This window comes from Streptomyces prunicolor (assembly GCF_045162825.1).
Lineage (GTDB): Bacteria > Actinomycetota > Actinomycetes > Streptomycetales > Streptomycetaceae > Streptomyces > Streptomyces prunicolor.
Genome location: NZ_CP108676.1, coordinates 9764818 through 9995503 on the forward strand (window position 1 = coordinate 9764818; position 230686 = coordinate 9995503).

Annotated in this window: 198 protein-coding genes (2 of these 198 running past the window's edge); 108 read left to right on the forward strand and 90 right to left on the reverse strand. The window is 70.5% G+C overall.

Annotated elements, in window-relative coordinates; translation table 11 throughout:
* On the reverse strand, positions 1-600 hold the beginning of the coding sequence (locus OG588_RS44190; protein WP_405952183.1) for a GMC family oxidoreductase. It extends 1050 nt beyond the left edge of the window; the window shows 600 of its 1650 coding nt (coding positions 1-600); it begins with the start codon at positions 598-600; the stop codon falls past the left edge of the window.
* 25 nt (positions 601-625) lie between these two features.
* Positions 626-1039: a nuclear transport factor 2 family protein gene (locus OG588_RS44195; RefSeq protein WP_405952184.1), complete on the reverse strand. Its 414-nt coding sequence runs from the start codon at positions 1037-1039 to the stop codon at positions 626-628.
* Between the two features lie 318 nt (positions 1040-1357).
* Here OG588_RS44195 and OG588_RS44200 point away from each other — a divergent pair, with 318 nt between their 5' ends.
* From OG588_RS44200 to OG588_RS44220, 5 genes are read left to right on the forward strand one after another with little or no spacing between them, the layout of a single operon-like run.
* The gene (locus OG588_RS44200; protein WP_405952185.1) at positions 1358-2197 is read left to right on the forward strand and encodes a type 1 glutamine amidotransferase domain-containing protein; all 840 of its coding nucleotides are present in this window, start codon (positions 1358-1360) and stop codon (positions 2195-2197) included.
* A gap of 40 nt (positions 2198-2237) precedes the next feature.
* Positions 2238-3914, forward strand: coding sequence for a thiamine pyrophosphate-binding protein (locus tag OG588_RS44205; RefSeq protein WP_405952186.1), 1677 nt, complete (start codon positions 2238-2240; stop codon positions 3912-3914).
* Positions 3915-3919: 5 nt separating this feature from the next.
* Entirely contained in the window at positions 3920-4513 is a 594-nt protein-coding gene (locus OG588_RS44210; protein WP_266865035.1) for a DJ-1/PfpI family protein, read from the forward strand.
* Between the two features lie 27 nt (positions 4514-4540).
* On the forward strand, positions 4541-6529 hold the full coding sequence (locus OG588_RS44215; RefSeq protein ID WP_405952187.1) for an alpha-1,4-glucan--maltose-1-phosphate maltosyltransferase: 1989 nt from the start codon (positions 4541-4543) through the stop codon (positions 6527-6529).
* Complete coding sequence (locus OG588_RS44220) at positions 6526-7947, forward strand: maltokinase N-terminal cap-like domain-containing protein (protein ID WP_405952188.1); 1422 nt, start codon at positions 6526-6528, stop codon at positions 7945-7947. Before OG588_RS44215 ends, OG588_RS44220 begins: the two co-directional genes overlap by 4 nt.
* Positions 7948-8344: 397 nt before the next feature.
* On the opposite strand, the gene OG588_RS44225 is transcribed toward OG588_RS44220, so the two are convergent.
* Complete coding sequence (locus OG588_RS44225; protein WP_405952189.1) at positions 8345-9700, reverse strand: helix-turn-helix domain-containing protein; 1356 nt, start codon at positions 9698-9700, stop codon at positions 8345-8347.
* Positions 9701-9977: 277 nt separating this feature from the next.
* Here OG588_RS44225 and OG588_RS44230 point away from each other — a divergent pair, with 277 nt between their 5' ends.
* Positions 9978-10130, forward strand: coding sequence for a hypothetical protein (locus OG588_RS44230; protein WP_158697264.1), 153 nt, complete (start codon positions 9978-9980; stop codon positions 10128-10130).
* A gap of 34 nt (positions 10131-10164) precedes the next feature.
* Here the strand turns inward: OG588_RS44230 and OG588_RS44235 are convergent, their stop codons facing one another.
* From OG588_RS44235 to OG588_RS44245, 3 genes are read right to left on the reverse strand one after another with little or no spacing between them, the layout of a single operon-like run.
* Positions 10165-12462: a dipeptide ABC transporter ATP-binding protein gene (locus OG588_RS44235; protein ID WP_405952190.1), complete on the reverse strand. Its 2298-nt coding sequence runs from the start codon at positions 12460-12462 to the stop codon at positions 10165-10167.
* Positions 12459-13325: an ABC transporter permease gene (locus OG588_RS44240; protein ID WP_405952191.1), complete on the reverse strand. Its 867-nt coding sequence runs from the start codon at positions 13323-13325 to the stop codon at positions 12459-12461. Before OG588_RS44240 ends, OG588_RS44235 begins: the two co-directional genes overlap by 4 nt.
* Positions 13326-13360: 35 nt before the next feature.
* Complete coding sequence (locus OG588_RS44245) at positions 13361-14344, reverse strand: ABC transporter permease (protein WP_405952192.1); 984 nt, start codon at positions 14342-14344, stop codon at positions 13361-13363.
* Positions 14345-14456: 112 nt separating this feature from the next.
* On the opposite strand from OG588_RS44245, the gene OG588_RS44250 reads away from it, so the two are divergent.
* Positions 14457-16139: an ABC transporter family substrate-binding protein gene (locus OG588_RS44250; RefSeq protein WP_405952193.1), complete on the forward strand. Its 1683-nt coding sequence runs from the start codon at positions 14457-14459 to the stop codon at positions 16137-16139.
* A 55-nt stretch (positions 16140-16194) separates the two neighbouring features.
* On the opposite strand, the gene OG588_RS44255 is transcribed toward OG588_RS44250, so the two are convergent.
* The 6 genes from OG588_RS44255 to OG588_RS44280 all read right to left on the reverse strand — a co-directional run bounded on the left by OG588_RS44255 (position 16195) and on the right by OG588_RS44280 (position 24977).
* The gene (locus OG588_RS44255; RefSeq protein WP_405952194.1) at positions 16195-17412 is read right to left on the reverse strand and encodes an IS701 family transposase; all 1218 of its coding nucleotides are present in this window, start codon (positions 17410-17412) and stop codon (positions 16195-16197) included.
* Positions 17405-19564: an AGE family epimerase/isomerase gene (locus OG588_RS44260; RefSeq protein ID WP_405952195.1), complete on the reverse strand. Its 2160-nt coding sequence runs from the start codon at positions 19562-19564 to the stop codon at positions 17405-17407. Before OG588_RS44260 ends, OG588_RS44255 begins: the two co-directional genes overlap by 8 nt.
* A gap of 1 nt (position 19565) precedes the next feature.
* Entirely contained in the window at positions 19566-21704 is a 2139-nt protein-coding gene (gene glgX / locus OG588_RS44265; RefSeq protein WP_405952196.1) for a glycogen debranching protein GlgX, read from the reverse strand.
* Between the two features lie 61 nt (positions 21705-21765).
* Entirely contained in the window at positions 21766-22476 is a 711-nt protein-coding gene (locus OG588_RS44270) for an NAD(P)H-binding protein (protein ID WP_405952197.1), read from the reverse strand.
* 60 nt (positions 22477-22536) lie between these two features.
* Entirely contained in the window at positions 22537-23871 is a 1335-nt protein-coding gene (locus tag OG588_RS44275; RefSeq protein ID WP_405952198.1) for a sugar phosphate nucleotidyltransferase, read from the reverse strand.
* A 173-nt stretch (positions 23872-24044) separates the two neighbouring features.
* A complete protein-coding gene (locus OG588_RS44280; RefSeq protein WP_398847884.1) occupies positions 24045-24977 on the reverse strand; it encodes a YbhN family protein in 933 nt (310 codons plus the stop codon).
* Between the two features lie 138 nt (positions 24978-25115).
* Here OG588_RS44280 and OG588_RS44285 point away from each other — a divergent pair, with 138 nt between their 5' ends.
* Positions 25116-27005, forward strand: coding sequence for an ABC transporter ATP-binding protein (locus OG588_RS44285; RefSeq protein WP_405953367.1), 1890 nt, complete (start codon positions 25116-25118; stop codon positions 27003-27005).
* Positions 27006-27027: 22 nt separating this feature from the next.
* Here OG588_RS44285 and OG588_RS44290 read toward each other — a convergent pair whose 3' ends face one another.
* The gene (locus tag OG588_RS44290) at positions 27028-28479 is read right to left on the reverse strand and encodes a purine-cytosine permease family protein (protein WP_405952199.1); all 1452 of its coding nucleotides are present in this window, start codon (positions 28477-28479) and stop codon (positions 27028-27030) included.
* Between the two features lie 175 nt (positions 28480-28654).
* Between OG588_RS44290 and OG588_RS44295 the strand changes: the two genes are divergently transcribed.
* The 3 genes from OG588_RS44295 (at position 28655) to OG588_RS44305 (ending at position 30765) form a co-directional block, all read left to right on the forward strand.
* Positions 28655-29050, forward strand: a complete 396-nt coding sequence (locus OG588_RS44295) for a GNAT family N-acetyltransferase (RefSeq protein WP_405953368.1) — start codon at positions 28655-28657, stop codon at positions 29048-29050.
* Between the two features lie 62 nt (positions 29051-29112).
* Positions 29113-29760, forward strand: coding sequence for an aspartate/glutamate racemase family protein (locus OG588_RS44300; protein ID WP_405952200.1), 648 nt, complete (start codon positions 29113-29115; stop codon positions 29758-29760).
* 651 nt (positions 29761-30411) lie between these two features.
* Positions 30412-30765: a VOC family protein gene (locus OG588_RS44305; RefSeq protein ID WP_405952201.1), complete on the forward strand. Its 354-nt coding sequence runs from the start codon at positions 30412-30414 to the stop codon at positions 30763-30765.
* A 50-nt stretch (positions 30766-30815) separates the two neighbouring features.
* Here OG588_RS44305 and gndA read toward each other — a convergent pair whose 3' ends face one another.
* Positions 30816-32255, reverse strand: coding sequence for an NADP-dependent phosphogluconate dehydrogenase (gene gndA / locus OG588_RS44310; protein WP_266865063.1), 1440 nt, complete (start codon positions 32253-32255; stop codon positions 30816-30818).
* Positions 32256-32574: 319 nt separating this feature from the next.
* On the opposite strand from gndA, the gene OG588_RS44315 reads away from it, so the two are divergent.
* Positions 32575-33807 carry a transglycosylase family protein gene (locus tag OG588_RS44315; protein WP_405952202.1) on the forward strand — a complete coding sequence of 411 codons (1233 nt, stop codon included), beginning with the start codon at positions 32575-32577 and terminating at the stop codon, positions 33805-33807.
* On the opposite strand, the gene OG588_RS44320 is transcribed toward OG588_RS44315, so the two are convergent.
* Complete coding sequence (locus OG588_RS44320) at positions 33797-34924, reverse strand: DMT family transporter (RefSeq protein ID WP_366096857.1); 1128 nt, start codon at positions 34922-34924, stop codon at positions 33797-33799. The genes OG588_RS44315 and OG588_RS44320 overlap by 11 nt on opposite strands.
* A gap of 209 nt (positions 34925-35133) precedes the next feature.
* Here OG588_RS44320 and OG588_RS44325 point away from each other — a divergent pair, with 209 nt between their 5' ends.
* The 7 genes from OG588_RS44325 (at position 35134) to OG588_RS44355 (ending at position 46590) form a co-directional block, all read left to right on the forward strand.
* On the forward strand, positions 35134-35889 hold the full coding sequence (locus OG588_RS44325) for a (2Fe-2S)-binding protein (protein WP_405952203.1): 756 nt from the start codon (positions 35134-35136) through the stop codon (positions 35887-35889).
* 39 nt (positions 35890-35928) lie between these two features.
* Positions 35929-37080 (forward strand): glycogen synthase, encoded by a 1152-nt coding sequence (glgA, locus tag OG588_RS44330; protein WP_405952204.1) that lies wholly within the window; start codon positions 35929-35931, stop codon positions 37078-37080.
* A gap of 51 nt (positions 37081-37131) precedes the next feature.
* Positions 37132-38352: a glucose-1-phosphate adenylyltransferase gene (glgC, locus tag OG588_RS44335; protein ID WP_405952205.1), complete on the forward strand. Its 1221-nt coding sequence runs from the start codon at positions 37132-37134 to the stop codon at positions 38350-38352.
* 197 nt (positions 38353-38549) lie between these two features.
* Complete coding sequence (locus OG588_RS44340; protein WP_405952206.1) at positions 38550-41165, forward strand: PA14 domain-containing protein; 2616 nt, start codon at positions 38550-38552, stop codon at positions 41163-41165.
* Between the two features lie 29 nt (positions 41166-41194).
* Entirely contained in the window at positions 41195-43510 is a 2316-nt protein-coding gene (locus OG588_RS44345; protein ID WP_405952207.1) for a GH92 family glycosyl hydrolase, read from the forward strand.
* A 155-nt stretch (positions 43511-43665) separates the two neighbouring features.
* Positions 43666-44991 (forward strand): wax ester/triacylglycerol synthase family O-acyltransferase, encoded by a 1326-nt coding sequence (locus tag OG588_RS44350; protein WP_405952208.1) that lies wholly within the window; start codon positions 43666-43668, stop codon positions 44989-44991.
* Between the two features lie 105 nt (positions 44992-45096).
* A complete protein-coding gene (locus OG588_RS44355; protein ID WP_405866085.1) occupies positions 45097-46590 on the forward strand; it encodes an SDR family NAD(P)-dependent oxidoreductase in 1494 nt (497 codons plus the stop codon).
* 27 nt (positions 46591-46617) lie between these two features.
* Here OG588_RS44355 and OG588_RS44360 read toward each other — a convergent pair whose 3' ends face one another.
* The 5 genes from OG588_RS44360 to OG588_RS44380 form a co-directional block, all read right to left on the reverse strand.
* On the reverse strand, positions 46618-47751 hold the full coding sequence (locus OG588_RS44360) for a methyltransferase (protein WP_405952209.1): 1134 nt from the start codon (positions 47749-47751) through the stop codon (positions 46618-46620).
* Between the two features lie 244 nt (positions 47752-47995).
* Entirely contained in the window at positions 47996-48817 is an 822-nt protein-coding gene (locus OG588_RS44365; RefSeq protein WP_405952210.1) for an SDR family oxidoreductase, read from the reverse strand.
* A gap of 25 nt (positions 48818-48842) precedes the next feature.
* Entirely contained in the window at positions 48843-49418 is a 576-nt protein-coding gene (locus tag OG588_RS44370) for an HD domain-containing protein (protein WP_405952211.1), read from the reverse strand.
* A 107-nt stretch (positions 49419-49525) separates the two neighbouring features.
* Entirely contained in the window at positions 49526-49984 is a 459-nt protein-coding gene (locus tag OG588_RS44375; RefSeq protein ID WP_405952212.1) for a hypothetical protein, read from the reverse strand.
* 146 nt (positions 49985-50130) lie between these two features.
* Positions 50131-51036, reverse strand: coding sequence for a M28 family peptidase (locus OG588_RS44380; RefSeq protein WP_405952213.1), 906 nt, complete (start codon positions 51034-51036; stop codon positions 50131-50133).
* 189 nt (positions 51037-51225) lie between these two features.
* Between OG588_RS44380 and OG588_RS44385 the strand changes: the two genes are divergently transcribed.
* The 5 genes from OG588_RS44385 to OG588_RS44405 all read left to right on the forward strand — a co-directional run bounded on the left by OG588_RS44385 (position 51226) and on the right by OG588_RS44405 (position 56858).
* Positions 51226-51804: a zinc-binding dehydrogenase gene (locus tag OG588_RS44385; protein WP_405953369.1), complete on the forward strand. Its 579-nt coding sequence runs from the start codon at positions 51226-51228 to the stop codon at positions 51802-51804.
* Between the two features lie 67 nt (positions 51805-51871).
* Complete coding sequence (locus OG588_RS44390) at positions 51872-52255, forward strand: hypothetical protein (RefSeq protein ID WP_405952214.1); 384 nt, start codon at positions 51872-51874, stop codon at positions 52253-52255.
* A gap of 349 nt (positions 52256-52604) precedes the next feature.
* A complete protein-coding gene (locus OG588_RS44395) occupies positions 52605-52748 on the forward strand; it encodes a hypothetical protein (protein WP_405952215.1) in 144 nt (47 codons plus the stop codon).
* A gap of 190 nt (positions 52749-52938) precedes the next feature.
* A complete protein-coding gene (locus tag OG588_RS44400) occupies positions 52939-55299 on the forward strand; it encodes an FdhF/YdeP family oxidoreductase (RefSeq protein ID WP_405953370.1) in 2361 nt (786 codons plus the stop codon).
* 95 nt (positions 55300-55394) lie between these two features.
* Positions 55395-56858: an alpha/beta hydrolase family protein gene (locus OG588_RS44405; RefSeq protein ID WP_405952216.1), complete on the forward strand. Its 1464-nt coding sequence runs from the start codon at positions 55395-55397 to the stop codon at positions 56856-56858.
* Positions 56859-56912: 54 nt separating this feature from the next.
* Here the strand turns inward: OG588_RS44405 and OG588_RS44410 are convergent, their stop codons facing one another.
* Positions 56913-58229, reverse strand: a complete 1317-nt coding sequence (locus tag OG588_RS44410) for a glycoside hydrolase family 16 protein (RefSeq protein WP_405952217.1) — start codon at positions 58227-58229, stop codon at positions 56913-56915.
* Positions 58230-59205: 976 nt separating this feature from the next.
* On the opposite strand from OG588_RS44410, the gene OG588_RS44415 reads away from it, so the two are divergent.
* Both OG588_RS44415 and OG588_RS44420 read left to right on the forward strand, forming a co-directional pair.
* Complete coding sequence (locus OG588_RS44415; RefSeq protein ID WP_405952218.1) at positions 59206-59379, forward strand: hypothetical protein; 174 nt, start codon at positions 59206-59208, stop codon at positions 59377-59379.
* Between the two features lie 55 nt (positions 59380-59434).
* Positions 59435-59917, forward strand: coding sequence for an N-acetyltransferase (locus OG588_RS44420; protein WP_360072857.1), 483 nt, complete (start codon positions 59435-59437; stop codon positions 59915-59917).
* On the opposite strand, the gene OG588_RS44425 is transcribed toward OG588_RS44420, so the two are convergent.
* Positions 59914-61257 carry an amidase gene (locus OG588_RS44425; protein ID WP_405952219.1) on the reverse strand — a complete coding sequence of 448 codons (1344 nt, stop codon included), beginning with the start codon at positions 61255-61257 and terminating at the stop codon, positions 59914-59916. The genes OG588_RS44420 and OG588_RS44425 overlap by 4 nt on opposite strands.
* Positions 61258-61539: 282 nt before the next feature.
* On the opposite strand from OG588_RS44425, the gene OG588_RS44430 reads away from it, so the two are divergent.
* On the forward strand, positions 61540-63423 hold the full coding sequence (locus tag OG588_RS44430) for a family 20 glycosylhydrolase (RefSeq protein ID WP_405952220.1): 1884 nt from the start codon (positions 61540-61542) through the stop codon (positions 63421-63423).
* A 22-nt stretch (positions 63424-63445) separates the two neighbouring features.
* Positions 63446-64996, forward strand: coding sequence for an alpha-L-fucosidase (locus tag OG588_RS44435; protein ID WP_405952221.1), 1551 nt, complete (start codon positions 63446-63448; stop codon positions 64994-64996).
* Positions 64997-65016: 20 nt separating this feature from the next.
* Here OG588_RS44435 and OG588_RS44440 read toward each other — a convergent pair whose 3' ends face one another.
* Together OG588_RS44440 and OG588_RS44445 are read right to left on the reverse strand one after the other, a co-directional pair.
* Positions 65017-65922 carry a helix-turn-helix domain-containing protein gene (locus OG588_RS44440; RefSeq protein ID WP_405952222.1) on the reverse strand — a complete coding sequence of 302 codons (906 nt, stop codon included), beginning with the start codon at positions 65920-65922 and terminating at the stop codon, positions 65017-65019.
* Positions 65923-66083: 161 nt separating this feature from the next.
* Positions 66084-66335: a DUF397 domain-containing protein gene (locus tag OG588_RS44445; RefSeq protein ID WP_043258266.1), complete on the reverse strand. Its 252-nt coding sequence runs from the start codon at positions 66333-66335 to the stop codon at positions 66084-66086.
* Between the two features lie 216 nt (positions 66336-66551).
* On the opposite strand from OG588_RS44445, the gene OG588_RS44450 reads away from it, so the two are divergent.
* A complete protein-coding gene (locus tag OG588_RS44450; protein ID WP_405952223.1) occupies positions 66552-67100 on the forward strand; it encodes an ATP-binding protein in 549 nt (182 codons plus the stop codon).
* A gap of 108 nt (positions 67101-67208) precedes the next feature.
* On the opposite strand, the gene OG588_RS44455 is transcribed toward OG588_RS44450, so the two are convergent.
* Positions 67209-68012: an SAM-dependent methyltransferase gene (locus OG588_RS44455; protein ID WP_405952224.1), complete on the reverse strand. Its 804-nt coding sequence runs from the start codon at positions 68010-68012 to the stop codon at positions 67209-67211.
* 71 nt (positions 68013-68083) lie between these two features.
* A complete protein-coding gene (locus tag OG588_RS44460; protein ID WP_405953371.1) occupies positions 68084-69091 on the reverse strand; it encodes a LacI family DNA-binding transcriptional regulator in 1008 nt (335 codons plus the stop codon).
* 271 nt (positions 69092-69362) lie between these two features.
* Here OG588_RS44460 and OG588_RS44465 point away from each other — a divergent pair, with 271 nt between their 5' ends.
* The 7 genes from OG588_RS44465 (at position 69363) to OG588_RS44495 (ending at position 79445) form a co-directional block, all read left to right on the forward strand.
* Positions 69363-70655, forward strand: coding sequence for an ABC transporter substrate-binding protein (locus OG588_RS44465; RefSeq protein ID WP_405952225.1), 1293 nt, complete (start codon positions 69363-69365; stop codon positions 70653-70655).
* A gap of 6 nt (positions 70656-70661) precedes the next feature.
* The gene (locus OG588_RS44470) at positions 70662-71555 is read left to right on the forward strand and encodes a carbohydrate ABC transporter permease (RefSeq protein WP_405952226.1); all 894 of its coding nucleotides are present in this window, start codon (positions 70662-70664) and stop codon (positions 71553-71555) included.
* On the forward strand, positions 71552-72454 hold the full coding sequence (locus OG588_RS44475) for a carbohydrate ABC transporter permease (RefSeq protein ID WP_405952227.1): 903 nt from the start codon (positions 71552-71554) through the stop codon (positions 72452-72454). The genes OG588_RS44470 and OG588_RS44475 overlap by 4 nt, the downstream gene beginning before the upstream one ends.
* Positions 72455-72522: 68 nt before the next feature.
* On the forward strand, positions 72523-73779 hold the full coding sequence (locus tag OG588_RS44480) for a glycosyl hydrolase (RefSeq protein WP_405952228.1): 1257 nt from the start codon (positions 72523-72525) through the stop codon (positions 73777-73779).
* Positions 73776-75845: an endo-beta-N-acetylglucosaminidase gene (locus OG588_RS44485; protein ID WP_405952229.1), complete on the forward strand. Its 2070-nt coding sequence runs from the start codon at positions 73776-73778 to the stop codon at positions 75843-75845. Before OG588_RS44480 ends, OG588_RS44485 begins: the two co-directional genes overlap by 4 nt.
* Positions 75846-75915: 70 nt before the next feature.
* Positions 75916-78930 (forward strand): alpha-mannosidase, encoded by a 3015-nt coding sequence (locus tag OG588_RS44490; protein ID WP_405952230.1) that lies wholly within the window; start codon positions 75916-75918, stop codon positions 78928-78930.
* A 47-nt stretch (positions 78931-78977) separates the two neighbouring features.
* Positions 78978-79445, forward strand: coding sequence for a DUF4231 domain-containing protein (locus tag OG588_RS44495; RefSeq protein WP_405952231.1), 468 nt, complete (start codon positions 78978-78980; stop codon positions 79443-79445).
* Between the two features lie 162 nt (positions 79446-79607).
* On the opposite strand, the gene OG588_RS44500 is transcribed toward OG588_RS44495, so the two are convergent.
* The gene (locus tag OG588_RS44500) at positions 79608-80336 is read right to left on the reverse strand and encodes a FadR/GntR family transcriptional regulator (protein WP_405952232.1); all 729 of its coding nucleotides are present in this window, start codon (positions 80334-80336) and stop codon (positions 79608-79610) included.
* A gap of 163 nt (positions 80337-80499) precedes the next feature.
* On the opposite strand from OG588_RS44500, the gene OG588_RS44505 reads away from it, so the two are divergent.
* From OG588_RS44505 to OG588_RS44540, 8 genes are read left to right on the forward strand one after another with little or no spacing between them, the layout of a single operon-like run.
* A complete protein-coding gene (locus tag OG588_RS44505; protein ID WP_405952233.1) occupies positions 80500-81588 on the forward strand; it encodes a sugar ABC transporter substrate-binding protein in 1089 nt (362 codons plus the stop codon).
* Complete coding sequence (locus OG588_RS44510; protein WP_405952234.1) at positions 81585-83090, forward strand: sugar ABC transporter ATP-binding protein; 1506 nt, start codon at positions 81585-81587, stop codon at positions 83088-83090. Before OG588_RS44505 ends, OG588_RS44510 begins: the two co-directional genes overlap by 4 nt.
* The gene (locus tag OG588_RS44515; RefSeq protein WP_405952235.1) at positions 83083-84111 is read left to right on the forward strand and encodes an ABC transporter permease; all 1029 of its coding nucleotides are present in this window, start codon (positions 83083-83085) and stop codon (positions 84109-84111) included. The genes OG588_RS44510 and OG588_RS44515 overlap by 8 nt, the downstream gene beginning before the upstream one ends.
* 60 nt (positions 84112-84171) lie before the next feature.
* Positions 84172-85512, forward strand: a complete 1341-nt coding sequence (locus OG588_RS44520; protein WP_405952236.1) for an L-fuconate dehydratase — start codon at positions 84172-84174, stop codon at positions 85510-85512.
* Positions 85509-86264: an SDR family NAD(P)-dependent oxidoreductase gene (locus OG588_RS44525; RefSeq protein WP_405952237.1), complete on the forward strand. Its 756-nt coding sequence runs from the start codon at positions 85509-85511 to the stop codon at positions 86262-86264. The genes OG588_RS44520 and OG588_RS44525 overlap by 4 nt, the downstream gene beginning before the upstream one ends.
* A complete protein-coding gene (locus tag OG588_RS44530; RefSeq protein WP_405952238.1) occupies positions 86261-87250 on the forward strand; it encodes an aldo/keto reductase in 990 nt (329 codons plus the stop codon). Before OG588_RS44525 ends, OG588_RS44530 begins: the two co-directional genes overlap by 4 nt.
* Positions 87247-87561, forward strand: a complete 315-nt coding sequence (locus OG588_RS44535) for an L-rhamnose mutarotase (RefSeq protein ID WP_405952239.1) — start codon at positions 87247-87249, stop codon at positions 87559-87561. The genes OG588_RS44530 and OG588_RS44535 overlap by 4 nt, the downstream gene beginning before the upstream one ends.
* Positions 87558-88397, forward strand: coding sequence for an amidohydrolase family protein (locus OG588_RS44540; protein WP_405952240.1), 840 nt, complete (start codon positions 87558-87560; stop codon positions 88395-88397). Before OG588_RS44535 ends, OG588_RS44540 begins: the two co-directional genes overlap by 4 nt.
* A 20-nt stretch (positions 88398-88417) precedes the next feature.
* Here the strand turns inward: OG588_RS44540 and OG588_RS44545 are convergent, their stop codons facing one another.
* Positions 88418-89839, reverse strand: a complete 1422-nt coding sequence (locus tag OG588_RS44545; RefSeq protein ID WP_405952241.1) for a lipase maturation factor family protein — start codon at positions 89837-89839, stop codon at positions 88418-88420.
* A 163-nt stretch (positions 89840-90002) separates the two neighbouring features.
* On the opposite strand from OG588_RS44545, the gene OG588_RS44550 reads away from it, so the two are divergent.
* The 3 genes from OG588_RS44550 (at position 90003) to OG588_RS44560 (ending at position 94456) form a co-directional block, all read left to right on the forward strand.
* Positions 90003-91313, forward strand: a complete 1311-nt coding sequence (locus tag OG588_RS44550) for a DUF6777 domain-containing protein (RefSeq protein ID WP_405952242.1) — start codon at positions 90003-90005, stop codon at positions 91311-91313.
* Positions 91314-91470: 157 nt separating this feature from the next.
* Positions 91471-93546 carry a SpoIIE family protein phosphatase gene (locus tag OG588_RS44555; RefSeq protein WP_405952243.1) on the forward strand — a complete coding sequence of 692 codons (2076 nt, stop codon included), beginning with the start codon at positions 91471-91473 and terminating at the stop codon, positions 93544-93546.
* 46 nt (positions 93547-93592) lie between these two features.
* The gene (locus tag OG588_RS44560; RefSeq protein ID WP_405952244.1) at positions 93593-94456 is read left to right on the forward strand and encodes an Fpg/Nei family DNA glycosylase; all 864 of its coding nucleotides are present in this window, start codon (positions 93593-93595) and stop codon (positions 94454-94456) included.
* 31 nt (positions 94457-94487) lie between these two features.
* On the opposite strand, the gene OG588_RS44565 is transcribed toward OG588_RS44560, so the two are convergent.
* A complete protein-coding gene (locus OG588_RS44565) occupies positions 94488-95204 on the reverse strand; it encodes an SDR family oxidoreductase (protein WP_405952245.1) in 717 nt (238 codons plus the stop codon).
* A gap of 72 nt (positions 95205-95276) precedes the next feature.
* Here OG588_RS44565 and OG588_RS44570 point away from each other — a divergent pair, with 72 nt between their 5' ends.
* Entirely contained in the window at positions 95277-96101 is an 825-nt protein-coding gene (locus OG588_RS44570; protein ID WP_405952246.1) for a helix-turn-helix transcriptional regulator, read from the forward strand.
* 2 nt (positions 96102-96103) lie between these two features.
* Here OG588_RS44570 and OG588_RS44575 read toward each other — a convergent pair whose 3' ends face one another.
* From OG588_RS44575 to OG588_RS44585, 3 genes are all read right to left on the reverse strand, one after another.
* Complete coding sequence (locus tag OG588_RS44575; RefSeq protein ID WP_019057581.1) at positions 96104-96754, reverse strand: zf-HC2 domain-containing protein; 651 nt, start codon at positions 96752-96754, stop codon at positions 96104-96106.
* Between the two features lie 140 nt (positions 96755-96894).
* On the reverse strand, positions 96895-97416 hold the full coding sequence (locus tag OG588_RS44580) for a hypothetical protein (RefSeq protein ID WP_366096809.1): 522 nt from the start codon (positions 97414-97416) through the stop codon (positions 96895-96897).
* A gap of 155 nt (positions 97417-97571) precedes the next feature.
* Positions 97572-98117: a sigma-70 family RNA polymerase sigma factor gene (locus tag OG588_RS44585; protein WP_405952247.1), complete on the reverse strand. Its 546-nt coding sequence runs from the start codon at positions 98115-98117 to the stop codon at positions 97572-97574.
* A gap of 223 nt (positions 98118-98340) precedes the next feature.
* On the opposite strand from OG588_RS44585, the gene OG588_RS44590 reads away from it, so the two are divergent.
* Entirely contained in the window at positions 98341-99480 is a 1140-nt protein-coding gene (locus tag OG588_RS44590; RefSeq protein WP_405952248.1) for a CapA family protein, read from the forward strand.
* A gap of 7 nt (positions 99481-99487) precedes the next feature.
* On the opposite strand, the gene OG588_RS44595 is transcribed toward OG588_RS44590, so the two are convergent.
* Positions 99488-99979, reverse strand: coding sequence for a MarR family winged helix-turn-helix transcriptional regulator (locus OG588_RS44595; RefSeq protein WP_405952249.1), 492 nt, complete (start codon positions 99977-99979; stop codon positions 99488-99490).
* 57 nt (positions 99980-100036) lie between these two features.
* Between OG588_RS44595 and OG588_RS44600 the strand changes: the two genes are divergently transcribed.
* Positions 100037-100852: an alpha/beta fold hydrolase gene (locus tag OG588_RS44600; RefSeq protein WP_405952250.1), complete on the forward strand. Its 816-nt coding sequence runs from the start codon at positions 100037-100039 to the stop codon at positions 100850-100852.
* Between the two features lie 429 nt (positions 100853-101281).
* Here OG588_RS44600 and OG588_RS44605 read toward each other — a convergent pair whose 3' ends face one another.
* On the reverse strand, positions 101282-101743 hold the full coding sequence (locus tag OG588_RS44605; RefSeq protein ID WP_405952251.1) for a universal stress protein: 462 nt from the start codon (positions 101741-101743) through the stop codon (positions 101282-101284).
* Between the two features lie 90 nt (positions 101744-101833).
* Between OG588_RS44605 and lysX the strand changes: the two genes are divergently transcribed.
* Positions 101834-105106 carry a bifunctional lysylphosphatidylglycerol synthetase/lysine--tRNA ligase LysX gene (gene lysX / locus OG588_RS44610; RefSeq protein ID WP_405952252.1) on the forward strand — a complete coding sequence of 1091 codons (3273 nt, stop codon included), beginning with the start codon at positions 101834-101836 and terminating at the stop codon, positions 105104-105106.
* A gap of 91 nt (positions 105107-105197) precedes the next feature.
* A complete protein-coding gene (locus OG588_RS44615) occupies positions 105198-106040 on the forward strand; it encodes a polysaccharide deacetylase family protein (RefSeq protein WP_405952253.1) in 843 nt (280 codons plus the stop codon).
* Between the two features lie 45 nt (positions 106041-106085).
* Here OG588_RS44615 and OG588_RS44620 read toward each other — a convergent pair whose 3' ends face one another.
* The gene (locus OG588_RS44620; RefSeq protein WP_019057591.1) at positions 106086-106757 is read right to left on the reverse strand and encodes a class F sortase; all 672 of its coding nucleotides are present in this window, start codon (positions 106755-106757) and stop codon (positions 106086-106088) included.
* A 332-nt stretch (positions 106758-107089) separates the two neighbouring features.
* Between OG588_RS44620 and OG588_RS44625 the strand changes: the two genes are divergently transcribed.
* Positions 107090-107596: a hypothetical protein gene (locus OG588_RS44625; RefSeq protein ID WP_405952254.1), complete on the forward strand. Its 507-nt coding sequence runs from the start codon at positions 107090-107092 to the stop codon at positions 107594-107596.
* Between the two features lie 95 nt (positions 107597-107691).
* On the opposite strand, the gene OG588_RS44630 is transcribed toward OG588_RS44625, so the two are convergent.
* The 3 genes from OG588_RS44630 to OG588_RS44640 all read right to left on the reverse strand — a co-directional run bounded on the left by OG588_RS44630 (position 107692) and on the right by OG588_RS44640 (position 109883).
* A complete protein-coding gene (locus OG588_RS44630) occupies positions 107692-108240 on the reverse strand; it encodes a hypothetical protein (protein ID WP_405952255.1) in 549 nt (182 codons plus the stop codon).
* A gap of 244 nt (positions 108241-108484) precedes the next feature.
* On the reverse strand, positions 108485-109249 hold the full coding sequence (locus OG588_RS44635) for a DUF4239 domain-containing protein (RefSeq protein ID WP_405952256.1): 765 nt from the start codon (positions 109247-109249) through the stop codon (positions 108485-108487).
* Between the two features lie 16 nt (positions 109250-109265).
* Complete coding sequence (locus tag OG588_RS44640) at positions 109266-109883, reverse strand: hypothetical protein (protein WP_405952257.1); 618 nt, start codon at positions 109881-109883, stop codon at positions 109266-109268.
* A gap of 270 nt (positions 109884-110153) precedes the next feature.
* On the opposite strand from OG588_RS44640, the gene OG588_RS44645 reads away from it, so the two are divergent.
* The 3 genes from OG588_RS44645 (at position 110154) to OG588_RS44655 (ending at position 114397) form a co-directional block, all read left to right on the forward strand.
* The gene (locus OG588_RS44645) at positions 110154-111113 is read left to right on the forward strand and encodes an SCO0930 family lipoprotein (RefSeq protein WP_405952258.1); all 960 of its coding nucleotides are present in this window, start codon (positions 110154-110156) and stop codon (positions 111111-111113) included.
* 339 nt (positions 111114-111452) lie between these two features.
* Entirely contained in the window at positions 111453-112265 is an 813-nt protein-coding gene (locus tag OG588_RS44650) for an SAM-dependent methyltransferase (protein ID WP_405952259.1), read from the forward strand.
* A complete protein-coding gene (locus tag OG588_RS44655; protein WP_405952260.1) occupies positions 112262-114397 on the forward strand; it encodes a putative bifunctional diguanylate cyclase/phosphodiesterase in 2136 nt (711 codons plus the stop codon). The genes OG588_RS44650 and OG588_RS44655 overlap by 4 nt, the downstream gene beginning before the upstream one ends.
* A 12-nt stretch (positions 114398-114409) precedes the next feature.
* On the opposite strand, the gene OG588_RS44660 is transcribed toward OG588_RS44655, so the two are convergent.
* Together OG588_RS44660 and OG588_RS44665 are read right to left on the reverse strand one after the other, a co-directional pair.
* Positions 114410-115636 (reverse strand): PQQ-binding-like beta-propeller repeat protein, encoded by a 1227-nt coding sequence (locus OG588_RS44660; RefSeq protein WP_405952261.1) that lies wholly within the window; start codon positions 115634-115636, stop codon positions 114410-114412.
* 41 nt (positions 115637-115677) lie between these two features.
* Positions 115678-116559, reverse strand: a complete 882-nt coding sequence (locus OG588_RS44665) for a LysR family transcriptional regulator (protein ID WP_405952262.1) — start codon at positions 116557-116559, stop codon at positions 115678-115680.
* Positions 116560-116678: 119 nt separating this feature from the next.
* On the opposite strand from OG588_RS44665, the gene OG588_RS44670 reads away from it, so the two are divergent.
* From OG588_RS44670 to OG588_RS44695, 6 genes are all read left to right on the forward strand, one after another.
* Positions 116679-117350, forward strand: a complete 672-nt coding sequence (locus OG588_RS44670; RefSeq protein ID WP_405953372.1) for a succinate dehydrogenase — start codon at positions 116679-116681, stop codon at positions 117348-117350.
* Position 117351: 1 nt separating this feature from the next.
* Positions 117352-119304 carry a fumarate reductase/succinate dehydrogenase flavoprotein subunit gene (locus tag OG588_RS44675; RefSeq protein ID WP_405952263.1) on the forward strand — a complete coding sequence of 651 codons (1953 nt, stop codon included), beginning with the start codon at positions 117352-117354 and terminating at the stop codon, positions 119302-119304.
* Complete coding sequence (locus OG588_RS44680) at positions 119301-120050, forward strand: succinate dehydrogenase/fumarate reductase iron-sulfur subunit (RefSeq protein ID WP_405952264.1); 750 nt, start codon at positions 119301-119303, stop codon at positions 120048-120050. Before OG588_RS44675 ends, OG588_RS44680 begins: the two co-directional genes overlap by 4 nt.
* Before the next feature lie 214 nt (positions 120051-120264).
* Positions 120265-121038: a GNAT family N-acetyltransferase gene (locus OG588_RS44685; protein WP_405952265.1), complete on the forward strand. Its 774-nt coding sequence runs from the start codon at positions 120265-120267 to the stop codon at positions 121036-121038.
* Positions 121038-121970: a lysophospholipid acyltransferase family protein gene (locus tag OG588_RS44690; protein ID WP_405952266.1), complete on the forward strand. Its 933-nt coding sequence runs from the start codon at positions 121038-121040 to the stop codon at positions 121968-121970. Before OG588_RS44685 ends, OG588_RS44690 begins: the two co-directional genes overlap by 1 nt.
* 120 nt (positions 121971-122090) lie before the next feature.
* The gene (locus tag OG588_RS44695; protein ID WP_405952267.1) at positions 122091-123221 is read left to right on the forward strand and encodes an alanine--tRNA ligase-related protein; all 1131 of its coding nucleotides are present in this window, start codon (positions 122091-122093) and stop codon (positions 123219-123221) included.
* Positions 123222-123295: 74 nt separating this feature from the next.
* Here the strand turns inward: OG588_RS44695 and OG588_RS44700 are convergent, their stop codons facing one another.
* On the reverse strand, positions 123296-125662 hold the full coding sequence (locus OG588_RS44700; RefSeq protein ID WP_405952268.1) for an ATP-binding cassette domain-containing protein: 2367 nt from the start codon (positions 125660-125662) through the stop codon (positions 123296-123298).
* Between the two features lie 137 nt (positions 125663-125799).
* Between OG588_RS44700 and OG588_RS44705 the strand changes: the two genes are divergently transcribed.
* On the forward strand, positions 125800-128271 hold the full coding sequence (locus OG588_RS44705) for an ATP-dependent Clp protease ATP-binding subunit (RefSeq protein WP_405952269.1): 2472 nt from the start codon (positions 125800-125802) through the stop codon (positions 128269-128271).
* A 34-nt stretch (positions 128272-128305) separates the two neighbouring features.
* A complete protein-coding gene (locus OG588_RS44710; RefSeq protein ID WP_405952270.1) occupies positions 128306-129328 on the forward strand; it encodes an alcohol dehydrogenase in 1023 nt (340 codons plus the stop codon).
* Here OG588_RS44710 and OG588_RS44715 read toward each other — a convergent pair.
* From OG588_RS44715 to OG588_RS44725, 3 genes are all read right to left on the reverse strand, one after another.
* Positions 129318-130313: an LLM class flavin-dependent oxidoreductase gene (locus tag OG588_RS44715; RefSeq protein WP_405952271.1), complete on the reverse strand. Its 996-nt coding sequence runs from the start codon at positions 130311-130313 to the stop codon at positions 129318-129320. The two genes, OG588_RS44710 and OG588_RS44715, sit on opposite strands and share 11 nt — an antisense overlap.
* A gap of 42 nt (positions 130314-130355) precedes the next feature.
* Positions 130356-130526 carry a 50S ribosomal protein L32 gene (rpmF, locus tag OG588_RS44720; RefSeq protein WP_019057611.1) on the reverse strand — a complete coding sequence of 57 codons (171 nt, stop codon included), beginning with the start codon at positions 130524-130526 and terminating at the stop codon, positions 130356-130358.
* An 88-nt stretch (positions 130527-130614) separates the two neighbouring features.
* Positions 130615-131037 carry a (2Fe-2S) ferredoxin domain-containing protein gene (locus OG588_RS44725; protein ID WP_405952272.1) on the reverse strand — a complete coding sequence of 141 codons (423 nt, stop codon included), beginning with the start codon at positions 131035-131037 and terminating at the stop codon, positions 130615-130617.
* A gap of 71 nt (positions 131038-131108) precedes the next feature.
* On the opposite strand from OG588_RS44725, the gene OG588_RS44730 reads away from it, so the two are divergent.
* Positions 131109-131600, forward strand: a complete 492-nt coding sequence (locus OG588_RS44730) for a hypothetical protein (protein WP_405953373.1) — start codon at positions 131109-131111, stop codon at positions 131598-131600.
* A 61-nt stretch (positions 131601-131661) separates the two neighbouring features.
* On the opposite strand, the gene OG588_RS44735 is transcribed toward OG588_RS44730, so the two are convergent.
* From OG588_RS44735 to egtA, 5 genes are all read right to left on the reverse strand, one after another.
* A complete protein-coding gene (locus OG588_RS44735) occupies positions 131662-131877 on the reverse strand; it encodes a dodecin (RefSeq protein ID WP_019057614.1) in 216 nt (71 codons plus the stop codon).
* A gap of 93 nt (positions 131878-131970) precedes the next feature.
* A complete protein-coding gene (egtD, locus tag OG588_RS44740) occupies positions 131971-132933 on the reverse strand; it encodes an L-histidine N(alpha)-methyltransferase (protein WP_405952273.1) in 963 nt (320 codons plus the stop codon).
* Positions 132930-133721, reverse strand: coding sequence for an ergothioneine biosynthesis protein EgtC (gene egtC / locus OG588_RS44745; RefSeq protein ID WP_405952274.1), 792 nt, complete (start codon positions 133719-133721; stop codon positions 132930-132932). The genes egtD and egtC overlap by 4 nt, the downstream gene beginning before the upstream one ends.
* Positions 133721-135073: an ergothioneine biosynthesis protein EgtB gene (gene egtB, locus OG588_RS44750; RefSeq protein ID WP_405952275.1), complete on the reverse strand. Its 1353-nt coding sequence runs from the start codon at positions 135071-135073 to the stop codon at positions 133721-133723. The genes egtC and egtB overlap by 1 nt, the downstream gene beginning before the upstream one ends.
* Complete coding sequence (egtA, locus tag OG588_RS44755) at positions 135070-136380, reverse strand: ergothioneine biosynthesis glutamate--cysteine ligase EgtA (RefSeq protein WP_405952276.1); 1311 nt, start codon at positions 136378-136380, stop codon at positions 135070-135072. Before egtA ends, egtB begins: the two co-directional genes overlap by 4 nt.
* A 280-nt stretch (positions 136381-136660) precedes the next feature.
* Between egtA and OG588_RS44760 the strand changes: the two genes are divergently transcribed.
* Positions 136661-137488, forward strand: a complete 828-nt coding sequence (locus OG588_RS44760; protein WP_405952277.1) for a TIGR02452 family protein — start codon at positions 136661-136663, stop codon at positions 137486-137488.
* Between the two features lie 27 nt (positions 137489-137515).
* Here the strand turns inward: OG588_RS44760 and OG588_RS44765 are convergent, their stop codons facing one another.
* The 4 genes from OG588_RS44765 to OG588_RS44780 form a co-directional block, all read right to left on the reverse strand.
* Positions 137516-137962 carry a type II toxin-antitoxin system PemK/MazF family toxin gene (locus OG588_RS44765; protein ID WP_019057621.1) on the reverse strand — a complete coding sequence of 149 codons (447 nt, stop codon included), beginning with the start codon at positions 137960-137962 and terminating at the stop codon, positions 137516-137518.
* 56 nt (positions 137963-138018) lie between these two features.
* Positions 138019-139506: a flotillin family protein gene (locus OG588_RS44770; protein ID WP_405952278.1), complete on the reverse strand. Its 1488-nt coding sequence runs from the start codon at positions 139504-139506 to the stop codon at positions 138019-138021.
* 143 nt (positions 139507-139649) lie between these two features.
* Complete coding sequence (locus OG588_RS44775) at positions 139650-139868, reverse strand: hypothetical protein (protein WP_234444330.1); 219 nt, start codon at positions 139866-139868, stop codon at positions 139650-139652.
* A gap of 26 nt (positions 139869-139894) precedes the next feature.
* Positions 139895-141316 (reverse strand): amidase, encoded by a 1422-nt coding sequence (locus OG588_RS44780; protein ID WP_405952279.1) that lies wholly within the window; start codon positions 141314-141316, stop codon positions 139895-139897.
* A gap of 247 nt (positions 141317-141563) precedes the next feature.
* Between OG588_RS44780 and OG588_RS44785 the strand changes: the two genes are divergently transcribed.
* From OG588_RS44785 to OG588_RS44835, 11 genes are all read left to right on the forward strand, one after another.
* Positions 141564-142952 (forward strand): AbfB domain-containing protein, encoded by a 1389-nt coding sequence (locus tag OG588_RS44785; RefSeq protein WP_405952280.1) that lies wholly within the window; start codon positions 141564-141566, stop codon positions 142950-142952.
* Positions 142953-143028: 76 nt separating this feature from the next.
* The gene (locus tag OG588_RS44790; protein ID WP_405952281.1) at positions 143029-144288 is read left to right on the forward strand and encodes a glucarate dehydratase family protein; all 1260 of its coding nucleotides are present in this window, start codon (positions 143029-143031) and stop codon (positions 144286-144288) included.
* 100 nt (positions 144289-144388) lie between these two features.
* Positions 144389-145732, forward strand: coding sequence for an amidohydrolase (locus OG588_RS44795; protein ID WP_405953374.1), 1344 nt, complete (start codon positions 144389-144391; stop codon positions 145730-145732).
* On the forward strand, positions 145722-146774 hold the full coding sequence (locus OG588_RS44800) for a LacI family DNA-binding transcriptional regulator (protein WP_405952282.1): 1053 nt from the start codon (positions 145722-145724) through the stop codon (positions 146772-146774). The genes OG588_RS44795 and OG588_RS44800 overlap by 11 nt, the downstream gene beginning before the upstream one ends.
* Positions 146775-146823: 49 nt before the next feature.
* Positions 146824-147585: a glutamine amidotransferase gene (locus OG588_RS44805; RefSeq protein ID WP_405952283.1), complete on the forward strand. Its 762-nt coding sequence runs from the start codon at positions 146824-146826 to the stop codon at positions 147583-147585.
* Entirely contained in the window at positions 147585-148301 is a 717-nt protein-coding gene (gene deoD, locus OG588_RS44810; protein WP_405952284.1) for a purine-nucleoside phosphorylase, read from the forward strand. The genes OG588_RS44805 and deoD overlap by 1 nt, the downstream gene beginning before the upstream one ends.
* A gap of 124 nt (positions 148302-148425) precedes the next feature.
* A complete protein-coding gene (locus OG588_RS44815; protein WP_405952285.1) occupies positions 148426-149520 on the forward strand; it encodes a BMP family protein in 1095 nt (364 codons plus the stop codon).
* Positions 149521-149544: 24 nt separating this feature from the next.
* Complete coding sequence (locus OG588_RS44820) at positions 149545-151095, forward strand: ABC transporter ATP-binding protein (protein ID WP_405952286.1); 1551 nt, start codon at positions 149545-149547, stop codon at positions 151093-151095.
* Positions 151092-152225, forward strand: a complete 1134-nt coding sequence (locus OG588_RS44825) for an ABC transporter permease (protein WP_405952287.1) — start codon at positions 151092-151094, stop codon at positions 152223-152225. The genes OG588_RS44820 and OG588_RS44825 overlap by 4 nt, the downstream gene beginning before the upstream one ends.
* On the forward strand, positions 152225-153187 hold the full coding sequence (locus OG588_RS44830) for an ABC transporter permease (RefSeq protein WP_405952288.1): 963 nt from the start codon (positions 152225-152227) through the stop codon (positions 153185-153187). Before OG588_RS44825 ends, OG588_RS44830 begins: the two co-directional genes overlap by 1 nt.
* Before the next feature lie 310 nt (positions 153188-153497).
* The gene (locus OG588_RS44835; protein WP_405952289.1) at positions 153498-154667 is read left to right on the forward strand and encodes an esterase-like activity of phytase family protein; all 1170 of its coding nucleotides are present in this window, start codon (positions 153498-153500) and stop codon (positions 154665-154667) included.
* A 16-nt stretch (positions 154668-154683) separates the two neighbouring features.
* Here the strand turns inward: OG588_RS44835 and OG588_RS44840 are convergent, their stop codons facing one another.
* The 5 genes from OG588_RS44840 to OG588_RS44860 form a co-directional block, all read right to left on the reverse strand.
* A complete protein-coding gene (locus OG588_RS44840) occupies positions 154684-155997 on the reverse strand; it encodes an MFS transporter (RefSeq protein ID WP_405952290.1) in 1314 nt (437 codons plus the stop codon).
* Between the two features lie 296 nt (positions 155998-156293).
* Positions 156294-157166, reverse strand: coding sequence for a carbohydrate ABC transporter permease (locus OG588_RS44845; RefSeq protein ID WP_405952291.1), 873 nt, complete (start codon positions 157164-157166; stop codon positions 156294-156296).
* On the reverse strand, positions 157156-158172 hold the full coding sequence (locus tag OG588_RS44850) for a carbohydrate ABC transporter permease (RefSeq protein WP_405952292.1): 1017 nt from the start codon (positions 158170-158172) through the stop codon (positions 157156-157158). The genes OG588_RS44845 and OG588_RS44850 overlap by 11 nt, the downstream gene beginning before the upstream one ends.
* A gap of 1 nt (position 158173) precedes the next feature.
* Entirely contained in the window at positions 158174-159460 is a 1287-nt protein-coding gene (locus tag OG588_RS44855; protein WP_405952293.1) for an ABC transporter substrate-binding protein, read from the reverse strand.
* A gap of 289 nt (positions 159461-159749) precedes the next feature.
* Entirely contained in the window at positions 159750-160811 is a 1062-nt protein-coding gene (locus tag OG588_RS44860; RefSeq protein WP_405952294.1) for a LacI family DNA-binding transcriptional regulator, read from the reverse strand.
* A 162-nt stretch (positions 160812-160973) separates the two neighbouring features.
* Here OG588_RS44860 and OG588_RS44865 point away from each other — a divergent pair, with 162 nt between their 5' ends.
* Positions 160974-161393 carry a hypothetical protein gene (locus tag OG588_RS44865; RefSeq protein WP_405952295.1) on the forward strand — a complete coding sequence of 140 codons (420 nt, stop codon included), beginning with the start codon at positions 160974-160976 and terminating at the stop codon, positions 161391-161393.
* 67 nt (positions 161394-161460) lie between these two features.
* Here the strand turns inward: OG588_RS44865 and OG588_RS44870 are convergent, their stop codons facing one another.
* Together OG588_RS44870 and OG588_RS44875 are read right to left on the reverse strand one after the other, a co-directional pair.
* Positions 161461-163065: a purple acid phosphatase family protein gene (locus OG588_RS44870; protein ID WP_405952296.1), complete on the reverse strand. Its 1605-nt coding sequence runs from the start codon at positions 163063-163065 to the stop codon at positions 161461-161463.
* 87 nt (positions 163066-163152) lie between these two features.
* On the reverse strand, positions 163153-164343 hold the full coding sequence (locus tag OG588_RS44875) for an MFS transporter (RefSeq protein ID WP_405952297.1): 1191 nt from the start codon (positions 164341-164343) through the stop codon (positions 163153-163155).
* Positions 164344-164475: 132 nt separating this feature from the next.
* Between OG588_RS44875 and OG588_RS44880 the strand changes: the two genes are divergently transcribed.
* Positions 164476-165555: an AraC family transcriptional regulator gene (locus OG588_RS44880; RefSeq protein WP_405952298.1), complete on the forward strand. Its 1080-nt coding sequence runs from the start codon at positions 164476-164478 to the stop codon at positions 165553-165555.
* A 16-nt stretch (positions 165556-165571) separates the two neighbouring features.
* On the opposite strand, the gene OG588_RS44885 is transcribed toward OG588_RS44880, so the two are convergent.
* Genes OG588_RS44885 through OG588_RS44895 form a run of 3 tightly spaced genes read right to left on the reverse strand, consistent with a single transcriptional unit; the run spans position 165572 to position 169211 of the window.
* Complete coding sequence (locus OG588_RS44885) at positions 165572-166984, reverse strand: aldehyde dehydrogenase family protein (RefSeq protein WP_405952299.1); 1413 nt, start codon at positions 166982-166984, stop codon at positions 165572-165574.
* Positions 166981-167829, reverse strand: coding sequence for an SDR family NAD(P)-dependent oxidoreductase (locus OG588_RS44890; protein WP_405953375.1), 849 nt, complete (start codon positions 167827-167829; stop codon positions 166981-166983). Before OG588_RS44890 ends, OG588_RS44885 begins: the two co-directional genes overlap by 4 nt.
* A 29-nt stretch (positions 167830-167858) precedes the next feature.
* Positions 167859-169211 (reverse strand): flavin-containing monooxygenase, encoded by a 1353-nt coding sequence (locus OG588_RS44895; protein ID WP_405952300.1) that lies wholly within the window; start codon positions 169209-169211, stop codon positions 167859-167861.
* Positions 169212-169425: 214 nt separating this feature from the next.
* Between OG588_RS44895 and OG588_RS44900 the strand changes: the two genes are divergently transcribed.
* Positions 169426-170049, forward strand: a complete 624-nt coding sequence (locus OG588_RS44900) for a TetR/AcrR family transcriptional regulator (protein ID WP_405952301.1) — start codon at positions 169426-169428, stop codon at positions 170047-170049.
* A 53-nt stretch (positions 170050-170102) separates the two neighbouring features.
* On the opposite strand, the gene OG588_RS44905 is transcribed toward OG588_RS44900, so the two are convergent.
* Positions 170103-170588 carry an SRPBCC family protein gene (locus OG588_RS44905; protein WP_405952302.1) on the reverse strand — a complete coding sequence of 162 codons (486 nt, stop codon included), beginning with the start codon at positions 170586-170588 and terminating at the stop codon, positions 170103-170105.
* Positions 170589-170666: 78 nt separating this feature from the next.
* Positions 170667-172046, reverse strand: coding sequence for a flavin monoamine oxidase family protein (locus OG588_RS44910; RefSeq protein WP_405952303.1), 1380 nt, complete (start codon positions 172044-172046; stop codon positions 170667-170669).
* Positions 172047-172285: 239 nt separating this feature from the next.
* Between OG588_RS44910 and OG588_RS44915 the strand changes: the two genes are divergently transcribed.
* A complete protein-coding gene (locus OG588_RS44915) occupies positions 172286-174541 on the forward strand; it encodes an MMPL family transporter (RefSeq protein WP_405952304.1) in 2256 nt (751 codons plus the stop codon).
* Positions 174542-174700: 159 nt separating this feature from the next.
* Positions 174701-175663 (forward strand): SMP-30/gluconolactonase/LRE family protein, encoded by a 963-nt coding sequence (locus OG588_RS44920; RefSeq protein WP_405952305.1) that lies wholly within the window; start codon positions 174701-174703, stop codon positions 175661-175663.
* 61 nt (positions 175664-175724) lie between these two features.
* Here OG588_RS44920 and OG588_RS44925 read toward each other — a convergent pair whose 3' ends face one another.
* Complete coding sequence (locus tag OG588_RS44925) at positions 175725-177362, reverse strand: MFS transporter (RefSeq protein ID WP_405952306.1); 1638 nt, start codon at positions 177360-177362, stop codon at positions 175725-175727.
* A gap of 147 nt (positions 177363-177509) precedes the next feature.
* Here OG588_RS44925 and OG588_RS44930 point away from each other — a divergent pair, with 147 nt between their 5' ends.
* The gene (locus OG588_RS44930) at positions 177510-178505 is read left to right on the forward strand and encodes an Lrp/AsnC family transcriptional regulator (protein WP_405952307.1); all 996 of its coding nucleotides are present in this window, start codon (positions 177510-177512) and stop codon (positions 178503-178505) included.
* Between the two features lie 124 nt (positions 178506-178629).
* Here the strand turns inward: OG588_RS44930 and OG588_RS44935 are convergent, their stop codons facing one another.
* Positions 178630-179970, reverse strand: a complete 1341-nt coding sequence (locus OG588_RS44935; protein WP_405952308.1) for a jacalin-like lectin — start codon at positions 179968-179970, stop codon at positions 178630-178632.
* 188 nt (positions 179971-180158) lie between these two features.
* Between OG588_RS44935 and OG588_RS44940 the strand changes: the two genes are divergently transcribed.
* Positions 180159-180446, forward strand: coding sequence for a hypothetical protein (locus tag OG588_RS44940; protein ID WP_405952309.1), 288 nt, complete (start codon positions 180159-180161; stop codon positions 180444-180446).
* Between the two features lie 3 nt (positions 180447-180449).
* Here the strand turns inward: OG588_RS44940 and OG588_RS44945 are convergent, their stop codons facing one another.
* Positions 180450-181538 (reverse strand): helix-turn-helix domain-containing protein, encoded by a 1089-nt coding sequence (locus OG588_RS44945; protein ID WP_405952310.1) that lies wholly within the window; start codon positions 181536-181538, stop codon positions 180450-180452.
* Positions 181539-182249: 711 nt separating this feature from the next.
* The gene (locus tag OG588_RS44950; RefSeq protein ID WP_405952311.1) at positions 182250-183233 is read right to left on the reverse strand and encodes an alpha/beta hydrolase; all 984 of its coding nucleotides are present in this window, start codon (positions 183231-183233) and stop codon (positions 182250-182252) included.
* Between the two features lie 208 nt (positions 183234-183441).
* Between OG588_RS44950 and OG588_RS44955 the strand changes: the two genes are divergently transcribed.
* Together OG588_RS44955 and OG588_RS44960 are read left to right on the forward strand one after the other, a co-directional pair.
* The gene (locus OG588_RS44955) at positions 183442-184407 is read left to right on the forward strand and encodes a TerC family protein (protein WP_405952312.1); all 966 of its coding nucleotides are present in this window, start codon (positions 183442-183444) and stop codon (positions 184405-184407) included.
* Between the two features lie 107 nt (positions 184408-184514).
* A complete protein-coding gene (locus OG588_RS44960; RefSeq protein WP_405952313.1) occupies positions 184515-185396 on the forward strand; it encodes an LLM class F420-dependent oxidoreductase in 882 nt (293 codons plus the stop codon).
* An 84-nt stretch (positions 185397-185480) separates the two neighbouring features.
* Here the strand turns inward: OG588_RS44960 and OG588_RS44965 are convergent, their stop codons facing one another.
* Positions 185481-186044, reverse strand: coding sequence for an NAD(P)H-dependent oxidoreductase (locus OG588_RS44965; RefSeq protein WP_019057642.1), 564 nt, complete (start codon positions 186042-186044; stop codon positions 185481-185483).
* 105 nt (positions 186045-186149) lie between these two features.
* Here OG588_RS44965 and OG588_RS44970 point away from each other — a divergent pair, with 105 nt between their 5' ends.
* Positions 186150-186830 carry a TetR/AcrR family transcriptional regulator gene (locus tag OG588_RS44970; RefSeq protein WP_405952314.1) on the forward strand — a complete coding sequence of 227 codons (681 nt, stop codon included), beginning with the start codon at positions 186150-186152 and terminating at the stop codon, positions 186828-186830.
* A 123-nt stretch (positions 186831-186953) separates the two neighbouring features.
* On the opposite strand, the gene OG588_RS44975 is transcribed toward OG588_RS44970, so the two are convergent.
* Complete coding sequence (locus OG588_RS44975) at positions 186954-188093, reverse strand: FAD-dependent oxidoreductase (RefSeq protein WP_405952315.1); 1140 nt, start codon at positions 188091-188093, stop codon at positions 186954-186956.
* 38 nt (positions 188094-188131) lie between these two features.
* Positions 188132-188806 carry a TetR/AcrR family transcriptional regulator gene (locus tag OG588_RS44980; protein ID WP_405952316.1) on the reverse strand — a complete coding sequence of 225 codons (675 nt, stop codon included), beginning with the start codon at positions 188804-188806 and terminating at the stop codon, positions 188132-188134.
* A gap of 140 nt (positions 188807-188946) precedes the next feature.
* On the opposite strand from OG588_RS44980, the gene OG588_RS44985 reads away from it, so the two are divergent.
* Both OG588_RS44985 and OG588_RS44990 read left to right on the forward strand, forming a co-directional pair.
* Entirely contained in the window at positions 188947-189981 is a 1035-nt protein-coding gene (locus OG588_RS44985; RefSeq protein WP_405952317.1) for a LacI family DNA-binding transcriptional regulator, read from the forward strand.
* Between the two features lie 547 nt (positions 189982-190528).
* Entirely contained in the window at positions 190529-191965 is a 1437-nt protein-coding gene (locus tag OG588_RS44990; protein WP_405953376.1) for a benzaldehyde dehydrogenase, read from the forward strand.
* 38 nt (positions 191966-192003) lie between these two features.
* Here OG588_RS44990 and trxA read toward each other — a convergent pair whose 3' ends face one another.
* A complete protein-coding gene (trxA, locus tag OG588_RS44995; RefSeq protein ID WP_405952318.1) occupies positions 192004-192390 on the reverse strand; it encodes a thioredoxin in 387 nt (128 codons plus the stop codon).
* A gap of 122 nt (positions 192391-192512) precedes the next feature.
* Here trxA and OG588_RS45000 point away from each other — a divergent pair, with 122 nt between their 5' ends.
* Positions 192513-193943 carry a dihydrolipoyl dehydrogenase family protein gene (locus OG588_RS45000; RefSeq protein ID WP_405952319.1) on the forward strand — a complete coding sequence of 477 codons (1431 nt, stop codon included), beginning with the start codon at positions 192513-192515 and terminating at the stop codon, positions 193941-193943.
* 38 nt (positions 193944-193981) lie between these two features.
* Here the strand turns inward: OG588_RS45000 and OG588_RS45005 are convergent, their stop codons facing one another.
* Positions 193982-194626 (reverse strand): peptide deformylase, encoded by a 645-nt coding sequence (locus tag OG588_RS45005; RefSeq protein ID WP_398847694.1) that lies wholly within the window; start codon positions 194624-194626, stop codon positions 193982-193984.
* 175 nt (positions 194627-194801) lie between these two features.
* On the opposite strand from OG588_RS45005, the gene OG588_RS45010 reads away from it, so the two are divergent.
* Positions 194802-196193 carry a PepSY-associated TM helix domain-containing protein gene (locus OG588_RS45010; protein ID WP_405952320.1) on the forward strand — a complete coding sequence of 464 codons (1392 nt, stop codon included), beginning with the start codon at positions 194802-194804 and terminating at the stop codon, positions 196191-196193.
* A gap of 86 nt (positions 196194-196279) precedes the next feature.
* On the opposite strand, the gene OG588_RS45015 is transcribed toward OG588_RS45010, so the two are convergent.
* From OG588_RS45015 to OG588_RS45025, 3 genes are read right to left on the reverse strand one after another with little or no spacing between them, the layout of a single operon-like run.
* Positions 196280-196627 (reverse strand): tetratricopeptide repeat protein, encoded by a 348-nt coding sequence (locus tag OG588_RS45015; protein ID WP_366099244.1) that lies wholly within the window; start codon positions 196625-196627, stop codon positions 196280-196282.
* 49 nt (positions 196628-196676) lie between these two features.
* Entirely contained in the window at positions 196677-197120 is a 444-nt protein-coding gene (locus tag OG588_RS45020; RefSeq protein ID WP_366099245.1) for a MarR family winged helix-turn-helix transcriptional regulator, read from the reverse strand.
* Positions 197117-197605, reverse strand: coding sequence for a MarR family winged helix-turn-helix transcriptional regulator (locus tag OG588_RS45025; RefSeq protein WP_405952321.1), 489 nt, complete (start codon positions 197603-197605; stop codon positions 197117-197119). The genes OG588_RS45020 and OG588_RS45025 overlap by 4 nt, the downstream gene beginning before the upstream one ends.
* A 172-nt stretch (positions 197606-197777) precedes the next feature.
* Here OG588_RS45025 and OG588_RS45030 point away from each other — a divergent pair, with 172 nt between their 5' ends.
* Entirely contained in the window at positions 197778-198743 is a 966-nt protein-coding gene (locus OG588_RS45030) for a pirin family protein (protein ID WP_405952322.1), read from the forward strand.
* Between the two features lie 130 nt (positions 198744-198873).
* Here OG588_RS45030 and OG588_RS45035 read toward each other — a convergent pair whose 3' ends face one another.
* The gene (locus tag OG588_RS45035; RefSeq protein ID WP_405952323.1) at positions 198874-199992 is read right to left on the reverse strand and encodes a fatty acid desaturase family protein; all 1119 of its coding nucleotides are present in this window, start codon (positions 199990-199992) and stop codon (positions 198874-198876) included.
* A gap of 7 nt (positions 199993-199999) precedes the next feature.
* Positions 200000-201055: a ferredoxin reductase gene (locus OG588_RS45040; RefSeq protein ID WP_405952324.1), complete on the reverse strand. Its 1056-nt coding sequence runs from the start codon at positions 201053-201055 to the stop codon at positions 200000-200002.
* Positions 201056-201141: 86 nt separating this feature from the next.
* Between OG588_RS45040 and OG588_RS45045 the strand changes: the two genes are divergently transcribed.
* The 9 genes from OG588_RS45045 to OG588_RS45085 all read left to right on the forward strand — a co-directional run bounded on the left by OG588_RS45045 (position 201142) and on the right by OG588_RS45085 (position 211234).
* Positions 201142-202281, forward strand: a complete 1140-nt coding sequence (locus OG588_RS45045; protein ID WP_405952325.1) for a PucR family transcriptional regulator — start codon at positions 201142-201144, stop codon at positions 202279-202281.
* 370 nt (positions 202282-202651) lie between these two features.
* Positions 202652-202990, forward strand: a complete 339-nt coding sequence (locus OG588_RS45050) for a thioredoxin family protein (protein WP_405952326.1) — start codon at positions 202652-202654, stop codon at positions 202988-202990.
* A gap of 334 nt (positions 202991-203324) precedes the next feature.
* Entirely contained in the window at positions 203325-204614 is a 1290-nt protein-coding gene (locus OG588_RS45055; RefSeq protein ID WP_405952327.1) for an ROK family protein, read from the forward strand.
* A gap of 143 nt (positions 204615-204757) precedes the next feature.
* Entirely contained in the window at positions 204758-206194 is a 1437-nt protein-coding gene (locus OG588_RS45060) for an aldehyde dehydrogenase family protein (RefSeq protein ID WP_405952328.1), read from the forward strand.
* On the forward strand, positions 206167-206856 hold the full coding sequence (locus tag OG588_RS45065) for a ThuA domain-containing protein (protein ID WP_405952329.1): 690 nt from the start codon (positions 206167-206169) through the stop codon (positions 206854-206856). Before OG588_RS45060 ends, OG588_RS45065 begins: the two co-directional genes overlap by 28 nt.
* A gap of 423 nt (positions 206857-207279) precedes the next feature.
* Positions 207280-207708 carry a hypothetical protein gene (locus OG588_RS45070; RefSeq protein WP_405952330.1) on the forward strand — a complete coding sequence of 143 codons (429 nt, stop codon included), beginning with the start codon at positions 207280-207282 and terminating at the stop codon, positions 207706-207708.
* 324 nt (positions 207709-208032) lie between these two features.
* The gene (locus OG588_RS45075) at positions 208033-209340 is read left to right on the forward strand and encodes an ABC transporter substrate-binding protein (protein ID WP_405952331.1); all 1308 of its coding nucleotides are present in this window, start codon (positions 208033-208035) and stop codon (positions 209338-209340) included.
* 65 nt (positions 209341-209405) lie between these two features.
* Positions 209406-210335 carry a carbohydrate ABC transporter permease gene (locus tag OG588_RS45080; protein ID WP_019057664.1) on the forward strand — a complete coding sequence of 310 codons (930 nt, stop codon included), beginning with the start codon at positions 209406-209408 and terminating at the stop codon, positions 210333-210335.
* The gene (locus OG588_RS45085) at positions 210332-211234 is read left to right on the forward strand and encodes a carbohydrate ABC transporter permease (protein WP_405952332.1); all 903 of its coding nucleotides are present in this window, start codon (positions 210332-210334) and stop codon (positions 211232-211234) included. The genes OG588_RS45080 and OG588_RS45085 overlap by 4 nt, the downstream gene beginning before the upstream one ends.
* Positions 211235-211305: 71 nt before the next feature.
* On the opposite strand, the gene OG588_RS45090 is transcribed toward OG588_RS45085, so the two are convergent.
* From OG588_RS45090 to OG588_RS45120, 7 genes are read right to left on the reverse strand one after another with little or no spacing between them, the layout of a single operon-like run.
* The gene (locus OG588_RS45090; RefSeq protein WP_405952333.1) at positions 211306-212166 is read right to left on the reverse strand and encodes a DUF3592 domain-containing protein; all 861 of its coding nucleotides are present in this window, start codon (positions 212164-212166) and stop codon (positions 211306-211308) included.
* Between the two features lie 25 nt (positions 212167-212191).
* A complete protein-coding gene (locus OG588_RS45095) occupies positions 212192-213292 on the reverse strand; it encodes a hypothetical protein (RefSeq protein WP_405952334.1) in 1101 nt (366 codons plus the stop codon).
* A complete protein-coding gene (locus tag OG588_RS45100; RefSeq protein WP_405953377.1) occupies positions 213289-214131 on the reverse strand; it encodes a carbohydrate ABC transporter permease in 843 nt (280 codons plus the stop codon). The genes OG588_RS45095 and OG588_RS45100 overlap by 4 nt, the downstream gene beginning before the upstream one ends.
* Before the next feature lie 10 nt (positions 214132-214141).
* Positions 214142-215119 carry a carbohydrate ABC transporter permease gene (locus tag OG588_RS45105; protein ID WP_405952335.1) on the reverse strand — a complete coding sequence of 326 codons (978 nt, stop codon included), beginning with the start codon at positions 215117-215119 and terminating at the stop codon, positions 214142-214144.
* Positions 215116-216378 carry an extracellular solute-binding protein gene (locus OG588_RS45110; protein ID WP_405952336.1) on the reverse strand — a complete coding sequence of 421 codons (1263 nt, stop codon included), beginning with the start codon at positions 216376-216378 and terminating at the stop codon, positions 215116-215118. The genes OG588_RS45105 and OG588_RS45110 overlap by 4 nt, the downstream gene beginning before the upstream one ends.
* A gap of 36 nt (positions 216379-216414) precedes the next feature.
* Positions 216415-218001: an FAD-dependent oxidoreductase gene (locus OG588_RS45115; protein WP_405953378.1), complete on the reverse strand. Its 1587-nt coding sequence runs from the start codon at positions 217999-218001 to the stop codon at positions 216415-216417.
* 5 nt (positions 218002-218006) lie between these two features.
* Positions 218007-219056 (reverse strand): LacI family DNA-binding transcriptional regulator, encoded by a 1050-nt coding sequence (locus tag OG588_RS45120; protein WP_405952337.1) that lies wholly within the window; start codon positions 219054-219056, stop codon positions 218007-218009.
* A gap of 169 nt (positions 219057-219225) precedes the next feature.
* On the opposite strand from OG588_RS45120, the gene OG588_RS45125 reads away from it, so the two are divergent.
* The 5 genes from OG588_RS45125 (at position 219226) to OG588_RS45145 (ending at position 225571) form a co-directional block, all read left to right on the forward strand.
* Positions 219226-221559 (forward strand): hypothetical protein, encoded by a 2334-nt coding sequence (locus OG588_RS45125; protein ID WP_405952338.1) that lies wholly within the window; start codon positions 219226-219228, stop codon positions 221557-221559.
* A gap of 77 nt (positions 221560-221636) precedes the next feature.
* Positions 221637-223283 (forward strand): alpha-amylase family glycosyl hydrolase, encoded by a 1647-nt coding sequence (locus OG588_RS45130; protein WP_405952339.1) that lies wholly within the window; start codon positions 221637-221639, stop codon positions 223281-223283.
* An 84-nt stretch (positions 223284-223367) separates the two neighbouring features.
* Complete coding sequence (locus OG588_RS45135) at positions 223368-224072, forward strand: transcriptional regulator (protein WP_405952340.1); 705 nt, start codon at positions 223368-223370, stop codon at positions 224070-224072.
* Entirely contained in the window at positions 224069-225046 is a 978-nt protein-coding gene (locus tag OG588_RS45140) for a pyridoxal-phosphate dependent enzyme (protein WP_405952341.1), read from the forward strand. Before OG588_RS45135 ends, OG588_RS45140 begins: the two co-directional genes overlap by 4 nt.
* Before the next feature lie 165 nt (positions 225047-225211).
* Complete coding sequence (locus OG588_RS45145) at positions 225212-225571, forward strand: cupin domain-containing protein (protein ID WP_405952342.1); 360 nt, start codon at positions 225212-225214, stop codon at positions 225569-225571.
* A 50-nt stretch (positions 225572-225621) separates the two neighbouring features.
* Here OG588_RS45145 and OG588_RS45150 read toward each other — a convergent pair whose 3' ends face one another.
* Positions 225622-226608: a D-cysteine desulfhydrase family protein gene (locus OG588_RS45150; protein ID WP_405952343.1), complete on the reverse strand. Its 987-nt coding sequence runs from the start codon at positions 226606-226608 to the stop codon at positions 225622-225624.
* A gap of 122 nt (positions 226609-226730) precedes the next feature.
* On the opposite strand from OG588_RS45150, the gene OG588_RS45155 reads away from it, so the two are divergent.
* Positions 226731-227432 carry an SDR family oxidoreductase gene (locus OG588_RS45155; protein WP_405952344.1) on the forward strand — a complete coding sequence of 234 codons (702 nt, stop codon included), beginning with the start codon at positions 226731-226733 and terminating at the stop codon, positions 227430-227432.
* A 15-nt stretch (positions 227433-227447) separates the two neighbouring features.
* On the opposite strand, the gene OG588_RS45160 is transcribed toward OG588_RS45155, so the two are convergent.
* Entirely contained in the window at positions 227448-228806 is a 1359-nt protein-coding gene (locus OG588_RS45160; protein ID WP_405952345.1) for a vWA domain-containing protein, read from the reverse strand.
* Positions 228803-229660: a MoxR family ATPase gene (locus OG588_RS45165; protein ID WP_266865608.1), complete on the reverse strand. Its 858-nt coding sequence runs from the start codon at positions 229658-229660 to the stop codon at positions 228803-228805. The genes OG588_RS45160 and OG588_RS45165 overlap by 4 nt, the downstream gene beginning before the upstream one ends.
* A 150-nt stretch (positions 229661-229810) precedes the next feature.
* On the opposite strand from OG588_RS45165, the gene OG588_RS45170 reads away from it, so the two are divergent.
* Positions 229811-230380, forward strand: coding sequence for a TetR/AcrR family transcriptional regulator (locus OG588_RS45170; RefSeq protein WP_405952346.1), 570 nt, complete (start codon positions 229811-229813; stop codon positions 230378-230380).
* A 163-nt stretch (positions 230381-230543) separates the two neighbouring features.
* Here OG588_RS45170 and OG588_RS45175 read toward each other — a convergent pair whose 3' ends face one another.
* Positions 230544-230686: the final stretch of an FtsX-like permease family protein gene (locus OG588_RS45175; protein WP_405952347.1), read on the reverse strand. The gene runs 1168 nt beyond the window's last position; only the last 143 of its 1311 coding nucleotides appear in the window; the start codon falls outside the window, past its right edge — the gene reads right to left on this strand; it ends in the stop codon at positions 230544-230546.

Consider the following 230686-nt stretch of genomic DNA (forward strand, 5'->3'; position numbering starts at 1 on the left):
CGTCTGGTACAGGAAGCCGAAGCCCTCCTGCCGGGCGCCGTTGTAGTCGCCGTCGGTGTCCGTGGCGTAGCCGAGTTCACCGGCGCCTTCCACGAACGCCCGGGCGATCGGGGCGGGTCGGTCGAGCTGCCGGACCCGGACGGGACCGCCCGCGCCGCGGAACGCGTCGGCGCCGCCCGAGTAGTCCTCGGCCTTACGGAAGAACGGCAGGACGTCGTCGTAGGACCAGCCGGTGGCGCCCTCGGCGACCCAGCGGGTGTAGTCGTGACGGCTGCCGCGCACCCACATCAGGGCGTTGACGGAACTGCAGCCGCCGACGACCTTGCCACGGGCCACGGGGACACGGCGGCCCTCCATGCCCGCCTCGGACTCGGTGACGTAGCCCCAGTCGATCTCGCTCCGCCACTCGGCGGTGAGCAGCGAGAGGACCGAGGCCGCGTCGGCCCGGTGTATCTCGGGGCGCTCGTCCCAGCCGCCCGCTTCCAGCAGGACCACGCTCACGGACGGGTCCTCGCTCAGCCGGGCCGCGACCGCACAGCCGGCCGAGCCGGCGCCGACGACGATGTAATCGGCCCCGAGGGGCACCGACTTCGACGGCATGACAGCCTCCAAAAGGTGTCGGGGATCAGATGGCGGCCGGCTCGCCGACCCGGTAGTCGACGATCAGCGGACGGGCACCCGGCGTGGAACGTTCCAACTGCCATTTCTGGTTGATCCGGAAGGACGAGACGGTGCCGTCCGCGGTCGACTTGGCGGTCCACACCACCGTGACGTCGAGGTCGATACGGGTGCCGTCCTCCTGCTGGGTGACCTTCTCGACGGTGTGGCTCTGGTCGGTGTAGGCCTCGCCGACGGCCGTGTACCAGTCGAGGAAGTCCGCGTGGCTGTGCAGGGTCCGCTCCGGGAAGGCCATCACCAGGCCCTTGTCGGTGACGAAGGGCAGCAGCTCCTCGACCGGCGCGTGCTCGCTCAGCAGGTCGTACCAGCGCTGCACGAACGCGGCGATCTCCCGGTCGGAGCCGGTCTGTTCGCTCGGCATGAAAGTCTCCGCTCATCGGGGTTCCGCTCCCGGGGGCCGGAAGCGACACACGTCCGATGACCCCACAACCGCGCCCGCCCCGGCCGCTCGCGCACGGGGACCGGTCGCACTGTGCGAAGTCGCCGCGAGAGCTGCGGCAACTCCCGCTGAAAGCGCCCGAGTTCACCGGTCGAAGATCGATGGCCAGGACATGCCGTAGTGCGTTCGGCCACTTGAGGATGTGCCGCGACCCGGGCCCCGGCGCCGACCGGCGCGAACTCCGCCGACGTACACAGGAATCCGCCAGTCGGCACCGTCCCGCAGAACGGGAGGAACCCCATGAGCAAGCGCATTCTGGTCGTCCTGTCCGAATACGGTTACTGGGGTGAGGAGTTGATCGGCCCCCTGGAGACCTTCGACCAGGCCGGCTACCATCTCACCTTCGCCACCGCGACCGGCAAGCGCCCGCACGCGCTGCCGCCGAGCATGGACCCCGAGTACGTCGACCCGCCGCTCGGCCGGTCCGTCACCACGCCCGAGATCGCGGACAAGGTGCGGAAGGTCGAGGCCTCGGACCGGCTCGACAACCCCCTTGGCCTGTCCTCCTGGCTGCCCGACCGGCCCTACCGGTCAAAGCCGTACTTCCTGCGCGACTGGGAGGCCTACAACACCCGCCTGGAGCAGGTGCGTTCACAGATCGCCGACCGCTACGACGCGCTGCTGATCGTCGGCGGCAGCGGACCGATCGTCGACCTCGCCAACAACTGGCGCGTCCACGACCTGATCCTCGCCTTCCACGCACTGGACCGGCCGATCGCCGCCGAGTGCTACGGCGTCGCCTGCCTCGCCTTCGCCCGCGACCAGGAGACCCGCGTCTCCCTGATCCGCGGCAAGCACGTCACCGGCCACTGCATCGAGTACGACTACAAGGACGGCACCGGATTCCTCGGCACCGACTTCGTGATGGGGCCGCCTCCGTACCCGCTGGAGTACATCCTGCGCGACGCCACCGCACCCGGTGGCGCGTACCACGGGAACTTCGGCAAGACGACCTCCGTCATCGTCGACTACCCGTTCATCACGGGCCGTTCGACGCCCGACTCCTACCTGACCGGACAGAAGACCGTCGAGGTCCTCGAAGAGGGCCTGCGGCAGTGGGGGTTCACGGCGACCGCCTGAGGCCGCCCGACGCCCTTTGCTCCGACGAGAGGTGAGCACGATGGACAGCAGGCCCGCGCGGATCGCGCTGCTCGAACAACTGCAGGCCGAAGGGGTCCGGTTCATGTTCGGCAACCCCGGCACGGTCGAGCAGGGGTTCCTCGACGAACTGCGCTCCTTCCCCTCGATCCAGTACATCCTGGCCCTCCAGGAGTGCACGGCCGTCGGCATGGCGGACGGCTACGCACGCGCCACCCGCACCCCGGCGGTCCTGCAACTCCACTCCGGAGTCGGGCTCGGCAACGGCATCGGCATGCTCTACCAGGCGATGCGCGGCCACGCCCCGATCGTCACCCTGGTCGGCGAGTCCGGGCTGCGCTACGACAGCATGGACGCGCAGATGGCCGCCGACCTGGTCGGCATGGCGAAGCCGGTGACCAAGTGGGCCACCCGCGTGGTCGATCCCGACTCCACGCTCCGGGTGCTGCGCCGCGCCTTCAAGGTCGCCGCGACCCCGCCGTACGGTCCGGTACTGGTCGTGCTGCCCGCCGACGTGATGGACCACGAGACCGCCGAACCGGTGGCGCCCGTGTCCTACCCGGAGACGCGCAGCCTGCCGACCCCGGACACTGTGGCGAAGGCCGCGGCCCTGCTCGCCGACGCCCGCAAACCGCTCGTCATCGCCGGTGACGGGGTCCACTTCGCGGGCGCCCAGGCCGAGTTGGGGCGACTGGCCGAGGTGTGGGGCGCCGACGTGTACGGCGCGGACTGGGCCGAGGTCAACCTGTCCGTCGAACACCCCGCCTACGCGGGCCAGTTGGGCCACATGTTCGGCGAGCAGAGCCGGAAGATCACCGGTGCCGCCGACGGTGTCCTCATCGTGGGCACCTACGCGCTGCCCGAGGTGTACCCGGCGCTCGACGGCGTCTTCGGGGCGGGCGTCCCGGTCGTGCACATCGACCTGGACTCCGGCGCGATCGCCAAGAACCACCCCGTCGACCTCGGCATTGTCGCCGACCCCAAGGCCACCCTGCGTCTCCTCGCGGACGCGCTGGGCCGGGAGATGGGCCTCGGGCGGCGGACCGCGGCGGCCGAGCGGCTGCGCCGGCACGCCGCGCAGCGCTCGGCCGCGCTCGCCAAGGCCGACGAACGGGCCGAGGCCGCCGCCGAGGCCGCGGATTTGCCCACCATCGCCCTCGCCAAGGAGTTCGCCCGCCGGCTGCCGTCGGACGCGATCCTCTTCGACGAGGCGCTGACGGCGTCCCCGGCGCTCTTCCGCCGGCTCCCGGCGACCGTGCCGGGCCAGTGGATGCAGACCCGCGGCGGCTCCCTCGGCGTTGGTATCCCCGGCGCGCTGGGCGCCCAACTCGCCCACCCCGACCGCACGGTGGTCGGTTTCACCGGCGACGGCGGCAGCATGTACACCTTCCAGGCACTGTGGACGGCGGCCCGCTACGGCCTCCCCACCAAGTTCGTCATCTGCAACAACGGCAGCTACAAGCTCCTTGAGGACAACATCGAGGAGTACTGGCGGGAGCAGCGCATCCCCGCCCACGAACAGCCCGAGATCTTCGACCTGAGCAGCCCGGCCGTCGACTTCGTCTCCCTCGCCGGCTCGCTCGGCGTGGCCGCCGTCCGGGTCGAGAAGCCCAGGCAGGCGGAGGAGGCGGTCGCGCAGGCGCTCGCGCACCGCGGGCCGTTCCTCATCGACCTGGTCACCGCGAAGGGGAAGGGGTAGCCGCCGTGCGACTCTCCGGTCACAAGATCGCTGTCCTGATGGAGAGCGACTTCTACGAGCCCGAGATCCTCTACTACCGCTACCGCTTCCCCGAGGAGGGAGCCGAGGTCCACTTCCTGTCCCGGCTGTGGGGCAACGAGCAGATGACCTTCCAGGGCCATGAGCACCGCATGCCCTTCGAGGTCACCGAGTCCTTCGAGGACCTCGACGAGTTCGCGCTGAAGGAGTACTCGGCGGTGATCGTCCCCTCCGGGATGGTCGCCGACCGGCTGCGCTTCACCGAGGACCCCCAACTGCTGCCGCCCGCCAGCCAGTTCCTGCGCCGCGCGTTCGCCGACCCGGCGATCCTCAAGGGCATCATCTGCCACGGCATGTGGCTCGCCGCGCCGGTGCAGGGCCTGATGCAGGGCAGGCGCGCGGTGGTGCACAACAACCTGCTGGGCGATCTGCGGAACATGGGCGGTGAGTACGTCGACCAGGACGTCGTCATCCACGACGACCTGGTCACCGGCCGCACCGGCAACCACTGCCACCTCTTCGCACGGACCATCATCGACCTGCTCGCAGCCCGGACGCCGGCCCCGACCGGGCTGCGCTGACGGGATCCGAGCGGGGAGGAGTCGACCATGACACCGGTGACCGGGCGCATCCCCGTCCTCGACGTCCAACCACGTGTGCGGAACGGGGAGTTGCCCGCCAAGGCCGTGACGGGGGAACACCTCGACATCACGGCCGTCGTCTTCCGCGAGGGCCACGGCGCCGTCGCCGCGGACGTCGTCCTGCACGACCCCGCGGGGCGGCCCGCCCACCGGGTCCCGATGGTCCTCGTCGACGAGGACGCCGACCGCTGGCAGGCGACCGTGGTCCCCGACACGGAGGGTCTTTGGACCTTCCGCGTCGAGGCCTGGGCCGACCCGTTGGAGAGCTGGCGGCACGACGCCACGCTGAAGACAGAGGCGGACGTCGACACCGAACTCACCCTCGCCGAGGGCGCGTTGCTGCACCAACGGGCGGCGCTCGGTATCACCTCATCGGACCGCCGGGAGGCGGTCTCCGCGGCCGTGGCCGCGCTCCGCGACACCCTGGGCTCCCCTCCGGCCCGGCTGTCCGCCGTCACCACCCCCCGGGTGACGGCCGCCCTGGGGCGCTACGCGCTGCGTGACCTCGTCACCGCCTCCCGGCCCCTGCCCCTGCGAGTGGAGCGGCGACGCGCCCTCGTCGGCTCCTGGTACGAGCTGTTCCCGCGCTCGGAGGGAGCGGTGGTCCAGGCGGGCGGCCGCCCGGTCGGCGGCACACTGCGGAGTGCCGCCGAGCGGCTGCCCGCCGTCGCCGCGATGGGCTTTGACGTCGTCTACCTCCCACCCGTCCACCCGATCGGCACCACCCACCGCAAGGGCGCGAACAACACCCTCCACGCGGGCCCCGACGACGTCGGCTCGCCCTGGGCCATCGGCTCCCGGCACGGCGGTCACGACGCGATCCACCCCGACCTCGGCACCGAGGACGACTTCCGCTACTTCGTCTCCACAGCAAGGGAGTTGGGCCTCGAAGTCGCCCTGGACCTCGCCCTCCAGTGCTCCCCGGACCACCCCTGGCTCACCGAGCACCCCGAGTGGTTCCACCACCGCGCCGACGGCTCCATCGCCTACGCCGAGAACCCGCCCAAGACGTACGAGGACATCCACCAACTCGACTTCGACGGAGACCCCGAGGGCCTGTACGCCGAGGCACTGCGGATCGTGCGGCACTGGATGGACCTGGGCGTGCGGATCTTCCGGGTGGACAACCCGCACACCAAACCGGTGCAGTTCTGGGAGTGGTTGATCGCCGAGGTCAACGCCACCGACCCCGATGTGCTGTTCCTGGCCGAGGCGTTCACCCGGCGCGCGATGGTGCACGCGCTGGCGCAGGCCGGTTTCCAGCAGTCGTACACCTACTTCACCTGGAAGAACACCAAGGAGGAGCTGACCGCCTACCTGCCCGAACTCGCTCAGGACAGCGCGGACTTCCTGCGCCCCAACCTGTTCGTGAACACCCCCGACATCCTGCACGCCTACCTCCAGCACGGCGGCAGACCCGCCTTCGAGGTCCGCGCCGTGCTCGCCGCGACCGCCGCCCCGAGCTGGGGCGTCTACGCCGGCTACGAGCTGTGCGAGAACACCCCGCCGGCGGAGGGCACCGAGGACTACCTCGCCTCGGAGAAGTACCAACTCAGGCCCCGGGACTGGGTACTTGCGGAGGCCGAGGGCCGCACCATCACCCCGCTGATCACCCTGCTCAACCGGCTCCGCCGACTGCACCCGGCCCTCCAGGAGTTGCGCAACCTGCGCCTCCAGAGCACGGACAACGACCAGATCCTCGCCTACACCAAACACGTCGAACTGCCGGACGGCGAGACCGACTTGGTGCTCGTGATCGTCAACCTCGACCCGCACCACGCCCACGAGGCCACCGTCACCTGCGACCCGGCCGTCCTCGGCCTGCCCGCCGACGGCACGCTCAAGCTGCGCGACGAACTCACCGGTGAGACCTACGCCTGGGGCGAGTCCACCTACGTACGCCTCGATCCGGCCCACCAGGTCGCGCACGTGCTCACACCCGCGGAGGGATCATGAGCGACGGCATCCTCGAACCCCTGCTCCCGGCCCTCGGACCCTGGCTGGAAGGGCGCCGCTGGTTCGACTCCCGCTTCACCGGAGCCCGCCTGGAAACCCGCGCGGCCTCCGTCCTCGGCGACGAACCGCCCCTGCTGCTGCACGCCGTGGTCGCGGCCCACCGCCCCGACGGCCAGGTCCTGCACTACCAACTCCTCCTCGGCCTACGGCCCGAGCTCCCCGCCCGCCTCGAACCCGCCGCGATCACCACCGTCCCCACCGGCCCCTGGCAGGGCTGGCGGGTCTACGACGCGCTCGCCGACGGCGCCCTCCTCGGACTGCTGCTGCGCACACTGGCGGGCGGCGGCGCGGGTCCCGGCCCCCGCCTCGAACGCACCGGCCGTTATCCGCTCCCCGTCGGCCTCGTGCCCCACCCCCTCGACGGCGAGATGAGCAATACGGCGGTGGCGTACGGCGGCCAGATCCTCCTCAAGATCTTCCGCCGCCCCGAACCCGGCCCGCACACCGAGGTCGAGGCCCTGCACGCCCTCACTCGGGAACACTGCGCCCGCACCCCCCGCCTCTACGGCGCCCTGCACAGCGACGCCCCCGGCGCGGAGGGCCTGGTGCTCGGCCTTGTCGAGGAGTTCCTGCCCGACGCCCGGGACGGCTGGGAGGAGGCGGTACGGCACGCGAGTGACTGCATGGACGACGCGCGCCGCGGCGTACCGACGAGCGGCGGATTCACCCCGCACGCCCGCAGCCTGGGCCGGGCCGTCGCCGAGGTGCACGGCGCGCTGGACAAGGCGTTCGGCCGCAACCGGCTCACCGCGCAGGACGTGGCCGAGGAGGCGGCGGGTATGAACATGCGGCTCAAGGAGGCCGCTGAGGAGGTCCCGGCGCTGGCCCGCTACACCACCCGGATCGGCGCACTCTTCGACGACTACGCCCGGGTCGCCGGGCGCGGCAACCCCGTCTTCGCCCAGCGCACCCACGGCGACCTGCACCTGGGCCAGGCGCTGCGCGCGGCCGACGGCTGGCGCATCGTCGACTTCGAGGGCGAACCGGCCCGTACCGCCGCCGAACGCGCCCTGCCGCAGCCGGTGTTGCGGGATGTCGCCGGCATGCTGCGCTCCTTCGACTACGCGGCCCGCACCGGCCTCGCCACCCTGGAGTCCGCCGATCCCGAGGGCGGCTCGCCCGCGCGGCGGCTGCGCCGGCGACGGCGGGCGTCCGCGTGGGCGGTGCGCAACCGGCGCGCGTTCATCGAGGGTTACGCGGCGGCCGGGCGGGAGGACCCGAACTGCCGACCCGTGGTGCTGCGCGCCTTCGAGGCGGACAAGGCCGTATACGAGGCGGTGTACGAGTCCCGGCTCCGCCCCGACCGGCTGCCGATCCCGCTCGCGGCCGTGCACCGCTTGGCGAACACCTCCCGCTGACCGTGTGCCGAATTCCCCGTCACCCACCGGGAATTGAACACGCGGGCCGAAGAGGGGAATTCCGTCGGAGCGCTCGGCGAGAATTCCGGCGGCGGAAAGGGAACGGAATTCGGGTGGCCCCCGGGTGACGACCGGTTCCGTCGTCGGCACCCGTCGAACGGAGACATGACGAACCCCCCGGCCCGGACACCCGTCCAGGCGGGGGGTTCGCAGGGCTCGGATCCAGCCGGAAACGGAACCGGACCGCCTGTCCCAGCGGGCCGTTCGACGTCGAATGGTCCATGCCTTTACCAGGCACGACGGCCAATGGTCCATGCCATTACGCGATGCCGCCCGCGAGCCGAACTCCACCTGGCCGGTGGGGAACTCGGGCGGATTCGGGAATACGGCCGGGAGCTCAGGAACGGTGGTGCTCGGTGAAGATCTGGCTGGGGTCGCGGTGCGGTGCCATGCCGGCCGCGGACAGGGCCCGGTCGTACGCCTTGAGGGCCTCCGCCGTGTTGCCCTGCCGCTTCCACAGGTCGCCCAGGTAACGCCAGTTGAGGGCCACCTGGTGGGAGGGCCGGAACTGGCGCAACTGCCGGGTGGCGGCCTGGAGATACTGCGCGGCCTGGTCGAAGTTGCCGCGCATCAGCTGGATCTCCGCGAGCGTGCCCCGGGCACCGACCGCCTGGATGCGGGACTCGGTGCCGGTCAGGCCGAGAGCGCGCTCGGCGTGTGCCGCGGCCTCGTCCCACTGCCCGAGCATCGCGTCCGCGTCGGCGAGACCGATCTCGCACTGGGCGAGCTCCGGCGCGTTGCCCACCTCGGCCAGGAGCTGCTGCGCCTCCTCCAACAGCTGCTTGCCGCGCGCCGGTTCGGGCTCGTCGACCTGGAGGAGCAGTGAGCCGTAGTTCATCTTGAGCATCGCGAGGTGGCGCAGGTTGTCGTCCTCGGACATGAGCGCGAGCGCCCGCTCCACCAGCGCCATGGCCTCGTTCAGCTGGCCCCGGGAGCGGGCCACCAGCCCCGCGTTCCAGTACACGGCGCCCCGCGCGGCCCGCGCGCCCTGCTTCTCGGCGGCGTCGAGCAGCTTGCCGCCCATCAGCTGGGCCCGGGTCAGGTCACCGCGCATGTGGTACGACGCCATGAGCGTGGCGCCGAGCTGGACGTGGTCGACCGTCACGTCCAGGCCGAGGGCGTCCAGCCGGGACATGGCGCGCTCGCCGATCTCGATGCTGAGTGTGATGTCGCCGGCGTCGCGGTAGCAGCGGCACAGGGCGACCGCCGTCTGGCACCACTCGGTGGATCCCGGGGCCAGGTCCGGGTCGCGGTAGAGCTCCTCCAGGACCGCGATGGCGGCCTCGGTGCGGTCGAGCTTCTCCAGCGCGGAGGCCTGGCCCATGCGGGCGCGCCGGGTCATGGAGACATCCAGGAGGCTGGGCCTGGTCAGCAGTTCGCTGAGGGTTTGCAGTGCCTCGCCGTTGCTGCCGTTGCGCAAAGCCATCTCGCCGAAGGCCAGCCGCAGCCGTGCCTCTTCCAGCTCGTGGTCGTCCCGGCCGCTGCGCAGGTACTCCGCGGAGCAGCCGAGGCGTTCCGCGAGCGCGGTCAGTACGGATTCCGAGGGGGCGCGCTTGCCGGATTCGATCAAGGAGATGTAGCTCGCCGATATCTCGCTGGACGCCAGATCCTGCTGCTTGAGGCCACGTTTGCCGCGCAGCAGCCGGATGCGCTCGCCCAGCCCTGTCGTCGTCGTGTTTTCGAGGGGGTCCATGTGGGCTCCTTGGAGGTGGCTATGACCACCGGGATGACAGATCAACGTTACCAGTAAGTCACCGACGATCCAATGGAGTTGGCATGATCGATTCGCTGGCGCGAAGTGGTCTGGGCTGGCATTTTTTGAATTGACACCAATTCAGATTTCATATGGGTAAGGGCGTTCCGCTTTTCGAGATCGTCTTTTGCTAGATTAATACTTGACTGATTGAGTAAGTTCTTGTTGACTCAGCTTGTCAACGCGTCATCCGTAAATGCTCGGAGAGGAGATTTTCATGAGCATCAAAGTATTCACGCTCATAGCAATCGTCGTCTTCGTCGGTGGGCTTGTGACGAGCGGACTCTGGTTGAACGGATCGGGTGCCACCACCCATCCCCTGCGCGAAGGCATCGCACAGTCCAGCGGTGCGAGCGGTGCCTGCTGCTGAGGCGACGCCCGTACGGACGAACGGCACTTCAGGCTCAGTGGACCGGTGGACGGTCCGGCGGCTGGTTCCACGGCCGGCCGGACGTCCCCCGGTCCGTCCGTATGTGCTGCCAGGGCATTCCGCCGTGCGGGAAGTGGCAGGCCACGGTGTGCGTGCCGGCGACGGTGACCTGAGTGGCCCGCGGAATCTCGGTCTCACACCGCGTACGCCGCCCCGGCGCGAGCAGCGCGGCGACCGGGCAACGGGCCAGGAACCGGCACCCCGCCGTGACCGGCACCCCGGACGGGGGCTCGCCCGGCAGCACGATCCGATGCCGGGCGCGCTCGGCGACCGGGTCCGGCAGCGGGACGGCCGACAGGAGGGCCCGCGCGTACGGGTGCCGGGGCGCGTCGAACACCTCGTCCACGGGCCCCGTCTCCACGGTCCGCCCCGCGTACATCACCGACACCCGGTCGGCGATCTGCCGCACCACGGCGAGATCGTGCGACACCAGCAGATAGGCCGGCCCCAACTCCCGCTTGAGCCGCAGCAACAGATCCAGAATCTGCGCCTGCACGGACACGTCCAACGCGGACACGGGTTCGTCGAGCAGCAGCAACGCGGGCTCGACGGCCAGCGCCCGCGCGATCGCGACCCGCTGCCGCTGCCCCCCGGAGAACTGATGCGGATACCGCTCCGCGTCCCCCGCCTCCAGCCCCACCTGCCCGAGCAACCGCGGCACCCGCGCCGCTACGACGTCCCGTGGCACCCGCCGCGCGTACAGCGGCTCGGCAACGATGTCACCGACGGGCATCCGCGGATCGAGACTCGACATGGGATCCTGCGGCACGATCTGCACGGCCCCGCGCAGCAACCGCGCGGTACGCCGCGTCAGCCGCGCGACATCCTGCCCGAGGATCTCCACGGCGCCCGCCTCGGGAGCGGTGAGCGACAGGATCTCCATGAGCGCGGTGGACTTCCCGGCGCCGGACTCACCGACGAGCGCGAGAGTCTCACCGCGGCGGACTTCCAGGTCGACCTCTTCCACGGCGACGACTGCACGCTCGCGACGGCGACGGCCGCTGGGCGGGATGTAGGACTTGGCCAAACCGGTGACCCGTAGGACGAGTTCGGGTGCGGGGGAGGGCGAGGTGGGAGGAGCGGGCGAGGCCGACGGGGGAAGGGAGGGAGTGGCGCGCGGGGGACCAGGGACGGCTGGAGCGGGGCGTGCCCATGACCCCGGGGTTCCGTGGCGAGGTGTGGGCGGTGCGATGAGGCCCCCCGACAGTTTCTCGCTCGGCACGTGCCCCTTCGCTTCCCCTCCCACCTCCCCGCCCGGCGGAAACAGTTCCACCGCCGTCCGCTGCGACACCAACCGAACCCGCCGGCAAGCCGCCTCGTGGGCGGCGAAACCCGCGAGGCCGGCCCTCGACGGGCTGTCCACGCCCAGGAGTTGGATGTCCGACGTGACGCAGTCCGGCTCGACGAGGGGGCAACGCGGAGCGAAGGCGCAGCCCGGGCCCGCGGTGCCCGGAGCGGGAGCCGTGCCCGGGATCGGGGTGAGGGGAGAGTGGGCGTCGGGGCGGGGAACCGAGCCGACCAGGCCGAGGGTGTACGGCATGCGAGGGCGGGTCAGGACCGCCTCGACCGGGCCCGTCTCCACGATGCGGCCCGCGTACAGGACGGCCACCCGGTCCGCCGTGCGCGCGACCACCCCCAGGTCGTGGGTGACCAGGAGCAGGGCCGCGCCGGTCTCCCTCCGCACGTCGGCCAGGGCCTCCAACACCTGGGCCTGGACGGTGACATCGAGCGCGCTGGTGGGCTCGTCCGCGATCAGGACATCGGGGTTGTTGGCCATCGCCATCGCGATCATCGCGCGTTGGCGCATCCCGCCGGACAACTGGTGGGGGTACGCGCGCGCCGCCCACCCCGGCCTCGGCACCCCGACGAAGTCCAGCAGCTCCACCGCCCGGCGCTGCGCCGACTTGCGCCGTGGGCGCGGCTGTTGGTGGATGCGCAGCGCCTCCGCGATCTGGTCGCCGACCCGCAGCACCGGGGTGAACGCGTGCAGCGGGTCCTGGAAGACCATCGCGATGCGGCGACCGCGGATCCGCGCCAACTCCCTTACCGGGAGACCGAGTAGCTCCTCGCCCAGCAGGCGTACCGAACCGCCCACCCGGGCACCCGCCGGTGCGAGTCCCATCAGGGCCAGCACCGTGAGTGTCTTGCCGGTGCCCGACTCGCCCACCAGGCCCAGGACTTCACCGCGTCGGAGGGTGAGGTCGACACCGCGCACCACGGGCGAGGTGCCGAGCGTGACGGTCAGATCGCGGACCTCCAGGACGGCGTTCACCGGGACGTCCCCGACAGGGCGGTGCGACTCGGCGTGGTCGAGTCCGCCGTCGTCGGATCCAGCGCGTCCCGCAGGGCGCCGCCGACCACGTTGACCGCCAGCACGAACGCGATCAACAAGCCCGTGGGGAAGAAGAACATCCACGGATACACCAGCGCCACGTCCGTCGCGTCCGCGATCAGCGTGCCGAGGGAGACGTCCGGCGGCTGGACGCCCAGCCCGAAGTACGAAAGACCGGTCTCGCTGATCACCGCCCCGCCCACTGCGATCGTCGCGTCCGTGATGAGGAACGACGCGGTGTGCGGCAGCACATGCCGCCAGATGATCCGCGGCGGGGAAACACCCATCAGCCTTGCCACCACCACGAACTGACGCTCTTTCAGGGACAACGTCATGCCGCGCACCGCCCGCGCCGTGACCATCCAGCCCAGCAGCGCCAGCAACCCGACCAGCGCGATCCAGCCCCACTCCCGCAGCTTCGGCGCGACCACCACCAGCACGAGGAGACTCGGGAGGACGAGCATCAGGTCCACGACGAACATCAGCACCCGGTCCGTCCAGCCGCCGAAGTAGCCCGCACAGGCACCCACCACCGCCGCCAGCACGGTCGAGAACAGGGCCACCAGCAACCCGATCAGCAGCGACTTCTGCAGCCCCCGCACCACCTGCGCGAACACGTCCTGCCCGATCCGGTTCGTGCCCATCCAGTGCCGCACGTCCGGCGGTTGCCGCAGCGCCGTGTAGTCGACGTCCGTATGCGTCCACGGGCTGACGAACGGCCCCACGAAGGCCAGCGCGAACAGCGCCAGCAGGACCGCGAGCCCGCACACCGCCCCAGGCCGCCGCACCATCCGTCGCAGCACCGCACGCCCCCGTCCTCCCCGACCGCCGACGCCCGTCACGGCTGCCGTACCCGGGGATCGAGGAGCGCGTGCACGACATCGGCCAGCAGCCCTGCGAGCAGGACGACGGCCGCGGCGAACAGGTCGATCGCCACCACCGAGTTGACGTCGCCCTTCTGCACCGAGTCCACGAGCCAACTGCCCATCCCGGGCCAGCCGAAGATCTCCTCGGTGAACACCGCCCCGGTGAACAGGGTCAGCACCCCGAAAGAGAAGAACACCGACACCGGGACGAGCGAGATCCGCAGCCCGTGCCGCAGCAGCGCCCGCCCCGGGGTGAGCCCCTTGGCCTGCGCGGTGCGCAGATGGTCGGCGCCCAGCACGTCGAGGGTCGCGGCCCGCTGGTAGCGGCTGTACGCGGCGATCGCCGGGAGCGCCACACAGATCGCCGGGAGGAGCAAGTGGGCGGCCGTGTCGCGGAGTTGGACGGGCCAGCCACCCTGAAGTCCCGGTGTGTGCTCGCCCGTGTAGAGGACGACCGTGCTGCCGGCGGCCCGGTTGACCGCCAGCGCCCCGGTCTTCAGCAGTAGCGCCAGCACGAACGTGGGCACGCACAGCACCGCGAACGAGAACACCGTCAGCGCCCGGTCGCCCAGCCGACCACGCCGTACCGCCGCCCACACCCCGGCCAGCACCCCGACCGCCGTACCGGCCACCGTGCCCACAAGGAGCAGCCGCACCGAGACTCCGACCCGGCGCCCGAACTCGGCGTCCACGGACTCGCCGTCGATGGTCCGGCCCAGGTCGCCGTGGACCGCCCGGTCCGCCCAGTGCGCGAAGCGTTCCGGCAGCGGGGCGCGGTCGTCCATGCCCAGCCGGGCCAGCTCGGCGTCGACGACCCGGCTGGGCGGAGGCGGCTGCCGGCCCTCGAAGTAGGCGCGCGGATCGAGCGCCGTCGAGGCGAGCGCGTAAGTGAGGACGACGGAGGAGAGGAAGAGGATCGTGCAGTGGACCAGGCGCCTGAGGATCAGGGAGAGCATGGAACTCGTTCCGCTTCATGTGGGTGACACATCGTGATGTTAAGCTCCGGCTCCGCAATTCGCGGGACAGTTCGGGCAGTTGACGGTTCGTCCGCACTGGGAGGGCCGTTAGGTGCAGCGATTACGGGTCTGGTCGGCCTGGGCGGTGGCCTGCGTACTCACTCTCCTCGTGGCCGCCTGCTCCGGTTCCCCGGACCCCGACCGGGACCCGGCGCTGCCGACGTACGGCACCTCCGACATCAACTCCCAACCCACCGGCGCCCTTCGCGCGGGCGGGACGCTGACCCTGCCGATCGCGCAGATGGTCACGCAGTTCAACTTCGACCACGTCGACGGCGCGTTGGACGACGTGTGGACCGTCGACAGCATGACCGAGCCCCGGCTCTTCACGCGTGACGTCAAGGGCGTCCCGCACGCCGTCCCCGAGTACCTTCTCTCCGCGTCCGTCACCGGCACCTCGCCCCAGGTCGTCACCTACCGGCTCAACCCGAAGGCCCGCTGGTCCGACGGAACGGCCCTGGGCCGGCGGGACTTCGCCGCCCAGTGGCACGCGCTCGACGGTTCCGACCCGCGCTACCTGGTCGCCGACACCAGCGGCTACGATCGCATCGCGAGCGTCCGCCAGGGCGCCGGCCCGCACGAGGTCCGCGTCACCTTCAAGCAGCCGTACGCCGACTGGCGCAGGCTGTTCACCCCGCTCTTCCCGGCCGCCGGCTATGACACCCCGCAGCGCTTCAACTCCGGCTGGCAGGGCCAACTGCCCATCACGGCAGGCCCGTTCAAGCTGGAAGCGGTCGACAAGACGGCGCAGACGCTCGCCTTCGTGCCCGACCCCCGGTGGTGGGGCACCCGGCCCCGGCTCGACCGGATCGTCTTCCGCGTCCTCGACGCCGACGCCGCCCTCCAGGCCTTCCTGAACGGCGAGGTCGACGCGGTCAACGCGGCCACCAGCGAGGCCTACGCCCAGTTGGAGAAGGCGCGCGACAGCGACCTCCGTATCGGCTCCGCGTGGGACGAGGTGCACATCACCCTCAACGGCGCGGGCGGCCCGCTCACCGACCGCGCCGTGCGCAACGCGGTCCAACAGGCCGTCGACCGAACGGCGTTGGCCGACGTCGCCGCCGAGGGCCTCCCGGTGAAGGTGCCGCTGCTCGGCAACCACTTCTTCATGACCAACCAGCCCGGATACACCGACAACTCCCGCCCGTACGGGAGCTACGACCCCGAGGCCGCCGAACGCGCCCTGGACGCCGCGGGCTGGAAGAGCCCCGGCGACGGCAGGACACGTGTCAAGGACGGCCACAGCCTCACCCTCCGCTTCGTGCTCAGCGAGGGCACCAACCGGCTCGGCGAGGACCTCGCCCAGCTCGTCCAGCACATGCTCGCCCAGGTCGGCGTCCAGGTCGTCATCCAGCAGGTGCCCGCCTCCGCGTACGCGCCGCAGTACCTGGAGAAGGGCAACTTCGACCTCGCCATCTTCCGCTTCACCGGCCTGACTTACCCCAGTTCCGCCTACGCCGTCTACCGCCGCCCCCAGAAGGGGCAGGCCTTCCAGAACTACGGTGGGGTCGGCTCGGCCGAGGTGGACAAGCTCCTCGCCCAGGCCGTCGGCACCCTCGACGAACGGGCCGCCGAGCAGCTCTACGACCGGGCGGACGCCGAGATCTGGAAGCTCGGCCACGACATCGAGCTGTATCAGCGGCCTCAAATCCTCGCCGTGCGCCAGGGGTTGGCGAACTACGGGGTGCCGGGACTCGGCGACATCGACTTCAGCCGGGTCGGCTGGCAGAAGTGAGCGTGCGAAGGCCCCGTACGGACGGATCCGTACGGGGCCCACGCGGCGGGGGTGTTCAGGCACGCGTCCGGGTCAGCGCTCTCTCGTCGGCCTGCTGGCGCACCATGTCGTAGCCGAACGCGGCCGAGGCCAGCGTCACATGATGGTGCCAGCCGCGGAAGGACCGGCCCTCGAAGTCGCCGAGCCCGAACTCCTCGTGCATCCGGCCCAGCGCCTGATCGGCGAACCTGCGCAGCTGCGCCAGCGGCACGATCTCCGCGAGGCGGCGGGCCGGGAGGTTCGTCAGCCAGTAGGCGCGCGGCCGGGGGCGGCCGTAGGGCCAGTCCGCGAGGAGCAGTCGCGGTCGGGGGACCGCGCCGGCGGCCGGGTCCGTGCGGAGCAGGACCGGGCCCGTCACGAACTCCGAGTGCCGCATGCGTTCGGTCACCGGGTCGTGCCAGGTGACCGAGGTGCGCTCACCGTGCCGGGCCGTGTGCCCGGCGAGTTCGGCGAGCGTGCCACGCATCCCGGGGGTGGTGGCCTGCCGCCTGGGCAGCAGCACCGGGGTGTGCGGCGCGGCCTGCACGAGATAGCCGAGGCCCCGCGCCTCAAGGCCGCGCAGCAGCGGGTCGGGGTCGCTCTCGCAGCGCCAGTCGGCCAGTACCGGCAGCGGTTCCAGGGACCACTCGTCGAGCATCTCGTCGAGTGCCTCCAGGACGTAGCTCCAGCGTGGGCGGCAGCGTTCCTGGACCGGTACATGGGCCTGGCCGCGCAGCCGTTCGTCGCGGTCCCAGCGGGCCGGCAGCATCAGCCGCCAGTTCACCGGGACCCCGCCGGCCTGCCCCACCAGCGAGGCGGCCAGGGCCAGTTGGCAGTTCACCGTCCGCTCCTGCGAGGCCGCGTACTGGCGGGCCACGCCCACCGACCGGTCGCCGTTCTTGGCGAAGACGACCTCGTCGATGGACCAGGCCTCGGCGCGCGAGGCCCGCACCACCTGCCGGGCGAGCCGCCCCCGCACGGGAGCGGACGCCCACGGACTCTGGTTCACGAACTGCTGGATCTGCTGCACGGCCCGCCGGCCGAGCACCTGCTCGGAGATCCGGGCGGGCGTCTTGCGCCCGGGCACGTCCAGCAGCCCGCGCACATACACCTCGCCCCAGCGCCGCTGGTCGGCACGGGTGAAGTCGCCGAACAGATCACGGCAGTAGGCGGGGAGGCCGGCGGAGGCGCCCGGCGGTGCCCCCGGGGCGCGCATCGGGGGTAATGGGAGGGTGAAGGTCGCGAGTTCAGTCATGGTTGCACTCGTCACCCCCAGCCAGCAGGAAGGCGTCCGTCGCGAGCAACGCGTCCGCCACGTCCGGCAGCGCACAGCCCACGATGACGAAGTCGACGTCCAGGCCCGCCTTGGTGCGCTGGAACAGCAGCTCGTTGATGGCGGGCCGGCACATGCCCCCGACCTCGCACAGGTGGAACTCCACGCGGCGCGGGGTCGCGGCCATGACCTCGGCCAATATCCGCCGGAACTTGCCCAGTTCGGCCGCGTCGATCACCCCGTGGCAGACGACGTGCGCGGTGCCGCCGTCGAACGTGGTACGCATCCGCAGCCGCATTGCGGCCGGCTCCAACTCGACGCGGACCCGGACGGGTTCGTCGCCGCGCGGCAGCCGGACGGTGAGGGCCTTGCCGTCGAAGTCCTGGTACGGCTGGTCGTCGACCCACACCCGGGTCAGCTCCACCGTGCCGGCCGGCAGCAGATCGGGCGCCACCCGCAGCACCCGGTCCGGGAGGTCCTCCGGGCGGGGCTTGAAGTGCAGGGTGATCGGGTCGTTGCTGAGCAGCAGCCCGGTGTAGGTGGCCGCGAGGTAGCACAGCTCCAGGGCGTGGTAGCCGGCCATGGCGTGGCTGCCCTTGAGTCGCTCGGTGCCCAGCAGGTACGGGATGCCGCTGGCGAGGACGTTGAAGTAGACGCCGCCGTCCTGGTAGTCGAGGAAGAAGGCGTTGTAGAACGCCGCCGCCTCGCGCCCCAGCCGCAGTTGCTCCGGGTCGCCGGTGGTACCGGCCAGGATCAGATAGGCGAGGATCGCCTGCTCCTGCTGCCACCAGGCCTTGCGGTCGTGCCACACCATGCGGTGGATGCCGCTGTCCGGGTCGGGCTGCCGCTCGACCACGTCCAGCCAGCCGCCGCGCAGCCCGTCGCTGCCCACCGCCGGCATGATCTCGGCGATGCGCTCGGCGGTCGTCGCGTACTCGGGCTTGTCGAACAGGGCCTTGATGCGGGTCAGGTTCCAGGCGATCTTCAGGTTGTGGCCGACGACCGCCCGGTCCTGCTGCCAGCCCCAGGTCCGGTCCGGACTCCAGTCCGCGTGGAACCGCTCCTGCACGAACAGGCTGTTCGGCTCGTCGGGGAAGCGCTCCACGATGGTGTCCGCGGTCTCCTCCAGGAGCGCCGCGAAGTCCGAACGGCCCGTCGCCAGATAGGCGTTGATCAGATACGCCGGGGCGTGGTCGCCGACCGAGTTCCAGTTCTTGCGGGCCCGGTTGCGGCCGAGCGAGTCGGCGTTCGGGTCCAGGGTGATCGGGTCGATGTGCGAGAAGAACCCGCCGCGCACGGGGTCGCGGAAGTACTTCTGGAACAGGGCGGACGTCCGGTCGATGTCCTCCAGGATCCGCGGGTCGCCGGTGATGCGGAACGCCTGGGTGGGGCCGGCGAGCGCGTAGATCTGCTCGTACATCGGGATCGCGTCGAAGTCGTCGCCGAACTCCGAGGCGAAGACCGGGCGATGACCCGACGGGGTGATGTCGATGCCGTGGTACCAGTAGGTGATGCCGTCGGCCACGTCGTCCACCCGCATGTGCTCGCGCAGGTAGAGGGTGCCGGCCTCGGCCGCCTCCAGGAAGCGGTCCTTGCCGGTCAGCAGGTACGCCGTGGAGAGGCCGTAGATGAGCCGGGAGATGGTGTCCGTCTCCTGGCGCACGTCCCCGCCGGCGAAGTCCGGCAGATGGGTGCCGCTGAGCGTGATGTGGGTGCGGAAGTTGCGCCAGTCGTACACCCCGTCGGGGAACTGGCCGCGCAGATAGAAGTCGGCGATGGCGGTGGCCTGTTGGACCCACCAGTTCGGGTGCTCGAAGACGTACTGGCCGCGCGTCTCCTCCGGGAAGGTGATCTCCTTCGCGTCGAAGCGGGAGCCGCCCTCCCACTCGTAGAGGATGCCGTAGGCGAAGACGAACCGGCCCTCGGCCAGCATGTCGGCGGTGTCGGCGGTGGTGTCGCGGTAGTCGTCGCCGAGGTTGCGGACGATGCGCGAGACGGCGTTGGACGCCAGGTGGACCGTGAACTCCCGTTCGTCGGAGGTGCGCAGGCCGAAGCGGCGGCCGGTCGGGCTGTAGTACGTGACGTAGCCCGCGAGGGTGTCGGATTGGATGCGGCGTTGGGCAGGGGTAGTCATCTCAGATGCCCTTCTCGTCGGGCAGGGCCGCCAGCAGGACGACGCTGCGGCCCTGGGCGTGGTGGGTCGGACTGTCGACCAGCTCCTCTTTTCCGGGCGGCAGGACGTCGTCGGGGCCGGGGCGGGCCGTGTCGAGCACGCGGTGCCAGCGGTGACCGGGGATCTCGGGCAGCTCGAAGTCGAGGCCCAGGTGGTACATGTTGAGGATCAGATGCAGGTCGGGGTCACCGTCGAAGCCGCCGTAAGTGCAGGCCAGCACCCGGGCGTTGGGGTCGTCCCAGCCGGGTTGGTGGAGCCGGGTGCCGTGCCAGGTGATGTCGGGCTGGGAGCGGGAGTTGAGGCGTTCGGAGAAGAACTGCGGTTCGCGCAGGGCGCGGTAGCGCTTGCGGAGCTGGATGACGCGTTGGGTGAAGCCGGTGGTCTCCTGCTCCTTCCTGGCCTGGTTCCAGTCGAGCCAGGAGACCGGACTGTCCTGGCAGTAGCCGTTGTTGTTGCCGCCCTGGCTGTTGCGGAACTCGTCGCCGGCCAGCAGCATCGGCACCCCGCGGCTGAGCATCAGCAGGGACAGCAGGTTCTTGATCTGCCGCACCCGCAGGCACTCGACGTCGACGTCGTCGGTGGGGCCCTCGACACCGCAGTTCCAGCTGTAGTTCTCGTCGGCGCCGTCGGCGTTGGCCTCGCCGTTGGAGTGGTTGTGCTTGGAGTTGTAGCTGACCAGGTCGTTCAGGGTGAAGCCGTCGTGGCAGGTGATGAAGTTGATGCTGTTGGTGGGGAGTTCGTCCTGGGCCGCGAACAGGTCGGCCGAGCCGCCGAGCCGTGAGGCGACCTCGCCGACCATCCCCGCGTCACCGCGTACGAACCGCCGTACGTCGTCCCTGAATGGACCGTTCCACTGCGCCCAGCGCTTCCCCGGGAACCGGCCGACCTGATAGAGGCCGCCGCCGTCCCACGGCTCCGCGATGATCTTCGTCTCGGCCAGCACCTGGGACAGCTCGATCGCCCACAGGGCCGGCGGCACCGCCATCTCGTAGCCGAGCGGGCCGCGGGAGAGTTCGGAGGCGAGGTCGAAGCGGAAGCCGTCGATGTGGTGCTCGGTCACCCAGTACTCGAGGCTCTCCACGATGAACTTGGTGACCATCGGATGGTTGGCGTTGACCGCGTTGCCGCACCCGGTGAAGTCCATGTAGTGCGAGCGGTCCTGAGGCCACAGGTGGTAGTAGGCCTCGTTGGCCGCGCCCCGGAAACTGATCGTCGGCCCGAACTCGTTGCCCTCACTGGTGTGGTTGAAGACCACGTCGAGGATGACCTCGATGCCCGCCTGGTGGAACGCCTTCACCATGTCGCGGAACTCGGTGATGTGCGTGGCGAGATGGGGGCTGGAGCAGTAGCCGGTGTGCGGGGCGAAGAAGCCGTAGGGATCGTAGCCCCAGTAGTTGCGGCGCGGGGTGCCGTCGGGTCCCGTGCGCAGGACCTGGGTCTCGTCGAAGTCGAAGACCGGCAGCAACTCCACGGCGGTGACGCCGAGTTCGCGCAGGTGCGGGATCTTGTCGATGACGGCGGAGAAGGTACCGGGACGCTCGGTGTCCGAGGTCGGCGACGCGGTCAGACCGCGCACGTGCATCTCGTAGACGACGGTCTCCGCCATCGGGGTGCGCAGCGGGGTGTCGCCCTCCCAGTCGTAGTCGTCGAGGTCGACCACCAGACTGCGCATGCAGCTCTCGACGTTGTCGCCGGGGCCGATCGCGTGGGTCCGCTCCCAGCGGCCGTTGATGTTGGCGCGCGCGTACGGGTCGATCAGCACCTTGCGGTGGTCGAAGCGGGTGCCCAACTCGCCGCTGTCGCGCGGTCCGTCGATGCGGAACGCGTAGACCTGGCCCGCGCCGATCCCGCTGACGTGGCAGTGCCAGAAGTGGAAGCTGCGGTGCCGGTCGGGCAGCAGCGTGATGGTGCGGTACGGCTGCGGACTGTCGCAGTGCTCGAAGAGCAACAGGTCGACCCGCGTGGCGTGTTCGGAGAAGAGCGAGAAGTTGACACCGTCGGCGTCGACGGTGGGGCCCAGCGGCTGTGGCCGCCCGGGGGTGACGTCGGAGGGACGGCCGCCGGGGGAGGAGCCGGTGGCCCGGTCGGGGCGTAAGGTCATCTGTTCTGTCATGGCATCGGTCGCAGAGTCCGTCGGGGTGTCGTACACATCGGTGGCCACCTCAGGTGAGTGCGGCCCGGGCCGCGGTCGGGGCGTCGGCGCGGAGGCCGGCGAAGAGCTCCTGCCAGGGCACGGGAGTGGCGCCCGGCCCCGTCTCGCTGCGCATCTCGAAGGTCACACCGCGGGCTTCGGGCGAGTACAGCGCCTGCACACAGGCGTCGGCGACCAGCGGGCGGGCCACCCGGCCGTCGCCCAAGTCGCCCTGTTCCAGGTGTAGATGACCGTGACCGAGGTCGTCGGTCAGCCAGCCCGGGCGGATGACGGTGTACGGCAGCCCGGAGGAGCGGACCGCGTTCTCGCCGGCGAGGCGCCAGTCCAGCATCCGGCCGTAGGCGTTCATGGGGTGGTCGCGGCGGGTCACATGGCGCTGGCTGACCAGCACGACGTGCGGGGCCGCGGCGGTGGAGCGCAGGGCGTCGAGGACATGGCGGACCCCGGTGTGCAGGGTGGTCTCCGGGCTGTCGGGACCGGCGTCGTCGGTGCCCGGCTCCACGATGTAGACGACCGCCGAGCAGCCGTACAGCGGGGTGCGGACGGAGTCGGGGGAGCGCACGTCGGCCGCGAAGAACTGGGCCTGCGGCGGGGTGTGACGGCGGGCGCGCTGGGTGCTGCGGCCGATGACGCGGACGCTCTCGCTCCGGGCGAGCAGTTGACGGGCGACGAGCCGGCCTGTGCGGCCGGTTCCTCCTATGACGGCGATCGGGCTGTCCATCGAGGTCTCCACGGGGGCTGCGGAAGAGCCGGAAAGGGCGGGGGAGTTGGCGGGGCGCGCTCAGATCCAGTGCAGGATGTCGTCGGAGCTGGTCAGATGGGTGCCGGTGGGCAGCCCGGTGACGGCGGGCACCCGCAGCCGCGGATAGACGCTCACCCCGGACAGCCGGGTGCCGGGCCGCAGGTCGGCGGCCTCGCCGATCGCGGAGTGGACGAGCCGGACCGGGTTGTCCCGCTCGGAGTGCACCCGCGCCATCGGCCCGACGTACGAGTCGGTGATGCGGGCGTACGGCCCGACGACGGCGCTGTCGCCGATCGCCGTCCGGCTGAGCCGGGCGCCCTCGTCCACGTCGACGCCGTCGCCGATGTCGCTGAACCGCAGCTTCACGCCGGGCCCGATCTCGGCGTTGCGCCCGATGCGCACGGCGGGGCCGATCACGACACTGCCCTCGGAGATCTTCTGGGCCAGGGTGGTACCGGTGACGCTGTCCTTGGTGCGCAGGCTGGACTCGTGGATCCAGTACGGCGGGTCGGTGCTCGTCGGTTCGCCCATGGCCTTGCGCATCCAGGCGTAGCGGCCGCCGAGTACGTCGCCGAGGGTGGCCAGGTAGTCGGCGATGCTGCCGAGGTCACCGAGCCGGTCGATCGGCGCGGCGGCGACCGGCAGTCCGCGTCCGACCAGCCAGGGCAGCAGGTCGCCGCCCCAGTCGAGGCGTTGCTGGGCGAGCCGGATCATCTCGGGGTTGCGCGCGGCCAGCCGCAGCCGGCCGCAGTCGACCAGGTACATCCCGGCGTTGGTCGGCAGGGTGCGGACGGACGAAGGCAACGATGTCTCGGGGAAGATCCGGTGGACGCGGTCGAGGCTGGGTTTCTCCACGAACCCCGAGACCAGTCCGTCCGGGGAGGTCTGCATCACGCCGTACTTGCCGGCGATCTCCTCGGGGGTACGGCCGACCGAGGCGACGGTCACGACGGCGTCGGCGGCGTCGTGCGCGTCCTTCAGTCTGCGCAGGTCGAACTCGAAGACGGAGTCCACCGGCAGCACCAGGGCACGGCCGGTCAGGTCCCACTGTTCGAGGTTGTGCAGGGTGGCGGCGCCCGAGCCGACGTTGTACCGGTCCAAGCGGGCACGGGAGTAGTGGATCTCCACGCCGAACCGTTCGCCGTGGCCGAGCACGAGCTTGATCTGGCTGTGATTCTCGGCGCCCTGGGCGATCACGTAGAAGCGGCGGATGCCCTGGTCGCGGCAGGACTCGACGAGCCATTCGACGACCGAGCGGCCGACGAACGGGATGAGGGCCTTGCTGCGGATGTAGTCGGCCGAGGCGAGGGTGAGCGGCTTGGCGCGTTCGCCCCGGCCTCCCGCCAGGATGATTCCTAACGTCTCGTCCCCCATGACAGTCCTGCCTCCTCGGCTGACAAATCAACGCTCTTCAGTCAACTCGCGCTGTCATGTGGAGTCAAGTAAAAAGTAAAACAAAGGAGTTGGGGTGAACGCGAAGAAGCCCCGGCCGGTGTCCCGACCAGGGCTGATCCTGCTTTACAGGAATGTTCGAGCGGACCCGAGAATCAGATGACTCTCAGTCGGACCAGCGCGCCGAGTGTCAACGCGCCCGGAATGATGGGGATCCAGACGGTGATGATCCGGTACGCCAGCACCACCGCCGTGGCCACCGCGACCGGCCCGCCCGCCGCCACCAGCGCCACGATCAACGCGGCCTCCACCGAGCCGATCCCGCCCGGCGTCGGTACCAGCGCGACCGCGACCGTCGCCGCCAGATAGGCGAGCGCCATCTGCGCGGGCGGCACCGGCAGATTCAACGCCTGCCCCACCGCCACGAGTCCGGCCGCCTGGAGCGCGGGGAACGCCAGCGAACCGCCCCACAGCGCGAGCGCCCGGGCCGGACGCGTGTGCACGGAACGGGCCTCGCTGAACGCCGTACGGAGGAACGACAGGATCGCCGTTCGCAGCCGCCGTACCAGAACGAGGGCCAGGACCGCCGCGCCCAGTACGGCGCCGATGATGACGAGCAGCGGGCCAAGTGCCCCTGCCGGAAGGAGAGTTCCCAGGCGCAGGGCGTCCGGGAAGGCGATCAGCAGACCGGTGAGGAGGGTCAGCCGGGCTATCGACTCCGCGAGGAGGTACAGGGCCAGCGCCGCCGATGAACGGGCCAGCGGCAGCCCGCACACCGTCAGGAAGCGCAGGTTGACCGCGCCCGCGCCAAGTCCCGTGGGCAGCAGGTGGTTTGCCGCGCCCGCCGCGAACTGCGTGGCCAACAGCCGCCGCGCGGGCAGCCGTTCGACCACGGCACCCTGCCGGGTGAACGCGGCGGCGACCCAGGTCAGACAGGTGGCACCGGCCGCCGCCACCAGCCAGGGCCACTCCGCCGCACGCAGCTGGCCGAAGCCCTCGACGAGAACGGACCGGTGCTGGACGGCGACGACGGTGACCAGGAGCAGCGGGAGCAGGCACAGGATCTGCCGGACGCGGACGTGTCTCACATCCCTGGAGGGTTTCCGCGCCACGACAACTGCGGGTTGCGGCCGCGGGGACAGCTCCTTACGCGCGTCGTTACACGAGGCTGCGGCGAACACGTTGACCTCAACGCCGCTTGAGGTCCTACGGTCTCTCCCATGAGCATGGAGAGCACGGCCTGGACCCAATTGCACAGTGTCATGACCGCAGAACAGGAACGCCGCCCCTTCGCCCGCGCCACGCTGCGCCGCATCGCGGAGTTCGCGCGGCCGCACCGCCGCCCGATCGCGCGGTTCGTCCTGCTCGGGGTGGTGACCGCGCTGCTCGCCGTCGCGACCCCCGTACTTGCCGGGCACGTCGTCGACGCGATCGTGTCGGGCGGCGACGACGGGACCGTCGTACGCCTGGCCCTGCTGATCGCCCTGATCGCGGTCGCCGAGGCGGCCCTCGGGATTCTTGGTCGGCGGCTTTCCGCGGCGCTCGGGGAGGGGCTCATCCTCGATCTGCGGACGGCTGTGTTCGATCATGTGCAGCGCATGCCTGTCGCGTTCTTCACACGTACCCGTACGGGCGCGCTCGTCTCCCGACTCAACAACGACGTCATCGGAGCCCAACGGGCGTTCAGCAACACCCTGTCCGGAGTGGTCAGCAACTTCGTGACGTTGCTGCTCACGCTGGCCGTGATGCTCACCCTGTCCTGGCAGATCACCCTGCTCGCGCTCGTGCTGCTGCCGGTGTTCGTGATCCCGGCCCGCCGGATGGGCAGCCGGATGGCCGGGATGCAGCGCGAGGCGGCCACGCTCAACGCCGCGATGAGCACCCGCATGACCGAACGCTTCTCCGCGCCCGGCGCGACCCTGGTCAAACTCTTCGGCCGCCCCGACGAGGAGTCCGTGGAGTTCGCGGAGCGAGCGAGCCGGGTCCGCGACATCGGCGTCCGCACGGCCACCGCCCAATCCGTCTTCATCACTTCCCTGACCCTGGTCTCCGCCCTGGCCCTCGCCCTCGTCTACGGCCTCGGCGGCTGGTTCGCCCTGCACGGCACCCTGGAGCCGGGCGCCGTCGTGTCCCTCGCCCTGCTCCTGACCCGCCTCTACGCCCCGCTCACCGCCCTCGCCGGGGCCCGCGTCGAGGTGATGAGCGCCCTCGTCAGCTTCGAGCGCGTCTTCGAGGTGCTGGATCTGAAACCGCTGATCGAGGACAAACCCGACGCCCGCGAGGTCCCCGAGGGCCCGGTCGCGGTCGAGTTCGACGAGGTCCGCTTCGCCTACCCGTCCGCCGACAAGGTCTCCCTCGCCTCACTGGAGGAGGTCGCCTCCCTCGACACCCGCGGCGGCGCCGAGGTCCTGCACAGCATCTCCTTCCGCGCCGAACCCGGCCAGACCATCGCCCTCGTCGGCTCCTCCGGCGCCGGAAAGTCGACGATCGCCCAACTCCTGCCCCGCCTCTACGACGTCGACGAAGGCGCCGTACGCGTCGCAGGCGTCGACGTCCGCGACCTCACCGCCGCCTCCCTGCGGGCCACCCTCGGCATGGTCACCCAGGACGGCCACCTCTTCCACGACTCGGTCCGCGCCAACCTCCTGCTGGCCCAACCCGCCGCCACCGAGGCCGAGTTGTGGGACGCGCTGCGCCGCTCCCGCCTCGACGATCTCGTACGGTCGCTGCCCGACGGCCTGGACACGGTCGTCGGCGAACGCGGCTACCGCCTCTCCGGAGGTGAGCGTCAACGCCTCACCATCGCCCGGCTGTTGCTGGCCGGCCAGCGGGTCGTCATCCTCGACGAGGCCACCGCGCACCTGGACAACACCTCGGAAGCGGCCGTCCAGGAGGCCCTCACCGAGGCGTTGCAGGGCCGCACGGCCGTGGTGATCGCCCACCGGCTGTCCACCGTGCGCTCCGCCGACCAGATCCTCGTCGTCGAGGCGGGCCACATCGTGGAACGCGGCACGCATGACCAACTCCTCGCCACCGACGGGCGATACGCCGAGCTGTACCGCACCCAGTTCGAGAAGCAGCCGGAGATTGGACCGGTCCAGGAAGCGGTGGTGTGACGGCGGAGCGGTGTAACGGGTGTCAGGGCTCGCGGTGCTCGTGCGCCGCCTGCTCCAACCCCTCGGCCTCCGCCTCGGCCACCCGGATCTCGGCCGCCACGTCGATCGAGCGGCTCAGCCACCAGTACAGCAACCCGGCGACCGGCAGCCCGACGAACAGGGAGAGGTCGGCGCCGTCCATGGCGTGCGCGATCGGGCCGACGTAGAGCGTGCCGACGGAGAAGAACGGCACCATGACGCCGAAGCCCACCAGGTAGGAGATGATCCCGTGCCAGCCCCAACGGCCGTACATGCCGTGGGGGTTGAAGATCTCGGCGATCGCGTAGTGGCCGCGGCGCACCACGTAGTAGTCCATCAGGTTGACCGCGGTCCACGGGATGAACAGATAGAGCACCAGCAGCAGGAAGTTGTTGAAGTTGGTGAGGAAGTCGGCGGTCGCGGCCATCGCGCCGACCAGGGAGAGCGCGGCGGTCAGCCCGATCGTCAACGCCCTTACGGACACGGTCGGTTGGACCTTCTTGAACGAGTCGATCGCGCTGATCAGGGTCAGCGAACCGCCGTACATGTTCAGCGCGGTCACCGAGACCAGGCCCAGGGTGGCGAAGAGCAGCACGATCGCGCCGAAGCCGCTGAAGACCTTGTCGCCCGCCGCGTTGATCGAGCGGATCGTGTCGAAGTCCTTGCCCGCCCAGGCGGCGAGCAGCGCGCCGAGCGTCATCAGCCAGACCCCGCCGAGCGCCGAGCCGAAGTAGGTCCAGTAGAAGGTCTTGCGGACGGTCACGTCCGGTGGGAGGTAGCGCGAGTAGTCCGAGACGTAGATCGCCCAGCTGATCTGGTAGCCCGCGACCACGCCGAACTGCGCGAGGAACGGCGTCCAGGAGAAGCCGCCGAGGTCGAAGGAGCCGGCCGGGTAGTGCAGGGTCGCCAGCACCCCCACGGTGAAGATCCCGAAGACGACCAGGAAGGTGTACGTCAGGAACTGCTCTGCCTTGTGGATGACGTCGTAGCCGACGAGTGCGATCACGAAGCCGACCACGGTGACCACGGCCACCCACATCTTGGTGCCGCCGTGCACCGTGGTGTGCAGGGCCTCACCGGCGAGGATCGTGTTGAAGACGTTGAAGCCCGCGTACTGCACATACGCGAACAGCCACACCAACAGGGCGCCCACGTAACCGAATTGGGGCCGCGACTGGATCATCTGCGGCAGCCCCAGCTGCGGACCCTGGGCCGAGTGGAACGCCATGAAGAAGGTGCCGAGCAGGGTGCCCGCGACGATCGCGATGAGCGACCAGATGAGGTTGCCGCCCTCGGTGATGCTGATCAGGCCGACGGCGAGGGTGGCGATCTGCGCGTTCGACATGAACCACAGGGGCCCCAGGTGCCACAGCTTGCCGTGGCGCTCGTTCAGGGGCACATAGTCGATGGAACGTATCTCCAGCCCGGACACCCGGGGCTCTGATGTGGTGGTCACGGCGTCTCCAGGGTGCTGATCCGGCCTGTGTGGCCACATTCATCCCCCGCACGGGAACCGGCAACCGCAACCGAAACTGTGAACCACGGTCTTTACCTGGTCCTTACGAGAAGCGCGTCCGGCCGCCTGCCCGGTACATCCCGGAGACCTGGTGATCACCATCCGTTACGCTCGGGTGTGGACTCCGCCGACCTCACGGCCTGACCATCGCACCTGGAGGAAGCCCATGAGCGAGATCGAGATCCGCGACGACCGGGCGGCGGGCCGCCTGGAGGCGATCGCCGGCGGTGAAGTCGTGGGCCACATCGAGTACTTCGTCCTCGAATCCCCCGCGCGCGCCCTCGTCCCGGTCCACACGCTCGTGGAACCGGCGCATGAAGGAAAGGGCATCGCGGGTTCCCTGGCCCGCGAGCTGTACGGCATCGCGGCCCGCGAGGGCATCGTCGTCGCCCCGCTGTGCCCGTACGTCGTCAAGTGGGCGGAACGGCATCCTGACGAGGCACCGGCCGCGGACCCGGAGTTGCTGCGGGCGGCGATGGAGTGGCTCAGGGCGCATCCGGGTCGGTTCTAGAACCGACGCCCGTCTCCCGGTGAATGCCGTCTCTGTGAGCGCCTGAAGAAAGGCAAGCCCGCGTGCTCGCCCTCCTGCACACCTCTCCCGCTCACGTCCCGGTCTTCGACGCCCTGCGCGACGAGGACCATCAGGGCCTGGAACTACGGCACTTCGTCGACGAGGACCTGTTGGCACGGGCCCGCCGCGAGGGGCCGGAAGCGGTGGCCGGGGCGGTACGCGAGGTGCTGGACGCGGCCGTCGCCGAAGGGGCTCGGGCGGTGCTGTGCACCTGCTCGACCATCGGCGGGGTCGCGGAGACGGCCGGTGCGCGGGTCGGCGTGCCGGTGCTGCGCGGTGACCGCCCGATGGCGGCGGCCGCGGTGGCCGCCGGTCCGCGTGTCGTCGTGGCCGCGACGCTGGAGAGCACCCTGGGGCCGACCGTGGCGCTGGTCGAGGAGGAGGGGCGGCGTTTCGGCCACCCTGGGGGACTTCTCGAAGTCCGCACACTGCTCGTCGAGGACGCCTGGACCCGCTTCGAGACCGGCGACACCGAGGGCTGCGCCCGGCTGGTCGCGGACGCCGTGGACGCGGTCACCGGCGCCGACACGATCGTCCTCGCGCAGGGCTCCATGGCACCGGCCCAGCACCTGACGACCACGGCGATCCCGGTGCTGTCGAGTCCCCGGCCGGGGCTGGCCGCCGGTGCCCGGGCGGCGCGGGTCGGTTGAGCCCGGCCGGGTGAGTGGCGGCGCGGGTGACGAGCGGCGCGGGCGGTGCAGTGCCCGTGGCCTCCGCCTGCTCCCGGTGCTGTGGAGCTCTGACTCGGCCGGCCGCCGGTGCCCGGGCCGCGCGGGTCGGTTGAGCCCGGCCGGGTGAGTGGCGGCGCGGGTGACGAGTGGCGCGGGCGGTGCAGTGCCCGTGGCCTCCGCCCGCTCCCGGTGCTGTGGAGCTCTGACTCGGTCTGCCGCCGGTGCGCGGGCGGCGCGCGTCGGTTGAGCCCGGCCGGGTGAGTGTCCGCGCCGGTCACGGGTACGCGGGGGAGTAGTCCAGGGCCGACGTAGCCGACATTCACCACTGACTGGAGGACACGATGACCCATCCGTACCCCGACCCCGTACCCCCGGCACCCACTCCGGGACCCGGTCCCACGCCGGACCCGGTGCCCGGCCCCGGTCCCGTACCGGTGCCGGACCCGCAGCCCCCGGTACCGTTCCCCACCCCACCACCGGGCCCTCGCCCCACTCCGGAGCCGTCGCCGTCCCCGATCCCCCCGGGCCCGGAACCCGTACCGGCCCCGGAGCCGGGACCGCCGCTCACCTGAAAGCTCGCCCGAGACGGGCCACCCGGCACCGGCCCCGCTGTCCTGGCAGGATGCCCCCATGGAACGTGTGCTTGGAATCGGCGGATACTTCCTGCGGGCCACCGACCCGGAGACCCTGAGCGCGTGGTACCGGGACTGCCTCGGCCTGGACGCCGACGAGCACGGGCTGTGGGGTCAGGAAGCCGGGCCGACGGTGTTCGCGGCGTTCGAGTCCGGGACCGACTACTTCGGGTCCCGCACCCAGCAGACCATGCTCAACTTCCGCGTCCGCGACCTCGACGCGATGCTCGCGCAACTGCGCGCCAAGGGCGCGGACGTGGACGGGGAGACCCAGGACATGGAGGGCATCGGCCGCTTCGGCTGGGTCACCGACCCCGAGGGCAACCGCGTCGAACTGTGGCAGCCCGCCTGACCGTCTCATCGGCAGGCGGGCTGCCACAGCACTCGGCACAGCAGGAGAGGTCAGCCGGAGACCTCCGAGCGGTCACCGCCCCAGAGGGTGTGGAAGGAGCCGTCCCGGTCCACCCGGCGGTACGTGTGCGCCCCGAAGAAGTCCCGCTGCCCCTGCGTGAGCGCCGCGGGCAACCGCTCGGCGCGCAACGCGTCGTAGTACGCGAGGGCCGCCGAGAAACCGGGCGTCGGGACGCCCTGGCGGGTGGCCGCGACGACGACCTCGCGCCAGTCGTCCTGCGCCCCCGCGATCTCCTGCGCGAACGTCTCGTCGGACAGCAGGCTCGGCAGGTCCGCGCGGGCGTCGTACGCGGCGCGGATGCGGTCGAGGAAGGCCGCGCGGATGATGCAACCGCCGCGCCAGATCGAGGAGATGGCGCCGAGGTCGACGTTCCAGTCGTACTCCTCGCTGCCCGCCGCGATCTCGTGGAAGCCCTGCGTGTACGACACGATCTTCGACGCGTACAGCGCCTGCTCGACCCGGTCCGCGAAGGCTCCCGCCTCGGACTCGCTCAGCGGTGAGGCCGTGGGTCCGGCGAGACCCCGTGAGGCCTCGCGCAGTGCCGCGTGGCCGGAGACGGAGCGGGCGAAGACCGCCTCGGCGATGCCCGAGACCGGGACGCCGAGATCGAGGGCGATCTGGACCGTCCAGCGGCCGGTGCCCTTCTGTTCCGCCTGGTCGACGACCACGTCCACGAACGGCTTGCCGGTGGCCGCGTCCACGTGGGACAGCACCTCGGCGGTGATCTCGATCAGGTAGGAGTCCAGCCGGCCCGTGTTCCAGGTGCGGAAGATGTCCGCGATCTGCGCGGGGGAGTACCCGGCGACATCGCGCAGCAGCTGGTACGCCTCGCCGATCAGCTGCATGTCGGCGTACTCGATGCCGTTGTGGACCATCTTCACGAAGTGCCCGGCGCCGTCGGGACCCACGTGGGTCACACAGGGCGCCCCGTCCTTGGCCTTCGCGGAGATCTTCTCCAGCATCGGACCGAGCGAGTCGTACGACTCCTTCGGGCCACCCGGCATGATGCTCGGCCCGTGCAGCGCGCCCTCCTCGCCGCCGGAGACGCCCATGCCGACGAAGTGGATGCCCTGTTCGCGCAGGTCGTGCTCCCGGCGCCGGGTGTCCGCGAAGTGCGCGTTGCCACCGTCGATGATCATGTCGCCCGGTTCGAGGAGCGGGGCGAACTCCTGGATCACCGCGTCCGTCGGGTCACCGGCCTTCACCATGACGACCAGGCGGCGGGGCCGCTCCAGCGCCGCCACGAAGTCCTTGGCGGTCTCGGCCGCGATGAAGTCGCCCTCGCCGCCGAACTCCGCCACCAGGTCACGCGTGCGGGACGCGGTCCGGTTGTGCACGGCGACCGTATAGCCGTTGCGCGCGAAGTTGCGGGCGAGGTTGCGGCCCATGACCGCGAGACCCGTGACGCCGATCTGCGCTGAAGTGCTCATTCGGTTGGCTCCTAAAGATCAGGAAGGTCCTGACATCGGTGGTACCGGTCGTGCTCGCCAGTATTGCCCCACTGACCATCCTGGCCCGCAGGTACCCCGACCGCACGTGCTGGCCGTGCGAAGTTGTCCACCTTCGGTCGGTGTTCCACCAGCGCTCCTTCCGCGGATACGCAACCCCAACCCCACTGGCCCCACCCGTTTCCCAACGGGCAGGGAATACCGGTCACTTGAGCCCCAGGGAGGCCGGTACCCGTCTTGTCATGGCCTGTTCGGGGCGCTTATTTTTGGCCCTCCTGACGCATCTGGAGGGGGATTCCCCATGGCCGTACGCGGCCGGCACCGCCGGTATCAGCCGAGCAGGATCAACCGGGCCTCGCTGCTCACGGTCACGGCGGGCGGCGCGGGCATCGCGATCCCGCTCGCCACCGTCGGCGCGGGCAGCGCCCAGGCGGCCGATGTGAGCACCTGGAACAAGGTCGCCGCCTGTGAGTCCAGCGGCGACTGGAGCATCAACACCGGCAACGGGTACTACGGCGGGCTGCAGTTCACCCAGTCCACCTGGGAGGCCTACGGCGGCACGGCGTACGCGCACCGCGCCGACCTCGCCACCCGGGACCAGCAGATCGCCATAGCGGAGAAGGTGCTCAAGGGGCAGGGACCCGGCGCCTGGCCGGTCTGCTCGGTACGCGCCGGGCTCACCCGGGGCGGCGGCACCCCCGACATCCACGTGGGCGGCACCAAGGTCACCGACAAGAAGACCAAGGCCGAGGACGCCAAGACGCAGACCGTCGTCAAGCGGTCCGTGAAGGACGTCCAGCCGCAGACCACACCGCAGTCCCGCGCGGGCACCGCCGAGATGTACACGGTCGTGCGCGGCGACACCCTCTCCGGGATCGCCGACACCGAGCGCGTGGACGGCGGCTGGCACGGGCTCTACGCCGCGAACCGCACCACCGTAGGGGACGATCCCGACCTGATCCTGCCGGGCCAGCGGCTCAGCCTGCACGGCAAGGCGGCCTCGACGGCCCACACGACGACGAAACCGGCCACCAAGTCGTCGACTACGAAGTCGTCGACCACCAAGGCTCCGAAGAAGAAGGCTTCTTCGGAGACCACGGAAAAGGTCACCCACAAGAAGACGACGAGTCACTCCCTCGTCGCCCCCGTGAACGCCCCCATCGGCACCGCTTACCACGCGTCCGGTTCCTCCTGGTCGAAGGGCTACCACACAGGCGTCGACTTCCTTGTCCCCACCGGCACTTCGGTGAAGGCCATCGAGAAGGGGACGGTCGTCAGCGCCGGTTGGGCCGGTTCGTACGGCTACCAGGTGGTGATCCGGCACGCCGACGGGCGGTACTCGCAGTACGCGCACCTGTCCGCGATCTCCGTGCGGGACGGTCAGTCGGTCGGCGAGGGGCAGCGCATCGGGCGCTCCGGGTCCACTGGAAACACCACGGGCCCGCATCTGCACTTCGAGGTGCGGACGGGGCCCGGATTCGGTTCCGACATCGACCCGCTCGCTTATCTGCGGGCCGGCGGCGTCAGGATTTGACTCGGGTGCGGTGCCGGTCGTGGACCGGCATCATCACGTACAGCCCGGCGTGGAACGGACCGAAGTAGCCGACCGGTTCAGCGGAGCCGGCCGGCTCCAGGGTCTCGTAACTCTCGCCGGCCGGTACCGCCGTCGGCGCCGGGAGGAGGATGTCCCCGGCGTTGACGCCGAGTTCCGCGCCGACGTTCACGCTCACGCCGACGGGCTGTCCAGGGAGGGCGTCCAGCAACTCCTCGACGGGCGAGGGCACCACAGGAGGTGTGGTGGTGTCGGCCGGTGCGCTCTCGCTGCCCAGCCGCTCGGTGGTCAGCAGGATCAGGCCGCCCGCCGCGACCACGCCGGCGCTCAGGGCGAGCAGGGTGCCCGTCGTGCCGTAGCGGAAGGTCTCACCGAACATCGTGATGCCGACCGCGGCCGCCACCACCGGGTTCACGACCGTCAGCACCGCCAGCGGAGCCGCCAGGCCCGCGCCCCGGTAGGACGCCTGCGACAGCATCAGACCGGCGACCGCGAACACCGCGATCACGCCCAGGAACGGGATGTCGGTCGCCGAGACCGCGCCGTTGTCCCAGTCGACCGTCACCGTCTTCGTGAACACCGAGGACATACCGAACGCTATGCCGGACGCGGTCGCCAGCAGCACGCTGCGCACCGCCGGGTGCCGGTGTGCCGCGCGGCCCGCGATCATCAGGGTCACGACCACCGCGCCGGTGAACACGGCCACGGACACCCGCTGGGCGGTGCTCAGCGACTGGCCGTCGGACGTACCCACCAGGGACAGCAGACCCGCGAGACCGATCGTCGCCATGATGGCGCCGCGCCAGGCGGTGGAACCGGCCTTGCGGCCGACGAACAGGGCCGCCATCGGCAGCGCGAACACGATCGTCAGCGCGCCGAGGGGCTGCACCAGGCTCAGCGGGCCGTAGGCCAGCGCCACCACGTGCAGCAGACCGCCCGTACCGTTCAACGCGACCGCCGCCCACCAGCTCGGGCGGCGCAGCGGTGCGTACTCCTGGTCGGGAGAGGACACCGCGACGCGCTCCTGCACGATCGCTCCGCCGGCGTAGGCCACTGCGGAGACGAGCGACAGCACGATGGACAACGCGAGGGCGCTCATCGGCAGCTCCTCTGCGTCAGGCGGGCGCCTCTGGCACCACGCGGCGAACGGTCGGCTTTCATACAGAACACGATGCCGCTTGATGTTCTTCCCGTCGTCGTACCTGAGCACCGATTGGGTAGTACTGCCGATGGAGTACGAAAGGACCCTTGTCCTCCCCAAGGTGGGTGACACCGGACGACACCCCCTGGGTGAAACCCCTAGGAGCCTTGGTACTACTGCTCTTCGTGGACCTCGACCCCGAACTCGCCGCGCTCCGCCCCCTCGGCGGCTTCTTCGTACTACGCACGGGCGGAGTTCCGCCCGGCCCGCTGCCGACGCTCGCGCGGACCTACGAAAACCCGGTGTCGGAGGTTTACGGAAATTCCCTGACTTTTCGTGTCCAGGTCGTCGCGGAGCGTCTCCGGGCCCCTGAGCTGCGCATCGCCGCCTCGATCGCCCAGCAGGCGCTCGCCGCCCGGCTGTGGTCCGTCGCGCTCGGCTGCGCCGCCCTGTACGGCCGCATCCCCGACCTCGACCCACGCCTGCTGCACTGGGACGCCGACCGCAGCGCCCCGGACGACCTGTGGCTGGCCGAGGTCCGCCCGCTGCCCGGCGACGCCCGCGCCCTCGCCGACGCCGTCCTCCACGCCCACCTCGAACCCCTGAACGCGGCCCTGGTCGCCCGTCACCGCATCGCCACCGGCCTCCTGTGGGGCAACGCGGCCTCCGCGCTCGCGGGCGCCGCACGGGAACTGGACCGCTGGGCACGCGCGCGTGGCCGCCGAGACGTCGCCACGCGCGCGCGTGCGCTCACCGCGGAACTCTTCGCCCACCCGCTCCTCGCCGGAACCGGAACGTTTACCGGCACATCCTTCCGGCGCCGCAGCTGCTGCCTTTACTATCGGATCCCCGGTGGCGGGGTGTGCGGGGACTGCTGCTTCACACAGCCGCCTGGCTCTTCCCGAAACGCCGCTTCTGGGTGACCATGAGGGCAATCAGCCACCGAGAACAAGGGGTTTCGGGTGCGAGTGGGACTGCTGACCCGGGAGTACCCGCCGGATGTGTACGGCGGCGCGGGCGTCCATGTGGAGTTCCTCGCCCGGGAGTTGAGGCCCCTGGTCGATCTCGACGTGCACTGCTGGGGTGAGGGCCGCACAGAGGGCGTCGTACGCCACCGCTCCTGGCCCACCCTCGACGGCGCCAACGACGCGCTGCGCACCTTCTCCGTGGACCTCTCCATGGCCGCGGCCCTCGAGGGCCGCGAACTCGTGCACTCGCACACCTGGTACGCCAACCTCGCCGGCCACTTCGCCAAGCTCCTCCACGGCATCCCGCACGTGATGACCGCCCACTCCCTGGAGCCGCTGCGCCCCTGGAAGGCCGAGCAGCTCGGCGGCGGATACGCCCTCTCCAGCTGGGCCGAGCGCACCGCGATCGAGGCCGCCGACGGCGTGATCGCCGTATCGGGAGCCATGCGCGAGGACATCCTCACCTGCTACCCGACGCTGGACCCGGCCAAGGTCCAGGTCGTCCACAACGGCATCGACACCACGCTCTACCAGCCCGACCACGGCACCGAGGTCCTCACCCGGCTCGGCATCGACCCCGACCGCCCCTACGTCCTGTTCGTCGGCCGGATCACCCGCCAGAAGGGCGTGCCCCATCTGCTGCGCGCCGTGCGGGACATCGACCCGGCCGCACAGGTCGTGCTGTGCGCGGGCGCCCCGGACACCCCCGAGATCGACCGGGAGTTCCGCGAGCTCTTCCAGGAGCTGAGCAGCGTCCGCGCGGGCGTGCACTGGATCCCGCAGATGCTGCCGCGCCCGGAAGTGATCCAGCTCCTCACGCACGCCACCGTGTTCGCCTGCCCCTCGGTGTACGAGCCCCTCGGGATCGTGAACCTGGAGGCGATGGCCTGCGGCACCGCCGTGGTCGCCTCGCGGGTCGGGGGCATCCCGGAGGTGGTGGCACATGGGGAGACGGGGCTGCTGGTGTCCGTCGACGACGACTTCGAGGCCAACCTGGCGCTGGCTCTCGACTCCGTACTCGCCGACCCGGAGACTGCGAAACGGATGGGCGAGGCCGGGCGGGAGCGCGCGGTGGGCGAGTTCGGCTGGGACGCCGTGGCGCTGCGCACCGCGCGGCTCTACGGGGAGATCGCCAAACAGGCTTAGTGTGCGCTGCTCAGGGGCAGGCTGGGGTCAACCAGGGTGAGGGGAGCGGCCATGCGTCGTGGCGGACCTTCGGTGCTCGGGATCGTACTGGCGGGCGGTGAGGGCAAGCGGCTGATGCCCTTGACCGCCGACCGGGCCAAACCCGCGGTCACCTTCGGCGGAACGTACCGCCTAGTGGACTTCGTGCTGTCCAATCTCGTCAACGCGGACATCCTCCGCATCTGCGTGCTCACGCAGTACAAATCGCACTCGCTGGACCGCCACATCACCACCACCTGGCGCATGTCCAGCCTGCTCGGCAACTACGTCACACCCGTACCGGCGCAGCAGCGCCTCGGCCCGCGCTGGTACCTCGGCAGCGCGGACGCGATCCTCCAGTCGCTGAACCTGATCTACGACGAGCGCCCCGAGTACGTCGCGGTGTTCGGCGCCGACCACGTGTACCGCATGGACCCGCGCCAGATGCTCGCCCAGCACATCGAGAGCGGCGCGGGCGTCACCGTGGCCGGAATCCGTGTCCCGCGCGCGGAGTCCTCGCAGTTCGGGGTGATCACCCCGGGCTCGGACGGCCAGACCGTGGAGAACTTCCTGGAGAAGCCCGCCGACCCACCCGGTCTGGTGGACGACCCGGAGTGCGTCTACGCCTCGATGGGCAACTACATCTTCACCACCAAGGCGCTGATAGAGGCCCTCCAGCGCGACGCGGAGGACATCGGCTCCGTGCACGACATGGGCGGTTCGATCCTGCCCGCGCTCACCGACCGGGGCGAGGCCGCGCTCTACGACTTCAGCGCCAACCACGTCCCCGGCGAGACCACCCGCGACCAGGGCTACTGGCGGGACGTGGGCACGATGGACGCGTACTACGACGCCCACATGGACCTGATCGCCGAGCGCCCCGCCTTCAACCTCTACAACCGCAACTGGCCCATCTACACCCACTCCGGCCAGCTCTCCCCGGCCCGCTTCAACGCCGGTGGCATGGCCAGCGAGTCGATCATCAGCTCCGGGTGCCTCATCCGCGGCCAGGTCACGCGCTCGGTGCTCTCCCCGGGCGTGGTGGTCGACCCCGGAGCCGTCGTCCAGGGTTCGATCCTGCACGACAACGTCCACATCGGGCGGGGCGCGGTGGTCCGGGGCGCGGTCCTGGACAAGAACGTCGAGGTACCACCGGGCGCGACGATCGGCGTCAACCCGGAGCGGGACGCCGACCTGTACACGGTCTCCAAGGGCGGGGTCATCGCACTCGGGAAGGGCCAACTGGTCACGTAACACCACGTCTTGGCGATCCGGGGCCCCGGTGCTTTTCGGCCGCACCGGGGCTTCGCGCTGTCCGGGCGCCGGTCGCGCCCCCGTCCAGCCCGGGCCCCGCCGCCGTCCCGCCCGTGCTTGTCATGTCCCTGGACGGAATGCGGAATCCGTGTTGTCATGCCAACTGCCGCCTATGACAACGTTGTTATGGAGGTTCCGTGCGCATCAGACGACTCAGAGACCGACTCGCCTTACTGCTCGCCCTGGCCCTCGGCATCGCCGGGCTGGCCGCCGTCCCCACCGCGAGCGCCACCGCCGCCGACGACCCCGTGGAGATCCACGGCCTGAAGGGCGAGTACTACACCCAGTCCGCCCCCGGCGCCTTCGACTTCGCCGACCTCAAGGCCACCGGCGTCGACCCGAACCTCGACTTCGACAACCTCGAACCCCGACTCGCCTTCACCACCGGCCAGTCGGACGACGTGAGCATCCGCTGGACCGGCAAGCTCGTCCCGGCGAAGTCCGGCCCCCACGCCTTCTCGATCATCGGCGACAACGGCTTCCGCCTCTGGATCGACGGACGACTCACCATCGACCACTGGGTCGACGACTGGGACACCGAACAGACCTCCGCCCCCGTCGAGTTGACCGCCGGCACGGCCTACGACATCAAGGTCGAGTACTTCGAGCACTACGGCGGCTCCAACCTCCACGTCCGCTGGACCGAGCCCGGCGGCACCAAGGTGGCCATCCCGCAGTCGGCCTTCCGGCTCCCCGACGGCTACGACTACGACGGCGCCATCGCCGCCACGGTCACGAGCACCGGCCGCACCCTGAAACTCGACTTCGCCCAGCCCCTCGCCGCACCCCCGGCCGACCTGACCGACCACCTCGAAGCGGTGATCGGCGGCGCCAAGTGGCCGCTGGGAGCAGCCGAGTTGGACCCGTCCGACCCGCGGACGCTCCTCATCCCGCTCACCGAACCCGTCGTAGGCAACAAGACGGGCACCGCATCCGGCACCGCGGACATCCGCTACGACGGCGAAGCCGGCCTCGCGTCAGCGGATGGCAACGTTATCAACGGCTTCTGGAGCACCGGCCCGAACCGCTCCACCTATGAACTCCGCACCCAGTGGGCCGACCAGGTCGGCCCGCACAACGCCCTCCCCGAGTACCCGCGCCCCCAGCTCACCCGCACCGACTGGCAGAACCTGAACGGGAGTTGGCAGTTCGCCGCGGCGACAGCGGGCGAACAGCCGCCGGTCGGAAAGAACCTCGCCGAGCGCATCCTCGTCCCGTACCCCGTCGAGTCCCAGCTCTCCGGCCTGGAACGGCACGAGGACCGCATGTGGTACCGCCGCACCTTCACCGTCCCTGCCGACTGGAGGATCGGTTCGGGCAAGCGGCTGCTGCTCAACTTCGGCGCCGTCGACTGGCGGGCCGAGGTCTACGTCAACGGCACGAAGGTCACCGAACACCAGGGCGGCTACGACAAGTTCAGCGCCGACGTCACCGATGCCCTGAAGCCCGGCCGCACCCAGGAGCTGATCGTAGGCGTCTACGACCCCACCGACGCGGCCAACGGCGAGAACCCCCCGATCGGCAAGCAGCGCCTCGACCCGAGCGGCATCTGGTACACCCCGACCTCGGGCATCTGGCAGACGGTCTGGATGGAGCCGGTCGCCCCCGACCACGTCGACTCCCTCAAACTCACCCCCGACGTCGCCAAGAGCCAACTCACCGTCGAGGCACAGGGAGTTCGGGACGGCGTACCGATCACGGCGACGGCGTACGACGGAAAGCGCGAGGTGGCCACCGTGCACGGCCGCACCGGCGGACCGCTCACCCTGACTCTCGCGAAGCCGCATCTCTGGTCACCCGACGACCCGTTCCTCTACGACCTGAAGGTCACCGTCGGCAAGGACCGTGTCGGCAGCTACTTCGGGATGCGCTCGATCGCCGTCGAGAAGGTCAACGGCGTCCCGCGCACGGTCCTCAACGGCAAGCCCATCTTCATGATGGCCACGCTCGATCAGGGCTTCTGGCCGGACGGTCTCTACACCGCCCCGACCGACGAGGCGCTCGCCCATGACCTCAAGGTTCACAAGGAGTTGGGCTTCAACGCCGTGCGCAAGCACATCAAGGTCGAGCCCGACCGCTGGTTCTACTGGGCCGACAGGCTCGGCCTCATGGTCTGGCAGGACATGCCCGCGATGACCGCCGGGGTGAACCCGTCCGCCGCCGCCCGGGCCGAGTACGAGCGCGAGATGAAGCAGATGATCGACGAGCACATCAGCAGCCCGTCGGTCGTCATGTGGGTGACGTTCAACGAGGGTTGGGGCCAGTACGACGAGGCCCGCATCGCCGACCAGGCGAAGGCCTGGGACCCGACCCGGCTCGTCAACAGCATGTCCGGCATCAACCTCGGCGTCGACGGCGGCACCGGCGACATCATCGACGAACACGGCTATCCGAGCCCCGCCCTGCCACCGCATCCGGACGGTCAACGCGCCCTGGTCAGCGGCGAGTACGGCGGACTCGGGCTCGCGGTGCCGGGACACGCGTGGTCGGTCCAGCAGTCGTACGTCGACGTCGACCCGGCGGCCTACACCGACGACTACCTCGCCAAGATCGCCGAGGTGCACGCCCTGACCTGCCAGGGGAGCAACGGCGCGGTCTACACCCAAATATCCGACGTCGAGGGCGAGTTGAACGGCCTGATGACGTACGACCGGCGGGTGCTCAAGCCCGACGCGCAGCGGGTGAAGGCCGCTCAACAGGCCCTGATCCGCGACGCCTCGCAGGCGACGCCCGCGAACTGCCCCACCGCCTGACCCCTTTCGCCAACTGGAGGCCCACCCGCATGAGATGGACCCGGCGCCTGCGCCTGGGCATGGCGGGGGCGGTGGCAGCGTCCGCGCTGTTCGCCGTCCCCGCCGCAGCCGAAGCATCTGCCCATGGTCAACTCACCGACCTGGTCAACCCGTTCATCGGTACCGAGAACGACGGCAACACCTATCCCGGCGCCGCCGTGCCCTTCGGCATGGTGCAGTTCTCGCCGGACACCGGCCACAACACCGGGTACGACTACTCCCAGAACCACATCCGCGGCTTCTCCCTCGTGCACCTCTCCGGCGTCGGCTGCGGGCTGGGCGGCGATCTGCCCGTACTGCCCACGACCGGGGACGTGACGCAGACGGACTATGCCCAGTACGCGGCCGAGTTCAGCCACGACGACGAGCACGCGAGCCCCGGCTACTACCAAGTCGGCCTGAAATCCGGCATCGAGGCCGAACTGACGGCGACCGCGCGCACCGGCGTCCAGCGCTACACCTTCCCGGCCACCGACAAGGCCAACGTCCTGCTGAACGCGGCCCAGTCGCTCCACTCCGGGGTCACCTCGAAGGTCGAGGTCCTCGACAACCGGACCGTGCGCACCTCCATCACCGGCCGTGGCTTCTGCCAGGACACCAAGCCGTACACCGTCTACACGGTCACGCACTTCGACCGGCCCTTCATCACCTACGGCACGTGGAACGGTCCAACGGTGACCGCCGGTTCGAGGACCGGTAGCGGCGGTGCGTACGTCCGCTTCGACACGAGCAGGGACCACACGGTCGAGGCGACCACGGCCCTGTCGTACGTCGACGCACACGGCGCGGCCGTCAACCTCCGTGCGGAGGGCGGCCGTTCCTTCGACACCGTGCGCCACCGGGCCCAACGGGCCTGGGAGGACCGGCTCGACGACGTCCGCGCACAGGGCGGTTCCGACAGTCTGCGCCGGACCTTCTACTCGTCCCTGTACCGGTCCTTCCTCGCGCCCAACATCGGCAGCGACGCCGACGGCCGCTACACCGGCTGGGACCAACAGGTCCACCGCGCCAGGGACTTCACGTACTACCAGAACTGGTCCCTGTGGGACACCTACCGCACCCAGTCCCAACTCCTCGCCCTGCTCGCACCCCGCGAGGCCCGCGACATGGCGATCTCGGTGATCAAGATCGACGAGGAGAGCGGCTGGCTGCCCAAGTGGGGCTACGGCACGGTCGAGACGAACATCATGACCGGCGACCCGGTCACACCGTTCCTCACCAACGCCTATCAGCAGGGCTTGCTCAAGGGCTACGAGGAGCGTGCCTACCGGGCGTTGAAGCAGAACGCCGACGGGGTGCCGCCCGCAGACTCGGCGGCGGTGGGCCGGGAGGCCAACGCGGAGTACCTCGCGAACGGGTTCGCGCCGTACATCAAGGACCGCCCGCACGCGAAGCCCGGTGACTCCGACTACGACCACGGGGCCTCGGCCACCCTGGAGTACGCCCTCTCGGACGCGATGCTCGCGCAGATGGCCCGCGACCTGGGCCATGGTGCCGACGCCGCGCGCTATGCCGCCCGCGCCCAGAACTACCGGAACATCTTCGACCCCTCGACCGGCTTCTTCCGCGCCCGTGACGCCTCCGGCGCCTTCGTCGGACCGGCCGATCCGGCACAGAGCGAGGGCTTCCACGAGGGCACGTCGTGGCAGTACCAGTGGCTGGTGCCGCAGGACCTGCCCGGCATGGTCGACCTCATCGGCGGCCGGCAGTCGGCCAACGACCGGCTCGACTCCTTCTTCGCCTACGACCAGCTGCTGGCCGACCCGGCGAAGACCGCGCGCGAGGTGTGGGTCAACGGGCCGTACGACTACTACAACGCGGACAAGTACAACCCGCAGAACGAGCCCGACCTGATCGCCCCGTACACCTACCTGTCCACCGGCCAGCCGTGGAAGACGACCGACGTCGTCCATGCCGCGCTGACCCTGTTCACGGACGGGCCGACCGGCATGACCGGCAACGACGACCTCGGCACGATGTCCGCCTGGAACGTGCTGTCGTCGATCGGGATCTTCCCGGTCCAGCCCGGCTACGACACCTGGGGCCTGTCCACGCCCGTCTTCGACCGGGTCGACCTGACCCTGGACCGCCGCTACTACCCGCACGGCGCCCTGACCATCAAGGCGCCCGGCACCTCGGCGACCGACCGCTACATCCAGGGGGCCCGGACGGACGGGACGTCGTACGACCGGACGTACCTGACGACCGGCGATCTCCGCTCCGTACGGTCGCTCGACTTCACGGTCGGCCCGCACCCGTCGGAGTGGGGTACATCACCCCAGGCGGCGCCACCTGCGCTGAAGTGATCTCAGGCGCCTCTTGAGTCCCGCCCCTCCCAGAGGGGCGGGATCGGGGTCGGATGTAATCTGCTGTTAACTGTGCGTAGCTTGATCGTGCTTGACCGTAATCGCTTGTCACCGCTTGACTGCTGGCTCACCCCTAGTCGACGCGAGGCAAGCAATTGACTTCTGACCTGCTCGCTCCTCTCGACCTTGCGTTCTGGAACATCGAGTCCGACCGGAACCCGATGCACCTGGGCGCACTCGGCGTCTTCTCGGCTCACTCGCCGACCGCGGGAGCCCACGCCGCCGACCTCCTCGCCGCCCGTGCGGCCGCCGTCCCCGGGCTGCGGATGCGCATCCGGGACGTGTGGCAGCCGCTGTCCCTGTCCTTCGGAAGCGCCACCCGCGAGGCCGATCCCGACTTCGACCCGCTCCACCACGTGCGGCTGCACGCCCCGACCGCCGACTTCCAGGCGGACGCCGGCCGGCTCATGGAACGCCCGCTGGAGCGCGGCCGACCCCCGTGGGAAGCGCATGTGCTGCCCGGCGAGGACGGTGTCTCGTTCGCGGTGCTGTTCAAGTTCCACCACGCTCTCGCCGACGGACTGCGGGCGCTGACCCTCGCCGCCGCCATCCTCGACCCGATGGACATGCCCGAGCGCCGCCCGCGCCCCGCCGAACCCGCGCGCGGTCTCATCCCTGACGTGCGCAAGCTGCCCGGACTGGTCCGCGGAGCCCTGTCCGACGTGGGCCGGGCCCTCGACATCGGGGCGTCCGTCGCCCGCTCGACCCTGGACGTGCGCTCGTCGTCGGCGCTGACCTCCGAACCCTCGGGCACCCGTCGTACCGCCGGAGTCGTCGTCGACCTCGACGACGTGCACCGCATCCGCAAGACCGTCGGCGGCACCGTCAACGACGTGCTCATCGCGGTCGTCGCGGGCGCCCTGCGCAGCTGGCTCGACGAACGCGGCGACGGCAGCGAGGGCGTCGCGCCCCGCGCCCTGATCCCCGTCTCCAAACGCCGCCCGCGCAGCGCCCAGCCACAGGGCAACCGGCTCTCCGGGTACCTGATACGGCTGCCCGTCGACGACCCGGACCCCCTCGCCCGGCTCGAATCGGTGCGTGCCGCCATGGACCGCAACAAGGACGCCGGACCCAACCGGGGCGCCGGCGCGGTCGCCCTGCTCGCCGACCACGTCCCCGCGCTCGGCCACCGCCTCGGCGGACCACTCGCAGCCCAGGCCGCCCGGCTCTGGTTCGACATCCTCGTCACCAGCGTCCCGCTCCCCGGCGTCGGCCTGAAGCTCGGCGGCAACCCGGTCACCGCGGTCTTCCCGTTCGCCCCGCTGGCGGGCGGCCAGTCCCTCGCGGTCGCCGTCTCCACGTTCCGCGGACATGTCCACTACGGGCTCGTCGCGGACGCCGAGGCCGTACCGGATCTCGACGTGTTCGCCCGCGCGCTGACCGAGGAGGTGGAGACACTCATCACCGCCTGCGGGTCGTGACCTGGCGCGGGTTTGGTGCTGCGGCCCGGCGCTCCGTAAAATTCCGGGTTCGACGGTGTGCGCGATCGAGCGCCGCCGCGGATGACCCAAGGAAACGGCAGCGCGATGACGGTGACAGAGAACGGCTCCACGACCCCGGACGAGGTCGTGTACGGGCCCGGCATCGACCCCGAGCGGCTGGCCGTCTGCCTCAGCGTGCTCGACGAACTGGAGAAGATCGACGTCGACCACCCCGACGCGATCACCGTCCGTCGCGCCACCGCGGGCATCTACCGCAGCGTCAAGCAGCGCCGCCGCCAGGAGCGCCGGGCCGCGAAGACCGCGCACGACAAGGCCGTCACCGAGTCCACCGCGACCGGCTCCGCCCAGCGCATCGACGACGAGACCGAGGGTCTGCTCCCGTCGTCGGTGACGGAGGAGGGCCGGATCGCCGGGATACTGCAGCGCCCCCGCTCCTGCTACACCTGCAAGACCCGGTACGTGGAAGTCGACTACTTCTACCACCAGCTCTGTCCCGACTGCGCCCGCCTGAACCGCGAGAAGCGCGACGACCACGCCGACCTCACCGGCAAGCGCGCCCTGCTCACCGGCGGCCGCGCCAAGATCGGCATGTACATCGCGCTGCGGCTGCTGCGTGACGGCGCCCACACGACGATCACCACGCGCTTCCCGAAGGACGCGATCCGCCGCTTCAAGGCCATGGACGACTCGGCGGACTGGCTGCACCGCCTGGAGGTCGTCGGCACCGACCTGCGCGACCCGGCCCAGGTCGTCGCCCTCGCCGACCAGCTCGCCGAGGCGGGCCCCCTCGACATCCTCATCAACAACGCGACCCAGACCGTACGCCGCCTGCCCTCCGCCTACGCCGCCCTCGTCGACGGCGAGAGCGCCCCGCTGCCCGCCGGTGAACTCCCCGCCCACCACGTCATCGGCGCCTTCGGCTCCGGCGCGGTCGACGGCCTCGCCGCGCTGCCCGTCGGCATCAGCGGCCTCGACGCCCAGCAGGTCGCCGACCTCGCCCTGGTGGCGGGCAACGCCAGCGTCGCCCGCCACCTCGACGGCACGGCCATCGACGCCGGTGGTCTGGTGCCCGATGTGGTCGACACCAACACGTGGGTGCAGACCATCGAGCAGATCTCCCCGGTGGAGCTCCTCGAAACCCAACTCTGCAACTACACAGCCCCGTTCATCCTGATCAGCAAGCTCCGCCCGGCCATGGCCGCCGCCGCCAAGGCCGCGAGGAGCGGACGTGCGTACATCGTCAACGTCTCGGCGATGGAAGGTGTCTTCGGCCGCGGCTACAAGGGCGCCGGGCACCCCAACACCAACGCCGCCAAGGCCGCGATGAACATGGTGACCCGCACCAGCGGCCAGGAGATGTTCCAGACCGACGGCATCCTCATGACCTCGGTCGACACCGGCTGGATCACCGACGAACGCCCCCACTACGACAAGCTCCGCCTCGCCGAGGAGGGCTTCCACGCCCCCCTCGACCTGGTCGACGGAGCCGCCCGCGTCTACGACCCGATCGTCCTGGGCGAACAGGGCGAGGACCTGTACGGCGTCTTCCTGAAGGACTACGCGCCCGGCAAGTGGTGACCGGGCGCTGTCCTCACGCGGCGTCGGTCATGGCGTCAGGCGCCAGAGGGACGTGACCTCGGCGCTCCGTGCCGCGTGCAGCGGGTCGCCGGCGTCCTCGGAGCGCGGGTGCCGTGGCCTGGTGTCGATCCTGTCCACCACGCGGAGGTGCGCTGCCTCGATGGCGTCGAGGAGCTGCCGACGGGTCCGGAGTCCGAGGTGCTCCGCCAGGTCGGACAGGACGAGCCAGCCCTCGCCGCCCGGCCGGAGATGGGCGGACAGCCCGGTGAGGAAACCGTTGAGCATGGCGCTGTCCGGGTCGTAGACGCCCTGCTCGATGGGGCTGGTCGGACGGGCGGGGAGCCAGGGCGGGTTGCACACGACGAGATCGGCCCGGCCCTCCGGGAACAGGCCGGGGCCCGACACCTCGATACGGTCGGTCAGCCCGAGCCGTTGGACGTTCTCCCGGGCACAGACCAAGGCACGTGGGCTGATGTCGGTGGCCACGACCCGGTCGACACCGCGGCGGGTCAGGACCGCGGCGAGGACACCGGTTCCGGTGCCGAGATCGAACGCCGTACTGGTGGCGGGTGCGCGCAGGACCGCCGGTGGCAGCGGGGCCTGGGCGACCAGGTCGACGTACTCGCCCCTGACCGGCGCGAACACGCCGTAGTGGGGGTGGACGCGGGTGCCGAGCGCCGGTACGTCGACGCCTTTCGAGCGCCACTGGTGGGCGCCGATCACGCCCAGCAGTTCCCTGAGCGAGACCGCCGTGGGTCCCTTCGGCGGGCCGTAGGCGTCCAGGCACGCCTGGTGGACCTCGGGAGCGCGGCGCAACGCCAGGGTGTAGTCGTCGTCCAGGAGGACCAGGAGCTTTCCGAGCACCCGGGCGCGGTGCGCGCTGCCGCGCCGGTGCAGGCGGAAGGACTCGCTCGGGGAAGTGCCGGAGCCGGGCGTCTTGCGGTCGATGCGGCGGCCCATCGCGTGCAGCAGTTGGCCGGCGTTGTGGAAGTCGCCCTGCCAGAGCAGGGCCGTTCCCTCGCAGGCCTGACGGTAGGCGTCGGCGGCCTTCGTCCGGTCGTCGGCGACGGCGGTCCGTCGCGGAAGGGGGGTGGCGTTCTCGGAATGCCAGCGGGCGGACCGGTGAGTGTCGCCGGTGGTCCAGTGGATGGTGGACACCATGTACTCCTCGTGGTCGAACGTGCAGGGGTCACGAAGAGCACTTCGACGGGGAGCAGGCTGGACCCACGCCCGTCCATCGGACAGACGTGTGGGGTGGGGGAGTCGGCCGTTACCGCCCTCGCGTCGAAGCGCGAGTGCGGACGTCCCAGACAACCATGCCGAGCATCAGGGCCAGCCTTTTCGGAGGAGTGCCCGCAGGCTCGCACAGGTACGGCCCGGCCACCAAACCCACCAGGACATCCGCTCAGCCGGTCGCGGTTCCTGGGCGGCGCGGCGCGGCAGACCTCAGCCGGTCGTGGACGGCGTACCCGCCCGACCCGTACGCCGCCCGCACCCGGGTCCCGCCGTCCACCAGCAGATCCGCCCCGGTGATCCACTCGGCCTGGTCGGAGGCCAGCCACAGGACGGCCCGGGCGATGTCGGCCGGTTCCCCGATGCGGCCGAGCGGCAGTCCGGCGGCTACCTCCGCCTCGCCGGGCTCCCACACGAACCGCGCCATCTCGGTGCGGATGAGCCCGGGGGAGACGGAGTTGACCCGCACCTTCGGCGCGAGTTCGCCCGCGAGCTGTGCGGTCAGATGCAGCAGCGCCGCCTTGCTGGTGCCGTACGCCCCCACGTTCGGCCCGACATGCCCGGCGCCCTCGGTGCACACGTTGACCACCGCACCGCCGTGCTCCCGCATCCACGCCCGCCAGGCGCACCGCACCAGCCGCAGTGGCGCCTCGACGTTCACGGTGAACGCCGTCCGCCAGGCGTCCGGATCGGCTTCCATGAGCGGGCCGTACGGCTGGTTCGTCGCCGCGTTGTTGACGACCACGTCGATCCGGCCGAAGGTGCGCAGCGCCAACTCGGTCAGCTCGCGCAGGTGTTCAGGGTCGGCGACATTCCCGGCGAGGCCGACACCGCCCAACTCCTCGGCCGTGCGCGCCACTTCGTCAACGTTCCGCGCGCTCACGCACACCAGCGCCCCGGCCCCGGTAAACGCCTCGGCGACCGCGCGCCCGATCCCGCGCGTGCCGCCGGTGATCAGAGCGGCCCGGCCTCGCAGGTTGTACGACGACGTCATCGCCGTACCGTCTCATGACGGACCGTCAGTCGACAGCCCCCAGAGGGGAGTTGGGAAGTCGGGAGTTCCGGGCGGCCACGATGCCCAGGACCGTGCGCCAGTCCTCCAGGACACCGGCGTCGAGGCCGACGACCTTGGCCGCGTCGTCGGCCTGGCGCAGGGTGATCGCGTCGTCGGCGAGGGGGTCGCGCTCGAAGGCGGCGGCCTCGGCGGGGGACATGGGGCCGCCTTGTGTGCGGAGGGTCAGCGCGCTCTGTGCGGACAGGTCGCGGCCGGGGGAGGAGGTCGCCAGATAGCGCTTCGCGGGTACGTGCAGGCGGACGAGGTGGGCGACCCGCTCGCCGAGCAGGGCGCGGACGGCGTCCGCCGCGTGGTCGGCGTGCCCGGCGTCGTCGCCCGGCTGAAGGAGATGGCCCAGGTCGTGGACCAGGCCGGCGACCTGAAGTTCCTTGTCGGCGGGGCGACTTCGGCGCAGCAGCGCGGCCGTCTGTAGCGCGTGGTCGTGCAGATCGACCGGATCACCGCTCCTGTCCGGGGTGTCCCAGGCGCCCCGACACGCGTACAGCAGATCCATCAGCTCCTCGACGCTGCGCAACTCCATGCGTCAGTCCTCCCGCGAGACAGCCCGTGCGGAACGCCAGGAGATCATGGCGAGCTTGCGGATCGGCCAACGGGACCTGAACTGCGTGACGCCTTGAGCGACGTGGGTCATGTTCTTGATCGTGCGTGCGTATTTCTAGGGCGTGTGGGGGGTCGGCAGACCACGCATGATGAACCAGACCGGTTCGAGTCATGCAGGGCGTCGCGGCACGTGAGGTCGAAGAAGTCTCCGCCAATGGCGGTGAAACTATGGTCGAGCCCCTCGGCCTCGGTGGCGGCGGGGGCGATGTCGCGGGCGGCGGCCTGCGACACGTTGCTCATCGACTCGGTGAAGGAGGACGCTTCGTCCGGGTGCTCGCCGAAGTAGTCGAAGATGTTCGCCTGGCCGTGTGCCGTCGTGTCCTGGTGCAGGCCCGTCCGGACGGCCTCGGGAAACCTGCCCCACGGCAGCCAATGGCCCGGTGCGGACTGGGAGATGGCGAAGTGCCGCAGCGAGTGGGGGTCGTCCTGTCGCAGTGTGCTCAGCAGGGATGTGCCGGTGAAGTGACGCCCGTCCTCGGAGGTCATCAGGCCCAGGGACGCGCCGGTGGGTGACCCGGAAACCCGTGACCATTTCCGTCATGCGCTCGTAGTCCTGAGCCTTCGCCGACTTTCGTAGGCTGGCCAAAACAGTCACCTCTGCTGAACTCGCCGGTCTGCGGGCGGATCCGCGCTTACCTGGTGGGCCACTGCACCGCGGTGGCCGCCGTCGCCAGAGTGACCGCGGCCAGCCGTTGGTAGTCCAGCGTTTCGGGGGTGTCGGTGGACCGGTGATAGTGGGGGTTGCGGAAGTTCGCGGTACTCGTGAGCATCAGCGCGGGGATCCGCTGGTTCCAGAAGGAGGCGTGGTCGCTGCGCCCCAAGTGGTTGGCCGGAGGTACCGCCACGCCGATGAGCATGCCCAGTGGTCCGTCCGGGCGTGGATCGCGCAGCGTGATACTGGCGAGAGCGGGTGATGCCTGCGTGGCGGCGCGCTGCCACAACTCGGCCGCCGTGGCCGAGGAACGGCGGTGCACCACGAGAGTGAAGTCGCCCCGGTGTTCCGCCCTGCGGACGGTGTCGGTCGCGTCGCGAAAGACGGTGGCGAAGCCGGGCGGGAGGTGCTGGCTGCCGGGCTGGTCGGAGAAGACGCCCACCGACTCCAGGCAGATCATGCCCGCGACCCGACGGGTGCGGCTCAGTTCCCGAGCCGCGACTCTGGAGCCGATCAGGCCCAGTTCTTCCATGTCGAACAACGCCAAGGTGACCGCCGGCGGGTCGGGCAGCCGCCCCAACAACCGTGCCGTCTCCAGCACCACGGCGACCCCGGACGCGTTGTCGTCGGCGCCCGGACTGCCGTCGACGGTGTCGAGATGGGCACCGATCACCACGGTCGGGCGGTCGGACGCCCCGGCACCGGGAAGATCGGCGACGATGTTGGTCCCCCGCAACCGCCTGTGCAGCCGCAGCTTCAGCGGTAGCGCCCGGCTGCCGTGCCGGTCGGTGGAGCCGACCTGCCACCGTACGTCGAAGGGCGAGCTGTCGGCCTCCCATCCGGCGCGCCGCAACTCGCCCACCACGTACTCCTGGGCTCGCCGCATGGCCTTCGGCGCATGCAGACTGCTGCGCGGCGTCGAGGCTAGAGTCTCAACGTCCCGTTGCAGACGTTCGGCATCCAGGTCCGCTGCCAGTCGCTGTATCAGCGTGGCAACGCCCGCACCGGAATCCACCATCGTTCTCCTCGCGTGTGACGTCCCAGGACTCTTCCGACCCTCGCCTGCCCGCTTCACCTGAAGCAGCGGGGACGGGAAACGGAGCGGAAGCCACCGCGCCAGTCCCGGACCTTACTAGTCGAAGGTGTAGTTGTACTTGTTGCCGGCGGCCCCCATGCCGCCGGAGCCGTCGTCATCGGCAGCGTGAGCACCCCGGCAGGCGCCGACCTGGTTCGCGCGGCCGGAGCCGCACACGTCCTCGGCCACGGATCGGCCGGACACCTGGGCGAACTGACCCGGATCACGGACGGCCGGGGCCCCTCGGTGATCATTGAAATGGCAGCGCACCTGAACCTGGAGAAGGATCTGACCGTCCTGGCCACCGCGGGCCGCGTGGTGATCGTCGGCAGCCGCGGCAGTCTGGCCTTCACCCCACGACTCGCCATGGTGAAGGAAGCCACGGTCCTCGGCCTCGCACTGTGGGACGCCACTCCGGCCGGAAAGGCCGACGCCCTCGCCGGGGTGGTGGCACATCTGCGTGACGGTGCCCTGGCACCGATCGTCGGCGACACGCTGCCGCTGCGCGAGGCCGCCGCGGTCCACCGCCGCGTCCTGGCGCAGGGGACCCGAGGGAAGCTCGTACTGATCCCCGAATGACGCCCGCGCCGCACGTCCCACCGACTCGCCCAGGTCGGATCATCTCTTCTGCCGAAAGGCGCGTTGCGTGTCCGTGGAAGACACCCGCAACGCGGCCACCGTCGACTCGCGACTCCACGCGCTGGGGTACACCCTCCCGGTCCCACCGACGCCGCGTGCCAACTGCACGCCCGGCAAAGTGATCGGCGACAAGCTGTATCTCTCCGGTCAGATCCCCTTCGTCGACGAGGTTCTGACGGTGACCGGCAAGCTCGGTGAGGACGTGACGGCGGCGGAGCGCCAGAAACTGGCCGCTCTCGCCGCTCTCGCCGCGCTCAACGCCCTCGGCGCCGCCCGCCGGATACGGGGAACGCTCGAAGGCGTATCTGTCGCGAGCACCAACGTCTTCGTCGCATGCGCCCGTCCTTCGCTGAGCTGCACGTCGTCGCCAACGGGGCCAGCGACGCCTTGACGGCCGCGTTCGGACCCGACGAAGCAATCCCCCGCACGGCGGTCGGCGTACCCGGCCTTCCGCTCGACGCCCCGGTCGGGATCCAACTGCTGCTCACCGTCCCGGCCGCTTAACCTGGCGCACCGCGTGGGCCGCGAGCGGGGTGGCCAACCCTGCGGCAAATCGTCAGGGAGGAGACGGGTCGGGACCCTGAAAGCGGCGATGGAGCAGGAGGAGTCCGGGCTCTTCACTCTCCTCGGCCAGGACACGGAAGAACTCCGGTTCCTGCTGACCCGCGCCAACCGCCGGCTGACCTGAGCGTGGTCCTGCCAGGGGCTCCCGAGGTGGTCGAGATCAGCTAGGTGCCGCCATGACCAGCTACCCCGGCGTCACCGCCCGCCTCATCGCGACGGCCACCAGGGATACCAGGGATACCAGGGATACCAGGAATACCAGGAATACCAGGGATACCGGGGATACCAGGGCCGCCAAGGCCACCAAGGCCATCGACTGACCTGCCGCCCGTCGATCCCGGCCCGTGTTGCTGCGGGTCGGGTCTCGTCGTCCGCCCGGCGCCGGTTCCCCGGGCTTCGCCGTGTGCGTCGATCGCACCGGGCTGTAAAATCCGGTCATATCGGACAGGTGTGGGCAACGTCAGCGCGCGTTATTCGATGACCGACGTCGCGACAGCGAAGGACACCACCATGGACCGCTCGGATTCCGAAGGCCGTCCCGGCGACGACTTGGGGCGTGGAGCGCCGGGGGTCGCGGCGCGGGGCCGTGGACCCAATCGCCCCGGTGACATCTCCCAGGAGGACGACACGGCACCCTCGGCGGGGTGGGGCGCGGCGCGCAGTGTGACACGGGTCCTCGCCAGAACTCGTGAGCCGGTCAGCGGGCCGCTGGCGATCGTGAGAATGAACCACGAGAACGGCGGATTCGACTGCCCGGGATGCGCGTGGCCGGACGACCGCAAGGGCCTGCACCTGGACATCTGCGAGAACGGGATCAAGCACGTCACCTGGGAGATGACCCGCAAGAAGGCCGGCCGGGAGTTCTTCGCCGCGCACACGGTCACCGAGCTGGCCGACTGGCCGGACTACGCGCTGGAGGACCAGGGCCGGCTGACCGAGCCGATGGCGTACGACGAGGCCACCGACAAGTACGTCCCGATCTCCTGGCCGGACGCGTTCGCGCTGGTCGGGCGGACACTGTGCGGCCTGGACCACCCCGACCAGGCCGCCTTCTACACCTCCGGCCGGCTCAACAACGAGGCGACCTTCCTCTACCAGCTGTGGGTGCGCGAGTTCGGCACCAACAACCTGCCGGACTGCTCCAACATGTGCCACGAGGCCTCCGGCCGTGCCCTCCAGGCCGCGCTGGGCACCGGCAAGGGCACGTGCGACATCGCCGACTGGGACGCGGCCGACCTGCTGTTCGTCATGGGCGTGAACGCGGCGTCCAACGCCCCGCGCATGCTCACCACGCTCGCCAAGGCACACCGGCGCGGCGCTCAGATCGTCCACGTCAACCCGCTCGTCGAGGCGGGCGCCCGACGGACCATCGTGCCGCACGAGTTCGCCGCGATGGCCGCCTTCCACTCCACCGCGACCGGCGACCAGAACGTACAGGTCCGCATCGGCGGCGACCTCGCCCTGCTGCGCGGGGTCGCCAAGGCGGTGTTCGAGCGGGCCGAGGAGAACCCGGCGGTGCTCGACGTCGCCTTCGTCGAACGGCACACCTCGGGCTTCGCGTCGTACCGCGACCTGGTGCGCGCCACGGACTGGGCCGAGCTGGTGCGGCAGTCCGGGGTGAGCGAGAGGCAGATCCGCGAGGTCGCCGACCGCTACATGGCCGCCGACCGCACCGTAATCTCCTGGTGCCTCGGCGTCACCCAGCAGGACCACGGGGTGGACACCGTCCGCGAGATCGTGAACCTGCTGATGCTGCGGGGCAACCTCGGCCGCGAGGGAGCCGGACCCTCGCCGGTGCGCGGCCACAGCAACGTCCAGGGCAACCGCACCTGCGGCATCGACCACCGCCCCGCGCCCGAGTTCCTCGACGCGCTCGACGAGGTCTGCGGCATCTCCGCGCCCCGCGAGCACGGTCTGGACACCGTCGGCACCATCAAGGCGATGCGCGACGGCCGGGTGAAGGTGTTCGTCGCGATGGGCGGCAACTTCGTCCTCGCCGCCCCCGACACCGACGCGACCACGGCCGCGCTGCGCACCACCGAACTGACCGTGCAGGTGAGCACCAAACTCAACCGCAGCCATCTCGTCCACGGCCGCCAGGCGCTCATCCTCCCGTGCCTCGGCCGCACCGAGAAGGACACCCGGGCGACGGGGGAGCAGGGCGTGAGCGTCGAGGACGCGATGAGCGAGGTGCACCTCTCCTTCGGCATGCGCAAGCCGCCCGCCGAGACCCTCAGGTCCGAGTGCGCGATCGTGGCCGGGATGGCACGGGCGACACTGCCCGACTCGACAACACCGTGGGAGTGGTACGTCGAGGACTACGACCGGATCCGCGACACCATGGCCCAAGTCCTCCCGGGCTTCGAGGACTTCAACCGTCGGGTGCGTGAACCGCTCGGCTTCCGCATCACCCAGCCCGCCCGCGAGCGCGTGTTCCACACCGCGTCCGGCCGCGCCGAGTTCCACCCGGGCGAACTCCCCGACGTGACCCCGCCCCAGGGCATGCTCGTCCTCTCCACGGTGCGCTCGCACGACCAGTGGAACACCACCGTGTACTCCGACGACGACCGCTACCGCGGGGTCAAGAACCTGCGCACCCTGCTCTTCATGAACCCCAAGGACATGGCCGACCGGGGCCTGGCCGAGTTCGACCTGATCGACATCACGAGCCACGCACGCGACGGCAGCACCCGGTCGGTCTACGGCTACCGCGTCATCGCCTACGACATTCCGCCCAGCAGCGTCGCGGGCTACATGCCCGAACTCAACATCCTCTGCGGGCTCGACGACTACAGCAGGCAGAGCGACCAGCCCCTGATGAAACACCAACTCGTCACCGTCACCCCGTCACAGGACGGGCGAACACTATGAACGCAATGGTCGACGGGTAGTCCCCACCAGCGGCGGTTCCTAACATCACGGTTCGCAGGGCAACTTTGCACAGCGAATTCATAGGAGCCGCTCCCGTGACGACACTTGACGCGCCCGAACCGGTACGCCGGAGACTCCCGGCCCCTCGCTACCGACGGGCCGTACTGGCCGCCGGCGTGGCCGCCGCACTCCTCGGCACGCTCGGCAACGCCCCCGCGCCCCGGGCACAGGCCGAGCGGCCCGCGGTTTCCGCCTGCCCGCCCGACTTGCTTGGTAAGGCGACGTGTTACACCGGTCAGGACGCCAACGGGGCGTACTACGCGATGGCTGTGCCGACCCGCTGGAACGGATCCCTCGTCGTGCACGCACACGGCGGACCCGACCTCGGCGACTCCTCGGACCCGGCACGCAGCACCGACGACCTGAACCGGTGGGCGGTGATGGTCGACGAGGGCTACGCCTGGGCCGGCTCGTCCTACCGACGCGGTGGCTACGGCACCCGGATGGCCGCCGCCGACACCGAGAACGTACGCAAGCTGTTCGTCTCGGAGTTCGGCAAGCCGAAGCGGACCTATGTGCACGGCCAGTCCTGGGGCGGCGACGTGGCCGCCAAGGTCGCGGAGACCTACGGCAGACACCCCGGCACCTACGACGGCGCACTGCTCACGAGCGGCGTCCTCGGCGGCGGTTCGCGTGGCTACGACTACCGGGTCGACCTGCGCGTGGTCTACCAGTACTACTGCCACAACCACCCCCGCCCGACCGAGCCGCAGTACCCGCTGTGGCAGGGCCTGCGCACGGACTCCACCATGACGAGCGCCGGGCTCCGAGCCCGTCTGCAGGAGTGCACCGGACTCGCCTCCGCCCCCGCGGACCGGACCGCGCTCCAGCAGCGCAACCTCGACGACATCCTCGCGGTCACCCGCATCCCGGAGCGCTCGCTCGAATCACACCTGCGGTTCGCGACCTTCACGTTCCGGGACATCGTGTCGACCCGCCTCGGCGGCCGCAATCCCTTCAGCAACAGGGGTGTCCGGTACTCGGGCTCACACGACGACAAGGCGCTCAACGCGGGCGTCGAACGCTTCTCGGCCGACCCCGGCGCACGCCGTGACCTCTCCTACGACAGCGACCTGACCGGCAAGGTCTCCATCCCGGTCCTCACGATGCACGCGATCGACGACCCGACGGCCTTCGTCGTGCACGAGGCGGCCTACCGCGCCACTCTCCAGGGTGCGGGCAGGGGCGGCAACCTCGTCCAGACCTTCACGAAGGAGACCGAGCACAGCGCACTGAGCGACTCCGAGTACGCCAACTCCATTGCGGCGCTGGACACTTGGGTCCGTCATGGACACAAGCCGACCGCGCGCTCGATTGCGGCGTCGTGCGCGGCCTTCGACCGGAAGTACGGCAGCGGGTGCTTCTACGACCCGGCGTTCCACCCCGCGCCGTACGCCTCACGGATCCGGCCCCGACCGGGCGGGCTCGCCTGGCCGGCCATGACCGCCGCGCAGGAACGGGCATGGAGCCGCATCGACGGCGTGGGCATCGCTCCGTAGCGGATTTCGCTGGCCTGTCCCCGGGCCGGTCCTGTCGGCCCGGCCCGGGAGGGCTCACTGGACGTAGGTGTAGTGCGGGCTGTCGTACTGAGGCCCGTTCTTCTCGTAGGTGAACCAGTAGGTCAGGGTGGAACCGGTGGCGAGCGTGACGTTCTGTGTCCAGGTGCCGCCGCTGTTGGTCATCCGGAAGTTCTGCTGGCCGGCGCCGTTGATCAGGTAGTGCACATCGACGTACGCCGCGGGTGTGGTCGGAACGAACGTGATCTGCGCCTGACTGGCGCTCACGTGGGTCACCCCGGCGGTGTAGTCCGGCGTCGTCGTGCTCCCGCCGGTGGTTCCGCCCGTCGTACTGCCTGTGGTTCCACCGGTCGTCGTGCCGCCGGTGGTGCTCCCGCTCGGGCTCTGCTGGTAGACCGCGAACCAGTCGACGCTCATGGCGGCACCCGATGTGATGCTGCCCGCCTGTGCGGCCGAACTGCAACCGCAGACCTTGTCGGGGTAGGAACCGGCGATCGCCAGGTCGAAGATGGCCATGAATCCGTGGTCGACGGCCGCCTGCCACGTCGCGACCGACACCTGGTTCTCATTGACGGTGAAGGTCAGATTGCCGTCGAGGTAGAAGCGGAGCTGCTCCGCGGCGGTGTTCGTGCGGTCGATGATCGCGGAGTACGTGTGGTACCCGGTCTGGCAGCCCGCGCACGGCTGAAGGTTGCTGGTGATGCCGTCGGGGTCGTGGCATTCGCCCGCCCACACGCCGCAGTGGAAGGTGGTGGAGTGCTGGCTCAGCGCGTTGACGTCCTCCATGATGTCGAACTCGCCGATGCTCGGCCAGTTCGTCGCGCCGACCGGGCGGGCCGCGCCGCCCATCGCCCAGAACGCGGGCCAATAGCCCAGTCCACTGGCCGGGTTGGGCTGGAGGATGGACGCGCTCATCTGGAGCTGTCCGCCGGCCGGGGCGGCGAAGTCGGTGCGCTGGGTCTCGATGCGTCCCGAGGTCCAGTGGCCGGACCCGTCGCGGAGAGCCTTGATGACCAGGTGTCCCTGGCCGTCCTGGTAGACGTTGTTGGTGGAGTCGGTGGCCGATTCGATCTCGCCCGTTCCCCAGTTGGCGGCACCCCCGGCGTAGCTGGTGCCCAGGTCGTACAGCCAGTCGGTCCGGTTCAGCGCGCTGCCGGAGGCGCCGTTGAAGTCGTCCGAGAAGAGGGTGGTCCAGCCGGTCGGAGCGCCCGGTACGGCCGCCGAGGCGCTGCCGCCGCTACCGATCAGGCCTGCGAGCGCGCCGATGAGCAGCACCAGAGCGCTGCCCAGGACGAGGGGGACGGTTCTCTGTCGGCCGGCCGGCGCACCGGCGGGCGGTGGGGAGGTTGTCATCGTGGTGGTTCTCCCTGTCAGGCGTGCGGGTTGGGAGTGCTGCAGGGGCCTGCCTCCTGGCGGGGCTGGGGAGCAGGTCGTCTCCGTCGTCTGGCGACATGGTCTGCTGACGTTTTTGAGAGCGCTCTCAGAGTGATCATGGGTCCGCGTTTTCCCGTTGTCCTCCTCTGCGTCGGCGCCGCCGCACTGTGGAGCCTGGTGCGCGCGGCTGAACACGGACGATCCGCCATGTCCTGTGGGACGGGCCTGAGTTGGCTGCTCACCGGGCGGAATCGCCGTTTCAATGCAGGAGTGTCCGGCGCGGCTCTCCATGCGTCAATGGCTTCAACGTGATCGGTTGAGGAGCAGGTCTGCTGGCGACGCCCTATGGAGCCCTGGTGAAGGTCCGAACCAAGTTCTGCCGAGCTGCAGAGCGTTCTTCGGTGCTGGGTCGAGCACGGCTTTGTCCCGTTGAGCTGCGGTTCTGTGATGACGGCGCCGGAAGGGAGGTTCTGTCGTCGAGTCGACGGCCCTTGATGTCGCTCTCAGACCTCGCACGGCGGCTTCAGGAGTCGAAGGCAAGTGCTCCGGCACGGTCGGTGAGTTCGAGGTGCTCGATCTCGGCATGTTCGCTGCCGGTCGCTCGCGTGCGTTGGCCGGGTGGTGGACGGGGGCGACCACGGTGGCCGTTAACCCACCGGGCCGGGGCAGGCCACACCTGCTGGCCGCATGTCCCTATTCTTTACCCCATGTTTTCAGCCCCATCGAGCGGCGGGCCGCTCATTTGGTTAACCTGAGGCAGACGGACAGCGACAAGGGGTCCCACCCACACCCATGGTCCGTCCCGGGACAAGCCGGTCACAACGGCCTGCTCTCACACGAGTAACTGGCGCCACCGCGTCCGAACTGCCTATAACCCACGCCCGAGGGGGCTCAGGTACCGGACCGGAGACGGCCGGTGTGCCCCGAGGGTGACCCGACACATAAGGAGTGCGCGGTGACACCGGAGAAGACGAATCGCGAGCAACGCCCCAAGGATCACACGGAGCGTGCGGGCCGCAGGTCCGACGAGCTCGGCAGCCTGGCCGTGTGGGCACGGTCCGCCCCCATCCGTCTCGCGGGCTACGAGGACGACCTCGCCGAGCCCCACATCCTGCCCAGCGTGGACTGACCCCCACGGGACCCATCGCGATCGCCGACAGCATGGGCGTGCGAAAATCACGCCCATGCTGATCAGAGAAGCCGCGGCCGACGACTGGCCGCGGATCTGGCCTTTCTGGCACCGGATCGTCGCCGCGGGCGACACCTACACCTGGGCCCGGGACACCTCCGAAGAGGCGGCCCGGGCCTTGTGGACGAACCCGCCGAAGCGCGTGTACGTCGCCGAGGACGAGACCGGGACCGTCGTCGGCTCGGCCTTCGTCACCCCGAACTACGGCGGCCCCGCCGACCGCATCGCCAACGCCGGCTTCATGGTCGACCCCGACCACGGCGGCCGCGGCATCGGCCGTGCCCTCGCCGAGCACATCCTCACCGCCGCCCGCGAACAGGGCTTCCGGGGCATGGTCTTCAACGCCGTCGTCGAGACCAACCCCGCCGTCAAGCTCTGGCTCTCCCTCGGGTTCACCATCCTGGGCACGGTGCCGGACGCCTTCGACCATCCCCGGGACGGACGCGTGGGCCTGCACGTCATGCACCGCGCTCTTTAGTCGAGCGGTGCCGTCCGCACCCACGGGCGCAGCGTCTCCAGCTCCTCGGCGAGCTCCAGCAGCGCCGCCTCCGAACCCGGCCGCCCCACCAGCTGTACGGCGCAGGGCGCGCCCGAGGGCAGGGTGCCGAACGGGACCGACATGGCGGGCCAGCCGGTGAGGTTCCAAGGGGGCGTCATCGGCGAGTAGTTGGTGTTCGCCAGCACATTCCGCAGCCAGCCCCGCTCGTGCCACGGCCCGGCCTTGGGGGAGCGGCGGGCCAGCGCCGCCGTCAGCAGGATGTCGTACTCGGCGAAGAACGGCGTGAGCCGCTCCCGCAGCCGCTCCCGGCCCTTTCCGGTGCGGACGCTCTTCACGAACCGGCGCCCGATCGCCGCGTGCACCCGGGTCCGCCGCGTCAGCTTCCGCGGGTCGAGCCCCGCCGCGTCCACCGATGTGCCCGCCGTCCAGTGGGCCAGTGAGGTGTTGCTCAGGGACAGCGGATACGGCGGATCGGCGCGCTGCACGGTGTGCCCCGCACTGTTCAGCAATCCGGCCGCCTCCCGGACGGCGGTCGTATACGGCTTGCTGATGGCCACTCCGGCGAGCGGGCTGCGCACGGAGGCGGCGATCTTCCGGGTGGTGGGTCCGTCGGGGCGTACGACCTCGATGTCCGCGATGACCGAAAACAGCAGCCGGGCGTCCTCGACGGTCGTCGCGAGGGGGCCGTTCTCGGACATTCCGAACCAGTCGCCGTCGCCGATGCCGGCCGGGACCACCCCGAACCCCGGCTTGATGGTGACCAGACCGCAGTTGGCCGCCGGGATGCGCAGCGAGCCCATGCCGTCGTTGCCGAGGGCGATCGGGACCATGCCGGCGGCTACGGCAGCCGCACTCCCGCCCGATGAACCGCCCGCCGTGCGGGTGGTGTCCCAGGGGTTGCGGGAGGTGCCGTGGACGCCCTCGGTCGTACCGAAGATGCACAACTCGGGCACGTTCGTCAGCCCGACGACCACCGCGCCCGCCGCCCGCAACCGGGCCACGGTGACATGGTCGTGGTCGGCGGGCGTGTCCGGGGTCGCGGCGGAGCCGACCCGGTTGGACTCGCCGGTCACCGGGAGGTTGTCCTTCACGGCCACCGGCACGCCCGCCAGGGGGAGTTCGGCCAGATCGGCCCGCGCGGCCACCTCGTCGGCCTCCGCGAGGGCGGCCTCCGCCCGTACCACCCGGAACGCCCCGATCCGCCCGTCGAGCCGCTCGATCCGGGCGAGATGCTCGGCCACCACCTCGCGGGGCGTGACCCGCTTCTCGCGTACGGCGGCGGCGATCTCGGCGGCGGTACGGCCGATCCAGCTGGTCACGGGCGCGCTCCTTCTCACTACTCGCGAGTATGTAGGGAGAACTGTGCCTCGGCCGGGGCGGCGCGTCGAGGGGCGGCGAGTCCTGGACAGTCACGCGCGGCCGGTCTTGGACATTCGGGCCCGTCTTCTTGGACTTTTTCGCGGGGCGGTACCGGGCCGGGGTCGCCTGACCTGCTGGTCATCCGATCAATGGCCCAACTTGACCGCTCCCGGGGCCCATTGACAGCCCCTGGGTGCAGTCCAATCATCAGTCGTCCGATCAATCGCGACCGGTGGAGTGGCATGGCTGAGCGCAGGAAGAGACGGTTCCGGTTCATCGGCTTCGCGGCGGTGTTCGCGCTGCTCGTGGTCCCCGCAGTGCCGGCGGTCGCGGTCCAGCAGGAGCGGGCGGTGCCGGTGACCGTGCCCGCGCTCTCCAACTGGACGCCCGAACGCGGGAGTTACGACTTCGAGGCCGGGACCCGACTCGTGGCCGACAGCAGGAGCGAACGCGAGGTCGCCGAGACCCTTGCCGACGACCTCAAGGCGGCCGGTCACGGAACAGTGCCTGTCGTACGGGGCGGCGCCGCCCGGTCCGGCGACATCGTGATCGAAGTCCGGCCGGGCAAGGGCTCGTTGGGTGCGGAAGGCTACGAACTCCAGGTGGGCAAACGGCTGTCGGTGACCGGCGCGACCGAGACCGGCGCCTTCTACGGCACCCGGACCCTCCTCCAACTCCTCGCCCAGGGCGACCACATCCCCGCCGGACGCACGGTCGACGTACCGCGCTACAAGGAACGCGGGGTCGGCGTCTGCGCCTGCTACGTCCATATCTCCCTGCCCTGGCTGGAGAACCTGGTGCGCGAGATGGCGTACCACAAGCTCAACCAACTGCTCCTCGAACTCAAGGTGAAGAGCGCCGCGCACCCCGAGGCGAACACCTGGGGGTACTACACCCAGGACGAGATGCGGCGTCTCGTCGCCCTCGGCGACAAGTACCACGTCGAGATCATCCCCGAGATCAACTCCCCGGGCCACATGGACCCGTGGATAGAGAACCGCCCCGACCTCCAGCTCACCGACAGCGACGGCAACAAGCAACCCGCCCGCCTCGACGTCACCCAGCAGGCCGCGTTCGACTACTACACCAGCCTCATGGACGAGTACGCGCAGGTCTTCACCGCGACGTCCTGGCACATGGGCGCCGACGAGTACATGCTCGGCTCCGACTACTCCAAGTACCCGCAGATGCTGCGCTACGCCCAGGAGAAGTACGGCGCGAACGCCACCCCGCAGGACGCCTACATCGACTTCATCAACCGCGTCCAGGCCTACGCCGCGAGCAAGGGCAAGAAGCTGCGCATCTGGAACGACGGACTCACCGGCGCCAACACCGTGCCGGTCGCGGCGGGCACGACGGTCGAGCACTGGCTGAACGTCACCGAGAAACCGAGTCAACTCATCGCCCAGGGCTACCCGTTGATGAACGCGGCCTACTCCCTCTATCTCGTCCGGGGCGGCTTCCATAGCGACACCGAGGCGCTGTACGACCAGAGTTGGGACCCGCGCAGCTTCGAGGGCGAGAAGCTGACCTCCAGTGACGGCATCACCGGCGCGAAGATCAGCCTCTGGCCCGACAACGGCCGCGGCGAGACCGAGAACGAGGTCACCGCCGACACCGAGCCCGCGCTACGACACCTCGCCCAGGCGACCTGGGGCGACCCGCATCCCGACGCCACATACGCCCAATTCACCGCCCGGGGCACGGCAATTGGGCATGCACCCGGGTGGCGGGACCTGACACGGGTGCCGGTGGCCGACGGGACCTACACCTTCCGGACGGCGGGCGCGACCACCGCTTCCACGGCCACTCCCGTCTCCTTCGACGCCACGGTCCAGCGCACACCGGACGGCTATGCGACGGTACGGACCGCCGACGGCTGCCTGGAGATCCAGGGCGGCAGGCTCACCCTCAACGTGCCGCTCCAGCCCGGGGTTTCGGCGACCCCGGAGCCCTGCGATGCCGCGAACACCATGCAGCGCTGGGAGTTGGCGCCCGTGGCGGGCGGCTACCGGCTCGTGAACGCGATCACGCAGATGGCGCTGAGCGTCGCGGACGACGGCCGGCTCGTGCAGTACCCGCCGGACCAACACCAGCCCGCCACCTGGCATTTGACCGCCCACTGAGCAACCAGAGGAGTCCCACCCCATGGCCCTCTCCAGACGTCTCTTCGTCCTCTCGGCCACCGCACTCGCCGTGAGCGGCACCACCGCCACGGCATCCGCCCTCGCAGCGCCTCCACCCCCGTCCGACTCCCGCTCCCGTATCCCCGTCAGCCCCGACGACACCGAGGCCGAGCTGGTCCGCAAGGCCTCCCAAGTCCGGCCCACCGCACGGCAGGTGGCCTGGCAGAAGCTGGAGCGGACGGCTTTCCTGCACTTCGGCGTGAACACCTTCACCGGCCTGGAGTGGGGGACCGGTGACGAGGACCCGAACGTCTTCCAGCCGACCGGTCTCGACACCGACCAGTGGGCCCGCGCCCTGCGCGACGGCGGCTTCAAGCTCGCCATCCTCACCGTCAAGCACCACGACGGCTTCGTCCTCTACCCCTCCCGCTACACCAACCACACGGTGGCGTACAGCAGTTGGCGTGCGGGGGAGGGCGACGTCCTGCGCTCCTTCGCCGACTCCATGCGGCGGTACGGCCTCAAGGTCGGCGTCTACCTCTCGCCCGCCGACGAGAACCAGTACCTCCACGGCGTCTACGCCAACGGCAGCGCCCGCACCACGCGGACCATCCCGACACTCGTCGACGGCGACGACCGCACCCCGGACGCCCTCTACACGCTGGATGCCACCGACTACGGCGCCCACATGCTCAACACCCTCTACGAAGTGCTGACCGAGTACGGCCCGATCGACGAGGTCTGGTTCGACGGAGCCCAGGGCCGTATCCCGCCGGGCCACGTCGAGGACTACGACTGGGACAGCTGGTACACGCTGGTGAGGTCGCTGGCCCCGGACGCGGCGATCGCCGTGACCGGACCGGACGTGCGGTGGGTCGGCAACGAGGGCGGCACCGCACGGGAGGACGAATGGAGCGTCCTCCCGGTCAAGGAGGAGCAATACGGGCGTACGGACTGGGCGTTGTCGTACGACACCCCCGACCAGGGCAGCCGCAGCGCGCTCGTCTCGGCGCAGCCCGGCACCGACTACCTCCAGTGGTGGCCCGCCGAGTGCGATGTGTCGATCCACGACGGCTGGTTCTACCATCCGGACCAAGCGCCCAAGAGCGTCGAGGAGTTGATCGACATCTACTTCGGCTCGGTCGGCCGCAACGCGGTCCTGCTGCTCAACGTGCCGCCGGACACGGACGGCCTGCTGGCAGCCCCGGACGTGGCACGCCTGCGGGAGTTCCGCGAGCGTGTGGACCGGGAGCTGCCCGAGGACCTGGCACGCGGGGTCCGGACCGCCGTATCGCCGGGCGGGGTCACCGTCGACCTCGGCACCGAACAGGCCGTGGACCGCGTCCGGTTGGCGGAGGACATAGGGCGCTACGGCCAGCAGGTCGAGGCTTTTGTGGTCGAGGCGTACGTCGACAGGGCCTGGACGGAGGTCACCCGCGCCGGAACGATCGGCGCGAGCCGCATCCTGCTGCTGGCCACGCCTGTACGCGCCCGGCGGTGGCGAGTTCGCGTGACGGCAGCCCGCGACGCCGTAAAGATCGCGGAGTTCGGGCTGTACCGGTCGCGGGTCTGAGCGGCCGGGGCCGCCCGGCCTCACATCTCGTTGAGCAGCTTCTCCAGGAAGGCCACCGACTCGGGGGCCGGTGAGGCCACCATGCTCAGCCGGTCCATGACGGCGAGATAGCGGTCGACCTCTTCGGGTTTGTCCAAGTACAGGGCGCTGGTGAGCTGTTCGAGATAGACGATGTCCGGCAGGTCCGGCACCGGGAAGCGCAGCACGGTGATCGGACCGCCGGCGGCGGCATGGCCGCCCACGTGGAACGGCAGCACCTGGAGCGTGACGTTCGGCAGGGCGGCCGTCTCGATGAGGTGCCGCAGCTGCCCGCGCATCACGTCCGCCCCGCCCAGCGGTCGGCGCAGCGCCGCCTCGTCCACCACGACCCACAGCTTCGGAGCGCCGGGTCTGGTGAGCAACTCCTGGCGGGTCATACGGAGTTCGACGCGACGCCGGATCGCGTCCGGGGTGTCGACGGGACGGCCGAGCCGGATGACGGACTCGGCGTACGCGGCGGTCTGCAACAGGCCCGGGATGAACTGGACTTCGTAGGTGCGGATGAGGGAGGTGGCCTCTTCCAGACCCAGGTGCTGCTCGAACCAGGTCGGGAAGGCGTCACCGTACGCGCGCCACCAGCCGGGTTCGTTGGCACGGCGGGCCGACTCCAGGAACTCCTGGCGTGCGTCCGGCTCTTGGAGGCCGTAAAGAGTCAACAGGTCGGCTACGTCGCGCTCCTTGAAGCCGACGCGGCCCAGCTCCATGCGGCAGAGCTTGGCGTCCGAGGCGCGTATCGCCGAAGCGGCCGTGTCCCGGGTGATGTTGAGGGACTCGCGCAGGCGGCGCAGGCGCGTGCCCAGCATGATGCGCTGGACCGTCGGACCGCCGCGCTGAAGGCTCAGCACGTCCGAACCCGAGGGAGCGTATTCCGGTTGAGCTGCAGTCATGTTCATCCCCTCGGCGGTCGCGCCGATACCGTCCGCAAGTTTTCGGGACTCAAAAGAGGATCGTAGCACCGAGGTTCCGGATAACTGCAGGGAGTGAAGGAGCCGGAAGGTGCCGGCCTGTGTTCCGGCGCCTTCCGGCCGATCCGCGGGTTTGCCTGACCTCAGCGGCCGGGGAGTAGGCCGTCGAAGTCGCCGTCCTTCACACCGCGGACGAACGCGGAGATCTCGGCGCTGGTGTAGACGAGCGCCGGACCTTCGGGGTGGCGCGAGTTGCGTACGGCGACCTGGCCGTCGGAGAGCGCGGCCAACTCGACGCAGTTTCCCTCAGGGTTGCTGTGGTGGCTCTTGCGCCACTGCGCGTCGCTCAGCAGGGTCGCCGACATGCCGTTCGCGTGCACTATGTGAGGCCTCATCGCTCCCCCGGAAGATCGAATGCAATTGCAGCTTCAATTGCACCCATTGGTGATGTGGAGGACGATAGCCCTCGGGGGGACCGCTCGCAAGATCGTCTGCAATTGCAGCGGTAATTGCCGATGCACTTGCGTTCGCAGGGGCAGGCGGAGGACGATACTCCGGACGGGGGTAGTGCGCGCAGTTGTTCTCTCTTCCCAGGGGTCTCAGGGGTCGCGATGTCCGCAGAGCAAGACGTACGGCCGGTCGACACCCTGCGCGTCGAGGGGACTTGGCAGTGGCTGTGCCGGGCCGTCGACGAGGTGGGCCGGCCCGAACGCGGCCAGACCGTCACCCTGTTCCCCGCCGCCGGGGACGGGCGTGACCCCGCTCTCTGTTCCGTCCTGGTCGTGCCACCGATGCCTCAATCGGCCCATGTGGCACGGGACTTCACCCGGGCGGCGCTGGCCGACCGGGCCGGTGACGAACTCGTCGACGACATGGCGGTCACGGTGTCGGAACTGGTGAGCAACGCGCTGCGCTACGGCAGGGCGCCCAACTCCCTTACGGAGGCGCAGCCTTCACTGTGGGTCGCGGTGTGGGACCGGCTGCCGTACGCGGTGTGCGCGGTCACCGACGACAGCGAGCGCATACCCGTGGAGGGGCACCCCGACGAGTTCGCGGAGTCCGGGCGCGGTCTGCAGGTGGTCTCCGCGCTGAGCGAGTCGTGGGGCTGGAATCTTCGGGCGGCCGGCGGGAAGACGGTCTGGGCGCTGTTCCGGCTCTGACACGAGTCACGTGAGCGCCTTCGGTGAGAGACGCAGGGAAGAGACGAGAGGCGCAGAAAATGAGAGAGGGGCACCGGTAACTCCGGTGCCCCTCTTCCGTGTTGGTGCTCAGATCTTGCGGCCGATACCGCAGATCGCGTCCACGTCGGACGGGTCGCGGCCCACGTCGACCGGCTCCGGGTGCCACTGCGAGGTGGGCACGATGCCGGGTTCGATGACCTCCAGGCCCTTGAAGTAGGCCGCGATCCGCTCCGGGCCGCGCAGGTGGTACGAGCTGGCGGAGTTGGCGTTGTACACCGAAATCGCCTGGTTCAGCGCCGCGTTGGTGTCGGTGCCGTCGCTCAGCGCGAGGTAGCTGCCCGGGGGCAGGGCGTCCAGGAAGCGGCCCACGACGGACTCGGGCTCGTCCGAGTCCGGGATCTGGCCCAGGATGCCCAGCATCGTCAGCGCGATCGGCTTGCTGAAGTCCAGTGTCTGCGCGGCGACTTCGAGAATGCCCTCGGGGTCGCGCACATCGGCGTCAAGGTAGGCGCAGGCGCCTTCCGGAGTGCTGGTGAGCAGCGCCTGCGCGTGCACCAGCACCAGCGGGTCGTTGTCGACGTACACGATGCGGCTCTCCGGCGCGATGCGCTGCGCGACCTCGTGCGTGTTGTCGACGGTGGGCAGGCCGGTCCCGATGTCGAGGAACTGGCGGATGCCCGCCTCTTCGGCGAGATAGCGCACCGCCCTTACCAGGAAGCGGCGTTGGAGGCGGGCGAGCAGGGCGATGTCCGGGAACATCTGGACGATCATCTCGCCGGCCTCGCGGTCGGCGGCGTAGTTGTCCTTGCCGCCCAGGAGGAAGTTCCACACACGGGCGGAGTGCGGCCGGTCGAGCTGAAGCCGGTCGGCCAGCGGGTCTTCGGAGGTCATGGGCAAAGCCTCACACGAAGTACCCGGCGGTGTCCGGCGATTCGGACTCGAAACGGGGGACACGCCCCCTTTCATGCCCGCGCCGGTCCCGTGCTGTCCCGCTCGATGAGTCGCGGCACCGGCACCCGTACCGTGCGCGCCGGGCCGCCGTCCAGCAGCGCGGTCAACTCCCGCGCCGCCGTACGGCCGAACTCCACGCTGTCCCGGGACAGCGCCGACAGCCACGGCCGGACCATGCGGCACAGCGCGGAGTCCTCCCAGGCGACCACCGACACGTCCGCCGGTACGGAGAAGCCGAGTTCGGTCGCGGCGGCCACCCCGGCGACGGCCATCACGTCGTTGTCGTAGATCAACGCCGTTGGAGGAGCGGGGACTTCGAGGACCCGGCGGGTGACGGCGGCACCCGCGGCGTCCGAGTAGTCGGTGGTCACCGAGTGCACCTCGGTCAGCCCGCGGCGGGCGGCCTCGGCGCGCAGGGCGCGGATACGGCGCTCGGTGTGCGCGAGGCCCGGCAGGCCGGCGATGTGCACGATGCGACGGTGGCCGCGCGCGCACAACTCGTCGACGACAGAGGCCATCGCGCCCGCGTCGTCGGCCCACACCGTCGACAGGCCGGGGTGGCGTTCGTCGGGTGCGCCACCGATCACCACGGCGGGCAGGCCCAGTTCGTCGAGGAGGTCGGGCCGTGGGTCGGCGGTGCGCGGGTCGGCCACCAGGACGCCGTCCACGCGGTGTTCGGCCCACCAGCGCCGATACACCGCGCACTCGTCGTCGACGTCCTCGGCCATCTGGAAGAGCAGGCCGAGATGACGCTCGGCCAGCACCTCCTGGATGCCCGAGACGAGTTGGAGGAAGAACGAGTCGACGCCGAGGGTGTCCGCGGGGCGGGCGAGGACGAAGCCGACCGTCGCCGCACCCTCCCCGGACAGTGCCCGCGCCGCCGTACTGGGCCGCCAGCCCAGCTGTTCCGCGACCCGGCGCACCCGGTCGCGGGTGATCTCGGAGACGCCGGGCCGGCCGTTGAGCGCGAAGGAGACCGCGCTCTCGGACACGCCGGCGCGCTGCGCGATGTCCTTCATCGTCGGCCGACGCGCGGGCGACCGCTTGCCTGACAAGCCTGCACTCCATTCCACCGGTGCCGCGCACTAATGCGCTTGAGTCCGCACACCCTAAAGCGCATTAGTGATCCACCGCAAGAATGCGAACACACCTCGCTGACCAGTGCAGTTGGCCAGAACCGGCCAACTAATGAATTTAGCTGAGCGGAATCCATTGACGGGCCCTGTGAACAGCGTGCAAGGTCTGCCCCGGCACGATTGGCCAACCCCCACTGCAAAGGAGCCACCCTCCGTGCGCATCTCCCGCAGAGTCTTCGCCGCAGCTGCCGCCGCCGTCGTCCTCATGCCGCTGAGCGCCTGCGGCTCCGGGGGAGACGACGGCGGATCGACCGACGCCTCGGGCAAGGTCGAGGGCGACATCACCTTCCAGACCTGGAACCTCCGCGCCAACTTCAAGTCGTACTTCGAGGGCGTGGTCTCCGGCTTCGAGAAGAAGTACCCCGGTACCCATGTGAAGTGGATCGACCAGCCCGCCGAGGGCTACGCCGACAAGATCAGCGCGGACGCCGCCGGCGGCACCCTGCCCGACGTCGTCAACGTCTCCCCGGACCTGGTGGCCCCGCTCGCCAAGGCGGGCCTCGCGCTCGACCTCGACAAGGCAGCAGCCAAGTACAAGAGCGAGTACCTGGCGGGGGCTTGGGCCAGCCACCAGATACCGGGCATGTCCGGGACCTACGCCTTCCCCTGGTACCTGAACACCGGCCCGATGTTCTACAACAAGTCCCTCTTCAAGCAGGCCGGGCTCGACCCCGACCAGCCGCCGAAGACGTACGACGAACTCTTCGCCCAGGCCCTCCAGTTGGCGAAGAAGACCGACGGCAAGGTCGCCACCCTCGCCAACGTCCCCACCGTCGAGGACTTCGGCCGCTACGGCGTCCAGCTCATGAACAAGGCGGGCACCGCCTTCGCCTTCAACGACGCGAAGGGCATCGAACTCCTCACCAAGTACAAGGAGTTGTACGACGCGAAGGCCCTCGACCCGCAGGCGCTCACCGCCACCCCCGAGTCGTCAGGCAAGAAGTTCCTCACCGGGGCCGTCGCCATGAACCCCGGCAGCGCGCTGGACCTCGACAACTTCAAGAAGCAGGCGCCCACCCTGTACAAGAACATCGGCATCACCGACCAGATCACCAGCACCGGGCACGTCAACATGTACGTGATGGGCGTGATGGTCAACTCCAAGACCAAGCACACGGCCGCCTCCGTGGCCTTCGCGCACTACGTCACCGACGCCCAGCAGCAGATGTCGTTCGCGAAGAAGGTCGCCATCTTCCCGAGCACCGCCGGCTCCCTCGACGACCCGTACTTCACCAAGGAGGACGGCACCGACGAGACACGCGTGCGGATCGCCGCCGCCAAGTCCCTGAAGAACGCGGTGAATTACACGCCGGTGCTGTTCAGCGAGCAGATGAAGACCGCGCTGCGCAACGAGGTCGCCAAGGCGCTCCAGGGCAAGGAGAGCCCCAAGTCGGCTCTCGACAACGCTGTCAAGCAGTGCGACACGCTCCTCCAGCAGCAGGGATAGTCCGAGATGGCCCTCTCCACCGTCTCCCGGGTGCGGCGCCAACTGCCCACCAGTCCCTGGCTGTTCGCCGCCCCCGGGCTGCTGATCACCGGCGTGTTCATCCTCTACCCGTTCGGCTCCACACTGGTCAACGCCTTCACTGACCGGCGCACCCTGATCCCGGGCCACTTCGTCGGCTTCGCCAACTTCCGCGAGCTGTGGCACGACGACATGTTCTGGACCGGCCTGCGCAACAGCACCCTGTACATCGTCGGAGTGGTCCCCGCCCTCGTCGTACTCCCGTTGCTGCTCGCCCTGTTGGTCCAGAAGAACATCCCCGGCATCACCTTCTTCCGGTCCGCCTTCTACACCCCGGTCGTCGCGTCGATCGTCGTCGTCGGGCTGATCTGGGTGTGGCTGCTGGACGAACGCGGCCTGGTCAACTCGCTGTTGGAGACGATCGGCGTCGGCCGGATCGGCTTCCTCAGCGACCAGTGGCTGTTGTTGTTCAGTGCCATGGCCGTCACGGTCTGGAAGGGCCTCGGCTACTACATGATCATTTATCTGGCCGCACTCGCCGGCGTGCCGCGTGAGTTGCACGAGGCCGCCTCGGTCGACGGCGCGGGCGCGGTACGGCGCTTCTTCACGGTGACCGTGCCCGCCGTCCGCTCCACGATGGTCCTCGTCGGCGCGCTGTCCTCGGTCGCTGCCTTCAAGGTGTTCTCCGAGGTGTACCTGATGGCGGGCCCGAGCGGCGGACCGGCCGGTGAGGACACCACCCTCGTGATGCTCGTCCAGCGCACCGGTACCGGCCTGACGGGGCGGGTCGGTTACGCCTCCGCCCTCTCCGTGGTGGTCTTCGTCGTCACCGTCGCGCTGATGCTGCTCGTGCTGCGGGCCGACCGGAAGGAGGACTCTTGAGCGTCATCGAGCGCACAAGGCCCGTCCAGGAGACGGCAGTTCGCGAACCCCGCATCACCGACGAGCACGGCCGCCGTATCCGCGTCTGGGAACTCGTCCTGCGCTACGCGCTGTTGCTCATCGTCCTCGCCATCACCGTCGGCCCCTTCGTGTGGCAGCTGTCCACCTCGCTCAAGGGTCCGACCGAGGACATCTACAGCTCGCCGCCGACCTTCCTGCCCGAACACCCCACCCTGCACAACTACAAGCGGGTCGCCGACACCATCCCCGTCTGGGACTACGCCTTCAACTCGCTGAAAGTCGCCGCCGCCAACGTCGTGACGAACTGCGTCGGTTCAGCCCTCGCCGGGTACGCGCTGGCCCGGCTGCGCTACCGGGGTCGCCGCGTCGCCACCCTCGTCTTCATCCTCGCGATGCTCGTGCCGGTGGAGGGCATCATCATCGCCCAGTTCACCACCATGCGGGAGTTGGGCCTCAACAACACCCTGATCGGGGTGGTCCTACCTGGCTGCATCGGCGCGATGAACGTCCTCCTGATGCGCAACGCCTTCCTCAACCTGCCGTACGAGATCGAGGAAGCGGCCTTCGTCGACGGCGCCAACGTGTGGCAGCGGTTCCTGCGGATCGCGCTGCCGTCCGTGAAGGGCACCATCGCGGTCGTCGCGATCTTTGCCTTCATGGGCGCCTGGGACGACTTCCTGTGGCCGCTCATCGTGCTCAGCGACCCGTCCAAGTTCACGCTCACCATCGGCCTCAACTATCTGCACGGCACCTTCGCCAACGACGAACGCCTGGTGGCCGCCGGCACGGTCATCGCCGTCGCACCACTGATCGCCCTCTTCGCCTGCCTCCAGCGGTACTTCTTCCGGGGCGTCGGCGAAGGCGCCGTCAAGGGCTGATCGCCGGTCGACCCCCTCCCGAACGCGCTACAGACTCCTCCCGTACGCACTACAGAACCAGGATCACGATGTCTTCTGCCGTGCGCTTCGGCGTCAACTACACACCCAGCCAAGGGTGGTTCCACCACTGGCTCGACTTCGACCTCGACTCCGTACGCGCCGACCTCGACTCGATCGCCGAGCTGGGCCTCGACCACATCCGCGTCTTCCCGCTGTGGCCGTACTTCCAGCCCAACCGGACCCTGATCCGAACGAAGGCCGTGAAGCAGCTGGTTGAGCTTGTCGACGCGGCCGGCGAACGCGGGCTCGATGTCAACGTCGATGGTCTGCAAGGGCACTTGAGCAGCTTCGACTACCTGCCCGCGTGGACCCGGACCTGGCACCGGCGCAACCTCTTCACCGACCCGGACGTCCTCGACGGCCAGGCCGCCTATCTGCGTACGCTCGCCGCCGCCCTCGCCGACCGCCCCAACTTCATCGGCATGACCCTCGGCAACGAGGTCAACCAGTTCTCGGCCGGCCCGCATCCGGATCCCGACCGGGCGACGGAGGACCAGATCGACTCCTGGCTGGCGCGGATGCTCGCGGCCTGTGGGGAGGGTGCGCCCGGCAAGCCGCATCTGCACGCCGAGTACGACGCGACCTGGTACCAGGACGACATGCCGTTCACCCCGGCCCAGGCCGCCCGGCACGGCGCGATGACGGCCGTCCACTCCTGGGTCTTCAACGGCACCGCCCAACGGCACGGCCGTACTTCCGTGCCGAGCGAACACCACGCCGCGTACCTGATCGAGCTGAGCAAGGCGTGGGCCGAGGAACCGCACCGGCCCGTCTGGCTCCAGGAGGTCGGCGCGCCCCAGCCGCTCGTCCCCGCCGAGCACGCGGCCGACTTCGCCTCCGCGACCATCGCCAACGCCCTGGACTGCCCTGACCTTTGGGGCATCACCTGGTGGTGCTCGCACGACGTGTCCCGTGACCTCGCGGACTTCCCCGAACTCGAGTACGGGCTGGGCCTGTTGACCAACGACCGGCAACCCAAGGACATCGCGCTGGTGTTGGCCGAGGCGGCCCGCGAGCCCGCGTACGAACCCGCCGTCCGCACTACGGCGCTCGTCGTGCCCGCCGATCCGTCGGTCCGCTCGGTCTGCGGTCCCGGCGGGCCGGTGTTCGACGCCTACTTCCGACTCGTCGCCGACGGAGCCCGACCGGCGACCGTCCTCGACGTGCGCGCGGACGACAAGGAACACCTCGCCGCGCGGGGCATCACCGAAGTCGTCACTCCCGACCAGGTACTCCCCACCCCACACGGAGGCACCAGCTCGTGAACCCCCAAGGCCCCACCAGACGCACCGTCCTGATCGCCGGCGCGGCGGCCACCCTGCTGCCCCAACTGCCCACGCCCGCCTTCGCCGCCCCGCAGGCCGCCGCTGTCAACACCGGTCAGCCGTACGCCAGTTACTGGTACCCGGACTCCCTGCCCGCCGGCACCCCGGGCACCGGCATCACCTGGAACAGCTTGAAGACCTGGACCGCCGCCTCGGACGCGGACCTCGCCTTCAACGCCGCCGCCGTCCCCCTGGCCGCACGCTTCACCCCGACCGTCGCGAACGGCACCGCGCGCTCCGGCCAGGCCCGCATCCAGTCCCTGGTCTCCTTCGGACCGACGTCGAGCAACCCCTCGCAGGGCGCGGCCACCGCCGACTACTACGCCCTCACCCACTGGTCCTACCTCGACGAACTCGTCTTCTGGGGCGGCTCCTCCGGCGAGGGCATCATCCTCGCCCCGAACGCGCCCGTCGTCGACGCCGCCCACCGGCACGGCGTCCCCGTCCTCGGCAACATCTTCCTGCCGCCCGTCGCCTACGGCGGACAGCTCCAGTGGACCCGCGACCTGGTCCAGAAGGACTCCGCCGGGCACTACCCGCTGGCCGCCCAACTCGTCGCGGTCGCCACCGCTTACGGCTTCGACGGTTGGTTCGTCAACGCCGAGACCAGCGGCGGTAACACCGCCCTCGGCACCGACATGCAGGGATTCGTCAGCGAGTTGAAGTCCCTCGCCGCCGCGCAGGGGCAGCGGGTCACGTGGTACGACGCGATGACCGTGAACGGGACGGTCAGCTGGCAGGGCGCGCTGAACACGTCGAACCAGGCGTTCTTCGAGGCCGCGAACGACATGTTCATCGACTTCCGGTGGAGTACCAGCACGCTGGCGGCCTCCGGGACCAAGGCGGACGGGCTCGGGCGCAGCCGGTACGAGTTGTGGGCTGGCGTCGATGTCGAGTCCAACGGGTCCAGTACGTCGGTGAGTTGGGACGCGATGGTGCCGACGACCAAGGCGCACATCACGTCGATCGGCTTCTACCGGCCCGAGTGGACGCGGAACCATCTGCCCGCGCGCCGTACCCCGGGCGACTTCCACGCGGCCGACGACCGCTTCTGGACCGGGCGTTCGCTCGACCCTTCGGTGCCGGACAGCACGGACACCTGGCGGGCACCGGCGGTGTCGGTCGCGGACCGGTCGACGGTGGGTGGCGCGCTGCCGTTCGCGAGTGTTTTCAACACCGGGCACGGGCTGCGCTGGTACGAGGACGGGGCGGTCACCTCGGACGCGGCATGGAACCACCTGGGGCTTCAGGACCGGCTGCCGTCGCGGCGGTGGGTGGTGCGGACGGTGGGGCAACGGCCCACGGTGACCTTCGACTTCGCGGACGCGTGGCGAGGCGGCAGCAGTGTGCTGGTCTCCGGTGTACTGAATCAACCGACGACTGTGGATGTGTACGGTTCACAGCTGCCGATCGGTGATGACACGGTGGTCGACCTGACGTTCCGCACCGACAGTGGCAGCGGCAGTGTGAACGTGGAGCTGGCCGTCGCCACGGCCGAGCCGAGCACTGCGGGGTCGACACCGCCGTACACCTATCTGCCTGTGAACTCGGTTAACGGCGTGCGGGCTGTGGCGGATGTCAACGGCTGGCAGACGGTGACCGTGCCGCTCACAGGGCTTTCCGGCACGCTGCACGCGATCGGCGTACGGCTGATCGCGGCCGATGCGAGCGGGAGCACTGTGAACTGGCGGCTCGGCGGTATAGCTGTTCGCGAGGTCAACGACACTCAGTCGCCCGCCGCCCCCTCCAGCCTGCGGATCACCGCCGCCACCGGCGGCGACCTGCGCTTCGCCTGGGACGCCGCGCCCGATGCCGTACGCCAGTACACCCTCCACCGCCTCCTCCCCGACGGCACCCGGCGTTTCCTCGGCGGCACCTGCCAGAGTGCCTTCTTCGTCGGTGGGCTGCAGGCCGAACAGGGCGAGCAGCAGGCGTGGTTCGAACTGCGCGCGACAGGGGAGCTCTACACAGCGTCGGCCCCCGTGACCGTCGCGCACACCTGGTGACACCCGCCCGGTGACACCCATCTGTCAACACCCGTGACCCAACCCGCAACCGAGCTACGGAGCACCCCACATGCATGACGACCGCAGCCTGGTCGAAGCCCGCCTCAAGCGCGTCCTCGAAGAGCGCATCCGTCCCGCCGTGTATCCCGAGTCCGTGCCGCTGGAGGTGGCCGTCTGGCACGCGCCCGACGAGCCGGTGCCCGTGGCCGAGGGGCTCGCGGGCACACCCGAACCGATCGAGGTGGGTGCCCGGTGGGGTGCTCCCTGGGGCACGAGTTGGTTCCGGGTCACCGGGACCGTCCCCCAGGAGTGGGCCGGGAAGACCGTCGAGGCGCTGCTCGACCTCGGCTTCGACGAGAACATGCCCGGCTTCCAGTGCGAGGGCCTCGTGTACCGGCCCGACGGCACCCCGGTGAAGGGCCTCAACCCGCGCAACCAGTGGGTGAGGATCGGGGCGCCCGTCGCCGGCGGCGAGGAGGTGCGGCTGCACATCGAGGCCGCCTCGAACCCCGTCGTCCTCGACTACCACCCCTTCCTGCCCACGCAGTTGGGCGACAAGGAGACAGCCGGCAGCGAGCCCCAGTACAAGCTCACCCGGATGGACCTTGCCGTCCTCGACGAGAACGTCTGGCACCTCGTCCTCGATCTGGAGGTGGTCGGCGAGCTGATGGCCGAGCTGCCGGTGGACTCGGCCCGGCGCTGGGACCTGCTGCGGGCGATCGAGAAGGCGCTGGACGCCGTCGACCTCCAGGACGTCAACGGCACGGCGGAGCGCGCCCGTTCACAGCTGGCGGCGGTCCTGTCGACGCCCGCCGTGCCGTCCGCGCACCGCATCAGCGCGATCGGGCACGCGCACATCGACTCCGCGTGGCTGTGGCCGCTGCGCGAGACGGTCCGCAAGGTGGCGCGCACAACGTCCAATATGACGGCCCTGCTTGAGGACGAGCCCGACTTCATCTTCGCCATGTCCCAGGCCCAGCAGTGGGCCTGGGTGAAGGAGCACCGGCCCGAGGTGTGGGCGCGGGTCAAGAAGGCGGTGGCGGACGGGCGGTTCGTGCCGGCCGGTGGCATGTGGGTGGAGTCGGACACCAACATGCCGGGCTCGGAGGCGATGGCCCGTCAGTTCGTGCACGGTAAGCGGTTCTTCCTCGACGAGTTCGGCATCGAGAACGAGGAGGCCTGGCTGCCCGACACCTTCGGCTTCGCGGCCGGACTCCCGCAGATCATCAAGGCGGCGGGCTCCAAGTGGCTGCTGACCCAGAAGATCTCGTGGTCCCAGACGAACAAGTTCCCGCACCACACCTTCCGTTGGGAGGGCATCGACGGCACCCGGATCTTCACCCACTTCCCGCCCGTCGACACCTACAACTGCTCCATGCAGGGCCGCGAGATCGCCCACGCGGCACGCAACTTCAAGGACAAGGGCGTCGCCCGGCACTCCCTCGCGCCCACCGGCTGGGGTGACGGAGGCGGCGGCACGACGCGAGAGATGGTCGCCAAGGCGGCCCGCCTGCACGACCTCGAAGGCTCGGCGACCGTGGCCTGGGAGACCCCGAAGGAGTTCTTCGAGAAGGCCGAGGCCGAATACCCCGAACCACCGGTCTGGGTGGGCGAGTTGTACCTCGAACTCCACCGCGCCACCCTCACCAGCCAGGCCAAGACCAAGCAGGGCAACCGCCGCAGCGAACACCTCCTGCGCGAGGCCGAGTTGTGGGCGGCGACAGCGGCGGTCCGGGCCGGAGTCCCGTACCCGTACGAGGACTTGGACCGGATCTGGAAGACGGTGCTGCTGCACCAGTTCCACGACATCCTGCCCGGCTCGTCCATCGCCTGGGTGCACCGCGAGGCCCGCCGGACGTACGAGCGGATCGCCGGGGAACTGAACGCCATCATCGACGCGGCCCAACGCGCGCTGGCGGGCGAGGGCACGACCTCGCTCCTCTTCAACTCGGCGCCCCACACCCGCGAAGGCGTCCCAGCGGGCGGCGCGCAGACCCCGGCGCTCCAGGGCGAGACGGCGCTCGCGACCCGGGTCGGCGGCGGACACGTACTGGAGAACGGCCTCCTCCGCGTCGAGATCGACGGCCGGGGCCTCGTCGTCTCCGCCTACGACATCGAGGCCGACCGCGAGACCATCGCCCCCGGCCGGGCCGCGAACCTGCTCCAACTCCACCCGGACTTCCCGAACATGTGGGACGCCTGGGACGTCGACGAGTTCTACCGCAACACGGTCACCGATCTCACGGACGCGGACGAGGTCGTGGCCGACGGGAACGCCGTGCGGATCGTACGGTCCTTCGGCGAGTCCAAGGTCACCCAACTCCTGTCCCTGGCACCCGGGGAGCGGCGGTTGCTCATCGACACCGAGGTCGACTGGCACGAGACCGAGAAGTTCCTCAAGCTCGCCTTCCCGCTCGACGTGCACGCCGAACGGTACGCGTCCGAGACCCAGTTCGGGCACTTCCACCGCCCCACGCACACCAACACCTCATGGGAGGCAGCCAAGTTCGAGGCCTGCAACCACCGCTTCGTGCACATGGAGGAACCCGGCTGGGGCGTCGCCGTCGTCAACGACTCGACGTACGGCCACGATGTGACCCGCACGGTCCGCGGTGACGGCGACAACGGTACGACCACCACGGTCCGCGTCTCTCTCCTCCGCGCCCCGCGCTTCCCGGACCCTGAGACCGACCAGGGCGTCCACCGTTTCCGGCACGCACTGGTGCCGGGCGCGGGCATCGGCGACGCGGTGCGCGAGGGCTGGCGGATCAACCTGCCGGAGCGGCGAGTTGAGGGTGGCCAGGAGGTCGCGCCACTGGTGAGCGTCGACCGGGACGCGGTCGTCGTCACGGCGGTGAAACTGGCCGACGACGGGAGCGGCGACGTCGTGGTCCGCTTCCACGAGGCGCACGGGGGGCGGGCCAGGGCGACACTCACGGTCGGCTTCGAGTTCGACGCGGTCGAGGTCGTAGACCTGCTGGAGCGGCCGTCGGTCGACGCCAAGGAAGTGACCCGTGAGGGCGATCAACTCGCCTTGCGGCTGCGCCCGTTCGAGCTGGTGACACTGCGGCTCGGACGCTCCTGACCCGGTACGCCTTTCGCCGACGGCCGTGATCGCCCGATGATGTGGCGATGAGACGAAGAACGGCCGTCGGTCAGGCCTGGGCCTCCCAACCGGATCCGCTACTGGCGCTCGCCCGGCAGGAGTTGGAGTTCTACGCGGGGGCGTGCGACCGGGCTAGGTGGCTGCACTACACGACGGAGCTCGGCGCGCTCGCCGCCACGTCCGCGACGGTCGTGGCGGCGGGCCTGCACGCACCCGCCTGGCTCACCGCCCTGATCGCGGGCAGCGCCGTCTTCTTCACCGGCATGCGCCAACTCTTCAGCCCTGGCTCACGCTGGGTCCTGGCCGCACAGGCGCGGGAGAGCCTGCGGCGGGCGATCGACCGCTACCTGCTGCTCCCGCAGGCCGACCGTGACACGGACGCGCGGGCCGCCCTGCACCGCGCGATCGACGAGGTGGGCACCAGCGAACTGCGCGGATGGGCGGAGGTCCAGGGTCAACGGGGCGAACCACCGCTGCCCACCGGGGGTGCGTGAATGCCGGGACGGGGCGGAGGCTCTCGGTTGTTTGCTGCGGGTGCGAGGGGGCTGGCCGCGCAGTTCCCCGCGCCCCTGGAGGTGGCTACCCCTGTCCGCTGTTCGCCGTGGGCCTGTGACGACCAGCACGGTCCGGATGCCAGGGTGCCTGACCCCCTGCTCCTAGGGGGCGAGTTGGGCCCGCAGCCACTCCTCCACCTCGCCCACATGCGAGGCCGCCGCCGCCCGTGCCGCCTCCGGGTCGTGGGCCACCAACGCCCGGTGGATCGCGGCGTGTTCGCGGCGGGTGCGGGCGAAGGCGCCCTCCTCCTGGTAGCCGCGCCAGACGCGGGCCCGGAACGTTCGGGACGACAGGCCCTCCAGGATCGCGGCCATGGTGTCGTTGCCGGCGGCGGCGGCGATCTCGCGGTGGAAGGCGAGGTCGTGGGCGAGGATCTCCTCGGGGTCGTCGGTGGCGTTCATCGCCGTGAGGTGTTTCTCGACCTCGGCCAGCTGGTCCGGGGTGATGCGGGCGGCGGCCAGAGCTGTCGCCGTCGACTCCAGGATGCGGCGGACTTCCAGCAACTCCACCAGACCCGGGCCGCGTGACAGGTCGGCGACGACACCGAACGTCTCCAGCAGGTCGCCGGCCTCCAACTGCGTGACGTAGATGCCCGATCCGTGCCGCGCCTCCAGCACGCCCAGCACCGTGAGCGCGCGGATCGCCTCGCGCATCGAGCTGCGGGAGATGCCCAGTTGGGCCGCGAGATCGCGCTCGGTGGGCAGCCGCTGGCCCGGCTCCAGGCGGCCCTCGCCGATCAACGCCTTGATCGAGTCGATGGCGCGCTGCGTCACCGTGCCCTTCGGCGGAGCGGCCACCGGGTCCGTCTCGCTCGGCAGGGTCTCGTCCACGCCACTCCTCCTGTCGCCGGTCCGCGCAGTCTAGCCACGGATGTGGTCCGACCACTACGGCCCGAAACTGCGAAAATTTGGCTCCTGAGGGTGTTGCAGCCCCGAAGTGGTCTGATAAATATTCCGGCAACTGCTCGAACCCGCTCGATGAGGAGCCCGACAGATGGCCGGCAGCACAGTGCGGAACGGACGGCAAGGCAGACGACTGACCGCGTGGGCGGTGCGTGCGACGGCGGCGGCCGCGTGCGGCACCCTCGCGCTCACGGCGTGCGGCAGCACCAAGGACACCGGGGCGAGCAGCGCCGGCGGCAGCGGTGGTACCGGCAAGGTGGGGGTGATCCTGCCGCTGCTGACCTCGCCGTTCTGGCAGTCGTACAACGACTACGTGCCGAAGATGGCGAAGTCCGAAGGTGTCCAGGCGCTGAAGACGGTCAACTCCAACAGCGACCCCTCGCAGCAGATCACCGACATCAACAACGAGCTGAACCAGGGCGTCAAGGGCCTGGTCGTCGCCCCGCTGGACAGCGCCGCCATCGAAGCCGGCCTCGACCAGGCCGAGCGCAAGGGCGTGCCGGTCGTCGCGGTCGACGTGGCGCCCGACAAGGGCAAGGTCGCGATGGTCGTGCGCGCCGACAACGTCGCGTACGGCGAGAAGGCCTGCGAGTACCTCGGGGCGCACATCACCAGCGGCAAGGTCGTGCAGATCATGGGCGATCTGGCGTCCGTCAACGGCCGTGACCGGTCGGAGGCGTTCAGGGCCTGCGTGAAGAAGAAGTACCCGAAGCTCAAGGTCCTGGAGATCCCCGCCAAGTGGGAGTCCGACACGGCCGCCTCCAAGCTCGACACGCTGCTCAACGCCAACCCGGACATCAAGGGCATCTACATGCAGGCGGGCGGCGTCTACCTCGCGCCCACCCTCCAAACCCTCAAGTCCAAGGGCCTGTTGAAGAAGGCGGGCCAGGCCGGACACATCGCGATCGTCTCGAACGACGGCATCCCGCAGGAGTTCGACGCGATCCGCAAGGGCGAGATCGACGCCACCGTGTCCCAACCGGCCGACGCCTACGCCAAGTACGGCATGTACTACATCAAGGCCGCGATGGCGGGGAAGACCTTCAAGCCCGGCCCCACCGACCACGACTCCACGATCGTCAAGCTGCCCAGCGGCATCCTTGAGGACCAGCTCCCCGCGCCGCTGGTCACCAAGGACAACGTCGACGATCCCAAGCTCTGGGGCAACACGGTCAAATGAGCAGCCCACTGACCACTCCGCTGGTGGAGGCGACGGGAATCGTCAAGCGCTACGGCCCCACCGTCGCCCTCGCCGACGGCCGGCTCACCGTACTGCCGGGCGAGTCCCACGCCCTCGTCGGACGCAACGGCGCCGGCAAGTCCACCCTCGTCACCGTCCTCACCGGACTCCAGGCCCCCGACGAGGGCACGGTCCGCTTCGACGGCGAGCCCGCGCCCCCGCTCACGGACCGCGACGCCTGGCGCGGCAAGGTCGCCTGCGTCTACCAAAAGCCCACGGTCGTCCCGGAGTTGACGGTCGCCGAGAACCTCTTCATCAACCGTCAGCCGCAGTCCCGGGGCGGCATCATCAGCTGGCGCCGGCTCCGCACCGAGGCCGCCGAACTCCTCGACACCTGGGACGTGCACGTCGACCCCGAGGTGCGCACCGCCGACCTCAAGGTCGAGGACCGCCAAATGGTGGAGATCGCCAGGGCGTTGAGCTTCGGTGCGCGGTTCATCGTCCTCGACGAACCGACCGCGCAGCTCGACAACCGGGAGATAGAGCGCCTCTTCACACGGATGCGGGCGCTCCAGGAGTCCGGTGTTACCTTCCTGTTCATCTCGCACCACCTCCAAGAGGTGTACGAGGTGTGCCAGACCGTCACCGTGCTGCGCGACGCCCGCTGGATCACCACCGCACCGGTCGCCGACCTCCCGCGCCGGGCCCTGGTGGAGGCCATGGCGGGGGAGTCGATCGCCGAACTGGAGGTCCAGCTGCGGGAGTTGGACGAAGCGGCACCCGTCCTCCTCGACGCACGAGGGCTCACCTCCGAGTCGTACGAGAACGTCGACCTCACCGTTCGTCGCGGCGAGGTCGTCGGACTCGCCGGGTCCAGTGGCAGCGGCAAGGTCGAACTGGCCGAGTCCTTCACCGGGTTGTACACGCCCACGGGCGGCACCGCTCATCTCGACGGCGAGAAGCTGCCGTTCGGGGATGTGCAGGCGGCTCTGAAGGCCGGGGTCGGCTGTGTGCCGCGTGACCGGCACGGGCAGGGGCTGGTCTTCGGCATGTCCATCGGGGACAACGCCACGATGACGGTCCTGGACCGGCTCGGCCGGTTCGGGTTCGTCGGCACCGAGCGCAAGCGCGCGTTCGCCACCGAGCTGATCGACCGGCTCGACATCCACACCGAGGGCCCCGAACAGCCCGTCGCCGACCTGTCCGGCGGCAACGCGCAGAAGGTCGTCATGGCCCGCGCGCTGGCCTCCGACCCCAGGCTGCTGGTCCTCATCAACCCCACCGCGGGCGTCGACGTGAAGTCCAAGGAGTCACTGCTCGCCCGCATGGACAGCGCCCGCGACGACGGCACCGCCGTGCTCGTCGTCTCCGACGAACTCGACGACCTGCGGCGCTGCGACCGCGTCCTCGTCCTCTTCCACGGCCGCGTCGTCGCCGAGCATCCGGCGGGCTGGCGCGACCACGAGCTGATCGCCTCCATCGAAGGAGTGGACCATGGCTGACACCAAGGCGGCCCCGGCGCTCGCCGCACCCCGCACCGCCGGGGCGCGCTCGGCCCGGACGGTCCTGCTCCGCCGGGCCCGTGAACTCGCCCTCGTACCAGCCCTGTTTGTGCTTCTTGTGCTCGGCGCGATCGTCAACGACTCGTTCCTCACCGAACGGAACCTGATCTCCATCCTGGGCGCCTCCGCCGCCCTCGCGATGGTGGTCCTGGCCGAGTCGCTGATCCTCATCACCGGCAAGATCGACCTGTCGCTGGAGTCGGTGGTCGGCATCGCGCCCGCCATCGGCGCCCTGCTGGTCCTGCCGGCCGCCGAGTCCGGCTGGGGCACGGAGTGGTCGGCCCCGCTCGCCCTCGTCGCGATCCTCGTGGTCGGCGGGATCATCGGCGCCTTCAACGGCATCCTCGTGGTGAAGTTCAAGCTCAACGCCTTCATCGTCACCCTCGCCATGCTGATCGTGCTGCGCGGTCTGCTGGTCGGCGCCACCAAGGGCAAGACGCTGTTCGGCATGCCCGACTCCTTCTTCACCCTGGCCACCAGCACCTTCCTGAACGTCCCGATGTCGGTGTGGCTGGCCGCGGTCTGCTTCGCGATCGCCGGGTTCGTGCTCAAGTACCACCGCGTCGGCCGCGCCCTCTACGCGATCGGCGGCAACCAGGAGGCGGCCCGCGCGGCCGGCATCCGCGTCGACCGGATGCTCCTCGGGGTCTCCGTCGTCGCCGGCGTCCTCGCCTCGGTGGGCGGCATCATGCAGACCGGTTACGTCGGCGCGATCAGCGCCAACCAGGGCAACAACATGATCTTCACCGTGATGGCGGCGGCCGTCATCGGCGGCATCAGCCTCGACGGCGGCAAGGGCACCATGTTCGGCGCCCTGACGGGCGTACTCCTCCTGGGAGTTGTCCAGAACCTCCTCACCCTCGCCCAGGTCCCGTCCTTCTGGATCCAGGCCATCTACGGCGGGATCATCCTGGTCGCCCTCATGATCGCCCGCGTGACGACCGGCCGCGCCCAGGACTGACCCACCGGCCTCCGGCACCCGCACGGCACCGGATCCCTGTACCCGACCGAAAGGCCCTCCGTGTCCCCGATCCCCGCCCGCGTCATCGCGGTCGACACCTACGACATCCGTTTCCCCACCTCGCGTGAGTTGGACGGCTCCGACGCGATGAACCCGGACCCCGACTACTCGGCCGCGTACGTCGTGCTGCGCACCGACGCGGCGGACGGGCACGAGGGGCACGGGTTCTCCTTCACCATCGGGCGGGGCAACGAGGTCCAGGTCGCCGCGATCGACGCGCTACGGGACCATGTGATCGGACGCTCGGTCGACGAACTCTGCGCGGATCCAGGGTCGTTGAACCGCGAGCTGATCGGCGACAGTCAACTCCGCTGGCTGGGGCCCGAGAAGGGCGTGATGCACATGGCGATCGGCGCCGTGATCAACGCGGCCTGGGACCTCACCGCCAAGCGCGCCGGCAAGCCGCTGTGGCAGCTCCTCGCCGACGCCGACCCCGAATGGCTCGTCAGCCAGATCGACTTCAGGTACATCACCGACGCGCTCACCCCGGACGAGGCCCTCGACATCCTGCGCCGCGGCAGGGCGGGCGCGGAGGGCCGGAGGAACATCCTGTCGGAGCGCGGCTTCCCCGCGTACACCACCTCCGCCGGGTGGCTCGGCTACGACGACGAGAAGCTCACCCGGCTCGCGGCGCAGGCCGTCGCCGACGGTTTCCGGCAGATCAAGCTGAAGGTCGGCGCGGACCTCGACGACGACATCCGGCGTTGCCGGGTGGCCCGTTCGGTGGTCGGGCCCGACATCCGGATGGCGATCGACGCCAACCAGCGCTGGGACGTGGCCGAGGCGATCCGCTGGACCAAGGCCCTCGCCGAGTTCGACCCGTACTGGATCGAGGAACCCACCAGCCCCGACGACGTGTTGGGCCACGCCACCATCCGCGCCGCCGTCGCCCCGGTCAAGGTCGCCACCGGTGAGCATGTCCAGAACCGCATCGTGTTCAAGCAGTTGCTCCAGGCCGGCGCCCTCGACGTCCTCCAGATAGACGCGGCACGCGTCGGCGGAGTCAACGAGAACCTCGCGATCCTGCTGCTCGCCGCGAAGTTCGGTATCCCCGTCTGCCCGCACGCGGGCGGGGTCGGACTGTGCGAACTCGTCCAGCATCTCTCGATGTTCGACTACCTCGCCGTCTCCGGCACCACCGACGACCGCGTCATCGAGTACGTCGATCATCTGCACGACCACTTCCTCGATCCGGTGGTGATCCGCGAAGGTCACTACATGGCACCCACCACACCCGGGTTCTCGGCCACCATGCGGCCCGAGTCCATCGCGCGCTACACCTTCCCCGGCGGCACCTTCTGGGCCGCCGACCTCGACCGCCAGAAGGGACACGCGGCATGACCGACTTCGAGGGCCTCAAGGCCCTGGTCACCGGCGGCGCCTCCGGCATCGGCCGGGCCACCGCCGAACTCCTCGCCGAACGCGGCGCGTTGGTCGCCGTCCTCGACCTCGACCCCAGCAGCGTCGACAAGCCGCTGCTCGGCTACCGCGCCGACGTCACCGACGACGCCTCCGTACGACAGGCCGTCGCCGCCGCGGTCGCCGACCTCGGCGGACTCGACGTGGTGGTCAACAACGCGGGCATCGGTGCCCAGGGCACCGTCGAGGACAACGACGACGAGGAATGGCACCGCGTCTTCGACGTGAACGTCCTCGGCATGGTTCGCGTCGCCCGCGCCGCCCTCCCGCACCTGCGCGAGTCGTCGCACGCGGCGATCGTCAACACCTGCTCCATCGCGGCCACGGCGGGACTGCCCCAACGCGCCCTGTACAGCGCCACGAAGGGCGCCGTGTACTCCCTCACCCTCGCCATGGCCGCCGACCACCTGCGTGAGGGCGTCCGCGTCAACTGCGTCAACCCCGGTACGGCGGACACTCCTTGGGTCGGCCGCCTCCTCGACTCGGCCCCCGACCCGGCCGCCGAACGCGCCGCGCTGGCTGCCCGCCAGCCCTCCGGCCGCCTCGTCTCGGCGGCCGAAGTCGCGGGCGCCGTCGCCTACTTGGCGAGCCCGCTGTCCGGCGCCACCACCGGCACCTCGCTCGCCGTGGACGGCGGTATGCAGGGGCTGCGGCTGAGGCCGGTGGGCCAGTGAGCGCCCTCGGCAGCAGCGGCGTCGAGGTCGGCGGGCTCGGCCTCGGTACCGCTCCCCTTGCCAACCTGTTCACCGAAGTCACCGACGAGCAGGCGCACTTGGCCGTCGACACCGCCTGGCAGCAGGGCATCCGGTACTTCGACACCGCGCCCCACTACGGCATCGGCCTTTCCGAGCGCCGCCTCGGAGCCGCGCTGCGCGACCGCCCGCGCGCGGAGTACGCGATCTCCACCAAGGTCGGCCGACGCCTGGAACCCGTGGAGACGGTGACCGGCGACGACCTCGCCAACGGCTTCGCCGTGCCCGCCACGCTGCGCCGGGTCTGGGACTTCAGCGCCGACGGGATCCGCCGCACCCTGGACGCCAGCCTGGAACGGCTCGGCCTCGATCACGTCGATGTCGTCTACCTCCACGACCCCGACGACCACGCCGAACAGGCCTTCCGCGAGGGCTATCCGGCCCTGGAGAAGCTCCGCGCGGAGGGCGTCGTCGGCGCGATCGGCGCGGGCATGAACCAAGCAGAGATGCTCACCCGCTTCGTCCAGGACACGGACGTGGACGTGGTGTTGTGCGCGGGCCGCTACACCCTGCTCGACCAGAGCGCGCTCACTGAACTGCTCCCATCCGCCGTCGCTCGCGGCAAGTCGGTGGTCATCGGCGGGGCCTTCAACTCCGGTCTGCTGGCCGACCCGAAGCCGGACGCGACGTACAACTACGCCCAGGCACCAGCGGTGTTGCTGGACCGCGCCCTGCGCATGAAGACCGTGGCCGAGCACCACGGCATCACGCTGCGCGCCGCCGCCCTCGCCTTCTGCGCAGCTCATCCGGCCGTGGCGAGCGTCCTGGTCGGCGCCCGGTCGGCGGCCGAAGTACGGGACTGCGCCGAGCAGTTCACCACCGTCGTGCCCGCCGCGTTCTGGCAGGAGCTGCGGGACACAGGTCTCCTGTCGACGGATGCCCCCGTCCCTACCCAGGAGCCGTCATGAGAGTCGCCCTGCACACACAAGTCCGCCCCGACCGCATCGCCGAGTACGAAAGCGCCCATCACGACGTCCCCAAGGAACTCACCGCCGCGATCCGCGCCGCCGGTGCCACCTCCTGGACGATCTGGCGCAGCGGCACCGACCTCTTCCACGTCCTGGAATGCGACGACTACGCCCGCCTGCTCGCCGAGTTGGACCAGCTCCCGGTGAACGTCGCCTGGCAGGCGCGCATGGCCCAGCTCCTCAGCGTGGTGCACGACTACTCCGGCCAGGGCGCCGACGCGAGCCTGCCGGTCGTATGGGAGCTGCCATGACGGTCGACGCCCACCACCACGTCTGGGACCTGTCCGTCCGCGACCAGGACTGGATCACCGGCCCCGAACTCCAGCCGCTGCGCCGCGACTTCACCGTCACCGACCTCGCACCCGAGGCGCGCGCGGCCGGCGTCGACCGGACCGTCCTCGTCCAGACGATCACCGTCGCCGAGGAGACCCCCGAGTTCCTGGCCCTCGCCGACGCGCACGACCTGATCGCCGGAGTCGTCGGCTGGACCGACCTCACCCGCCCCGACATCGCCGACGAACTGGCCCGCCTGCGCGAACTCCCCGGCGGCCGTTACCTCAAGGGCATCCGCCACCAGGTACAGGGTGAGCCCGACCCGAACTGGCTGCTGCGCCCCGACGTACGCCGAGGCCTCACCGCCGTCGCCGACGCGGGACTCGTGTACGACCTGCTGGTCCTGCCCCACCAGTTCCCGGCCAGCGTCCAGGTGGCCGCATCGCTGCCGCAACTCGCCTTCGTGCTCGATCACTTGGGTAAGCCGCCCATAGCGTCGGGTCGGCTGGAGCCGTGGGAGACAGCCCTGCGCTCCCTCGCCGCGCTCCCCAACACGTACTGCAAACTGTCCGGCCTGGTCACCGAGGCCGACTGGAAGACCTGGCGCACGGAGGACCTGCACCCCTACGCGGACACCGCACTCGACGCCTTCGGCGCGAGCCGCCTGATGTTCGGCTCCGACTGGCCGGTGTGCACCCTGGCGGCGACGTACAGCCAAGTCGCGGACTCGGCGGGCGAGTTGACGGACGATCTCAGTGCGGCCGAACGCGCCGACGTCTTCGAGGGCACCGCCACCCGCGTCTACGGCCTCTGATCTCCCGTCGCCAACCGCGTCTACGGCCTCTGAGCCACCGCAGCCAACCGCGTCGGCGGCAGATACTCGCGCACGAACGTCCGCTCCCAGCACGCGCCCGTCTCCCGCAACTCCCGCCAGCTCGTGTACCGGTAGCGGAAGAGACGGGCACGGACGTAGCGCGGGGGCGTGTCCGGCGGGAACGGGGAGCTGTGTAGGAGCCGTAGCGTGTCGCGGTCGTTCTCCAGGAGGCGTTCCACCAGGGCGCCGAACCACGGCTCCGCATAGCCGGGGGAGAGAGCCGCGAACCACATCATCCAGTCCAGCCGCAGGTGGTACGGCGCGAACTGGCGTGGCCAGCGCCGTGGATCGCCGGGCTTGCCCCTGAACTCGTACTCCCGCCAGTCGGAGTCCTCGCGGGGTACGGCGTCCGTCGTGCCCTCGATCACCACCTCGTGGCGGATACGACTGACCGTGCCGAACGCGCCGTAGGAATTGACCAGATGGAGCGGGTCGAAGGAGCGGTTCATGATCTGGCGGCGGGAGACCATGTTGCGGACCGGGCGGTGGCTGAGCCAGAGGAGGAGGGCGGCCACGGTGAGGACCACGGCCTCGTACCAGACGGGCGGGCCGGGTGCGGGCGGCGGTGTGTGCGGGAAACGGATCGCGGACAGGGCCAGCGTGATGGTGATCCAGTTCAGCCAGGAGAAGTTGCCGGACAGGACCAGCCAGAGCTGGGTGGCGATCATCAGGCACGCGGCTGCCGTCGCGATCGGCTGAGGGGTGAACAGGAGGACGGGTACGACGAGTTGAGTGAAGTGGTTGGCGGCCACTTCGACGCGGTGCAGTGGGCGTGGGAGGTGGTGGAAGAACCAGCTCAGCGGGCCCGGCATCGGCTGTGTCTCGTGGTGGAAGTCCAGGCAGGTCAGCTTCCGCCAGCACGCGTCGCCGCGCAGCTTGATCAGGCCCGCGCCGAACTCCACGCGGAAGAGGATCCAGCGGAGCAGGAAGAGCACCACGACCGGCGGGGCCACCTTGTCATTGCCCAGGAAGACGGCCAGGAAGCCGACCTCCAGCAACAGTGACTCCCAGCCGAACGCGTACCAGGTCTGGCCGACGTTGACGATCGACAGGTACAGCACCCAGGGGGCCAGCCACAGCAACATTCCGGCCCAGAGGGGGAGTTGGGAGTCGAGCCCGGCCGCCAGTGCCGCCGACACCGCGCAGCCCGTCCATGCGCAGGTCGCGAAGAAGCGGTCCGTGTAGTGGAGGTGGAAGATGCTCGGGGCCCGGCGGAAGGGCGTCAGGGCGAGGAGGCGGGGGATCGGCAGCATGCCGCGTTCGCCGATCAGCGGGCGGAACTGCCGGGCCGCCGTGAGGAACGCGACCAGGTAGACACCGGCCAGGGCCCGCTGGAAGACCAGTCGGCTCAGCCAGTAGTCGGGTGCGGTGAACCATTCCACGGCCGTGCGCTCCTCCCTCCATCGTCCGTCGTGCTTCAGCGGACCGCCCATCGTCGCGCTCAGCGAACCGTCGCTCTCCGTGTTCCGCGCCTCCGGTTGCGTAACCCAAGTGGGTGAAGCAGACAATAGTGGCGAATCACCCGGCTTGAGGCGGGAGCACACGGTGCGCATATCCACCGGAACCATCGCCACGGCCTGCGCGCTCTCGGCGACGCTCCTCGTCGCCGGGTGCGGCGGCGACGGCGGCAAGGACACGAAGTCGAGCGGCGAGGTCTTCCTGCAGCCCGTCGCGGCGCAGGGCCCCGACCCGTTCACGGACTCCACGGCCACCGCGCCGAGCACCCCATCACGGGTCACCCGAACGCCGCAGTCCACACCTACGGGGTCGACGCCGATGCGGCCGACGCCCATGGGGACCGTATCCGCCCCCTCCGGCCGTATGCGCACCGTCTCCGGCGCCACACCCGGCCTGTACGGCGGGACCGCGCGGAGCGGCAGTTGCGACGTCGAGCGACAGGTCGCCTATCTCACCGGCGACCAGGCCAAAGCGCGCGCTTTCGCGCAGGCCGAGGGGATCTCCCCGGGCGGGATCCCCGGATATCTGCGCGGGCTCACCTCGGTCGTGCTGCGCGCCGACACCCAGGTCACCAACCACGGGTTCCGGGACGCGCAGGTGACCGGGTTCCAGTCGGTCCTCCAGGCCGGTACCGCCGTCCTCGTCGACAACCGGGGCGTGCCCCGGGTCCGCTGCGCCTGCGGCAACCCGCTCAAGGCGGGCGCGGCGAGCGGGAGTGCTGCGGGCAACAGCGGCAGGCCCTGGTCCGGGTTCCGGCCCGCCGAGGTGGTCGTCGTGACCCCGGCGCCCCAGGTGATCACCAACATCACGATCATCAACATCGTCGACAACACGTGGATCGAACGGCCCCTCGGTCATCGCGGGCCCCACCACGACCACGTCGTACCCCGGCCGCCGCACCTGACGCCGACCCCGACCCCGTCCCGTACGGGTCCGTCGCCGCGACCGCACGACAGCGGGTCCAGCGCCTCACCCGGCGACACGAGCCCCTCGACCGGTAGCGGTACAAGCCCCTCCCCGAGCGACGGCCAGAGTGCCGCCCCGGAGAAGTCGGCCACCGACTGCGTCACCCCGACCGTCACCGTGACCCCGGGCGCGACCGGCGACCCGGCGGCCCAGGTCCCGTCCCCAGGTGCCACGGACTGCCCCGCCGCCACCGTCACGGCCACCCCGACGACCAGCCCGCCCGGCACCACGCTCACACCGTCGCCGCGCGGCACCACCCCGAGCGCCGAGTCGCACGTACCGGATCCGTCCCGGGATCAGGGCTCCCCGGACGAGATCGGTCCGCCGACCGTCCCCGAGACCCCTGACCTGCCCGACGGCGGCGGGCTGATCCCCGACGACACCACCACCGGCAGCATCTTCGACAGCCCCACGAGCGTGTTCGACGGCTGATAGCGCACGCGGCGACAGCCGGCCGTACCCGCAGTGGCAGCCGGCCGTACCCGCAGTGAGAGCCAGCCGTACCGGTAGCGACAGCCGGCCGCATCCGGAGCCGTCGTAGCGCTCGGAGAAGTCGAATAATCGGGCAAATCCTGGCAAGGTGGGCCGCATGGTTGATCGGGGAGCGAGCGCCCTGTCAGTCCCGGACGACTGGCCCGCCCACCCGGACCCGATCCTGGCGCTCAACCGCATGGGCAGCTTCGACTGGGACCTGGACAACGGCCTGTTCCACATGGACGCCCAGGCCCACGAGGTCTTGGACCTGCGCCCCGACGAATACGACGGACACCCCGAGAGCCTCGCGGTCCGGGTACCGCCGCCGGAGGGCTACCGGCTCGACGGCATCGTCTCCCAGGCCATGAAGGACGGCAGCGAGAACTACGGCGCCTACTTCCGGATGCGGCTGCGCGACGGCACCCTGCGCTGGACCCACACCCAGGGCTACATCCGGCGCGACGACACCGGCCGCCCGCGCCGGATCATCGGCATCATCCGGGACGCCACCCAGGAACTAGCCGAGAGCGCGGCCCGCCGTGAACAGGCCGCCCAGGACGCGGCCCGGCGCCGGCAGACCAACGTCGTCCAGCTCACCACCGCCGCCCTCGCGCACGCCCGTACCGTCCAGGACGTCATCGACGTCCTCAAGGACACCCACGGTCTCGTCCACCTCGGCGCGACCAGCCTGGTCATGGGCCTGGTCGAGGCCGGCCGTATCCGCCTGGTCGCCGAAGGGCCGGAGGGCAGCTTCGTGCCCGGTACGGAGGTCACCCGGATCGACGAGCAGTACCCGATGGGGGAGGTCGTACGGACCCTCGCGCCGGCGTTCATCGAGTCCCCGGAGGAGTTCGCCGAGCGGTACCCGCTCCTGTGGCCGCACATCACCGAGCTGAACATCACCGCGGCCGCCTATCTCCCGCTGATCGCCCAGGCACGGCCGATCGGCGCGATGGGGCTGCTCTACAACGACCGGAGCGGTTTCACGGCGGACGAGCGCAACGTGCTCGTCGCGCTGGGCAGCAGCATCGCGCAGAGCCTGCAGCGCGCGATGTTCTACGAGCAGGAGAAGGACCTCGCGCAGGGCCTCCAGCAGGCCATGCTGCCGCGCGCGATCCCCAGCGTCCCGGGCGCCGACGTCGCCGTCCGCTACCGGTCCGCGAAGCTCGGGCGGGACATCGGCGGCGACTGGTACGACCTGATCCCGCTGCCGGGCGGGCGGGTCGGCGCGGTGATCGGCGACGTCCAGGGCCACGACACGCACGCCGCCGCCGTCATGGGTCAACTGCGCATCGTCCTCAAGGCGTACGCCGCCGAGGGACACACCCCGGCCACGGTGATGGCCCGCGCCTCCGTCTTCCTCCACGAACTCGACACCGACCGCTTCGCCACCTGCCTCTACGCCGAGGCCGACCTGTCGACCGGAGTGATCCAGGTGGTCCGGGCCGGCCATATCGACCCGCTGGTGCGGCAGTTGGACGGGACCTGCCGCCGGATGACCGTCGCGGGCGGGCTGCCGCTGGGTCTCTCCGCGGAGTTCGGGCGGCTCGAATACCCCGTCTCCACCGTCGAACTCGACCCCGGCCAGACCCTGTTGCTGTGCACCGACGGCCTCGTCGAACAGCCCGGGGCCGACCTCGACGAAGGCATGCAGACCCTCGCCGCGCTCATCGCCTCCGGCCCCGACGATGTACGCGACCTCGCCGACCTGCTGATCGACGTGGCCGAGGAGCGCGGCGGCGAGGACGACGTGGCGCTGCTCCTGCTGCGCCGGCGCGGCCTGGACGCCCCGCAGTCCGGCGGGCGGCTCCAGCAGCATGTGGCTCCCGGTGACTCCGAGGCCCTCACCGAGGCGCGGCACATGATCCGGGCCGCGACCCGCGCCTGGGGCGCCGGTGAACGCTCCGACGAGGTGGAACTGGTCGCCGACGAGCTGATCACCAACGCGCTGATGCACACCGAGGGCTCCGCGATCGTCACCCTCAGGGTCCTCAACGGCCCTGACCGTCGCCTGCGCGTGGAGGTCGAGGACTCCTCCAGTGCCCTCCCGCGCCGCCGCGAGGCGGGCGAGGACGGTGTCTCGGGGCGCGGCCTGCTCCTCGTCGACCTGCTCACGGACGTGTGGGGCGTGGAGGCGCGCGGCAGCGGCAAGTGCGTGTGGTGCGAGTTCCTGGTCCCGGACCGCACCTGAGCCGACTTGAGCTGACCCCATGGACCTCTGATGGCACCCTGGACGTATGCCGGAACTTCCCGAGGTCGAAGCGCTGAAGGACTTCCTGACCGAACACCTCGTCGGCCACGAGATCGTACGGGTGCTGCCCGTCGCCATCAGCGTCCTGAAGACGTACGCCCCTCCCCTCACGGCGCTGGAGGGACACGAGGTGGTGGCCGTGCATCGGCACGGCAAGTTCCTGGACGTCGAGACGGACGGCGGCCCGCACTTCGTCACCCACCTGGCCCGTGCGGGCTGGCTGCACTGGAAGGATCGCCTCCCGGACGGCCCGCCCCGCCCCGGCAAGGGCCCCCTCGCGCTCCGCGTGGCCCTGGAGACCGGCGAGGGCTTCGACCTCACGGAAGCGGGCACGCAGAAGCGCCTGGCGGTGTACGTGGTCGCCGACCCGCAGGAGGTCCCGGGCGTCGCCCGCCTCGGCCCCGACCCGCTCGCCGACGCCTTCGACGAGCCGGCCTTCACCGCCCTCCTGAAGGACGAACGCCGTCAGCTCAAGGGCGCCCTGCGCGACCAGACCCTGATCGCGGGGGTGGGCAACGCGTACAGCGACGAGATCCTGCACGCGGCGAAGATGTCCCCGTTCAAGCTCGCGTCGTCCCTGACCCCGGCTGAGACCCACACGCTCTACACAGCCCTGCGCACCACCCTCACGGAGGCCATCGAGCGCTCGCGGGGTGTGGCGGCAGGCCGCCTGAAGGCGGAGAAGAAGAGCGGCCTGCGCGTCCACGGCCGCACGGGCCGGCCCTGCCCGGTCTGCGGCGACACCATCCGCGAGGTCTCCTTCAGCGACTCCTCCCTCCAGTACTGCCCGACCTGCCAGACGGGCGGCAAGCCACTGGCGGACCGCAGACTGTCGCGGCTCCTCAAGTAGCCACCAGGGCGCGCCCGTTGCGTCCCGCCGACTACCAGGGCACCCCCGTCCCGTCCCACGACACGAACCGCCCCGTGGGCCCGTCGTCCGGCAGCAACGCCAGATCCACGGCACCCCGCGCCGCCTCCGCTGGATCCCCGTCGCTCGCGGCGGCCCGTTCGTTGAGGTCCGTCGCCCGTAGGCCGGGGGCGAGGGCGTTCACCTTGAAGCCCTCGGCCGCGAGGGACTGGGCGTAGAAGAGGGTCAGGGCGTTGAGCGCCGACTTCGACGAGCGGTACGCGGCGCCCGCCCCGGTGTGGGCGGCGAACTCCCGGTCCGGGTCGGCGCTCCAGGTCAGGGAGCCGGTGCCGCTGGAGATGTTCACGATGCGGGGACGCGGGGAGCGGCGCAGGGCCGGGAGGAAGGCGTTGGTGACCGCCAGGACTCCGAAGACGTTCGTCTCGTAGGTGCGGCGGAAGTCGTCGAGGTCCGCCTTCGGCGGGGACTCCCCGCCGACCATGACGCCGGCGTTGTTGACCAGGACGTCCAGGGTGTCCACCTGTTGTGCGGCCGCCGCGATGCTGTCGGCGTCGGTGACGTCGAGGACCAACAGCCTTGCGCCGCCGCCCAGTTCCTTGACGGCCCGCTCGCCCCGGGCCGCGTCGCGCGAGCCGACGTGGACCGTGAATCCCTCGGCGACGAGCAGGCGGGCGATCTCCTTGCCGATGCCCTTGTTCGCGCCGGTGACCAGTGCTGTGGAATCGTTCATGGGGACGACGATTCCGCAGTCGCCGCCGCCGAACCAGGGACAACCGATCCCTGGCAGCCGGAGGGAGGCACCGTGACCGACAGGCACGAACTGGCCCGATTTCTGCGCGGGCGGCGGGAGTTGCTGGTGCCCGCCGATGTGGGGCTGCCCGGCGAACCGTCCCGGCGGACCCTCGGGCTGCGCCGGGAGGAGGTCGCCGAGCTGGCCCACATGTCCGTCGACTACTACGCCCGGTTGGAACAGGCCCGGGGTCCGCGTCCCTCGCCCCGCATCCTGGACGCCCTCACCGGAGTGTTCCGCCTGACCCCGGCCGAGCGGACCCATCTGTTCCGGCTGGCGGGGACGCAGGTGACGCCTCTCGCCGCGCCGGTGCGGACCGTCCGGCCGCATGTGGCGGCCTTGTTGGATCGCATCCCCGACACGGCGGCCATCGTCACCGACGCCACCTACGACGTCATCGCCTGGAACCCGCTGGCGGGTGCCTTGTTCGGCGGCGGCGATCTCGACGCGCGGCCGAACCTTGCCCGTCGCCGCTTCCTGGGGCGCCCGACGGAGAGTTCGAGCGCCGAGGAGTTCGGGTACGTCCTCGTCGCCCGGCTGCGCCGAGCCGCCGACCGCTACCCGCACGACCCGGGACTCGCCCGCCTGCTGGCCGAACTGCGCTCAGGCAGCGAGGAGTTCGGGCAGATCTGGGAGACGGACCCGGTGCACGCCCCCGGGCATCGCACCAAGACCCTCACTCACCCGGAGGCGGGCCGGTTGCGGGTGAACTGCGACGTGCTCACCGTCCCGCACGACGACCAGCAGGTCGTCTTCGTCACCGCGGACCCGGGGACCCCCTCCGCACGGGCCATGCGGCAACTGGCCGCCGCAGGACGGGACTTCAGCGCGAGATGACCTCAGTGCGAGGTGAGCCGTACCAACTGCTGTCCGTCGGCCGTCCGCACGTCGTAGTGGTCGATCTCGGTGGGGTGCATCGCCGCGCCGCCCTCCATCGTGATCATCGTCGCGTCGTGCTCGGGCACCATCCAACTGGTCACGGTCTGCTCGGAACCGTCGCGGCCGACGACCACGAGGCGACAGGACCGGGGGCCCGCACCGTCCTTGATCTTCAGGGACACATCACTGCCGTAGTTCTCGTTCGCGGCCGTGACCTGCGCCCACACGCCCGACTTCGCGTCGGTCGCGGTGAGTTGTACGGCACTGTCGCCGTGCGCGGCGAGGGTCGCCACCGCGGGCCCGCCCACGGCGAACACCACCGACGCGGCCACGGCGTACAGAAACCGCCGCCGTCCGGCCCGGTGCCGCGAGGCCACCTCGCCGAGCAACCGGTCCAGCATCCGCGGGCCGGGTTGTGCCATGGGGTGCACAGAGCGCGGCGTCGCACGCCGGTACAGCATCATCTGCCGTGAGGCGGGACCGAATTCGGTCACATGAGCCGCGCAACTGGTGCACTCCATGAGGTGATCCTCGAAGCGGAAGGCGTCCGCCTCGTCCAGCACGCCGAGCGCGTACGCGCCGACGTCGCGATGCCTTTCCAGGGACCTCATGCCGAATCCTCGTGCCGTTAGGTGCGGGTGGGGTTACTCGTTGCTCCCATCGGTACGCACCAGCAAGCCGAATCACTCAAGGCACACACAGAATCGCAACCAACAGTTCGGAGCGGGTGGGCGCATGGATTGGTCCCGTTTCAAAAAAGATGGATGGCGAGATGGCCGAGCGGCAGTCCCAGCTGCCAGGCGGGCGTCCAGACCTTGGGTCCGTCGTCCTCGCCGGTCACCGAACCGCCTCCCGGACCCGGTACCGCGTCCAGGTCCGGCGCGAGCAGTTCGGTCTCCTCCAGCCAGCGCCAGGCGGCCTCCGCGAGCGCCAGGTCCGGGGCGTCCGCGCCGGATTCGGCGGCCTCGACCGTCAACTTGGACATACGTTCCGCGACCCAGTCCTGCCACGGCTGGTCGTACGCCGTGAGCGAAAGCCAGGTCTCCAACTGGGTCACCACTCGGATACCGGACAATTCACCGTCCGTGTCGGAGAGAAAGATGGTCAGCGCCAGCGCGTCCCGTCCCGCGCGGAACTCGAAGGACGTCGGCGGCATCAGGTCGCCGGTCCGCAGCAACTCGTCGGCGATGTACTCGGCGTACAGCCACGCCATGGGGACGGTGAGCTCACCGCCACCGGTGCCGTCCGTGCTCTCTTGCCCTCTGTGCAGCATCCCTTCCTGCCTTCCTCCGGTGCGTGCGCGTCGCCCGGCCCGGGGTTCCGTCAGGAACCCCGAGCCCCCCAGTCCGGAACACGGATGAGGACAGCCGATTACTCAACCGGCTTCTGAGCAAGGCGCTTTACGGAGGTTTGACCAATGGATTGGTTTCATCGCAGGTCGGCCGCATAACCCGGAAGCACCCGGCGCAGGGCGCGCAGCGCGTAGTACGCGCGGGACTTCACCGTACCGGGCGGAATTCCGAGGGTCGCCGCGGCTTCCGCCACACTCGCCCCTTGGAAGTACACGAGCACCAGGACTTCACGGTGCTCCGGAGTGAGTGTCTTCACAGCCTCCCGCACATCGAGCGTCGCCGCCGACCGTTCCGCGTGATCGGCGCATACGCGTGCGTTCTCCAGCACCGCGTCCCCGACCTCGGGCGGTCGCGCCTGCCGGGCCCGGCGCGCGTCGATGGCGAGCCGCCGGCCCACCGTCAGCAGCCAGGGCCGTACGGACTCGAAGGCGTCGGCGCGCAGCGCCTCGGGGTGCTGCCAGGCCCGTACGAGGGTCTCCTGGATGAGATCCTCGGCGCGCTGGCGGTCGCCGTCGCAGAGCCGGAGCAGCAGCGCGAAGAGCGGCCTGCCGTGCTCGCGCTGCAGTGCGGCGAGCTCGTGCTCGGCGGTCGTTCCGTCTCTGAGCGTGGGTCCGGCCGTCATGGCCGTATGGCATCGCAGGGGGCGGCCCGGGGACAGGGGGCGCACGAGGGGCTTGCGGCGGACGGTCGATCGCGTCGACGAACGGTGCGACGAACGGTTCGCGCCGCCCGGCGATCCGCCGCACGCGCACACCGGACGGGTCATCAGAGGCCGGAAGTCGTTTGCGGGGGCGGTGAAGTTCATACCTATTGGTGGGTAAATATGACCACAGTGGGGTGAATTGATGATCGCACGCAGACAACAGGTGGCCGTCGCCGTGGCCGGCATTCTCACCGCGGCCGCCGCCTGCCAGGCCCAGCACCACACCTCGAAGGCGTCCGGCCGCCCGGCACCCCCCGCCGCCCACGGCTTCACCCTCGTCGCCGCCGGTGGCATCCTCCCGCACAGCTCCGTCCTCGACCGCGCCCGCTTCGACGCCGGCGGCACCGGCTACGACTTCCGGCCGATGCTCGCCGCGGTCCAACCCCTCGTCTCCCACGCCGATCTGGCGCTGTGTCATGTCGAGACCGTTTACGGCGACTCCACCGGCGCCGCGCCCCTCGCCGCCCCGCCCGAGGAGGCCCAGGGCCTCGCCGCGACCGGCTACGACAGCTGCTCCACCGCGTCCGGCCACAGCCTCGACGAGGGCACCGTCGGCATCCAGCGCACCCTCGACACCCTCGACCGCGCCGGCGTACGGCACACGGGAACGGCGCGCGCCGACGCCGAGGCGCGCACGGTCGCCCTGCTGCGCGCCGGGCCCGCGAAGGTCGCCCACCTCGCCTACACCGCCGACACGAACGGCGTCCCGCTCCCGCCGGCCGAGCCCTGGGCCGTCAACCTCCTCGACCCCGCGCGCGTCCTCGCCGACGCCCGGGCCGCCCGGCGCGCGGGCGCCGACGTGGTCGTCGTCTCCCTGCGCTGGGGCACCACGGGCCAGGCCGCGCCCGACCCGCAACAGGCGGCGCTGGCCGGTGAACTCACCGCCGCCCGCACCGACGGCCGCCCGGACATCGACCTGATCCTCGGCACCGACGCCCACACCCCGCAGCCGTACGAGAAGGTCAACGGCACCTGGGTGGTCTACGGGCTCGGCGACCAGATCACCGGCGCGATGTACGACAACGCGGGCACCCAGGACCCCGGCGGCAACCTGAGCACCGTCGGCCGCTTCACCTTCGTGCCGCCCGCCCGGCCCGGCGGCCGCTGGGAGGTGACGAAGGCGGAGTTCGTCCCGCAGTCGTTCGACATCGACGCGGGCCGGGTCATCGACGTCAACCAGGCGATCGGCCAGGGCGCCGACCTGACCGGTGACCGCGACCGCATCCGTGAGGCGGTGCTGAGTCGGGGCGCGGCGAAGGACGGGCTGGTGATGGGGAAGTAGCGGACGGTCAGTCCACGTCCACGTCCACGTGGTCGAAGGTCCTGAGGATCTCGGTGAGCACCCGCACGCACGCGCTGACCTCGGCGTCGGTCAGATCGCCGCCGACCTGGCGGTTCAGGTGGTGCTCGCGGCCGAGGACGGACGTGATGACGGCGCGGCCCTCCTCCGTGAGCCGGATCAGGGAGGACCTCTGGTGGGCGGGGTTGGGTGTGGCCTCCACCCAGCCCTGGACCGACGCCTCGTTGACCATACGCTGCACGAACTGCCTGCTCAGGGCCTGGGTCCGGCCCATCTGGGGCACGGTCATGGGCCCGTGCTGTCGCAGGAGGTCCAGTACGGCACGTACGCCGACGGAGACGCCCTCGACCGGTTCGCCCTGCTCGACCTTGCGCAGGGCGCGCCGGTAGAGCGGGCCGACGAGGTCGAACACCTCGGTGAGGCGGTGGCCGAGTTCGTCGGGGGAGAGGGGAGCGGGAGCCGGGGGAGTGGAGTCGTTCACGGCCACATCATGACACCTGGGTTGCCAAACTCCCGCCAGGATGACACCTTGGTTGTCATGACAGCTGCTTCGGAACTGAGCTTCTTCGCATCTGCCGACGGGGACCTCGCCTACCGCGACATGGGCACCGGCGACCCCGTGGTACTCCTCCACTCCGGCTTCGCCGACCACCGCGTCTTCGACGCCCAACTACCGTCCCTGGCCGCCGACTTCCGCGTCATCGCCCCCGACATCCGGGGCCACGGCTTCTCGGCCAACGCGAGCGAACCGTTCCGCTGGGCCGATGACCTGGCGGGTCTCCTGCGCCACCTCGACCTGGGACCGGCGGTTCTGGTCGGCCTGTCCATGGGCGCGGCCGTCGCGACCGACACCGCGATCGAGCACCCCGAACTGGTCCGCGCGATCGTCGTCTGTGGCGGCGGGACCAGCGCGTTCGAGTACAAGGACCCACAGCTGCTGGAACACACGGCCCGCGCCGGTCAACTGCTCGGCGCGGGCGACATCGAGGGCTGGCTGGACCACTTCCCCGAAGGCGTGGCGGGCCCGCGCCGCACGCCCGACGAGGTCGACCCGGCGATCCTGCGACGCCTGCGCGAACTGACCGCCCACACGATCTCCAAGCACACCCCGGGCGAGAAGGACTGGTACGTTCCGCTGACCGACCCGTGGTCCGGCGTCCCGAAGCTGGACGTCCCGGTCCTGGCCATCCACGGCGCAGCCGACTGGCCGGACGGCATCGCCATGGCCCAACGCTTCGCCGACACGGTCCCGAACGGCCGCTCCACGACCATCGAGGGCGCCGGTCACTACCCGAACATGGAGAACCCGGAACGCTTCAACGAGATCCTGACGGACTTTCTCGGCACGCTCTGACTGAGCGAGGCGACAGGCCGACCAGGGCGCAACCGCCCGCAGCTACGGCATCACCGCCGGGCTACGCACGGCCGCCGGTGGCTACGGCGTTACCGCCCGGCTCCGGCCCCATCACCACCGGCTATGGCACTACCGCCGGCGGTTACGGTGCCCCCGCCGGGCTGCGGCGCGGCCGCTGGCGGCTAGGGCGTCATCGCCCGGCGAGCGCTCCACCTTCACCATCTACGGCACGGCCGTCGGCAGCTTGGGCGTCGTCACCGCCTAGCCATCGCTCCGCCCCCACCGGCTACCGCACGACCGCCCGGCGGTTACGGCATCACCGCCGGGCCACGGCACCACCGTCACTGGCTACACGGTCACCGGCCACCGCCCCACCCCCACCGGTGACGCCACCACCGTCACCGCCCCCCCCCGCCCAACCGCCGGAGGCTACGGCACCACCGTCACCGGCCACCGCCCCGCCTTCACCAACCGCACCGCCACCGACCCGATGATCCGGTGCCCCGCCTGCTCCGAGGCGCCCACGATGACCGCGTCGGCCTTGAGTTCGTCGGCCGCCTTGACCAGGCCGCCGTAGGGGTCGCCGCGGAACGTGTGGAATTCCCAGCGGATGTCGAATATCCCCTTCACGCGCTCCGTCTCGTGGCGGATCTGGGCGACGAGGTTCTCGGCGATCTCGTCGGTCGTGTCGGCGACCGGTGCCCCCATGGCCGCACCCGCCGCCAGCACCGGCTGCACGTACACGAGGGCGAGCAGCGCGCCCTGGCGCCTGGCCAGGCCCGCGGCATATGCCGCGGCCCGGAGGGAGGAGTCGGAGCCGTCCACTCCGGCCACGATCACCTTGGGCCCGTCCGTGCCCCGCTCGAACTGAGTTGAGTGCTGTTCCGTCACGGCCGTGAGGCTATCGGAACCCGCAGGTCCTGAACCCGCCCGGGAGCGCTCGACGGGCGAGCCGCCCGCCCTGTTCCTACAGTCGGAACCATGACTGCCACGGTGGAGGTCGCCAGACCCAAGGAAGCCAAGGGTCCGATACGGCCACCCGGCAACGGGTTCCTCAGCCGGGTGCCCGAGGGTTTCGCGACCTTCTTCGGTGCCCTCGGCCTGCTCTGCGTCCTGCTCGCCTTCATCGCCCCGCTGCGCCGCGTACTGCGCCCCGTGGTCCGCTTCCTCGACCTGCTGATCGTCCCCGTCAGCGCCAACCTCGCCTACGCCGTCTTCCTCTTCCTGCTCGCCGCCGCGACCGCCGCCCGCAAGAAGATCGCCTGGTGGCTGGTCGTCGTCTACCTAGGCCTGCTGGTCCTGACCGACGCCCTCGGCGTGGCCCTGGGCCTGTACGCCGAGTCCCTCCCGTCGCTCATCGTGTGCGCCCTGCTGCTGGTTCTGCTGATCGTCGCCCGCAGGCAGTTCTACGCCGCCTCCCGCCGCGCCGCCGTACGACGAGCACTAGCCGTCCTCCTCGTCGGGCTCGCCGTCGGGATCCTGGCCGGCTGGGGGCTGGTCGCCCTGTTCCCCGGCACCCTCCCCACGAGCCAGCATCTCGGCTGGGCCGCCGACCGGGTCTGCGGCGGCCTGGTCTCCGGCCGCTCCTTCGACGGCCGCCCGCCCCGCGCCCTGTTCTTCCTCCTCGGCCTCTTCGGCGCGCTCGCCCTCCTCAACGCGGCCACCGTCCTCTTCCGCTCCCAACGCCTCGAAGCGGCCCTGCACGGCGACGAGGAGGACCGCATCCGCGCCCTCCTGAAGACCTACGGCGGTCACGACTCGCTCGGCTACTTCGCCACCCGGCGCGACAAGGCCGTCGTCTTCTCGCCCAGCGGCAAGGCCGCCGTCACCTACCGCGTCGAGGCCGGCGTCTGCCTCGCCAGCGGCGACCCGGTCGGCGACCGCGAGGCCTGGCCGCACGCTATCGCCGCCTGGCTGGACCTGGCCCGCCGCCACGGCTGGGCCCCCGCGGTGATGGGCGCCTCCGAGGACGGGGCGAAAGCCTTCGCCCGCGCGGGACTTGGCGCCCTGCAACTCGGCGACGAGGCCATCCTGCACGTCGCCGACTTCGACCTCTCGGGCCGCGACATGCGCGTCACCCGCCAGGCCGTGAGCCGGGTCCGCCGCGCCGGTGCCACCTGCCGCATCCGCCGCCACGCCACCCTCACCGACACGGAGATGGAGGAGGTCGTCGACCGCGCCGACGCCTGGCGCGACACCGAGACCGAACGCGGCTTCTCCATGGCCCTGGACCGCCTCGGCGACCCGGCCGACGGCGACTGCCTCCTCGTCGAAGCGCTGGGCGAGGACGGCAAGTTGCTCGCCCTGCTCTCCCTCGTCCCCTGGGGCGGCGACGGCGTCTCCCTCGACCTGATGCGCCGCGACCGCACCGCCCCCAACGGGGTCATGGAGTTCATGGTCGCCGAACTCTGCGCCGCCGCACCGAAGTTGGGCGTCCACCGGATCTCCCTCAACTTCGCCGTGTTCCGCTCGGCCTTCGAGGAGGGCGCCCGCATCGGCGCGGGCCCGGTGCTCCGCCTGTGGCGCCGCCTCCTGCTGTTCTTCTCCAAGTGGTGGCAACTGGAGGCCCTTTACCGCTCCAACGCCAAGTACCACCCCGAGTGGTACCCCCGCTTCATCTGCTACGGCGAGACCGCCTCCCTGGCCCGCATCAGCCTCGCCTCCGGCATCGCCGAGGGCTTCGTCTCCGTACCGTCGCTGCGCCAACTCTGGGGAAAGGGGCACCAGAAGAGCGGCCCGCGCCCCGCGACCACCGCGGACCTGCCGCCCCTGTCGGCGCTCGGCCTCGACGGCGAGGACGACGCCGACGGTCCGGAGAGCGGCCTGCCCGAACAGGTCCGCGTCCGGCACCACAAGCTCGACCGGCTCCGCGCCGCCGGAATCGACCCCTACCCGGTCGGCGTCCCGCAGCGCACCCACACCCTCGCCGAGGTCCGCACGGGAGACCAAGTCACCGTCGCCGGGCGGGTGATGCTCGTCCGCGACCTCGGCGGCATCGTCTTCCTCACCCTGCGCGACTGGTCCGGCGACCACCAACTCGCCCTCACCCGCGCCGAGTCGGGCCCCGGCCTCGACCGCTTCGTGACGGACACCGACATCGGCGACCACATCACCGCGACCGGCCGCGCGGGCACCAGCGACAAGGGCGAGCCCACCGTCTTCGTCACCTCCTGGCAGCTCACCGGCAAGTGCCTGCGCCCGCTGCCCGACAAACACCGCGGCCTCACCGACCCCGAGGCCAAGGTCCGCATGCGCTACCTCGACCTCGTCGCGAGCCCCGCCGCCCGTGACGTCGTCCGCGCCCGCTCCGCCGCCGTACAGGCCCTGCGCCAGGGCCTGTTGGAGCGCGGGTACCTGGAGGTGGAGACCCCGATGCTGCAACAGATCCACGGCGGCGCCAACGCCCGCCCCTTCACCACCCACATCAACGCCTACGACCTCGACCTGTATCTGCGCATCGCGCCCGAGCTGTACCTGAAGCGCCTCTGCGTGGGCGGCATGGAGAAGGTCTTCGAGATGGGCCGCACCTTCCGCAACGAGGGCGTCTCCTACAAGCACAACCCCGAGTTCACGATGCTGGAGGCCTACCAGGCGTACGCCGACTACGACGTGATGCTCGACCTCGTCCGCGAACTCATCCAGGGCGCGGCCACAGCGGCCTTCGGCACACCCGTCGCCCGCAAGGACGGCGAGGAGTACGACATCTCAGGTACCTGGCCCGTCAAGACCGTCCACGGCGCCATCTCCGAGGCGCTCGGCGAGGAGATCGACGCCGACACCGAACTGGCCCGCCTGCACCGGCTCTGCGACCGCGCGGGCGTGCCGTACGGCGCCGACGACGGGCGCGGGGACGTCGTACTGGAGATGTACGAACGGCTCGTGGAGGAACCGACCCGGCTGCCCACCTTCTACAAGGACTTCCCGACCGATGTCTCCCCGCTCACCCGCCAGCACCGCACCGACCCGCGGCTCGCCGAACGCTGGGACCTGGTCGCCTTCGGCACCGAACTCGGCACCGCCTACTCGGAGCTGACCGACCCCGTCGAGCAGCGCCGCCGGCTCACCGCCCAGTCGCTGCTCGCCGCCGGGGGAGACCCCGAGGCGATGGAGCTCGACGAGGACTTCCTCGACGCCCTCGAATACGCGATGCCACCCACCGGCGGACTCGGCATCGGCGTCGACCGACTCGTCATGTTCCTCACCGGTCTGACGATCCGTGAGACGCTGCCGTTCCCCCTCGTCCGGCGCCGCTGAGCCCGCGAACGCTGGGCCGGGCGGGTGTTTTCCTGCCGCCGCACCGGTGCTGCCGTGGGCCGTCGGGGCTCGTGCGGGCGACTGATGAGTCATGAAGAAGGATCAGTTGCTCACGCGCCGACGGGCCCTGCTCGCCGGCGCCGCCGCCGTCGGGGCGGCCGGCACCGCCGGTCTGCTGTACTCCGGACTCTCGGACGACGCCCCCGTCCGGGCCGCCGCCCCCGCCGCCGGACCCCCACCGCGCCTCGCCCGCAAACCCTCCTCCTACCGCCTCCAGCCCGTGGCCGGTTACGGCGCACCCCACGCCGCCCCCGCCCATGTCCCGGTGCGGCGCGAACCCTTCCTGCGCATGTCCGGACGCGGCAACACCATGGTGCTCACCTTCGACGACGGACCCGACCCCCGCTACACCCCGCACATCCTCGACACCCTCGCCGAGTACGACGTCCGCGCCACGTTCTTCGTGTGCGGCGAGATGGCCGACTGGAACCGCGACCTGCTCGCCCGCATGTCCGACGAGGGCCACGTCGTCGGCAACCACACCTGGTCCCACCCGCTGCTGACCAAGATGACCCGCGGTCAGATCCGCTCGGAGATGGAACGCACCAGCGACGTCATCGAGGACGCCTACGGTGAACGCCCCCAGTGGTTCCGCGCGCCCTACGGCGCCTGGAACCGGGCCGCCTTCCAACTCGGTTCCGAGCTGGGCATGGAACCCCTCGCGTGGACCGTCGACACCCTCGACTGGGACACCCCCGGCGTCCGCCACATCGTCGACGCGGTCGAGGACGGCGCCGCCCCCGGCATCGTGGTGCTCTCGCACGACGCCGGGGGCGACCGGACCCAGAGCGTGAAGGCGCTGCGCGAATACCTGCCGCACCTGCTCGACTCCGGCTACCACATGACGCTGCCGCGCCGCCGGACCACCACCTGACGCACCACCACCTGACGGGCTTTCGCCCGCCCGGCCGGGGAACGCTCAGCGGACCTCGACCAGGCGGGCGAAGACGACGACGTTCCCGTCGTAGCCGTTCTGCTTGGAGAAACCGCCGCCGCAGGTGATGACGCGGAGTTCCGGAGTTCCCTTGGACGCGTAGACGCGGTCGCCGGGGAAGTCCTTCTTCTCGAAGACCTCGATGCCGTAGATCTCGAACACGGCCGTCTTTCCGTCCTTGCGCGCGACCTCGACGCGATTTCCCTTCTTGAGGGCCCCGAGTCCGTAGAACACGGCGGGGCCCATTTTGTTGTCGACATGGCCGACGACGACCGCCGTGCCCTTTTCGCCGGGGGAGACGGCGCCGGTGAACCAGCCCGCCAGATTCGGGTCCTCCGGCGGCGGGGCGCCGACCCAGCCGTCCGCGTCCAGGCCCACCGGCATGACCGGGGCGTCGACGCGGATCGCCGGGATCCGCACCCGGTCGGCGACGGAGTACGGCAGCGGGGCCGGGACCTTGCCGAACGTGGTGTGGCCGGTCCGGGCGTCCGCGGCCGCGGCGGAGGCCGGTTGGGGCGGTCCGATGTCGAACTCCCCCGAACCATTCCGAATGAGCGCGAGACCGGTCAGCAGAACAAGCGCTATCACTCCCCACGGGGCGCGCTTCTTCTGCCGCTCCTCCTCTTCGGCAAGCTCGGACAGCTCCGACGCAGACATTCGCCATCCCCTCTCGACGCGGCCGTCGCCCCGTCAATCGCGCATACGAGAACGCTAAGTCCGGAAGGCGAAACCGGCGACGGGGAAAGCGCGAACGGGTGGCCCGGACATCCTTATGTGCGCCATACGAGTTGACGCCCACAGGAATTTTCTGACGGTCCGTGACCTGCGGCAATATCCGATTGTGCGCTTTTCCCCCGGCGTGTCCTCTCACCAGGACGGACCATTCTCGAAATGCGGGCGCGCGCAAGGCATCTGAGGGTGCGTCTGGGAGGCGTTTTCTCGCCGATCGACCGGGGACGGGTCCCGGGGCGCCTTCCGCGGAGGATGACATGCGTACAACTCGTGCCCTGGCTGCCGCCGGTGCCGCGGTGGCCGTCCTGGGGCTCGCCGCCCCGGTGGCCGTCGCGGACGGCATGGGCGCCAGCCCCAGCAACATTCTCGCCCTGCCAAGCGTGATCGCCCGCGGTGGACAGCTCACCGTCACGGTCGACGGCTGCTTCAGCGGCGGCAACGCCATCGCCACCTCACCGGGGTTCGAACGCCCCGCCAACCTGTCCCTCCTGAACGGCTCCGGTACGACGTCCAGCGGAACGGCCAGGATCAGCAGGTCGGCCACCCCCGGGGCGTACAGCATCACGGTCCGCTGCTCCAACGGTTCCTCGCTGACCCGTGACGACGCCTACACCGTCATCGGCGGCGTCCGCGGCGGGCTCGGCGGCAGCAGCAGCGCCGGGGCGACCCCGACCGACATGGCGATCGGCGGCGGCCTGGTCGCCGCGGCCGTCGTGGGCGGCGGGGTGTTCTGGATGCGCCGCCGCACCGAGCGCGGGATCTGACCTCCGCCCCTTCGGAGTTCAGGCGCACATGACAGGCCTTCGCCCCGGACCCTTGCGGGTTCCGGGGCGAAGGCCTGTGCGGGTGGGTACCGCGGTCAGGCGCCGTCCTCTCCGGTACGGCGGCGGGAGAAGTGGTACGCCGCTCCCACCGAGCCCGCGATGAGGGCCGCGCCGATGCCGAGCTCCTTGAGGTCGAAGCCGGCGATGCTGCCGCCCTCACCGGCGTGGACCCCTCGCGGAATCTGCTGGGCCGGCTGGAGCGGCTGGATGTTGTTGTTCGTGCGGCCCGAGGCGATGGTCAGACCCGTGGAGCCGCTCACGCCGTCACACGTGAACGTCACCTGGTACACCGCGCCCGGCCTGGCGTCCCAGTCGACCATCGCCGTGGCCGAGGACTGCCCCGGCGAGATCCTGACCGTGTCGAAGACTCCGGAGGAGACCGTGGCGGAGCCCTTGCAGCCGCCCTGGTCCCGGTCGAGCTGGAGAGTCACCTGGCCGCCCGCCGCGATGGTCGAGGGCTGGACGGTGAAGCCGAACGGCGTGATGTTGTGGTTGCCGTCGCCCTTCGCGACGGCGACCGGCGCGGACAGGGCGAGGGCGCTGATGCCCAGCAGTGCGGCCGAAGCGACGCGTATCGCGCGCATGGTGGTTCCTCCGGGTCCCCGAGGAGCAGCAGCGGACCTTTTCCGCTTGCGCCGTAAATGCACCTCGATGACCGAAACGCTAGGAACATGTGTGCGCTCCCGCGATCGCAGTCGCGCGAATGGGGCAACCGTGTGGGCCGCACAGGGGACACCGTTCCTGCGACCGGGGGACGCCCGCGGTGTGGCGGACGTCCCCCGGACCCTTCTTGAACCTCCCCCTGGCGGGGGCTCCGGTGAGGGGCCGTCAGTCCTTGATGTGCGGGAAGAGGTTCAGGAACGGCTGCGCCGACGCCGTGATACCGCGGCTGTACGGCGCGTCGAAGTCCCAGATCAGGAACAGCAGGAAGGCGATCAGCGCCGAGAACAGCCCGGCGAGGATCAGCTCCCGGGTCGTACGCCGGATCTGCAGCGCGAAGACCATGCCGATGGTGATCACGGCCCCGGCGAGCAGCCCGAACCACACCACCGAGGGCATGGTCGCCCCGGTGGAGTCCGCGCGGGCGTTGCGTGCCTGATCCGCGGCGGCCACCTGGTCGACGAGTGGCTGGTAGGCCTGTGCCTGGAAGTCCGTCTTCGGCTGGTAGGAGGTGACGTCCTGACGGATGCGGTCGAGGAGGTCGGTTCCGCGCTGGGTGAGCTTCTCGTGGTCGGCCATCGTCTTCCACTCGACGTCGACGACCTGCGAGACGTAGGCGTTGACGTCGGCGCGGATACGGTCGCGGGCGTCCGGCGGATAGGCCTGGACCCGCTCCGAGACCTCGTGCAGCGCCTGCGCCTCCGCCTGGACGTGGTCCTGGGCGGCGCTGCGGGCCTCCCAGACGCCGGCGATCGCGAGGCCCAGGACGATGGCGTACACCACGCCGATCCACATCGTCATGTACTCGATGACGTCCGGGGTCTCACTGGGGTCCTCGTCCTCGGACGCCGAGCGTTCGCGGAGGAACGTGATGATGATGACGACGACACAGGCCGCCGCCATCGCGAGGGCGAGAACAAGCCATTCCGACAAGAGGTTCCTCCGGGGATCAGCGTGGACGCAGCGCGACGATGGCGACCACCGCGGGCAGGGTGATGAGCAGGACGTAGACGACCGGCGGCGTCCGGTTGGTGGCCGGCCGCGGACGAGGCTGGGCGTGGTACTTCGGATAACTCACCGGGGACGCCGAGGGATGCGGGCTGGGCTTGGGAGTTGGTGTCGGAGTCGGCGTCGGCGTCGGGGTGGGTGTCGGAGTGGGCGTGGGGGTCGGGATCACCCGGGGCGCCGGAGCCGCCGGTGCCGGGCGCGGCGCCGGAGCGTGCGTCGGCGGCACGGGCTTCGGCGTGGGCCGCGGCTTCGGCGTCGGCTTCGGAGTCGGGGTGGGCTTCGGCGGGGGAGGCGGGGTGGGCTTCGGCGGTGGCGGAGTGGGCGTGGGCGTCGGGGAGGGGCAGGGCGGCGGCGGGGTCGGCTTCGGGCAGGCCGGGGGAGTCGGCCAGTCGCCGCCGGCCACCGCCACCGCCTCCGTGCCGTCCGGCCCGGTCGAGGCGTACGCACAGGCGTCGGCCGCTGCCAGGCCCGCCGGTGCGCCCGCCAGCAGCCAGGTCAGCGTCACCAGGGTCAAGACCCTTGCGGCGAGGGCGGTTCGGGTCGGTTCGGGTGCATGCACGACGGAGATCATGAGGCCTCGCGGGCGGGGGCGCGCCGGGGCGCGAGAGGAATGCCCCGAAGGAGTGGAAGACGGGGTGCGACGGTTTGACGAACCGGCTTTCGGGGGTGGCCGGATGCGTACGCGCATGCGAGAGGGGGTGCCGTGTCACAGGTGTCGTAAAGAAATTTGTGCGGCGGTTGAACACTTCCGTGGTCCCCACCCGTACCTAGGACCGTGCGGCGGCACAGACGGGCGCTGCAACATCCAGGTGATTATGGGGAGTTGACGATGAAGACCTCCTGGCGGAGCGCCTCACTCGCGGCGACGGCCGTGTCCGTCATGGCGTTGACGGCGGCGTGCGGTTCGGAAAATGTGACCACGCCTTCCTCTGCGGCCCAGAATGTCGGTGCCACGGCGGCGGCCGGAGGTTACGGAAGCGTCGGTGCCACGGCCAGTGCCAGCACCGGTGCCGGCAACGGCTACGGCGCCGACGGCCAGCAGGCCGCTGCCGCTGAGCCCGCGGGCCAGCTGAACGTTGCCAACAACCCCGACCTCGGCAAGGTGTTGAGCGACGGAGCGGGTCTCACCCTCTACCGCTTCGACGCCGACACGGCCAATCCTCCCAAGTCCAACTGCGACGGCGACTGCGCCACCGCCTGGCCGCCGGTTCCCGCGAACGACGCCACGGCCGGCGCCGGTATCGACAAGTCCCTGCTCGGCGAGGTGACCCGCACCGACGGCACCAAGCAGCTGACCATCGGCGGCTGGCCCGCCTACCGCTACGCCAAGGACGTCAACGCCGGTGACGTCAACGGCCAGGGCGTGGGCGGCAAGTGGTACGCGCTCGCCCCCGACGGCAAGAAGGCGACCCTTGCCAGCCTGCCCGGTCTGTCCGTCAAGAAGGACGCCAAGCTCGGCGACATCGTCGTCGACAAGAACGGCCACACGGTCTACCGCTTCCTCAAGGACAAGGCGTGGCCGAAGTCGGTCTCGAACTGCGTGGGTGCCTGCGCGGAGAAGTGGCCGGCCGTCGGCATCGTCTCGGCGAACGACACCAAGGGCGTCGAGAAGAAGGGCCTCATGGGCTTCACCCGGTCCGACGGTGCCAAGCAGATGACCGTCGACTGCTGGCCGATCTACACCTTCTCCGGTGACACGGCCGCCGGACAGACCAACGGTCAGGGCGTGGGCGGCACTTGGTACGCCGTCTCCCCTGAAGGTAAAGCGGTCGGCGCGCCCGCGGCGTAGCGAGAACCTCCCCAGGGTTGATCGCCCCCCGCCCACTCGGCACTCGAAACGCGGAAGGGAGGGTCGCGGGCAAGCGACAGAAATGCCGAACAACACAGCGCGCGCGACCCCAGGTCCGCCCCCTCCGCACCGCACGGAGGGGGCGGGCCGCTTTGGCGTCCTCCGTACGTCAATTCCGGCATTCGCCGCGCTTCTCCGCGTGTCCCCGCACATCAATTCGGCACGTGCCACCGGCAATCAGCGGGAACGGATGGTCAATTTCCGTTTCCGCTCGACCCTTTGGCGGGCGATCAGTAGCCTCAGCTCGAACACCGGATCGCCTACGCCTTGGAGAGATACATGGAGCGTCCCGCCTGGGCACCACGAAGCATCGACATCTCGGTGCCGAGCGTTTCGCGTATCTACGACTACTACCTGGGCGGTTCGCACAACTTCGAGGTCGACCGGGAAGCGGCCCGCAAGGCCATGGAGTTCCTCCCGGGACTTCCCAAGATCATGCAGGCGAACCGGGCGTTCATGCGCCGCGCCGTACGATTCGCGGCCGCGGAGGGCATCACCCAGTTCCTCGACATCGGCTCCGGAATTCCCACCTTCGGAAACGTCCACGAGGTGGCCCAGGCGGCCAGCCCCGGCGCCCATGTCATGTACGTCGACCACGACCCGGTGGCAGTAGCGCACAGCCAGGCCGTCCTGGCCGGCAACGAGACCGCGGACGTCGTCGCGGCCGACCTCCGCAAGCCCCAGGAGATCCTGGCGAGCGCCGAGGTGCAGCGCCTGATCGACGTGAATCGGCCAGTGGCCTTACTTCTCGTTGCCATACTGCACTTCGTGGAAGACACGGACGACCCGTACGGAGCGGTGGCACAGCTGCGCGAGGCACTCGCCCCCGGCAGCCTGCTCATCCTCACCCATGCCTCGTACGAGGGAATTCCGTTGCCACCGGAGCGGGCGGAGGGCGCGGTCGACGTGTACAAGGACATTCGCAATCCGCTGATCATGCGCTCGCGCGACGAGATCGCGCGGTTCTTCGAGGGGTACGACATGGTGGAACCCGGACTGGTGCCGATGCCGGAGTGGCGGCCGGACACGGTGCTGGAGGACGAGGATCCGTACTCCTTCTCCGGATTCGCCGGCGTAGGACGCACGGCGTGATCGCGGAGCCGGACGGGCCGGAGGGCAGACTGCGCCGGTTCGCGACCATCTGGAGCCGGGCGGTGTTCCCGGCGACCTCCACGTCGCTGACCCGGCCCGAGTTCGAGGAGCTGCTCCTGCCGCTGGCACGGCGGTTGAGCGAGGCGCTGCGCGCCAGGAACTTCGAGGCCGCGGAGGGCAAGGCGGTCGGCGCCGCCCTCGTCGCCGCACACTGCACCGACCCCGACGCCCTCACCCACACCCTGGAGTGCGTCGACGCCTACCTGGTGCTCTACTGCGGCGGCGACGGCTCCCAGGAGGACCTGCGGATCCGCTCGGCCCGCCTCCAGCACGCCATGGCCGCCGGCTTCGCCCAGGAACTCCGCGAGCGCACGCTGGCCGAGCAGGAGGCCATCTCCGTGGCCGCCCTCCAGGCCCAGGGCGTCGTCGCCCAGGCCCTGCACGCGACGGAGGCCCGCTTCCGCGCGGTCTTCGAGGGCGCGGCCATAGGTATCGGCATGGCCGACCTCGACGGCAACATCCTCCAGGTCAACGGCGCGCTGCTGCGCATGTTCGGCATCACCGAGCAGACCATGGGCGGCCGCAACGTCCGCGAGTGGACCCACCCGGACGACGCCCCCCAGACCTGGACCCTCTACGACGAACTCGTCCGCGGCGAGCGCGAGCACTACCACGTCGAGAAGGCGTTCTACCGACCTGACGGAACGGTCCTGTGGACCAACCTCACGGTCTCCCTGCTGCGCGACGCCGACGGCAACCCGCAGTACCAGCTCGCCCTCATGGAGGACACCACCGAGCGGCGGCTGCTCAACCTGCGGCTGCGCTACGAGGCGACCCACGACGCCCTCACCGGCCTCCCGAACCGCACCCTGTTCTTCGAACGCCTGGAGAAGGCGCTCGGCGCGGGCGACAACCAGCGGTTCGGGCTCTGCTACCTCGACCTCGACGGCTTCAAGACCATCAACGACAGCCTCGGCCACGCGGCCGGCGACCGACTGCTCGTCGAGGTCGCCGACCGCTTGCAGTCGTGCGCGACCGCGCCCGGCGAGATGGTCGCCCGGCTCGGCGGCGACGAGTTCGTGGCGCTGACCACCGGACCCGACACCGAGCGCGAGGTCGACGAACTCGCGGGCCGCATCATGAACGCCCTGATCACCCCGGTCAGCATCGACGGCCGCGACCTCACCGTGCGCGGCTCCATCGGCATCGTCGAGGGCCCGGCAGGCGAGCGAGGCCCCGCGGAAGTGCTGCGCAGCGCCGACATCACCATGTACCGCGCCAAGTCCGCGGGCGGCAACCGCTTCGAACTCGCCGACCCCGAGGCCGACGCCCGCGCGATCACCCGCCACGGCCTGACCACGGCCCTACCCGCCGCCCTGGACCGCAAAGAGTTCTTCATCGAGTACCAGCCGCTGGTCCACCTCGGCGACGGCAGCGTGCGCGGCGCCGAGGCCCTGGTCCGCTGGCTGCACCCGCAGCACGGAGTGCTGGGCCCCGACCGCTTCATCCCGCTCGCCGAACACACGGGCCTGATCGTCCCGTTGGGCCGCTGGGTCCTGGAACAGTCCGTACGACAGGCCCGCGCCTGGCGCGAGTCCTACGGCGACGGCGTCCCGCTGCGCATCAACGTCAACCTCTCGCCCTGCCAGCTCACCCACCCCGGCCTGGTCCAGGACACCGTCGACATCCTGGAGCGCACCGGCGTCGCCCCCGACGCGCTCTGCCTGGAGGTCACCGAGTCGGCGCTGATCGGCGCCGACGACGACCTGCTGAAGCCGCTGCGGCAACTCGCCGAGATGGGCGTCGACATCGCCCTGGACGACTTCGGCACCGGCTACTCGAACCTCGCCAACCTCCGCCGCCTGCCGGTGAGCATCCTCAAGCTGGACCGCTCCTTCACCCAGAGCATGCAGCAGTTCCCGGCCGACCCCGTCGACCTCAAGATCGTCGAGGGCATCGTCTCCCTCGCCCACAGCCTGAACCTCACGGTGACGGTCGAGGGCGTCGAGACCGGAGCACAGGCCGAACAACTCCGCATACTGGGCTGCGACACGGCCCAGGGCTGGTACTACGCCCGCCCCGGCCCGCCGGACCGCCTGCACGACCTGGCGCTGGTGGACGCGACGGGCTGAACGACCGCTGCCTCAGGGCAGCGCGATCGACCGCAGGCTGCGATGGGTGGCCGCCTGGACGACGAGATGGTCCGGGTCGCCGCCCGGCACGGCGAGCCGGGGGTATTCCCCGTACCTCGCCTGCGAGTACGGCGCGGACATGCGCGGCGCGGCTGCTCCGGTCGCTTTCGGGCCGGCGCGCAGGTCGATCGTGATCACGCGTCCTCGGGTGGGGGCGTCGTTGACCGGCGTGAAGGTGACGAACCGGTCGCCGGCCAGCTCCGCCTCCTCGGTGGTGGTGTCGTAACTCCACAGCCTTTTGTAGTGGACGAGGTCGTACGCGTTCCAGGCGCCGCCGCCCGGGTCCTCCGCGCTGTCCTCGTACAGCACGAGCACACCGTCGGACGAGATCACCCCGCGCTCGGGCTTCTGGCCCGTGTCCTTGGCGGTCCGCAGCGGCCGGAGCGTGTCCGGGTCCAGGCGCTGGAGCGGCGGGAAGGTGTCCTCGGCGGAGATCGGACTGCCGGTGCACACGAGGTACTCGCCGCCGGAGATGAGGTACGAGCACTCGACGCCCTGGGGAGTGGTCGCCACGGTGGCGCCGGCGCGGGCGTCGCGGGCGGTGACCTTCGTGTAGTCGGTGGTGTAGACGCGGCCCCCGAAAGCGGCCATGTCCCCGTAAGGACCCGCCGCGACGCTGCGGTGCCACAGGGCCTTGCCGTCGGACATCCGGAAGGCGGCGAGGGTGATGATCTTCGCGCCCGCTGTCGGGGTCTCGAGAACGAAGACGGTCCCGTCCGCCACCTTGAGAACCACCGGGACGGTGGAGCCGTAGGCCAGCCGATGCGTCCAGGCCGCCTTGCCCGTGCGCAGATTCGCCGCGCTCAGTGTCGCGCCGGAGGTGGTCACGGCCCGTTCGGTGGCCGAGTCGACGACCAGCTCGGCGTCCTTGCCGCGGCCGGCCGGCGGGACGGACCACGTGACCTTGCCCGTGCTGCGGGACCGCCCGACGAAACCGCCGGAGCCGGTGCGGCACACGACCTGATGAGCTGTCGCCTCGCAGCGGCCGTCCGTCGCGGGGTAGGAAGCGGTCCACGCACGCCAGTCCGAGGAGGCGACGGAGGCCCGCGAGGCGCTGGAACCCGCAGGCGCCGAAACCGTCGTACGACTCGACTCGCCGGAAGGCGTGCCCCCTGAGCCCGCGCAGCCCACGAGTACCAGCCCGAGCAGTGCCGCGCCCACCCACCGTATTCGTCGCATTCTCGTCACCCCCGCGAAAGAAGCCCCATGCTAAGCGGCGATCAACGCTCCAGGAGCATCCGCTGCAACTCCCTGGCCGCCCGCGGCGGCGCCACATCGCTGCGATGCGCGAGTGCGATCGTCCGATGCAGCCCGGGCCGCGCCAGCGGCGTCACCCGCAGCCCGCGCCCGGACTTCGTCGCCACCATGCGCGGTACTACGGCCACGCCGAGCCCCGCCCGCACGAAGCCGAGGACCGCGTCCATCTCGCCGCCCTCCACCGCGAAGTCGGGTTCGAAGCCCTCGGCACGGCACGCGGCGACGGTCAGTTCACGCAGGTCGTAGCCGTGCCGGAACATCACCAGACGCTCGCCCTCCAGGTCCGAGATCCGCACCGTCGGCCCCCGGCCCGGCGCCGGTGCCTCCGGTGAGGACACGACCACCAGGTCCTCGCGCAGCAACTCCACGGTCGTCAACGCCGGTGACGGCGTGGGCAGCGGCAGCACCACCAGGGCCAAGTCCAAGGCGCCGCGCGCGAGTTCACGTACGAGATCGTGCGAACCGCCCTCCTCGATCAGCAGCCGGATGCCCGGATAGCGGTCGTGGAAAGCGCGCAGCACATCCGGCAACAGACCCGTGCACAGGCTCGGGGTCGCGCCCAACCTGATCCGGCCGCTGCGGAGTTGGACCAGTTCGAGGACCTCGTGCCGGGCCGTGTCCGCGTCCGCCAGGATGCGCCGGGCCAGCGGCAGCAGCGCCTCGCCCGCGTCCGTGAGCGTGATGTTGCCCCGGGCCCGCAGGAACAGATCCGCGCCCAGCTCCCGCTCCAGCGCCTTGATCTGCTGGGACAGCGAGGGCTGCGCGACATGGACCAGATCGGCGGCCCGGGTGAAGTGCCGGGTCTCGGCCACGGCCACGAAGTACTGGAGCTGCTGGAACTGCATGCACCCACGATAGTCGTAGGCTATGGAAACCAGGCAGACCATGTCTTGGACCGATCGGCCTCTTGACATTTAGCGTGCTTGCCATGGCTCTGGCAACGCGGACGGACCGACGGCCGTCGATGGCGCGCACGGTGTGGGACAGCTCCGTCGGCAAGAAGACAGTGATGGCCGTCAGCGGTCTGATCATGCTGCTGTACCTGGTCGTCCACATGATCGGGAACCTGAAGATCTTCTTCGGCGCGGGCGAGTTCAACCACTACGCCCACTGGCTGCGCACCGTCGGCGAACCCTTCATGCACTACGAGTGGACGCTCTGGCTGATCCGGATCGTCCTCGTCGTCGCCGTGATCGCCCACGCCGTCTCCGCGTACCAGCTCAGCCGCCGCGACATCAGGGCGCGCCCCAGCAAGTACGTGCACAAGAAACGCCGGGCGAGCTACGCCACGCGCACCATGCGCTGGGGCGGGATCATCCTCGGCCTGTTCATCGTCTGGCACATCCTCGACCTGACGACCGGCACCGTGCACTCCGGCGGCTTCCAGGAGGGCCACCCGTACCAGAACGTGGTGGACACCTTCTCCACTTGGTACGGCGACACCATCTACATCGTCGCGATGCTCGCCCTCGGCCTGCACGTCCGGCACGGCTTCTGGAGTGCCGCCCAGACCCTCGGCGCGGGCAGCCGCAGCCGCGACCGCGCCCTGAAGACCATCGCCAATGTCCTCGCGCTGCTGCTCACCGCCGGCTTCATCGCCGTACCCGTGGGCGTCATGACCGGAGTGGTGAGCTGAAATGACCCTTGAATACGCCGACTTCACGACCGGGGAACCCGTCACCGACACCAAGTCGCCCACCGGCCCCATCAACGAACGCTGGGACACCCGCCGTTTCGAGGCCAAACTCGTCAACCCCGCCAACCGGCGCAAACACACGGTGATCGTCGTCGGCACCGGCCTCGCGGGCGGCTCCGCCGGAGCCACACTCGCCGAACAGGGCTACCACGTCGTCCAGTTCTGCTTCCAGGACTCCCCGCGCCGCGCCCACTCGATCGCCGCCCAGGGCGGCATCAACGCGGCGAAGAACTACCGCAACGACGGCGACTCCGTTCACCGCCTCTTCTACGACACCGTCAAGGGCGGCGACTTCAGGGCCCGCGAGTCCAACGTCCACCGCCTGGCGCAGATCTCGGTGGAAATCATCGACCAGTGCGTGGCGCAGGGCGTGCCCTTCGCGCGGGAGTACGGCGGCCTCCTCGACACCCGCTCCTTCGGCGGTGTGCAGGTCTCGCGGACCTTCTACGCCCGCGGCCAGACGGGCCAGCAACTCCTGCTCGGCGCCTACCAGGCGCTGTCCCGGCAGATCGCCGCCGGCAACATCGAGATGCACCCGCGCACCGAGATGCTCGACCTGATCGTCATCGACGGGAAGGCGCGCGGGATCGTGGCGCGCGATCTCATCAGCGGCCGTATCGACACGTACTTCGCGGACGCCGTCGTCCTCGCCAGCGGCGGCTACGGCAACGTCTTCTACCTGTCGACGAACGCCATGAACTCCAACGCCACCGCCGTCTGGCGGGCCCACCGGCGCGGCGCGCTCTTCGCCAACCCGTGCTTCACCCAGATCCACCCCACCTGCATCCCGCGCACCGGCGACCACCAGTCCAAACTCACGCTGATGAGCGAGTCGTTGCGCAACGACGGCCGGATCTGGGTGCCGAAGGCGCAGGGCGACCAGCGCCCGCCGAACGAGATCCCCGAGGCTGAGCGCGACTACTACCTGGAGCGCATCTACCCGGCCTTCGGCAACCTCGTGCCCCGCGACATCGCCTCCCGCGCCGCGAAGAACGTGTGCGACGAGGGCAGGGGAGTCGGCCCCGGCGGGCAGGGTGTCTACCTCGACTTCGCCGACGCCATCGGGCGGTTGGGGCGGAAGGCCGTCGAGGAGAAGTACGGCAACCTCTTCGACATGTACGCCCGGATCACCGCCGAGGACCCGTACACGGTCCCCATGCGGATCTACCCCGCCGTGCACTACACGATGGGCGGTCTCTGGGTCGACTACGACCTCCAGACCACGGTCCCGGGCCTGTTCGCGATCGGCGAGGCCAACTTCTCCGACCACGGCGCCAACCGCCTCGGCGCCTCCGCGCTGATGCAGGGCCTCGCCGACGGCTACTTCGTCCTCCCGGCGACCATCAACGACTACCTCGCGCGGAACCCCGGACACGAGGAGATCGGCGTCCAACACCCCGCCGTACAAGAGGTGTTGGCGGAGACCGAGGACCGACTCAACCTCCTCCTCGCGGTGGACGGCGACCGCACCCCCGACTCCTTCCACCGTGAACTCGGCGAACTCATGTGGGAGTTCTGCGGCATGGCCCGCACCGACAGCGGACTGCGCAAGGCGCTGGAACGCATCCCGCAGATCCGTGAGGAGTTCTGGCGGCGGATCAAGGTCCCGGGCACCGGCGAGGAGTTCAACCAGTCGCTGGAGAAGGCGAACCGGATCGTCGACTACCTCGAACTCGCCGAGCTGATGTGCCTCGACGCACTCAACCGCGCCGAGTCCTGCGGCGGCCATTTCCGCGAGGAGTCGCAGACCCCGGACGGCGAAGCGGAGCGCAGGGACGAGGAGTTCAGCTACGCGGCCGCCTGGGAGTTCACCGGTACCGGCTCATCTCCCGTACTGCACAAGGAAGACCTGGTCTTCGAGTACGTCCACCCCACCCAGCGGAGCTACGCATGAAGCTCACCCTGCGCGTCTGGCGGCAGCAGAACGCCGACGCCGAAGGCGCCATGTCCACCTACCAAGTGGACGGAATCTCCACGGACATGTCGTTCCTGGAAATGCTCGACACCCTCAACGAGGAACTCATCCTCAAGGGCGAGGACCCGGTCGCCTTCGACCACGACTGCCGCGAGGGCATCTGCGGCGCGTGCAGCCTCGTGATCAACGGCGACGCGCACGGCCCGGAGCGCACGACGACCTGCCAACTCCACATGCGGTCCTTCGAGGACGGCGACACGATCGACATCGAGCCGTGGCGCGCCTCCGCCTTCCCGGTCGTCAAGGACCTCGTGGTCGACCGCTCGGCCTTCGACCGGATCATCCAGGCCGGCGGCTACATCACGGCCCCGACCGGCGCCGCCCCCGAGGCCCACGCCTCCGCCGTCCCCAAACCGGACGCCGACTTCGCCTTCGAGCACGCCGAGTGCATCGGCTGCGGAGCGTGCGTCGCCGCGTGCCCCAACGGCGCGGCGATGCTCTTCACTTCGGCCAAGGTCAACCACCTCAACGTCCTCCCGCAGGGTGCCCCCGAGCGCGAGACCCGCGTCCTCGACATGGTCGCGCAGATGGATGAGGAGGGCTTCGGCGGCTGCACGCTGGCCGGTGAGTGCGCGACCGCCTGCCCGAAGGGCATCCCGCTGGTCTCCATCACCGGGATGAACAAGGAATGGCTGCGGGCGACGCGCAAGGTGGCCAAGCGCTAGACGTCCCAGCTCACCGAACGTTCGCCGGCAGGGTGCGGACGGGCGGAGCCGGAGTGGTGCTCAACCCCGGCTCCGCCAAGCACCCCTGGCATTCAACAACCCCACATCGTCTCTCTCTTCGCGGGTCACACCACGGACAGCCGGCGTCGGCACAACAGGTATGGCGGCACCGCTCGCCGCTGAGCCGCCCCCGGCCCGTGACCAGGAGAGAGCCATGACCGGCGTATCCACCCTCGACCGTCCCTCGCAGCCCGCCGCGCCGACCCGCTACACCGTCACGCTCGCCCGCGACGAGGACGAGGTGCGGGCCGCGCAGCGGCTGCGGCACGACGTCTTCGCCGGGGAGATGGGCGCCCACCTCTCCAGCCCGCAGCCTGGCCTGGACGTCGACGCCTTCGACGCCTACTGCGACCACCTCCTCGTCCGCGACACGGTCAGCGGGCAGGTGGTCGGCACCTACCGGCTGCTGCCGCCCGAGCGCGCCGCGGTCGCCGGACGGCTCTACTCGGAGAGCGAGTTCGACCTCGCCCCCCTCGACTCGATCCGCCCGCGCCTCGTCGAGGTCGGCCGCTCCTGCGTCCACCCCGACCACCGCGACGGCGCCGTCATCGGCCTCATCTGGGCCGGCATAGCCCGCTACATGGTCGACCGCGGCCACGACTGGCTCGCCGGCTGCTGCTCCATCCCGCTGGCCGACGGCGGCGCCCTCGCCGCCGGCACCTGGGACCGGGTCGGCGCCAAGCACCTCGCCCCGGAGGAGTTCCGGGTACGACCGCTGCGGCCCTGGAACGCCGACGGCGTGACCCGCCCCGCCGAGCGCGTCGAACTCCCGCCGCTGCTGCGCGGATACGTCCGCCTCGGCGCCTGGGTGTGCGGCGAGCCCGCCCACGACCCGGACTTCGGGGTCGCCGACCTGTACGTGCTGCTGTCGATGCGCCGGGTCAACCCGCGCTATCTGCGGCACTTCCTCTCGCTCGTCCCGGCGTGATGAGCGGCTGGCTGCCCAGCGCGCCCTGCACCCCCAGGGCGTGCATCGAGTCGAAGGGGTCCGTCACGGCCGTACCGCGCGCCGTGCTGCGCTTGGTGACCGTCTTGGTCGTGGTGGCCGCCGGGGCCGCACTCACCCCGATCGGCGGGCGGATCCCCGCCCGCGCGGTGCGCTGGTGGTGCCGGACCATCGTCCGGTCCGCCGGTATCCGGCTCCGCATCACCGGCACCACCACGCCCACCGGCGGGTTGCTCCTGGTCGCCAACCACATTTCCTGGCTGGACATCCCGCTGCTGGCCGCCATACGCCCCGCCCGCATGCTGGCCAAGGCCGAGATCCGGCACTGGCCCGTCGCGGGCACGCTTACCGCGGGCAGCGGCGCCCTGTTCATCGACCGCGACCGACTGCGTGCCCTCCCCGAGACCGTCGCCTCCATCGCGGGCGCCCTGCGCGCGGGCGGCGCGGTCGCCGTCTTCCCCGAGGGCAGCACCTGGTGCGGCCGGGCCCAGGGCCACTTCCGGCGGGCCGTCTTCCAGGCCGCGTTGGACGCCGGAGTCCCCGTCCAGCCGGTCGGCCTGCACTACACGACCGACGGCACCCCCAGCACCGCCCCCGCCTTCGTCGGCAGCGACTCCCTGCTCACCTCGGTGTGGCGGGTCGTGTCGACGCGCGGGCTCGTCGCCGAGGTCGAGGTGGGCGAGACCATCGCGCCCGGCAGCCACCCCGACCGCCGCTCCCTTGCCCATGCGGCACAGGCCGGGGTGACGGCTCAGCCCCAGCACCAGGACCACTGCACGTCGGTGGCGCAGGCCCCGGTGAAAATCCGCAGGACGGCGCGGAGGCGTCCTGTTAGCGTTGCCTCCATGAGGATCATCAGGCACACCGGCACCGCGACCGCGCGAGCGACCAGCTCGCCGGCTGCCGATGTCTGAACCTCACTGACCTCTCCCGGCGGCCGGAAACGGACCGCCGGGTGTGTCGTTTCCAGCCCCCTTGCACGCTGCCCCGCGGTCCCTTCCGGTCTCCCACCGACCCGCGAAGGACTCACCGCCATGAACACCGACGACATCGTCCGTACGTTCCTCGACTTCTACCGCGAACGCGGGCACGAGCTGATCACCGGCAGCTCGCTGCTGCCGCCGCCCTCGGACCCGGTCCTCTTCACCACGTCCGGCATGCACCCGCTCACGCCGTATCTCCAGGGCCGCCCGCATCCACAGGGACGGCGCCTCGTCAACGTCCAACGCTGCCTGCGCACTACGGATCTCGACGAGATCGGCGACCTCACCCACCTGACCGTGTTCGAGATGCTCGGCTCATGGTCACTGGGCGACTACGGCCATCCGCAGAGCCTGCGTTGGGGGTACGAGCTGCTGCGGGACGGCTTCGGCATCCCGCGCGAGAAGTTGTACGTCACTGTCTTCGGCGGTGATGAACAGGTTGGCCCCGACCTTGAATCGCTGGACACCTGGCGGGAGTTGGGGCTGCCGGTCGAGTCGACTGGGGACGAGAACTGGTGGTCCAACGGGCCAGTGGGTCCCTGTGGTCCTGACTCTGAGATCTTCTACTGGATCGGGGACGGCCCGCCGGAGGGGAGCCCGACCACTGATTCGCGCTGGGTGGAGATCTGGAATCACGTGCACATGCGGTACGAACGTGGCGAGGACGGTGGGCTGGTTCCGCTGCGGCAGGCCAACGTCGACACGGGCATGGGGCTGGAGCGGCTGGTGTCTGTCCTTCAGGGGCAGCGGTCGGTCTATGAGACGGATCTTTTCGAGCCGTGGATGAGGACGGTTCCGCTGTTGTGGGAGCTGGACGAGCGCTCGGTGCGGGTGGTCTGTGATCATCTTCGGTCGAGTGTCGTCGTCCTGGAGGAGGGGGTACGGCCTTCCAACACCGGGCGTGGATATGTGGTGCGGCGGTTGATTCGGCGGCTGCTCACGGTTCTGTGGCGGGACGACGACTCGCGTACGTTGTGCGATCTGCCGGGGGAGCTTCTCGGTACCGGCACCGTGCGGGGGGTGTTGCTGGAGGAGGAACAGCGGTTCGGTCAACTCCTTGAGCGGGGGCGGCGGGTGTTGTCTCGGCCGGAGTTTCGGGGGTCGTTGAGTGAGGAGGACTTCCGCTACCTTCATGACACTTATGGGTTGCCCCGGGAGTGGGTTGCCGGGCTTCAGGGGTAGTTGGTCGGATGCGGGTGCGTGGGGGCTGGTCGCGCCCGCGCGGCGGAGCCGCAAACTGACACAGCCCCGCGCCCCTAAGAAGTTGCCATTACCCTTGCCAGAAAAGGTGCCGTGGTGCTTCCGGTCGCCCTTGCTACCTCACCCGGCGGGCCTGCTGCCACGATCCTGCCGCCCTCATCCCCTCCACCTGGCCCCAAGTCGATCACCCAGTCCGCGCCCGCCACCACCGCCATGTCGTGTTCGACCACCACCACGGTGTGGCCGGCGTCTACCAGGCCGTGGAGTTGGCGGAGGAGGACCTCTACGTCGGCCGGGTGGAGGCCGGTTGTCGGCTCGTCGAGGAGGTAGAGGGTGTGGTCGCGTCGGGCGCGTTGCAACTCGGTGGCCAGTTTGATGCGTTGGGCCTCGCCGCCGGACAACTCGGTGGCGGGTTGGCCCAGGTGCAGGTAGCCGAGGCCTACGTTCAGCAGTGTGGTCAGGCTGCGGGTCACGGCCGGGGTGTCCGTGTCCGCGAAGAAGTCCGCCGCGCTCTCCACCGTCAGGTCGAGGACCTGCGCGATGTTCCGTCCCCGGTACGTCACTTGGAGCGTCTCGGGGTTGTAGCGCGCCCCGCCGCAGTCCGGGCACGGCGCGTAGGTGCTCGGCAGGAAGAGCAGCTCCACGCTGACGAAGCCTTCGCCCTGGCAGGTCTCGCAGCGGCCGCCCGCCACGTTGAAGGAGAACCGGCCTACGCCGTAACCCCGTTGGCGTGCCTCGTCCGTCGACGCGAACACCTTGCGGACGACGTCGAAGAGGCCGGTGTAGGTGGCCAGGTTCGAGCGGGGGGTGCGGCCGATCGGCTTCTGGTCCACCGACACCAGGCGTCCCACGCCCGGGAGTTCCTCGGTGATCTCGCCGATGAGTGTGGACTTGCCCGAGCCTGAGACGCCGGTGACCGCTGTGAACGCGCCCAGGGGGAACTCCGCCGTCACGTCCCGAAGGTTGTGCCGCGTCACCGGGCCCACCTTCAACTCGCCTCGCGGTGAACGGACTTCGCGGGCCGGAGCGGGGGAGTCGTCGAAGAGGAAGCGCGCCGTCGCCGATTCCGTCACCGCCGCAAGCTCCGCCACCGGTCCGCTGTGCAGTACCCGGCCGCCGTGCTCGCCTGCCAGTGGGCCCACGTCCACCAGCCAGTCGGCGGCGCGCATGACGTCGAGGTGGTGCTCCACCACGAACACCGAGTTGCCCGCCGCCTTGAGTCGGTCCAACACCGTGAGCAGGGCCTTGGTGTCCGCCGGGTGCAGGCCGGCGGACGGTTCGTCGAGGACGTAGACGACACCGAAGAGGCCGGACCTCAACTGGGTTGCCAGGCGCAGGCGTTGGAGTTCGCCTGCCGAGAGGGTGGGGGTCGCGCGGTCCAGGCTGAGGTAGCCGAGGCCCAGTTCGAGGATCGGGGCGATGCGGGAGGTGAGGTCCTCGGTGAGGACGCGTGCCGCCTCCGACGTGCCGTTGAGGGTGCCTGCCAACTCCGCCAGCGGCAGCGCGGCCAGGTCGGCGATCGTGCGGCCCGCGATGGTCACCGCCAAGGACTCGGCACGCAGTCTGCTGCCTCCGCACAGCGGGCAGGGGGCGCTGGTCAGGAAGCGTTCCGCCTTGGCCCGTAGGGTCGGGCTCTTCGTGTCCGAGAACGTCTTCATGACGTAGCGGTGGGCGCTCATGTACGTGCCCTGGTACGGGCGTTGGATGCGGTCCGCGTCCCGGATCGGGTGGACCGTGACCACCGGTTGTTCGTCCGTGAACAGGATCCACTCCCGCTGTTCGGCGGGGAGTTCGCGCCACGGCACGTCCACGTCGTGGCCGAGGGTGTCGAGGATGTCGCGCAGGTTCTTGCCCTGCCAGGCGCCCGGCCACGCGGCGATCGCGCCCTCGCGGATCGACAGGGAGGGGTCGGGGACGAGGGATGCCTCGGTTGTGCGGTGGACCCGTCCCAGGCCGTGGCACTCCGGGCACGCGCCCGCCGCCGTGTTGGGGGAGAAGGCGTCGGAGTCGAGGTGTTCCGCGCCGGGCGGGTAGTCGCCTGCTCGGGAGAACAGCATCCGGAGGGAGTTCGAGAGGTTGGTGACCGTGCCCACCGAGGAGCGGGAGGTCGGGGTCGAGCGGCGTTGTTGGAGGGAGACCGCGGGCGGGAGGCCGGTGATCTCGCCGACCTTCGGGGCTCCTACCTGGTGGATCAGGCGGCGGGCGTACGGCGCCACCGACTCGAAGTAGCGGCGCTGGGCCTCCGCGTAGATCGTGCCGAAGGCGAGGGACGACTTTCCGGAGCCGGAGACGCCTGTGAACACGGTCAACACGTCCCGCGGGATGTCGACGTCGACGCCTTGGAGATTGTGCTCGCGGGCGTCGCGGACGCGGACGTAGGAGTCCGGGACGTGGGGGGTGCGGGGGGTGTCGGGGCTGTGCATGACCGGGCGAGTCTATGCGAGCACGCCGTGTGGTGCCCGGTGACCTGCGGGGGTGCGGGGGCGTCGGTGCTGTGACACGTTGGAAGACACGGATGCCAGTTGCCGCACAGTCGCCGCACGGAAGAAGGCCCGTGGTCATGAGCACTCCCGGATTCGGTTTCGGACGCAGCCCCTTCGAGGAATTCGACGAGCTGATGTCCCGGTATTTCGGCGGTTCGGGTCCGGCGGCACCATCGCGCCGGGCACAGCGCGTCGACATCGGGAGTCTTCTCTCCGAACGGGCCCGTGAGCTGGTGGCCCAGGCGCGGGACATCGCCGCCGTCGAGGGCAGCGAGGAACTCGACGCCCGGCATCTGCTGGCCGCCGCCACCGAGCAGGAGTCGGCCCGGCGGCTGCTCGCCGAGGCGGGCGCGGACCCCGACCGGATCCGCGAGCGGCTCGCCGCCGGGGCCGAGGGCGGCCTGAAGACCGAACCCACCACACTCACCCCGGCCGCCAAGCGGGCCCTGCTCGACGCGTACCAGATCTCCCGCGCTGAGGACTCCTCCTATATCGGCCCCGAACACCTGCTGCGGGCCCTGGCCGCCAACCCAGAGTCGGCCGCCGGACAGGCCCTCGCGGGCGGCGGCTGGGAGGGCGACCGGGTGCCCACCGGCTCCGAGCCCGAGCGGAAGAAGCCCAGCAGCACGCCCACCGTCGACGAGTACGGGCGCGACCTCACCGAGGACGCCCGGGCCGGTCGGCTCGACCCGGTGATCGGGCGGGACGAGGAGGTCGAGCAGACCATCGAGGTGCTGTCCCGGCGCAGCAAGAACAACCCCGTCCTCATCGGCGACCCCGGCGTCGGCAAGACCGCCGTCGTCGAGGGCATCGCCCAGCGGATCATCGCCGGTGACGTGCCGAAGACCCTGGCGGGCAAGCGGCTCGTCTCGCTGGACCTGGCCGGGATGGTCGCCGGCACCAACTACCGGGGCGAGTTCGAGGAGCGGCTGAAGAAACTCCTCGACGAGGTGAGCGAGCACAGCGACGAACTGGTGCTGTTCCTCGACGAGTTGCACACCGTCGTCGGCGCGGGGGGAGGTGGCGACGGTGCTCTCGACGCGGGGAACATGCTCAAACCCGCCCTGGCCCGCGGGCAGTTGCACCTCATCGGTGCCACCACCGTCGACGAGTACCGCAAGTACATCGAGAAGGACTCCGCGCTGGAGCGCCGCTTCGCGCCCATCCTGATCGGCGAACCGACCGTCGACGACACCATCGAGATCCTGCGCGGCCTGCGCGACCGCTACGAGGCCCACCACCAGGTCCGTATCACCGACGAGGCCGTTGTCGCCGCGGCCGAACTCTCCGACCGGTACATCACCGCCCGCTTCCTGCCCGACAAGGCCATCGACCTGATGGACCAGGCCGCGGCACGGGTACGGCTGCGCGCCAAGACCCCGCTCTCCGACACCCGCGAGGTCGAGGACCGGCTAGCCGCCCTGAACCGGGAGAAGGACCAGGCCGTCGCCGACGAGGAGTACGAGCGGGCCAAGGAGATCCGCGACCGGATCAAGGACACCGAGGCCGAGTTGAAGGCGGGCGGCTCCGCCGAGGAGCAGGTGCCCAAGGTCACCGCCGAGGACATCGCCGAGGTCGTCTCGCGCACCACCGGCATCCCCGTCGCCCAGCTCACCGAGGAGGAACGCGCCCGGCTGATGAAGCTGGAGGAGCACCTCCACGAACGGGTCGTCGGCCAGGACGAGGCCATCACCGCCGTCGCCCGCGCCGTACGCCGCGCCCGGGCCGGCATGAGCGATCCGAACCGGCCCATCGGCAGCTTCCTCTTCCTCGGCCCGACCGGCGTCGGCAAGACCGAACTGGCCCGCGCGCTCGCCGCCGCCCTCTTCGGCGACGAGAGCCGCATGATCCGCCTCGACATGAGCGAGTTCCAGGAGCGGCACACCGTCTCCCGCCTGGTCGGCGCCCCTCCCGGATACGTCGGCCACGAGGAGGCCGGTCAACTCACCGAGGCCGTCCGCAGGCAGCCGTACGCCGTGCTGCTGCTCGACGAGGTCGAGAAGGCGCACCCCGATGTCTTCAACACCCTGCTGCAACTCCTCGACGACGGACGGCTCACCGACTCGCAGGGGCGCACCGTCGACTTCAAGAACACCGTCGTGATCATGACGTCGAACATCGGCGCCGACCGCATCCTCGCGGCGGGCGTCGACGACTACGCCAAGGTCCGCGAGACGGTGATGCCGGTCCTGAACCAGCACTTCCGGCCCGAGTTCCTCAACCGCATCGACGAGATCATCGTCTTCCGCGGCCTGGAACGCGCCCAACTCCGCGACATCGTCGACCTGTTGCTGGAACACACCCGGCGCAGGCTGCACGCCCAGGACGTCACCCTGGAAGTCACGGACGCGGCGGCCGACCTGCTCGCGAACCTGGGCTATCAACCCGACTTCGGCGCCCGCCCGTTGCGCCGCACCATCCAGCGCGAGGTCGACGACCGGCTTGCCGACATGCTCCTCGCCGGCGGACTGAACGCGGGCGACCAGGCGCAGGTCGACGCGACCGACGGCACGATCGAGATCAGGGCACGACAGGCGGCCGAGCACTAGCCCGACCGCATTCGCACCCCTCAGGGAGACAGGCATGAGCAGTTATCGAGTCGCGCAAGTCAGCGCGGCCGGCGGCGAGTTCACGATCGCCGAGCGCGACGTACCGGAGCCGGGACCGGGCCATGTGCGGATCGCCGTGGAAGCGTGCGGGATCTGCCACAGCGATACCTTCTTCGTGAACGCCGGAGTACCGGGCGTACGGTTCCCGCTCGTCACCGGGCACGAGATCGCCGGGCACATCGACGCGCTCGGCGAGGGCGCCTCGGACAGCGGCTGGCGGGTCGGCGACCGGGTGTCCGTCGGCTGGTTCGGCGGCAGCTGCGGCCACTGCACCCCGTGCAGGCAGGGCGACTTCATCGTCTGCGAGAACATGAAGGTGCCCGGCTGGGCGTACGACGGAGGCTTCGCGGAGATGACCGTGGCGCCGGTCGACGCGCTCGCCCGGATCCCCGACAGCCTCTCGGCGAGCGCCGCCGCGCCCATGGGATGCGCGGGCGTGACCACGTTCAACGGGCTGCGGCGCAGTTCCGCGGGGCCGGGCGACCTGGTGGCCGTACTCGGACTGGGCGGCCTCGGTCACCTGGGCGTGCAGTACGCGGCCGCCATGGGATTCGAGACCGTGGCGATCGCACGAGGACCCGAAAAGGCCGACTTCGCCAAGCAGTTGGGCGCGCACCACTACGTCGACAGCACGGCGGACACCGATGTCGCGGACGCGCTGAAGGCCCTCGGCGGCGCCAAGGTCGTGCTGGCCACGGCGGGCAACGCCGACGCCGCCACCGCGACGGTGGAGGGGCTGCGACCCCGCGGCGAACTGGTCGTCATCGGGGCGGACACCGCGCCGTTGGGGATCAGCCCGCTCCAACTGCTCATGAGCGCCAAGGTCGTTCGGGGCCACCCGTCCGGCACCGCGCAGGACGTGCAGGACACCCTGGCCTTCAGCGCCCTGCACAACATCCGCCCGATGGTGGAGACCGTACCCCTGGACCAGGCGGGCGAGGCCTACGAGCGGATGCTGTCCGGCGCCGCGCGCTTCCGGATGGTGCTCACGCCATGAGGGAGGCGAGCCGCCGGTAGGAGTCCAGCAGGGCCTCGCGGTCGTAGGTGCTGGTGGTGACGAGGACCTCGTCGGCCGCCGTCTCCTTCAGTACCGTCTCCAGCTCGTGGGCCACCTGTTCCTCGGTGCCCGCGAGCTGTCCGCTGAGCCCGGCCTCGTAGAACCCGAACTCCTTGTCGGTCATGGGCAGTTGCTCCACGTGCTCGGCGGGCGGGAGTGGTGGGAAGGTGCCGTGGGTGCGCGAGTACGCCATCGACCAGGTCTCCGGGACGAGGAGTCGTCGGGCCGCCTCGGGGGTGGCGGCCACGGCGATGGTGCCCGAGATGACGACGTACGGCTGCGCGGCCCACGGGGAGGGGCGGAAGCGGGCGCGATAGTGGTCGATGCCGTGCCGCATCTTGTCGCGGTTGCGGAGGTCGCCGATGACCATCGGCAGACCGGCCCGGGCCGCGATGTCGGCGCCCTCGCCCATCGCGAGCACGAAGGGTGGCACGCTCAGGCCCTCGGAGGGCCGCGCGTGCGCGCCGGTGGGTGACGTGCCGCGGAACCAGTCGAGGAGTTCGTCGAGTTGCCCGGCGAAGTCGTCGGCGTCGTCCTTGTCGCGGCCCAACGCCTTGCGCACGCCGCCGGTGAAGCCGACCGAGCGGCCGAGGCCCATGTCGATCCGGCCCGGGAACAGCGACTCCAGCACCCCGAACTGCTCGGCCACGACGAGGGGTTGGTGATTGGGCAGCATCACCCCGCCCGTCCCGACCCGGATGCTCCGGGTGGCCGAGGCGACGGCGGCGGCCAGCACGGTCGGCGCGGAACCGGCCACCCCGGGCACGCCGTGGTGCTCCGACACCCAGAACCGGTGATAGCCCAGCTCCTCGACCTCCCGCGCCAGCCGCACGGTGTCGCGCAGCGCCTCGGCGGGCGGGTGCCCCTCGCGGGTGCGGGACCGGTCGAGGACGGAGAAGGGGGTCGAGGCGATCACGGAACTCACGTTCAGTTCAACGCCCGGGAGGCTCCGGCATTCCCGTGCGGGTCAGTCCTCGGGGCGCAGCAGACCGCGTTCGTACGCCTTCGCCAGCCGTTGCGGGACGAGGTGGCGTACGCCGTCGACGGTGACCGGCACGAGCGTGGGCGTCGTGGCCTTCCACTGAGCGCGGCGGTGGCGGGTGTTGCTGCGGGACATCTTCCGCTTGGGGACGGCCATGGGGATTCCTCCTCGGTGGGCTGGCAGGCACCGAGGACGCTATATGAAAATGGATCCCATTAGCAATTGAGGATCGTGTGCACCGTTCTCACCGCCGGGACCGGACGCGTGCGTCCCGGGGCGGGTCGATGAACTGCAGCTCCAGCGTGACGGGCGGCGCGACGATCCCGGGCCCGCCCGCGGCCGCCCACTCCAGCACTTCCTCCGTGCAGTCGTCGTCCATCGCGAACCCGACCCAGGTCGGGCGCCCGCCGGCCCGCCGTCCTGCCGCCGACGGCTGGACGACGATCACGTTGGCCTGGTCGCAAGGGCCCAGACAGTCCGTCGTACGGACGGCGAAACCGTGCTCGGCGGCACCCGCGCGCAGCCGTTCCAACTGCCAGACGTGGTCGGTGCCGGGGTGTTTGCGCGGGTCGCCGCAGCAGCAGCCCCGGCAGACGACCAGGGTGCAGGGCCGCTCACGGGCGGCGCCTATCAGGAACGTACGAGGGGCGGGGGAAGCGGCAGACATACGAGAAGCATGAGGCCAGGGCCTCGGGCGGTCGTTGCCGGGGTGCGGGCTCTGTCTAGGGTGGGCGTGTGATCGCCGACAACAAGCGCCCGCCGCTCGCCGTGTTCGACCTCGACAACACCCTCGCCGATACGGCGCACCGGCAGCGGTTCCTGGAGAACAAGCCGCGCGACTGGGACGGCTTCTTCGGTGCCGCCGCGCAGGACCCGCCGCTCGCGGAGGGTGTCGCGCTCGTGCTGGAGAGCGCCGAGGAGTGCGAGGTCGTCTATCTGACCGGGCGGCCCGAGCGCTGCCGGCGCGACACGCTCGCCTGGCTCGCCGCGCAGGGGCTGCCCGAGGGGCGGGTCTTCATGCGGCGCAACGACGACCGCAGGCCCGCCCGGCGCACCAAACTGGAGATCCTCAAGCGGCTCGCCCGCGACCGCGAGATCCGGGCTCTCGTGGACGACGACGAACTGGTCTGCGACGACGCCGAACGGGCCGGGTTCAGGGTCGTCCGGGCCCGCTGGACCTCCCCCTCCGCCGCGCTGGAGGCGGCGCAGGAGGGGGAGGGTCGGACCTGAGAGGGCGTAGGGGGATCTGAGAGGCCTGTTCGCTACGGCTGTCGGTCCTCGCCTACGGCCGTCAGTCCTCGTCCTCGATGCGGAAGCCGACCTTCAGGCCGACCTGGAAGTGCTCGATCTGCCCGTTCTCGATCTGGCCCCTGACCTGCGTCACCTCGAACCAGTCGAGGCTGCGCAGGGTCTGCGCGGCGCGGGCGACGCCGTTGCGGATGGCCTGGTCGATGCCCTCGTGAGAGGTGCCGACGATCTCGGTGACCCGGTACGTGTGCTCGGACATGCGGGTACTCCTCTCGGCCGTGACGGGCGCGTCACGCGTTACTCCACCGTGCCCCAAGGCGCGGCAGTGCGCGAGACGGCCCGTCACCCGATGTCAGCGCACCACGCTCAGTGACAGCGCGAAGCGTCCCTCCCGGTCGGTCCACCAGTGGGCCAACTCCAGCCCGGTCGCCGCCAGTTCGCTGCGCACGCCCTCCTTGCGGAACTTCGCCGAGATCTCGGTGCGGAGTTCCTCGCCGGCCGTGAAGTCGACGGCGAGATCGAGCGCCGGGATCTTCACGGTCTGGTCCGTGCGGGAGCGCAGCCGCATCTCGATCCACTCGTTGGCGCTGTCCCAGAGGGCTACGTGGTCGAAGGCGTCGGCGTCGAAATCGGCACCGAGTTCGCGGTCGACCACGGTCAGGACGTTCTTGTTGAACGCGGCCGTCACCCCGGCCGCGTCGTCGTACGCCCTGACCAGGACCTGCTCGTCCTTCACCAGGTCCGTGCCGAGCAGCAGCGCGTCGCCGGGGGAGAGGAGCGAGCGGAGGCCGGCGAAGAACGTGGCGCGCTCCGCCGGGAGCAGGTTGCCGATCGTGCCGCCGAGGAACGCCAGGAGCCGGGGTCCCGGTGTCTCCGGCAGGGTGAGGTCGCCGGTGAAGTCGGCGATCAGGGCGTGCACGTCGAGACCCGGGCGCTCGTCGATGAGGGCGTGCCCGGCCTGCGTGAGCGCGCTCTCGCTGACGTCGACCGGGACGTACACGGCCAGGCCGGTGAGCGCGTCCAGCAGGTGCCGTGTCTTGTCCGAGGAGCCGGAGCCCAGCTCGACGAGCGTGCGGGCGCCGGTCGCGGCGGCGATCTCGGCCGCGCGGTCGACGAGGATCTCGCGCTCGGCGCGCGTGGGGTAGTACTCGGGCAACTCGGTGATCTGCTCGAAGAGTTCGCTGCCGTGGGCGTCGTAGAACCACTTCGGCGGGAGGGTCTTCGGGGTGCGGGTGAGGCCCTCCAGGACGTCGGCGCGCAGGGCCGCGTCGGTGGCGTCCTCGGGGAGGGTGCGGGTGAGAAGGAACGGGCTCACGTACGGGGCTCCTTCGACGGTGCGGGTGCCGGATCTTTCAGCGGGTCTTTCAGGGGGGTCAGGAGGACCTCGGTGCGGGTTGCGGTGAGCAGTGTGCGGTCGGGGGCCTCCTGCCAGTGCGGGTCGTCGTCGTAGGGCTCGGAGGCGACGACCGTGCGGCGGCCGGGCTCCGAGAGGTACCAGAGGGTGTCGCCCCAGGCCGTCGCGGCGATCGTCTCGCCGTCGGTGAGAAGGAGGTTGAGGCGGGAGCCGGGGGCCGCATGAGCGACCTCCGTCACCGTGTCGGCCAGTGCCTGGCCCTCCTCGTCGCCCGCCCGGAGCCGGTTGAGGATCAGGGCCCAGACGAACGCCGAGTCGCAGCGGGCATCAAGCGACAACAGGTCGACCGGCGGCAGGCGTTGGGCCAGGGCCGCGAGCGTCTGCGGCCAGCCGGTGACGGCGCCGTTGTGGCTGAACAGCCAGGGGCCCGCGGCGAACGGTGCCGCCGCGGCCTCGCCGTCCGCGCCGGCGAACGTCGCGTCCCGTACGGCGGCCAGCAGCGCGCCCGAGCGGACCACGCGGGCCAGGTCGGCGAAGGACTGGTCGCCCCAGATGGGCACGGCCCGCCGGTAGCGCCCCGGCACCGGGTCGCCCTCGGCGTACCAACCCACCCCGAAACCATCGGCGTTGACCGTCCCGTGCTTCTGCCGACGCGGTTCCCAGGACTGGCGGTACAGGCTGTGCTCGGGGTCCACGAGGAGTCGGCCGAGCGGCTCCTCGGGTCCCAGGTACGCCAGCTGACGGCACATCAGACGGCCCCCGAGCGGGCGGTACGGAAACCGGAGAAGATCTGCCGCCGGATCGGATAGTCCCAGTTGCGGAACGTGCCCCGGCAGGCCACCTCGTCCACCGCGAACGAACCGCCCCGCAGCACCTTGTACTCGGGGCCGAAGAACACCTCCGAGTACTCCTTGTACGGGAACGCCTTGAACCCCGGGTAGGGAAGGAAGTCGCTCGACGTCCACTCCCACACGTCACCTATCAACTGGCGTACGCCGAGCGGTGATTCGCCCGCCGGATAGCTTCCGGCGGGGGCCGGGCGCAGGTGGCGTTGGCCGAGGTTGGCGTGCTCGGGGGCCGGGTCGGCGTCGCCCCACGGGTAGCGCATCGAGCGGTCGGCCGTCGGGTCGTGGCGGGCCGCCTTCTCCCACTCGGCCTCGGTGGGCAGCCGGCGTCCGGCCCAGCGGGCGTAGGCATCGGCCTCGTACCAACAGACGTGCACCACCGGCTCGTTGAGCGGTACGGCCTCCGTGACGCCGAACCGGCGCCGCAGCCACTGGCCCGCCTCCCGACGCCAGAACTCCGGTGCCGTGAGGGAGTTGCGGCGGACGTGCGCCCAGCCCTCCTTCGTCCACCAGCGCGGGTCGTCGTAGCCGCCGTCCTCGATGAACGCCAGATACGCGCCGTTCGTCACCGGAGTCGTGTCGATGTGGAACGGGGCCACATCCCGCCGGTGCGCGGGCCGTTCATTGTCCAGCGCCCATGGCTCGGTGGAGGTGCCCATGGTGAACGTGCCGCCGGGGACCAGGACTTCGGACGGACCGGTGAACAGGGGTACCGGGTCCGGGTCCGGAGCCGTCAACGCCTGTGGGCCCGTGCGGAGTTGATGGGTGATCAACATCGTTTCGTCGTGCTGCTGTTCGTGCTGGGCGACCATCCCGAAGGCGAAGCCCATGTCGGTGAGCCGGGTGCCGCGGAAGGCGTGGCTCCCCAGGATGTCTGTCACCCGGCCGCGTACCTCGGCCGCGTACTGCCGGGCCTCCGCGGGCGGCAGCAGCGGCAGCGAGGGGCGTTCGGAGCGCGGGTGCTCGAACGCGTCGTAGAGGCCGTCGATGTCGGGCCGCATCGCGTCCCGGCCGCCGACGGCGCGCAGTAGCCACAGTTCTTCCTGGTTGCCGATGTGTGCGAGGTCCCAGACCAGTGGGGACATCAACGGCGAGACCTGGGCGGTGAGTTCGGGCTCGTCCACACAGCTCGTCAGGAGCGTCGTGCGGTCCCGGGCCGTGGTGAGGGTGGTCAACGCCCGTTGCCTGAGCGCCTCGATATCGATGTCAGCGGAGGTGTCGGCGCCGGTGTCGGCGGCGATGTAGGCGTCGGTCATGTGCGGATGTCCTTCCCGTGCGGGCGGCTGTCCGTGCCGCGCACGCGGTCGAGCAGATCGTCGGCGGGGCAGCGGCCCCGGACTACATAGCGGTCGAAGTACGCGCGGACGGCATCCGTGACCTCGGAGGTCGCGCCCAGCCGGGGCAGGGCCTCCAGGGCCGCCGCGAAGCAGACGAGGGCGACCTCGTGCAGCTCCGGGTCGGACAGCCCGTAGCGGGCTGCGTCGATCCACAGCGGGTTGTGCGGCGCGGGCAGCCCCTGGGTCCGCTCGGCCAGCGGCTTCACGGCCCGGTAGGCGGTCTCGGCGGCCTCGGGGTCGTCGAACAGCGCCGTCGTCACGGCCAGCGGCACGATCCAGCCGTCGTCGCCGGGCTGCGCGTCGATCATGCGCAGTTCCAGGTGGCCACGCGGTCTGACCGGTGGGAACAGCGTCGAGACGTGGTAGTCGAGGTCCTCACGGGTCGGCGGCCTGGGCGCCCCCGACCTGATCCACTCCCGGAACGTCAGCTCCTCCGGGACCTCCCACGGGCCGCTGTCCTGCCGTATGCACATCACCGGTGAGTCCAGGACGTGATCGGTCCAGGCGTCGCGCGGCTGCGCGTCCAGGGTCGGACCGCCCGCGCGACCGGGGCCGATCTCCATCCAGATCAGCTGCCGGGTGGAGCGCCAGCCGGTCGGACTGCGGCCGACCAACGGGGAGTTGGCGAACGCGGCCACCAGGACCGCGCCCAGCTGGTGCGCCAGCCACCAGCGCCGCCCGAGGCCGAGCGGACCCGGCTCCTCGTAACCGGCGTCCAGGCACACCTGCACGGACGCCGAGGTGCACATCATGCGGCGGCCGGCAGGGCCGGTGCGGTCGAGGCAGCGCTCCATCGCCTCGTAGCGCGGCTCTTGCAGGAACCGGCGCGGCGGGTGCCAGGGATCATGGCCGACGCCGACCAGCCCCAGGCCGTCGCGGCGCAGCACCGCGCGGACGGCGTCCAGGTCTTCGGAGACGGAACCGATGCACTCCATCAGGGAGGCGGCGGGCGACGAGCTGAGTTCCAGCTGGCCGCCGGGCTCTACGGTGAGCGCCGACCTCAGAGGCACGGTCTTCAAGGCGGTGTAGGCCGCTTCGAGTCGTTCGGGTGTCACGGGGAGCTGCGGCAGGCGCAGCTCGTGGACGAGCCATTCCACTTCGACCCCGAGCGTTCGGGGTGGACCGGTCTTGAAGCAGATGCCCCTGACCAGGGCTTCCACCTCGGGTTCGGTGACCGCGGTACGGGGCTCCGTACAGTCGCTACAGTCACTTGCCGTATCGGACATGTCGGGATCCTCCTGAGATTCCACCATGTCACCGGCCCGGTTTCGGTTGGGCCCGGGTCGGCACACTCGTACCACCCAAGACCCTCGCGCCGAGTCGCACAAGGGTGCGTATCGGCACGTTCGGGATCGGTAATATCCGGTTCTCCGGCCGTTCGCCGGACCCGGAAACTCTGTTGCACCGCACGACCAGCATCGCTCACGATGACTGTATGAGCACGACGGGGGAGATCACGGGGGAGTTCGCGGGGCGCGCGCTCATGGCGTACACGGGGGTTATGCCATGAGCGCGCGCCTGCGCGGCATCGCGCAGCAGACCGAGCAGATCGTCGCGGCCGGGAGCTACCGCGCGGCGGCGGACGGGCACGAGGTGTCCATCGCCGCGGAGGTCGAGGCGGCCCGTGCGGGCACGCGCGTGTACGGCCCGGAACCGGTGCGGATATCGCCGTTCTCGCCCGCGAAGACAGTCTTCGAGGTCACCGGCGAGAGCAGTCTGCAGGCCGCCCGCCGGCTCACCGGCCCGGTCGCCGTCCTGAACTTCTCCTCCGCCCGCAACCCCGGCGGCGGCTACCTCAACGGCGCACAGGCCCAGGAAGAGGCCCTGTGCCGAGCCTCCGCGCTGTACACGTGCCTGCTCGAAGCCCGCGGTTTCTACGACCATCACCGCGCCCACCGTGACCCGTTCTACACGGACCGCGTCATCCACTCACCGGCCGTCCCCGTCTTCCGCGACGACAAGGGCCGGCTCCTGGGCGAGCCGTTCACCGCCGGTTTCCTGACGGCCGCCGCTCCGAACGCGGGGGTCGTGCTGCGTACGGCACCGGAGCGCGCGGCCGAGCTGCCGCACGCCGTCGCCGTACGGGCGGAGCGGGTGCTGGAGACGGCCGTGGCGCACGGCTATCGGCGGCTGGTCCTGGGGGCGTGGGGCTGCGGGGTGTTCCAGAACGACCCGGCGCAGGTCGTGGGCGCGTTCCACACGTTGCTCGGGCCGGGCGGACGGTTCGCCTCGGCCTTCGAGCACGTGGTGTTCGGCGTCCTGGACCGCACACCGGGTGCCACGGTCCGGGACGCGTTCGTACGGGCCTTTCCGGAGCGTCAGCTCCAGAGCTAGCCCCGTAGGTCAAGCAGTGCCGGCCGCTCAGGTCCAGCCGTAGCGCTCGTGCAGCCGGTGCCGGACGAGGTTGAAGCGCATCTGGTCGATCGCGCAGGCCTCGCGGCGCATGCCGTCCTCGTGCAGGCGCAGGACGCGGTCCACGTCGACCCACGAGTCGCGGCCGGACTTGTCCCACGGGCCGCTGCCGATCGCCACCCACTCGCGGTCACCGTCGTGGCGCTTGCTGGACAGCTGGACGGCGAGCAGGGTCCCGCCGGGCTCACGGGCCACGACGAGCACCGGGCGGTCCTTGCCCCGGCCGTCGTTCTCCTCGAACGGCACCCAGGTCCAGACGATCTCACCGGGGTCGGGGTCGCCGTCGTGCGCGGGGGAGTACTCGGTACGAACCTTGCCGACCTCACGGGGGTCGGCCTCGGTCGTGGCGGAGGGGCCGAAGCGGCCCGGAACGTTCTCATCGGTAAAGGCGGTCACGGAGGCACCTTAGAACGTGCCTCCGTGACCGCGGACGCCGGGCGCCCGTCAGACGATCACTTCTCGTCCTTCTCCACCGGTACCTTCTGCGACGGTGGTGCCGTGCTCCCGTTCAGGGCCGAAGTCCCGTTCGGGGTCTGCCCGTTCTGGTTCATGGAGGAGAGCAGCTGGCGGGCCAGACCGAGGCCCGTGCCGCCCATCGTGAGCGCCTTGGCGAGCATCTCCGCCATGCCGTCCGCCCCGTTGAGGACCACCATGTTGTCGATGCTGCCGAACGCGGACGCGCCCGCCTTCACGATCTCCGGCCAGTTCTCGGCCAGTTGCTGCGCGACCACCGCCTCCTGGTTCTCGGCGAGAGCGGCCGCCCGCGCCTTGATGGCCTCCGCCTCGGCGAGACCCTGGGCCCGGGTCGCCTCGGCGGCGGCGAGACCCTTCGCCTGGGCGGCGGCGGCCTCGGCCTCACCGGTCGCCCTGGTCGCCGTCGCTGCGGCGGCACCGCGTGCCTGGGTCGCCTCGGCCTCGGCGATCGCGGCCGTCTTGATCCGGCTCGCCTCCGCCAGGGCCGCCAACTCGGTCTCCTTCGCCTTGGCTTGAGCCGCGGAGATCCGTGCGTCACGCTCGGCCTCGGCACGCGCCCGGGTCTCGTACGCCTGGGCGTCCGCGGGCTTGCGGACGTCCGCCTGGAGCTGCTGTTCCCGGCGCAGGGCGTCGAGTTCGGCGATCCGGGTCTCCTGTACGACGACGTCCTGCCGGGCCGCGGCGTCCGCGAGGGGTCCGGCCTGTCGGGCCTTCGCCGCCGCCTTGTCGCGCTCGGCCTGGTAGCCGGCCTGGAGGATCTCGCTGTCCCGGGTGGCCTCCGACATCCGTGCCGCGGCCTTCTGTTCGGCCTCGGTGGCAAGACGGTTGGCCTCGGCCTGCGCGATGCGCGCGTCCCGCTGCACGGCGGCGGCGTGCGGCATCGCGAGGTTCTTGATGTACCCGGTCGGGTCCTCGATCTCGTGGATCTGCAGCGAGTCCACGATCAGACCCAGTTTCTCCATCTCCGTACCGCACGCGGCACGGGTCTGCCCCGTCAGCTTCTCCCGGTCGCGGATCATGTCCTCGACCGTCAACCCGCCCACGATGGACCGGAGATGACCGGCGAACACGTTGTGCACCCGCTCCGACATCATCTTCTGCTGGTCGAGGAAACGCCGTCCCGCGTTGGCGATCGACACGAAGTCGTCGCCCACCTTGAAGATGACCACACCCCGCACCTTGAGCGGAATGCCCTGGGTGGTCACACAATCCACGTGCAGCTCGGTCTCGTTGAGGTCCAACGAGATCTTGCGCACCGCCTGCACACCCGGCAGCACCAGCGTGCCGCGCCCCGTGACGATGCGGAACCCCATGCCTTCCTCAAGGCCTTCGGTACGGTGCTTGGAGCCCGAGATGATGAGTGCCTCGTTGGGCTCCGCGACCCGCCACATCGACTTGAACAGGCCTATCAGTACGAGAACGGCGAGAACCGCCACCCCCGCTACGACGCCGATGACCATCGGCATACGCCCCCTTTTGATGGTGCCCTTTCGGCACCGAACGAAGGGAGTGTGCGCCTGCGCGACACCGGGGTACAGACGCTGACGGATCCTTGTTGCAATCTTGACGCATACGCCCCCGAAACGCTCTCACCTGCGAAGGAGGGGGCTCAACTGTCGTATGCCTGCGTGACGTAGACCGTCCTCGGCGGCAGGTACTCCACCACCATCACCACGGTGCCCCGCTCGATCCGGTCCGTGCCCGTGGCCGCGTACGCGAGGAAGTGCTCGGCGCCCCCGCGCACCCGGACGATCACCTCGCCGACGAGCCCGGGCCCGACCGTCCCGGTGACCCGCCCCATCAGCCCGACCATCGACGCATCCTGCATGGTCACAGGGTACGGGCCCAACCCGCCTATGCCGCCGGGGTTTCGGCGGCGATCGGCTCCGGCCACCTCTCGTGCCAGCGCAGGTCCGCCTCCAACTGCGCGGCGAGCGACAGCAGAAGAGGCTCGCTGTTCGACGGTCCCAACAGCTGGGCGCCGACCGGGAGTCCGCCCGCCACGAAGCCCGCGGGGACGTTGACGCCGGGCCAGCCGAGGATGTTCCACGGCCAGGCGTAGGGGCAGGCGGCGACCATCGCGCGGTCGGTGGCCAGGCTGCCCAGGTCGAGCATCGCGCCAACGAGAGGCGGGGGAGCGGCAGTCGTCGGCGCGAGAACCACGTCGTACCTCCCGAAGAACACGCCGAACCGGTCGTGCAGGGTCGCCTCCGCGCGCCGCGCCGCCCGCAGCGGGGCCCCGCCGAGCCGTCGGCCCAGGCGCGCGGCCTCCAGGGTGCGGGGGTCGAGGAGTTCGGGGTACGGCGCCTCGCGGACCCGCTCGGCGAGACCGGCCGTGGCGCGGGGGAGGAAGGTCAAGCCGATCTGCCCGTACGGCGGATCGTCCTCAACGACCGTGTGGCCCAACTGGGCCAGTCTCTCGGCGAGTTCGAGGACCCGAGCCCGTACGTCCGGTCGCAGTCGGGCCGGCAGCGCGGTGAACGGCGGCTTCAGGGAGAGGGCGATGCGCAGTCGGCCGGGGTCGCGGCCCACCGCCTCCGACAGGGTGAGCGGGGGCGGTTGGTGCGGGTCCCGTGCGTGGTTGCCGCTCGCCGCGTCCAGGAGCAGGGCGGCGTCCGCGACCGTACGGGCGAGGGTGCCGTTGACCGTGATGCCCTGGAAGGACTCGCCGCGCGGCCAGGTCGAGATGCGCCCGCGCTGCGGCTTGACGCCGATGAGATGGGTCCAGGCGGCCGGGATGCGCACCGAACCGGCGCCGTCCGAGCCGAGCGCGGCCGGGACCAGTCCCGCGGCGACCGCCGCCGCCGACCCACCGGACGAACCCCCGGGCGTATGACGGGAGTTCCACGGATTGCGGGTCGCGCCGAACGCGGGCCCCTCGGTGAAGGGCCACTGCCCGAGTTCGCAGGTGTTGGTCTTCCCGACGATCACGGCACCGGCCGCGCGCAGCCGGCGTACGGCCTCGCCGTCCTCCGCCACCGGCGCGAACTCGCCCCGGCAGCCGAACGCGGTCGGCTCGCCCGCCACGTCCATGTCGTCCTTGACGGCGACCGGCACGCCGAGCAGCGGTTTGCGGACTCCGGCGGCCAGTTCCTTGTCCGCGGCTTCGGCCTCGGCGAGCGCCGCCTCCCGCCGTACGATCCGAAAGGCGTTCAGGGAGGGCTGGGTCGACTCGATCCGGGCCAGGGTCTCCTCGGTCAGGGCACGCGCGGTCACCTCCCCGGCGGCCAGTGCGCGGGCGGACTCGGCCAGGCCTGCGGAACGGTCGGGCGTCATGCGGCACCTCCGGAAGCGCGTGGTCTACCGAACGGTAACGTCCGGGCGGGCGGTGTGCTGCGGTTGCGGCAACTCCCCGCGTGGCGTGGACGATTGGCCGCACACCGGCCGTACGCCACAGGCGTCCCACAGAGATCATCCAGCATTGCGCAAACCATTGACGTGCTCCTGACCCACCCCTACCTTCTGACCGAATTCACGAACTGGGTTCGATATCACGAACATCGAGTCTCCGGGAGAGCCGCCCGTGACCACACGTCCCCCCCCGCCGTCCCGCCGTACCCTGCTGCGCGCGCTGGCCGTGCTGCCCGCCTCGGCACTCGTCCTGGGCGAGGCCCCCGGACTGCTCGGCACGGCCCTGGCCGCCGCCCCGGCGAGCGGCTACGCCACCCGCTACACGATCGTCCCGTTCCTCAACAGCGACGACGGCACGGTCAACGTGTACCAGTCCGACGACGCCACCGACTTCCGCCTCGTCCAGGCCTCGGCCTACACCCCGCCGAGCAACCGCATCCGCGACGCGAGCGTGTTCAAGCACACCGACGGCTACTACTACCTGACGTACACCACCCACACCTGGGAGGACGTCAGCACCACCATCGGCTTCGCGCGCAGCTCGGACCGGGTCGACTGGACGTTCCTGTACGACTACACGGTCCCGATCACGAACCTGTCCCGTGCGTGGGCGCCCGAGTGGTTCGTGGACAGCGACGGCAGTGTCAACGTCATCGTGTCGTGCTCGACCACCGACGACGAGTGGATCTTCACGCCGTACCGGCTGAAGGCGTCCAACTCCGCGCTGACGGCCTGGAGTTCACCGGTCGCGCTGTCCGGCATCGGCTCCAACCACATCGACACGTACATCGTGCGGATCGGCTCGACCTACCACGCCTTCACGAAGAACGAGACGGCGAAGTACATCGAGTACGGCACCGCCGGCAGCCTCACCGGCCCCTACACGCTCTCGAAGACCGGCGACTGGGCCGGCTGGGGCAGCTACCGCGAGGGTCCCTCGGTGGTGCAGCTTGACAACGGCGGCTGGCGGATCTTCTTCGACGGCTACGGCGACGGCACCTACTACTACAGCGACAGCTACGACACCTTCGCCACCTGGTCCGCGCCGACCGCGCTGACCACCCTCTCCGGTACGGCACGCCACTTCACGGTCATCAAGGAGACGGTGTCCGGCGGCCCGAGCCTGGCGACCGGCGTCACCCGCTCCTTCCGGTCCGCCAACTACACCACCCGCTACTGGCAGGAGGTGTCCTCGCTGCTCAACCTGCCGGTGGTGACCAGCGCCAGCACCACCGCCCTGAAGCAGGCGTCCACGTTCACCGTCGTCGCGGGCCTCGCCGACTCGACGGGCTTCTCCTTCCGGGACGCAGCCGGCAACTACCTGCGCCACTACGACTTCCGGGGCCGCTTCGACGCGAACGACGGCACGTCGACCTTCGCCGGGGACGCCACGTTCTACGCCCGGACCGGCGCCACCACCGGCGCGCTGCGCTTCGAGTCGTACAACTACCCCGGCTACTACCTGCGCCACTACAACTACCAACTGCGCGTGGACCCGACGGACGGCACGGACCTCTTCCGGACCGACAGTTCGTTCGTGCCCGTGACGGCCTGGGCCTGAGGTGTGACTGCGGCGTGCTGAAGCGGGGCAAGATGCTGGTGAGAACGATCGGCCATGGCCTGGAGGCGCTGGGCGCATGAGTGGTACGGCAGGAACCCGGATCCGCGAACTGATCGTCACCCCGATCGCCTTCCGCGACCCGCCCCTCCTCAACTCGAACGGCGTCCACGAGCCCCTTGCTCTGCGGTCCGTCCTCCAACTCGTCCTGGAGGACGGCACCGTGGGGCTCGGCGAGTCCACGGGCGGAACGGTGCGGCTGGAGCGACTTGAGGCGGCGGCGAAGGTCGTCGTAGGCATGGACGTCTTCGACACGACGGCCCTCGTCGCCGCGATCGACGCGGCCCTGCTGCCGACCGTCCCCAGCTCCCACGAACGCGGCTGGACCAGCTCGGCGGTCGAGGTGGCCTGCCTCGACGCACAGGGCAAGCTGCTCGGACGCCCGGTCAGCGACCTGCTCGGCGGCAAGGTCCGCGACGCCGTGCCCTTCGCCGCGTACCTCTTCTACAAGTGGGCCGAACACCCCGCCCTCGACGGCAGACCCGCGGTCGGCGACGACTGGGGCGAGGCGCTGGACCCGGCCGGGATCGTCGAGCAGGCCCGGCTGATGCAACAGCGCTACGGCTTCCGGTCGTTCAAGCTCAAGGGCGGTGTCTTCCCGCCCGAGGAGGAGATCGCCGCGATCAGGGCACTGGCCGAGGCCTTCCCCGGGCGACCGCTGCGGCTCGACCCCAACACGGCCTGGACGCCCGAGACATCGGCGTACGTGGCCCGTCAACTGGACGGCGTCCTGGAGTACTTGGAGGACCCGACCGCCACCATCCCCGGCATGGCCCAGGTCGCGAAGGAGTCACCGCTCCCACTTGCCACCAACATGTGCGTGGTCGCCTGGGAGCACCTGCGGCCCGCGATCGAGCAGCGCGCGATCCAGGTGCTGCTCACCGACCACCACTACTGGGGCGGGCTGCGCCGGACCCGTGAACTGGCCGTCGTCTGCGAGGTGTTCGGGCTCGGCCTGTCCATGCACTCCAACTCGCACCTGGGCATCAGCCTCGCCGCCATGACCCATGTCGCAGCGGCCATCCCCAACCTCGACCACTCCTGCGACACGCACTACCCGTGGAACTCGGCCGACGACATCGTCCTCCCTGGGGTGCTGGAACTGCGTGACGGCGCGGTCGAGGTCCCCACCGGTCCCGGCCTCGGCGTGGAGCTCGACCACGACGCCCTCGACCGGCTGCACCGGCTCTACCTCGACTCGGGTGTGCGCGGCCGGGACGACACCGCGTACATGCGGCGGGTCCAATCCGACTACGAACTGAGACTCCCGCGCTGGTGAGGGCCGGGCTCCCCGGGTCACGACCCGGGTAGTGCGTTCCGACAAGGGTTGTGCAAAACGTTTTGGATCCTTAACGTCCGGTTCGAACGGAAGGATCCGCATCATGCGCCGACTGATAGTGACCTCCTGCTCGGTGCTGGTCGTGCCCGAGCGGGGCCCCTGCCGAGTGGAGACCGACCAGGACATCCTGGTCGAGGACGGCATCATCGTTCGGCTCGGCCCTGCGGGCTCCGGGCCGGACCACGCCGGCGCGGAGACCGTGGACGGTACGGGACTGGTCGCCGTACCGGGGCTGGTCAACGCCCACACGCACGGCCCGATGACCCTGATGCGCGGGGCCGCCGAGGACGTGAGCGTCGAGGCCTGGTTCAACGAGCGGGTGTGGCCCATGGAGGTCAACCTCACCCCCGCCGACATCGGCCTCGGCGCGGCGCTGGCCTGCGCGGAGATGCTGCTCAGCGGGGTGACCACCTTCGCCGACCACTACTTCCACGCCGAGCGGATCGCCGACGCCGTCGTACGCACCGGAATCCGGGCCGACATCGCGCCGACGTACTTCAGCAGCCGAGGCCGCGCCGCGCTGGAGGAGAGCGCCGAGGTCGCGGCGGCATTGCACGGCACCGGCGACGGACGGATTACCGCGTCGCTGGGCCCGCACGCGCCGTACACAGTCGCGGACGCGGACCTGGTCCGGCTCGCGGAACTGGCCAAGGAGACGGGTCTGCGGATCCACATCCACGCCGCCGAGCACCTGGAGCAGACCGAGTCGAGCCTCGCCCGGCGCGGCATCACCCCCATCACGGTGCTGGAGCGGACCGGTGTGCTGGCCGCGGGCGCGCTGATCGCGCACGGCTGCGGCATCGTCCCCGAAGACCTGCCGACGCTGGCGGCGCACCGGGACCGTACCGGAGTGGCCTGCTGTCCGAAGGTCTATCTGAAGCACGCCCTGTCCCCGCTCACTCCGGTAAGGAGCTTGCTGGGCGCGGGAGTTGCCGTCGGGGCCGGGACGGACGGGGCGGCCGGGCACAACACGCTGGACGTGTGGGAGGCGATGCGGCTGGTCGCGCTGACCCAGAAGCAGGCGGAGCGGGACGCCACCTGGATGACGGTCTCCGACACGGTCCGGCTGGCCACACGTGGCGGGGCCGCGGCCCTCGGACTCGGCGACCGGATCGGCGCGCTCGAACCGGGCCGGGCCGGTGACATCGTGCTGGTCGACCTGGGCGGGGCGCACTGCCGGCCGCTGCACGACCCGGTGGCCGCGCTGGTCTACAGCGCCCGGGCGAGCGATGTGCGCACGGTCGTGGTGGACGGCAGGGTCGTGGTCCGGGACGGCCGACTACTGACCCTGGACCTGCCGGAACTGCTGGCCGAGATCGAGGCACGGGTGCCCGCGTTGCTGGACACCTCGCACGGCAGGGCGGTGCAGCACTATGACCCGTGAGCCGGACGAGCGCAGCCGCCGGGCGCGGCGGCCCGCGTCGATCAAGGACGTGGCGGCCGCCGCCCGGGTCAGCCCGACCACGGTGTCTCATGTGCTGAGCGGCAACCGGCCGGTCGCCGAGGAGACCGCCGAACGGGTTCGCGCCGTCGTCAGCCGGCTCGGCTACGTTCCGGCCTCCACGGCCCGCAATCTCCAGGCCGGTTCCACCAACGTCATCGGTCTGCTCGTGCCCGACATCACCAACCAGTTCTTCGCCGAACTCGCCAAGGGCGTCGACGACGCCGCCCACGACCTGGGCTACGGGGTCATCCTGTGCAACACCGAGTTCGACCCCGACCGCGAGGACCGCTATCTGGAGATGCTGCGCGGCCGGTTCATCGACGGCATGGTGTACGCCTCCGGTTCCCCGCCCTCCCGCGGCCGGCTGGCGTCGCTGCTCGGCCGGTTCCCCATCGCGCTGGCCGACGAGGTCGTTCCCGGGCTGCTGGAGCAGACCATCCTGGTCACCGCCGACCACCGCGCGGGCGGCCGCCTGATCGGGCAGCACCTGCGGGAGCTGGGCCACCGCCGGGTCCTCGCGATCAGTGGCCCGGTGGACCTGGTCAGCAGCCTGGAACGGATCGCCGGTTTCCGGGAGGCGTTCGGCGACGCGGGGGTCACCGAGGTCGAGGGCGCCTTCGTCGAACGGTCCGGCTACGACCTGGTCGCCACAGTCCTGGAGAACGGCGGCCGACGCCGCTTCACCGCGGTGTTCGCCGCCAACGACCTGATGGCACTCGGCGCGATCGCCGCCCTGGAGGACGCCGGACTGCGCGTCCCCGACGACGTCTCGGTGGCGGGCTTCGACGACATCATGCTCGCCTCCCGCGTCCACCCCCGCCTCACCACCGTCCGCCAGCCCGCCTACGACGTCGGCCGCACGGCCGGCGCCCAACTCCTCAGCTACGTCCACCGGGACGAGGTGCCCCCCGCCTCCCGGCACATCCTGCCGGTCCGGCTGAGAGTGCGCGCCAGCACGGCTCCCGTGCGCCCGGCCCGCTGACCACCTCGCACACAGACCACCGCACACATCACAGGAAGGCCGTGCCGCGATGCCCCATGTCCTCGTCGTGGGTGAGTCCTGGTTCACCCACTCCGTCCACCAGAAGGGGTTCGACTCCTTCTTCACCTCCGAGTACGTCGAGGGCGCACACGTCTTCCTCGACGCGCTCCGCGAACGCGGCCACACGGTGACATACGTCCCGGCCCACGAGATACCGAGCAGACTCCCCACGACGGCCGAGGGCCTGAAGTCCTACGACGTCGTCGTGATCAGCGACGTCGGGGCCAACAGTTTCCAGCTCACACCGGAGACCTTCGCCCGCTCCGTGCCCTCACCGGACCGCACCGAACTGCTGCGTGCCTACGTTGAGTTCGGCGGTGGTCTGCTGATGGTGGGCGGCTACCTCACCTTCACCGGCATCGACGCCAAGGCCCGCTGGGGCCGCACCCCGCTGGCCGCCGCGCTGCCCGTCGGCATGCACGATCGGGACGACCGGGTGGAGTTGCCCGCCGGGGCCGCACCGCGGGTCGTCGCACGCCACCCGGTGGTCGATGGGCTGGACGCGACCTGGCCGGATCTGCTCGGCCTCAACGAGGTGACGGTAAAAGACGGCGCGGAGCTGCTCGTCGAGTGCGCGGGCCATCCACTCCTGGCCGTGGGCGGCTACGGCGCGGGAAGGTCGGCGGCCTTCACCTCCGACCTTGCGCCGCACTGGGCCCCGCCCGCGTTTCTCGACTGGAAGGGCTACCCCGAACTGTGGGACCGGCTGGTCCGCTGGCTGGCCCGGACCCCGGTGGGGGAGGAAGCCTGATGGTCACTCCCCACATCGCAGCCGCCCCCGGCGACTTCGCGCCGGACGTGCTGATGCCCGGCGACCCACGCCGGGCCCGCCGGATCGCCGAAACGGTCCTTCAGGACGCCCGGCTGGTCACCGACGTGCGCGGCATCGAGGGATACACCGGAACGTACCGAGGCGTACCCCTGTCCGTACTGGCCTCCGGCATGGGGATGCCGTCGGTCACGATCTACGCCACCGAACTCTTCCGCTTCTACGGCGTGCGCCGCATCGTGCGGGTGGGCACCGCGGGCGGCATCCCCGCCTCGGTGGGACTGCGGGACGTCGTCGTGGCCACCGCCGCCCACACCGACTCGGCGATGAGCAGCCGTCGTATCGACGGAGTCCAACTGAGCCATGCCGCTTCCTTCGGCCTGGCCGCGGCTGCCGTACAAGCGGCGGGGACCGGACGGCACACCCACATCGGGCCGGTGTTCACCACCGACCACTTCTATCTCGAACGGACGTTGCTCTTCGAGCAGTTGGAGGCGCACGGCACCCTCGCCGTGGAGATGGAGGCAGCGGGCCTGTACGCGACCGCCGCCGCCGAGGGCGGCCACGCGCTCGCCGTCCTGACGGTCAGCGATCACGTGCGCCACGCGGCGGCGCTCACCCCGGCCGAGCGCGAGAGCGACTTCGACCGTGCCGTCACCATCGCGGCCGACGCACTGATCACGGAAACAATCTCCTAACACGAGAGAACACGAAGACCCATAGCCAAAACGTTTTGCATTGAATAGCTTTCGGCCAATGGCGAAGAACTGCCCCCGCTGGAGAACCCGCTTCAGAACCCGCTAGAGAAAGAGAATCCAGTCGATGAACAAGATCAGAATTCTGGGGGCCGTCGCGGCGCTCTCGCTCACCGTCGCCGCATGCGGTGCCTCGACGGACTCGGACTCCGCGGAGTCCGGGAAATCCGGAAAGCTGCGCATCAAGTTCGTCATCAACGGAAACCTCGGCGACCGTTCCTTCTTCGACTCGGCGTACGCGGGCCTGAAGAAGACGGAGAAGGACCTCGGCTACAGCCTGAAGGTCGTCGAGCTGGGCAGCGACCGCACCAAGTGGTCCTCCGGCTTCGAGGACGCGGCCTCCGGCGACGACTACGACGTGCTCGCCGCGGGCACGGTCGACACCGTCGGTTTCATCTCCAAGCTGGCACCGGAGTACCCGGACAAGAAGTTCTGGCTCTTCGACGGATCCGTCGACTACACGGGCAAGAGCGGCTGTTCCAACAAGTGTGCCAACGTCTACTCCGTCACCTTCAAGCAGAATGAGGCCGCCTATCTGGCGGGATTCCTCGCCGACAAACTCGTCGCCGCCAAGGCCCTTCCCGGAAGTAGCGGAAACGGGAAGGTGGGAGTGATCGGCGGAGTTCAGATACCGGTCATCGAGGACTTCGTCGTCGGCTTCAAGGCAGGCTTCAAAGCGGCGGGCGGAAATCCGTCCTCCGGGGTTCTCGTGCAGTACGTCGGCGGCGACAACCCGTTCGGCGACCCGGCCAAGGGCAAGCAGATCGCCTCGGCGATGTACGGGCAGGGCGCCGAACTGGTGTGGCCCGTCGCCGGATCCTCCGGCCTCGGCGCCTTCGAGTCGGCCGTCGCCGCCAAGCGGTACACCTTCGGCGTCGACTCCGACCAGTTCAAGACGCTCACCGACGCGTCCCAGCGACAGACCGTCGTCACCTCCATCCTCAAGAACGCAGGCAACGCCCTCTACCTGGCGGCTGAGGCGAACAAGGCCGGCACGCTCGGCTACGGCAAGCCGGCCGCCGTGGGTCTGGCCGAGAACGGCGTCGGATACGTCGACAACGCCAACTTCGACCAGCTCGTCCCCGCCGCCGTGCGCACCGAGCTCGAAGCACAGGCCGCGAAGGTCAAGTCCGGTGCCGTCAAGGTCCCTTCGGCCTTCTGACCTCCGAGGAACCTGGTGGAGATCATGGACGAAACCCTCGCTGGAGCCCCGCCCGCCCTGGAGGCCGTGGGCCTGGGCAAGACCTACCCGAACGGCACCCGCGCCGTCAGTGGCGTCGACCTGTCGGTGCCCCGCGGCGAGATCAGGGCGATCGTCGGCCAGAACGGCGCCGGCAAGTCCACGCTGATGAAGTTGCTGTACGGACTCGAACAGCCCTCGGCCGGCCAACTGAGCGTGTACGGGCGGCGGGTCAGGTTCTCCGGGCCGCAGGATGCCATCGCCCTCGGTGTGGGCATGGTCCACCAGAACCTCATGCTGGTCCCGTCGTTCACCGTCGCCGAGAACGTCGTCCTCGGCGTCGAGCCGGGCCGGGCGGGCCGAGTCGACCGCGCGGCAGCCGTCGAACGCACCGCGGCGCTGGCCGAGCAGTCGGGACTCGCCGTCGACCCGGAAGCCAGGGTCGACGCGGTGTCCGTCGGAATGCGCCAGCGCGCCGAGATCCTCAAGGCCCTGCACCGCGGCGCCCGCATCCTGATCCTCGACGAGCCGACCGCCGTGCTCACCCCGCAGGAGACCACCGACCTCTTCACGGCGGTTCGCGGACTGCGCGACTCGGGCATGACGGTGCTGTTCATCTCGCACAAGCTCAAGGAGGTACGGGAGATCAGCGACCGGGTCACCGTCATGCGCGCCGGTTCGGTGATCGACACCGTACGCACCGAGGAGGCGACGCCCGCCCAACTGGCGTCCATGATGGTCGGCCGGGAGATGTCTCTCGACGTGCCGAAGCCCCCGGCCCGCCCCGGGGCGAACGTCCTACGGGTGCGCGGACTCTCGGGCCCGGCGGTGCACGGCGTCTCCCTCGACATCGCGGCCGGGGAGATCGTCGGCCTCGCGGGCGTCGAGGGCAACGGCCAGACCGAACTCGTCGAACTCCTCGCCGGACTGCGTCGCCCCACCGCCGGAACGGTCACCGTGGACGACACCGACGTCACCCACCTCGACGCGGCGGGCCACCGCCGGGCCGGCATCGCCCACGTACCCGAGGACCGGCTGACCAACGGGGCCGCCCTGGACCGCTCCATCGCCGACAACCTGATCGTCGACCGCCACGACCGGCCCCCCGTCGCCCGCCGAGGCATCCTGCGCACCCGCCGCATACGAGAACTCGCCGAGGACCTCATCAGCCGCTACGCGATCCGCGCCCCGCACCCCGACGCGGCCGCCGGAGCACTGTCCGGCGGCAACCTGCAGAAAGTCGTCGTCGCCCGCGAACTCTCCGCCGAGCCAAGCCTGTTGCTCGCCGCACAGCTGACCCGCGGCGTCGACATCGGCGCCATGCACTTCATGTACGAGCGGCTCGTCGAGGCCCGCGACGCGGGCGCGGCGGTGCTGCTGGTCTCTGCCGACCTCGGTGAACTCCTCGCGCTCTCCGACCGGTTGCTCGTCATCAAGGACGGTCGTCTCGTCGCCCGCTTCGACGACCCGGCCGAACTCACCGAGGAGGCAACCGGGTTGTACATGCTCGGAGTGGAACGGCATCCGGACGAGCGGATCACGGCAGGTGTCCGATGACCTCGACTCTCGAACCGGCGGCGGAACAGCAGGAGTTGCCCGAGACGCGGGAGCGCCGGGAATTCCTGGCCACCCGACGCCGCACGGTGGCCGTCGAGTTGACGATGACGGTACTGACCGTAGTCGTCGCCGTCCTCATCGCCTTCCTGGTGGTCCTGGCCACCGGCAAGGACGCCGGCGGCGCACTGGACGCCCTGCTCACCGGCCCGTTGGAGCGCACGCCGCGCATCGGCCGCTGGCTCGCCGACGCCACCACCCTCTCGCTGCTCGGCCTGTCCGTCGCGATCCCCTTTCGGGCCCGGCAGATCAGCCTCGGCGCGGAGGGCCAGGTGTACGCCGGTGCCCTGGCGAGCGCCCTGGTGGCGATCAACCTCCATCTGCCGCCCGTCGCCGCCGTGTTGGTGCCGCTCGGCGCCGCCGCCCTCGCCGGGGGAGCGCTGGGCGCCGTACCCGGAGTGATGAAGGCCCGCCTCGGCGCCAACGAGATCGTCGCCACGCTGATGCTGAACGCCGTCGTCGTGCGGGTCTTCGACTACCTCCTCACCGACCACCTCAAAGCCCCCGGCAGCAGCGCCGTACAGTCCGCCCCGGTCCGCCCCGACTCGGCGCTCCCGCTCCTCTCGAAGTACTTCGGCGTCCCCCTGGACCAGGCGAACATCGGCCTCTTCGGCATGCTCGCGGTGGCAGCCGCCGTCTGGTTCCTGCTCGCCAGGACCCCGCTCGGCTACCGCATCCGGATCACCGGCTCCAACCCGGACTTCGCCCGCTACGGCGGCCTCGACGTGCCCCGCACCATCGAGTGGAGCTTCGTCATCGGCGGCGCGCTGGCCGGCCTCGCCGGGGCGCACCTCGCGCTCGGGATCTACGGCGGACTCCAGCCCGACATGGCGGGCGGCCTGGCCTTCGAGGGCATCGTCGTCGCCCTGCTGGGCCGCAACAACCCGGTCGGCGTGGTCGCCGCCGCGCTCCTCTACTCGTATCTGCGGGTCGGCGGCGACGTGATGGAGCAGCAGACCGATGTCGGCTCCGACGCCGTGACCATCATCCAGGCGGTCATCGTGCTGCTCGTGACCGCCCGGGCGCTGCCCGAACTCGTCAAGCGGTACCTCGCCCGAAGGGAGGCCCGCTGATGGGCTCCGTCCTCGATGTCGTGCTCAGCACGGCTTTCTTCGCGGCGATCCTCGGGGTGTCCACGCCGTACGTCCTCGCCGCCCTCGGTGGACTGTTGGCCGAGCGGGCCGGGGTGCCCAACATCGCGCTGGAGGGCTCGATGCTGAGCGCCGCCTGCACGGGCGCGCTGGTCGCCGGGTACAGCGGCTCGGTGTGGGCCGGAGCCGTCTGCGGGATCGCGGCCGGTTCGCTGCTCGCGCTGCTGCTCGGTGTGCTGCACCTGTACCTCGGCGCGGACGCCATCATCGCGGGCATCGGCCTCAACCTCCTTGCGGCGGGGGCGACTTCGTACACCGTGTACGCGCTGCTCGGCGACAAGGGCGGCACCAGCCGGCTGCACAGCGGAGCGCTGCCCTCCGTCCGCCTGCCGCTGATCGAGGACATCCCCGGCCTCGGCGCGGTACTCAGCGGGCAGAACGTGCTCACCTGGGCCGCCCTCGCCACTACTCCGGTGGTCGCCTGGCTGCTGTACCGGACCCGGTTCGGCTTCCACCTGCGCGCGGTAGGGGAGTACCCGGAGGCGGCACGCTCGGTCGGCATCCACGTCCACCGGGTCCAGTTCCGCGCCCTCGCGCTGAGCGGTGCGCTGGCCGGGGCGGCCGGAGTGTTCCTGAGCATGGGCGCTGTCTCCTTCTTCGTCACCGGCATGACAGCGGGCCGCGGTTACATCGCCCTGGCTGCCGTGTTCCTCGGCGCGCTCCGCCCCTGGGGCGTCCTCCTGGCCGCCCTCGGCTTCGGCACCGCCGAGGCCCTCGCCGTTCAACTCGGCAACCTCGCCGTCCCGGGCCAGTTGGTCTCCGCGATCCCCTACGTCTTCACGCTGCTGGCCCTCGCGTTCTTCGCCTGGCGCCGCCGCCGCGCGTCACGTACCGACGCCGCTCCCGTGCCCTTCACCGGCCCACCCGCCATGGAGTCCCCATGACGAGATGCGGCCGCACGCGCGGACGTGACCAAGGTGGTCGGCGCGAGACGTAACACCCGTGCGCCGCCCCGGAGTTACTCACGGAACCCCCTGATCCCACACCCGCCTCCCGAGCCACTGGCACCTCACGCAGCCCCCATGCCGATGCGCGGCTGCCCGCCCGAGCGTGACCGAGATGGGCGACGCGTGGGCAACACCCGCGCGTCGCACCCGAGTTGCCCGCGGAACCGCACAACACAGAGCCGGCCCACCCGGACCACCCAACGCGCACCAGGCCCTCCCGGACCACCCGACACCTCACGGAGCCTCCATGACCGCCCGCACCGCCCGTGCCCGGATCATCGCCACCGCCGTTGCCCTCGCCTCCCTCCCTGCCCTCGTCGGCATCCCGGCCGCCGCCGACGACAGCCGCGTACGGCTGGACTTCCTCGGCGAGCGGGAGCTGCCGTACGGGATGTCCTTCCAGGGCACGACCGTCGGCGGGCTGTCCGCCATCAGCTACGACGCGAAGACAGGCACGTACTACCTGATCAGTGACGACCGGTCGCAGACCGGCCCCGCCCGCTTCTACACCGCACGCGTCGACTTCGCCCACGGCGCCCTCAAGGGCGTCGAACTCACCGGCACCCACCCGTGGTTGCGCGCGGACGGCACCACCTTCCCGCCCACCTCGACCGCCACCTCCACCGTGGCGCCCGACCCGGAGGGCATCGCCGTCGACCCGCGCAGGGGCGGCCTGGTCTGGACGAGCGAGGGCGAGCGGATCGTCCCGTCCGACGGGCCGGCACTCCTCGGCGATCCGTGGATCCGCCGCGCCACCACCACGGGTGCCTACACCGGACAGCTTCCCCTGCCCCCGCAACTGCACATGAACTCCCAGGAGTTCGGCCCCCGCCAGAACCAGACCCTGGAAGGAGTCACCTTCACCCCGGACGGACGGCGGATCGTCACCGCCATGGAGGACCCCCTCTACCAGGACGGCGCCGACCCCACCCCGGAGCACGGCGCCCTCACCCGCATCACCGTCCACGACGCGAACACCGGGCTGCCCCTGGCGCAGTACGCCTACTGTCTGGAACCGCTGTTCGCCACACCGCCGGCGGGCAGCACCGACACCAACGGCGTCAGCGACATCGTGTCCCTCGGCCACGACCGCTTCCTGGTTCTGGAGCGCGCCTCGATCTACAGCGACAACAACTGGAAGGCCCGCATCTACCTGGTCGACCTCCACGGCGCGACCGACGTGCTCGGCCGGGACTCCCTCACCGCCGCGTCGGGCCGCCCGGTCGAGCCGGTCCGCAAGACGCTCGTGACCGACCTGTCCGACGTCCCCGGGCTGTCCCGGGTCGACAACGTCGAGGGCATCACCCTCGGCCCGCGCCTCCCCGACGGCCGCCGTACCGTCGTCCTGGTCTCCGACAACAACTTCGCCGCCCGCCAGATCACCCAGGTTGTCGCCTTCGCCGCACACGGCATTTGATAGGCAACGTCGCCCGTCAACGCGGCCTGGTCGAGGGCTCGTTGGGGAGCACGGCAGGTGGTGAGGGGGCGGCGGACGCGCGTAGCGTCGGCTCGTTGCGCAGCCTTACGAAGGTGATGGCCAGGGCGACCGCCTGGACGAGGGCGCAGCCCAGGACGACCGTGTCGAGGTGGGTCGGCGGGGTGACGGCGACGAGGACGCCGGCCACCGGGAAGGGCAGCAGCAGAAGCAGCATGGTCAGGGAGAGCGTGGTGCCGAAAGCCGTGGCGGGGATGACCAGTGAGCGGAGCGTGCGCAGGACGACGGTGAGGCCGCCGTCGCCCGCCATGAACAGTGCGATGAGGACCATGTAGGCGGCGTAGGACGGGGCTTGGGGCAGGGCCAGGCAGGCCGCGGAGGCGAAGGTCGCGCAGACGACTCCTACGCCCCAGAGGTCGACGCGGCTCAGGGCGAGCCGGCACAGGGTGATCGCGAGCAGGGTCGCCGCCGCCGCGGCGGACCACAGGGTGCCGACGTCGGCGGAGGAGCGGCCGAAGTTCTCGACGACGATGATCGGGCTGGCGGACTGGAGCAGGCCGAGGGCGAGGTTGGAACAGGCCAGGCCCGCCACCAGCCAGCGCAGGGCGGGCAGTTTGCGCAGCGTGCGCAGCCCGGTGCTCATGCCGCCGGGTGTGCGTTCGCCGTCCGGGCGGGCGGAACGCAGCGGGGTCGGCGGAGTCTGGAGTCCGAGCACGGCCGCGAGCAGGGACAGCCCGGTCAGACAGCCGAGCATCCAGCCCGGGCCGACCAGCAGCAGGAAGCCCGCGAGCAGGGGGCCGACGAGCATCGCGGTCTGGTCGATGCCGATGAGGACCGACTGCACTCCGTGCGGCCGGTTCTCCGCCCGCCGGGTGACGATCGCGCCCACGGCCTCGTTCGCGACGAAGCTGAACTGGGTGAGGGTGCCGGTCACCGCGGCCAGCACCAGCACGGTCACCGTCTCCTCGGTGCCGCGCGGCAGCATGGCCAGCGCCACGGCCGCCCCCGCCAGCACGATGGCCCGCAGGAGCGAGGCGAGGAAGCACACGATCGCCGCGCCGCGCCGGTCCACCACCTTGCCGGCGAGCACGAAAGCGGCGATCCGCGGTGTCCATTCCAGGGCGAACGCCAGGCCCGTCAGCGACGAGGACCGGGTGATCGCCAGGACCAGCAGCGGCATGGCGTACGTCGACATGGAGAACGCGAGGGCGTCGCTGGTGCGCGGTGCGTAGATCCGTCGGAACAGGCTGCCGGACGGAACGGCTGCATGGCGACCGGCGGGCGGCCGGTCCTCGTGCAGGGTGATTGCCACGGAGTTGGGGGGCTTTCGGTGAGGCGTATCACGGAGAGGGAAACGGGTGGTACCGGCCTGGGCGAAATGAATTCACGGGAGGCGGGGAGAGGGGAAACGCCTATAGGCAAGGGGAGTTGAGGCGTGGAGTTGAGGCGTGAAATATAGCGCAGTCAAATGAGATTCGGCATATCCAGAGCGGACAACTCCGCACGGTGTACGCAGCACCTCCCCGCGCCGGGAAGGCAGAAGGCGATAAGAAAGACCCTTTGTCGCAATTAGGGCACGGGGAGGCGAGGCATTCACGGCATCTCCGCTCACATCTTCGTCGCCCCCGCCGCGAGGTCCCGCAGGAAGTGCCGGGCGCCGATGAGGAACACCACGATCAGCGGGATCACGCTCATCAGGGCGCCGGCCATCACCACGGCGTAGTCGGTGTTGTAGGCGACGTTGAGGTTGGCCAGGGCGACCTGGAGGGTCAGCCGGTCCGGGTTGACCAGGACGACCAGCGGCCAGATGTAGTCGTTCCAGAGCTGGATGAACGTGAAGATGCCGAGGAAGGCCAGCGCCGGCCGGAACAGCGGCAGCGCCACCTGCCAGTACAGGCGGAAGAAGCCGGCCCCGTCGATCCGGCCGGCGTCCAGGAGTTCGTCGGGCAGTGAGTTCTGGGCGTACTGCCGCATCCAGAAGATGCCGAACGCGTTGGCCGCGCCGGGTATCACGAGCGCCTTGAGGGAACCGGCCCAGCCGAAGTCGGCCATCGTGACGAACTGCGGCACGAGCGACAGTTGGGCCGGAATCATATAGGTCGCCAAGAGGATGCCGAACAACAACTTCCGGGCCGGGAACTCGTACTTGGCGAAGGCGAACGCGGCGAGGGAGTCGAAGAACAGCACCAGTACCGTGCCCGCCACCGAGACGACGACGGTGTTGAGAAGCGATCCGAAGAAATCGATCCGGTGGATCACTTGCCGCATGTTCTCCAGGAGATGGGTGCCCGGCACCAGCCGGGGCGGGAACTGCAGGATCTCCTGGGTGGTGATCGAGGCCATCACCACGAGCCAGTAGAAGGGGAACAGCGACACCAGCACACCCAACAGCAGCAACACCCGCACCCCGACACGGGAGCGCCTGCTGCCGGAGCCGATGGCGAGTCCCGCGCCGACGGCGGTCGTCCGGTCAGCGGCCATTGCGGGCTCCCTTGCGCCAGGAGATAGGGGGACGGTTCTCGCGCTCGGAGCCGGACACCAGCCGCCAGTTGATGATCGCGAACAGCGCGATGATCGCGAACAGGGACCAGCCGATCGCCGCGCCGTAGCCGAACTGGTGGTCGTTGAAGGCCTTCTGCCAGAGGTAGAGCACGATGGTCAGGCCTTCCTGGCCGGGTCCGCCGGTGGTGCCGGGGTCGTCCGAGTAGAAGAGCACCTGCGACTCGGTGAAGATCTGCAGGCCGTTGATGGTGGAGGTGATGACCGCGAAGAGGATCACCGGCCTCAACTGCGGTACCAGGACCCGGAAGAGGGTCTGCCGGCTGCTCGCCCCGTCCACCCGCGCCGCCTCGAACAGCTCGGTGGGGATGGCCTGCAGACCCGCCAGGAAGATCAGCGCGTTGTAGCCGACCCAACGCCAGATGATCATGAGGGAGATCGCCGACTTGATGCCGAGGGAGGACGTCAGCCAGTCGACGCCGTCCACCCCGATCGCCTTCAACAGCGAGTTGGCCAGGCCCGCCTGTGCGAAGACCGAGCCGAAGACGATGGTCATGGCGACCATCGAGGTCACGTTCGGGATGAAGTACGCGACCCGGTAGGCGGTGGCGTGACGCACCTGCGCGTTCAGCAGGAACGCGATGACCAGCGCCAGGAACAGCATCGGCACCGTCGACATGAACCAGATCTCGAAGGTGTTGAGGATCGAGTGCCAGAACACCGCGTCGTGCAGCAGCCAGCGGTACTGCTGGAGCCCCACGAACCGCATGTCCCCGATGCCGTCCCAGTCCTGGAAGGACAGATACAGCGAGAACCCCACCGGGAACGCGCCGAAGACGGCGAAGAGCACGTAGTACGGCGAGATGGCGAGATACGGCGGCACATGGCGTCGCCAACGCCCGTGCGGGGCGCCGGTGTTGGCGCCGCGCGCGGTCTCGGCTCCGCTTCCGGCCGTAGGTGCCTGTGCCGCTCCGGCGACGGTTGCCATCTCAGCTCACCCCCTGCTGGGACAGCGTCCGCTCGCAGGCGTTCATGGCGTCGCGCCAGGCCTTCTCGGGGTTCTTGCCGAGGGTTTCCACGTTGGTCAGCTCCTGGAAGACGGGGGTGTTGCAGATGTCCTCGTAGGGGCTGAAGAAGATGACCGGGGCCTTCTCCGCGGCCGGGCCGAAGACGTCGACGGGTATCTGACCGCCGAAGAAGGGGTCCGGCTTGCGCATCGTCGGCTTGCTGTACGCGGCCGGGGTCGTGGGGAACAGCGCCATCTCCTGATAGCTCTTCAGCTGGTTCTCCGGCCCGAGCAGCCACTTCAGGTAGGCGAAGGCGCCCTCGGGGTCACGGCAGTAGCGGGTGATGGTCAGGTACGAGCCGCCGTAGTTCGTCGGACCGCCGGGCAGTGCCGTCAGCCGCCAGGCACCGGAGGTCTTCGGCGCCACGTCCTTGAGCCCGCCGATGGCCCACACCGCCGTGATCATCGAAGCGACCCTGCCGCGGCCCATCGCCGCGTTGTAGTCGGGCGTGCTGTCCAACACCCGGGCGCTGAGCCCCTGTTGATATGTCTCCACCGCCAAGTCCCAGGCCCGCTTGACGTGTTGCTGGTCGCCGATGAAGTGGTTGTCGGCGTCCACGAACTGCTTCGGGCTCTGGTACAGGGCCATCCGGAAGACGTAGCTGATCTGGGAGACCAGGAACGGCTTGCCGGGCGCCTTCGCCTGGAGCGTCCGGCCGAGCGCGAGGTACTTGTCCCAGGTGGCGGTCGCCTCCGCGACGTCCGCCGGTTCGGTCGGCAGGCCCGCCTTCTCGAAGAGGTCCCGGCGGTAGTAGAGCGCGGTCGGACCGGCATCGAGCGGGAAGCCGATCATCCGCCCGGACGGACTGATCCCGCTCTTCCACTTCCAGTCCAGGTACTGGTCCTCCAGGGCGTCGGCGCCGAGCTTCCGCAGATCGAGGAACTCCTCCTCGTCGGGGAAGAACAGCGAGACGTCGGAGTTCGCGCAGGCCAGGTCCGGCACGTACGCCCGCGCCGCCATGCTGGTGCGCAGCTTCGACTTGTAGTCGCCGGCGATCGGCGAGCCCTTCACCTTCAGCCCCGGTACGCCGGGCACACCGCGGGCGGAGACGGCGAGGAGCTTGTCGCTCAGGGCGCCGTTCCAGTACCAGATGCTCAGGTGGTCGGTGCCGGCGGAGACGGAGCCGTGGTCGCTACCGCACCCCGACAGGCCCAGCAGGGCGGCACCCGCGCCGCCCAGGGAGGCCCCCAGTAGTCGTCTGCGGGACATCGTTCGGAATTCCATGGGCGCGCACTCACTTTCCGGACATGCCACGGCCGGGGAGGAGGGGGAGAGGCGAGGACGTCGACGACGGTCGATGAGGTGGGGATGGTCCGACATCGGGCGGCGCGAAACCGGGCGGTTACGTGGGGGTCGTGAACGTTCACGTGAACGTTGCCGTCGAGTATCGAGGCGGCCGAAAACCAGTGTCAAGGGACGTGCACGGTAGTTGTGTTGGCGCTTTCTACGGATCGCCGGAGAGGGCGGCCGGAGCGGATGGGAGTGCGGCGGGCCGGGGCTACGCCGAGGCCCGCACCACCAGTTGGGGAATCACCCACGCCTCGGCGCCGGTCAACGCCTCCTGCCCCGCGCTGAGTCGGGCGACCTGCTCGACGGCCAGCCGGCCCAGCCGCCGTTTGTCGATGTGCAGGGTGGTGAGCGCCGGCTCCACCAACTCGCCCAGGGACAGCCCGTCGAAGCCCAGTACGGCCAGGTCGTCGGGCACCCGCAGTCCGCGGCGCCGCGCCGCACGCATCGCACCGACGGCGATCAGGTCGTTGAACCCGAAGACGGCGGTCAACTCCGGTCGCGCGTCGAGCAGTTGGGTCATGGCCGCCTCGCCGCCCGCCACGCTGTGCTCGGGACTGGGCACGACCCAGCTCCCATCGACGGGCAGCCCGTGCTGCCGTACGGCGGCCAGAAAGGCCTCTCTGCGAGGCCCGGGCGCGTCGATCCGGTCGCCGTCGAGCATGCCGATCCTGCGGTGCCCCGCCCGCACCAGATGGGCGATGCCCTGTGCGACACCGGCGGCGGCGTCGATGCCGACGGCTCCGAACCGGGTCTGGCTCGGCCCGCGTTCGAGCACCACGGTCGGTACGCCGCCGAGGTGTTGGGCAAGCACGTCGTCCGGGTTCTTGAAGTAGCCGACCACCGCGTCCGCCTGGTGGGAGAACTTGTCGAGGGCCTGGAGCTCACGGTTCTCGTCGGTGCGCGAGTCCCACACCACGACCTGCCAGCCGCGCTCCTCGGCCGCCTCCAGCACACCGGCGGCCACCTCGGGAAAGAACGGGTTCATCAGATCCGGCAGCACCAGCCCCGCCGTCACCGCGCCCTTGCGGACGAGCCCCCGCGCGAACCGGCTCGGCCGGTAGTCCAGCAGGCGCGCCACTTCCAGAACGCGCTCCTTGGTGGCGGGATCGATCTCACCCTTGTCGTTCACCGCCCGGGACACCGTCTGCCGGGACACCCCGGCCAGTTGGGCGACGTCGTGGATCGTGGCCCGCCGCCGGATCCCGTCGGCGCGCGGGGCCTGGCCGGCACGCGGCTCGCGCTCCTGGTCATCCGCGTTGTCCGCCCACACGCTGTGCACTGTAGCCGGGGTGGGCGCATCCCTGGCAAGGAAGTCACCGCTCCGCCGACCGGTCGTGGCCTTGAGGATCACGCTTTCGTCCTGTGGCCCGACAGTTGGGGGTACAGATGCGCGCAAGGGTGGCCGATCAGTGGCCTGGTCGTCGTAGGCCTGTTGGCGGGAGTCGTCGTCACCAGCGTCGTAACCGCCAAGGCGCTGCGCGGAGTTCGCGGCCCCGACGCGATGGTCGGAAACCTGCCGGCCGCGTCCTGGCCGATCGGCGTCGGCGCACTGTTCCTGATCATCACCGCGCTCAGCGCGTCACTCGACGAGCAGAAGGTCCACACGCTCATGTGGCCCACCGCGTCCGGACTCGTCGTGGGCCTCCTCTACCTCGCCGGGGGCACCGTCTACCGCGACCGCCTCCAGTACCTGCTCGGCACCTGGCTCGCCCTCACCTCCTCCGCCGCGCTCTTCCTCCATGGCGCACCCCTGTACTGGGTGCTCGCCCTCGCGGGCGGCGGCAGCTACCTCGTCGCGGCCGCCCTGGAACCCCGCCGCCACGCCAAGGCCCTGCTCGCCAGGGCGAGTTGACGCGCAGACCCGAGTGCTGGAGCGGCGGCCACCGACACGACGTCGATGGCCGCCGCTCCACGTCGTACTAGTGGCCGTGCCCGGCCTTCTTCACCTTGCGGGACACCGTGAACCGGTCGACCTCGGCACCGGTCGCGGCCAGCGCCCGCACGGTGAGGGTCGTCGTACGGCCCGGTGCGGCAGGCGCCACGTCGACGCGGATGAACGAGTAGCCGGTGTAGCGGACCCGGGACCAGTCGACGTTCTCGGTGACCTGGCCGTCCTTGCCCGTCCAGTACGTCGGCACCGAATCGATCGCGTCCTCGTGCCACTCGTAGCTGTCGGCGACCGGGAAGCTGTAAACGCTCTCGCCACCCGCGCCCGCCGTCACGTAGACGACGCCACCACGGGTCGGCTCATGGGTGCCGCCGATGGGCAGGGTGCGTACGGCCTTGTCCTGGACGACCGGGTCGGTGCGCTCGTAGACGTGGTTGTGGCCGTTGACCACCAGGTCCACCTGGTGCTTCTCGTACAGCGGCACCCACTGCTCGCGCACCCCGCCCTCGGAGGCGTGCGAGCTGGTGGTCGAGAAGGCGCAGTGGTGGTGGAAGACGACGATGAAGTCGATGTCGGTACGGGCCCGGAGTTCGGTGAGCCGCTTGTCGAGCCAGGCGGTCTGCTTGCCGCCGGTGTAGCCCTTGTTGGCGGGGATCTCGTACGACACGTCGTTCGCGTCGACCGACACCACGCCCACGTTGCCGTGGACGAAGGAGTAGACGCCCGGAGCTGACGCGGCGTCAAAACCGTTGGTGGGCAGGGTGAACCGGGCCTCGTTGCCGCCGTAGCCGTTGGGGGAGTACCAGGACTCCATGTCGTGGTTGCCGAACGCGACCATCCAGGGCACCCGGCTGGAGAGCGGTTCGATCTGCGCGAGGAACGAATCCCATTGGCGGGCGTCGTAGTTGCTCGCGTCGCCGGGCAGCCCGTGCCCGGTCTCCTCCGCGTAGCAGATGTCGCCCGCGTGCAGATGGAACGCCGGATTCTGCGCCTGGACAAGGGCGTTGAGGCCGATCGAGGTGTAACTCGGGTTCTGGTCACCGAAGGCGGTGAACCTGAACGGCCGGGTGCTGTGCGTGCGGGGCGCGGTCCTGAAGGAGTAAATGGTGTGCGCGGCGCCCGCGTCGGCGGGGTCGAAGCCGTCGTGGCCGACACCGTAGTAGTAGGTGGTGTCCGGGCTCAGGTTGTCCAGCGCCGCGTGCACGTAGTACTGGTCGATGTCCGCGCTCTTGCCGATCCCGGTCGGCGTGAACAGGTCGCGTACCTCCGCCGGTATGCGGTGGCTCAGGTCGAGGGGGCTGCGGCCGATCCGGAGGAAGGGTTTCTTCACCGGGAGCGGCACCTGCCACGACACGCGCATCTGCGTCCGCGGATCGGCGCCGTAGGCGAGGTGCCGGCCGAACGGCGCGACCAGCGAACCGTGCACGGTGGACGTGACGGAGCCCGTCACCAGCGTGGGTGTCGCAGCCGCCGCGGCACCGGCGGTGCCGCCCGCGAGGGCGACCCCGGTCGCGGCGACCGCGCCACCGCGCAGCAGACCGCGGCGGGAGAAGGCGCGGCGGAGGTATTCGTGTTGCTCGGGCATGCTCAGGGTGTCCGCGAGCCGGTCGGGAAGGCCCATGCGAGGAGTGTTCATGGGCGCGACGCTGGCAGCGCCGGTTGAACGACCGATTGCGGCCTGCCCATGAGATGGCCATATCCCGCCCATTGCCTGGCTCGTTTCCTATGTCTCGGATGTCCCGGGCGGCTGCGTGAAATGGCGGGCACCGGCCAGTACGAGCACCGCCAGCGCGGCCGGCAGCGCGTACGCGAGCCGGAACTCGCCGGTGGAACCGAGGAGTCCGCTCACCGCACCGCCGGTGACGACGCCCGCGTAGTTGAAGAGGTTCAGCCGGGCCAGCACCGTCTCCGCGGCGCCGGGCCGCAGCCGCGCGGCGGAGGCCAGACACAGCGGCGCCAGCACCGACGCCCCCAGGCCCACAACTCCCGCCGCCAACACGGCGATCGGCCAGCTCGGAGCCGTAGCCACCCCCGCCAGGCCGCCCGCCACCACCAGGGCGGCCGTGCGTACGACGGCGACGGTACCGACCCGCTGCACCAGCCGGTCCACGGTCGCCCGCCCGACGACCGTGCCGGCCTGGTACGCCGCGTACGCGAACGGCGCCACCGTGAGCGACGCGTCGAGGGTCTGCCGCAGATACACCGACGACCACGCGGACACGGTCGAGTCCACGACGTAGACGATGAGAAGGACCAGCCCGAAGGGAAGGATCCGCAGCCACAGACCGCGCTCCAACGGCGGCTGACCGTACGGCACTTGGGTGGTGGGAAGGGTGTGCGTGCGCAGGCAGACGGCGACCACCAGCAGCACGCCCGCCTGCACGGCCAGGCTCTCGCCCACCGGCCGGTCCAAACGGGCCGCCCCCGCGGTGAGCAGCGCCGCGAGCACGCCGCCCACGCTCCACGCCGTGTAGAACGACCCGAAGACGCTACGGCCGTAGGCGCGTTCGATCGCGGCGCCCCGGGTGTTGATCCCGACGTCGAGGGCGCCGGCCGCGAGGCCGAAGAGGACGTACGCGCAGATGACGGTCGCCGTGCCGGGCGCCCAGCCGACCAGTGTCAGGGCGACGGCGATGGTGACCAGCGCCCCGCGCATCGTGGCGACGGGACCGGCGACGCGGACCGCGGCCAGTCCCAGGAAGCTGCCGGCCCCCGCCGTCAGGGCCACCCCGACCAGCGTGGCGGTGGTCAGGAGCGGGGACAGCCGCAGGTGTTCGGTGACGGCGGGGACGGTCGTGTACACGGCGGCGACGGACATGCCCTGCGCGGCGAACGCGAGGGTCGTCGCCCTTCGGGCACCGGCCCGGTCGGCGGGGCGCCCGACACGGGCCCGGCCCGGAGTACTGACTGACATGCACAGACCGTAATCAGCCGTGGCGGGGCGAACGCAGGACGCCGGGGGCCGTTGAGGGGACTTCGGCGGCCAGCCCGTACGACCGCTGCCGTCCGGATGCTTACGGTGGTGGCCCACGAGGAGGTGAGTGCGATGTTCCCTGCCCCCGCCCCGGCGGACCCGCCCGGGACCAGCCGCAGCACGTCGGCGACGATCCAGCCGAACATCCTGCGCTATCTCGTCGTCGTCGCCGAAGCACGCGGTGTCGATCTACGGCCGCTGCTGAGCGAGGTCGGCCTGGACGAGACGCTCATGCGCTCGGCCGCGCTGCGGGTGTCGTACCGGCAGGGCAGCGCGGTGATCCGGCGCGCGGTGGAACTCACCGGGGACGAGCGGCTCGGCCTCAGGGTCGGCGCGGCCCAGCACCTCACCGCGTGGGGCCTGCTCGGCTTCGCGCTACTCGCCGACGACACACTCCGGCACGCCATCGAGACCGGCGTGAAGTACCAGAACCTGTCCGGCGCGATGACCGTGTGGTCGACCCTCGTGGACGAGCACGGCGCCTTCGTCCTGCGCGCCGACCTCCCCGACCCCGCCGTCGACCCGAGCGTGGCGTCCTTCCTGATCGAGGAGGGCTTCGCCTCCGTGATCACCCTCTCCCGGCTCGCCGTCGGCCCGGACTTCACCCCGCGCGTGGTCGAGTTCTCCTCGCCACCACCCCGCCAACGCGAGCTCTACGGCGCCCTGTTCGGCTGCCCCGTCCGCTTCCGTGCCCCGGCCGACCGCATCGTCATCGACCCCGCGTGGGCCCGCGCCCGGATGCCAGGGCGCGACCCGGTGACGTACGCCTCGACCCTGGAGACCCTCGACGCCCAACTCGCCTCCCGCACCGACCAACAGGACCTCCTCGAAGTGCTGGAGGTGTCCGTCGCGCAGAGCCTCCCGGTGATCCCGTCCTTCGGCGAGCAGGCCCGACGGCACGCGACGAGCGAACGGACGCTGCGCCGCAGACTCGCCGACTGCGGCACGACGTACGAGGCACTGGCCGAGGGCGTACGCCGAGAACGCGTCGAACAGCTGCTGCTGCGCCCGGAGTTGACGCTGCGTGAGATCGCCCGCCGCGCGGGATTCTCCGACGAACGGGTCCTGCGCCGCGCGGTACGCCGCTGGCACGGCACCTCCCCGGTGCAGTTGCGGGAGCAGTTGCTCCGGGCGGCGGCACACCGCGAGTGACCCCGTCAGGCGGTGGTCAACGGGTGCGGATCCAGACCGTCTTCTCCCGGGTCCACTGGTCGAAGGCGTTCGTCGACTTCTCCGCGCCGCCGAACCCGGACTGCTTCCAGCCGCCGAAGGGGGTGGTGATGTCCCCCTCGCTGTACGCGTTCACGGAGACCACGCCCGCCTCGATGCCCCGGGCCAGCCGCAGCGCGGTGTCGAGATCGCGGGTCCAGACGGAGGCGGCGAGCCCGTACTCGGTGGCGTTGGCCATCCGTACCGCCTCGTCCGCCGAGCCGAAGGTCTCGACGGTGACCACGGGACCGAACAACTCCCTTGTGAGTACGGCGCTTTCGGCGGGGACTCGGGTGATCACGGTGGGCGGGTAGTAGGCACCGCGCGCGGGCAGCCCGTGGGGGAGTCCCGCGGTGTGGATCTGGGCGCCGGCCGCCCGGGCGGCGTCCACGGCATCGGCGACCCGGTCGAAGGCGGCGCGATTGATGAGCGGCCCCTGCTGGGTGCGCGGGTCTGCCGGATCACCGATGACGAGTTCCCTCGCGGCGGCCACGAACCGCTCCACGACCTCCTCGGCGATGTCGCGGTGCACCAACACCCTTGAACCGGCGGTGCAGTTCTGCCCCATCGTCAGGAACGCGGCCTCGATCATGTCGCCGATGAGCTCGTCGCCGTAGGAGAGCGCGTCGGGCATCAGTACCTGGGGGCTCTTGCCGCCCATCTCCAGGGAGACGCGCTTGAAGTTGGTGTCGGCGGCGGCCTTGAGGATGTGGCGGCCGGTGGTGGTGGAGCCGGTGAAGGAGAGGGCCTGGACAAGGGGATCGCGGGCGAGGGCCGCGCCGGCCTCGTCGCCGTAGCCGGGGACGACCGTGAGCACGTTGTCGGGCAGGCCGGCCTCGATGGCGAGTGCGGCCAGGTGCAGGGCCGAACGCGGGGTCGCCTCAGCCGGTTTGAGCAGGAGGGAGTTGCCTGCGGCGAGAGCGGGGCCGACCTTCCAACTGGCCATCGCCAGGGGGTAGTTCCAGGGGAGGATCGCCGCGCCGACGCCGACCGGTTCGCGGGTGATGAGGCCCAGGCCGTCGGGTCCGCCCGGTGCGACCCGGCCGAAGATCTTGTCCGCCGCCTCGGCGAACCAGCGGATCGACTCGATCGCGCCCGGCACGTCCCCCGTACGGCACTCCGTGATCGGCTTGCCCGCGTCCTCGCTGTCCAGTCGGGCGAGGGTCTCGGCGTCGCGTTGCATCAGGTCGGCCAGGCGCAGCAGGACGGCGGCACGTTCACGGACGGGTCGGCGTGACCAAGTCCCGGTGTCGTAAGCGAGTTGGGCCTGTTCGGCGGCCTTGGTGACGTCGTCGGCGCTCGCTGCGGGGAGGGTGGTGATCGGTTCGCCGGTGGCGGGGTTGGTGATGCGCAGCGTGTCGTTCCTGGTCATGCTTCCTCCACCAACTCCCAGCGCCCGTCGGTCTGTCGGGCCAGTCCGCGGCGGCGGAGCTCCTCCAGATAGCGGGCCATGCCGCGGTCTCCGCGCTTGCGGAACAGGGGGAAGACCCTGGGCAGGAGGTTCGGTGCGAGCATCGCGAAACGCACGAGTCGGGACTCGCCGGACCGGGGGTAGGCCTCCAGGCGTGGCCGGTCCAGCAGGCTCACCACGGCCGTGACGACGTTCGCGGGCTGTTGCGGTGGCTCCTGGAACTGCATGGAGTTGCCGCCGTCCACCGCCTCCTGGCGCAGCATCCGGGTGTCGGTCGCAGAGGGCAGCACCGACCCGGCCAGGATGCCCTTGCTGCGCAGGTCGAGGCCGATGGCGAGCATCGCGCCGCGCAGCCCGAACTTGGACGCCGTGTAGATCGGGGTCTCGCCCAGCGGGAAGATCCCGCCGAGGGAGACCGTGGTGACCACCCGGGCGTCCCGGGATGCCTTCAGCAGGGGGATCGCGATCCGCGTCGCGACCAGCGGGGAGGTCAGGTTGAGGGAGATCTCCCGCTCGATGCTCTCGACGCTGCGCATGTCGAAGCGCTCCGCGCTGGTCATGCCGACGTTGTTCACCAGCACGTCGATACGGCCGTAGTCATCGGCGATCTGCTCGAACAGCCGCTCCACGTCGGCGCGTTGCAGCAGATCGCAGCCGATGCCGGTGTGGCCGAGGCCGGGTAGCCCGGCGGCCACCTTCTCCGCGCGGACCTCGTCGATGTCGACGACGACACAGCGTGCGCCACGAGCGGCGAAGCGGTGGCACAGGGCGCTGCCGATGCCGCCCGCGCCACCGGTGACCAGCATGACCTTGTCGGTGAAGTCGAACCTCCTGCTCACGCCGTCGCCTCCACACGGTGAGTGGCGGACCGCACCGGCGGAGCCTGGCCCTCGGTGCGCCAGCCCATCTGGCGGGCGACCTTGCCGAGGTACTTCACGAACGCCCCGCTGTCGACGTAACCGGTGTGACGCGGCGAGGCGACGAACTTCAGCCCGCCGGACAGGTCGGGTCGGTCGGCACGGATCATCTGGGTGAACCGCTCGGCGTTGGTCAGACCGTGACGCGTGTCGTTCAGATACCCGGCGATCAACTGCGCCTGGCTGTCGAAGAGTTGGTAGGCGCCGGAGTTGGTCTCCACGAACCCGATCCCGAACAGGCCCTGGTGCTCGCGCGAGAACGACGACAGATACAGGTCGGGATGCTGCTCGTGGCCGAAGTACCGCTGGGCGACCGGGACTTTGTGGACGTAGCCCGTCGCCAACAGGATGAGATCGAAGTCGTCGCGCGTGCCGTCCGTGAAGTGCACGGTGCTGCCCTCGGCGCGGGCTATCCCGGGCCTGGCGGTGATGTCGCCGTGCCGGAGGTGGTGGATCAGCATCGAGTTGATGGCCGGGTGGGTCTCGAAGAGCTTGTGGTCCGGCTTCTGGAGGCCCAGGCGGGTCGGATCGCCGTTGACGATCCGCAGCAGGCCGCCGAAGACGCGCTGTGCCAGCCACATCGGCAGATGCGGACCGCTGTTGGCGATGGTGTCCACCGGGTGCCCGAACAGATGCTTGGGGATGAACCAGTACCCGCGCCGCATGCTGATCACCGCGTGGTCCGCCGTCCGGGCCGCGTCGCACGCGATGTCGCAGCCGGAGTTCCCCGCACCCACGACCAGCACCCGCTTGCCCCGGAGTTCCTCCGCGCTGCGATAACCGGCGGTGTGCCGGACCTCACCGCTGAACTGCCCCGGAATCTCAGGGCTGTTGGGGTGCCACTGCGAGCCCGTGCACACCACGACCTGCCCGTGCAGGCTCTCCCGCCCGTCGGTCCGGACGACCGTCCAGGTGCCGTCCGCGTTCTTCTCGACGCTCTCCACCCCGACGCCGAACTCGATCCGGTCCGTCAGTCCGTAGGCGTCGGCGAAGGACCGCAGATACGACAGGATCTGCCGGTGCGGCGGATAGTCAGCGAAGTGGTCCGGCATCGGGAAACCGCCGAAGCCCGACAGGGTCCGGCTGGAGATGAAGTGGGCCGACTCGTACATCGGCCCGCCCGGGTTCTCGATGTCCCAGATACCGCCGAGCCCGGTGTGCCGTTCCAGATGTGTGTACGGCAGCTTCCGCTCGGCGAGGGCCCTGGCGACGGCCAGCCCGGCAGGCCCTGCCCCGATCACACACGTGTCCAACTGGCTGTCTTCCTTCACGAGCCTGCCTCCTCGGTCGTCCCGTTCGACGGGTGGTGGAGGAAACGTATGCACTCGCTGAGCCGCGCGAACTGACCCGCGCGGCCAGGGACCGGACCTCAGCGGCCGTGCCGCGGTCACGGCCGGCAAGCTGGGCGAATCCCGACCTGTATCGGAGCGAATCCCGACTTGTTCGGACGACTTGTTCGTGAGACTAAGTCGGTATGATGGGGTCATGGCTCACGTCTCCGCGGCCGAGCGCCGCCCCCAGCTCATCAAAGCGGCCATCGACTTCATGACGAGGGAGGGGGTCGCCGCCGGCAGCACGCGTGCCATCGCCGCCGAGCTGGGGGTCGCCCAGGCCACGGTGCACTACACCTTCGGTACGAAGGAAGGGCTGTACTTCGCGGTCATGGAGCAGCTCACGGAGGATCTGGTGGCCCAGGTCGAGCGGGCGGCGCCGGCCGACGGAGGGTTCGAGGAGACGGCGAGCGCGTTGGTGGCCGCGCTGTGGCGGACGGTGCGTGAGCAGCCCGAAAGCCATCAACTCCTCACGGAACTGACCATGTTCGCGCTCCGCTCGCCCGCGCTGAGCGAGGCTCTCGAAGCCCACTACCGGGGGGTGACCGAGGTGACCGCGAAGCTGATCACCGAGGCGGCCGAACGCACCGGCCAACCCCTCGCGCAGCCCGTCGACGCGATCGCGCGGTTCTTCCTCGCGGGGTTCGACGGGCTCATGCTGCAACACCTCGCGCTGCCCGACGAGGCGGCCGAGCGCATCTGCCTCCAGGCCTTCGTGGCCGCCGTGGTGGCGATGGCGGGCGGGCGGCTGGAGCTGCTGCCCGTGCCGCTGGGCTGACGCGGCGAAGGGCGCCCTCGTACGGTACGAGGGCGCCCTTCGCGTGTGGTCGGTCAGCGGTGCGCGCCGACGGTCTCGGAGCGGATCAGGGTGTTCAGGCCGGCCATCGAGGTGCGCATGTTGGCGCGCATGCCCGGTCGCTGTATCCGGTCGAGCAGCAGCCCGAGGGGGCCGAGCCCGATCACGTACTCCACCCGGTAGGTCATCCGCGTGGCCTCCTTCCCGTCGGCGCTTCGAGTCGGCTCGAACTCGAAGATGCTGGTCACGTCCTTGAGCGGGGCGAACCCGACCCCGGTGTCGACGCGGCGCCTCAGGGGATCGATCTCCATCACCGTCCACACCGAATTCGTGCGCAGCGGGCCGAGGGTGCGGTTGCGTTCGGCGTACGTCCTGCCCAGGGTGGCGAGGCCGTGGTGGTCGGTGACCTCGATGGCACCGGCGACCCACTCGGCGTACCGGTCGGTGCGGGAGACGACCTCCCAGACGCGCTCTACGGGAGCGTTGACGACGGCCTGTTCGGTGACGTGGAACTTGGTCATGAGGGGTTCTCCTTCTTCCGGGTTCGTACTTCGAGGGCTTCTGGGCCGGTACTTCTGGTCTCGTACCTGTGGTCTCGTTCAGCTCTGGTGCAGGAGTTCGGCGGCGGTGTGCCGGCCGGAGCGGACCGCGCCGTCCATGAAGCCGTTCCAGTACGGGGAGAACTCGGACCCCGCCCAGTGCACGCGCCCGAACGCCCGGCCCAGCCACTCCCCGTACTCGGTGAGCACTCCGGGGGCGGCGACGGACGTGGGGCCGCCCTGCGTCCACTGCTCGGCGGTCCAGTCCTGCTCGACGTAGTCGGCGGTGTCGTAGGCCCGTTCCCCGACGACCTGGGCGAAGGAGCGCAGCACCGCGCCGCGCCGCTCGCCCGCCGGGCGGTGGGCCCACTTGCGCCACTCCTTGCCGCCGAGGAATCCCATGAGCACGCCCGGTCCGCCGTCGGGCGGGGAGTTGTCGAACATCTCGCGGATCGGTGAACCGCCCCGCAGCAGCCCCATGCCGGACAGGCCCTCGGCCCGCCAGAACGGGGTGTCGTAGACGGCCACGCACTTCATGAGCGTGCCGAACGGCAGCCGCTGGAACAGCTGGTCCTGCTGCGGTGGCAGCAGCGGGTCCCAGACGATGCGCGAGGCGAGAAGCGGCGGTACGGCGACGATCACCCGGTCGGCCCGCCAGTCACCGGCGTCGGAGACCACCGTGACTCCGTCGGCGTCCTGGCTGATCCGCCGCACCGGGGCCAACAGGTGGACGCGGCCGTCGAGTTCCTCGGCCAGCCGGGTCGCGACCAGCTGCGAGCCGCCGACGAACCGGCTGTCCTGCGCACCGCCGGAAGTGCCGGTGCCGCGCTCCATGGTGCCCGGGTGGAGCTCGTCGCCGAACGTCGAGACGTACCAGAGGCTGAACAGCGCCGACGCGTCGCGCGCCTCCCCGCCGTACGCGGAGTTGAGGAAGATGTTGATCAAGTCGACGGCGTCACCGGTGAGTTCGGCCTTGCGCAACCAGGTCTCGTACGTCATTCCGTCCAGGTCGCGGGCGTTGGGCGCCCGCCACGGAGCCGCCGGGGGCACCTTGCCCGCGGCCTGGCCGATGCGGGCCAGGGCGATGCCCATGTCGGGGAGGGCGAGGAGGTCCGGGGGAGTGTGCCCCGCGAACCGCCTGGCCCTGCCGTCGCGGACGTAGACCCGCTCTCCGGACACGGCGGTCTCGTACGTGGCCACGCCGACCTCCTTGGCCAGCGCCAGGATGTGGTCCTGGGTGGGGCCCACGAACTGCCCGCCGATCTCGGTGACTTGACCGTCGCCGAGGTCGTGGTTGAGCAGCCGCCCGCCGACCCGGTCGCGGGCCTCCAGGACGGCCACGGACCTGCCCGCGGCGACGAGTTCGCGGGCTGCGGTGAGTCCGGCCAGTCCGGCGCCGATCACGACGACGTCGGTCCGTGTGCTGTGCGTACGGGGCATGGTCACTCCTTGGCTCACGGCGGTGAAGGTGAAGGGGATGCCGAACAACTTACATGCGACATTGTCGGTCGACAAGGTCGAATGTTTTTGTCACTTGAACCTGCGACCTGAGCTGGGCTTATGTCGGATGAGGCGTGCGTCACGATTGAATGACTCTGTCGACCGACTTGAGCAGGTGATAAAGTCCGGCTCGTCGATCGACATCCCCCCTTCCTCCGCCCCCTTCCAGGGAGTTAGTCATGGCTGTCCTCCTTCACCGGCTGGGCCACAGCGCCTACCGGCACCGCAAACTCGTCCTGGGTATATGGCTCTTCGTGCTGGCCGCGTTCATCACGTGCGTCGGCGTTTTCGGCGGCAAGCTCGACGACCGCTTTTCGGTGCCGGGCACCGAGTCGCAGCGGGCGTTGGACAGCCTGAGCAAGACCCTTCCGGAGGCGGCGGGCGCGAGCGCCCAGATCGTCTTCACGGCGCCCGAGGGGCACCGGATCACCGAATCCCCGTATGCGGCCGTCATCGCTCGGACCGTGGCGGAGACCGAGCGGGCACCCCAGGTCAGCGCGGTCGTCGCCCCGAGCGCCTCCGGTGCCGTCTCCGCCGACCGGACGACGGCGATCGTCCAGGTCCAGTACCGCGTGCAGACCGCGGAGGTCGGGACCTCGTCCGTGGACGCGATCAAGAGCGCGGCCCACGCGGCGGAGCGGGACGGGCTGCGGACCTCGGTGGGCGGTTCCGTCTTCAACAGCAAGGGAGTTCACATCGGGCCGTCGGAGATCATCGGCGTGGCCGTGGCGCTGCTCGTGCTCGTCGTCACGTTCGGTTCGCTGCTCGCCGCCGGCATGGCACTGTTGCCCGCGCTGATCGGTGTCGCGGCCGGGCTCAGCGGACTGCTCGCCCTCGCGCCCGCGGTCAGCATCTCCTCAACGGCCGTCACGCTCGCCCTGATGCTGGGGCTGGCCGTCGGCATCGACTACGTCCTGTTCATCCTCTCCCGCCACCGACAGCAACTCGCCCGCGGCACCGACCCGAAGGAATCCGTCGCGCTGGCCGTCGGCACGGCCGGCAGTGCCGTGGTCTTCGCCGGTGCGACCGTGATCATCGCGCTCGCCGCGCTGAGCGTCATCGGCATCCCGTTCCTGACCACGATGGGTCTCGGAGCGGCCGGAGCCGTCCTCATCGCGGTGCTGGCCGCGATCACCCTCGTCCCCGCCGTCGCGGGATTCGCCGGTACGCGACTCGCCCCCAAGCCCGGCAGCCGCGCCGCCCGGCGGGCCGCCGAGGCGGAAGGAGCCACCGACGTCGAGGGAACCACCGGCCGCGCCACCCTCGGCACCCGCTGGACGAAGTGGGTCATCGCAAAGCCGCTGCTGACCGTGCTGGCCGTCACCGGCATCCTGGTCACCCTCATGCTGCCCGCCGCCGACCTGCGCCTGGCCCTCCCGGACAACGGCTCCGCCCCGCACGCCTCCACCCAGCGCACCGCCTACGACACGATCAGCGCGAAGTTCGGCCCCGGCTTCAACGGCCCGCTGCTCGTCCTGGCCGAGACCAACGACCGTACGGCCGCCGCGAGTTCACAGGTCGGCGCCCAAGTGGCCGCGAAACTGCGGACCTTGAAGAACGTCAAGGCCGTCCTGCCGCCCGAGCCCACCAGCGACCCGGCACAGAGCGTCGTCACGGTGCTGCCCAACTCCGGTCCCGACAGCGTCCGTACCGACCGGCTCGTCCGTGACATCCGCTCGGCCGCGTCCGACCTCCGGGCCACCACCGGTGCCTCGATCGCGGTCACCGGCACCACCGCCGTCAACATCGACGTGTCCAACCGGCTCAGCGACTCCCTGCTGCCCTTCGTCGCCATCGTCGTGGGCCTGAGCCTGCTCCTGCTGATGATGGTCTTCCGGTCGCTGGTCATCCCCGTCAAGGCCGCCGTCGGCTTCCTGCTCTCGGTGGGCGCCTCGCTCGGCCTGGTCGTGGCCGTCTTCCAGTGGGGCTGGCTGGCCGACGTCCTCGGGGTGCCGCACAGCGGGCCCGTCGTCAGCTTCCTGCCGATCATCCTGATCGGCGTGCTGTTCGGACTGGCCATGGACTACGAGGTGTTCCTGGTGTCCGGGATGCGTGAGGAGTGGGCCCACACCGGCCGGGCCCGCCAGTCGGTCGTCGACGGCGCGCGGCACAGCGTGCGGGTCGTCACCGCCGCCGCGCTCATCATGTTCACCGTCTTCGCCGGGTTCTTCCCGCTGGACGACTCCCTCATCAAGCCCATCGCGTTCGCCCTGGCGGTCGGCGTGGCCATCGACGCCTTCGCCGTCCGCATGACGCTCGTACCGGCGGTACTTGCTCTCGCGGGGCGGGGTGCCTGGTGGTTGCCGGCCTGGCTGGACCGGCTGCTGCCCGACCTGGACGTCGAGGGGAGCAGCCTCCAGAAGGTCGTACCGGCGGACAGCGACGAACCCGAACCCGTAGGTGCGGGTGGGGTGCGTGGGAACTCCGGGGAGTGATGGGCCGTTACCCAAATACCGGGCCTTGGGGCGGAGTTGAAGAAGATTTCACCCGAGCCCCGGGGTCCGATCCCCAGGGCTCGCCCGAGTCACCGGGTCCGCCCAACCACCCTTCCAACAGCCCCCGTTCACCCCCACTCGTCCCCGGAGGCCCGAACGATGACCCGGATCCACCCCCACGCACACCCCCACCCCACCCGGCGCGCCCTCCTCGGCGGAGCCGCCCTGACCGCCCTCGCCATGACGACCGGCACCGGCACGGCGAGCGCCAACTCATCGACCACCCCGGCCGGTTGGCCCACGGAGTTCTCCCTGCCCAACGGCTTCCTCCCCGAGGGCATAGCCATCGGCAGCAGGCCTTACGCCTACCTGGGCTCCCGTGCCAACGGCGCCATCCACCGCACCGACCTGCGCACCGGCGAGGGCGAGATCCTGACCGAGGGCGCCACCGGCCTGGTGTCGGTCGGGCTGAAGCTGGACCACGACGGCCTGTTGTACGTCGCCGGCAGCACCGGGGTCGCGAGAGTCGTCGACTCCCGTACCGGTGACGTGCTGACGACCTATCAACTCACCGCCTCCACCGGCCACTTCATCAACGACGTCACGCTCCTCGGCGACCGCGCCTGGTTCACCGACTCGCTCGACGCGGTGCTCTACGGCGTACCGCGCGGCCGTACGGGCGAGGTCACCGCCCTCCCGCTCACCGGTGACTGGGTGCAGACGCCCGGCGTGAACAACGCGAACGGGATCGTCGGCACCCCGGACGGGCACGGCCTGATCGTCGTCAGCAGCACACCCGGCAAGCTCTACCAGGTGTCCCTGAAGACCGGCCACGCTACGGAGATCGCCCTGAGCGGCGCGTCGGACGTGGTCAACGGGGACGGGTTGTTCCGGATCGGCCGGACCCTGTACGTCGTCCAGAACCGGCTGAACCGGATCAGCGTGTTCGACCTCGACGTCAGGGCCACCACCGCGACCCTGCGCCGTACGATCACCGACCCGCGCTTCGACGTCCCGACGACCGCCGCCCGCTTCGGCAACCGGCTCTATCTCGTCAACGCCCGCTTCACCAGCCCGCAGACGCCGGACACGACGTTCACCGCTGTCGCCGTATCGATCTGAGGTGCAGCGGGCGGGGCCCCGAAGACGCGCAACGGGGCCCCGCCCGTGGGTCGTTCGTGCCTCAGCGGTTCGGCGCCGAGTCAACCGCCGCTACGACACGTGCCGTTGGCGACCCAGCGGCGGCGGCAGCGGTGTTCGCACCGGCCACCGGAGCCGACGTATCCCCGGACTTCTGTCGCGGGCGGCGCAGCAACAGCACGCACACCAGCGCGGCGAGGAGAGTCAGCGCCCCGGCCACCACCAGGCACAGCCGCATGCCGTCGAGGAAGGAGTCGCCCAGTGCGCCCAGGGCGCGGCCGGTGTCCGCGCCGAGGTTCATGCGGGCGACGGCGCCCAGGCCGCCCGCGTCGGCGGTGGAGACGATGCTGCGCTGGGTCGCGCCCGTCACCCCGGCGTCGGTGAGGTGGCCGGGCAGCGTGTCGAGTGCCTTGGTGGTGAGCAGGGCGCCCAGGACCGCCGGGCCGAGCGCGCCGCCGACCTGCCGGAACGCGTTGTTGCCGGCCGCCGCCATCCCGGCCTGCTGATACGGCACGGAGGCCACGGCGGTCGCGGTCATCGGCGTCATGACGGTCCCGATGCCCAGGCCCAGCAGCGCCAGCCGCCAGGCGATGGACGCGAAGGAAGTGTCGGCGTCGACGCCGGTCAGCGAGAACAGGGCGGCGGAGATGACCAGCAGACCACCGGTGATCAGGACGCGCGGAGCGACCCGGTGCATCAGTCGCCCGACCGGTATACCGATCACGATGGCCGCCGCGGTGACCATGAGCAGCCGCAACGCCGCCTGGAGCGTGTCGAGTTGCTGCACCAGGCCGAAGTAGAGGCTGAGCAGGAAGAAGAAGCCGATCAGCGCCAGGAAGGTGATCATCGCGACCAGTGTGGTGGCGGTGAACGCCGGGCTGCGGAACAGCGTCAGATCCAGCATCGGGCTCTCGCTGCGCAGCTCGGCGAGCACGAACGCGACCCCGCCGACCACCGCGGTGAACAGCGCCACCATGACCTTGACGTCCGTGAAGGAACCGGCGCCGCCCTCGATCACGCCGTAGACCAGCGCGGTGATGGAGAGGGCGGCGGTGAGCTGGCCGGGCCAGTCAAGCTTGCGGCCGTGCGGGGCCCGGGAGTCGGGCAGCAGGCGGGCGGCGACGCCCAGCGCGATCAGCGGGACGGGGACGGAGATGAGGTAGATCCAGCGCCAGGCGGCGTGGTCGAGGATAACTCCGGCGATCAGCGGGCCGACGGCCAGTGCCGCCATCAACGCGGTCGCCCACAGGCCGATGAACTTGCCGCGCTCCCGGTGGTCCGGCACCGCGTGGCTGATCAGCGCCAGGGTCGTCGGCAACAGGGTCGCCGCGCCGAGACCGGCGAGGGCCTGGCCGATCCACAGCACCTGCACCGAGTGCGCGGACAGGGCCACGGCGGCGCCGGCGGCGGAGAACAACAGGCCCGCCTGGAACACCTTCTTGCGTCCGTGCACATCGCCGAAGACACCGGCGGTGAGGATGAACGCGGCCATGGGCAGCACGAACGCGTCCTGGACCCAGGACAGTTGGGCGGTCGACGCGTGCAGCGCCGACTGGATGGCGGGCAGGCTCACGGCGACCGTGGTCACCGGCAAGTAGGCGACGAAGACGCCGAGACAGGCCATGACGAGGGTGGCCGCCCGCCGCTCGGGCCGCCCGCTCGCCGGGATCGTGACGTTCACGGGGAACTCTCCTTCTCGAATGCGGTGCCCTCGAACTCGAACGGGCACGCGTCTCAGGATCAGCTCCGCCATGGACAATCACCAACGTGAGACCGAGAAGCGACGAGAAACCTCTACCCGGCGCCGTTTCGATGTCACACTTCCTTCATGATGGACGAAGTCGACGGGAAAATCCTCCGCGCGCTGCAGTGTGCGGCGCGCGCCTCGTTCCGGCTGATCGGCGAGGTGGCCGGGGTCTCGGAGCAGACCGCCGCCCGCCGCTTCCACGCCCTGCGCCGCTCCGGGGTGATGCGGGTGGTCGGCCTGGTCGACCCCGCCGTCCACGGCGACGCCCGCTGGCTGGCCCGGATCCGCTGCCGCCCCGACCGGGTCGGCCCGCTCGCCGACGCGCTCGCCCGACGGCCCGACATCGCCTACGCGGGCCTCGCGTCCGGCGGTTCGGAGATCATCTGCGTCATCACCGCGCCGGTGCACGTGGCGAGCGACGACGTCCTGCTGCGCCAACTTCCCAAGTCCGCATCGGTGCTGGACGTGAGCATCGACCTGCTCATCCATCCGTTCGGCGCGTCCGGAGTGAGCGACTGGACGGGCTACGGCGGCCGGCTCACGCCCGAGCAGGTACAACACCTGGTCGGCGACCGGCAGTTGGCGCCCGCCGGGCCACCCGTGCCGCTCACCGCCGAGGACACCCCGCTGCTCGACGCCCTCGCGGAGGACGGCCGCGCCACCCACACCCAACTCGCCGACGCCACCGGCTGGTCCACGGCCCGCGTGGCCCGCCGACTGGACGCCCTGGAGAGTTCGGGGGCGCTCGCCTACGACGTCGAACTGCTCCCCGCACGCCTGGGGTTCGCCCTCAACGCCACCCTGTGGCTGCGCGTCGCCCCGGCCCACCTGGAGCGCGTCGGCGAGGAACTCGCGGTCCACGACGAGGTCGCCTTCGCCGCCGCCATCAGCGGCGACTCCAATGTGATGGCCGTCGTCATCTGCCGCGACACGGAACACCTGTACCGGTACCTGACCACCAAGGTCGCCACCGTCCCGGGCATCGACGGCTACGGCCTGAGCATCCACGTCCACCGCCTGAAGCAGGCGACCTCGCTCATCTCACGCGGGCGACTGGTGCCCCCGGCGTTCGCGTGACGCGGCCGGAACGCAGGGAGCCGGACCACCCGCGGTGGCGGATGATCCGGCTCTCAACTGCCGTGCCGTGCTTGGTACTTCGTCGCTACGGCGGCGGAGCAGTGCTTCGGGTCGGCGCTTCGGGTCAGCGCTTCGTGTAGATGAAGCCGACCTTGTCCAGCTCGTCGCCGGAGCGCCCGTGGAAGCCGGCGATCTGCCATCCGGACGGGGCGGTGCGGGTCACGCAGTCCGAGGTGGTGGTGCCACCGGCCAGGGTGTTGCCCAGGTTGGTGGTGAACTTGGCGTAGAAGATCCGCGTGGTGTCGCTGTACTTGCCCTCGCACAGGTACGCCGACGTCACGTACTCGCCGCTGCCCAGCGTCAGCGAGGACGCGGTGCCGCCGGTCCCGCCGTGGGTGAGGGTGGTGCCGTTGGCGAGGGTGACGCCGACCTGGTCGACGCGGGAGCCGGCACGCAGCGAGATCTTGGTGGCGCGGGCGGCGGCCGGGACGCTGTCGATGTCCTGGTAGTAGTCGCCGTGCGGTCCGCCGAACTGGTCGCTGAGCTGGAAGTCCGCGTTCTGCGACCAGGTGAAACCGACCGTGATCGGGTCGTGGTCGGAGAGCATCAGGCCGTCCGAGGTGAGGAACTTGGCGTGCTCGTTGTTGTACGAGGTCGCGTTCAGCGTGACCAGCTTGCTGCTGCGGTAGAGGACCTTGTCCACGACCTCGCAGGTGTTGGGCACGGTGGCCCCGGTCTGGTCGCACAGGAGGGTGTCGCTGCCCTTGGCCGGTGCCACGCCGCCGCGGATCACCTTGACCCAGGCGTCGGTGAGCCCGTTGGCGGCGCCGAACTCGGCGATGGTGTCGGCGGTGCGGGTGTAGCGGGTGTTCGTGTCACCCATCACCACGACGGCGTTGCCGGCCGAGTGCGTGCCGATGAACGAGGTCAGCTGGTTGAGGTTGTCCGCGCGGGAGGCCTCGTCACCGTCGTTCGTCCCCGCGTTGGTGTGCAGGTTGTAGAAGTCGACGTACACCCCCTCGGACAGCCGCTCCCGCATGAAGGTGAAGCCCTTGGGGGTCAGGCAGTCGCCCGAGTCGACCTGGCAGGAGTTCCAGCCGACCCGCTCGAAGTCGTCGCCGTCCCAGGCGTAGTTGGAGACGGTGTTGAGCCCGCTGCCGATGCCCGCGCCGCCGCTGGTCGCGGTGCGGTAGGGGTGGGTGTCGGTGGAGTACAGGTAGGCGTGGTAGTTGAAGTCCTCCTGCACGTTCACGATGTCGTACGGGGCGATGCGCGTGCCAATCGCCGTGGTGCTCGTGTCGCGCGGCGTCGAGGCGCTGGACAACCACTCCGGCAGCCCGGCGACGTTGTACGTGAGCACGTTGAAGCTGCCCGACGTTGCGGCGGCGGCCGGTGTCGCGGCGGCCACCGTGATCCCGCCCAGGGCCGCGGCTGCGGCCGCCAGACAGGCGAGAAGTCTGCGCATGGGGAAGTGCCTCCTGCGGAGTGACAGAGGGGGAGGGTGTTGCGGCGGTCATGTCAAAATGTAGCGACAAGCGCTTGCTATGACTCCCCTTCGGCCACACCGAATCTGGAATTCCGGGTGGCGCGGAGATGGCCAAGTCCCGTCGCCTGACCGTTTGTTGTCGGTGCGGGGGGATACGGTCCACAGGTATGGCATACGACATGCACATCACCCGGCACGAGGAATGCGGGGAAGACTGCGGGGAGGAATGTCGGGGCGAGCGCGGACCGCCGACAACGGCCGAAGAGCGGGCGGCGGTCCTGACGGCCGACGCCGAACTGTCCATGATCCCGGCACCGTTGAACCGGACCGGACCCGCACGGTGGTCCGCGTTGCTGAACACGCGCCCTGACGAGAGCCGCTTCGGGACGGCGTTGCGCTGGAGCGAGCGCGGGATCAGCGCCAGGAACCCGGTCTCTTCCAACCGCCGTCCCTGACCGCTACGACCGAGCCAAGTGCCGCATCGTCAGCGCCAGTTGCAGCCGCAGTCGCCCCTGCGGAGTGCGTACCGGCCAGCCCAGCAGGGACTCCGCGTGGGTCAACCGGTCCTGGAGCGTGGAGTGGTGGACGTTGATCTCGGTGGCCGCCGCGCGCAGGCTCGTGGTGCCGGCCACGGCGCTCAAAGTGGCCAGCAGCCAGGGCGCGTTGGCCGCCGCCGCTTCCACGTCATGGACGTCGGCCGGCGGTTCGGCACCCGGTACGACCAGTTCGGCGAGGAGGGCGATACCGCCGAGCTCGTCGGCGTGCACGACGCGCGGGCCGGGGTCCTGTGCGGTGCCGTCGGCGGTGAAGCGGAGGGCGGTGCGGGCGGCGGCCCAGGAGCGGGGCAGGTCCAGTACCGGGACGGCGGGGCCGATACCCAGTCGGCCTGCGGGCAACTCGCCGTCCGTGTGCGGTGGTTGAGGACCGGAGCCGTCATGGGCCGCCTGCGGATCACTGTCCGACACAACTCGCGCGCCGGACGTACCGGTGTCCCGGGGCGCGGCGAGGACGCGGGGCCGTCCGTCGAGCGGGGCGAGAACCCGGGCCCGGGTCGCGGGGTCGGTCGCGTCGAGGCCGAGGCGGCGGGCCGCGTGCAGCCGGGCTGCCTCGGGAGCCGTGGCGTCGAGAAGGGTCTCGATCAACTCCGGGTCCTCGGCGGGCACCCGGCCCCGGGTCCGATCGAGCACGAGCCGCACGGCACCGGCCGCCCGCTCCAGGATCACCGCGTCGACGACACTGGGCGGCGCCTGCGCCGTACGCTCCAGCCACAGTGCGGAAGCCCCGCCCGGCGTCAGCGCGGCGGAGGGCCACGCGGGATCCGGCGATTCCTCGCTGTCCCTGCGCGTACCGTCCGCCTCGACCCGCACCCGAACCCGCCGCTCAGCGTCGACCAGCCGCGCGGCACACCCGGCCAGCACCGCCGCCCCACGCACCAGCGCCTCGAGCCCGGCCCGCGACTCGGCGAGCCGATCGAAGTACCCGATGACCCGCACGGCGGCACCGGCGTCCGGATCCAGCGCGGTCAGGCGCCCGGCCAGCTCTTTCATAACCCCATGGTGCGGCATGCCACCGGCGGAGAGGAGGGACGGGACGTGGGTATCTCGCCCGGAGCGTCCCTGGACAGACTGAGGGGCTTCCTCGGTGTGCCGCTCGTGCACGGTGCGTCGGTGTCGCCGCGGTCGTGGGTACGCGCCGCCGGCGGTCTCCGTATTCGGTGTGCCTTGCCGGCGGCGGGGGAGAGGCCGGGACGCGGGCAGTGCGCTCGGGCTGTCTCCGGAGCGGCCGAGGGGCTTCCTCGGTGTGCCGCTCGTGCACGGTGCGTCGGTGTCGCCGCGGTCGTGGGTACGCGCCGCCGGCGGCGGTCTCCGCATTCGGTGTGCCATGTCGGCGGCGGGGGTGACGCCGGGACGCGGGCAGTGCGCTCGGGCTGTCTCCGGAGCGGCCGAGGGGCTTCCTCGGTGTGCCGCTCGTGCACGGTGCGTCGGTGTCGCCGCGGTCGTGGGTACGCGCCGCCGGCGGTCTCCGTATTCGGTGTGCCTTGCCGGCGGCGGGGGAGAGGCCGGGACGCGGGCAGTGCGCTCGGGCTGTCTCCGGAGCGGCCGAGGGGCTTCCCTGGTATGCCGCGCGCGGACGGCATGCCGGTGTCACCGTGGCCGCGCTCTCACCGCGCTCATGGCGAAGCCGGCTCACGTGCGCCGCCCGGCCACGTTGGGGACGCCGCGGCGCACCGGTGCCATCGCGGCCCTGCCCTCACCCCCTCAACCTGCCCCCAACAACCGCCGCAGCCAACTCACATGCGCGGCCCGCGCCGCCTGTGAGACCGTCGCCTGGGGAGCGAAGCCGTCGAAGCCGTGGAAGCCGCCGGGCCAGACGTGGAGTTCGGCGATGCCGCCCGACTGCCAGAGGCGGGACGCGTAGGCGACGACCTCGTCGCGGAAGGTCTCCGCCGAGCCGACGTCGAGGAAGGCCGGGGGCAGGCCGGTCAAGTCCTCCGCGCGGGCCGGTGCGGCGTACGGCGAGACGTCGGGACCGCCGCGGCGGTCGCCGAGGAGGGCGGTCCAGCCGGTCTCGTTGGCGGTGCGGTCCCAGACGCCGACGCCGACCATCTGGTGGGCGGACGGGGTGTCGTTGCGGTCGTCGAGCATCGGGCAGAGCAGGAGCTGGCCGATGGGGCGCGGGCCGCCGCGGTCGCGGGTAAGGAGGGCCAGCGCGGCCGACAGGCCGCCGCCGGCGCTCGCGCCCATGATGACGATCCGCTCGGGATCGCCGCCGATCTCCTTCGCGTGCTCCGCCGTCCACAGCAGACCGGCGTACACGTCCTCGATCGGCGCGGGGTGCGGGTGTTCGGGCGCCAGCCGGTACTCCACCGAGACCACCACCGCGTCCAGCTCCCGCGCGTACTCCAGCGCCCCGGTCACCCCGACCCGCCGGTCGCCGAGCACCATCCCGCCGCCGTGCACGTGATAGATGACGGGCAGCGCGCCCGCCGTCGCCGGTGCGGTCGGACGGCAGATCAGCAGCGTGATGTCGGGTTCGCCTACCGGGCCCGCCACCTCCCTGTCCTCGATGGCGAAGGCTCCGTCGAGCGTGAGATCCATCTGCATCGACTGCGTGATCGCCGGGCCCCGACGGATCTCGTCGATGTCCTCCATCGTCATCCCGGGCGAGATGAACTCCTTGATCAACTCCAGCGCAGCGGCGAGTTCGGGGTCGAACGGGGGCGGGGGCGGGACGGAAGTCATGCGCTTCTCCTGACGCTGGGCGCGGCGGCTCGTACGGCCATGATCCGCGCGTGTACCCCCGATCCGCCCACCGCCGTCCGGCGGAACCTCTCCGCCGTCCGGCGGGTGCCTTGTCAGGACGTGACCTGTTGTTCACCTTCGGGACGTGGAAGGGATCATCCGTGTCAACAACGATGTCAAGATCCCAAATGCACCAGGAGCACCACCCGTGAACATCTCCCTGACCGTCTGGCTGCTGACGATCGCCGCCCTCTGCGCCCTCGTCGGCGCCGACTTCCTCATCGGCCGCAAACCCCACGACGTCTCGCTCAAGGAAGCCGGCGTCTGGACCGTGGTCTGGGTCGTGCTGGCCTGCCTGTTCGGGCTCGGGCTGTTCTTCTACGGCGGGAGCGGGCCGACCGGGGAGTTCTTCGCCGGGTACATCACCGAGAAGTCGCTCAGCGTCGACAACCTCTTCGTCTTCGTGCTGATCATGGGCAAGTTCGCGGTGCCGTCCCAGTACCAGCAACGGGTGCTCATGGTCGGCGTCCTCGTCGCCCTCGTCCTGCGCGCCGGCTTCATCGCGGCCGGCGCGGCGATCATCTCCACGTTCTCCTGGGTGTTCTACCTCTTCGGCGCGTTCCTGATCTGGACCGCCTGGAAGCTCGTCCAGGACGCCCGCAAGGGCCACGAGAACGAGGAGTACGAGGAGAACAAGCTCCTCAAGATCGCCGAACGCCGCTTCGGCGTGGCCGACCGCTACCACGGCACCAAGCTGTTCATCACCGAGAACGGCAAGCGCATCATGACCCCGATGCTGGTCGTGATGCTCGCGATCGGCTCCACCGACGTGCTCTTCGCCCTCGACTCCATCCCCGCGATCTACGGCCTCACCCAGGACCCGTACATCGTCTTCACCGCCAACGCCTTCGCCTTGATGGGCCTGCGCCAGCTGTACTTCCTCATCGGCGGCCTGCTGAAGAAACTCGTCCACCTCAGCTACGGCCTGTCGATCATCCTCGGCTTCATCGGCGTCAAGCTCGTGCTGCATGCCCTGCACGAATCCGGCGTGCACGTCCCGGAGATCTCCATCCCCTTCTCCCTCGGCTTCATCGTGCTGGTCCTGGCGGTGACGACGTTCACCAGCCTGTGGGCCACGCGGGCTGCCGACGAGGATCCCGCCGTCAAGTCGTAGGCGTGGAGCTTGACTTCGAGAGCGCTCGAAGGCCTACGGTCACGAAGGACGGTGAAGGTCTGAAGGTCCGGGTGGGCCGTGAAGTGGACCGTGAAAGGGAGTCGGGCATGCGCGTCGGCGTACACATCAACCGGTTCAACCATTCCGGAGGCCCGACGGCGGTCGGGCCCGAGCTGGCGGCTGTCGGCGCCGCGGCCGAGGCGGCGGGCGTCAGCTGGCTCTCGGTGATGGACCACTACTTCCAGATGGAGTTCAACGGCGGCGCCGAGGACGCCATGCTGGAGGCCTACACGACCCTGGGATATCTCGCAGGCCGCACATCGACGGTCCAACTGGGCGCGCTGGTCACGGGGGTGACGTACCGTCAGCCCGGACTCCTCGCGAAGATCGCCACCACGCTCGACGTCCTGTCCGGCGGCCGGGCCACGCTCGGCATCGGGGCGGCCTGGTACGACCGCGAGCACCACGGCCTCGGTGTGCCGTACCCGCCGGTCGCGGAGCGTTTCGAACGGCTGGAGGAGACCCTGCGGATCTGTCTGCAGATGTGGGACCCGGAGACGAACGGCCCCTTCGAGGGCAAGCACTACCGACTCGCCGAGACCCTGTGCGTGCCCGCGCCGGTCAGCAGCCCGCACCCCGAGATCATGATCGGCGGCGGTGGCGAGAAGAAGACCCTCCGGCTGGTCGCCCAGTACGCCGACGCCTGCAACCTGATCGTGGCGACCCCGGACGAGCTGCGGCACAAGCTCGACGTGCTGCGCGGTCACTGCGACAGGCTGGAGCGCGACTACGACCGTATCCGCAAGACGATCGTGTACAGCGGCGAGTCGGTCACCGCGGGCGACGGCGACGCGTTTCTGCGGGAGATCGCCGGCTTCACGAAGCTCGGTGTCGACACGGTGATCCTGGGCCCGCGCACGGGCGAACCGGCCGAGTGGATCGAGCGGTTCGTGGCGCCGGCGGTGCCACGCCTGGCCGAGCTGACCTGACCTGACCTGGGATGAACTGACATGAAAGGGGCCGGAGTTCCTACGGGCTCCGGCCCCTTTCGATGGTCGAGCAGGGTGCCTCGATCAGGCGGCGACGGCCTCGCCCGCGTGACCCTTCAGCTGGGAGAGGACCTCGGTCAGCTGGGCGACGACCTCGGCGTCCTCCGACGGGTGGGTCTCGGCGAAGCGGACCACGGAGCTGGGGATCGAGAGCTTGATCTCCTCGATCACCTTGCCACCGGCGATGCCCACGGCCTTGCGGGCCTCGTCCTGCGCCCACACGCCGCCGAACTGGCCGTACGCGGTGCCGACCACGACGACCGGCTTTCCGCCGAAGCCGCTGGCGCCGTAGGGGCGGGACAGCCAGTCGATGGCGTTCTTCAGGACGGCCGGGATGGTGCCGTTGTACTCGGGGGAGAAGAAGAGGAACGCGTCGGCGCTGCCGGCGGCCTCGCGGAGCTTGGCGGCGGCGGCCGGGACGTTGCCCTCGACGTCGATGTCCTCGTTGTAGAACGGGATCTCGGCGAGACCCTCGAAGATCTCGATGTCGGAGCCCTCGGGCGCGAACTTCACGGCGGCCTCGGCGAGCTGGCGGTTGTGCGAGCCGGCACGCAGGCTGCCGACGAGCGCGAGGATACGAACAGACATGGGGGACTCCAAGAGGGGGGCTGAAACACTGCCGTTACGATCCGGACCGAGGTCCGTTTAAATGTTGTACCAGGCTAAGCGGACCGCGGTCCAGTTTTGTTCCCGGTGCTTTACGCTGTCTTCATGTCCAGCGCCCTGCCACCCTTTCCGAAGCCCGAGGAGTCAATAAGCGAACCCCAGTTGCTGGAGGTCCGCTCCTTCGCCGACGAGCCCTGCCTGCGCGCCGACGCGGCCCGCAACCGCGCCAAGCTGCTGGAGGCCGCCGCCCGGCTGATCGCCGAGCACGGAGTGGCCGGCGTCACCATGGAGGCGGTGGCCGCCGCCGCCCAGGTCGGCAAGGGCACGGTCTTCCGCCGCTTCGGCGACCGCACCGGCCTGTTGATGGCGCTGCTGGACCACTCCGCGCAGACGCTCCAGGCGGACTTCCTCGGCGGCCCGCCCCCGCTGGGCCCCGGAGCCCCGCCGGTCGAGCGGCTGCGGGCGTTCGGTGTCGCGGTGCTGTACCGCCACGCCGAGCAGCTGGACCTGCAACTGGCCGCGCAGCCCGAGCCCACCCGCCGGTTCGCCCACTCCGCGCTCCGGGCGCTGCGCACCCACGTCACGATGCTGCTCCGGCAGATCATCCCGGACGCCGACTACGAGCTGCTGTCCCAGACGCTCATGGCGTACCTCGACCCGGCCCTGATCCACCATCTGACCCGGCAGTGCGGGATGCCCATGGAACGGCTTGAGGCCGGCTGGATCGACCTCGTCGACCGCGTGACCGGGACTCAACTGCCTCGCTGAGTCGGTCCGTTGGGCTGCGCCCGGCTCGGCCGCGGTGCTCGACTCGGCCGCCGCGGGAGGTGAAGAGGCCGAGCACGTCCTCCGGCCCGGCCGCCGGTACCGCCTGCGCAGGCCGTGCCCGGCTCAGCCACCCATGCCGGCGAAGAAGTCGAGCATCCCCTGCGGCGCGTCCTGGCCGAACATCAGGACCCCGTTGGCCGCGGACTCCGCCGCCGACTCCTCGCCGCGCGGGAACAGCTTCGTCTCGTACGCGGCCAGCGCGGCCTCGGTGTCGCCCGGGTGCGCGGCCAGCGCCTCGCCCAGTTCGGCGCCGTCGAGCATGGCCAGGTTGGCGCCCACGCCCGCGAACGGCGACATCAGATGGGCCGCGTCGCCCAGCAGCGTGACCCCGGGCACCCGCTCCCAGCGGTGTCCGATCGGCAGGGCGTGGATGCGCCGCGGGGCGAGTGGCCCGTCGGCGTCGGCGAGCAGCGCCCGCAGGCTCTTGTCCCAGTCCGCGAAGTGCCCCAGGGTGTACGCCTTCGCTGCCTCGGTGTCCGTGAAGTCGACCCCGTCGAACGCGTCCTCGGGCACGGCGAGCGCCGCGTAGATGTGCAGGCTGCCGTCGGTCTCGCGGTGGGCCAGAAAGCCCTTGCCCGCACCGAGCGCCATCATCATGCCGCCGCCGACGACCTCGGCGCTCACGGGATGCCGTAGGTCGGCCTCCGGAAGGTCCACCTCGACGAACGAGATGCCGGTGTACGCGGGCTTCGCGTCCGAGAGCAGGGGCCGCACCCTGGACCAGGCGCCGTCCGCGCCGATCAGCAGATCGGTGGTGAAGGAGGTGCCGTCCGTGAGCGTCACCTCGTGTCGCCCGCCGTCGAGTTGGCGGGCGCCGGTGACCTTCGCGCCCCAGCGAACGGTGCCCTCCGGGAGTGAGTCGAGCAGCAGATCGCGCAGCTGGCCGCGGTCGACCTCCGGGCGTCCGCCGGTGCCGTCGTCGGGGTCGTCCAGGAGGACCGTGCCGGCCTTGTCGAGGACGCGTGTGCTCTCGCCGCCCGGGTTGACCAGCGCGCGGAACTCCTCGTACAGGCCCGCCGCACGCAGCGCCGGCTGGCCCGAGTCCTCGTGGATGTCGAGCATGCCGCCCTGGGTGCGGGCGGCGGGGGAGGCGTCCAGGTCGAAGACGGCCGCCTCGACGCCGTTGACGTGCAGGACCCGGGCGAGCGTGAGTCCGCCGAGTCCGCCGCCGATGATCGCGAGGGGGTGATGGGTGGTGGTCATGATGGGCCTCCTTTAGGTGAAGTGGGCGGGAAACGGCGTCAGTTGGGTACGGCCGTCCGCTCGATCCCGTTGATCAGGGCCTGGAACCGCCAGGACAGGCGGGCCTCGGGCGCCCCGGCGAGCAGATCGCCGGAGCGGGCCGCGATGTGCGGGTGGGTCCGGTCGGACACGGTGCGCACGGCGTCGGTCAGGGTGTCCCAGTCGTCCTGGGCGGTGTCGTCGCCCGAGTGCTCGGCGGCCGTCGCGGTGGCCTGCTGGAGCAGCAGGTCCACGCCCCACGCGGCCTGCGCCGGTGGGACGCCGCCCTCGTCGAGCAGGGCCAGCAGGGTCTCGATCAGGTTCAGGTAGTGCGGGCCGCTGGGCCAGGCCGTGAGCGCCGAACGGGCGAGGCTCGGGTGCTCGAAGAGCATCGCGGTGTACGCCGTGAGTACCTGCTCGACCCGCTCGCGCCAGGAACCCTCGGTGGGTGCCGTCTCGATCGTGCCGAGCAGCTCGTCGAGCACCGCCGCGTGCAGTTCCGCGGTGTTGCGGACGTATACGTACAACGAGGCCGGACCGGTGTCGAGATCCTGGGCCAGGCGCCGCATGGTGACCTTCTTCAGACCCTCGGCGCGAAGCACCGTCACGGCGGCGGCGACGATGCCCTCCCTGCTCAGGGCGGGTTTCGCCGGCCGGTCACGGCGGCTGCGCGGGGTGTCGGGGCGAGCTGTCATGCTTCTACGGTAACGAACATGTTCGCTCCGAACAAGTTCGTGGCGAACATGTTCGTAAAATACCGGACCATGCTGCTCTCGTGACGGCCGTTCCCCCGCCGCACTCTCCGGCCCCGGCTTCTGCCAAGATGCCGTACGTCATGGTGCAGATACCGAAAACGCCCGCAGCCCCGTCGCCCGCACCGCGCTCCGTGCCCACGAGTGCCGATGTGGCCCGCCTGGCCGGCGTCTCACGCGCGACCGTCTCCTACGTCCTCAACAACACCAGTGCCGTACGGATCAGTGAACCCACCCGCCGACGCGTCCACGAGGCCGCGAAGGAACTCGGGTACGTCCCGCACGCGGCGGCCCGCAGTCTGCGCGCCGGACACAGCCGCATGGTGCTGATGCCGGCGCCGACCATGCCGGTGGGACTCCTCTACAGCCAGTTCATCAACGAACTCCAGTGGGCGCTCAGCCGCCTCGACTACACGGTCGTGCAGCACGGATCCGTCGGTCTGCGCGGTGACGAGGCCGCCCGCGCCTGGGCAGAACTGCGCCCGGTCGCCGTCCTGGTGCCCGGCGCCGGGCTCGGCCCGGAGGGCGTCGAGGTCCTCAAGCGCTCCGGTGCGCGGGCCGTCCTCACGCTCGGCCCCGAGAAGGTCGAGGGCGCTCACGCCGTGCTCCTGGACCAGGAAGGCGTCGGCCACTGCGCCGGTGCGCATCTGTACGGCCGCGGCCGGCGCCGGATCGGTGTGGTCATGCCCGAGGAACCCGGCATGGGGGTCTTCTCCCGGCCCCGCCTCGACGGTGTGCGCCGCGCCCTGCTCGGCACGGACGCCACGGTGACCGAACTCCCGCTCGCCTACTGCGAGGAGAGCGCCGCCCGGATCGCCGCCCGCTGGCGCGCTCTCGGTCTCGACGCGGTGTTCACGTACAACGACGAGTACGCGATGCTGCTGATGCGCGCCCTCCAGGACGAAGGTATCCGCATCCCCGAGGACACGGCCGTGATCGGCGCCGACGACCTGATGATCGGCCGACTGCTGCGCCCGCGCCTGAGCACCGTCCACATCCAACTGCCCTCCGGCCACGAGCTGGCCGAACTGGTCGACAGCGCGGTACGCGAACCGGGCGGGGTACCGGGCACGCACGAACTGCTCGGCGCGTCGGTGGTACACCGCGACTCCAGCTGACCCGGGGCTGGAGTGATCCGGCCGTGAGCGACCTGGGTCTGCCCGGCGGGGTAGGTCGGAGGGAGCGGCGGCGCCTGAATCGGTGCCGGTGAGCGGGGTGCGGTGCGCGTCCTGCCGGGCGGTGACGGTGAGCGCGTTCAGATGCCGCTGGGCGTGCGGCAGTACGGCGAGGCGATCGGCCGGCGCGGCCGGTGGCGTGAGCCGTCCGACCGACTGCATCGCGCCTTCCTGGAGCGTCCTGGCCGGTTAGCCCGAGGCGTCCCGCTCGATCCGCCCGTCGACCGGGTCGGGCGAAGCCGAGAGTGGGGGAGTCGCCGACCGCGTCCCCTCTCTACCCCGGGCCCGGCGACCGCGCCGGGGCGAATCGGCCGTACGCGACTAGGATGTTGCTTGCTCAACCAGACGGGGATGCGTTCGGACACCGGACGTGGCTCGCGCGGCTGCGTCGGATCACCGCATCCCGTCACGCGACCGCCCAACAGGCCGCGAAGACAGGGGACTTGCGCCGCCCGGGTGGGTCCCGCCGGTGACGGATCGGAGAACCACCATGCCGCTGCTCGACCCGAAGAACTGGCAGTCCCGCCCCTTGTCGGGCCCCGAGTACCCGGTCACCGAGCCCGCCACCGGCGACACGCTCGGCACCGTCACGCTCGCCGCCGCCGAGGACATCCGGCCGGCCGTCTCGGCTGCCCTCGCCGCGCAGACCGCGTGGGCGCGCGTCCCGCACTTCGTCCGCGCCGGTGTGCTGCGCAAGGCCGGTGACCTGTTCGCCGCGCACGCCGAGGAACTGCGCGAGTGGCTCGTGCGGGAGTCCGGCTCGATCCCCGGCAAGGCGGACTTCGAACTGCACGTCGCCGCCCAGGAGTGCTACGAGGCCGCCGCCCTCGCCTCCCGCCCCGCCGGACAGGTCCTCCCCAGCGAGGCGCCCCGGCTGTCGTACACCCGCCGCATCCCGGTCGGCGTCGTCGGCGTGATCGCGCCCTTCAACGCCCCGCTGATCCTCTCCATCCGCTCGGTCGCCCCGGCCCTCGCGCTCGGCAACGGGGTCGTCCTGAAGCCGGACCCGCGCACGGCGGTCTGCGGGGGACTGTCGCTCGCGGCGGTCTTCGCGGAGGCGGGCCTGCCCGAGGAGTTGCTCCAGATCCTGCCGGGTGGCGCCGACGTGGGGGCCGCGCTCGTCGCCGATCCGCAGGTGCCCGTCATCTCCTTCACCGGCTCAACTGCCGCCGGGCGCGCGGTCGGTGAGGCTGCGGGGCGTCATCTCAAGCGCGCGCACCTGGAGTTGGGCGGGAACTCGGCCCTGATCGTGCTGGCGGACGCGGACCTGGACGCGGTGATCTCGACGGCGGCCTGGGGTTCGTTCTTCCACCAGGGCCAGATCTGCATGACGACCGGCCGTCATCTCGTCCACGAGTCGCTCTACGAGGAGTACGTCGAACGCCTCGCCGCCAAGGCCGACTTGCTCGCGGTCGGCGATCCGCACCGCGCGCAGGTGCACCTCGGCCCGATCATCGACGCGGCCCAACTCGCCAAGATTCACGGCCTGGTGGAGGCCAGCACGGCAACTGGCGCCAGGCTGGCGGCCGGTGGGACCCACGAGGACCTCTTCTACCGGCCGACCGTCCTCGCCGGCGTCGACGACGACACCCCCGCCTACGCGGAGGAGGTCTTCGGCCCGGTCGCGCCGGTACGGTCCTTCGCCACCGCCGACGAGGCGGCGGCGCTGGCCTCGGCGGGACCGTACGGCCTGTCGCTCGGGATCGTCACGCGCGACAGCGCCCGCGGCCTGGACCTGGCGGAACGCATCCCCACGGGGATCGTCCACATCAACGACCAGACCGTGAACGACGAGGCCGTGGCCCCCTTCGGCGGGGTCGCCGCGTCCGGCACCGGCGCCCGCTTCGGCGGCGAGGCCAACCTGGAGGCCTTCACCGACGTGCGCTGGACGACGGTGCGCGGGGACGTGGCGTCGTACCCGTTCTGAAAAACGAGGGTCCGGAAACCCGAGGGAAATCCCTGGGCTTACTGACCGTTCTGCTCGGCCTGTGCCTGCTGCTCGGCGACCGACTTGCGGACCTCGTCCATGTCCAGCTTGCGGGCCTGGCCGATGACGTCCGTCAGGGCGGTCTCCGGCAGGGCGCCGGGCTGGGCGAAGACGGCGACGCGGTCGCGGACGATCATCAGCGTGGGGATCGACTGGATGCCGAAGGCCTGGGCCAGCTCGGGCTGGGCCTCGGTGTCGATCTTGCCGAAGACGAGGTCCGGGTTCTCGTCGGCCGCCTTCTCGTAGACCGGGGCGAACTGACGGCACGGCCCGCACCAGGACGCCCAGAAGTCGATCAGGACGAAATCGTTGTCCGTGACCGTCTGGTCGAAGTTCTCCTTGGTGAGCTCCACGGTGGTGGTCATGACGTAAATCCCTCTTCCTCGATGTGGGGGCGAAGCCGTCCCGGACAACACGGTCGTCCGGTGTCGTATTCCGCGCCCCTACCCGTGTGGCTTCAGCGCACACCACCCAGCAGACTGGCCCCATGACGGAAACGGAATCCATCGCGTACGACGTCGTGGTGCTCGGGGCCGGGCCCGTGGGGGAGAACGTCGCCGACCGCACCCGTGCGGCCGGTCTCTCCACCGCGATCGTGGAGAGCGAACTGGTCGGCGGCGAGTGCTCGTACTGGGCGTGCATGCCCAGCAAAGCCCTGCTGCGCCCGGTCATAGCCCGCGCCGACGCCCGCCGCGTGCCCGGCCTCGGCCACCTCGTCCAAGGCCCCCTCGACACCGCCGCGGTGCTCGCCCACCGCGACTACGAGGCCTCGGGCTGGAAGGACGACGGCCAGGTCCGATGGCTCGACGGCATCGCCGCCGACCTCTACCGCGGCCAGGGCCGCCTCGACGGCCCCCGCAAGGTGACGGTGACGGGCCCCGACGGCGTACGGCACGTCCTCACCGCCCGGCACGCCGTCGCGGTCTGCACCGGCACCCGCGCCCTTCTGCCGGACATGCCCGGACTCGACGAGATCAAGCCGTGGACCAGCCGCGAGGCCACCAGCGCCAAGGCCGCGCCCGGCCGGCTCATCGTGGTCGGCGGCGGGGTCGTCGCCGTCGAGATGGCGACCGCCTGGCAGGCCCTCGGCTCCCGCGTCACCCTCCTCGTCCGCGGCAAGGGCCTGCTGCCCCGCATGGAGCCCTTCGCCGGCGAACTGGTCGCCGACGCGCTCACCGAGGCCGGCGTCGACCTGCGCACCGGCACGTCCGTCGCGGCGGTGACCCGCGAGAACGGCACCGTCGCGGCCCTCCTCGAAGGCGGCGACCGCATCGAGGCCGACGAGATCCTCTTCGCCACCGGACGCGCCCCGCAGACCGACGACATCGGCCTCGACACGATCGGCCTGGCACCGGGCTCCTGGCTCACGGTGGACGACACCCTGCGCGTCCCGGACAGCGAGTGGCTGTACGCGGTCGGCGACGTCAACCACCGCGCCCTCCTCACTCACCAGGGCAAGTACCAGGCCCGCATCGCGGGCGCCGCGATCGCCGCCCGCGCGTCGGGCGTGCCGCTGCTGGAGACCGACCCGTGGGGCGCCCACGCGGCCACCGCCGACCACGACGCCGTACCCCAGGTCGTCTTCACCGACCCGGAGGCCGCGTCCGTCGGCCTCTCCCTGGCCGAGGCGGAAGCGGCCGGCCACCGCGTCCGCGCGGTCGACGTCGAGTTCTCCTCGGTCGCCGGCGCCGGCCTCTACGCCGACGGCTACCGAGGCCGCGCCCGCATGATCGTCGACCTCGACGAGGAGATCCTGCGCGGCGTGACATTCGTAGGCCCCGGCGTAGGCGAACTGATCCACTCGGCGACGATCGCGGTCGCCGGCCAGGTCCCGATCAGCCGCTTGTGGCACGCGGTGCCGTCGTACCCGACGATCAGCGAGGTGTGGCTGCGGTTGCTGGAGGCGTACCGGGGCTGAACACGCCTGACATCCTTGGGTAGTTGACCGCCGATTCCCTACGGCAGCTCGAAGCCGAGCGCAGCCGACGCCTGGTCCGGTGTCGGCTGCGCCCAGCGCTCCGCCATCGCCTCGTTCGAGGACAGGGAGCGCAGTTCCGCGCGGTCGAGATACAGCAGCCCGTCGAGGTGGTCCGTCTCGTGCTGAACGATCCGCGCGGGCCACCCGGTGAACACCTCGTCCACCGCCCGCCCGTGCTCGTCCTGCCCGGTCAGCCGCACCGAGGTGTGCCGTGCGACCACGGCCTGCCAGCCCGGCACGCTCAGGCACCCCTCGAAGAACGCGGCCCGAGCGTCGCCGACGGGCTCGTACGACGGATTGACCAGTACCCGGAACGGCTGCGGCACCCGCCCGCGCACCACCCGTACCTCGTCCGGCACCGGCGCCGGATCCTCGATCACCGCGATCCGCAGCCCCACCCCGACCTGCGGGGCCGCGACACCCACCCCAGGCGCCGCGTGCATGGTCTCGCGCAGCGCCTCGACGAACCGGGCCAGCAGCGCGGGTTCCAACTGGCCGTCGAACGGCTCGGTTTCGCGCCTGAGCACCGGGTCGCCGGCCGCGACGATGGGCAACGGGCCGCCGGCGGCGAGGAGTTCCTCGACCCGCTCGGCCAGGGGTGCGTGATCACTGGGAAGAACCATCGCGCCAGGATGCCATGGCCTCCGGCGACACCCGATGTGACCCACGCCATATACATCCGCGGGAACTCGTGGCCTTCACGCCCCGACTACTGGACCACTACGGCAACGACACACCATGACCCACCCGATTCCACGCCCTCGTCCCCCTCCTCCTCGCCCCCGGAGAAGCCCGCCCATGTCCACCGCTCCCTCGACCACCACGGCCGAGGCCCCGCAAGAGCCCGCCCCGGCACCGTCCCCCAGCCGCTGGGCCCCGCTCCGCCCCCTGGTCCTGCGTCTGCACTTCTACGCCGGAGTGTTCGTCGCCCCGTTCCTGCTCGTCGCCGCGACCACCGGCTTCCTGTACGCCGGTGCCTTCCAGGCCGAACGGATCGTGTACGCCCATGAGTTGACCGTCTCCGTCGGCGACCGTGAACTGCCGATATCGCAGCAGGTGACCGCCGCCCGCAAGGCACACCCCGAGGGCACGGTCTCGGCGGTCCGCCCCTCCCCGGAGGCCGGTGCCACCACCCGCGTCATGCTCTCCGGCGTCAGGGGCATAGCCGCGGACCACACCCTCGCGGTGTTCGTCGACCCGTACACCGGGAAGGTTCGCGGCGCGCTCGAACAGTACGGCTCGACCGGCGCGCTCCCGCTGCGCACCTGGATCGACGAGCTCCACCGCGATCTCCAACTCGGCGAAACCGGCCGCCTGTACAGCGAGTTCGCGGCGAGCTGGCTGTGGGTCATCTCGGGCGGTGGCCTGGTGCTGTGGTTCTCCCGGCGCCGCGCCCTGCGCAAGGTGCGCGGCACGAGCGGCCGGCGCCGCACCCTCGGCCTGCACGGCACGGTGGGTGTCTGGACCGCCGTGGGCTTCATCTTCCTCTCGGCGACGGGACTGACCTGGTCGACCTACGCCGGCGCCAACATCGACGAACTCCGCACCTCCCTCGGCCAGTCCACCCCCTCGGTGTCGGCCGCGGCGAGCGGTGAGCATGCGGGCCACGGCGGCGCCACCGCGACCGGCGACGCCCAACACGGCGTAGGACTCGACAAGATCCTCGCCGCCGCGCGCGCCGAAGGGCTCGGCAACCCCGTCGAGATCGTGCCGCCCGCCGACGCGAACTCGGCGTACGTCGTCAAACAGGTCCAACGCAGCTGGCCCGAGAAACAGGACGCCGTCGCCGTCGACCCCGCCACCGGCAAGGTGACCGACGAACTCCGGTTCGCGGACTACCCGTTGCTCGCCAAACTGACCCGCTGGGGCATCGACCTGCACACCGGTGTCCTCTTCGGTCTGGTCAACCAGATAGCCCTGATGCTGCTGGCCCTCTCCCTGATCCTGCTGATCGTGTGGGGCTACCGCATGTGGTGGCAGCGCGGCCGGGGTTCCTCCTTCGGCCGCCCGATACCGCGCGGCGCGTGGGCCCAGGTACCCCCGCTGCTCCTCGTCCCGTGCCTGGCGGTGATCGCCGTGCTCGGTTATTTCGTACCGCTGTTGGGGATTCCGCTGGCCGGGTTCATCGCCATGGACGTCGTGCTGGGGGAGATGGCCCACCGCCAGGGCCGTCGGACGTACGCGAAGTAGCGACGCACACGAAGGGGCCCGGTTCCGCGCCGGAACCGGGCCCCTTCTCCGTGTCATGTTCTCCGCGTCGTGCTCTGTGCCGCGTCTCAGACCCGCTCGAAGTCACCCGCGAGCGCCGAGGCGATCCGCAGATGCGAACCGGCCTCCTCGTGCCGACCCTGGCGCTCCAGCGTGCGGCCCAGCATCAGCCGCGCGTAGTGCTCCACCGGGTCACGCTCCACGAGGACACGCAACTCGCTCTCGGCGCGCCGCAGTTGGGCCGAGTGGTAGTAGGCGCGCGCCAGCAACAGGCGCGGTCCGGTCTGCTCGGGCACCTCCTCGACCAGCCCGCCCAACACCCGCGCCGCCGCGGCGTAGTCCTTGGCGTCGAAGAACATCTGCGCGCGCTCCCAGCGCTCCGCCGGTGTTCCGTGGTCGTAGTACGTCATGTCCACTTGACCTCCTTCGACATGCCACAACGGCCGGTGTTGGTTGAATATTCCACTACCTTCCGGTGGTGGCCAGCTCCGCGTTCGCCCGCTCGGCGACCAGGGTCAGCACGCGGCCGGTGGCCAGCAGGTCCTCCTCGGGGATGCCGCCCCAGATCCGGGCGCTCGCCGCGCTCGTCTCCTTCACGATCCGTTCGTACAGGGCGCGGCCCGCGTCCGTGATCCGCACGTCGGAGGCGTCCGGCGCGACGAGTCCGGCCACGATCAGTTCGTCGATGCTGCCCTGTACGGAGTCCTCGTCGGTCTTCAGGGCCGCGACGGTGTCCGCGGCGAGCTGCCCGCGGTCGACGGGCCCGGCGGCGAGAGCGACCGGCCGCAGGGTGATCTGCTGCTGGAAGCCGAGGCCGTGGCGGGTGAGGACGCTCTCCAGGACGGCGCGGGCGGCGTAGTGGGCCAGGCCGAGCGTGCGGGCGTCCGCGGGGGATGTGGTGGTGGTCATGTCTGCTCCTTCTCGTGCTCACTCGCAGGGACAGGTGCAAGGGGTGTGTCGAGCAGGGTCGCCAGGTCTCGGCTGAACTCCCGGGCCCGTGCGCTGTCGAGACCGCCGAGCGGCTCCAGCAACTGCTCCAGAAGTCCGTGGACGACCTTGATCGCCCGCCGGGTCACGTCACGACCCTCGTCCGTGAGGGCCAGTTGGACGGCGCGCGGGTCGCGGGGGTCCCGGGTGCGCTCGACGAGGCCGGCGGTTTCCAGGGCGCGGGCCAGCTTCGAGACGTAGAGGGCTTCGAGGCCGGTGTGGTCGGCGAGGTGCCGCTGGCTGGGGCGCAGCCCGGAACGCTGCATGCCGTGCAGCGACGCCACCAGGGAGTACTGCGCATGGGTCAGTCCCAGGGGTGCCACCGCGCGGTCGACCGCCACGCGCCACTTCATCGACAGTCGCCAGACCAGGAAACCGGGCGTCGCGCCCGTGGATGCCGTGCTCATGGCCGATACAGTACATGGCTACTATGTCCATGGCTACTATTTTTGAACGGGAGACCGGCAGGACGGCGGCAAGGGGACGGCGGGGGAGAGGCGGTACCGGCGCGAGGCTGAGGGGTGCGGGGCGGCGGGTGACGGACTGACGGAACCGCCTCGGCGGGACTAGGTTGTCGCCATGAGCAATCTTGATCGCGAAGCGGTTCCGGCCCTGTGCGGCGGCCGCGGTTTCGTGGTGGCGGAGCCCGTCCGTGAACTCCTCAGCCCGCGCCGGGTCCAACTCGGCGAGTCCACCGAAGTCCGCCGCCTGCTGCCCAACCTGGGCCGCCGTATGGTCGGCGCCTGGTGCTTCGTAGATCACTACGGCCCCGACGACATCGCCGACGAGCCCGGCATGCAGGTGCCCCCGCACCCCCACATGGGCCTGCAGACGGTGAGCTGGCTGCACGAGGGCGAGGTGCTGCACCGCGACTCGACCGGCAGCGTCGCGACGATCCGCCCACGCGAACTCGGCCTCATGACCTCAGGCCGCGCGATCAGCCACGCCGAACAGAGTCCCAAGACACACGCCCGCTTCCTGCACGGCGCACAGCTCTGGGTCGCCCTCCCCGACAGCGACCGGCACGTCGAGCCGCACTTCGAGCACCATGCCGAACTGCCGGTCGTCACGGCGCCGGGCCTGCGCGCCACGATCGTCCTCGGCGACGTCGACGGCGCGGCCTCGCCCGGCACGACGTACACCCCGATCGTCGGCGCGGACCTGGCCCTCGCGGCCGGCGCGGACGTACGCCTGCCGCTGGAACCGGACTTCGAGTACGCCGTCCTCGCCATGTCCGGCGAGGCCCACGTCGACGGCGTCCCGGTCCTCCCGGGCTCGATGCTCTACCTCGGCTGCGGCCGCACCGAACTCCCGCTGCGCGCCGCGTCGGACGCGGGGCTGATGCTGCTGGGGGGCGAGCCGTTCGACGAGGAGCTGATCATGTTCTGGAATTGGATCGGACGGTCCCAGGAGGAGATCCAGCAGGCCCGCACGGACTGGATGACCGGCACCCGCTTCGGCGAGGTCAAGGGATACGACGGCGATCCGCTGCCGGCGCCGGAGCTGCCACCGGTGGGGTTGAAGCCGCGAGGGAGAGTGCGCTGACCTGCTGGCGCGTGCCACAGGGTTGCCCGGCGAGGGCGGGCGTGGACTTCCGCCCACCGTCCGCAACGGATCTCATCGAACCCGGCGGTGCCGCCGGGTTCGGCCGTGAGATCTGAACCCGTACCGGGAATCAGGCCGCGACGAGCTCCTGCTCGCGGTCCGGCGTCTTGACCTTGGGCTTCTTGTTCGGCAGCGAGAGCCGGAAGACCTTGTGCCACGCGGAGAGCACCTGCTTGGGCAGCGGGCCGGTGACGTACTCCAGCTCGTACTTCTCGAACAGGGCGCGCACTTTCACCGCGACCTCGGCGTACCGGTTGCTCGGCAGGTCCGGGAACAGGTGGTGCTCGATCTGGTGCGACAGGTTGCCGGTCATGAAGTGCATGGCCTTGCTGCCGCTGATGTTCGCCGAGCCCATCATCTGGCGCAGGTACCACTGGCCGCGGGTCTCGCCCTTGATCGACCGGCGCTCGAAGACCTGCACGCCCTCGGGGAAGTGCCCGCACATGATCACCGAGTGGGTCCAGATGTTGCGGACCAGGTTCGCGGTGAACGTGGCGGCGAGCGTGGGGAGGAACGACGGGCCCGACAGCAGCGGGTGGATCACGTAGTCCTTGAGCACCTGCTTGCGGATCTTGCGGCCCACGGCCTTGGCCCGCGCGCGGAACTCCGGGTTCTTGCGGCGGCGCTTGTTCAGGTTCTTGCCGAGTTCCAGGTCGTAGGCCGCGATGCCGTACTCGAAGAAGCAGGCGTTGATGAAGTTCCACAGCGGCTGGCCGAGGTGGAACGGGTGCCACCGCTGGTCCTCGTCGACGCGCATGATGCCGTAGCCGAGGTCGTTGTCCTTGCCGATCACGTTGGTGTACGTGTGGTGCAGCTCGTTGTGCGAGTGCTTCCACTGCTCGGACGGCGAGACGTGGTCCCACTCCCAGGTGGTGGAGTGGATCTTCGGGTCCCGCATCCAGTCCCACTGGCCGTGCAGGATGTTGTGGCCGATCTCCATGTTGTCCATGATCTTCGCCACGGACAGACCGGCGGTGCCGATCAGCCACGCGGGCGGGAAGAGCGAGAACAGCAGCACGCCCCTGCTGGCCAGTTCGAGCTTGCGCTGCGCCGAGATGACCTTGCGGATGTAGGCGGCGTCCTTCTCGCCGCGGCCGGCGATCACCTCGTCGCGGATCGCGTCCAGCTCGCGGCCGAGCTCCTCGATCTGCTCCGCGGTCAGGTGGGCGGTGGGGTCGGTGGCGGTCAAGGTGCTCCTACCGTTCGATGTCGCAGGGGCCCGCCGCGGCGGACACGCAGGTCTGGATGAGGACGCCCGGCTCGGCCTCGGTGATCTCGCCGGTGCGCAGGTCGCGGACGGCGCCCGCCTTGAGCGGCGTGACGCAGCCGAAGCAGATGCCCATGCGGCACCCGGAGGGCATGAGCACGCCGGCCTCCTCGCCGACGTCCAGCAACGGCGTGGCGCCGTCCGCGTCGACGGTCTTGCCGGTGGTGCTGAACGTGACCTCACCGCCGTCGCCGGTGACGACGATGCTGGGGCGGAAGCGTTCGATGTGCAGGAGCTCTTGTACGCCGTGCTCGGTCCAGTGCTCCTCGGCGGCGTCGAGCAGGCCCGCGGGCCCGCAGGCCCAGGTCTCGCGCTCGGCCCAGTCGGGCACGAGTTCGTCGAGACGGGCGATGTCGAGCTGGCCGTCCGTGTCGGTGTGCACCTCGGTGAGCCGCAGCTTCTTGTCCGCGACCAGGCCGTGCAGTTCGTCGCGGAAGATCACGTCCTGCGGCTGTGGCGCGCAGTGGACCATGACGACGTCGTCGAACTCGGTGTCGCGCAGCATGCCCATCACCGGCGTGATGCCGCTGCCGGCCGTCAGGTAGAGCACCTTGGCGGGCTTGGCCTGCGGCAGCACGAAGTCACCGGTCGCCTGGTCGAGCTGGATCAGCGTGCCCGGTTTCGTTCTGCGGACCAGATGGTTGCTGACCTTGCCGTCCGGGATCGCTTTCACGGTGATCGTGACGCGGCCGTCCTGGCGGTTCGTCGGCGAGGTGACCGAGTAGGCACGCCACAGGCGCACTCCGTCGACGTCGACCCCGATCCGCACGTACTGACCGGCCGTGTGGCCGCGCCAGCCCCGTCCCGGTCTGATTACGATGGTCGCGGCGTCACCCGTCTCGGGGTGCACGGCCTCGATGCGCCCACGCAGGTCAGCGCCCGCGCGCAGCGGGCTGACCAGGTCGAGGTAGTCCGACGGCAGCAGCGGCGTCGTGACCATCTCCAGCAGTTTCCACGCCCTGGTGCGGAGGGCTGTACTCGTCATGACTCCAGCCTGCTGCGCCTCAAGGCGTAAAGTCCTGACCGCAGGACGTAAATCTGGTCGGCTGAATTGTTCGCAGGGAACAAAACATGGGGCATGCAGTTCGGAGGGCCAGCGAACTGGCCCTGGATGAGACGACGGTCACGGCACTTCGGGCCGCGCTGAAGACCACCGCGGACGAGGTCGTCGAGGCGATCATCGACGAGGTCCCTCCCTACGCCAACGCCCTTTCGGGCCGCATGGGTGCCACCATGCGCCGAGCCGTCCGCACCGCCCTGGGGCACTACCTGGACCTCGCGAGCGGGAACGCCACGGGCGGCGACGCCGGTGACGCGGCCTACGAGCTGGGCCGCGGCGAGGTGCGTGACGGCCGTTCGATGGACGCCCTGCTCAGCGCCTACCGCGTCGGTGCCCGCGTGGCCTGGCGATGCCTGGCAGCGGGTGCCGTACCCGCGGGTCTGCCCGCCGCCGAGGTCGCCAAGTTCGCCGAGCTGACCTTCGCCTACATCGACGAGCTCTCCGCCGCGAGCGCCGCGGGCCATGCCGACGAACTGACCGCCCGGGGCAGGGACCACGAGCGCCATCTGGAACACCTGGCCCGCGACCTCCTCGCCGGCGCGAGCCCGGACGTGCTGCTGGCCTCCGCTCAACGGGCCGGGTGGCAGCCTCCGGTTTCGCTGACCGCGGTCCTGTTGCCCGCCGCCCAGGCCCGGCCCGCCTACCGCGCGCTCGACCCGAGCACCCTCGTCCTCGACGATCTGCCGGACGCCGCCGGTATGCTGCTCGTCCCCGATGCCGACCGGTCACATCTCCTGCGGCAGCTGACCGACCGCACCGCCGTGGCCGGCCCGGCCCGGCCATGGACCCGTGCGTCCGCCTCGTACGCACGAGCCGTACGCGCCCGCTCCCTCTCCCCTGACATCCGCGACACCGAGGACCACCTGCCCGAGCTGGTGCTGAGCGCCGACGTGGACGCGTTCGCGGACCTGCGTGCCCGCGCCCTCGCGCCGTTGCGGACCTTGCCTGTCGCGACCGCGCGGCGGCTGGAGGAGACGTTGCGGGAGTGGCTGCTGCACCAGGGCAGGCGGGACGAGGTGGCGGCGGCGTTGTTCGTCCATCCGCAGACGGTCCGGTACCGGATGTCGCAGCTGCGGGAGCTGTTTCCGGATCTCGCATCGCCGCAGCGGGTCCTTGAACTGACGCTGGCGGTCGGTCTTCGGGCCGGCTGACGCGTACGTCGACCCGTCCACGACCGCGTCCGCGAGCGGTCCGGGAATCATGCCTCGTTCCCGATGCCGTCAGCCGGCTCGTGCGGCCCGGGGCGAGCGGTATCAGCCGCTGATAGCCGTTAGCTGATAGCTGATACCGGGGGCGATGTGCAGACCGGACAAGGCCTCGGGAAGCCCGGAGGGGCAGCCGGGTCAGGTCACCAGGAACGGGGGCCGGGCCGCTGGCACCGAGGACCACCGTGGGCGTGGTTCTACGACGGCCCCGCATCGCCCTTCCCACAGGCCAACGGGACGACCGACCGGGCCGGCGCGGCACACCGCGCGAGGGATGATGGGGATGAAATGACGGAACGTGAGGTCAGGAGCTTGCATGGCGAAGCGGGTTCACCGACCCCGTGAGGACGCGGAGTTCAATTTCATCCTCGGGATGAGCGGAGTCCCGGTCCTCGCGTACTTCACCGGGACATGGCCCAAGGCGATCGAGCCCTGCCGGGTGATGGACCTCGTCGTGGGTGGCATCGCCGACGACTACACGGGCCGCCTGACGGTCGTCCGCGCCGACATCACCCGTTGTCCGGCCGTAACCGAGCGATACGGGATCACCGGAGCCCCGTCCTACGTCCTGCTGAAGGAGGGAGAGGCGGTGGCGCACGGCACGGGGCCGATGACCACCGCCGAGGTGCGGGACTTCCTGGACGGCCACCTCTGAGCGGCCGCTGCGGCACGAGGCCGCGACGCCCGTCACATCTCGTCCATGGGAGCTGTGCCGCCTGAGACACGTTGGGGGCTGAGACACCCCAGCAGGTCACATGGATGTCTACCCAACGGCGCTGAGCTGCAACGATGTTGCTCTCGACGCGTCTGGCCCATGGCTCGCCGCGTGCCGTCAGGCGCGGTGACCCCGGTCCGATACGCCCGCCGGGCGGGGATCGCGCGCACGGCGGGACGGCCGCGAGGGGGCTGGACGTATGGGCGGGGGCGGCCAGGTGGACGTGGCGGGATCCGAGGAGCCGTGGGCTGGCAGACTTCGTTCTGTGAAATCCGTGGTGAAGCGAACGACGAGCGACTTGCGGCGGCACAACCGGTCCATCCTCCTCTCCGCTCTGTATGTGCAGGGACCCACCAGCCGGAACAAGCTGACCCGGGTCTCCGGCCTCAGCTCCGCGACGGTGAGCAATGTCGTCTCCCAACTCCTCGCCGAGGGCCTGATCGCGGAGGGCGGTTCGGAGGACTCAGACGGAGGCAGGCCGCGCTCGGTGCTGGAGATCCGTCCGGACTACGGCTCCGTGATCGGCGTGGACATCGGTGAGACGCACGTCCGGATCGGGCTGTTCGACTGGACCCTGTCGGTGATCACCTCCGAGGTCTACCCGATCGCCAGTACCCGGCTCGACGCCGAATCAGTGGCCGCACTGGTGCTCCAGGGCATCTCCGACGTGACCCGCGCCGCGGGCGTCGACCCCGCGGACCTGCTCGGCGTCGGCGTCGGTGTGCCCGGCGCGGTCCAGCCCGACCCGCGGATTCCCGGGCGCATGCTGGTGCACGCGCCGACGCTCGGCTGGTCCGGTGTCGCGCTCGGCGAGATGCTCGCCCCCGGGGTCGCCGCACCGCTCATGCTGGACAACTGCGCGCGGACCCTGGGCCAGGCGGAGATGTGGCGTGGCGTGGGCCAGGGCGCCGACCGGGTGGTCACCGCGCTCATCGGGGTCGGGGTGGGCGCGGCCCTCGGGTCGGGCACGGAGGGCGGCACCACGGGCCTGGCCCCGGCCACGATCGAGTGGGGGCACACGGTGATCTACGCCGGCGGGCTGCCCTGTCGCTGCGGTTCGCGGGGCTGCCTGGAGGCGTACGTCGGAGCCGATGCCATCCTCCACCGGTACCAGGCCACCCTGGGCAGCCAGCCGTTCCACGCCTCCGGGACCGAGGGCCGGCTCGCGGAACTGACGGCGCGGGCGGCCACCGACCCGGTGGCCATGGAGACCCTGGAGAAGATCGGGGAGTACATCGGCATCGGGATCGGCAACCTGATCAACCTGCTCCACCCGGACCTCGTGGTGCTCTCCGGATGGGCGGGCTCGGTGATGGGCGGGGTGGTGCTGCCCACCGTGCGTGAGACGGCCGAGCGGCACGCCCTGTCGTATCTGCGTGGGCGCACCCGGATCGAGGTCGGGCGGCTGGGTCAGGAGGCGGTGGCGATGGGAGCGGCCACCCTGCCGGTGGGGCACCTGCTGTCCTCGGGCGGTCGACGTCCGGAGATCGGATCCGGGTCCGGGGTGGGGTCCGTCTCCGGGACCGTGCCCGGGTCGGGGTCCGGCGCCGGGGCTTGGGCCTAGACCCGCCCGCCCGTAGACCTGTCCGCCCGTAGACCCGCCCGTAAAACTGCTGTGCGGTGGTGCGGTGGGACTGTTGACGTCCGTGACGTTCGCCTCTTAGTTTAAGTCAAAGCCAAAGTCTCCCTGACCTCCGTGGAGTCTTCATGACGTCTCAGTTCCCCGTGGCACAGCTCTACATCGACGGAACGTTTCGCCCGGCATCGTCAGGGCGTACCGCCGACGTCGTGGAGAAGGCCACGGGTGCCGTGATCGGTACGTACGCCCTCGGCGGGGCCGTGGATGTCGGGCGGGCGGTGGCCGCGGCCCGGGCCGCCCAGCCGGGCTGGGCGGCACTCGGCGCTCCCGAGCGCGCGGCGGGCCTGCGGCGGATGGCCGAGTTCTTCCAGGCACACCACGCGGAGCTGGTCGAGCAGAGCATGCGCGAGACCGGCGGGGTGCGGGCCAAGGCCGAGGACGAGGTGTCCACCGGCATCCGTCAGCTGCAGATCTCCATGATCCAGGCGAGCGAGAACGCCGGCGACCTGCTCCCGCCGTACAAGGCGGGCAAGCTCTCGATGTCCCGGGCGGTACCGCTCGGGGTGATCGGTGTGATCACACCCTGGAACTACCCGGTCAACCTGGCCATGCGCGCGGTGGCGCCGGCGCTGGCCTTCGGTAACACCGTCGTGCTCAAGCCCGCCGAGCTGACCCCGATCATCGGCGGCCAGGTACTCGCCGAGGCGGCCCGGGCCGCCGGACTGCCGCCGGGGGTGTTCAACGTGGTGACCGGCGACGGCCTCGACGCGGGGCACGCGCTCGCCGAGCACACCGGCCTGAACCTGCTGGACTTCACCGGCTCCCGTGAGGTCGGCCTCGCCATCGCGGCCTCCGCGGCCGCCACGCTGCGGCCGGTCCGGCTCGAACTCGGGGGCAGCAACGCCTTCGTGGTTCTCGACGACGCCGACATCGACCTCGCGGCCTCGTGCGCGATGGTCGCCTCCCTGGAGTTCCAGGGGCAGACCTGCATCAGCGCCGGCCGCCACATCGTCACCCGCGCGGTGGCGGACCAGTATCTCGACGCCCTCACCCGCCGCGCCGCCGCTCTGCGCGTCGGCGACCCGATGAGCGGCACGGCGGATCTGGGCCCCCTGATCAGCACCCGCCAGCGCGACCGGGTGCACGCCCTCGTGACGGCATCGGTGGAGATGGGCGCGGAGGTGCTCACCGGCGGCACGTTCGACGGCTCCGAGGGGCTGTTCTACCGGCCCACCGTGCTGGCCAAGGTGACGCCCGACATGCCCGCCTTCACCGAGGAGATCTTCGGCCCGGTCCTCCCGGTCACCGTGGTGGACGACGAGGAGGAGGCGGTGGCCGTGACCAACGGGCTCCCCATGCTGATGAACTCGGTGTTCTCCGCCGACCTCATACGGGGCCTGTCGGTGGCCGAGCGGCTCGACGCCGGCGAGGTGCACGTCAACGACGCCCACGCGCGGCACGGCGCGGACGACCAGATGGCGGGCTTCACGAAACGGCAGTGGATCGGTCTCCAACGCACACCGCTCGCCCTGCCGTCGTGGACCGCCGACCCCGCGACCCGTTGATGGCCGCAGAGCGTACGGCGCTGGTGGTCCGCGGTGGCTGGGAGGGCCACTCCCCACGGGAGTGCACCGAGCTGTTCCTGCCCGCGCTGGTCGACGCCGGGTTCGCGGTCACGGTCCGGGAGGACCTGGAGGCCTACGCCGACGCGGACCTGATGGCGCGGACCGATCTCGTCGTGCAGTGCTGGACCGAGGGCCGGCTGACCGAGGAACAGTGCGCGGGGCTCGTCTCGGCCGTGGAGGCGGGCACCGGTTTCGCGGGCTGGCACGGCGGCGTCGTAGCGACGTTCCAGGACTCTCCCGCGTACCTGCGCATGGTCGGCGGCCTGTTCCTGCACCACCCGGCGGAGTTCCTGGAGTACCGGGTCCGGATCGAGCCGGAACACCGGGAGCACCCGGTCGTCGCCGGGCTGCCCGACACGACGGTGGTCACCGAGCAGTACTGGATGCTGACCGACGCGTTCAGCACTGTACTGGCGTCCACCACCGTCGCTCCGGGCGCCGCCGGGCAGGGCGAGCGGCCGGTCGACATGCCCGTCGTATGGACCAGACAGTGGGGGCGGGGGCGCATCTTCTTCTCCGCCCTGGGACACCGGCCGGACGACCTGCGCGAACCCACCGTAAGAGCGCTCACCACGCGCGGACTGCTCTGGGCGGCACGGTGAACGAGCCGGCGGGGGACGAGCGACCGGTCGTGGGACCCGCCGTGGTGGGCCCCTGCCCGACCGGTTCTTCCCTCGCTCCGTCCGCGCCCGCCTGGAGGCGCGTTGCGAGGGCGAGCCGGGGCCGCCGCTGAGGGAGTTCCGCCGCGGCACGCGCGCGTGCCGCGCTCGCCGGGGTCGGCATCCCACTGACCAGCTGGAGTTGTCCATGGGGGACGCCGACAACGTACTGGCCCGGGCGCCGTGACCGCGTGCCCTGGTGCATGCAATGGGCCCGGTCGAAGAGCAGTTGGACGGTGCCGCCTTCGAGTGGGGCATCCAGGTCGGTTCGGCGGCCTGAGCCGTCGCGATCCCGGTCGCGGAGCGCACGGCGGCGATGATCCTGCCAGCCACCGAGGGCGTGCCTACGGCGGCCCGCGAGGACCAGTGGCGCCGCGCCGATCCGGACCCGGCCCGCCGCACCCGGCCATCGGCGACCAGCGCCGTACGGTCGGTGTGGTCGGCGCGTCGAGGATCGGGCGCCGGGTGCAGGAACCGCCACGGCCGTTCGACCTGGAGGTGCTGCTCGGCGATCCGTTCGTCACCGCCGACAAAACGACGGCGCCCGGCCGGCCGGCCGGTCTCGCGGAGCCGTTCACCGTCGGCGACTTGGTCCCGCCGTACGCCCGTCGGGCGAGGTGCGCGCGCCCGGACCGGGACACACCGGCCGTGGAGCCGCGCACCGGCCCCAACATGGTGCTGATCCCGCACCTCGCGCGGCTGGGATCCGCTGCCGTGGACGAGGTCCTGCGGGTGGCCGCCGGGCTGCTCGTCGCCCACCCGATGGAGTGCGACGCGCTGTTCGTATCGGCCTGAGCCGCGATCTGCGGGGGCTCCCGGCCACGCGCCCCGGCGCGTACGGTGCAGGTGATCAGGCGACCCTGCTGTGCGAGCCGGCCCCTGCGTCCGCCGCCCCACGCGGACTTCTTCTCATAAAGAAATCGACACGTCGTAAATCGGTACGTCGGCCATATTGACCCCACCTCAGCCGCGACTTAGCTTAAGTCGAAGTCAAAGTCGGAGCAGGTCGACTGCCGGTCGGCCATGGGTTCAGGTCCCCAGAGGGACCACCGGGCGACGGCCTCACAGGCGGGACGACCGCGGCAGGCCCTCTTCTGACACGAAAGTGAGCACTGGCCAATGAAGACCAGATTCGCCGCAGTCGCAGGCGCCACCCTGGCCGCAACACTGGTTCTCGCCGCCTGCGGGGGAGGCGGCGGGGGCTCCGACAGCGGATCGGCGCCGTCCGGCGGCAAGGTCCGCCTGACCATGTGGGCCTGGGACCCGGGCATGGACAAGGTCGTCGCCCTGTGGAACTCGACGCACCCGAACATCCAGGTCGCCCTCAGCAACCCGGCCGGCGGTGACCAGCTCGTCAGCAAGATGATCACCGCGCACCAGGCGAAGACCGCCCCCGACATCGCGAAGGTCGAGTACCAGTCGCTGCCCGGCCTGGTGGCGAACGGCGTGGTCCGCGACATCACCGCCGAGACGAAGAAGGCGGTCACGGACTTCGACGAGGCGACGCTGGCCCAGACCCGCTTCCAGGGCAAGGTCTACGGCATCCCGCAGGACTTCGCCCCGTTGATGATGTTCTACCGGGCCGACCTGTTCAAGAAGTACGGCCTGAAGGTGCCCACCACCTGGCAGGAGTACGAGCAGGTGGCCACGCAGCTCCATGCCAAGGCTCCCAGCGCCTCGATGACCAACTTCGACGCCGCCGACCCGGGCTGGTTCACCGGCCTCGCCCAGCAGGCGGGAGCGGACTGGTGGACCACGCAGGGCGACTCCTGGCACGTGGACATCAACGGCACGGCCAGTGACAAGGTCGCCGACTACTGGCAGGGCCTGGTCGACAAGGGGCTGGTGAAGAAGAACCCCTCCTTCTCCCCGCAGTGGAACAAGGAGATGAACAACGGCACCCTCCTCACCTGGATCTCCGGAGCCTGGGCCCCGGCGCAGATCGGCGGCATCGCCCCGTCGACCAAGGGGAAGTGGACCGCCGCGCCGCTCCCGGCCTGGACGGCGGGCGACACCACCACCGGCATCTGGGGCGGCTCGGCCATCACGGTCACCACCGACTCCAAGCACCCCGCCGAGGCGGCGGAGTTCGCGAGCTGGCTCAACACCGACGACAAGGCGGTCACGGCCCAGGTCAAGAACATCAACATCTACCCGGCCTCGACCTCGGGGCGCGCCCTGCAGATCCTCGACCAGCCGCCGGCCTTCTTCCCGAACCAGCCGGACTTCTACGCCGAGGTGAAGAAGGTCGCACCCGGCGCCCGCAGCTTCTCGATGTGGGGCCCGAATGTCACAGTGACCTTCTCCGCGTACCGGGACAGTTTCGGCGCGGCGCTGCAGTCCGGGAGCTCGTTCACCGGGGCGCTGGACACCATGCAGAGCAACACTACGGCCGGCATGAAGAAGCTCGGGTTCACCCTGAACTAGCCCGGCCGGCATCAACCAATCACCGAGACCAGTGACTGGCACCAGCCATTCATCCGATGAGGACGATGTCGATGGCGACAAGCATTTCGCGGCGGGGCCGCCGGGCGGGCCACAGCCGGCTGCCCTATCTGCTGGTCCTGCCCGCGATCCTGCTCCTCCTGCTGTTCGTGGTCGCCCCCGGGGGCTACGCGCTGTTCCTCAGCTTCCAGCAGCGCAAGGTCGGCGGGGGCCTGCTGGGATCGGGCAGCAGGACGGTCTTCGCGGGTCTGGACAACTACTCCACCGTGATCCACGACACCGAGCTGTGGCACAGCCTGCTCCGCATGCTCCTGGTCGGCGCGATCACCGTACCGGCGACCGTGCTCCTCGCCCTGCTGTTCGCGCTCCTCCTGGACACGGCGCGAGCCCGGCTCACCCGGTTCGCCCGGCTGGCCATCTTCCTGCCGTACGCGGTGCCCGGCGTCATCGCCACCCTCCTGTGGGGCTTCCTCTACCTGCCCGCGACCAGCCCCATCGGCGGACAGCACCTCGACTACTTCGGCAGCTCGATGGTCTACGTCTCGGTCGCCAACATCGCGGTGTGGGGCGCGGTGGGCTTCAACATGGTGGTGATGTACACGTCCCTGCGCGCGCTGCCGCCGGAGATCTACGAGGCGGCCAGGATCGACGGAGCCTCGGAACTCCAGATAGCGCTGCGGGTGAAGGTGGCCCTGATCCGTCCCGCCATCGCCATGTGCACCCTGTTCACCGTGCTCGCCGCTCTGCAACTGTTCAACGAGCCCAACACGCTGCAGCCGCTGTCGAACGCCATCTCCCTGACCTGGGTTCCCCTGATGAAGATCTACACCGACGCTTTCGTCGACTCCGACATCCACCTCGCGGCTGCCACCTCCGTCGTCTTCGCGGCCGGCATCCTCGCCGTCTCGGTGGTCGTGGGACGCCTCGCGCAGACCTGGTGGGGCGCCGCCGGAGCCGCCGGCAAGGAGGGACGATGACCATCGACACGCCCGCCCGTCCCATGGCATCCCCGGTGACCGTCGCCCGGACCGGACGCCCCCGCCGCGGCCGGATCGCCCTGCTGCCCACCGTGGTGCTGCTGCTCGGAGCCGTCTACTGCCTGGTGCCGACGCTGTGGATCCTGATCGCGTCCACGAAATCGCGCAGCGAGTTGTTCTCCACCGCGACCTATCTGCCGTCGTTCGGCTCGGGGCTGGTGGACAACATCGCCGACCTCTCCTCGTACGACTCGGGCGTCTTCTGGCACTGGATGCTCAACAGCTTCCTGTACGCGGGAGTCGGCGGTTTCGTGGCCACCGCCGTCTCCGCCGCGACCGGCTACGCCATCGCCAAGTACCGCTTCCGGGGCCGGAGTCTGCTCTTCAACACCATCCTGGCGGGCGTCCTCTTGCCACAGGTCGTGCTGGCCGTGCCGCAGTACCTGCTGCTGGCCCGGGTCGGCATCACCGACAGCTACGCGGCGGTGATCCTGCCCCAGCTGTTCAACCCCTACGGCATCTACCTGTGCCGGATCTACGCGGCCGCCTCCGTCCCCGACTCGCTGCTCGACGCCGGGCGGATGGACGGCGCGAGCGAGTGGCGGATGTTCTCGGCGATCGGGCTGCGGCTGATGGCACCCGGACTGATCACCGTCTTCCTGCTCCAGTTCATCGTCATCTGGAACAACTTCCTGCTGCCCTTCGTCATGGTGACGAGCGACGACAAGTTCCCGCTGACGGTCGGCCTGTACAGCCTGCTGCGCCACGGCGCCAACCAGGCCTCCCTGTACTCACTGGTGATCACCGGCACCCTGCTGTCCGTCATCCCTGTCATCGCGCTCTTCCTGTCCCTGCAGCGGTACTGGCGCATCGACCTGGTGACCGGTGGCCTCAAGTAGGCCGAGGTACCGGTGTCGTGACGACGACCCGCGCTCCCGGACGGCACGGTCACCAGCACCTCTCCCGGGCCTCACAGCAGTGCCGCTCCCGTCACCGCCGTAGCCACGAGTACGACGCACATCAGGACGTGGAACGTCACGTCCCGTTCCCGTGAGCGGTGTTCGGCTGTGCGGTCCAGTGTGAAATCGGCCGGGTCGGCGGGCGTGTAGTGGACCGTGACGTCGCGGCCGTACGCGCCGGCGGGGTCAGGGAGGTTCGACGTGCAGTGGGCCGTGACGGCCGTGCCCTCGCGGGTGGTGAACGACACGACCGGAGTGATGGTGGTCCAGGTGTCGCCGTCCTCGTCGACGCCGACGTCCTTCAGGACCGCGACGACACGTCCCGGCACGGTGTCCATCGCGGCCAGTCGCTCGACGCGGCGGTTCTTGTCGCGCACCGCCCCGGGCAGATGAACGGCCCCCACCAGCGCCCACGGTCCGCCGAACCCGATCAGTGCGCACGGCCAGCCCCAGTCCAACGCGGCGAGCACCACCAGGCCGACGTAGACCAGGAAGAGGGCGAGACTCGGCCGGCCCAGGCCGCGGCCGGGCTCCTGCGGGGTGTCGGAGAACCGGTAGGCGTGCGGTCTGCCCGGCGGGTGGCTGAGTCCGACCTCGCGGCCCTCCCAGGCCACGGTGATCATCTCGCCCCGTTCGCCGTCGTTCGTCACGGTGACCTGTTGACCCGAGGCCGGGTCGCGGTGGGTGGCGACCACCGATATGCCGCCCGTCCGGGACCCGCCGTGCCGGGGCGGGCGTACCCGCTCGATCCGTCCGGTGAGCCGGACCGTCCGCTGCGCCTTGGTCACCCCGGCCAGCGACATGCCGTACCCGGTCAGCGCCACCACGCTCCACCCCGCGCACCACAGCACCAGAAACCGGTCCCACCCCATGCGCCCCTCCTCCTGTTCCGTCCGGTCAACTGCCGCTACGGCGCAGCACGTTGCCGTGGCCGTCCGTCTGAAGCGTGCCCGTGCCCCCGCCGCCGGTGACCACGATCGTGAGCCTGAGCGAGCCGGAGACTCCGTCGGCCGTGAGTTGCCAGCTGCGTGGGGATCCGACGCCGAGGGTGGTGCCGGCCTCCTCGACCAGTTCGGGGACGCGATCGTAGGGCAGGGATCGTGGGTCGAACCCGGCGGTCCGCACGCCGGTCGGGGAGAAGACGACCGTCAGCAGGCGGTTCTGTACGACGACGGTGAGCGCCCGGCGCCTGTCCGCGCCCTGCGTCAACTCCTCGACGGCCTCGCGCAGTTCACCCTTGTCGAGCATCGACTGGCCGGGACCGAGGGCGACCGTACCCGTCGCCGACGTCACGGTGATCGATGAAGAGGAGGAGGACGGCGAGGAGGAGATGGACGGCCTGGGGGCGTCGGCCTCGGCGTCGTGGGAGTCGAACAGGTCGGCGCGGAACAGCAGGAGCACGGCCGCCGCGCCGAGCAGTAGCCCGAGGAGAGTGAGGAGCCCGCTGAGACAGCCCCCTGGGGTCTCATCCTTCATGGCCGGACCGGGCACCGAGTCGACCTGGGCCAGGGCCGCCCGATCCTCCCACTCCGGGGTGGGCCGCTTCACGATCCGCGTCTTCCACGGCCGGTCCGGCGGGTACTCGACCACCACGATGCCGCGCGGCCGGTAGTCGGGAAGCTCGACGAGGTTGACGTCCTGCCGTACCTCGACACGGAACGCGGGTGTGTCGTCCGGCGCGACGGACAGTTCGAAGCACACCGGCACATCGCTGGCCTCGCCCGTGAAGGCCTCCCGACTCTCGATCGCCGCGAGCGCCGTGCGCGGTACGACGGCCGCCTCCCGGGCACGGTGCGGCAGCGTGGCGAGGGAGAGGAGAAGGCCGTAGGCGGCGGGCAGGGCCAGGCCCGTGACGATCAGCGGTGTTCTCTCGGCCACGCAGCCACCGATGAAGGCGGTCAGTGATGCCCCGATCACGGCGCCCGTCAGGAATCCCAGGGAGAGGCCGGTGGCGGTCCGGGTTTCCGGGCGGTAGGCCGTCGGTGTCCCGCTGTTCATTTGAGGCCGGAGTGGGAGAGTCCTTCGATGAAGTGGCGCTGGGCCAGGACGAAGACGATCAGCATCGGCAGGACGGTCATCGTGGCGGCGGCGAGCTGGGTGTTCCACATCGGGCCGCCGTAGGAGTCGGCGAAGCGGGTCAGGGCCTGGGGCAGGGTGAACAGGTCCGGTGACGTGAGGTACACGGTGGGTTCCAGGTAGAGGTTCCAGGAGGCGAGGAACGTCAGGATCGCCACCGCGGAGAGGGCCGGTCGGGCCAGCGGGAGGCAGATCCGCCACCAGATCGCGGGGCGGCCGAGGCCGTCGAGGCGGCCGGCCTCCTCCAGTTCGACGGGGAGGGCGATGAAGAACTGCCGCATGATGAACGTGGCCAGCGCGCACGGTCCGGCCAGGGCGGTCACCAGGATCAGCGGCCAGTGCGTGTTGATCAGACCGGCCGATTTGAACAGCTGGAACAGCGGCACGATCGTCACCTCGCTCGGTACCAGCATCCCGGTCAGCACCACCAGGAACAGCGCGTTCGCGCCGGGGAACCGGATCCGGGCGAAGGCGTACCCGGCCAGGCTGGACACCAGCAGCGTGATCAGGGTGACCAGTACGGCGATGTAGACACTGTTGAAGTACTGCCGGGCGAAGGGCTGGAAGGTGAACGCCTCGCGGTACGCGGACAGCGTCGGCGAGTCGGTCCACAGCGACGGCGGGGCCTCGAAGATCTCCGCCAGCGGTTTGACCGACGCGGCGACCATCCAGACCGTCGGCACCACGAAGGGGATCGCCAGCACGCCGAGCGCGATCAGCAGCAGCGCCGGCCGGAGTCTGCCGGTCCGCATTCCGCCCATCGTGTCTCGGTCAGTCCTCATAGAACACCCACTTACGGCGCAGCTGCCATTGCAGCAAGGTGAGCAGCATGACGAAGGACAGCAGCATCAGGGCCAGCGTCGAGCCGTAGCCGATGTCGTTGAACTTGAAGGCCTGTTGGAACACGTAGTAGACGAGGACCGTGGTGGACAGGCCTGGTCCGCCGCCGGTCAGGACGGCGATCTGGGCGAAGGACTGCAGTGCCCCGGCGACCGTGACGATGGCGGTCAGCAGCACTGTCGGGGAGATCATCGGCAAGGTGATCCGGGTGAAGACCGTGCGGCTGTTCGCGCCGTCGATGCGGGCGGCCTCGTACAGCTCCCGGGGCACGCCCTGGAGGGCCGCCAGGAACAGCACCATGTTGATCCCGACGCTGCGCACCACCTGGGTGAGGATCACCGACACCATCGCGGTGTCGCCCTGCTTGAGCCAGTTCGGTCCGTCGATGCCGACGGTGGCCAGCAGGCCGTTGACGCCGCCGTTGTCCTGGAGCAGGAAGCCCCAGACCAGGGTCCAGGCGACCACGGAGACCACCACGGGAGAGAAGAACAGCGTCCGGAACACCGTGACACCGCGGAACTTCCGGTTGAGCAGGACGGCGATCAGCAGTCCGAGGGAGATGTTGACGATCACCACTCCGCCGGAGAACAGCAGAGTCGCCAGCAGCACCTTGGGCAGCTGCGGATCGTCGGCCAGGGCCGCGTAGTGCTCGCCGCCGACGAAGGTCTGCTTGCCGGTGAAGACGTTCCAGTCGTGGAGGCTGTACCAGATCGCCATGCCGACCGGCAGCAGGACGAACACCGCCACCCCGACGAGCTGCGGCAGGACGAACAGGTAGCCGGTCAGTACGTCCCGGCGGCGGGAGGTCCAGAAGGCCGGACCGGCCGGCCCCGATGCGCGCCCGGTCCTGGCGGCGGACCGGGCCGGCGCCCGCTCGACGGCCGGTTCGGCGGCCCGTGTCCCGCTCACTTGGAGAGAAGGGGCTTGATCGCGGTGCAGACCGACTTCAGGACTGCCGGGACGTCGGCGTCGGCGCGCCACATCGCGTCGAGCGCCGTCTTGCCCTTCTGGGCGATCTCCGCCGGACTGGTGTGGTTGGGCAGCGTGACGGCGTCAGGGAGCTGGTCGACCACCGCGTCCTGGAGCTGGGAAGCGCTCAGCACCTTGTTGTTCGCGGCGAGCTTGGCCCCGGTCAGCAGCGACTTCCGGGGCGGCGGGAAGTACTGGGCGAGCTTGGCGGCGTTCTCCGGATCGGTCAGGTAGGCGAGGAAGTCCGCCGCCTGCTTCGGGTGCTTGCTGGAGGCCAGTACGCCCATCCCGGCCTGGCCCAGCACGGAGTACGTGCCCTTGGGACCCGCGGGCAGCGGGTACAGCCCGAACTTGAACTTGCCGGTCAGCAGCGAGGCGCGGGAGACCTGCGCGACGGTGAAGGCCGCGTCACCGGCGAAGAAGTCGGCGGTGGTACCGGGGCCGGGCATCGCCTTGGTCTTGAACGCCGCGTCGTGCAGGAAGGTGAACGCCTGCTGCATCTCGGGGCTGTCGAAGGTGCAGGTCCTGCCGTCCGCGCTCCACGCCGACGCGCCCCAGCCGGTCCACACGGTGGCCAGCGTGTTCCACGCCGTGTAGTCGAAGTCGCGGACGACGAAGCCGGCCTTGCCGGTCTTGGCGTGCACGGCCGCTCCGGCCGCCGCGACCTGGTCCCAGGTCAGGGAGGCCGGGTCGATCTTCTGGCCGGCCTTGGCCAACAGGTCGGTGTTCACGTAGAGGGCGTACGGCGAGTTCGAGAACGGGTACGCGTACAGCGTGCCGTCGCGGCTGAACTCCGCCGTCACGCTGCCGAGCAGGTCGTCGTACTTCCAGCCGGGGGTCGCCTTGAGCGTGTCCGTCAGCCCGAGCAGCGCGTCGGAGGCGATCAGGTCCCGCGACAGGTCGCCCATCCACGCGAGGTCGGGGGCGTTGCCGCCGGCGATCTGGGTGGTGAGCGTCGTGTTGTAGTCGGCGAACGGGAGGCTCTCGAAGGTGATCTTCGCGACGTCGGGATGGGCGGCCCGGTAGGCGGCGGCGATGCTGTCGAACAGCTTCAGCTGGTCCTTGTCCGAGGTCCAGACCGTCATCCGCAGCTCAACTGCCTTGTCGGAGGTGCCGGTTGACGAACCGCCACAGGCCGCGGTCAGCGCGAGGACCGTCGTCAGGGCGACAGTGCTCAGCACCTTTCTGGTTCTGATCATGGGTGGGTTCCTTTCGCGTGCGGGTGCCGGTCCGACTCAGTAGCCGACGACCTCGGGCCAGTGGAGTTCGACGCCGGCCTCTACCAGGCGGTGCTGGAACTGCTCGACGAGTGCGGGTTCGGCGGCGACCTGCTGGGGGCTCAGTCCGCGGTCGAGGCAGAAGGCGGTGAGTTCCCCCGCGGACTCGCCGACGTTCCATTCGACCGGGTGGAGCCGGTAGGCGCCGTTGGTGATGTGGGTGGTGCCGATGTTCTTGGCGGCGGGGATCAGGTTCCGGGTCCGGACCGGGACCAGGGCGCCCAGCGGGATCTCGAACGGCGCGCACTCGACGTCGATGTAGTTGTCGCCGCCCGTCGAGGGGTGCAGGTCGATCCGGTACATCCCGACCCCGACGGACGCGTCGAACCGGGCCGGCCCGTCGGACCCGCGGGCCTTGACGGAGATGTCCTGTTCGCGGACGGTGGTCAGCGCCTTGATCCGGCGGGACTCCCGGATGTACGGGGCCTGCGCGAAGCCGTCGTCGGTGCCCACCAGGTCCCCGCGCAGCCTGAGCCCCGGCCAGCCCCGGCCGCCGTCGGGGCGGGGCGCCTCGGTCTGGAGCCAGTGGACGTAGGCCCGGGACTGCGCCTTGGCCTCGGCCAGGTGCCGCTCCCGATCGTCGGTGTCGATGATCGAGCCGCCGACGTAGTCCAGTTGGGGCCAGTTGGCCAGCACGATGTCGCTGTCGTACAGGCCGTCGGTGAAGGTCTGGCGGGCGGCGATCCGCCGGAACTGCCACAGGTCCCGATCTCCGGCGTCGAACCGCGGATCGCCGGAGACGTCCTGCTCCGGGTTGACGATCATGGTGCGCTGCTCCGGCGCCAGGGTGCGCGGGTTGGGCGCGGTGAACGACAGCATCGGCGCGCCCCAGTAGGGCAGTTCGAAGGAACGCCACTCGTCGTAGTCGTCGGGCCGGGCGATCGTGTGGTCCCCGGGGGCGTGGTCGAAGACGAAGCACCAGGCGATCGACTGCACGTTGGCCGGGTCGGCGACGTCCGGAGCGCTCGGCTCGCCGGTGTCGGACCGCGCCTCGGCGCCGACGACGTACTCGGTGCCGGTCAGCGGCAGCAGGTCACCGGTCTCGGTGCCGTCCAGCACGAACTCCGCGCTGATCACGCTGTGTTGCCCGGTCCGCGGGTCGGCGACCGTGACCGTGCGGACCACGCCGTCCACGGTGTCGGCCGCGACCGGGACCGCGGGTTGCAGGACGGTCAGCCGGCCGCTCGACCGGTACGGCGCGAGGAGGGCCTCGATCACCGCGAGCGCCACCCGCGGCTCGTGGCACAGCCGGCTCACCCGGCCGCGCCCCGGGTTGAGTTCACGGTCCGCGCGGGCCTCGTCCGAGAGCGGGTAGTGGTCCCGGTAGTAGCGGCGGATGTTCTCCCGCAGCGCCCGGTAGCGGGCGGTCACGCCGAACTGCTCCACCCAGATGTGCTCGTCCGGCGGCACCGCCTGCGAGGTCAACTGGCCGCCCAGCCAAGGGTGTTCCTCGGTCAGCACGACCCGGTGTCCACGCTGGAGCAGCGCGAGAGCGGCTGCCACCGACCCCAGTCCGCCGCCTATGACCGCCACCTCTGTGGCGATCCTGTTCACGACTGCCCCGCCGGCCGGGCGGCAATGGTGTCGCCGGCTTCGACCTCGGCCACCAGGAGCCGCTGGATGTCCAGCTCCGCCCACTCCGGCGGGTCGGTGGTGATCAGCTGCTGGAGCAGGGCGAGCGCCTCGGCGGCGACCTGTTTGCGCGGCACGCGAAAGCCCGTCAGTGCCCGTCCGTCGGTGCGATGACCGCGGACCTCACCGAAGGCGGCGACCGAGATCTCGCCGGGCACGTCCACCCCCGCGCCGACCAGCGAGAGGATGACGTCCTCGGTGAGGAAGGCGTCCTCGGCGATGATCAGCGTGGCGTCCGTGGCCCGTGCCAGCCGGGGCAGTTCGGCGACGCGCTCCTCACCCACCAGCATGAACGCCATCCGGCCCGCCGCCGAAGCGGCCTCGACCGCGCCGCGCCGGTCCCGCGCGGTGGCGGTGTCCCGGCCGCGGTGCACATACAGGGCCTGGCGGTGTCCACTGTCCGCCGCCAGGTCGATCACGGCGTTCGCCGGAGTGACGTAGTCGACGCCGACGTACGGCACGGCCGCGGCCGTCTCGTCCCGGCGGCCGACCGCGACGAACGGGAACTGCTCGGCGACCAGACGTTCCAGCTCGGAGCCGACCATCTGCTGGCCGAGCAGGACACAGCCGTCGGTGAGCCGCAGCCGGGTCTTGCGGTGGAACAGACTGCGGGTGCCGTTCTCGACCGGCGAGGAGGTGAAGAGCAGCAGGTCCCAGCCGATCTCCTCGGCCGCACGCTCGATCCCGTTCAGCAGCGGGCCGTAGAAGTCGAGGCTCTCCGGCGACAGGGCCTCCTCGTAGGTGAAGACGCCGATGATCTGGTTGTCCAGACCGGCCAGTCGGCGGGCCGCCGGATCGGCGACGTACGTCGCCTGCTCGATCGCCGCCTTGACGCGCGCCCGGGTCTCCTCCGGGATGCGCACGTTCGTGCCGTCACGGTCGTTCAGCACCACCGAGACGGTGGTCTGACTGACCCCCGCGATCTCGGCGATCTCGCGCTGAGTGACCCGGCGCGGCTTCGTTGGCATCGATCCTCCGTTGATAATGCGTAACTTCAGCGGACGTCGGTGACGTTAAACCGCCCGAAACAAAAGCGCAATACCCCTTGACCGAGGGCGTGTCTGGTTGAGACCGTCCGTGTCACGCCGTTGAAGATAGGCATTATCACAACAGCGCGTGGCCAGACAGGAGCAGACGATGACCACTCCCCATGCCGAAGGCGCCCACCTCAGCCGTCGCCGTCTTCTCGGCGCGGCGCTCGCGGCCGGCGTCGTACTGATCGCCGAGCCCACCGCCGTGACCGCCCATGCCGCGACCGGCGATGTCACCCTGACCGCGGGTGGGATCAGCCTGCTGGCGAGCATCGGCGGCCGGCTCGCCATCCGCGACGCCGCCGGTGTCACCCGCAGCGCCGGGTCGAAGTTCCAGATCAAGGACCAGGCCACCGGCATCCACCTGTCGACCGGCGGCACCCCCGTACTGGCCGCGCTGCCGGACGGGACACCGGCGATCCGGATGGACTACACCTTCGACGCCGCCGCCGGGGCGGCCACCGTCACCGGCTGGTTCAGCGTCAGCACCGGTCACGCCCGGCTGGAGTGGCGGATCACCGGCGCGGACACCCTGCTGCCGGACGGCTTCCTGTTCAGCCGGGCGATCCAGGTGCCGACCGCGCCCGACGACTACATCGCGATCACCGAATGGGTCCGCGACACCGGCGGCGGCATCCCCTACGAGGAGACGGCCGGCGTCGCCCACACCTCGACCTGGGGCAGCCTGCACGGGCTGTTCCTGCTGGACCGCTCACGCCAGGCCTGGACGAACGCGACCTGGATCCACGCCCCGGGAACGGCCGACCCGGCCGGCGGCTGGACCAGCGAGGCCGACTTCTTCTTCTCCGAGACCAGACCGTCGGCCACGGCCACCATCGGCCGGGGCGTCGAACTCGGCCTGGAGCTGACCACCGACAGCGACTTCAACCTCTACGACACCCCCGGCGAGCCGATGCTGCTCACCGCCCTGGTGGCCAACGGCGGCGCCGCCCGCACAGCCGAACTGGAGCTGTCCGTAAGGGACTTCGACGGCACGCAGCTCGCCACCACCACGGTGACCGGCACGATCGCGGCGGCGGGCACCTGGCAGCACACCTTCACCGTGCCCGCGCCGGCCGCCGGCGTCGTGTTCGCCGAGGTCGTCGTACGGTCCGGGACCGACGAGGCGTTCGCCCGGACCAACCTCGCGACCCTGCCGCCGTTCACCTACCAGGCGGGCGCGGACAGCATGTTCGGGATCGCCAACTACCCCTGGCTGCAACGGCCCAGCGCCGACGCCGTACTCGACCTCTGGCGGCGGGCCGGCATCTCGCTGGTCCGTATCGCCTACGAAGGCGGCCCGGGACTGCCGCCCTCGGTATTCGACGCACGGGGCATGCGCCACAACATCGAGCTGCAGCCGGAGCTCGACGTGAGCGACACCGCGGCGGAGGCCTGGGCGGCCGACAAACTGGCCGTGGCGCAAGGGGCCGGAGCGGGTTACTTCGAGGTCGGCAACGAACTGAACCGGCCGTTCAACGAGGGAACGGCCGCCGTGGCCTACCTGAACAAGGCGCTGCGCCCGGTCTTCGACCGGCGGGCCGTGACCGGCGACACCGTCAAGCTGATGAACAACGGACTCGCCGGGATGGACAAGCCCTGGGTGGAGAACTTCATCGCCGCGGGCGGCTGGGACCTGATCGACGCGTTCGCCTACCACCCCGGCCGCGGCAACTTCACCCCGGACTACATACCGCCCGGCGACGACTGGAGCACCGGCTCCGCGGGCACGTACTGGAACTTCTACGGCGGACTGAAGCAGCTCAAGGCGCTGATGGCGCAGCACGGCGCGAAGGAGATCTGGCTGACCGAGGCCTATGCGCCGACGAAGCCGAACAGCTGGTGGCACGACACCTACCGGCACGCCGCCGAGAACGTCCTGCTCACCCTGGCACTGGCGAAGGCCGAAGGCGTCACCTGCGTGTGCTGGTACCAGTTCCACGACAGCGTGCTGGGCATGTCGCAGGTCGCCGACCCGGACAACGTCGAGTACCACTACGGCCTGATGAACCGCGACCTCAGCCCGAAGCCCTCGCTCCTGGCGTACGCGACCGCGGCCCGCGCACTCGACCAGGCCACGTTCCAGGGCCACTTGACCTTCCCCGACCCGCAGACCTTCGGCCTGTGGTTTGACACCCCCGACGGCGCGGCGGTCGTCCTGTGGAACAGGGCCGACGGCTACTTGCTGAACACCGTCGGCGAGCGCGCCGACTGGCACTTCCCCGCCCCCGAGGTCTGGGCCGACCCCTGGCCGACCAAGACCCACCTCACGGTCACCGCCGGCAACGCCGTGCGCGAGCTGGACGCCATCGGCCGCAGCCGCCAACTCCCCACGGCCCAGGGCAAGGTGACCCTCACGCTCGACGGTGCCCCGCGCGTCTTCTACGGCCTGACCCCGGTGGCCGGGCCGGATGGCGACACGCTGGCGGGCTGCTGCTGACAGTCCGCCGAGCCACCCCGTGCCCCCCCCTTCTCCCGAACTCCCGCAACTCCCGCGTCGAAGGAGCAATCAGCCGCATGTCCGTTCCCGGTACCTCGCCGTGGTGGCGCAGCGCCGTCATCTACCAGGTCTACATCCGCAGTTTCGCCGACGGTGACGGCGACGGCGTCGGCGACATCACCGGCCTCCGCTCCCGGCTGCCGTATCTGAAGGCGCTCGGGGTGGACGCCATCTGGATCAACCCCTGGTACAAGTCCCCGATGGCGGACGGCGGTTACGACGTCGCCGACTTCCGCGCGATCGACGGGCTGTTCGGCGCGGTGGCCGATGCCGAGCAGCTCATCGCGGAGGCACACGAGCACGGCATCCGTGTCGTCCCCGACCTCGTCCCGAACCACACCTCGGACCAACACGCCTGGTTCCAGGCGGCTTTGGCGGCCGGCCCCGGCAGCCCGGAACGGGAGCGATACGTCTTCCGGCCCGGCCGCGGCCCCGACGGCACGCAGCCGCCCAACAACTGGATCTCCCAATTCGGCGGCCCGGCCTGGACCCGGCTGCCCGACGGCGACTGGTATCTGCATCTCTTCGCCCCCGGGCAACCCGACCTCAACTGGCAACACCCCGATGTCCACGCCGAGTTCGAGGACATCCTGCGGTTCTGGTTCGCCCGGGGTGTGGACGGCTTCCGCATCGACGTCGCCCACGGCCTCGTCAAGCACCCCGAACTGCCCGATGTACCGGCCCGGTTGGACGCGGCGGACCAGGAACCCCGGCAGCACGTCGACCACCCGCACTGGGACCGCGACGAGGTGCACGACATCTACCGCGCCTGGCGCAAGGTCGCCGACGAGTTCGACGGCGACCGCTGCTTCGTCGCCGAAGCCTGGGCGGACACCCCCGAACGCCTCGCCGCCTACGTCCGCGAGGACACCCTGCACACCGCCTTCAACTTCGACTTCCTCATGGCCGACTGGAACCCGGAGGACCTGCGCGGAGTCATCGACGACTCCCTCACGATGCTCGGCGCCGTCGGCGCACCCGCCACCTGGGTGCTCTCCAACCACGACGTCACGCGCCACCCCAGCCGCTACGGCCGAAGCGCCGCCAAGCGCTGGGTCGCCGGCGAACGCTATGCACCCGGCGGCCCCCTCGACCTGACCCTGGGCCTCCGCCGCGCCCGCGCCGCCGCCCTCCTCACCCTCGCCCTGCCCGGCGGCACCTACATCTACCAGGGCGAGGAACTCGGCCTCCCCGAAGTCGAGGACCTGCCCGACGAGGTCCGACAGGACCCCATCTGGGAGCGCTCCGGACACACCGACCCCGGCCGCGACGGCTGCCGGGTGCCCCTCCCGTGGTCCGGTCAGCACCCCCCGTTCGGCTTCAGCCCCGACCAAGCCCCCGCCCCGCCGTGGCTGCCCCAACCCGCCGGCTGGAACGCGCTCACCGCAGAGGCGCAGACCGGCGACCCGGCCTCCATGCTGGAGCTGTACCGCACCGCCCTGCGGCTGCGCCGCGCCCACCCCGCCCTCGGCGACGGCACCCTGACCTGGCTGGACACGCCCCCCGGCGTCCTCGCCTTCCGCCGGGACCCCGGCTTCGTCTGCGTGGTCAACCTCTCCGCCACCCCGTACACGCTCCCCGACCACTCCTCCGTCCTCCTTGCCGGCGCCCCTGTCGAGGACGGTGTGCTGGCGACGGATCACGCGGTCTGGCTCGACGTCTAGAGCGCCCTCGATTCCCAAGAGCTTCGGAGTGTGTTGGACTGTTGGTATAGTCACTGGACGTACAGTCTGAAGCGGGGGGCGGGAATGGCGAACGGCAGTCCGGCCCTGGACGCCGAACGGGACGCGATCGTCGGCGCGTTGGTGCCCCTCGTCGACGGGATCGCGGCGACGTTCGGGCCGGTGTGCGAGGTGGTGCTGCACGACTATCGGGACCCGGAGAAGTCGGTGGTCGCCGTCGCCGGAGCCCTGACCGGGCGGTCGGCGGGCGGGGCGATGAGCGAGATCGGGCTACGGATGCTCGCGCGCGGGGACGAGGCCGCCGACGAGCTGAACTACCTCACCCGCACCAAGGGCGGCCAACAGCTCAAGTCGTCCACGATGGTCCTCCGGGACTCCACGGGCGCGGTGTTCGGCGCGCTCTGCGTCAACGTCGACGTCACCGCCGTACAGCAGGCGCAGGCCCTGCTGGCCGGGATCGGCGGCGCGGGCGCGGTTGAGACACCGACCACCACCTTCGGCAACGACATCGACTCCGTCGTCGAGGCCATCGTTGACGCCCATCAGCTGCGGCGGGGCCGGACCTGGGTCCAACTCGACCGCGCGCAGCGGCTGGAGCTGTTCCGCGGCCTCGACGAGCACGGGGTGTTCGCCGTGCGCCGGGCCATCGAGCAGGTCGCCGTCCGGCTGGGCATCTCCCGCGCCTCGGCCTACAGCTACCTCTCGCAGGCGCGGGCCGCGACCGGCACCCCCGCCACTTCCGATCCCGCTTCCGATGGAGGAGCCGCGTGACCACCACCCCGCCCATCAGCCTCGACGACGTCCTCAGCGCCGCCGCACAGATCAAGGGCGTCGCGCACCGCACCCCGGTACTGCGTTCGCGCACCCTCGATCAACTCGTCGGCGCCGAGGTGTACTTGAAGTGCGAGAACTTCCAGCGGATCGGCGCCTTCAAGTTCCGCGGCGCCTACAACGCGGCCTCCCGGCTGACACCGGAGGAACTCGCGCGGGGCATCGCCGCCTACTCGTCCGGCAACCACGCCCAGGCGGTCGCCCTCGCCGCCCGCGAACTCGGCACCACCGCGGTGATCCTCATGCCCGAGGACGTCCCGGCCTCGAAGCGCGCCGCCACCGAGGGATACGGCGCCGAGGTCGTCACCTACGACCGCTACAGCGGCGACCGGGTGGCCATCGGCGAGGCCCTGGCCGCCGAGCGCGGACTCTCCCTCATCCCGCCCTACGAGCATCCGCACATCATGGCGGGGCAGGGCACGGCGGCACTCGAACTCGTGGAGGAAGTGGGGGAGTTGGACGCCGTGCTGACGCCCGTGGGCGGTGGCGGGCTGATCGCCGGGACGGCCACCGCCGTCAAGGGGCTGCACCCACGCACCCGGGTGATCGGCGTCGAACCGGAGGCCGGCGACGACACCAAGCGGTCCCTGGAGGCGGGCCGGCGCGTGTCCATCCCGGTACCGCGCACCATCGCCGACGGCCAAGCAGCCGACATTCCCGGTGAGTTGACCTTCTCGGTGAACCGGCGACTGGTCGACGAGATCGCGCTGGTCAGTGACGAGGAGATCAAGGACGCGATGCGGTTCGCCTTCGAGCGGCTGAAGATCGTCGTCGAGCCGAGCGGTGCCACCCCGCTGGCCGCGCTCCTCGCCGGGCGCGTGGGCCGGCTCTCGGGGCGGGTGGGGATGATCGTGTCGGGCGGCAACATCGACAGCGAGCGGTTCGCGTTGTTGTGCGCGAGCGGTTCATCATGACGGTGCCCCAGTAGGGGTTCCCCCGAATGGCGCTCCCGGGTGGACAGGAAGACGATGGAGTGGTGGGGCGCGGCCCCCGCCGGAGCGCCGGTGCCGTTCAAGGATGCCGGGAGACGGAGACCGGCCCCGGCCGTGCTGTGCGCGGCCGGAATGGAGGCAGCCGTCATGCTGGAAGTGAAGACGGTCGACAAGCCGGACGAGCGACGTGACTTCCCCCGTGGCCACCTCGAAGCCGTCCACCTCAGCGGACTCGACTTCGCCATCGGCACCTTCGAGCCGGGTTGGCGCTGGTCGGAGTCCGTGGCACCGATCGCGGGAACCGAGAGTTGCCAGATCCACCACAACGGTTACGTGGTCCAGGGGCGGATGCATCTCCGTATGGACGACGGCGGTGAGAGCGAAGTGGGCCCCGGTGACGTCTTCGTGTGCTCGCCCGGACACGACGCGTGGGTCGTCGGCGACGAACAGGTGATCGTGCACGACTTCGCGGGCGCCATGGCCACGGACTACGCGAAGGCTCCGTAGCCCCTCCGGACGTACGCGCTCCGCGGCACCGCACCCGCCGGGCGCGTATGTCATGCCCGGTACTCGACGACCTGCCCCTCGGCGTACGCCACGGCCTCCGCGTGCCCGAACAGGCCCGGCAGCCCACCCGTGTGCACGAACACGGTCCGCTCGCCCGGCCTGATGTCACCGTCCCGGACGGCCGCGATCAGGCCGGCCATCGCACGTCCCGTGTACGTCGGGTCGAGGACGAGCCCGGCGGTGCGCGCGGCCAGGGTGAGGGCGTCGGCGGTGGATGCGGTGAGCGTGGCGTAGCCGCCGCCGATCTGGTCGCGCCGAACCCGTAGTCCCTCCGGTGCGGGCAGCCCCGCGAACTCGCTTACGGCTGCGGTCGGTTCGGGCAGTGCGCCCACGTCGACGCCGAGCACCGCGTCCGCCCCGAGCGAGAGCACCAGCCCCGCCATCGTGCCGCCCGAGCCGAGCGCGACGACGGCGGTACGCAGATCGGGAAGCTGTTCGCGCAACTCCTCACCGCAGCGCACATAGCCGCGTGCGCCGAGCGCGCTGGAACCGCCGAACGGGATCAGCGCGGGCCTGGCGTCGGCCTTGCGCAGCTGTGCGCACACCTCGGCCGCCGCCCGGTCCAGTCCGGCCTGGTCCACGTCGCCCGCCCAGGCGATCCGGGCGCCGAACAGCCCGTCGAGGGCGAGGTTCCCGGAGCGCGACACACCCGGCGATCCGCGCAGCACCAGCACCACGTCCAGGCCCGACCGCGCTCCGGCGGCGGCCGTCAGGCGGGCGTGGTTGCTCTGCGGGGCGCCGGTGGTGACCAGGGTGTCCGCGCCCTCGGCGAGCGCCGCGCCCACGGTCCACTCCAGCTTGCGGATCTTGTTGCCGCCGCCTCCGAGACCGGTCAGATCGTCGCGCTTGATCCACAGGTCGTCCGGGCCGAGCCCGATCGCGGTGGCCAGTCTCGGGGCCGGTTCGACGGGGGTGGGGAAGGTGGCCAGTTCCACGTGCGGGGCGCTGTGCGGGTCGTCGCTCATGGCGTACATCATCGCGCGTCTCGGCGGTCGATCCGCTGCTGGGCTTGCCCATGGAAACCGATCGGTTTACTGTAGCTCTCGTAAGGAAACCGATCGGTTTCCCTCTCTCTTCGTCCCAGCTCAGGAGATCCCCCATGACGAACATCGAAGGCTCCGTCGTCCTCGTCACCGGCGGCAGCCGTGGCATCGGCCGGGCGCTGGTCGAGGCGCTGTACGAGCGCGGCGCCAAGAAGGTGTACGCCACCGCCCGTGACCCGAAGACCGTCACGCACCCGGACGCCGTGCCGCTGGCGCTGGAGGTCGGCGACCCCGCGTCCGTCGCGGCGGCGGCCGAGCAGGCGCAGGACGTCACGATCGTGATCAACAACGCGGGCGCGGCCGTGAACGCGAACTTCCTGGACTCGCCCGTCGAGGACATCCGGCGCGAGTTCGAGACCAACTTCTACGGCCCGCTGCTCGTCACGCGCGCCTTCGTGCCGATCATCGAGCGCAACGGTGGTGGCCACATCCTGAACTTCCACTCGGTGCTGTCCTGGATCGGTCTCGCCGGCTCCTACAGCGCCTCCAAGGCCGCGTTCTGGTCGCAGACCAACTCCCTGCGCCTGGACCTGAAGCCGCGCGGGATCGACGTCACCGGACTGCATGTCGGCTACGTCGACACGGACATGGCCGCGCATGTCGACGGGCCCAAGTCCACTCCCGAGAGCGTCGCGGCGCAGGCACTCGACGGCATCGAGTCCGGCGCCTTCGAGGTACTGGCCGACGACCTGACCCGTCAGGTGAAGGCCGGGCTGTCCGCCGAAGGTGGCGCCCTGTACCCGCAGTTGGCCGCCTGACCGGACCGGCAGCGATCAGATCGGCAGCAACCGGCCGACCAGTGTGCTGAGTTGCTGCGCGTTCCGGCACTCGTGCATCTCGACCAGCTCCGCGTAGTCGGGCGCGGCCGAGTCGCCGGTGCCCCACTGGGAGCGCTGCTCGGGGTTCAACCAGTAGACGCGGCGGGCCCGTTGGGCGATCTGCCGGACGGCCGGGAGATTCGGGTCGCTCATGTTGGTGCGGGCGTCGCCGAGCACGAACACGGTCGTACGCGGGCCGACCGCGTCGCCGTACCGCTCCGCGAACTCGCCCAGGGCGACGCCGTAGTCGCTGCTTCCGTGCCAGCCGGTGAGGGTGGCCTCGTCGCGGATGCGGGTGCCGAGGCCCTCGGGGTCGGCCGTGCCGTGGACGAGCAGCGGTGTCACCTCGTCGAGGCGGTTGACGAAGGCGAACACGCGCACCTTGCTGAACTGGTCGTGCAGCGCCTGCACCAGCAGCATCGTGAAGTCGGAGAAGCCCGACACCGAGCCCGACACATCGCACAGCAGCACCAGTTCGGGCCGGACGGGCCGACGCCGGCGCAGTACCGGCCGCATCGGCACCCCGCCCGTCGAGAGTGAGCCGCGCAGGGTGCGGCGGAGGTCGATCGTGCCCCGGGAGGCGCGACGCCGGCGGGCGGCGAGGCGGGTGGCCAGCTTCCGGGCCAGCGGCTGAACAGCCCTGCGCAGTTCGGCCAGTTGGGCCCGGCCGGCGAACAGGAAGTCGACGCGGTCGGCCGTCGGCGCGATGGCCCGCCGGGCGAGCTCGTCCCGGCCGCGCCGCTCGGCGACCCGGCGCCGCGCCTCCAGGGCGACCTGCCGCCGGAACCCCTCGATACGCTGCCGGATCTCGTCGTCGAGCAGCCGGTCGGTGAACCCGGACCGGCCCCCGCCCTCCGCCCGGATGCTCGTCCGCACCCGGGCCAGCAGCGTCTGCGGACGTAGCCACTCCAGGGTCTGGTGCGACGACCAGCCGTCCGACGCCGGGGAGTTGCCGTAGCCGCCGAAACCGTCGACGGCCTCCGCCGCCAACTGCCCCATCAACGCTCGGTCGTTGGCGGCGAGCGCCGCCGCGAGCCGGTCACGGAGGTCCTCGCGGTTGGTGGGCTCGCCCTGCGGTGCTCCGACACCGCGCGGGAAGTAGAGGTCGAAGACCGGGTCGAACACCGGGCGTTGACCCGTGCCGTGCAGCAGCGTCGCGGCCAGTCCCTCGCGCAGCAGCTCACGGTCCGCGAACCCGAGCGCCTCCATGGCCTGCGCCGCGTCCACGGTCTCGCCGGTACCGATCCGCAGACCGTGCGCGCGCAGTGCCCCGACGAGGCCGGTCAGCCGCTCGGTGACACCGGTGGCGGTCACACGGCGTCCAGGTCGAGCTTGGCCGCTGCCCGCAGGATGTCGTCCTGGTGCTTGAGGAGGACGCCGAGGGTGTCCCGTACGACGGTCTCGTCGAGGGTGTCGGCGCCCAGGGCGAGGAGAGTGCGGGCCCAGTCGATGGTCTCGGCCACCGACGGGACCTTCCGCAGTTCCATCTCGCGCAGCGCCCCGACCACCCGGACCACGGACTCGGCCAGCGCCTCGCCGAGCCCCGGCACCTTCAGCCGTACGATCCGACGCTCCAACTCCTCGTCGGGGAAGCCGATATGGAGGAACAGGCAGCGGCGGCGCAGGGCCTCGGAGAGCTCGCGGCTCGCGTTCGAGGTGAGGACCACGAAGGGGCGGCGGGTCGCGGTGATCGTGCCCAACTCCGGGACGGTGACCTGGAAGTCGCTGAGTATCTCCAGCAGCAGACCCTCCACCTCGACGTCCGCCTTGTCGGTCTCGTCGATCAGCAGGACCTTCGGGTCGTCGCCGCGGATCGCCGTGAGCAGCGGGCGGGGGAGCAGGAACTCCTCGCTGAAGATGTCGGTGCGGGTCTCGTCCCAGCTCTCGTCGCGGCCCGCGCTGATGCGCAGCAGTTGCTTGGCGTGGTTCCACTCGTACAGCGCCCGGGACTCGTCGACGCCCTCGTAGCACTGGAGCCGGACCAGCCGTGCCCCGGCGACCTCGGCGACGGCCTTGGCCAGCTCCGTCTTGCCGACGCCGGCCGGGCCCTCGACGAGGAGCGGCTTGCCGAGGCGGTCGGCGAGGAAGACGGTCGTGGCGACCGCGGGCGAGGCCAGATAGCCGGTCTCGGCGAGGCGAGCGGCGACTTCGTCGACGGAACGGAACACGGGGCCTCCGGCGGATCGCGGGTGGTACGTCGGTGCGCGGCAACATATCTAAGCGCTTGTTCACCTTCACTGTCACCCGGGATCGGGTGCCTGCGCAAGCTCGTACACCGATCGGTTTCCTCTTGGCTCTCGGCGCGGTAACCTCGGTGTATGGCCACGACAGACAAGGCGTCACCCCGGGACCGGCTGCTCGATGCGGCGGCCGAGCTGTTCTACCGCGACGGTGTCTCCATCGGCGTCGAGGCGCTGTGCAAGTCGGCCGGGGTCTCGAAGCGGTCGATGTACCAGCTCTTCGACAGCAAGGACGAGGTGCTCGCCGCGAGCCTGGAGCGGCGTGCGCCCGGGTACGCGGCGCGGCTCACGCCCGGTCCGGATGATGCCGGTACGCCGCGCGAGCGGATCCTGTACGTCTTCGAGCAGGCGGAGAAGTCGTCGACCGAGGACGGCTATCTGGGCTGTCCCTTCCTTGCCACGATGGTCGAGCTGAAGGATCCCGAGCATCCGGCGAGCGTGGTGGCCCGGGCTGCCAAGGAGAAACTGAAGGACGCGTTTCGGGAGCAGGCCGAGTTGGGGGGCGCGCGTGATCCGGGTTTGCTGGCACGGCAGTTGATGCTGGTCTTCGATGGGGCCAGTGCTCGTGCCGGGGCGAAGCTGGAGTCGTTGGACGGGTTGACTGTCGAGACTGTGCGGACGTTGTTGGATGCGGCCGGGGTTGCCTGAACGTTGGGTCATGTCGTTGTTCGGCTGCGGCGCCGTGGGGGCTGGTCGCGCCCACGCGGCGGAGCCGTAAATCGATACAGCCCCGCGCACCTTTGGGGCGCTGCCGGACCGTGGGTCGAGGGGCAGCCGGTGTAGCGGCTGCCCCTCTCCTGGCCGATTGTGCTCACGCGGTCAATGCCACCGCCTCCACCGCCGGTGTGCGCAGCACGCGCCGTGCCGTCAGCAGGCTCGTGCCCAGGGTCACCGTCGCCGCCACCGCTACGACCGTCAGCCAGATTCCGAGGCCCTGGTGCGGGAGGACCGAGT

Bases quoted from the DNA above. Each gene is read 5' to 3' on its own strand.
- OG588_RS44195 (WP_405952184.1), bottom strand. From the start codon at position 1,039: ATGCCGAGCGAACAGACCGGCTCCGACCGGGAGATCGCCGCGTTCGTG.
- OG588_RS44200 (WP_405952185.1), top strand. From the start codon at position 1,358: ATGAGCAAGCGCATTCTGGTCGTCCTGTCCGAATACGGTTACTGGGGT.
- OG588_RS44205 (WP_405952186.1), top strand. From the start codon at position 2,238: ATGGACAGCAGGCCCGCGCGGATCGCGCTGCTCGAACAACTGCAGGCC.
- OG588_RS44215 (WP_405952187.1), top strand. From the start codon at position 4,541: ATGACACCGGTGACCGGGCGCATCCCCGTCCTCGACGTCCAACCACGT.
- OG588_RS44220 (WP_405952188.1), top strand. From the start codon at position 6,526: ATGAGCGACGGCATCCTCGAACCCCTGCTCCCGGCCCTCGGACCCTGG.
- OG588_RS44225 (WP_405952189.1), bottom strand. From the start codon at position 9,700: ATGGACCCCCTCGAAAACACGACGACGACAGGGCTGGGCGAGCGCATC.
- OG588_RS44230 (WP_158697264.1), top strand. From the start codon at position 9,978: ATGAGCATCAAAGTATTCACGCTCATAGCAATCGTCGTCTTCGTCGGT.
- OG588_RS44245 (WP_405952192.1), bottom strand. From the start codon at position 14,344: ATGCTCTCCCTGATCCTCAGGCGCCTGGTCCACTGCACGATCCTCTTC.
- OG588_RS44255 (WP_405952194.1), bottom strand. From the start codon at position 17,412: ATGACTGAACTCGCGACCTTCACCCTCCCATTACCCCCGATGCGCGCC.
- OG588_RS44260 (WP_405952195.1), bottom strand. From the start codon at position 19,564: ATGACTACCCCTGCCCAACGCCGCATCCAATCCGACACCCTCGCGGGC.
- glgX (WP_405952196.1), bottom strand. From the start codon at position 21,704: ATGACCTTACGCCCCGACCGGGCCACCGGCTCCTCCCCCGGCGGCCGT.
- OG588_RS44270 (WP_405952197.1), bottom strand. From the start codon at position 22,476: ATGGACAGCCCGATCGCCGTCATAGGAGGAACCGGCCGCACAGGCCGG.
- OG588_RS44275 (WP_405952198.1), bottom strand. From the start codon at position 23,871: ATGGGGGACGAGACGTTAGGAATCATCCTGGCGGGAGGCCGGGGCGAA.
- OG588_RS44285 (WP_405953367.1), top strand. From the start codon at position 25,116: ATGGAGAGCACGGCCTGGACCCAATTGCACAGTGTCATGACCGCAGAA.
- OG588_RS44305 (WP_405952201.1), top strand. From the start codon at position 30,412: ATGGAACGTGTGCTTGGAATCGGCGGATACTTCCTGCGGGCCACCGAC.
- gndA (WP_266865063.1), bottom strand. From the start codon at position 32,255: ATGAGCACTTCAGCGCAGATCGGCGTCACGGGTCTCGCGGTCATGGGC.
- OG588_RS44315 (WP_405952202.1), top strand. From the start codon at position 32,575: ATGGCCGTACGCGGCCGGCACCGCCGGTATCAGCCGAGCAGGATCAAC.
- OG588_RS44320 (WP_366096857.1), bottom strand. From the start codon at position 34,924: ATGAGCGCCCTCGCGTTGTCCATCGTGCTGTCGCTCGTCTCCGCAGTG.
- glgC (WP_405952205.1), top strand. From the start codon at position 37,132: ATGCGTCGTGGCGGACCTTCGGTGCTCGGGATCGTACTGGCGGGCGGT.
- OG588_RS44345 (WP_405952207.1), top strand. From the start codon at position 41,195: ATGAGATGGACCCGGCGCCTGCGCCTGGGCATGGCGGGGGCGGTGGCA.
- OG588_RS44355 (WP_405866085.1), top strand. From the start codon at position 45,097: ATGACGGTGACAGAGAACGGCTCCACGACCCCGGACGAGGTCGTGTAC.
- OG588_RS44360 (WP_405952209.1), bottom strand. From the start codon at position 47,751: ATGGTGTCCACCATCCACTGGACCACCGGCGACACTCACCGGTCCGCC.
- OG588_RS44365 (WP_405952210.1), bottom strand. From the start codon at position 48,817: ATGACGTCGTCGTACAACCTGCGAGGCCGGGCCGCTCTGATCACCGGC.
- OG588_RS44370 (WP_405952211.1), bottom strand. From the start codon at position 49,418: ATGGAGTTGCGCAGCGTCGAGGAGCTGATGGATCTGCTGTACGCGTGT.
- OG588_RS44375 (WP_405952212.1), bottom strand. From the start codon at position 49,984: ATGACCTCCGAGGACGGGCGTCACTTCACCGGCACATCCCTGCTGAGC.
- OG588_RS44380 (WP_405952213.1), bottom strand. From the start codon at position 51,036: ATGCGGCGAGCCCAGGAGTACGTGGTGGGCGAGTTGCGGCGCGCCGGA.
- OG588_RS44395 (WP_405952215.1), top strand. From the start codon at position 52,605: ATGACCAGCTACCCCGGCGTCACCGCCCGCCTCATCGCGACGGCCACC.
- OG588_RS44400 (WP_405953370.1), top strand. From the start codon at position 52,939: ATGGACCGCTCGGATTCCGAAGGCCGTCCCGGCGACGACTTGGGGCGT.
- OG588_RS44410 (WP_405952217.1), bottom strand. From the start codon at position 58,229: ATGACAACCTCCCCACCGCCCGCCGGTGCGCCGGCCGGCCGACAGAGA.
- OG588_RS44420 (WP_360072857.1), top strand. From the start codon at position 59,435: ATGCTGATCAGAGAAGCCGCGGCCGACGACTGGCCGCGGATCTGGCCT.
- OG588_RS44430 (WP_405952220.1), top strand. From the start codon at position 61,540: ATGGCTGAGCGCAGGAAGAGACGGTTCCGGTTCATCGGCTTCGCGGCG.
- OG588_RS44435 (WP_405952221.1), top strand. From the start codon at position 63,446: ATGGCCCTCTCCAGACGTCTCTTCGTCCTCTCGGCCACCGCACTCGCC.
- OG588_RS44440 (WP_405952222.1), bottom strand. From the start codon at position 65,922: ATGACTGCAGCTCAACCGGAATACGCTCCCTCGGGTTCGGACGTGCTG.
- OG588_RS44445 (WP_043258266.1), bottom strand. From the start codon at position 66,335: ATGAGGCCTCACATAGTGCACGCGAACGGCATGTCGGCGACCCTGCTG.
- OG588_RS44450 (WP_405952223.1), top strand. From the start codon at position 66,552: ATGTCCGCAGAGCAAGACGTACGGCCGGTCGACACCCTGCGCGTCGAG.
- OG588_RS44455 (WP_405952224.1), bottom strand. From the start codon at position 68,012: ATGACCTCCGAAGACCCGCTGGCCGACCGGCTTCAGCTCGACCGGCCG.
- OG588_RS44460 (WP_405953371.1), bottom strand. From the start codon at position 69,091: ATGAAGGACATCGCGCAGCGCGCCGGCGTGTCCGAGAGCGCGGTCTCC.
- OG588_RS44470 (WP_405952226.1), top strand. From the start codon at position 70,662: ATGGCCCTCTCCACCGTCTCCCGGGTGCGGCGCCAACTGCCCACCAGT.
- OG588_RS44480 (WP_405952228.1), top strand. From the start codon at position 72,523: ATGTCTTCTGCCGTGCGCTTCGGCGTCAACTACACACCCAGCCAAGGG.
- OG588_RS44490 (WP_405952230.1), top strand. From the start codon at position 75,916: ATGCATGACGACCGCAGCCTGGTCGAAGCCCGCCTCAAGCGCGTCCTC.
- OG588_RS44495 (WP_405952231.1), top strand. From the start codon at position 78,978: ATGAGACGAAGAACGGCCGTCGGTCAGGCCTGGGCCTCCCAACCGGAT.
- OG588_RS44505 (WP_405952233.1), top strand. From the start codon at position 80,500: ATGGCCGGCAGCACAGTGCGGAACGGACGGCAAGGCAGACGACTGACC.
- OG588_RS44510 (WP_405952234.1), top strand. From the start codon at position 81,585: ATGAGCAGCCCACTGACCACTCCGCTGGTGGAGGCGACGGGAATCGTC.
- OG588_RS44515 (WP_405952235.1), top strand. From the start codon at position 83,083: ATGGCTGACACCAAGGCGGCCCCGGCGCTCGCCGCACCCCGCACCGCC.
- OG588_RS44525 (WP_405952237.1), top strand. From the start codon at position 85,509: ATGACCGACTTCGAGGGCCTCAAGGCCCTGGTCACCGGCGGCGCCTCC.
- OG588_RS44535 (WP_405952239.1), top strand. From the start codon at position 87,247: ATGAGAGTCGCCCTGCACACACAAGTCCGCCCCGACCGCATCGCCGAG.
- OG588_RS44540 (WP_405952240.1), top strand. From the start codon at position 87,558: ATGACGGTCGACGCCCACCACCACGTCTGGGACCTGTCCGTCCGCGAC.
- OG588_RS44555 (WP_405952243.1), top strand. From the start codon at position 91,471: ATGGTTGATCGGGGAGCGAGCGCCCTGTCAGTCCCGGACGACTGGCCC.
- OG588_RS44560 (WP_405952244.1), top strand. From the start codon at position 93,593: ATGCCGGAACTTCCCGAGGTCGAAGCGCTGAAGGACTTCCTGACCGAA.
- OG588_RS44565 (WP_405952245.1), bottom strand. From the start codon at position 95,204: ATGAACGATTCCACAGCACTGGTCACCGGCGCGAACAAGGGCATCGGC.
- OG588_RS44575 (WP_019057581.1), bottom strand. From the start codon at position 96,754: ATGAGGTCCCTGGAAAGGCATCGCGACGTCGGCGCGTACGCGCTCGGC.
- OG588_RS44580 (WP_366096809.1), bottom strand. From the start codon at position 97,416: ATGCTGCACAGAGGGCAAGAGAGCACGGACGGCACCGGTGGCGGTGAG.
- OG588_RS44585 (WP_405952247.1), bottom strand. From the start codon at position 98,117: ATGACGGCCGGACCCACGCTCAGAGACGGAACGACCGCCGAGCACGAG.
- OG588_RS44590 (WP_405952248.1), top strand. From the start codon at position 98,341: ATGATCGCACGCAGACAACAGGTGGCCGTCGCCGTGGCCGGCATTCTC.
- OG588_RS44600 (WP_405952250.1), top strand. From the start codon at position 100,037: ATGACAGCTGCTTCGGAACTGAGCTTCTTCGCATCTGCCGACGGGGAC.
- lysX (WP_405952252.1), top strand. From the start codon at position 101,834: ATGACTGCCACGGTGGAGGTCGCCAGACCCAAGGAAGCCAAGGGTCCG.
- OG588_RS44615 (WP_405952253.1), top strand. From the start codon at position 105,198: ATGAAGAAGGATCAGTTGCTCACGCGCCGACGGGCCCTGCTCGCCGGC.
- OG588_RS44620 (WP_019057591.1), bottom strand. From the start codon at position 106,757: ATGTCTGCGTCGGAGCTGTCCGAGCTTGCCGAAGAGGAGGAGCGGCAG.
- OG588_RS44625 (WP_405952254.1), top strand. From the start codon at position 107,090: ATGCGTACAACTCGTGCCCTGGCTGCCGCCGGTGCCGCGGTGGCCGTC.
- OG588_RS44630 (WP_405952255.1), bottom strand. From the start codon at position 108,240: ATGCGCGCGATACGCGTCGCTTCGGCCGCACTGCTGGGCATCAGCGCC.
- OG588_RS44645 (WP_405952258.1), top strand. From the start codon at position 110,154: ATGAAGACCTCCTGGCGGAGCGCCTCACTCGCGGCGACGGCCGTGTCC.
- OG588_RS44650 (WP_405952259.1), top strand. From the start codon at position 111,453: ATGGAGCGTCCCGCCTGGGCACCACGAAGCATCGACATCTCGGTGCCG.
- OG588_RS44660 (WP_405952261.1), bottom strand. From the start codon at position 115,636: ATGCGACGAATACGGTGGGTGGGCGCGGCACTGCTCGGGCTGGTACTC.
- OG588_RS44665 (WP_405952262.1), bottom strand. From the start codon at position 116,559: ATGCAGTTCCAGCAGCTCCAGTACTTCGTGGCCGTGGCCGAGACCCGG.
- OG588_RS44670 (WP_405953372.1), top strand. From the start codon at position 116,679: ATGGCGCGCACGGTGTGGGACAGCTCCGTCGGCAAGAAGACAGTGATG.
- OG588_RS44675 (WP_405952263.1), top strand. From the start codon at position 117,352: ATGACCCTTGAATACGCCGACTTCACGACCGGGGAACCCGTCACCGAC.
- OG588_RS44680 (WP_405952264.1), top strand. From the start codon at position 119,301: ATGAAGCTCACCCTGCGCGTCTGGCGGCAGCAGAACGCCGACGCCGAA.
- OG588_RS44685 (WP_405952265.1), top strand. From the start codon at position 120,265: ATGACCGGCGTATCCACCCTCGACCGTCCCTCGCAGCCCGCCGCGCCG.
- OG588_RS44690 (WP_405952266.1), top strand. From the start codon at position 121,038: ATGAGCGGCTGGCTGCCCAGCGCGCCCTGCACCCCCAGGGCGTGCATC.
- OG588_RS44695 (WP_405952267.1), top strand. From the start codon at position 122,091: ATGAACACCGACGACATCGTCCGTACGTTCCTCGACTTCTACCGCGAA.
- OG588_RS44700 (WP_405952268.1), bottom strand. From the start codon at position 125,662: ATGCACAGCCCCGACACCCCCCGCACCCCCCACGTCCCGGACTCCTAC.
- OG588_RS44705 (WP_405952269.1), top strand. From the start codon at position 125,800: ATGAGCACTCCCGGATTCGGTTTCGGACGCAGCCCCTTCGAGGAATTC.
- OG588_RS44710 (WP_405952270.1), top strand. From the start codon at position 128,306: ATGAGCAGTTATCGAGTCGCGCAAGTCAGCGCGGCCGGCGGCGAGTTC.
- rpmF (WP_019057611.1), bottom strand. From the start codon at position 130,526: ATGGCCGTCCCCAAGCGGAAGATGTCCCGCAGCAACACCCGCCACCGC.
- OG588_RS44725 (WP_405952272.1), bottom strand. From the start codon at position 131,037: ATGTCTGCCGCTTCCCCCGCCCCTCGTACGTTCCTGATAGGCGCCGCC.
- OG588_RS44735 (WP_019057614.1), bottom strand. From the start codon at position 131,877: ATGTCCGAGCACACGTACCGGGTCACCGAGATCGTCGGCACCTCTCAC.
- egtC (WP_405952274.1), bottom strand. From the start codon at position 133,721: ATGTGCCGTCAGCTGGCGTACCTGGGACCCGAGGAGCCGCTCGGCCGA.
- egtB (WP_405952275.1), bottom strand. From the start codon at position 135,073: ATGACCGACGCCTACATCGCCGCCGACACCGGCGCCGACACCTCCGCT.
- egtA (WP_405952276.1), bottom strand. From the start codon at position 136,380: ATGTCCGATACGGCAAGTGACTGTAGCGACTGTACGGAGCCCCGTACC.
- OG588_RS44760 (WP_405952277.1), top strand. From the start codon at position 136,661: ATGAGCGCGCGCCTGCGCGGCATCGCGCAGCAGACCGAGCAGATCGTC.
- OG588_RS44770 (WP_405952278.1), bottom strand. From the start codon at position 139,506: ATGCCGATGGTCATCGGCGTCGTAGCGGGGGTGGCGGTTCTCGCCGTT.
- OG588_RS44775 (WP_234444330.1), bottom strand. From the start codon at position 139,868: ATGCAGGATGCGTCGATGGTCGGGCTGATGGGGCGGGTCACCGGGACG.
- OG588_RS44780 (WP_405952279.1), bottom strand. From the start codon at position 141,316: ATGACGCCCGACCGTTCCGCAGGCCTGGCCGAGTCCGCCCGCGCACTG.
- OG588_RS44790 (WP_405952281.1), top strand. From the start codon at position 143,029: ATGAGTGGTACGGCAGGAACCCGGATCCGCGAACTGATCGTCACCCCG.
- OG588_RS44800 (WP_405952282.1), top strand. From the start codon at position 145,722: ATGACCCGTGAGCCGGACGAGCGCAGCCGCCGGGCGCGGCGGCCCGCG.
- OG588_RS44805 (WP_405952283.1), top strand. From the start codon at position 146,824: ATGCCCCATGTCCTCGTCGTGGGTGAGTCCTGGTTCACCCACTCCGTC.
- deoD (WP_405952284.1), top strand. From the start codon at position 147,585: ATGGTCACTCCCCACATCGCAGCCGCCCCCGGCGACTTCGCGCCGGAC.
- OG588_RS44815 (WP_405952285.1), top strand. From the start codon at position 148,426: ATGAACAAGATCAGAATTCTGGGGGCCGTCGCGGCGCTCTCGCTCACC.
- OG588_RS44820 (WP_405952286.1), top strand. From the start codon at position 149,545: ATGGACGAAACCCTCGCTGGAGCCCCGCCCGCCCTGGAGGCCGTGGGC.
- OG588_RS44825 (WP_405952287.1), top strand. From the start codon at position 151,092: ATGACCTCGACTCTCGAACCGGCGGCGGAACAGCAGGAGTTGCCCGAG.
- OG588_RS44830 (WP_405952288.1), top strand. From the start codon at position 152,225: ATGGGCTCCGTCCTCGATGTCGTGCTCAGCACGGCTTTCTTCGCGGCG.
- OG588_RS44835 (WP_405952289.1), top strand. From the start codon at position 153,498: ATGACCGCCCGCACCGCCCGTGCCCGGATCATCGCCACCGCCGTTGCC.
- OG588_RS44845 (WP_405952291.1), bottom strand. From the start codon at position 157,166: ATGGCCGCTGACCGGACGACCGCCGTCGGCGCGGGACTCGCCATCGGC.
- OG588_RS44850 (WP_405952292.1), bottom strand. From the start codon at position 158,172: ATGGCAACCGTCGCCGGAGCGGCACAGGCACCTACGGCCGGAAGCGGA.
- OG588_RS44855 (WP_405952293.1), bottom strand. From the start codon at position 159,460: ATGTCCCGCAGACGACTACTGGGGGCCTCCCTGGGCGGCGCGGGTGCC.
- OG588_RS44870 (WP_405952296.1), bottom strand. From the start codon at position 163,065: ATGAACACTCCTCGCATGGGCCTTCCCGACCGGCTCGCGGACACCCTG.
- OG588_RS44875 (WP_405952297.1), bottom strand. From the start codon at position 164,343: ATGTCAGTCAGTACTCCGGGCCGGGCCCGTGTCGGGCGCCCCGCCGAC.
- OG588_RS44880 (WP_405952298.1), top strand. From the start codon at position 164,476: ATGTTCCCTGCCCCCGCCCCGGCGGACCCGCCCGGGACCAGCCGCAGC.
- OG588_RS44885 (WP_405952299.1), bottom strand. From the start codon at position 166,984: ATGACCAGGAACGACACGCTGCGCATCACCAACCCCGCCACCGGCGAA.
- OG588_RS44890 (WP_405953375.1), bottom strand. From the start codon at position 167,829: ATGCTGGTCACCGGTGGCGCGGGCGGCATCGGCAGCGCCCTGTGCCAC.
- OG588_RS44900 (WP_405952301.1), top strand. From the start codon at position 169,426: ATGGCTCACGTCTCCGCGGCCGAGCGCCGCCCCCAGCTCATCAAAGCG.
- OG588_RS44905 (WP_405952302.1), bottom strand. From the start codon at position 170,588: ATGACCAAGTTCCACGTCACCGAACAGGCCGTCGTCAACGCTCCCGTA.
- OG588_RS44910 (WP_405952303.1), bottom strand. From the start codon at position 172,046: ATGCCCCGTACGCACAGCACACGGACCGACGTCGTCGTGATCGGCGCC.
- OG588_RS44915 (WP_405952304.1), top strand. From the start codon at position 172,286: ATGGCTGTCCTCCTTCACCGGCTGGGCCACAGCGCCTACCGGCACCGC.
- OG588_RS44920 (WP_405952305.1), top strand. From the start codon at position 174,701: ATGACCCGGATCCACCCCCACGCACACCCCCACCCCACCCGGCGCGCC.
- OG588_RS44930 (WP_405952307.1), top strand. From the start codon at position 177,510: ATGATGGACGAAGTCGACGGGAAAATCCTCCGCGCGCTGCAGTGTGCG.
- OG588_RS44935 (WP_405952308.1), bottom strand. From the start codon at position 179,970: ATGCGCAGACTTCTCGCCTGTCTGGCGGCCGCAGCCGCGGCCCTGGGC.
- OG588_RS44940 (WP_405952309.1), top strand. From the start codon at position 180,159: ATGGCATACGACATGCACATCACCCGGCACGAGGAATGCGGGGAAGAC.
- OG588_RS44945 (WP_405952310.1), bottom strand. From the start codon at position 181,538: ATGAAAGAGCTGGCCGGGCGCCTGACCGCGCTGGATCCGGACGCCGGT.
- OG588_RS44950 (WP_405952311.1), bottom strand. From the start codon at position 183,233: ATGACTTCCGTCCCGCCCCCGCCCCCGTTCGACCCCGAACTCGCCGCT.
- OG588_RS44960 (WP_405952313.1), top strand. From the start codon at position 184,515: ATGCGCGTCGGCGTACACATCAACCGGTTCAACCATTCCGGAGGCCCG.
- OG588_RS44965 (WP_019057642.1), bottom strand. From the start codon at position 186,044: ATGTCTGTTCGTATCCTCGCGCTCGTCGGCAGCCTGCGTGCCGGCTCG.
- OG588_RS44975 (WP_405952315.1), bottom strand. From the start codon at position 188,093: ATGACCACCACCCATCACCCCCTCGCGATCATCGGCGGCGGACTCGGC.
- OG588_RS44980 (WP_405952316.1), bottom strand. From the start codon at position 188,806: ATGACAGCTCGCCCCGACACCCCGCGCAGCCGCCGTGACCGGCCGGCG.
- OG588_RS44985 (WP_405952317.1), top strand. From the start codon at position 188,947: ATGGTGCAGATACCGAAAACGCCCGCAGCCCCGTCGCCCGCACCGCGC.
- OG588_RS44990 (WP_405953376.1), top strand. From the start codon at position 190,529: ATGCCGCTGCTCGACCCGAAGAACTGGCAGTCCCGCCCCTTGTCGGGC.
- trxA (WP_405952318.1), bottom strand. From the start codon at position 192,390: ATGACCACCACCGTGGAGCTCACCAAGGAGAACTTCGACCAGACGGTC.
- OG588_RS45000 (WP_405952319.1), top strand. From the start codon at position 192,513: ATGACGGAAACGGAATCCATCGCGTACGACGTCGTGGTGCTCGGGGCC.
- OG588_RS45005 (WP_398847694.1), bottom strand. From the start codon at position 194,626: ATGGTTCTTCCCAGTGATCACGCACCCCTGGCCGAGCGGGTCGAGGAA.
- OG588_RS45010 (WP_405952320.1), top strand. From the start codon at position 194,802: ATGTCCACCGCTCCCTCGACCACCACGGCCGAGGCCCCGCAAGAGCCC.
- OG588_RS45020 (WP_366099245.1), bottom strand. From the start codon at position 197,120: ATGACCACCACCACATCCCCCGCGGACGCCCGCACGCTCGGCCTGGCC.
- OG588_RS45025 (WP_405952321.1), bottom strand. From the start codon at position 197,605: ATGAGCACGGCATCCACGGGCGCGACGCCCGGTTTCCTGGTCTGGCGA.
- OG588_RS45030 (WP_405952322.1), top strand. From the start codon at position 197,778: ATGAGCAATCTTGATCGCGAAGCGGTTCCGGCCCTGTGCGGCGGCCGC.
- OG588_RS45040 (WP_405952324.1), bottom strand. From the start codon at position 201,055: ATGACGAGTACAGCCCTCCGCACCAGGGCGTGGAAACTGCTGGAGATG.
- OG588_RS45045 (WP_405952325.1), top strand. From the start codon at position 201,142: ATGGGGCATGCAGTTCGGAGGGCCAGCGAACTGGCCCTGGATGAGACG.
- OG588_RS45050 (WP_405952326.1), top strand. From the start codon at position 202,652: ATGGCGAAGCGGGTTCACCGACCCCGTGAGGACGCGGAGTTCAATTTC.
- OG588_RS45060 (WP_405952328.1), top strand. From the start codon at position 204,758: ATGACGTCTCAGTTCCCCGTGGCACAGCTCTACATCGACGGAACGTTT.
- OG588_RS45075 (WP_405952331.1), top strand. From the start codon at position 208,033: ATGAAGACCAGATTCGCCGCAGTCGCAGGCGCCACCCTGGCCGCAACA.
- OG588_RS45080 (WP_019057664.1), top strand. From the start codon at position 209,406: ATGTCGATGGCGACAAGCATTTCGCGGCGGGGCCGCCGGGCGGGCCAC.
- OG588_RS45085 (WP_405952332.1), top strand. From the start codon at position 210,332: ATGACCATCGACACGCCCGCCCGTCCCATGGCATCCCCGGTGACCGTC.
- OG588_RS45090 (WP_405952333.1), bottom strand. From the start codon at position 212,166: ATGGGGTGGGACCGGTTTCTGGTGCTGTGGTGCGCGGGGTGGAGCGTG.
- OG588_RS45095 (WP_405952334.1), bottom strand. From the start codon at position 213,292: ATGAACAGCGGGACACCGACGGCCTACCGCCCGGAAACCCGGACCGCC.
- OG588_RS45100 (WP_405953377.1), bottom strand. From the start codon at position 214,131: ATGGGCGGAATGCGGACCGGCAGACTCCGGCCGGCGCTGCTGCTGATC.
- OG588_RS45110 (WP_405952336.1), bottom strand. From the start codon at position 216,378: ATGATCAGAACCAGAAAGGTGCTGAGCACTGTCGCCCTGACGACGGTC.
- OG588_RS45120 (WP_405952337.1), bottom strand. From the start codon at position 219,056: ATGCCAACGAAGCCGCGCCGGGTCACTCAGCGCGAGATCGCCGAGATC.
- OG588_RS45125 (WP_405952338.1), top strand. From the start codon at position 219,226: ATGACCACTCCCCATGCCGAAGGCGCCCACCTCAGCCGTCGCCGTCTT.
- OG588_RS45130 (WP_405952339.1), top strand. From the start codon at position 221,637: ATGTCCGTTCCCGGTACCTCGCCGTGGTGGCGCAGCGCCGTCATCTAC.
- OG588_RS45135 (WP_405952340.1), top strand. From the start codon at position 223,368: ATGGCGAACGGCAGTCCGGCCCTGGACGCCGAACGGGACGCGATCGTC.
- OG588_RS45145 (WP_405952342.1), top strand. From the start codon at position 225,212: ATGCTGGAAGTGAAGACGGTCGACAAGCCGGACGAGCGACGTGACTTC.
- OG588_RS45150 (WP_405952343.1), bottom strand. From the start codon at position 226,608: ATGATGTACGCCATGAGCGACGACCCGCACAGCGCCCCGCACGTGGAA.
- OG588_RS45155 (WP_405952344.1), top strand. From the start codon at position 226,731: ATGACGAACATCGAAGGCTCCGTCGTCCTCGTCACCGGCGGCAGCCGT.
- OG588_RS45170 (WP_405952346.1), top strand. From the start codon at position 229,811: ATGGCCACGACAGACAAGGCGTCACCCCGGGACCGGCTGCTCGATGCG.